The sequence below is a fragment of the Citrobacter amalonaticus genome (genome assembly GCF_001559075.2).
In the GTDB taxonomy this organism is placed as follows: domain Bacteria; phylum Pseudomonadota; class Gammaproteobacteria; order Enterobacterales; family Enterobacteriaceae; genus Citrobacter_A; species Citrobacter_A amalonaticus_F.
The window spans coordinates 4,657,972-4,886,563 of record NZ_CP014015.2 but is presented as its reverse complement, the minus strand read 5'-3'; the positions used below and the strand labels follow the sequence as shown (position 1 = coordinate 4,886,563).

Annotated in this window: 228 protein-coding genes, 4 tRNA genes and 4 pseudogenes (2 of these 236 running past the window's edge); 130 read left to right on the top strand and 106 right to left on the bottom strand. The window is 53.0% G+C overall.

Going from position 1 to position 228,592, the window contains the following annotated elements; genetic code table 11:
* Positions 1 to 591: the end of a cellulose biosynthesis regulator diguanylate cyclase DgcQ gene (gene dgcQ / locus AL479_RS23655; RefSeq protein WP_061077886.1), read on the top strand. Its footprint begins 1,104 nt before the window's first position; the window shows 591 of its 1,695 coding nt (coding positions 1,105–1,695); the start codon falls outside the window, past its left edge; its stop codon occupies positions 589 to 591.
* On the opposite strand, the gene AL479_RS23650 is transcribed toward dgcQ, so the two are convergent.
* Together AL479_RS23650 and yodD are read right to left on the bottom strand one after the other, a co-directional pair.
* Positions 588 to 1,403 (bottom strand): mannosyl-3-phosphoglycerate phosphatase-related protein, encoded by an 816-nt coding sequence (locus AL479_RS23650; protein ID WP_061077885.1) that lies wholly within the window; start codon positions 1,401 to 1,403, stop codon positions 588 to 590. The two genes, dgcQ and AL479_RS23650, sit on opposite strands and share 4 nt — an antisense overlap.
* 290 nt (positions 1,404 to 1,693) lie before the next feature.
* Entirely contained in the window at positions 1,694 to 1,921 is a 228-nt protein-coding gene (gene yodD / locus AL479_RS23645; RefSeq protein ID WP_042318260.1) for a YodD family peroxide/acid resistance protein, read from the bottom strand.
* 130 nt (positions 1,922 to 2,051) lie between these two features.
* Between yodD and dsrB the strand changes: the two genes are divergently transcribed.
* Complete coding sequence (dsrB, locus tag AL479_RS23975) at positions 2,052 to 2,240, top strand: protein DsrB (RefSeq protein WP_061077884.1); 189 nt, start codon at positions 2,052 to 2,054, stop codon at positions 2,238 to 2,240.
* A gap of 55 nt (positions 2,241 to 2,295) precedes the next feature.
* Here dsrB and rcsA read toward each other — a convergent pair whose 3' ends face one another.
* From rcsA to fliF, 14 genes are all read right to left on the bottom strand, one after another.
* Complete coding sequence (rcsA, locus tag AL479_RS23635) at positions 2,296 to 2,919, bottom strand: transcriptional regulator RcsA (RefSeq protein ID WP_046481259.1); 624 nt, start codon at positions 2,917 to 2,919, stop codon at positions 2,296 to 2,298.
* A gap of 280 nt (positions 2,920 to 3,199) precedes the next feature.
* Positions 3,200 to 3,994 (bottom strand): flagellar biosynthetic protein FliR, encoded by a 795-nt coding sequence (gene fliR, locus AL479_RS23630; protein ID WP_061077883.1) that lies wholly within the window; start codon positions 3,992 to 3,994, stop codon positions 3,200 to 3,202.
* Between the two features lie 8 nt (positions 3,995 to 4,002).
* Positions 4,003 to 4,272: a flagellar biosynthesis protein FliQ gene (gene fliQ / locus AL479_RS23625; protein WP_044257593.1), complete on the bottom strand. Its 270-nt coding sequence runs from the start codon at positions 4,270 to 4,272 to the stop codon at positions 4,003 to 4,005.
* Positions 4,273 to 4,281: 9 nt separating this feature from the next.
* The gene (gene fliP / locus AL479_RS23620) at positions 4,282 to 5,019 is read right to left on the bottom strand and encodes a flagellar type III secretion system pore protein FliP (RefSeq protein ID WP_043000284.1); all 738 of its coding nucleotides are present in this window, start codon (positions 5,017 to 5,019) and stop codon (positions 4,282 to 4,284) included.
* Positions 5,019 to 5,396 (bottom strand): flagellar biosynthetic protein FliO, encoded by a 378-nt coding sequence (gene fliO, locus AL479_RS23615; RefSeq protein ID WP_081093712.1) that lies wholly within the window; start codon positions 5,394 to 5,396, stop codon positions 5,019 to 5,021. The genes fliP and fliO overlap by 1 nt, the downstream gene beginning before the upstream one ends.
* A complete protein-coding gene (fliN, locus tag AL479_RS23610) occupies positions 5,396 to 5,809 on the bottom strand; it encodes a flagellar motor switch protein FliN (protein ID WP_042318274.1) in 414 nt (137 codons plus the stop codon). Before fliN ends, fliO begins: the two co-directional genes overlap by 1 nt.
* Entirely contained in the window at positions 5,806 to 6,810 is a 1,005-nt protein-coding gene (gene fliM, locus AL479_RS23605) for a flagellar motor switch protein FliM (RefSeq protein ID WP_042318275.1), read from the bottom strand. The genes fliN and fliM overlap by 4 nt, the downstream gene beginning before the upstream one ends.
* Before the next feature lie 4 nt (positions 6,811 to 6,814).
* Positions 6,815 to 7,279, bottom strand: coding sequence for a flagellar basal body-associated protein FliL (fliL, locus tag AL479_RS23600; protein WP_061077881.1), 465 nt, complete (start codon positions 7,277 to 7,279; stop codon positions 6,815 to 6,817).
* A gap of 104 nt (positions 7,280 to 7,383) precedes the next feature.
* The gene (gene fliK / locus AL479_RS23595) at positions 7,384 to 8,595 is read right to left on the bottom strand and encodes a flagellar hook length control protein FliK (protein WP_061077880.1); all 1,212 of its coding nucleotides are present in this window, start codon (positions 8,593 to 8,595) and stop codon (positions 7,384 to 7,386) included.
* A complete protein-coding gene (gene fliJ, locus AL479_RS23590; RefSeq protein ID WP_061078061.1) occupies positions 8,592 to 9,035 on the bottom strand; it encodes a flagellar export protein FliJ in 444 nt (147 codons plus the stop codon). Before fliJ ends, fliK begins: the two co-directional genes overlap by 4 nt.
* 21 nt (positions 9,036 to 9,056) lie before the next feature.
* A complete protein-coding gene (gene fliI / locus AL479_RS23585; protein ID WP_043000288.1) occupies positions 9,057 to 10,427 on the bottom strand; it encodes a flagellar protein export ATPase FliI in 1,371 nt (456 codons plus the stop codon).
* Positions 10,427 to 11,131 carry a flagellar assembly protein FliH gene (gene fliH, locus AL479_RS23580; RefSeq protein ID WP_061077879.1) on the bottom strand — a complete coding sequence of 235 codons (705 nt, stop codon included), beginning with the start codon at positions 11,129 to 11,131 and terminating at the stop codon, positions 10,427 to 10,429. The genes fliI and fliH overlap by 1 nt, the downstream gene beginning before the upstream one ends.
* Positions 11,124 to 12,122 (bottom strand): flagellar motor switch protein FliG, encoded by a 999-nt coding sequence (gene fliG, locus AL479_RS23575; RefSeq protein WP_042318283.1) that lies wholly within the window; start codon positions 12,120 to 12,122, stop codon positions 11,124 to 11,126. The genes fliH and fliG overlap by 8 nt, the downstream gene beginning before the upstream one ends.
* Complete coding sequence (fliF, locus tag AL479_RS23570) at positions 12,115 to 13,809, bottom strand: flagellar basal-body MS-ring/collar protein FliF (RefSeq protein WP_061077878.1); 1,695 nt, start codon at positions 13,807 to 13,809, stop codon at positions 12,115 to 12,117. Before fliF ends, fliG begins: the two co-directional genes overlap by 8 nt.
* A gap of 216 nt (positions 13,810 to 14,025) precedes the next feature.
* On the opposite strand from fliF, the gene fliE reads away from it, so the two are divergent.
* Positions 14,026 to 14,340 carry a flagellar hook-basal body complex protein FliE gene (gene fliE / locus AL479_RS23565; protein ID WP_043000291.1) on the top strand — a complete coding sequence of 105 codons (315 nt, stop codon included), beginning with the start codon at positions 14,026 to 14,028 and terminating at the stop codon, positions 14,338 to 14,340.
* Positions 14,341 to 14,431: 91 nt separating this feature from the next.
* Here the strand turns inward: fliE and yedF are convergent, their stop codons facing one another.
* Positions 14,432 to 14,665 carry a sulfurtransferase-like selenium metabolism protein YedF gene (gene yedF / locus AL479_RS23560; RefSeq protein WP_000790504.1) on the bottom strand — a complete coding sequence of 78 codons (234 nt, stop codon included), beginning with the start codon at positions 14,663 to 14,665 and terminating at the stop codon, positions 14,432 to 14,434.
* The gene (gene yedE / locus AL479_RS23555) at positions 14,662 to 15,867 is read right to left on the bottom strand and encodes a selenium metabolism membrane protein YedE/FdhT (protein ID WP_061077877.1); all 1,206 of its coding nucleotides are present in this window, start codon (positions 15,865 to 15,867) and stop codon (positions 14,662 to 14,664) included. Before yedE ends, yedF begins: the two co-directional genes overlap by 4 nt.
* Positions 15,868 to 16,052: 185 nt before the next feature.
* Between yedE and yedD the strand changes: the two genes are divergently transcribed.
* Complete coding sequence (gene yedD / locus AL479_RS23550; protein ID WP_043000294.1) at positions 16,053 to 16,466, top strand: lipoprotein YedD; 414 nt, start codon at positions 16,053 to 16,055, stop codon at positions 16,464 to 16,466.
* Positions 16,467 to 16,505: 39 nt separating this feature from the next.
* Here the strand turns inward: yedD and amyA are convergent, their stop codons facing one another.
* From amyA to fliD, 4 genes are all read right to left on the bottom strand, one after another.
* Positions 16,506 to 17,993 carry an alpha-amylase gene (gene amyA, locus AL479_RS23545; protein ID WP_061077876.1) on the bottom strand — a complete coding sequence of 496 codons (1,488 nt, stop codon included), beginning with the start codon at positions 17,991 to 17,993 and terminating at the stop codon, positions 16,506 to 16,508.
* 68 nt (positions 17,994 to 18,061) lie between these two features.
* Positions 18,062 to 18,430: a flagella biosynthesis regulatory protein FliT gene (fliT, locus tag AL479_RS23540; RefSeq protein WP_061077875.1), complete on the bottom strand. Its 369-nt coding sequence runs from the start codon at positions 18,428 to 18,430 to the stop codon at positions 18,062 to 18,064.
* Positions 18,430 to 18,837 (bottom strand): flagellar export chaperone FliS, encoded by a 408-nt coding sequence (gene fliS, locus AL479_RS23535; protein WP_046481243.1) that lies wholly within the window; start codon positions 18,835 to 18,837, stop codon positions 18,430 to 18,432. The genes fliT and fliS overlap by 1 nt, the downstream gene beginning before the upstream one ends.
* Before the next feature lie 10 nt (positions 18,838 to 18,847).
* Positions 18,848 to 20,266, bottom strand: a complete 1,419-nt coding sequence (gene fliD, locus AL479_RS23530) for a flagellar filament capping protein FliD (RefSeq protein ID WP_061077874.1) — start codon at positions 20,264 to 20,266, stop codon at positions 18,848 to 18,850.
* A gap of 309 nt (positions 20,267 to 20,575) precedes the next feature.
* Between fliD and AL479_RS23525 the strand changes: the two genes are divergently transcribed.
* The 8 genes from AL479_RS23525 to sdiA all read left to right on the top strand — a co-directional run bounded on the left by AL479_RS23525 (position 20,576) and on the right by sdiA (position 27,720).
* A complete protein-coding gene (locus tag AL479_RS23525) occupies positions 20,576 to 21,853 on the top strand; it encodes a FliC/FljB family flagellin (protein WP_061077873.1) in 1,278 nt (425 codons plus the stop codon).
* Between the two features lie 162 nt (positions 21,854 to 22,015).
* Positions 22,016 to 22,735, top strand: coding sequence for an RNA polymerase sigma factor FliA (gene fliA, locus AL479_RS23520; RefSeq protein ID WP_044257600.1), 720 nt, complete (start codon positions 22,016 to 22,018; stop codon positions 22,733 to 22,735).
* Positions 22,736 to 22,794: 59 nt separating this feature from the next.
* Entirely contained in the window at positions 22,795 to 23,346 is a 552-nt protein-coding gene (fliZ, locus tag AL479_RS23515; RefSeq protein WP_044257601.1) for a flagella biosynthesis regulatory protein FliZ, read from the top strand.
* A gap of 87 nt (positions 23,347 to 23,433) precedes the next feature.
* The gene (tcyJ, locus tag AL479_RS23510) at positions 23,434 to 24,234 is read left to right on the top strand and encodes a cystine ABC transporter substrate-binding protein (protein WP_061077872.1); all 801 of its coding nucleotides are present in this window, start codon (positions 23,434 to 23,436) and stop codon (positions 24,232 to 24,234) included.
* 108 nt (positions 24,235 to 24,342) lie between these two features.
* Positions 24,343 to 25,329, top strand: coding sequence for a D-cysteine desulfhydrase (gene dcyD / locus AL479_RS23505; RefSeq protein WP_061077871.1), 987 nt, complete (start codon positions 24,343 to 24,345; stop codon positions 25,327 to 25,329).
* 15 nt (positions 25,330 to 25,344) lie between these two features.
* A complete protein-coding gene (gene tcyL / locus AL479_RS23500) occupies positions 25,345 to 26,013 on the top strand; it encodes a cystine ABC transporter permease (RefSeq protein ID WP_042318310.1) in 669 nt (222 codons plus the stop codon).
* Positions 26,010 to 26,762 carry an L-cystine ABC transporter ATP-binding protein TcyN gene (gene tcyN / locus AL479_RS23495; protein WP_042318311.1) on the top strand — a complete coding sequence of 251 codons (753 nt, stop codon included), beginning with the start codon at positions 26,010 to 26,012 and terminating at the stop codon, positions 26,760 to 26,762. Before tcyL ends, tcyN begins: the two co-directional genes overlap by 4 nt.
* A gap of 235 nt (positions 26,763 to 26,997) precedes the next feature.
* A complete protein-coding gene (sdiA, locus tag AL479_RS23490; RefSeq protein ID WP_061077870.1) occupies positions 26,998 to 27,720 on the top strand; it encodes a transcriptional regulator SdiA in 723 nt (240 codons plus the stop codon).
* Positions 27,721 to 27,786: 66 nt separating this feature from the next.
* On the opposite strand, the gene AL479_RS23485 is transcribed toward sdiA, so the two are convergent.
* On the bottom strand, positions 27,787 to 28,011 hold the full coding sequence (locus tag AL479_RS23485; protein ID WP_042318315.1) for a DUF2594 family protein: 225 nt from the start codon (positions 28,009 to 28,011) through the stop codon (positions 27,787 to 27,789).
* Between the two features lie 19 nt (positions 28,012 to 28,030).
* Positions 28,031 to 28,078 (bottom strand): hypothetical protein, encoded by a 48-nt coding sequence (locus AL479_RS24285; protein WP_418656714.1) that lies wholly within the window; start codon positions 28,076 to 28,078, stop codon positions 28,031 to 28,033.
* Between the two features lie 393 nt (positions 28,079 to 28,471).
* On the opposite strand from AL479_RS24285, the gene uvrY reads away from it, so the two are divergent.
* From uvrY to AL479_RS23425, 11 genes are all read left to right on the top strand, one after another.
* Positions 28,472 to 29,128, top strand: coding sequence for a UvrY/SirA/GacA family response regulator transcription factor (gene uvrY, locus AL479_RS23475; RefSeq protein WP_043000305.1), 657 nt, complete (start codon positions 28,472 to 28,474; stop codon positions 29,126 to 29,128).
* The gene (uvrC, locus tag AL479_RS23470) at positions 29,125 to 30,957 is read left to right on the top strand and encodes an excinuclease ABC subunit UvrC (protein WP_061077869.1); all 1,833 of its coding nucleotides are present in this window, start codon (positions 29,125 to 29,127) and stop codon (positions 30,955 to 30,957) included. The genes uvrY and uvrC overlap by 4 nt, the downstream gene beginning before the upstream one ends.
* 56 nt (positions 30,958 to 31,013) lie before the next feature.
* Entirely contained in the window at positions 31,014 to 31,562 is a 549-nt protein-coding gene (gene pgsA / locus AL479_RS23465) for a CDP-diacylglycerol--glycerol-3-phosphate 3-phosphatidyltransferase (RefSeq protein ID WP_042318323.1), read from the top strand.
* Between the two features lie 150 nt (positions 31,563 to 31,712).
* Positions 31,713 to 31,788, top strand: a tRNA-Gly gene (locus tag AL479_RS23460).
* Positions 31,789 to 31,837: 49 nt separating this feature from the next.
* Positions 31,838 to 31,911: transfer RNA gene (locus AL479_RS23455), tRNA-Cys, on the top strand.
* 12 nt (positions 31,912 to 31,923) lie between these two features.
* A tRNA-Leu gene (locus AL479_RS23450) sits at positions 31,924 to 32,010 on the top strand.
* Between the two features lie 206 nt (positions 32,011 to 32,216).
* The gene (locus tag AL479_RS23445; protein WP_061077868.1) at positions 32,217 to 33,140 is read left to right on the top strand and encodes an alpha/beta hydrolase; all 924 of its coding nucleotides are present in this window, start codon (positions 32,217 to 32,219) and stop codon (positions 33,138 to 33,140) included.
* Between the two features lie 85 nt (positions 33,141 to 33,225).
* Positions 33,226 to 34,032, top strand: a complete 807-nt coding sequence (locus AL479_RS23440) for an AraC family transcriptional regulator (protein ID WP_061077867.1) — start codon at positions 33,226 to 33,228, stop codon at positions 34,030 to 34,032.
* 83 nt (positions 34,033 to 34,115) lie between these two features.
* On the top strand, positions 34,116 to 34,736 hold the full coding sequence (locus AL479_RS23435; RefSeq protein ID WP_061077866.1) for a LysE family translocator: 621 nt from the start codon (positions 34,116 to 34,118) through the stop codon (positions 34,734 to 34,736).
* A 68-nt stretch (positions 34,737 to 34,804) separates the two neighbouring features.
* Positions 34,805 to 35,104, top strand: a complete 300-nt coding sequence (locus AL479_RS23430; RefSeq protein ID WP_061077865.1) for a hypothetical protein — start codon at positions 34,805 to 34,807, stop codon at positions 35,102 to 35,104.
* Between the two features lie 111 nt (positions 35,105 to 35,215).
* Positions 35,216 to 35,881 (top strand): YecA family protein, encoded by a 666-nt coding sequence (locus AL479_RS23425; RefSeq protein ID WP_043000313.1) that lies wholly within the window; start codon positions 35,216 to 35,218, stop codon positions 35,879 to 35,881.
* Between the two features lie 28 nt (positions 35,882 to 35,909).
* Here AL479_RS23425 and tyrP read toward each other — a convergent pair whose 3' ends face one another.
* On the bottom strand, positions 35,910 to 37,061 hold the full coding sequence (tyrP, locus tag AL479_RS23420) for a tyrosine transporter TyrP (protein WP_233622948.1): 1,152 nt from the start codon (positions 37,059 to 37,061) through the stop codon (positions 35,910 to 35,912).
* A gap of 252 nt (positions 37,062 to 37,313) precedes the next feature.
* Here tyrP and AL479_RS23415 point away from each other — a divergent pair, with 252 nt between their 5' ends.
* Complete coding sequence (locus tag AL479_RS23415) at positions 37,314 to 37,553, top strand: YecH family metal-binding protein (protein WP_061077863.1); 240 nt, start codon at positions 37,314 to 37,316, stop codon at positions 37,551 to 37,553.
* A gap of 34 nt (positions 37,554 to 37,587) precedes the next feature.
* Here the strand turns inward: AL479_RS23415 and ftnA are convergent, their stop codons facing one another.
* Both ftnA and yecR read right to left on the bottom strand, forming a co-directional pair.
* A complete protein-coding gene (gene ftnA, locus AL479_RS23410) occupies positions 37,588 to 38,085 on the bottom strand; it encodes a non-heme ferritin (RefSeq protein WP_061077862.1) in 498 nt (165 codons plus the stop codon).
* 182 nt (positions 38,086 to 38,267) lie between these two features.
* Complete coding sequence (gene yecR / locus AL479_RS23405) at positions 38,268 to 38,603, bottom strand: YecR family lipoprotein (RefSeq protein ID WP_061077861.1); 336 nt, start codon at positions 38,601 to 38,603, stop codon at positions 38,268 to 38,270.
* Between the two features lie 259 nt (positions 38,604 to 38,862).
* On the opposite strand from yecR, the gene AL479_RS23400 reads away from it, so the two are divergent.
* Positions 38,863 to 39,501, top strand: coding sequence for an RpiB/LacA/LacB family sugar-phosphate isomerase (locus tag AL479_RS23400; protein ID WP_061077860.1), 639 nt, complete (start codon positions 38,863 to 38,865; stop codon positions 39,499 to 39,501).
* 47 nt (positions 39,502 to 39,548) lie between these two features.
* Here the strand turns inward: AL479_RS23400 and AL479_RS23395 are convergent, their stop codons facing one another.
* Positions 39,549 to 40,967 (bottom strand): MFS transporter, encoded by a 1,419-nt coding sequence (locus AL479_RS23395; protein WP_061077859.1) that lies wholly within the window; start codon positions 40,965 to 40,967, stop codon positions 39,549 to 39,551.
* Between the two features lie 213 nt (positions 40,968 to 41,180).
* On the opposite strand from AL479_RS23395, the gene azuC reads away from it, so the two are divergent.
* Together azuC and AL479_RS23385 are read left to right on the top strand one after the other, a co-directional pair.
* A complete protein-coding gene (gene azuC / locus AL479_RS23390; protein ID WP_014229869.1) occupies positions 41,181 to 41,264 on the top strand; it encodes a stress response protein AzuC in 84 nt (27 codons plus the stop codon).
* 122 nt (positions 41,265 to 41,386) lie between these two features.
* Complete coding sequence (locus tag AL479_RS23385; protein WP_061077858.1) at positions 41,387 to 41,638, top strand: DUF2766 family protein; 252 nt, start codon at positions 41,387 to 41,389, stop codon at positions 41,636 to 41,638.
* A gap of 130 nt (positions 41,639 to 41,768) precedes the next feature.
* Here the strand turns inward: AL479_RS23385 and AL479_RS23380 are convergent, their stop codons facing one another.
* Entirely contained in the window at positions 41,769 to 42,272 is a 504-nt protein-coding gene (locus AL479_RS23380) for a non-heme ferritin-like protein (RefSeq protein WP_061077857.1), read from the bottom strand.
* A 520-nt stretch (positions 42,273 to 42,792) separates the two neighbouring features.
* Here AL479_RS23380 and AL479_RS23375 point away from each other — a divergent pair.
* The 6 genes from AL479_RS23375 (at position 42,793) to otsA (ending at position 49,627) form a co-directional block, all read left to right on the top strand.
* Positions 42,793 to 43,350 carry a DJ-1/PfpI family protein gene (locus AL479_RS23375; RefSeq protein ID WP_061077856.1) on the top strand — a complete coding sequence of 186 codons (558 nt, stop codon included), beginning with the start codon at positions 42,793 to 42,795 and terminating at the stop codon, positions 43,348 to 43,350.
* A 318-nt stretch (positions 43,351 to 43,668) separates the two neighbouring features.
* Positions 43,669 to 44,658 carry an arabinose ABC transporter substrate-binding protein AraF gene (araF, locus tag AL479_RS23365; protein ID WP_061077855.1) on the top strand — a complete coding sequence of 330 codons (990 nt, stop codon included), beginning with the start codon at positions 43,669 to 43,671 and terminating at the stop codon, positions 44,656 to 44,658.
* A gap of 85 nt (positions 44,659 to 44,743) precedes the next feature.
* The gene (araG, locus tag AL479_RS23360) at positions 44,744 to 46,258 is read left to right on the top strand and encodes an arabinose ABC transporter ATP-binding protein AraG (RefSeq protein ID WP_061077854.1); all 1,515 of its coding nucleotides are present in this window, start codon (positions 44,744 to 44,746) and stop codon (positions 46,256 to 46,258) included.
* Between the two features lie 14 nt (positions 46,259 to 46,272).
* Positions 46,273 to 47,265, top strand: a complete 993-nt coding sequence (gene araH, locus AL479_RS23355; protein ID WP_061077853.1) for an arabinose ABC transporter permease AraH — start codon at positions 46,273 to 46,275, stop codon at positions 47,263 to 47,265.
* Positions 47,266 to 47,430: 165 nt separating this feature from the next.
* The gene (gene otsB / locus AL479_RS23350; RefSeq protein ID WP_061077852.1) at positions 47,431 to 48,231 is read left to right on the top strand and encodes a trehalose-phosphatase; all 801 of its coding nucleotides are present in this window, start codon (positions 47,431 to 47,433) and stop codon (positions 48,229 to 48,231) included.
* A complete protein-coding gene (gene otsA, locus AL479_RS23345) occupies positions 48,206 to 49,627 on the top strand; it encodes an alpha,alpha-trehalose-phosphate synthase (RefSeq protein ID WP_061077851.1) in 1,422 nt (473 codons plus the stop codon). The genes otsB and otsA overlap by 26 nt, the downstream gene beginning before the upstream one ends.
* A 16-nt stretch (positions 49,628 to 49,643) precedes the next feature.
* Here otsA and uspC read toward each other — a convergent pair whose 3' ends face one another.
* Complete coding sequence (gene uspC, locus AL479_RS23340; protein WP_061077850.1) at positions 49,644 to 50,072, bottom strand: universal stress protein UspC; 429 nt, start codon at positions 50,070 to 50,072, stop codon at positions 49,644 to 49,646.
* Positions 50,073 to 50,866: 794 nt separating this feature from the next.
* Between uspC and flhD the strand changes: the two genes are divergently transcribed.
* From flhD to cheW, 6 genes are all read left to right on the top strand, one after another.
* Positions 50,867 to 51,217 (top strand): flagellar transcriptional regulator FlhD, encoded by a 351-nt coding sequence (flhD, locus tag AL479_RS23335; RefSeq protein WP_043000328.1) that lies wholly within the window; start codon positions 50,867 to 50,869, stop codon positions 51,215 to 51,217.
* Between the two features lie 2 nt (positions 51,218 to 51,219).
* On the top strand, positions 51,220 to 51,798 hold the full coding sequence (gene flhC / locus AL479_RS23330) for a flagellar transcriptional regulator FlhC (RefSeq protein WP_061078060.1): 579 nt from the start codon (positions 51,220 to 51,222) through the stop codon (positions 51,796 to 51,798).
* Positions 51,799 to 51,923: 125 nt separating this feature from the next.
* Positions 51,924 to 52,817, top strand: a complete 894-nt coding sequence (gene motA, locus AL479_RS23325) for a flagellar motor stator protein MotA (RefSeq protein WP_061077849.1) — start codon at positions 51,924 to 51,926, stop codon at positions 52,815 to 52,817.
* Positions 52,814 to 53,743 carry a flagellar motor protein MotB gene (gene motB / locus AL479_RS23320; protein WP_061077848.1) on the top strand — a complete coding sequence of 310 codons (930 nt, stop codon included), beginning with the start codon at positions 52,814 to 52,816 and terminating at the stop codon, positions 53,741 to 53,743. The genes motA and motB overlap by 4 nt, the downstream gene beginning before the upstream one ends.
* 10 nt (positions 53,744 to 53,753) lie before the next feature.
* A complete protein-coding gene (cheA, locus tag AL479_RS23315) occupies positions 53,754 to 55,769 on the top strand; it encodes a chemotaxis protein CheA (protein WP_192575263.1) in 2,016 nt (671 codons plus the stop codon).
* Positions 55,770 to 55,790: 21 nt separating this feature from the next.
* Positions 55,791 to 56,294 carry a chemotaxis protein CheW gene (gene cheW, locus AL479_RS23310; RefSeq protein WP_061077846.1) on the top strand — a complete coding sequence of 168 codons (504 nt, stop codon included), beginning with the start codon at positions 55,791 to 55,793 and terminating at the stop codon, positions 56,292 to 56,294.
* Positions 56,295 to 56,420: 126 nt separating this feature from the next.
* Here cheW and AL479_RS23305 read toward each other — a convergent pair whose 3' ends face one another.
* Positions 56,421 to 57,689 (bottom strand): dicarboxylate/amino acid:cation symporter, encoded by a 1,269-nt coding sequence (locus AL479_RS23305; RefSeq protein ID WP_061077845.1) that lies wholly within the window; start codon positions 57,687 to 57,689, stop codon positions 56,421 to 56,423.
* A 423-nt stretch (positions 57,690 to 58,112) separates the two neighbouring features.
* Here AL479_RS23305 and AL479_RS23300 point away from each other — a divergent pair, with 423 nt between their 5' ends.
* From AL479_RS23300 to cheZ, 11 genes are all read left to right on the top strand, one after another.
* Entirely contained in the window at positions 58,113 to 58,682 is a 570-nt protein-coding gene (locus AL479_RS23300; RefSeq protein ID WP_061077844.1) for a spore coat U domain-containing protein, read from the top strand.
* Between the two features lie 75 nt (positions 58,683 to 58,757).
* Positions 58,758 to 59,237, top strand: coding sequence for a spore coat U domain-containing protein (locus AL479_RS23295; protein ID WP_225851919.1), 480 nt, complete (start codon positions 58,758 to 58,760; stop codon positions 59,235 to 59,237).
* Between the two features lie 16 nt (positions 59,238 to 59,253).
* Complete coding sequence (locus tag AL479_RS23290; RefSeq protein WP_061077842.1) at positions 59,254 to 60,009, top strand: molecular chaperone; 756 nt, start codon at positions 59,254 to 59,256, stop codon at positions 60,007 to 60,009.
* An 11-nt stretch (positions 60,010 to 60,020) separates the two neighbouring features.
* Positions 60,021 to 62,375, top strand: a complete 2,355-nt coding sequence (locus AL479_RS23285) for a fimbria/pilus outer membrane usher protein (protein ID WP_225851867.1) — start codon at positions 60,021 to 60,023, stop codon at positions 62,373 to 62,375.
* Positions 62,372 to 63,334 (top strand): spore coat U domain-containing protein, encoded by a 963-nt coding sequence (locus tag AL479_RS23280; protein WP_192575244.1) that lies wholly within the window; start codon positions 62,372 to 62,374, stop codon positions 63,332 to 63,334. The genes AL479_RS23285 and AL479_RS23280 overlap by 4 nt, the downstream gene beginning before the upstream one ends.
* Positions 63,335 to 63,415: 81 nt before the next feature.
* Positions 63,416 to 65,077, top strand: coding sequence for a methyl-accepting chemotaxis protein II (gene tar, locus AL479_RS23275; protein ID WP_061077840.1), 1,662 nt, complete (start codon positions 63,416 to 63,418; stop codon positions 65,075 to 65,077).
* A gap of 44 nt (positions 65,078 to 65,121) precedes the next feature.
* Complete coding sequence (gene tap / locus AL479_RS23270) at positions 65,122 to 66,723, top strand: methyl-accepting chemotaxis protein IV (RefSeq protein ID WP_061077839.1); 1,602 nt, start codon at positions 65,122 to 65,124, stop codon at positions 66,721 to 66,723.
* Positions 66,724 to 66,742: 19 nt separating this feature from the next.
* On the top strand, positions 66,743 to 67,609 hold the full coding sequence (cheR, locus tag AL479_RS23265; protein ID WP_061077838.1) for a protein-glutamate O-methyltransferase CheR: 867 nt from the start codon (positions 66,743 to 66,745) through the stop codon (positions 67,607 to 67,609).
* Positions 67,606 to 68,655 carry a protein-glutamate methylesterase/protein-glutamine glutaminase gene (locus tag AL479_RS23260; protein WP_061077837.1) on the top strand — a complete coding sequence of 350 codons (1,050 nt, stop codon included), beginning with the start codon at positions 67,606 to 67,608 and terminating at the stop codon, positions 68,653 to 68,655. Before cheR ends, AL479_RS23260 begins: the two co-directional genes overlap by 4 nt.
* Before the next feature lie 17 nt (positions 68,656 to 68,672).
* Positions 68,673 to 69,062 carry a chemotaxis response regulator CheY gene (cheY, locus tag AL479_RS23255; protein WP_042318379.1) on the top strand — a complete coding sequence of 130 codons (390 nt, stop codon included), beginning with the start codon at positions 68,673 to 68,675 and terminating at the stop codon, positions 69,060 to 69,062.
* Between the two features lie 10 nt (positions 69,063 to 69,072).
* Positions 69,073 to 69,717, top strand: a complete 645-nt coding sequence (gene cheZ / locus AL479_RS23250; protein ID WP_061077836.1) for a protein phosphatase CheZ — start codon at positions 69,073 to 69,075, stop codon at positions 69,715 to 69,717.
* Between the two features lie 45 nt (positions 69,718 to 69,762).
* Here cheZ and AL479_RS23245 read toward each other — a convergent pair whose 3' ends face one another.
* From AL479_RS23245 to AL479_RS23230, 4 genes are all read right to left on the bottom strand, one after another.
* Positions 69,763 to 70,899 carry a fimbrial protein gene (locus tag AL479_RS23245; RefSeq protein ID WP_061077835.1) on the bottom strand — a complete coding sequence of 379 codons (1,137 nt, stop codon included), beginning with the start codon at positions 70,897 to 70,899 and terminating at the stop codon, positions 69,763 to 69,765.
* Positions 70,896 to 73,433, bottom strand: a complete 2,538-nt coding sequence (locus tag AL479_RS23240) for a fimbria/pilus outer membrane usher protein (protein ID WP_061077834.1) — start codon at positions 73,431 to 73,433, stop codon at positions 70,896 to 70,898. Before AL479_RS23240 ends, AL479_RS23245 begins: the two co-directional genes overlap by 4 nt.
* A 15-nt stretch (positions 73,434 to 73,448) precedes the next feature.
* Positions 73,449 to 74,141: a molecular chaperone gene (locus tag AL479_RS23235; RefSeq protein WP_061077833.1), complete on the bottom strand. Its 693-nt coding sequence runs from the start codon at positions 74,139 to 74,141 to the stop codon at positions 73,449 to 73,451.
* 96 nt (positions 74,142 to 74,237) lie between these two features.
* A complete protein-coding gene (locus AL479_RS23230; RefSeq protein WP_071887691.1) occupies positions 74,238 to 74,816 on the bottom strand; it encodes a fimbrial protein in 579 nt (192 codons plus the stop codon).
* A gap of 492 nt (positions 74,817 to 75,308) precedes the next feature.
* On the opposite strand from AL479_RS23230, the gene flhB reads away from it, so the two are divergent.
* From flhB to AL479_RS23205, 5 genes are all read left to right on the top strand, one after another.
* Positions 75,309 to 76,463, top strand: coding sequence for a flagellar biosynthesis protein FlhB (flhB, locus tag AL479_RS23225; RefSeq protein WP_061078058.1), 1,155 nt, complete (start codon positions 75,309 to 75,311; stop codon positions 76,461 to 76,463).
* The gene (gene flhA / locus AL479_RS23220) at positions 76,456 to 78,534 is read left to right on the top strand and encodes a flagellar biosynthesis protein FlhA (protein WP_061077831.1); all 2,079 of its coding nucleotides are present in this window, start codon (positions 76,456 to 76,458) and stop codon (positions 78,532 to 78,534) included. The genes flhB and flhA overlap by 8 nt, the downstream gene beginning before the upstream one ends.
* Positions 78,534 to 78,926 (top strand): flagellar protein FlhE, encoded by a 393-nt coding sequence (gene flhE, locus AL479_RS23215; protein ID WP_061077830.1) that lies wholly within the window; start codon positions 78,534 to 78,536, stop codon positions 78,924 to 78,926. The genes flhA and flhE overlap by 1 nt, the downstream gene beginning before the upstream one ends.
* Before the next feature lie 262 nt (positions 78,927 to 79,188).
* The gene (locus AL479_RS23210) at positions 79,189 to 80,772 is read left to right on the top strand and encodes an MFS transporter (protein ID WP_061077829.1); all 1,584 of its coding nucleotides are present in this window, start codon (positions 79,189 to 79,191) and stop codon (positions 80,770 to 80,772) included.
* Positions 80,773 to 80,776: 4 nt separating this feature from the next.
* Complete coding sequence (locus AL479_RS23205) at positions 80,777 to 81,916, top strand: glycoside hydrolase family 88/105 protein (protein WP_061077828.1); 1,140 nt, start codon at positions 80,777 to 80,779, stop codon at positions 81,914 to 81,916.
* A gap of 55 nt (positions 81,917 to 81,971) precedes the next feature.
* Here the strand turns inward: AL479_RS23205 and argS are convergent, their stop codons facing one another.
* On the bottom strand, positions 81,972 to 83,705 hold the full coding sequence (gene argS, locus AL479_RS23200; RefSeq protein WP_061077827.1) for an arginine--tRNA ligase: 1,734 nt from the start codon (positions 83,703 to 83,705) through the stop codon (positions 81,972 to 81,974).
* A gap of 238 nt (positions 83,706 to 83,943) precedes the next feature.
* Here argS and AL479_RS23195 point away from each other — a divergent pair, with 238 nt between their 5' ends.
* Together AL479_RS23195 and cutC are read left to right on the top strand one after the other, a co-directional pair.
* Complete coding sequence (locus AL479_RS23195) at positions 83,944 to 84,513, top strand: VOC family protein (protein WP_061077826.1); 570 nt, start codon at positions 83,944 to 83,946, stop codon at positions 84,511 to 84,513.
* Positions 84,514 to 84,515: 2 nt separating this feature from the next.
* Positions 84,516 to 85,262, top strand: coding sequence for a copper homeostasis protein CutC (gene cutC, locus AL479_RS23190; RefSeq protein ID WP_061077825.1), 747 nt, complete (start codon positions 84,516 to 84,518; stop codon positions 85,260 to 85,262).
* A gap of 184 nt (positions 85,263 to 85,446) precedes the next feature.
* Here cutC and cmoB read toward each other — a convergent pair whose 3' ends face one another.
* From cmoB to AL479_RS23165, 5 genes are read right to left on the bottom strand one after another with little or no spacing between them, the layout of a single operon-like run.
* Positions 85,447 to 86,415, bottom strand: a complete 969-nt coding sequence (cmoB, locus tag AL479_RS23185) for a tRNA 5-methoxyuridine(34)/uridine 5-oxyacetic acid(34) synthase CmoB (protein ID WP_061077824.1) — start codon at positions 86,413 to 86,415, stop codon at positions 85,447 to 85,449.
* Positions 86,412 to 87,155 carry a carboxy-S-adenosyl-L-methionine synthase CmoA gene (gene cmoA / locus AL479_RS23180; RefSeq protein ID WP_043000353.1) on the bottom strand — a complete coding sequence of 248 codons (744 nt, stop codon included), beginning with the start codon at positions 87,153 to 87,155 and terminating at the stop codon, positions 86,412 to 86,414. The genes cmoB and cmoA overlap by 4 nt, the downstream gene beginning before the upstream one ends.
* A 40-nt stretch (positions 87,156 to 87,195) precedes the next feature.
* Positions 87,196 to 87,591, bottom strand: a complete 396-nt coding sequence (locus tag AL479_RS23175) for an MAPEG family protein (RefSeq protein WP_046481185.1) — start codon at positions 87,589 to 87,591, stop codon at positions 87,196 to 87,198.
* A gap of 51 nt (positions 87,592 to 87,642) precedes the next feature.
* The gene (locus AL479_RS23170; protein WP_061077823.1) at positions 87,643 to 88,461 is read right to left on the bottom strand and encodes a DUF72 domain-containing protein; all 819 of its coding nucleotides are present in this window, start codon (positions 88,459 to 88,461) and stop codon (positions 87,643 to 87,645) included.
* Positions 88,458 to 89,024 carry a hydrolase gene (locus AL479_RS23165; protein WP_061077822.1) on the bottom strand — a complete coding sequence of 189 codons (567 nt, stop codon included), beginning with the start codon at positions 89,022 to 89,024 and terminating at the stop codon, positions 88,458 to 88,460. Before AL479_RS23165 ends, AL479_RS23170 begins: the two co-directional genes overlap by 4 nt.
* A gap of 410 nt (positions 89,025 to 89,434) precedes the next feature.
* On the opposite strand from AL479_RS23165, the gene aspS reads away from it, so the two are divergent.
* From aspS to ruvB, 6 genes are all read left to right on the top strand, one after another.
* Positions 89,435 to 91,207 carry an aspartate--tRNA ligase gene (aspS, locus tag AL479_RS23160; protein WP_061077821.1) on the top strand — a complete coding sequence of 591 codons (1,773 nt, stop codon included), beginning with the start codon at positions 89,435 to 89,437 and terminating at the stop codon, positions 91,205 to 91,207.
* Positions 91,208 to 91,324: 117 nt separating this feature from the next.
* The gene (gene nudB, locus AL479_RS23155; protein ID WP_061078057.1) at positions 91,325 to 91,777 is read left to right on the top strand and encodes a dihydroneopterin triphosphate diphosphatase; all 453 of its coding nucleotides are present in this window, start codon (positions 91,325 to 91,327) and stop codon (positions 91,775 to 91,777) included.
* Positions 91,778 to 91,805: 28 nt separating this feature from the next.
* Positions 91,806 to 92,549 (top strand): YebC/PmpR family DNA-binding transcriptional regulator, encoded by a 744-nt coding sequence (locus tag AL479_RS23150; RefSeq protein WP_061077820.1) that lies wholly within the window; start codon positions 91,806 to 91,808, stop codon positions 92,547 to 92,549.
* Positions 92,550 to 92,583: 34 nt separating this feature from the next.
* Positions 92,584 to 93,105, top strand: a complete 522-nt coding sequence (gene ruvC / locus AL479_RS23145; protein WP_000022509.1) for a crossover junction endodeoxyribonuclease RuvC — start codon at positions 92,584 to 92,586, stop codon at positions 93,103 to 93,105.
* 77 nt (positions 93,106 to 93,182) lie between these two features.
* Complete coding sequence (gene ruvA, locus AL479_RS23140) at positions 93,183 to 93,794, top strand: Holliday junction branch migration protein RuvA (protein ID WP_043000358.1); 612 nt, start codon at positions 93,183 to 93,185, stop codon at positions 93,792 to 93,794.
* 8 nt (positions 93,795 to 93,802) lie between these two features.
* Positions 93,803 to 94,813 (top strand): Holliday junction branch migration DNA helicase RuvB, encoded by a 1,011-nt coding sequence (gene ruvB / locus AL479_RS23135; RefSeq protein ID WP_061077819.1) that lies wholly within the window; start codon positions 93,803 to 93,805, stop codon positions 94,811 to 94,813.
* 72 nt (positions 94,814 to 94,885) lie between these two features.
* Here ruvB and znuB read toward each other — a convergent pair whose 3' ends face one another.
* Both znuB and znuC read right to left on the bottom strand, forming a co-directional pair.
* Positions 94,886 to 95,671, bottom strand: coding sequence for a zinc ABC transporter permease subunit ZnuB (znuB, locus tag AL479_RS23130; protein WP_061077818.1), 786 nt, complete (start codon positions 95,669 to 95,671; stop codon positions 94,886 to 94,888).
* Complete coding sequence (znuC, locus tag AL479_RS23125; protein WP_044257630.1) at positions 95,668 to 96,423, bottom strand: zinc ABC transporter ATP-binding protein ZnuC; 756 nt, start codon at positions 96,421 to 96,423, stop codon at positions 95,668 to 95,670. Before znuC ends, znuB begins: the two co-directional genes overlap by 4 nt.
* A gap of 78 nt (positions 96,424 to 96,501) precedes the next feature.
* Here znuC and znuA point away from each other — a divergent pair, with 78 nt between their 5' ends.
* The 3 genes from znuA to lpxM all read left to right on the top strand — a co-directional run bounded on the left by znuA (position 96,502) and on the right by lpxM (position 99,878).
* Complete coding sequence (gene znuA / locus AL479_RS23120) at positions 96,502 to 97,446, top strand: zinc ABC transporter substrate-binding protein ZnuA (RefSeq protein ID WP_061077817.1); 945 nt, start codon at positions 96,502 to 96,504, stop codon at positions 97,444 to 97,446.
* Between the two features lie 15 nt (positions 97,447 to 97,461).
* Positions 97,462 to 98,784, top strand: coding sequence for a murein DD-endopeptidase MepM (gene mepM / locus AL479_RS23115; protein WP_061077816.1), 1,323 nt, complete (start codon positions 97,462 to 97,464; stop codon positions 98,782 to 98,784).
* Positions 98,785 to 98,906: 122 nt separating this feature from the next.
* The gene (lpxM, locus tag AL479_RS23110) at positions 98,907 to 99,878 is read left to right on the top strand and encodes a lauroyl-Kdo(2)-lipid IV(A) myristoyltransferase (protein WP_061077815.1); all 972 of its coding nucleotides are present in this window, start codon (positions 98,907 to 98,909) and stop codon (positions 99,876 to 99,878) included.
* A 44-nt stretch (positions 99,879 to 99,922) separates the two neighbouring features.
* Here lpxM and pyk read toward each other — a convergent pair whose 3' ends face one another.
* Positions 99,923 to 101,365, bottom strand: coding sequence for a pyruvate kinase (pyk, locus tag AL479_RS23105; protein ID WP_043000365.1), 1,443 nt, complete (start codon positions 101,363 to 101,365; stop codon positions 99,923 to 99,925).
* Positions 101,366 to 101,613: 248 nt separating this feature from the next.
* On the bottom strand, positions 101,614 to 102,483 hold the full coding sequence (locus tag AL479_RS23100; RefSeq protein ID WP_061077814.1) for a MurR/RpiR family transcriptional regulator: 870 nt from the start codon (positions 102,481 to 102,483) through the stop codon (positions 101,614 to 101,616).
* Between the two features lie 330 nt (positions 102,484 to 102,813).
* On the opposite strand from AL479_RS23100, the gene zwf reads away from it, so the two are divergent.
* The 3 genes from zwf (at position 102,814) to kdgA (ending at position 107,012) form a co-directional block, all read left to right on the top strand.
* The gene (gene zwf / locus AL479_RS23095) at positions 102,814 to 104,289 is read left to right on the top strand and encodes a glucose-6-phosphate dehydrogenase (RefSeq protein WP_061077813.1); all 1,476 of its coding nucleotides are present in this window, start codon (positions 102,814 to 102,816) and stop codon (positions 104,287 to 104,289) included.
* 234 nt (positions 104,290 to 104,523) lie between these two features.
* Complete coding sequence (gene edd, locus AL479_RS23090; protein WP_061077812.1) at positions 104,524 to 106,335, top strand: phosphogluconate dehydratase; 1,812 nt, start codon at positions 104,524 to 104,526, stop codon at positions 106,333 to 106,335.
* A gap of 35 nt (positions 106,336 to 106,370) precedes the next feature.
* Positions 106,371 to 107,012, top strand: a complete 642-nt coding sequence (gene kdgA, locus AL479_RS23085; protein ID WP_042318438.1) for a bifunctional 4-hydroxy-2-oxoglutarate aldolase/2-dehydro-3-deoxy-phosphogluconate aldolase — start codon at positions 106,371 to 106,373, stop codon at positions 107,010 to 107,012.
* 104 nt (positions 107,013 to 107,116) lie between these two features.
* On the opposite strand, the gene purT is transcribed toward kdgA, so the two are convergent.
* Positions 107,117 to 108,295 carry a formate-dependent phosphoribosylglycinamide formyltransferase gene (gene purT, locus AL479_RS23080; protein WP_061077811.1) on the bottom strand — a complete coding sequence of 393 codons (1,179 nt, stop codon included), beginning with the start codon at positions 108,293 to 108,295 and terminating at the stop codon, positions 107,117 to 107,119.
* A gap of 131 nt (positions 108,296 to 108,426) precedes the next feature.
* Between purT and yebG the strand changes: the two genes are divergently transcribed.
* The 4 genes from yebG to ptrB all read left to right on the top strand — a co-directional run bounded on the left by yebG (position 108,427) and on the right by ptrB (position 112,061).
* Positions 108,427 to 108,717 carry a DNA damage-inducible protein YebG gene (gene yebG, locus AL479_RS23075; RefSeq protein WP_061077810.1) on the top strand — a complete coding sequence of 97 codons (291 nt, stop codon included), beginning with the start codon at positions 108,427 to 108,429 and terminating at the stop codon, positions 108,715 to 108,717.
* Between the two features lie 73 nt (positions 108,718 to 108,790).
* Positions 108,791 to 109,144 carry a protein YebF gene (gene yebF, locus AL479_RS23070; RefSeq protein WP_061077809.1) on the top strand — a complete coding sequence of 118 codons (354 nt, stop codon included), beginning with the start codon at positions 108,791 to 108,793 and terminating at the stop codon, positions 109,142 to 109,144.
* A 94-nt stretch (positions 109,145 to 109,238) separates the two neighbouring features.
* Positions 109,239 to 109,898, top strand: coding sequence for a tellurite resistance TerB family protein (locus AL479_RS23065; protein ID WP_061077808.1), 660 nt, complete (start codon positions 109,239 to 109,241; stop codon positions 109,896 to 109,898).
* Between the two features lie 87 nt (positions 109,899 to 109,985).
* Positions 109,986 to 112,061 carry an oligopeptidase B gene (gene ptrB / locus AL479_RS23060; protein ID WP_061077807.1) on the top strand — a complete coding sequence of 692 codons (2,076 nt, stop codon included), beginning with the start codon at positions 109,986 to 109,988 and terminating at the stop codon, positions 112,059 to 112,061.
* Here the strand turns inward: ptrB and exoX are convergent.
* The 3 genes from exoX to AL479_RS23045 all read right to left on the bottom strand — a co-directional run bounded on the left by exoX (position 112,043) and on the right by AL479_RS23045 (position 113,724).
* Positions 112,043 to 112,705, bottom strand: coding sequence for an exodeoxyribonuclease X (gene exoX, locus AL479_RS23055; protein WP_043000375.1), 663 nt, complete (start codon positions 112,703 to 112,705; stop codon positions 112,043 to 112,045). The two genes, ptrB and exoX, sit on opposite strands and share 19 nt — an antisense overlap.
* Positions 112,706 to 112,728: 23 nt before the next feature.
* Positions 112,729 to 113,385, bottom strand: coding sequence for a carbon-nitrogen hydrolase family protein (locus AL479_RS23050; protein WP_061077806.1), 657 nt, complete (start codon positions 113,383 to 113,385; stop codon positions 112,729 to 112,731).
* 108 nt (positions 113,386 to 113,493) lie between these two features.
* Positions 113,494 to 113,724: a DNA polymerase III subunit theta gene (locus AL479_RS23045; RefSeq protein ID WP_042318454.1), complete on the bottom strand. Its 231-nt coding sequence runs from the start codon at positions 113,722 to 113,724 to the stop codon at positions 113,494 to 113,496.
* Between the two features lie 137 nt (positions 113,725 to 113,861).
* Here AL479_RS23045 and yobA point away from each other — a divergent pair, with 137 nt between their 5' ends.
* From yobA to pphA, 4 genes are all read left to right on the top strand, one after another.
* On the top strand, positions 113,862 to 114,236 hold the full coding sequence (gene yobA, locus AL479_RS23040) for a CopC domain-containing protein YobA (RefSeq protein ID WP_061077805.1): 375 nt from the start codon (positions 113,862 to 113,864) through the stop codon (positions 114,234 to 114,236).
* Between the two features lie 2 nt (positions 114,237 to 114,238).
* The gene (gene copD / locus AL479_RS23035; protein WP_061077804.1) at positions 114,239 to 115,111 is read left to right on the top strand and encodes a copper homeostasis membrane protein CopD; all 873 of its coding nucleotides are present in this window, start codon (positions 114,239 to 114,241) and stop codon (positions 115,109 to 115,111) included.
* A gap of 16 nt (positions 115,112 to 115,127) precedes the next feature.
* Positions 115,128 to 115,466: a YebY family protein gene (locus tag AL479_RS23030; RefSeq protein ID WP_061077803.1), complete on the top strand. Its 339-nt coding sequence runs from the start codon at positions 115,128 to 115,130 to the stop codon at positions 115,464 to 115,466.
* A gap of 408 nt (positions 115,467 to 115,874) precedes the next feature.
* On the top strand, positions 115,875 to 116,537 hold the full coding sequence (pphA, locus tag AL479_RS23025) for a protein-serine/threonine phosphatase (RefSeq protein WP_061077802.1): 663 nt from the start codon (positions 115,875 to 115,877) through the stop codon (positions 116,535 to 116,537).
* On the opposite strand, the gene AL479_RS23020 is transcribed toward pphA, so the two are convergent.
* The 5 genes from AL479_RS23020 to yebS form a co-directional block, all read right to left on the bottom strand.
* A complete protein-coding gene (locus tag AL479_RS23020; protein ID WP_061077801.1) occupies positions 116,538 to 116,729 on the bottom strand; it encodes a YebW family protein in 192 nt (63 codons plus the stop codon).
* A gap of 101 nt (positions 116,730 to 116,830) precedes the next feature.
* Entirely contained in the window at positions 116,831 to 117,067 is a 237-nt protein-coding gene (locus tag AL479_RS23015; protein WP_167382411.1) for a YebV family protein, read from the bottom strand.
* Positions 117,068 to 117,181: 114 nt separating this feature from the next.
* Positions 117,182 to 118,621 carry a 16S rRNA (cytosine(1407)-C(5))-methyltransferase RsmF gene (gene rsmF, locus AL479_RS23010; protein ID WP_061077800.1) on the bottom strand — a complete coding sequence of 480 codons (1,440 nt, stop codon included), beginning with the start codon at positions 118,619 to 118,621 and terminating at the stop codon, positions 117,182 to 117,184.
* A 77-nt stretch (positions 118,622 to 118,698) separates the two neighbouring features.
* On the bottom strand, positions 118,699 to 121,332 hold the full coding sequence (locus AL479_RS23005) for a PqiB family protein (protein WP_061077799.1): 2,634 nt from the start codon (positions 121,330 to 121,332) through the stop codon (positions 118,699 to 118,701).
* Positions 121,301 to 122,584, bottom strand: coding sequence for a membrane integrity lipid transport subunit YebS (gene yebS, locus AL479_RS23000; protein WP_061077798.1), 1,284 nt, complete (start codon positions 122,582 to 122,584; stop codon positions 121,301 to 121,303). The genes AL479_RS23005 and yebS overlap by 32 nt, the downstream gene beginning before the upstream one ends.
* Positions 122,585 to 122,714: 130 nt before the next feature.
* Between yebS and AL479_RS22995 the strand changes: the two genes are divergently transcribed.
* From AL479_RS22995 to htpX, 4 genes are all read left to right on the top strand, one after another.
* A complete protein-coding gene (locus AL479_RS22995; protein ID WP_061077797.1) occupies positions 122,715 to 123,212 on the top strand; it encodes a GAF domain-containing protein in 498 nt (165 codons plus the stop codon).
* Positions 123,213 to 123,309: 97 nt separating this feature from the next.
* Positions 123,310 to 123,996: an RNA chaperone ProQ gene (proQ, locus tag AL479_RS22990; RefSeq protein ID WP_043000397.1), complete on the top strand. Its 687-nt coding sequence runs from the start codon at positions 123,310 to 123,312 to the stop codon at positions 123,994 to 123,996.
* A gap of 19 nt (positions 123,997 to 124,015) precedes the next feature.
* Entirely contained in the window at positions 124,016 to 126,064 is a 2,049-nt protein-coding gene (prc, locus tag AL479_RS22985) for a carboxy terminal-processing peptidase (RefSeq protein ID WP_061077796.1), read from the top strand.
* A 193-nt stretch (positions 126,065 to 126,257) separates the two neighbouring features.
* A complete protein-coding gene (gene htpX, locus AL479_RS22980) occupies positions 126,258 to 127,139 on the top strand; it encodes a protease HtpX (RefSeq protein WP_042318474.1) in 882 nt (293 codons plus the stop codon).
* A 44-nt stretch (positions 127,140 to 127,183) separates the two neighbouring features.
* Here the strand turns inward: htpX and AL479_RS22975 are convergent, their stop codons facing one another.
* On the bottom strand, positions 127,184 to 128,557 hold the full coding sequence (locus tag AL479_RS22975) for an MFS transporter (protein WP_061077795.1): 1,374 nt from the start codon (positions 128,555 to 128,557) through the stop codon (positions 127,184 to 127,186).
* Positions 128,558 to 128,733: 176 nt separating this feature from the next.
* On the opposite strand from AL479_RS22975, the gene kdgR reads away from it, so the two are divergent.
* A complete protein-coding gene (gene kdgR, locus AL479_RS22970) occupies positions 128,734 to 129,525 on the top strand; it encodes a DNA-binding transcriptional regulator KdgR (RefSeq protein WP_061077794.1) in 792 nt (263 codons plus the stop codon).
* Between the two features lie 110 nt (positions 129,526 to 129,635).
* On the opposite strand, the gene AL479_RS22965 is transcribed toward kdgR, so the two are convergent.
* Positions 129,636 to 129,875 (bottom strand): YobH family protein, encoded by a 240-nt coding sequence (locus tag AL479_RS22965; RefSeq protein ID WP_043001907.1) that lies wholly within the window; start codon positions 129,873 to 129,875, stop codon positions 129,636 to 129,638.
* Between the two features lie 160 nt (positions 129,876 to 130,035).
* On the opposite strand from AL479_RS22965, the gene mgrB reads away from it, so the two are divergent.
* From mgrB to rlmA, 6 genes are all read left to right on the top strand, one after another.
* The gene (gene mgrB, locus AL479_RS22960; protein ID WP_042318479.1) at positions 130,036 to 130,179 is read left to right on the top strand and encodes a PhoP/PhoQ regulator MgrB; all 144 of its coding nucleotides are present in this window, start codon (positions 130,036 to 130,038) and stop codon (positions 130,177 to 130,179) included.
* 74 nt (positions 130,180 to 130,253) lie between these two features.
* Positions 130,254 to 130,541, top strand: a complete 288-nt coding sequence (locus AL479_RS22955; protein ID WP_061077793.1) for a YebO family protein — start codon at positions 130,254 to 130,256, stop codon at positions 130,539 to 130,541.
* 656 nt (positions 130,542 to 131,197) lie between these two features.
* Complete coding sequence (locus AL479_RS22950; protein ID WP_043000402.1) at positions 131,198 to 131,341, top strand: DUF2627 domain-containing protein; 144 nt, start codon at positions 131,198 to 131,200, stop codon at positions 131,339 to 131,341.
* 12 nt (positions 131,342 to 131,353) lie between these two features.
* Positions 131,354 to 131,563, top strand: a complete 210-nt coding sequence (gene cspE / locus AL479_RS22945; protein ID WP_001062678.1) for a transcription antiterminator/RNA stability regulator CspE — start codon at positions 131,354 to 131,356, stop codon at positions 131,561 to 131,563.
* 220 nt (positions 131,564 to 131,783) lie between these two features.
* Positions 131,784 to 133,529: a peptidoglycan glycosyltransferase FtsI gene (gene ftsI, locus AL479_RS22940; protein ID WP_061078056.1), complete on the top strand. Its 1,746-nt coding sequence runs from the start codon at positions 131,784 to 131,786 to the stop codon at positions 133,527 to 133,529.
* A 63-nt stretch (positions 133,530 to 133,592) separates the two neighbouring features.
* Positions 133,593 to 134,402 carry a 23S rRNA (guanine(745)-N(1))-methyltransferase gene (gene rlmA, locus AL479_RS22935; protein WP_061077792.1) on the top strand — a complete coding sequence of 270 codons (810 nt, stop codon included), beginning with the start codon at positions 133,593 to 133,595 and terminating at the stop codon, positions 134,400 to 134,402.
* On the opposite strand, the gene mntP is transcribed toward rlmA, so the two are convergent.
* The 5 genes from mntP to manX all read right to left on the bottom strand — a co-directional run bounded on the left by mntP (position 134,399) and on the right by manX (position 138,757).
* Positions 134,399 to 134,965: a manganese efflux pump MntP gene (gene mntP, locus AL479_RS22930; RefSeq protein ID WP_061077791.1), complete on the bottom strand. Its 567-nt coding sequence runs from the start codon at positions 134,963 to 134,965 to the stop codon at positions 134,399 to 134,401. The two genes, rlmA and mntP, sit on opposite strands and share 4 nt — an antisense overlap.
* Positions 134,966 to 135,382: 417 nt before the next feature.
* Positions 135,383 to 135,841, bottom strand: coding sequence for a DUF986 family protein (locus AL479_RS22920; RefSeq protein ID WP_061077790.1), 459 nt, complete (start codon positions 135,839 to 135,841; stop codon positions 135,383 to 135,385).
* Between the two features lie 224 nt (positions 135,842 to 136,065).
* Positions 136,066 to 136,917, bottom strand: a complete 852-nt coding sequence (locus AL479_RS22915; protein WP_042318485.1) for a PTS mannose transporter subunit IID — start codon at positions 136,915 to 136,917, stop codon at positions 136,066 to 136,068.
* Between the two features lie 12 nt (positions 136,918 to 136,929).
* A complete protein-coding gene (locus AL479_RS22910) occupies positions 136,930 to 137,730 on the bottom strand; it encodes a PTS mannose/fructose/sorbose transporter subunit IIC (RefSeq protein WP_042318487.1) in 801 nt (266 codons plus the stop codon).
* 58 nt (positions 137,731 to 137,788) lie between these two features.
* Positions 137,789 to 138,757 (bottom strand): PTS mannose transporter subunit IIAB, encoded by a 969-nt coding sequence (manX, locus tag AL479_RS22905; RefSeq protein WP_061077789.1) that lies wholly within the window; start codon positions 138,755 to 138,757, stop codon positions 137,789 to 137,791.
* Between the two features lie 149 nt (positions 138,758 to 138,906).
* Here manX and AL479_RS24280 point away from each other — a divergent pair, with 149 nt between their 5' ends.
* Positions 138,907 to 139,212 (top strand): protein YoaL, encoded by a 306-nt coding sequence (locus AL479_RS24280; RefSeq protein WP_407191721.1) that lies wholly within the window; start codon positions 138,907 to 138,909, stop codon positions 139,210 to 139,212.
* Positions 139,200 to 140,759 carry a CNNM family cation transport protein YoaE gene (gene yoaE, locus AL479_RS22895; RefSeq protein WP_061077787.1) on the top strand — a complete coding sequence of 520 codons (1,560 nt, stop codon included), beginning with the start codon at positions 139,200 to 139,202 and terminating at the stop codon, positions 140,757 to 140,759. The genes AL479_RS24280 and yoaE overlap by 13 nt, the downstream gene beginning before the upstream one ends.
* 6 nt (positions 140,760 to 140,765) lie before the next feature.
* Here the strand turns inward: yoaE and AL479_RS22890 are convergent, their stop codons facing one another.
* The 4 genes from AL479_RS22890 to pabB all read right to left on the bottom strand — a co-directional run bounded on the left by AL479_RS22890 (position 140,766) and on the right by pabB (position 146,009).
* On the bottom strand, positions 140,766 to 142,364 hold the full coding sequence (locus AL479_RS22890; RefSeq protein ID WP_061077786.1) for an EAL domain-containing protein: 1,599 nt from the start codon (positions 142,362 to 142,364) through the stop codon (positions 140,766 to 140,768).
* A 151-nt stretch (positions 142,365 to 142,515) separates the two neighbouring features.
* Complete coding sequence (sdaA, locus tag AL479_RS22885; protein ID WP_061077785.1) at positions 142,516 to 143,880, bottom strand: L-serine ammonia-lyase; 1,365 nt, start codon at positions 143,878 to 143,880, stop codon at positions 142,516 to 142,518.
* Between the two features lie 185 nt (positions 143,881 to 144,065).
* Positions 144,066 to 144,644, bottom strand: coding sequence for a CoA pyrophosphatase (locus tag AL479_RS22880; protein ID WP_061077784.1), 579 nt, complete (start codon positions 144,642 to 144,644; stop codon positions 144,066 to 144,068).
* A 3-nt stretch (positions 144,645 to 144,647) separates the two neighbouring features.
* The gene (pabB, locus tag AL479_RS22875) at positions 144,648 to 146,009 is read right to left on the bottom strand and encodes an aminodeoxychorismate synthase component 1 (protein WP_061077783.1); all 1,362 of its coding nucleotides are present in this window, start codon (positions 146,007 to 146,009) and stop codon (positions 144,648 to 144,650) included.
* Between the two features lie 73 nt (positions 146,010 to 146,082).
* On the opposite strand from pabB, the gene AL479_RS22870 reads away from it, so the two are divergent.
* Positions 146,083 to 146,262, top strand: a complete 180-nt coding sequence (locus AL479_RS22870; protein WP_061077782.1) for a YoaH family protein — start codon at positions 146,083 to 146,085, stop codon at positions 146,260 to 146,262.
* 6 nt (positions 146,263 to 146,268) lie between these two features.
* Here AL479_RS22870 and AL479_RS22865 read toward each other — a convergent pair whose 3' ends face one another.
* Positions 146,269 to 146,613, bottom strand: a complete 345-nt coding sequence (locus AL479_RS22865; protein ID WP_043000414.1) for a RidA family protein — start codon at positions 146,611 to 146,613, stop codon at positions 146,269 to 146,271.
* A gap of 129 nt (positions 146,614 to 146,742) precedes the next feature.
* Here AL479_RS22865 and AL479_RS22860 point away from each other — a divergent pair, with 129 nt between their 5' ends.
* From AL479_RS22860 to rnd, 5 genes are all read left to right on the top strand, one after another.
* Positions 146,743 to 148,653 carry an ATP-dependent DNA helicase gene (locus tag AL479_RS22860; RefSeq protein ID WP_061077781.1) on the top strand — a complete coding sequence of 637 codons (1,911 nt, stop codon included), beginning with the start codon at positions 146,743 to 146,745 and terminating at the stop codon, positions 148,651 to 148,653.
* Between the two features lie 57 nt (positions 148,654 to 148,710).
* The gene (gene tsaB / locus AL479_RS22855; RefSeq protein ID WP_061077780.1) at positions 148,711 to 149,406 is read left to right on the top strand and encodes a tRNA (adenosine(37)-N6)-threonylcarbamoyltransferase complex dimerization subunit type 1 TsaB; all 696 of its coding nucleotides are present in this window, start codon (positions 148,711 to 148,713) and stop codon (positions 149,404 to 149,406) included.
* A gap of 59 nt (positions 149,407 to 149,465) precedes the next feature.
* On the top strand, positions 149,466 to 150,047 hold the full coding sequence (locus AL479_RS22850; RefSeq protein WP_061077779.1) for a Slp family lipoprotein: 582 nt from the start codon (positions 149,466 to 149,468) through the stop codon (positions 150,045 to 150,047).
* A gap of 204 nt (positions 150,048 to 150,251) precedes the next feature.
* Positions 150,252 to 151,937, top strand: coding sequence for a long-chain-fatty-acid--CoA ligase FadD (gene fadD, locus AL479_RS22845; RefSeq protein WP_061078055.1), 1,686 nt, complete (start codon positions 150,252 to 150,254; stop codon positions 151,935 to 151,937).
* 232 nt (positions 151,938 to 152,169) lie between these two features.
* On the top strand, positions 152,170 to 153,297 hold the full coding sequence (gene rnd, locus AL479_RS22840) for a ribonuclease D (protein WP_081093705.1): 1,128 nt from the start codon (positions 152,170 to 152,172) through the stop codon (positions 153,295 to 153,297).
* A 44-nt stretch (positions 153,298 to 153,341) separates the two neighbouring features.
* On the opposite strand, the gene AL479_RS22835 is transcribed toward rnd, so the two are convergent.
* A complete protein-coding gene (locus AL479_RS22835; protein ID WP_061077777.1) occupies positions 153,342 to 154,427 on the bottom strand; it encodes a tartrate dehydrogenase in 1,086 nt (361 codons plus the stop codon).
* Between the two features lie 103 nt (positions 154,428 to 154,530).
* On the opposite strand from AL479_RS22835, the gene AL479_RS22830 reads away from it, so the two are divergent.
* The 7 genes from AL479_RS22830 (at position 154,531) to AL479_RS22800 (ending at position 161,335) form a co-directional block, all read left to right on the top strand.
* Entirely contained in the window at positions 154,531 to 155,448 is a 918-nt protein-coding gene (locus tag AL479_RS22830) for a LysR family transcriptional regulator (protein WP_061077776.1), read from the top strand.
* A gap of 96 nt (positions 155,449 to 155,544) precedes the next feature.
* Positions 155,545 to 156,183, top strand: a complete 639-nt coding sequence (leuE, locus tag AL479_RS22825; protein ID WP_061077775.1) for a leucine efflux protein LeuE — start codon at positions 155,545 to 155,547, stop codon at positions 156,181 to 156,183.
* 129 nt (positions 156,184 to 156,312) lie between these two features.
* On the top strand, positions 156,313 to 158,289 hold the full coding sequence (locus AL479_RS22820) for an acyltransferase family protein (RefSeq protein ID WP_061077774.1): 1,977 nt from the start codon (positions 156,313 to 156,315) through the stop codon (positions 158,287 to 158,289).
* Between the two features lie 167 nt (positions 158,290 to 158,456).
* Positions 158,457 to 158,819, top strand: coding sequence for a DUF1971 domain-containing protein YeaR (yeaR, locus tag AL479_RS22815; protein WP_043000424.1), 363 nt, complete (start codon positions 158,457 to 158,459; stop codon positions 158,817 to 158,819).
* 2 nt (positions 158,820 to 158,821) lie between these two features.
* Positions 158,822 to 159,004 carry a DUF1869 domain-containing protein gene (locus tag AL479_RS22810; protein ID WP_012132688.1) on the top strand — a complete coding sequence of 61 codons (183 nt, stop codon included), beginning with the start codon at positions 158,822 to 158,824 and terminating at the stop codon, positions 159,002 to 159,004.
* Between the two features lie 253 nt (positions 159,005 to 159,257).
* A complete protein-coding gene (locus tag AL479_RS22805; protein WP_061077773.1) occupies positions 159,258 to 159,677 on the top strand; it encodes a translesion error-prone DNA polymerase V autoproteolytic subunit in 420 nt (139 codons plus the stop codon).
* A gap of 392 nt (positions 159,678 to 160,069) precedes the next feature.
* Positions 160,070 to 161,335 carry a Y-family DNA polymerase gene (locus AL479_RS22800; protein WP_061077772.1) on the top strand — a complete coding sequence of 422 codons (1,266 nt, stop codon included), beginning with the start codon at positions 160,070 to 160,072 and terminating at the stop codon, positions 161,333 to 161,335.
* Positions 161,336 to 161,399: 64 nt separating this feature from the next.
* Here the strand turns inward: AL479_RS22800 and AL479_RS22795 are convergent, their stop codons facing one another.
* Positions 161,400 to 162,236, bottom strand: coding sequence for an MBL fold metallo-hydrolase (locus tag AL479_RS22795; protein ID WP_061077771.1), 837 nt, complete (start codon positions 162,234 to 162,236; stop codon positions 161,400 to 161,402).
* A 228-nt stretch (positions 162,237 to 162,464) separates the two neighbouring features.
* Here AL479_RS22795 and AL479_RS22790 point away from each other — a divergent pair, with 228 nt between their 5' ends.
* From AL479_RS22790 to AL479_RS22775, 4 genes are all read left to right on the top strand, one after another.
* The gene (locus AL479_RS22790; protein ID WP_061077770.1) at positions 162,465 to 162,854 is read left to right on the top strand and encodes a RidA family protein; all 390 of its coding nucleotides are present in this window, start codon (positions 162,465 to 162,467) and stop codon (positions 162,852 to 162,854) included.
* A 32-nt stretch (positions 162,855 to 162,886) separates the two neighbouring features.
* Positions 162,887 to 163,867, top strand: a complete 981-nt coding sequence (locus AL479_RS22785; RefSeq protein ID WP_061077769.1) for a threo-3-hydroxy-L-aspartate ammonia-lyase — start codon at positions 162,887 to 162,889, stop codon at positions 163,865 to 163,867.
* A 52-nt stretch (positions 163,868 to 163,919) separates the two neighbouring features.
* Positions 163,920 to 164,549, top strand: coding sequence for a helix-turn-helix transcriptional regulator (locus tag AL479_RS22780; protein WP_061077768.1), 630 nt, complete (start codon positions 163,920 to 163,922; stop codon positions 164,547 to 164,549).
* Positions 164,550 to 164,724: 175 nt separating this feature from the next.
* A tRNA-OTHER gene (locus AL479_RS22775) sits at positions 164,725 to 164,799 on the top strand.
* A gap of 59 nt (positions 164,800 to 164,858) precedes the next feature.
* Here the strand turns inward: AL479_RS22775 and cdiA are convergent.
* A complete protein-coding gene (gene cdiA / locus AL479_RS22770; RefSeq protein ID WP_061077767.1) occupies positions 164,859 to 165,743 on the bottom strand; it encodes a CdiA family class A beta-lactamase in 885 nt (294 codons plus the stop codon).
* Between the two features lie 192 nt (positions 165,744 to 165,935).
* Between cdiA and sedR the strand changes: the two genes are divergently transcribed.
* On the top strand, positions 165,936 to 166,796 hold the full coding sequence (sedR, locus tag AL479_RS22765; RefSeq protein WP_061077766.1) for a beta-lactamase transcriptional regulator SedR: 861 nt from the start codon (positions 165,936 to 165,938) through the stop codon (positions 166,794 to 166,796).
* Between the two features lie 29 nt (positions 166,797 to 166,825).
* Here sedR and uspF read toward each other — a convergent pair whose 3' ends face one another.
* Entirely contained in the window at positions 166,826 to 167,254 is a 429-nt protein-coding gene (uspF, locus tag AL479_RS22760) for a universal stress protein UspF (RefSeq protein ID WP_061077765.1), read from the bottom strand.
* Between the two features lie 204 nt (positions 167,255 to 167,458).
* Here uspF and zinT point away from each other — a divergent pair, with 204 nt between their 5' ends.
* On the top strand, positions 167,459 to 168,070 hold the full coding sequence (zinT, locus tag AL479_RS22755) for a metal-binding protein ZinT (protein WP_236847474.1): 612 nt from the start codon (positions 167,459 to 167,461) through the stop codon (positions 168,068 to 168,070).
* Between the two features lie 86 nt (positions 168,071 to 168,156).
* Complete coding sequence (locus AL479_RS22750; protein WP_061077763.1) at positions 168,157 to 168,957, top strand: aminoglycoside adenylyltransferase family protein; 801 nt, start codon at positions 168,157 to 168,159, stop codon at positions 168,955 to 168,957.
* Between the two features lie 103 nt (positions 168,958 to 169,060).
* On the opposite strand, the gene minE is transcribed toward AL479_RS22750, so the two are convergent.
* Genes minE through minC form a run of 3 tightly spaced genes read right to left on the bottom strand, consistent with a single transcriptional unit; the run spans position 169,061 to position 170,874 of the window.
* Positions 169,061 to 169,327 carry a cell division topological specificity factor MinE gene (minE, locus tag AL479_RS22745; protein ID WP_043000436.1) on the bottom strand — a complete coding sequence of 89 codons (267 nt, stop codon included), beginning with the start codon at positions 169,325 to 169,327 and terminating at the stop codon, positions 169,061 to 169,063.
* A 3-nt stretch (positions 169,328 to 169,330) separates the two neighbouring features.
* Positions 169,331 to 170,143 carry a septum site-determining protein MinD gene (minD, locus tag AL479_RS22740; protein ID WP_043000437.1) on the bottom strand — a complete coding sequence of 271 codons (813 nt, stop codon included), beginning with the start codon at positions 170,141 to 170,143 and terminating at the stop codon, positions 169,331 to 169,333.
* A gap of 23 nt (positions 170,144 to 170,166) precedes the next feature.
* A complete protein-coding gene (gene minC / locus AL479_RS22735) occupies positions 170,167 to 170,874 on the bottom strand; it encodes a septum site-determining protein MinC (protein ID WP_061077762.1) in 708 nt (235 codons plus the stop codon).
* A 126-nt stretch (positions 170,875 to 171,000) separates the two neighbouring features.
* On the opposite strand from minC, the gene AL479_RS22730 reads away from it, so the two are divergent.
* The 3 genes from AL479_RS22730 to AL479_RS22720 all read left to right on the top strand — a co-directional run bounded on the left by AL479_RS22730 (position 171,001) and on the right by AL479_RS22720 (position 172,561).
* On the top strand, positions 171,001 to 171,294 hold the full coding sequence (locus AL479_RS22730) for a YcgL domain-containing protein (protein ID WP_043000439.1): 294 nt from the start codon (positions 171,001 to 171,003) through the stop codon (positions 171,292 to 171,294).
* 68 nt (positions 171,295 to 171,362) lie between these two features.
* Positions 171,363 to 172,022 carry a fumarylacetoacetate hydrolase family protein gene (locus tag AL479_RS22725; RefSeq protein WP_105291802.1) on the top strand — a complete coding sequence of 220 codons (660 nt, stop codon included), beginning with the start codon at positions 171,363 to 171,365 and terminating at the stop codon, positions 172,020 to 172,022.
* Positions 172,023 to 172,114: 92 nt separating this feature from the next.
* Positions 172,115 to 172,561, top strand: a complete 447-nt coding sequence (locus AL479_RS22720; protein WP_042318693.1) for a YcgN family cysteine cluster protein — start codon at positions 172,115 to 172,117, stop codon at positions 172,559 to 172,561.
* A 23-nt stretch (positions 172,562 to 172,584) separates the two neighbouring features.
* Here AL479_RS22720 and AL479_RS22715 read toward each other — a convergent pair whose 3' ends face one another.
* From AL479_RS22715 to nhaB, 3 genes are all read right to left on the bottom strand, one after another.
* Positions 172,585 to 172,926: a DUF1971 domain-containing protein gene (locus tag AL479_RS22715; protein ID WP_061077761.1), complete on the bottom strand. Its 342-nt coding sequence runs from the start codon at positions 172,924 to 172,926 to the stop codon at positions 172,585 to 172,587.
* 111 nt (positions 172,927 to 173,037) lie between these two features.
* Complete coding sequence (gene dsbB, locus AL479_RS22710) at positions 173,038 to 173,568, bottom strand: disulfide bond formation protein DsbB (RefSeq protein ID WP_061077760.1); 531 nt, start codon at positions 173,566 to 173,568, stop codon at positions 173,038 to 173,040.
* A gap of 141 nt (positions 173,569 to 173,709) precedes the next feature.
* Positions 173,710 to 175,254 carry a Na(+)/H(+) antiporter NhaB gene (nhaB, locus tag AL479_RS22705; protein ID WP_061077759.1) on the bottom strand — a complete coding sequence of 515 codons (1,545 nt, stop codon included), beginning with the start codon at positions 175,252 to 175,254 and terminating at the stop codon, positions 173,710 to 173,712.
* A 222-nt stretch (positions 175,255 to 175,476) separates the two neighbouring features.
* Between nhaB and fadR the strand changes: the two genes are divergently transcribed.
* Complete coding sequence (gene fadR, locus AL479_RS22700; RefSeq protein ID WP_061077758.1) at positions 175,477 to 176,196, top strand: fatty acid metabolism transcriptional regulator FadR; 720 nt, start codon at positions 175,477 to 175,479, stop codon at positions 176,194 to 176,196.
* A gap of 34 nt (positions 176,197 to 176,230) precedes the next feature.
* On the opposite strand, the gene AL479_RS22695 is transcribed toward fadR, so the two are convergent.
* Complete coding sequence (locus AL479_RS22695) at positions 176,231 to 177,763, bottom strand: SpoVR family protein (RefSeq protein WP_061077757.1); 1,533 nt, start codon at positions 177,761 to 177,763, stop codon at positions 176,231 to 176,233.
* Between the two features lie 328 nt (positions 177,764 to 178,091).
* Between AL479_RS22695 and AL479_RS22690 the strand changes: the two genes are divergently transcribed.
* The 3 genes and pseudogenes from AL479_RS22690 to AL479_RS24275 all read left to right on the top strand — a co-directional run.
* Positions 178,092 to 179,390: a D-amino acid dehydrogenase gene (locus AL479_RS22690; protein WP_044257663.1), complete on the top strand. Its 1,299-nt coding sequence runs from the start codon at positions 178,092 to 178,094 to the stop codon at positions 179,388 to 179,390.
* 12 nt (positions 179,391 to 179,402) lie between these two features.
* Positions 179,403 to 180,473, top strand: a complete 1,071-nt coding sequence (dadX, locus tag AL479_RS22685) for a catabolic alanine racemase DadX (RefSeq protein WP_061077756.1) — start codon at positions 179,403 to 179,405, stop codon at positions 180,471 to 180,473.
* 111 nt (positions 180,474 to 180,584) lie between these two features.
* A pseudogene (locus tag AL479_RS24275) lies at positions 180,585 to 180,644 on the top strand (hypothetical protein); the annotation flags it as partial.
* Here the strand turns inward: AL479_RS24275 and AL479_RS22680 are convergent.
* Both AL479_RS22680 and ldcA read right to left on the bottom strand, forming a co-directional pair.
* Positions 180,645 to 182,279 (bottom strand): annotated as a pseudogene (locus AL479_RS22680) (potassium/proton antiporter); the annotation flags it as partial.
* A 130-nt stretch (positions 182,280 to 182,409) separates the two neighbouring features.
* Complete coding sequence (ldcA, locus tag AL479_RS22675; protein WP_061077754.1) at positions 182,410 to 183,324, bottom strand: muramoyltetrapeptide carboxypeptidase; 915 nt, start codon at positions 183,322 to 183,324, stop codon at positions 182,410 to 182,412.
* Positions 183,325 to 183,462: 138 nt separating this feature from the next.
* Here ldcA and emtA point away from each other — a divergent pair, with 138 nt between their 5' ends.
* Complete coding sequence (gene emtA / locus AL479_RS22670) at positions 183,463 to 184,074, top strand: membrane-bound lytic murein transglycosylase EmtA (protein WP_061077753.1); 612 nt, start codon at positions 183,463 to 183,465, stop codon at positions 184,072 to 184,074.
* Here emtA and ycgR read toward each other — a convergent pair whose 3' ends face one another.
* Positions 184,075 to 184,809, bottom strand: a complete 735-nt coding sequence (ycgR, locus tag AL479_RS22665) for a flagellar brake protein YcgR (protein WP_061077752.1) — start codon at positions 184,807 to 184,809, stop codon at positions 184,075 to 184,077.
* A 202-nt stretch (positions 184,810 to 185,011) separates the two neighbouring features.
* On the opposite strand from ycgR, the gene AL479_RS22660 reads away from it, so the two are divergent.
* Entirely contained in the window at positions 185,012 to 185,266 is a 255-nt protein-coding gene (locus tag AL479_RS22660) for a GlsB/YeaQ/YmgE family stress response membrane protein (protein WP_061077751.1), read from the top strand.
* A 119-nt stretch (positions 185,267 to 185,385) separates the two neighbouring features.
* Positions 185,386 to 187,496: pseudogene (locus AL479_RS22655) on the top strand (TonB-dependent siderophore receptor).
* Between the two features lie 53 nt (positions 187,497 to 187,549).
* Here the strand turns inward: AL479_RS22655 and AL479_RS22650 are convergent.
* The 4 genes from AL479_RS22650 to dhaK form a co-directional block, all read right to left on the bottom strand.
* Entirely contained in the window at positions 187,550 to 189,256 is a 1,707-nt protein-coding gene (locus tag AL479_RS22650) for an alpha,alpha-trehalase (protein ID WP_061077750.1), read from the bottom strand.
* Between the two features lie 102 nt (positions 189,257 to 189,358).
* Positions 189,359 to 190,792, bottom strand: coding sequence for a dihydroxyacetone kinase phosphoryl donor subunit DhaM (gene dhaM / locus AL479_RS22645; RefSeq protein ID WP_061077749.1), 1,434 nt, complete (start codon positions 190,790 to 190,792; stop codon positions 189,359 to 189,361).
* A 10-nt stretch (positions 190,793 to 190,802) separates the two neighbouring features.
* The gene (dhaL, locus tag AL479_RS22640; RefSeq protein WP_061077748.1) at positions 190,803 to 191,435 is read right to left on the bottom strand and encodes a dihydroxyacetone kinase subunit DhaL; all 633 of its coding nucleotides are present in this window, start codon (positions 191,433 to 191,435) and stop codon (positions 190,803 to 190,805) included.
* A gap of 10 nt (positions 191,436 to 191,445) precedes the next feature.
* Complete coding sequence (dhaK, locus tag AL479_RS22635) at positions 191,446 to 192,516, bottom strand: dihydroxyacetone kinase subunit DhaK (RefSeq protein WP_061077747.1); 1,071 nt, start codon at positions 192,514 to 192,516, stop codon at positions 191,446 to 191,448.
* A 240-nt stretch (positions 192,517 to 192,756) separates the two neighbouring features.
* On the opposite strand from dhaK, the gene dhaR reads away from it, so the two are divergent.
* Complete coding sequence (gene dhaR / locus AL479_RS22630) at positions 192,757 to 194,661, top strand: dihydroxyacetone kinase operon transcriptional regulator DhaR (protein WP_105291822.1); 1,905 nt, start codon at positions 192,757 to 192,759, stop codon at positions 194,659 to 194,661.
* Positions 194,662 to 194,710: 49 nt separating this feature from the next.
* Here the strand turns inward: dhaR and AL479_RS22625 are convergent, their stop codons facing one another.
* Positions 194,711 to 196,180 carry a hypothetical protein gene (locus AL479_RS22625; protein ID WP_061077746.1) on the bottom strand — a complete coding sequence of 490 codons (1,470 nt, stop codon included), beginning with the start codon at positions 196,178 to 196,180 and terminating at the stop codon, positions 194,711 to 194,713.
* A gap of 210 nt (positions 196,181 to 196,390) precedes the next feature.
* Between AL479_RS22625 and AL479_RS22620 the strand changes: the two genes are divergently transcribed.
* Positions 196,391 to 196,615 (top strand): hypothetical protein, encoded by a 225-nt coding sequence (locus AL479_RS22620; protein ID WP_061077745.1) that lies wholly within the window; start codon positions 196,391 to 196,393, stop codon positions 196,613 to 196,615.
* A gap of 267 nt (positions 196,616 to 196,882) precedes the next feature.
* On the opposite strand, the gene AL479_RS22615 is transcribed toward AL479_RS22620, so the two are convergent.
* From AL479_RS22615 to AL479_RS22585, 6 genes and pseudogenes are all read right to left on the bottom strand, one after another.
* Positions 196,883 to 197,599, bottom strand: a complete 717-nt coding sequence (locus AL479_RS22615; protein WP_061077744.1) for a YebC/PmpR family DNA-binding transcriptional regulator — start codon at positions 197,597 to 197,599, stop codon at positions 196,883 to 196,885.
* A 476-nt stretch (positions 197,600 to 198,075) separates the two neighbouring features.
* Positions 198,076 to 198,537 (bottom strand): annotated as a pseudogene (locus tag AL479_RS22610) (GNAT family N-acetyltransferase); the annotation flags it as partial.
* A 128-nt stretch (positions 198,538 to 198,665) separates the two neighbouring features.
* Complete coding sequence (locus AL479_RS22605; protein WP_061077742.1) at positions 198,666 to 199,202, bottom strand: GNAT family N-acetyltransferase; 537 nt, start codon at positions 199,200 to 199,202, stop codon at positions 198,666 to 198,668.
* 75 nt (positions 199,203 to 199,277) lie between these two features.
* On the bottom strand, positions 199,278 to 202,394 hold the full coding sequence (gene kexD / locus AL479_RS22600; RefSeq protein ID WP_061077741.1) for a multidrug efflux RND transporter permease subunit KexD: 3,117 nt from the start codon (positions 202,392 to 202,394) through the stop codon (positions 199,278 to 199,280).
* A gap of 37 nt (positions 202,395 to 202,431) precedes the next feature.
* Entirely contained in the window at positions 202,432 to 203,343 is a 912-nt protein-coding gene (locus AL479_RS22595; RefSeq protein WP_061077740.1) for an ABC transporter six-transmembrane domain-containing protein, read from the bottom strand.
* 202 nt (positions 203,344 to 203,545) lie between these two features.
* Positions 203,546 to 203,935: a transporter gene (locus AL479_RS22585; RefSeq protein WP_071887686.1), complete on the bottom strand. Its 390-nt coding sequence runs from the start codon at positions 203,933 to 203,935 to the stop codon at positions 203,546 to 203,548.
* Between the two features lie 258 nt (positions 203,936 to 204,193).
* On the opposite strand from AL479_RS22585, the gene AL479_RS22580 reads away from it, so the two are divergent.
* Together AL479_RS22580 and AL479_RS22575 are read left to right on the top strand one after the other, a co-directional pair.
* A complete protein-coding gene (locus AL479_RS22580) occupies positions 204,194 to 204,895 on the top strand; it encodes a response regulator (protein ID WP_032611657.1) in 702 nt (233 codons plus the stop codon).
* Entirely contained in the window at positions 204,892 to 205,965 is a 1,074-nt protein-coding gene (locus tag AL479_RS22575; protein WP_061077739.1) for an ATP-binding protein, read from the top strand. The genes AL479_RS22580 and AL479_RS22575 overlap by 4 nt, the downstream gene beginning before the upstream one ends.
* Here AL479_RS22575 and AL479_RS22570 read toward each other — a convergent pair.
* The 6 genes from AL479_RS22570 to AL479_RS23915 form a co-directional block, all read right to left on the bottom strand.
* Complete coding sequence (locus tag AL479_RS22570) at positions 205,950 to 206,885, bottom strand: ATP-grasp fold amidoligase family protein (RefSeq protein WP_061077738.1); 936 nt, start codon at positions 206,883 to 206,885, stop codon at positions 205,950 to 205,952. The two genes, AL479_RS22575 and AL479_RS22570, sit on opposite strands and share 16 nt — an antisense overlap.
* 244 nt (positions 206,886 to 207,129) lie before the next feature.
* Positions 207,130 to 207,750, bottom strand: coding sequence for a histidine phosphatase family protein (locus tag AL479_RS22565; protein WP_071887721.1), 621 nt, complete (start codon positions 207,748 to 207,750; stop codon positions 207,130 to 207,132).
* A 213-nt stretch (positions 207,751 to 207,963) separates the two neighbouring features.
* Entirely contained in the window at positions 207,964 to 208,566 is a 603-nt protein-coding gene (locus AL479_RS22560; protein WP_061077736.1) for a site-specific integrase, read from the bottom strand.
* A gap of 90 nt (positions 208,567 to 208,656) precedes the next feature.
* Positions 208,657 to 209,811 (bottom strand): UvrD-helicase domain-containing protein, encoded by a 1,155-nt coding sequence (locus tag AL479_RS22555; protein WP_061077735.1) that lies wholly within the window; start codon positions 209,809 to 209,811, stop codon positions 208,657 to 208,659.
* A complete protein-coding gene (locus AL479_RS22550; RefSeq protein ID WP_061077734.1) occupies positions 209,804 to 211,462 on the bottom strand; it encodes an ATP-dependent nuclease in 1,659 nt (552 codons plus the stop codon). Before AL479_RS22550 ends, AL479_RS22555 begins: the two co-directional genes overlap by 8 nt.
* A gap of 253 nt (positions 211,463 to 211,715) precedes the next feature.
* On the bottom strand, positions 211,716 to 212,171 hold the full coding sequence (locus AL479_RS23915; protein WP_146109686.1) for a hypothetical protein: 456 nt from the start codon (positions 212,169 to 212,171) through the stop codon (positions 211,716 to 211,718).
* A 301-nt stretch (positions 212,172 to 212,472) separates the two neighbouring features.
* On the opposite strand from AL479_RS23915, the gene AL479_RS22545 reads away from it, so the two are divergent.
* Positions 212,473 to 212,883 (top strand): ASCH domain-containing protein, encoded by a 411-nt coding sequence (locus AL479_RS22545; protein WP_061077733.1) that lies wholly within the window; start codon positions 212,473 to 212,475, stop codon positions 212,881 to 212,883.
* Positions 212,884 to 213,307: 424 nt separating this feature from the next.
* Here the strand turns inward: AL479_RS22545 and AL479_RS22540 are convergent, their stop codons facing one another.
* The 4 genes from AL479_RS22540 to ycgZ form a co-directional block, all read right to left on the bottom strand.
* Positions 213,308 to 213,871, bottom strand: a complete 564-nt coding sequence (locus tag AL479_RS22540; RefSeq protein ID WP_061077732.1) for a LuxR C-terminal-related transcriptional regulator — start codon at positions 213,869 to 213,871, stop codon at positions 213,308 to 213,310.
* 110 nt (positions 213,872 to 213,981) lie between these two features.
* Entirely contained in the window at positions 213,982 to 214,248 is a 267-nt protein-coding gene (locus AL479_RS22535) for a biofilm development regulator YmgB/AriR family protein (protein ID WP_061078054.1), read from the bottom strand.
* A 41-nt stretch (positions 214,249 to 214,289) separates the two neighbouring features.
* Positions 214,290 to 214,595 (bottom strand): hypothetical protein, encoded by a 306-nt coding sequence (locus tag AL479_RS22530; protein WP_061077731.1) that lies wholly within the window; start codon positions 214,593 to 214,595, stop codon positions 214,290 to 214,292.
* Between the two features lie 71 nt (positions 214,596 to 214,666).
* Positions 214,667 to 214,906 (bottom strand): regulatory protein YcgZ, encoded by a 240-nt coding sequence (gene ycgZ / locus AL479_RS22525; RefSeq protein WP_061077730.1) that lies wholly within the window; start codon positions 214,904 to 214,906, stop codon positions 214,667 to 214,669.
* Positions 214,907 to 215,230: 324 nt separating this feature from the next.
* On the opposite strand from ycgZ, the gene AL479_RS22520 reads away from it, so the two are divergent.
* A complete protein-coding gene (locus tag AL479_RS22520; protein ID WP_061077729.1) occupies positions 215,231 to 216,451 on the top strand; it encodes a diguanylate phosphodiesterase in 1,221 nt (406 codons plus the stop codon).
* A 222-nt stretch (positions 216,452 to 216,673) separates the two neighbouring features.
* The gene (locus AL479_RS22515) at positions 216,674 to 217,405 is read left to right on the top strand and encodes a MerR family transcriptional regulator (RefSeq protein WP_061077728.1); all 732 of its coding nucleotides are present in this window, start codon (positions 216,674 to 216,676) and stop codon (positions 217,403 to 217,405) included.
* 369 nt (positions 217,406 to 217,774) lie between these two features.
* Here AL479_RS22515 and gap read toward each other — a convergent pair whose 3' ends face one another.
* From gap to AL479_RS22500, 3 genes are all read right to left on the bottom strand, one after another.
* The gene (gene gap, locus AL479_RS22510; protein ID WP_061077727.1) at positions 217,775 to 218,785 is read right to left on the bottom strand and encodes a type I glyceraldehyde-3-phosphate dehydrogenase; all 1,011 of its coding nucleotides are present in this window, start codon (positions 218,783 to 218,785) and stop codon (positions 217,775 to 217,777) included.
* A gap of 78 nt (positions 218,786 to 218,863) precedes the next feature.
* Complete coding sequence (locus AL479_RS22505; RefSeq protein WP_061078053.1) at positions 218,864 to 219,844, bottom strand: GlxA family transcriptional regulator; 981 nt, start codon at positions 219,842 to 219,844, stop codon at positions 218,864 to 218,866.
* Between the two features lie 206 nt (positions 219,845 to 220,050).
* The gene (locus tag AL479_RS22500; RefSeq protein ID WP_061077726.1) at positions 220,051 to 220,404 is read right to left on the bottom strand and encodes a helix-turn-helix domain-containing protein; all 354 of its coding nucleotides are present in this window, start codon (positions 220,402 to 220,404) and stop codon (positions 220,051 to 220,053) included.
* A 336-nt stretch (positions 220,405 to 220,740) separates the two neighbouring features.
* Between AL479_RS22500 and AL479_RS22495 the strand changes: the two genes are divergently transcribed.
* The gene (locus AL479_RS22495; protein ID WP_061077725.1) at positions 220,741 to 221,916 is read left to right on the top strand and encodes an efflux RND transporter periplasmic adaptor subunit; all 1,176 of its coding nucleotides are present in this window, start codon (positions 220,741 to 220,743) and stop codon (positions 221,914 to 221,916) included.
* Positions 221,917 to 221,940: 24 nt separating this feature from the next.
* Complete coding sequence (oqxB, locus tag AL479_RS22490) at positions 221,941 to 225,096, top strand: multidrug efflux RND transporter permease subunit OqxB (protein ID WP_061077724.1); 3,156 nt, start codon at positions 221,941 to 221,943, stop codon at positions 225,094 to 225,096.
* 65 nt (positions 225,097 to 225,161) lie between these two features.
* Here oqxB and AL479_RS22485 read toward each other — a convergent pair whose 3' ends face one another.
* Positions 225,162 to 225,641 (bottom strand): RrF2 family transcriptional regulator, encoded by a 480-nt coding sequence (locus AL479_RS22485; protein WP_061077723.1) that lies wholly within the window; start codon positions 225,639 to 225,641, stop codon positions 225,162 to 225,164.
* Between the two features lie 882 nt (positions 225,642 to 226,523).
* Between AL479_RS22485 and AL479_RS22480 the strand changes: the two genes are divergently transcribed.
* A complete protein-coding gene (locus AL479_RS22480) occupies positions 226,524 to 228,209 on the top strand; it encodes a methyl-accepting chemotaxis protein (RefSeq protein WP_061077722.1) in 1,686 nt (561 codons plus the stop codon).
* A 98-nt stretch (positions 228,210 to 228,307) separates the two neighbouring features.
* On the opposite strand, the gene ychF is transcribed toward AL479_RS22480, so the two are convergent.
* A protein-coding gene (gene ychF / locus AL479_RS22475) for a redox-regulated ATPase YchF (protein WP_042318577.1) crosses the window boundary here: on the bottom strand, positions 228,308 to 228,592 show its 3' portion. 807 nt of this gene lie beyond the right edge of the window; only the last 285 of its 1,092 coding nucleotides appear in the window; its start codon lies beyond the right edge, outside the window; it ends in the stop codon at positions 228,308 to 228,310.

The following is a 228,592-nucleotide window of genomic DNA, read 5'->3' as shown; positions in this document are numbered from 1 at the left end:
TTCACCGCGATGCTGATCATCTCCTGGGTGGTAATCCGCCATATGGTCAGCAATATGTTTGTGCTGCAAAGTTCACTCCAGTGGCAGGCCTGGCACGATACGCTGACCCGCTTATATAACCGCGGCGCGCTGTTTGAAAAAGCCAGGCACCTGACTCAGCGTTGCCGAACGCAAAAACAACCGCTGTCGGTTATTCAGATCGATCTGGACCACTTCAAAAGTATCAATGATCGCTTTGGTCACCAGGCCGGGGATCGGGTGTTAACACATGCCGCAGGCTTAATCAGCGGGACATTGCGTACTTATGATGTGGCGGGTCGAGTCGGCGGGGAGGAGTTCTGTGTGGTCCTGCCGGAAACTTCTCTGGCGCAGGCGGAGCAGATAGCTGAGCGCATCCGCCAGCGGCTGAATGAGAAAGAGATTCTGGTGGCGAAAAGCGCCACATTGCGGATTAGCGCCTCACTCGGGGTGAGCAGCACCCAGGAGACCGGGGACTACGATTTTGAGCAGCTCCAGTCACTCGCAGACCGCAGACTTTACCTGGCAAAACAGGCGGGACGTAACCGGGTTTGTGTCACGGATAAAGGCTAAGGTGTGGCGAAAAAGTGGGTCATGCCTTCGTCCCAGCCTTCCGGCCCCTCACGCTGTGTGCGGTAAACCTGCACGGTGCTGTCGGGGCGTAAAACCACCCCTTCACGACTCAGTCCTTTGACGATCACCGCATAATCCATCGCCTCAAGCAGCGGGGCGTCGTTTGGGCCATCGCCCAGTCCGATGGTGACTGGACGTCGTTTCCACTGTCGCTGATAGAGATCAATCAGCCCGTTTGCCGCATGGTCTTTTCCTGAGGCGGCATCCAGGACATGCCAGAAGCGAGCGCCGTGGACAAACTGTAATCCCAGGTCGTTTAGCTGTCGGGCGAAGTCGGCCATACGCTCGTCGCTGTCGCGCCAGATCAGCGTGACTGAGGCTTCATGCAGGCGCGTTAAGCTGGCCTGAGCATGCGTCAGGCCAGTCCACTCGGCGATGGTGGACTCATCGACATCATCAAACGTCGTGAATTTAAACGAGGAGCGGGTACGAAGTTTGTTAATTACGGCGCTAATTTCAGCCTGCGAGGCGCCGGCTATCTGACGCGGGAAGTCAGGGTGCGTCTGCCAACGGCTGTCCAGTTCAACCACGGCGCCATTCTCAGCGATCAGCGGCAGTCCCTGTAAGCCGAGCAACTTCTGGATATGCAGCATTTCCGCTGCCGTTTTGCTGCTGCACAGGATCAGCGGAATATTTTTCTCCCGCAGTCGGGCGAGCCAGGCGGCAGCGGGTTGCCAGTCATAGGTGTGACTGTCCAGCAAAGTGCCATCCAGATCGGTAAAAATCAGCAGTGGAGCGTCGAGTGAAAGCATTTTTATTCCTGTCACGTGAGTCGCCGTATTCTGGATAAATCCTAAAAACAGGTTTTTTAGCCTGAAAGGAGAATGGGATCGATCCCGTCATCATGAGCGCTGTCACCCGGTCCGCCCTAACCATTAGAAGGATTAATCATTTGTCTGAAAAATATTTGCTTGTCATGCAAAAAAATTGCAGATAAGGTTTAGCGTACATCAGATTTCCTGGTGTAACGAATTTTCAAGTGCTTCTTGCATAAGCAAGTTTCATCCCGACCCGTCAGGGTCGGGATTTTTTTCGCTGCAGCTCAGCGATTAATTTCCGTCACGCTAAAGTCATGGATGTCGAGCTCAAACGCCTCGGCCAATTCATGCCATGTATGATACTCACGGCCATCCACACTGACTCTGTCCGGGTCGTTTCCGCTGCGATGGATCTCGCTCTCGCTGATTTCATTAATCGCCGCCAGCAACGCGTCAACATCGACGCTGACTTCACGTTTTGCGGTATCGCTGTACTCTTTCGCGGTCTTCATTTCAACCTCGTCATTAACCGTGCCACAGACTAAGTATAGACCGTTGAGAAAACCCGCAATCAAACCGCTCAGACGCTGTCAGGCGGCGGTTTTTGTTCTACACTGGCACCAAAGCCACAGGAGGATAATGATGAAGGTGAATGATCGGGTCACAGTCAAAACGGACGGCGGTTCTCGTCGCCCTGGCGTGGTACTGGCAGTGGAAGAGTTTAGTGAAGGCACAATGTACCTGGTTTCGCTGGAAGACTACCCGCTCGGCATCTGGTTCTTTAATGAGTCAGGGCATCAGGATGGTATCTTTGTGGAGAGGGCAGAGTAGGATTGCGACGACCGATTTAAACCCGGCTGGTGGGACATCCACCAGTCGGGACGTCTCATCGCATGTTAACAAAGATACCGTTGGTCACGTTATCGGTCAGTCTGACGACATGATAGATAACCTGTTTGTTATGCGTCTTTATCTTTCGTTTTATATTCCCCTTATGGGATGACACCGTTTTCGCCTTGATATTCATTTGATCCGAAATTTGAATTGTTCCCTGGCCTTCCATCCACATGCGCAGCATGCTGGACTCCGTACGACTTAATGATAACGTCGGTAAATTTATTACCCCGGCGGAATCTGTCTCTTTTTTCAGAATATCGCCAAGGAGATCGTCCAGTGATTCTGGCTTTATTGATTTTGAACTGATCAATAAGTTTTTTCTGACTAACAGATATTCATCAAAATGCACATTGGCAATTGCCATAAAAACAATAAATAGCGTATTGGGATGCTGATTAATGATTTGCTTTATATGCTGACTGTTGGCTGGATCATGGATAAAACAGTCTTCATTAATAAACACCACAGAAGGTTGGTGTGTATCACAAGCGATGTCGAGTTCGTCAACGGTTTCGATGTCGTTGATTTCCCTTTTTTTCACCCCTCTGCTTACCAGATACCCGGTCAAACCTAGCCGGGTGTAACTGCATAGATCCATAATAATCGTTGACATGGCTTACCCTCACTCAATGCGTAACGATAATTCCCCTTACCTGAATATCTCATCACAACTTAACGGAATCGAATGCTTCACCTAATGAGACGCGTTTGCGGTTTTCAGGCGGACTTACTATCCCGTAAAGTTACGTATAATTTGCCTGGAATTGTCTTAAAGTAAAGTAAATGTTGCGTTATGTGAGTGAGATAAAAACAAATAAAGCGCGTGAGAGTTATCCTGGTAGATGTTTTTACTGAATGACTTTAGGATAATCCTTAGAAAAACAAGATAAACATTATGGACTATTATTAACGGGCAATTCACTAACAATATCAGCTAATAAATTGAAAATTTCGCTAAATAGGTGTTCACAAAATGGTGCAATCAATGGCATTAATGCGGCGATTAACGCGATGCCCACGGTCAGGGTAAGCGGAAAACCAATCACAAATACGGATAGTTGCGGTGCCATACGATTTAGTAATCCCAGCGCCAGGTTCAGCGTTAGCAGCATGGTGATGACCGGCAGCGCCAGCATCATCCCGTTGAGGAAGATCAGGCTGCCCGCTCTGGCCAGCGCCAGAAACGCGTTGCTGTTCACCGGATTACCGCCAATGGGCAGGGTGTGGAACGTGTCGACCAGTAGCGAAATCAGCCACAGGTGACCGTCAAAGGTCAGGAACAACAGCATCGCCAGCATATCAATGATTCTGGCAAGCACCGGCATATTCAGGTGACTGGCCGGATCAACAAAGGTGGCAAAGGAAAGCCCCATCTGCAGACCGATAATCTCACCCGCCGTACGCACCGCCGCAAAGGCAAACTGCATGGTAAAGCCGAGCGCGATGCCGATCAGAATTTGCTGCATCGCCAGCCATAACGCGTTAAACGAAAAAATCGGCACATCGTTTGGCGGCAAAGAGGGGGCAATAACGACGGTGATGATGATCCCCAGACCCAGTTTCACCCGTTTGGGAACCGCGCGTTCACTGAGGATCGGGGCGGTGGTAATCAGCGCCAGCACGCGCAGCAGCGGCCAGAAATAGAGGCTCAGCCACTGCAGCCATTGATCGCTGGTTACCTGCAACATCCGTCGTCTTACCCGATGATGTAGGGCAGATTGGTGAACAGCGTGCGCACGTAATCCAGCAGCAAATTCAGCATCCACGGCCCGGCCACGATAATCGCCGTAAATACCGCCACGATTTTCGGGATAAACGACAGCGTCATTTCGTTAATCTGCGTGGCGGCCTGCAAAATACTGATGATAAGCCCCGTCACCAGTGCGACCAGCAGCAGGGGGGCGGCAAGCGCGAGGGCAACTTTCATGGCCTCGGTGCCAATCATCATGACCGATTCGGGTGTCATCTTTCGCCTCTAACTGTAGAAACTTTGTGCAAGCGAACCCACCAACAGCTGCCAGCCATCAACCAGCACGAACAGCATCAGTTTGAACGGTAGAGCAATGGTTGCCGGGGGAACCATCATCATCCCCAGCGCCATCAGCACGCTGGCGATCACCAGGTCGATAATCAGGAAAGGGATGAAAATCGTAAAGCCAATCTGGAACGCGGTTTTCAGCTCGCTGGTCACATAGGCGGGTAGCAAAATGCGCATCGGCACGGCTTCTGGCCCCTGAAGCGGACCGCTGTTTGCCAGACGGGCGAACAGCGCCAGATCGGCTTCGCGGGTCTGGCGCAGCATAAATTCACGTAGCGGCTGTGCGCCTTTGTCCAGCGCTTCCTGCATCGAGATTTTCTCTTCGCTGAACGGTTGGTAGGCCTCAACATAAATCTTGTCGATGACCGGCGACATGATGAAAAAGGTCAGGAACAGCGCCAGTCCCAGCAGCACCTGGTTTGGCGGCGCGGACGGCGTACCGAGCGCATTACGCAGCAGGCCGAAGACGATGATGATGCGGGTGAAGCTGGTCATCATCAGCAAAATAGCCGGAATAAAGGTCAGCGAAGTAATGAAGACCAGCGTTTGTACGGGAAGCGACCAGCTTTGTCCGCCGCCGGGCAGCGGTTGGCTCACCAGACCGGGAAGTTGCGCCAGTGCGGCAGGGCTGATAAGCCATAGACCGGTCAGCGTAAGGGATAACAAACGGCGCATCAGGATCTCCCGGAACGCTTAAGCAAACTCTTCATCATGGCCTGAAAATCGGCAGGAGCAGACGGCGTCTCTTCTGGCACTACAGGGGCTGGGGGGAGGGTATGCAGCACATTGATGTTTGACGCCGTGACGCCAAGCACCAGCCGTGCATCCTCAACATCAACAATCACCACCCGCTCGCGCGGACCCAATGAGGTACTGGCAGAGACTTTCAGGCCGCGCGTACTGCCGCCTTTCGGCGCAAAACCCAGGCGCTTGATTATCCAGGCGGCCGCCAGGATCAACAGGATGATCCCCAACAGCGCGCCGCTTACCTGCATCAAAGGCGAGCCCGGTACGGCAGAAGGCTGTTGAACAGTGGCCTGGGTTTTCATGATTAACGACTCAGACGACGCATACGCTCAGACGGGGTGATGATGTCGGTAATGCGTACACCGTATTTATCGGCCACGACCACCACTTCACCCTGGGCGATCAGATAGCCGTTGATCAGGATATCCAGCGGTTCACCCGCCAGACCGTCCAGCGCTACCACGGAACCCTGCGTCAGACGCAGCAGCTCTTTAATGGTCATGCGCGTGCGGCCCAATTCGACGGTCAGTTTGACCGGAATATCCATGATCAGGTCGATATCCTGCAGCGTGCCGCTGACATCGCCACCGCCAAGCTGCTGGAAAACGGCGTCGGCAGCACTTTTGCTGGTAGTCGTTTTTTGCTCGTTCAACGCGTCAGCCCACAGATCGTCCAATGCGCCAGTGTTCTCATCAGACGGATTATTCATGTCACTCATTTGGGCTGTTCCTCATTCAGCGAATTCAAAATCGGGTTAATCAAATGTTCCACGCGTAACGCATACTGGCCGTTAACCGTGCCGTATTGGCTGGTCAGTACAGGCACACCGTCCACATGAGCAATAATGCGGTCTGGTTTTTCTATCGGCAGCACATCGCCGGGTTGCAGTTTTAATATTTGAGAAAGGCGCAGCGGAATATCGGCAAAGTTCGCTACCAGCTCCAGCTCGGAGTGTTGAACCTGACGCACCAGATTATCGCGCCAGTTCTGATCTTCATTCCGCGAGTTTTCCAGCGGCGGGTTCACCAGCAGTTCGCGCAGTGGTTCAATCATGCTGAACGGCAGACAGATGTTGAACTCACCGGTCAGGTTACCAATCTCGACGTGGAAAGGGGTGTTGACCACGATATCGTTCGGTGACGTGGTGATGTTGGTAAACTTAACCTGCATCTCCGAACGCACGTACTCCACTTCCAGCGGATTGATCGCCTTCCACGCGTCGCTATAGCCTTCCAGCGCCAGTTTCAGCATGCGGTTGATGACGCGCTGTTCGGTGTGGGTAAACTCGCGGCCTTCCACTTTCGTCGGGAAGCGACCATCACCGCCAAACAGGTTGTCGACGGCGATAAACACCAGGCTCGGCGAGAACACCACCAGCCCCGTACCGCGCAGCGGCTTCAGGTGGATCAGGTTCAGGTTGGTCGGCACCGGCAGGTTACGGGCAAACTCGTGATATGGCTGAATGCGGATCGCGCCCACGGTGATATCCGGGCTACGACGCAACAGGTTAAACAACCCCATCCGGAACTGACGGGCAAAACGTTCGTTGATGATCTCCAGCGCCTGCAGGCGCTCGCGCACTACGCGACGCTGGGTATTGGGATCGTACGGGCGAATTTCGCTTTCGCCTGCGATACCCGGAGTCGGCTCGTCTTTCGTGTCGCTGTCGCCATTCAACAGCGCATCGATTTCGGCCTGAGAGAGAATACTGTCGCCCATGTCTTTACCGCAGAATGAAAGCTGTATACAGCACGTCGGTGACGTCCTGTTTGGGTTGTCCGGCAACGAGCGGAGGGGAAAGCGTCTCTTTAATCGCCGCGATCAATTTTTGCTTACCTTCTTCGGTAGACAGTACATTGGCGTCCTGACGAGAGAACAGCAGCAGCAGACGGCTACGGACTTCTGGCAAATATTCGTTCAGGCGCGTGCGCGTGGCTTCATCCTTCAGACGCAGCGTCACGCCGACATACAGTACGCGATCCGCATCGCCCAGATTGACGGTAAACGTATCCAGGGCGAAGAACACCGGCGCAGGCGGCGGCGGTGGCTCATTGGCCGCCGGAGTGGGATGCTGCTGCATACGCCAGTAGCTATAGCCTGCGGTTGCGCAGGCGGCAAGGGTAATGATTACCAGCAGCGGGATCCAAATTGAGCGTTTGCTCTTTTTGCTAATCGCGGAATCAGTCATCTGATACGGGCTTCCTGTTTCGGTACAGCTTATCGGCTGATTATCCCGTGTCCTGACCACGGCAAAGCGTGGAAAAGACGCGGATAATCGTGCTACCTCTGGCGTTAGGCGAAGATATCGACGGCGCCGTTACCGCGTGCGGCGGACTGGAGCGACGCGGGAACCGCCAGCTCACTCTCGTCATCGACCATGAGCCGATCCTGTCCCTGCGTGCGAGCCGTCTGCTGCTGTTGGGCTGAGGAGTGCTGCTGGCCGGCGAAACTCTCACTGCTAATGCTGCTTTGTCCCAGTTGAATACCGCTTTCCGCCAGTTGCGTGCGCAGTGTCGGCAGAGCGGCTTCCAGCGCCGCGCGAACATGGCTATGCGCTGAGACCATCTGCAGTTGCGCCTGGTTATCATCAAGCTTAAGCGAGATTTGTACCTGACCCAGATCTTCCGGATGCAGACGCAGCTCCGCGCTCTGCTGACCCTGACGGGTAAACAGCGTGATGTGCTGACTCAGGGATTGCTGCCACTCATGGCTACCCAACGGTGCGCTCAGAACCGGTGCGGCGCTGGTAGGCAGCGGCTGTGAGGCGGAATGCGTGGTTGTGGTCATCGCGATGCCTGGCGTCACGGGTGAAGGCGTACTGTCGATCTCCGCGTTGGCGGCAGCGGCTGCCACCACAGGCGTAGTGACCGCCTGACCTTTAGCGCTTTCCGCCGCGATCACCGGTGTCGCATTGTCCGTTTTGCTCTTTTTCGCATCGTCACGGATCAACGGACTGGTCGCGCCCTGCGCGAGCGAACGAGGATCGGTGCTCAACGCGGTGCTCAGCGCACTCACTTTTTCACCGGTGGTCACCGGTGGTGTCGTCATTCCTGGTTGACCCGGCAGCATGGCGAAAAGGGCGCTAAGGTTGGCGAGATCGTCATCGCTGAGGGCCGCAGTGCCTTCATCTTTCTGCGCAGACTGGCGCAGGGCCGCGAGCGCACTGTTCTTTTGTGTGGGCGTCAGGGCGGACAGCAGGGCCTGCGCATCGCTCAGACCTTTTTGCAACGCGTCCGACTGTCCTTCTTTGGCCGCTAGCAGGTCGGCCAGTTTCACAGTCTGCGAAGCGTCACCGTCCTGTGCCAGCAGGCCTTTTTGCAGCTTGCCGCTGGCGGCCTGTAAATCAGCTAACGTCAGCGGCGCGTCTTTACCCTGAGCATCGCCTGCGCCTAACGCGCCTGCCAGCAGGGCCAGAAAATCCTGGGCAGAATCCGCCGTCTTCCCGGACGACAAGCCAGTGATAAGGTCTGTGTCAGTGGTGACCCGTTGGGGTAAAGTGATCATTCTGGTTTCCTCATTGCTGCACGCTGCGCAAATTCATCCATTTTTTTCTGATCCAGGCGGTTTTCAGCCAGTAAGGCCGCCGCGTTCTGTCTGTCTTGTAAGGTTTGCCAGGCCTGAAGCCGTTGTTTTTTCTCACGCCAGCTGTTCAGCGCCACATCCACTTTTTGCGTCCACTGCGTTAACTGCTGGCGGTGCTGTTCCACCGCTTTTTCCAGGGTCTGAATAAACTGCTGGTAGTTAATCCAGCGATTACTCGCAATCCCCTGGCTCATATCGCTGTTGAGGTTGCTGCGGTATTCATTCTGGTAGTCAAGCAGCATCGTGAGCTGTTCTTCCGCCTGCTGAAAACCGCGGCGCATTTCACCTAACAGCAATGCAGCGTCATCCACCTCTTTTTCGGCGAGATCTTTGAGTGTTGCCAGTGCACCATGTTCAGCCATGACCATTACCCTCCTGCTTTATCACACCGTCGGGAAAATCAGATCGAGCGCCGACAGAGAATCCTCCCAGTCAGCGCGTTCGAAAATACCTTGCTGCAAAAACGCCTCCAGTTGTGGCCACAGCGCGATGGCTTTATCGAGCATCGGATCGCTGCCTTTGGCATAGGCGCCGACGCTGACGAGATCGCGGTTGCGCTGGAAGCTCGACAGCAACTGCTTGAAGTGACGCACTTTGGCGTAGTGTTGTTCCGTTATCAGCGCCGTCATCGCACGGCTGATCGACGCTTCAATGTCGATAGCGGGGTAGTGTCCGGCCTCCGCCAGACGGCGCGACAGCACAATGTGACCATCAAGAATGGCTCGCGCCGAGTCGGCAATCGGGTCCTGCTGATCGTCGCCTTCGGTCAATACCGTATAAAAGGCGGTGATGGAGCCGCCGCCGTGGATCCCGTTCCCTGCGCGTTCAACCAGCGCCGGAAGCTTGGCGAAGACCGACGGTGGATAGCCTTTGGTGGCCGGTGGTTCACCGATCGCCAGCGCGATTTCACGCTGGGCCATGGCATAACGGGTCAGGGAATCCATGATCAGCAACACGTGCTGACCGCGATCGCGGAAATCTTCGGCGATGCGGGTGGCATAAGCGGCGCCCTGCATGCGCAGTAAGGGTGACACGTCCGCCGGCGCGGCGATCACGACCGAACGCGCGCGTCCGTCGGCACCGAGAATGTTCTCGATGAAATCTTTCACTTCGCGGCCACGTTCGCCAATCAGTCCCACGACGATGACGTCGGCGCGGGTATAGCGCGCCATCATGCCAAGCAGCACGCTTTTCCCGACGCCGGAACCGGCGAACAGTCCCATACGCTGGCCGCGACCGACGGTTAACAGGGCGTTGATCGGGCGTACGCCGGTATCCAGCACATGCTCAATCGGCGTACGTTGCAACGGGTTAAACGGCTGGGTAATCAGCGCGCCGGTTTCCGTGGTGTCGGGGGAGGGCAGACCGTCAAGCGGTTTGCCACTGCCGTCGAGTACGCGACCTAACAGCGCCGGACCCAGCGGCAGCTGTTTACCGCTTTGCAACCCTTCACCGGCGATATTTTTGGCGTAGACACGCGCGCCGGGCAGAATGCCTTCGACCTCTTCGAGCGGCATCAGAAACAGACGCTGACCGTTAAAGCCCACCACTTCACTTTCCACTTCGCGGGTTTCCGTTCCGTCCTGGCGTTCAATCACACAGGTCGCGCCGAGCGGCAACTGCAACCCGGTGGCCTCCAGAACCAGGCCGGTGGCGCGGGTCAGTCGTCCGTAACGACGAACGGCCGGAAGCTGCGCCATTTTGGCTTCGAAATTATCCAGCGTCGTCAACCAGCGAGTCAGGCGTGAGGTCATCAGATCACTCCCGGCGCGGCCAGACGACACAGTTCTTGCCAGCGGGTCGCCACGCTGGCGTCGAGATCGCCTTCATCCGCAGAGACTTTGCAGCCGCCGTGGTGCAGGGTCGGATCGCCACGCAAACGCCAGCCGTGCAGGCTGAGGGTGGCGCCGAGCATCTCTTCGACGCGCTGTAAATCATCCGGATGGACGCGCAACTGCGGTTTGCCGCTGAACAGGGGCTCCTGCTGTAAGAGCTGTTGGATCTGCTTGATTAGGGCGGAATTATCCACCGCGGGCGTCTGACCAATGACCTGACGCGCGGCTTCCAGCGCCATCTGCATCAGACGCGAAGCGATCACGCTGTCCAGCGCGTCCAGCGTGTGCTGGAATTCGCTGACCAGTTGTTGCATCCGCGCATGAAGCGGGGCCTGCTGGGAGCGCGCCTGCACCTGGCCCTGTTCCAGCCCTTGCGCCAGCCCTTCCTGATAACCTTGTTCATGACCGGACTTTCGACCTTCCGCCAGTCCCGCGTTGTAACCTTGCTCGTGGGCCTGAATTTTCAGCTGGGCTAACTGCTGCTCGAGCTGCTGTTCCGCACTGATCTCGGGTTCGTCCTCTTCAGACACGGGGTCATCGTTGTGCTCCATGGGCACAAATTCAGCCAGCGGCGGCGCGAGATCGTCCGGGGTCCAGATTTTCCACGGCAGCTCGTTAGACATAGGTATCCTCGCCGCTGCCAATCATCATCTCGCCGGTCTCGGCCAGACGACGCACAATCAACAGAATGGCCTTTTGCTCGTTTTCCACCTGCGACAAACGCACCGGGCCACGGTTGGCAAGGTCGTCGCGCAGAATGTCTGCCGCACGTTGCGACATGTTGCGCAGGAACTTCTCGCGCAGCGGCTGTTCCGCGCCTTTCAGGGCGATCAGCAGCGACTCGGAATCCACTTCCTGCAGCAAACGCTGGATACTGCGGTCGTCCACATCCACCAGGTTTTCGAACAGAAACATCTCGTCGATGATTTTTTGCGCCAGTTCGCCATCGAATTCGCGCACGGCGGTAATAACCGCTTCTTCTTGCTGCGTTTTCATCAGATTGATAATTTCTGCCGCCGTTCTCACGCCGCCCATTTTGCTGCGTTTGAGGTTCTGACCGTCGAGCAGACCGTTGAGCACTTCGGTCAGTTCCGCCAGCGCGGCAGGCTGTACGCCGCCGAAAGTGGCGATACGCAGCATGACATCGTGACGCAGACGTTCGTCGAACAGCGCCAGAATATCCGCCGCCTGACCGCGTTTGAGGTGCACGAGGATAGTGGCGATAATCTGCGGGTGTTCGTCGCGGATAAGGTCGGCGGCGCTTTGCGGCTCCATAAAGTTGAGCGTTTCAATGCCGCTGGCGGTATCGCGGGTTTCAAGAATATCTTCCAGCAGGCTGGAGGCCCGCTCTTCGCCCAGCGCTTTCACCAGCACCGAACGCAGATATTCGTTGGCGTTGATGTTCAGGGCGGCAAACTGCTCGGCTTCCTGCTCAAACTCCGCCAGTACGTCGGTCAACTGTTTGTTGGAGATCTGGCGGACGTTCGCCATTGCCGCGCTCAGGGTCTGCACTTCGCGCTGGGAGAGGTGTTTGAACACCTCCGCCGCGCGATCTTCGCCAATGGTCATCAGCAGGATGACGCTTTTATCGGTACCGGAAAGAGCATTACTCATGATCGTTATTCATCCACTGGCGAATGACCAGCGCCACGACGCGCGGATCGTTATCTGACATTTCGCGAATGCGCTGGCTCATCACTTCTGCGCCCAGACGCTGATTCGCCCGACGCTGCTGAGTCTGCTCATCTTTACTGAGGCGAACCTCAACGGCTTCTTCGGTTTCCTGACGGATTTGTTCACGTTCCTGCTGGGCTTTCGCCTCTTCAGCGCGACGGGTCAACTGTGGACGAATCGCTTTGCGCCACAGGATCCACGCCACCAACAGCACCAGCAACCAGCGACCAGCAGCGATCAACTGTTCGATAAACAGCTGCTGTTTCCAGAACGGCAGTTCGCCCGCGTTGTCGTCCGTGGCGCTGAACGGCGAGTTGACTACGTTCAGGGTATCGCCGCGCTTGTCCGAGAAGCCCATTGCCTCGCGGGTCAGATCTTCAATCTGCTTCATTTGATCGGCAGTGAGAGGCAGCGGCTTGCCATCCGGCAAGGTTTTGTAGTTGACCACGACAGCCACGGACAGACGCTGTACGTCGCCGACGTTCATTTTTGTATGGCGAATAGTCCGGTCAACTTCATAGTTACTGGTTTCGTTGCGCTGGGTATTGCGTGGACCGGCACTGGCGCTGGTGGCCGTCTGCTGCTGCGCGTTCTGTCCGTTTTGGGCATTCTGCGCATTTTGCTGATTCGCCGGTGGCGTGCTGATCGGCGCCGTATTGGCTGGCGCAGGCTGGTTGGACAGCGCACCAGGTACGCCACCCGGCAGACCGGAGCCAATTTGCTCGCTTTCATTCAGTTGACGCGAACGCAGCACGGCCTGAGAGGCATCGCCATTTGGCCGATACTGTTCTTCTGTCTGTTCTTTATTGGCGAAATCCAGCTGCGCGGTGACCTGCGCATGGACATTCCCGTTACCGACAATCGGTGACAGGATCGATTCGATACGGCGCTGGACACGACCTTCCACGTCGCTGGCGTATTTCAACTGCGCGTCGTTCAGATCGCGGCTGCTGGTGTTTGACTGGGTGAGCAGATGACCGGCCTGATCGACCAGCGTCACGTTACCCGGCGGCAGACCGGCTACCGCGCTGGAAACCAGATGCACGACCGCAGTGATTTGACCTTCATCCAGCGCGCGCCCCGGTTCCAGATTGACGGTCACCGAGGCAGAAGGGGATTTCTGTTCACGCACGAACAGAGACGGCTTGGGCATTGCCAGATGCACGCGTGCGCGCTTAACCGGACCAAGGGTTTCGATGGTGCGTGCCAGTTCGCCTTCCAGCGCGCGCTGGTAGTTCACCTGCTCGCTAAACTGGCTGATGCCGAACTTTTCCTGATCCAACAGTTCAAAGCCCACCGCACCGCCTTTCGGCAGCCCTTGCTGGGCCAGGCGCAGGCGCAGTTCATGGACTTTGTCGGCTGGAACTTCAATCGCGCCGCTGCCTTCCGAGAAGCGGTACGGGATGTTCATCTGGGTCAACTGGGTGACGATCGCGCCGCCATCCTGATCGGATAAATTGCTGAATAACGTACGATAATCAGGCGCTTTGGCCCACAGCACCATCGCCACAATAATGGCGACGGCCGCAGAGCCCGCAACAATCAGAGGAATTTTGGGATTCGCACGCAGGCGATTAAGCCACTCGAGAGGTTTAGATTGGGTTGCAGCCGATGCAGTCGCGTTCATCTCGCACCTCGTGACTGTTCGTGGACGGCTTTATTTGCAAAGTGGAACAAGACTCACTCCCGGGTCAGCAAAATCGAAAAATTGACGGTCTCATTATTTGCGGTTTCGTTTTTTTCTATGCGGTAAAAACCGGGGTTTTTTATCGTTATTTAGCGCCTTTATCTTATTGACAAACTGGTAATCTCTGCTGCGTAGAAAACCATCCAGAGGATTATCATGTCAGCGATACAGGGGATTGAAGGGGTTATCAGCCAGCTTCAGGCGACGGCGATGAGCGCCAGGGCGCAGGAGACACTGCCGCAACCGACCGTGAGTTTTGCCGGTCAATTGCACGCGGCGCTGGACCGCATCAGCGATACGCAAACCGCCGCCCGCGTACAGGCGGAAAAATTCACTCTGGGTGAACCGGGGATTGCGCTCAACGATGTGATGACCGATATGCAAAAAGCCTCAGTTTCCATGCAGATGGGAATTCAGGTGCGCAACAAACTGGTGTCGGCCTATCAGGAAGTGATGTCGATGCAGGTGTAGGTTTGAGTGCCGGATGGCGCTGGCGCTTATCCGGCCTACAATTCACACATCCTGTAGACCGGATTAGGGGGCATTGCCACCCGGCAAACCGTTACTTCTGAATCAAATAACGGATCGTCGGCCCGTCCTGTTGAATATCCAGTACGGTGTAGCCGTGGTTGCGCGCATCCAGCGGAATGTTATTGATGGACTGCGGGCAGTCGCTGACCACTTCCAGAATTTCCCCTTTCTTCAACTGCGGCATCGCTTCCAGCGTCGCCACGGCAGGGTAAGGGCAGGGCTCGCCGACCATATCAAGGCGATAATCGGGAACGATATTTTTCATGCGGATTCCTTAGCAGGGGTCAGCCCGGCACGACGGAAGAAACGTTTTTCCCAGCCGATGATGAACATCAAGGCGGCAAACAGCAGCAGATAGGTTACCAGCAGGCCGCCGAGCGGACCGAAGGTGTTGAGCAGGTTAATTTTATCCCAGCTGGTGGCCAGCGCAGGGGCGAAGTCATCCCAGTAGTAGGCCAGAATCGTTGAGCCGATGACGTTACCGAGACCCACCCACCAGTAGTGTACCTGGCCTTCCACCGCGCGGTACATCCAGCCGGTTTCACACCCGCCTGCCAGCACGATACCAAAACCAAACAACAGCCCGCCGATGACCGCATTCGGGCCCGCCCACATGATTTTGGCTTCCACGCCCAGTTGTACGTAGCTGAAAATACCGATTGCGCTGACGCCCATCCCGAAGATGATCGCCTTTGCCATATGGGTGCGCCCGGTGATCCACAGATCGCGGAAGGCGGAGGTGAAGCAGATTTGCGCGCGCTCGATCAGCAGACCAAAACCAACGCCGAACAGCATCGCCAGGCCCAGCTTCGGCTGGTTCATGGCGGTCAGCAGCGCCCAGCCGATCATGCCGATAAACACCAGCATGCCGAGGCGGAAACGACGGCGCGCCTGATCCGGTTTCTGCGTCAACGGTGACGCAGCGGAGACTTTCTGCATGTTGACCGGGATGCGGAATATCGGCAGTAGGGTGAATCGCGCGCCGAACCAGGAGCCGATGGCGGTTGCCAGGGCAAAGAACCAGGCGTGCAGAGAGAACTGAGGAATACCGGTAAAGAATGCCGCCAGGTTACAGCCCATCGCCATACGCGCGCCGAACCCGGCGATGATCCCGCCCAGCACCGCCTGCATGATGCGGATGCGACTGCGCGGCATACGTAGTTTGACGTTGTTGGCCCACAACGCTGCCGCGAAGCAGCCGCCGAACATCCCGAGGATCATCATCCCGTCGATGCGAGTGAGCGGGGTGCCCTCCAGGTGGATCAGCTTGTAGTAGCCCCATTCTTCCGCATGGACGCCAAACAGTTGCAGGATTTGTCCGCCCCAGCGGGTAAATTCACCCGTGACGGCCCAGAAGGTGCCGGTGATGCCAAAATAGTAAGTAGAGAGAATACCCGCTGCGATGACCGCAGGGACAGGTGCCCAGAATTTAACTAACCAGGCTTGTTTGAATTGTTGCCATGACATGTGTTTTGCCTCTGAACTCAGAAGGTGTGAAACAAGAAAGCGGATAGTACACCACTGCGGTAATTTTGCCTGGTACTATTAAGCGGTAATCCCAAATGGATCAAAGTTCTGCTGGTACCGTGAAAGGCTGGCGACCGCGGGCCTTTAATGCCACAATCCTCTTTTCTTCGCATGCAGGATGAATGATGAAAAAATGTGCAATCGTTGGGGCATTGCTGATGTTAGCGGGATGCGCCGAGGTGGAAAACTACAATGATGTGGTCAAAACGCCTGCGCCCGCCGGGCTGGAAGGGTACTGGCAGACTAACGGGCCGCAGCGCAAACTGGTGAGCCCGGAAGCCATTGCCAGTCTGGTGGTGACCAAAGAGGGCGATACGCTCGATTGTCGCCAGTGGCAAAGGGTTATTGCGCTGCCGGGCAAGCTAACGATGTTGTCCGGTGACTTAACCAACGTGACGGTCAAACGTGAACTTTATGAGATCGAGCGGGAAGGGAACACCCTGGAATATGACGGGATGACCCTGCAACGCGTGGATCGCCCAACGGTGGAATGTGCCGCCGCGCTCGAGAAGTCACCGCTGCCAACGCCGCTACCGTAATGTCTTGTCCCCGACAGTTTTCTCTGTCGGGGCGCTTGATTAGATCACCTCTTCAATCACCCACACGCTGACGCTGCCGGCGTTGCAGTAAAACGTGGCGTCGCCGTTTTCATCGGTGACCACGCTTTCGCTCCGGTTGCCGAGAAAATCTCGCCAGGTTTTATTGCCGTAGTTTGCCCCCAGCGCGAGAGTCTTCTCGCCATCATCACCATTGGATAGCACCACCACGCAGCCGGGATCGTCGTCCGTCCCGCTACGGCTGAACGCGATGCAGTTGGGGTGATCAAACCAGAGCGTCTGAATGCCGTGGGCGAAACGCTGGCGGGCAAGAATAAGTTCGGCGAGTTGCTCAATGATCGGCATGTCGATGGTATAGGTTTCCCCGTCGCCTCCGGTATCTTCATAGTGCGCGCCATAGAGATCGGGATAGAAAACCGACGGTACGCCATTTTCCCGCAGCAGGATGAGCGCATAGGCCAGTGGTTTAAACCACGCTTCAACCGGCGCCTCCAGCGCCTGCAACGGCTGGGTGTCATGGTTGGCGACCAGCGTCACGGCGTGAAACGGATCGGCTTCAACCAGCGTGCCGCTGAAGATCTGGCTCATGTCGTAATCACGTCCCTGACGCGACGCTTCATGAAAATTGAGCTGTAACGGGGCGTCGAACAGCATCGTTTTGCCTTCTACCTGGTCGATATAGGTTTGCAGCTTATCCACTTCGTGCGACCAGTATTCGGCGACGATAAACAGCGGCTTTGGCGCCACCTCCTGAACATGTTCAATCCACTCTTTATAAAACCAGGCCGGAATGTGTTTTACCGCATCGAGACGAAAACCTTCACACTGGGTTTGTTCCATCACCCAGCGCGCCCAGTATTTTATCTCCTCGGTGACGGCGTGATTACGAAAGTCGATGTTTTCGCCCATCAGGTAATCGAAATTGCCCAGCTCGCCATCAACCTGGTCGTTCCAGCCCTCGCCGGTATAGTCATTGACGATCTTAAAGATGCCGTCCTCGTGCGGATTTTCGATGTGGTCGATGCCGCTGAAACATTTGAAATCCCAGATAAACTGAGAGTACTGACCGCCACGCGCCGGGAAGGTGTAACGGGTCCAGCCTTCACAGTCGATGATCTCATCCGCAATCTGCGTGCGATCCTCTTCGTTGACTCGCTGTACGCGGATGCTCTCTTTCTCGTCCGCCCCCATTTTGTGATTCACCACCACGTCGAGCAGCACCGCGATGTCATTTTTCTTCAGCGCGTTGATAGCCGCCAGTAGCTGCGTCTTATCACCATATTTGGTGGCAAGGGTGCCTTTTTGGTCAAACTCGCCGAGATCAAACAGATCGTAAGAGTCATAGCCGACGGAATAGCCGCCTGATGCGCCTTTATAGGCGGGCGGCAACCAGACCATGTTGATACCGATATCATTGAGGCTGTCTGCGCGCTCTGTCACCTCTTGCCAGAGTTTGCCGCCTTCGGGGTAATACCAGTGGAAGAACTGCAGTAACGTGGGGTTTTTCATCTTCCGTGCTCCAGAAGTCTTGTAGACGACCTCTGGAGTATGGAAGATTTTTGCTAACGTAGCGGAAATTATTGTGGGGCAGTGGGGGCGTCGGGTACCAGCAGCATGCCAGAAAGATTGCTGTAGGTAGAGGTCAACGTTTTTTGCTGGTTTCCGTTTTGGATAAGTACTTTTAACTCATCCATCCGAATGCTCAGCAACCGCTTAACTTCGTTCTCGTTATCGATGATTGTGTGGAGCAACTCTCTGATCTGGCTTTGCGTAGAGGGATCGCCTGGCGGGTTTGGGTCTTGAGCCAGAGACTCCACCAGGCGAATATACTCCATCTCTCCTTCGACCAATTCATCCCATTTGTTTTCACTCGCCAGCCTGAGCATTTGCTGGCTCACAGAACGAAGTAGTAGCCACTGCTGCAAGGATGAAAAGGAAGCGCTCATTATTTTATATCCTGTGCTTTTGAAGACGGATCAATTTCTTTCCATGCTTCTGAAATATTGCTCAGTAGGGCATGAACTTCGAGGATGGCTGACGCGTCATTGTGCAAGTTTGCCTGTAATAAACGGCGAGTCATATAGTCATACAGGTTATCGAGGTTGTCGCATAATTCCTGATTGACACTGCGATCAAGTCCGGACTGTAAACCATTCGAAATAATATTAATGGCTTTGGTCAGTGCTTTTCCCTTACCGGGAATATCGCCCTGTTCGAGCAAGATCAGCGCTTTTTTTAAGGCGCTGAGCGCGCCATCAAAAAGCATGTTTACCAGTTGATAAGGGGAGGCGCTCATTACAGCGCTCTCCACTTCGATTTGCGCATAGGCGCTAATACCTGCACGGCTATACATGCAAAAATCCTTACGACGATGAAGACATAGCGGTAAATTGTTGGCTCAAATAACTACCGGTATTGTTCAGCTTATTTACCAGCGTATCGAGTTGCGTAAACTGCTTTTTATAACGCTCGATGGTGTTATTGATGCTGAGCGTGGTGTCATCAATGCGCGTTTTTAATTTTTTCAGCGAATTGTTGATACCGTCCGTTGCGCTCTGAACCGCGCCGTCATCGGCCAAAAATTGCTTCAGCAGGGCGCTGGTTTGTACGCCGAATCCGGTTTTTTCACCGTCACCGACAAAGAATTCAGTCACGCTACCCGGTTTATCATTCAGCGCTTTATCCAGTTTGGTGCTGTCAACGGTCAGTTTACCGTTGACATCCTGGGTGATCCCCATGGATGACAGCGTGGCATAGTCAGAAGGCTGTGCGCTAATCACCATGGAACGCAGGCGCGTCTGAATGTTGCGCAGCGTGCCGTCTCCCATCAGATCGCCATTGCTTGAATCCTGGCTGTCACTGCCCTGATCGACGGCGGTGTATTTCGTTTGTGACGAAATGGTCGTCTGCAATGAGTTATAGGCATCGACAAAAGACTGAATCGCCGTTTTCATCGCCGTGTTATCACGGGTAATTGTGAGCTGTTCTGGCTTATCGGCTTCTGTTTCTTTCAGCAGCGTCAGCGTCAGGCCTTCCGGCGCATCTTTGATGGTATTGCTGCTGCGCGTGATGGTGATATCGTTAATTTTAACTTCGGCATCGGATGCCTGAACCGTCTGCTTTAACCCATTACCAGACGTTGCGCTCGGATCATAAGCCAGTTTCTGCTTCAGAGTATCGTCACCCGTCACTGTCACCGTCATGGCGTTACTCACGCCCGTCTCTTTGGATGTCAGTGACAAATAATAAGAGTCGTCATCTGCTTTAATAATCGTGGCGGTGACGCTGCCATTTTGCTTATTAATTGCGTCGCGAATCCCGGTCAGCGAGGTTTGATCGTCAGTTAACGTGACGGTCATCGGTTCTTTCTGACCCGGTTGGCTAATGGTAATGGTGCGAGAGTCCGATCCCGTTGTGCCGCCAATTTTATCTTTATTGCTGGAGAATTCCTGGGATGTCAGCGTCTGTGACTGCGCCATCTTGAGGACTTCAACCGTGTAATTCCCAGCAGGCACGCCACCATCCACAGTGGCGCTAAAGGCGGTGTTTTTACTGGTTACCGCACTGGTTGCGATCTTATCCGCTTTGACTAATGCATCAGATGCCGTCTGCACTTTTTGCAGTGCGCTTTTTACCACGCCCCAGGCCGTCAGCTGTGCTTTATAAGACGTCTGTTGAGTGGTTAACGGTGTGAGTCTTTGCTGTTCTGCGGCATTTAATTTATCCAGCAGAGCACTCAGATCCAGATTCGAACCGACGCCAAGAGAACTAACACTCGCCATTACATTTTCCTTTTGAATAAGAACCAATGGAGAGGGTATCGGCACTTAACGCGAGAAGTTTAGCGAAAAGATAGCGATGGCAATTGCACAATAAAGAGGCTTTTTAGGAAGGTATTCTGCTTCTCGGTAAAATAAGCCAGAGACAGGGATGAAGACTTATTTGAAATTGTTCAGGGGATAAAAAAGCGGAAAAAAAAGAGTGATAAAAATTGCTAAAGGTTCGTTTGAGGCTGTCGATAATCTGGATAACGGCGCAGGAGCCGTGGGCCAGAGGCCTGAAACTAAACACTTTATGAAGGAAACTCAATTATGGCAGTAATCAATACTAACAGCCTGTCGCTGATGACGCAGAACAACCTGAACAAATCTCAGTCTGCTCTGGGTACCGCTATTGAGCGTTTGTCTTCTGGTCTGCGTATCAACAGCGCTAAAGACGACGCCGCTGGCCAGGCAATCGCCAACCGTTTCACCTCTAACATCAACGGTCTGACCGTTGCTGCACGTAACGCCAACGACGGTATCTCTCTGTCTCAGACCGCTGAAGGCGCGCTGAGCGAAATCAACAACAACCTGCAGCGTGTTCGTGACCTGACCGTTCAGGCGCAGAACAGCTCTAACTCCGCATCCGATATCGACTCCATCCAGTCTGAAGTTAACCAGCGTATGGAAGAGATCAACCGCGTCACCAAACAAACCGACTTTAACGGTATCAAAGTTCTGGATAACCGTACTGGTGCCGCGCAGAGCTACGACTTCCAGGTTGGCTCTAAAGATAACGAGCAGATTAGCATTGAAATTGGTTCAAGTTCTGGCTGGAACCTGGCGACCGCGGGTACTGATAATACCTCCTCAACAACTTTAAACAAAGATACAGGTATCGCTAAGGCTAAAGCTGATTATTTGGTTGCTGTTGGGGTAGAAAACGCTGCAGGTGATCAGATTTCAGATGCCGTAACTGCATTTGCAACAGCAGCAGATGCTGCAACTGATGCGGCTGGCATGCAAACGGCCCTCGAAACTATGCTTACTGCAGTTGGCTTAAAAGATACTACAAGTTTGGGTTCTGCATTTAGCTCACTGAAAGCTGGTGATACAGTGACTGCTGCGCAACAAACTGCACTGACAGATGCGATCAAATCTGCTGCAGAAAAGAGTGATAACTTAGCAGCTACCGCTACTGTGATTGATACTGCTAAAGCTGCAGCGAAAGATGCTGGAGCCATGGTTAACGGTAATTTCCGTAGTGTAAATGCGACTGGCTTTGATGTTCTGAAAGGTAAAGTGACTGGCGGTGATACTGGCACAGCGACCGGTACTACTCCGCTGGAAGATATTGATGCTGCTCTGAAAGCGGTTGATACTCAGCGCAGCATCCTGGGTGCTTCCCAGAACCGTTTTGAATCTACCGTGACTAACCTGAACAACACCGTTAACAACCTGACCGATGCCCGTAGCCGTATTCAGGATTCTGACTACGCGACCGAAGTGTCCAACATGTCTCGCGCACAGATCCTGCAGCAGGCTGGCTCTTCCGTACTGGCTCAGGCCAACCAGGTTCCGCAGACCATGCTGTCCCTGCTGCGTTAATTTACGCTTCCTGCACAAACCCCGCTCCGGCGGGGTTTTTTCGTTCTGGCTTTACCGGTAACCCCTAAATAACCCCTCATTTCACCCACTATTCACCCGATTAAAACCCCTGCAGAAACGGATAATCATGCCGATAACTCATTTAACGCAGGGCTGTTTATCGTGAATTCACTGTATACCGCTGAAGGTGTAATGGATAAACACTCGCTGTGGCAGCGTTATGTACCGCTGGTGCGTCACGAAGCGTTGCGCCTGCAGGTGCGTTTGCCCGCGAGCGTAGAACTGGACGATCTGCTACAGGCGGGCGGTATCGGGTTATTGAATGCAGTTGACCGATATGACGCTCTGCAAGGAACGGCATTTACCACTTACGCAGTGCAGCGTATTCGTGGGGCGATGCTGGATGAACTACGCAGCCGTGACTGGGTGCCGCGTAGTGTCCGGCGTAATGCCCGCGAAGTGGCACAGGCGATGGGGCAACTGGAACAGGAATTAGGGCGCAACGCGACGGAAACGGAGGTGGCGGAGCGGCTGGCGATTCCTGTCGAAGAATATCGTCAGATGTTGCTTGATACCAACAACAGCCAACTCTTCTCCTATGACGAGTGGCGGGAAGAGCATGGCGATAGTATCGAGCTGGTGACAGAAGAACACCAGCAGGAAAACCCGTTACAACAGCTCCTTGAGAGCAATTTGCGCCAGCGCGTGATGGATGCCATTGAAGCACTTCCGGAACGCGAACAACTGGTGCTCACGCTCTATTACCAGGAAGAACTCAATCTCAAAGAGATTGGCGCGGTTCTGGAAGTCGGGGAGTCACGGGTCAGCCAGTTGCACAGTCAGGCCATAAAACGGTTACGCACGAAGCTGGGTAAGTTATAGCGAACGACGTTGTCGGCGCTGAAAAATGCCGCACAACGTATTGACTACCAGGAGTTCTCATGACGGTGCAGCAATCAAAAAGACGGCCTCTAAGCCGCTACCTCAAAGACTTTAAACACAGCCAGACGCATTGCGCTCATTGCCACAAGCTACTGGATCGCATCACGCTGGTGCGCAAAGGGCAGATCGTCAATAAAATCGCCATTTCCCGCCTCGATACGCTCATGGATGAAGCCGCCTGGCAGCAGGAGCAGAAAGAGTGGGTGGCGCTATGCCGTTTCTGCGGTGATTTACACTGCAAAACGCAGAGCGATTTCTTCGACATCATTGGTTTTAAACAATTCCTGTTTGAACAGACCGAAATGAGCCACGGAACCGTACGCGAGTATGTTGTCCGTCTGCGCCGTCTTGGTAATCATCTCAGCGAGCAGAAAATTTCTCACGATCTGCTCCAGGACGGTTATCTTGATGAAAACCTGGCGCCGTGGCTGCCGGAGACCAGCACCAACAACTATCGCATCGCACTGCGTAAGTACGCGCAATATAAAGCGCATGCTCGCCCCGAACCGCAACAGAATTCCTCCCTCCGGATGACTTCTGATATATATTAAAAATGAATAAGATGTAGCAGAGTGATTTATGTCGTTACCCATAAACGCTCTACACTACGGGCATTCATAACAACATTCGGGGTAAATATGAAATTAGCACTTCTGGGACGCCAGGCGTTGATGGGCGTGATGGCTGTGGCTCTTGTCGCGGGAATGAGCGCAAAAACGTTTGCAGATGAAGGTCTGCTGAAGAAGGTTAAAGATCGTGGCACGCTGCTGGTGGGGCTGGAAGGCACTTATCCGCCGTTCAGTTTCCAGGGTGATGACGGTAAATTGACCGGCTTTGAAGTGGAGTTCGCCGAAGAGCTGGCGAAGCATCTGGGCGTGAAAGCCACGCTGAAACCGACCAAATGGGACGGGATGCTGGCCTCTCTGGACTCTAAACGCATCGATGTGGTGATCAATCAGGTCACCATCTCCGACGAGCGGAAAAAGAAATATGATTTCTCTACCCCTTATACCGTTTCCGGTATCCAGGCGCTGGTGAAAAAAGGCAATGAAGGCGCGATTAAAACCGCAGCCGATCTGAAAGATAAGAAAGTGGGCGTGGGTCTGGGTACCAACTATGAAGAGTGGTTACGTCAGAACGTCCAGGGCGTTGACATCCGGACTTATGATGATGACCCGACGAAATATCAGGATCTGCGCGTAGGCCGTATCGACGCCATTCTGGTGGATCGTCTGGCGGCGCTGGATCTGGTTAAAAAGACCAAAGACACGCTGGCGGTCACCGGTGAAGCTTTCTCCTGCCAGGAGTCTGGCGTTGCGCTGCGTAAAGGCAACGAAGACCTGCTGAAGGCGGTAGACGCCGCGATTGCCGAAATGCAGAAAGACGGCTCGCTGAAGGCGCTTTCTGAGAAGTGGTTTGGCGCGGATGTAACGAAATAGTCCGAACAGTAAGAAAAAAAAGGCGCTTTAATCAGCGCCTTTTTTATTTCATGCGTTTGAACGTGCATAATAAAAAGAACATCACAACAACGAATAATCGGAGGCTTTATGCCACTGCACAACCTGACACGCTTTCCGCGCCTGGAATTTATCGGCGCGCCGACGCCGCTGGAATACCTGCCGCGCTTTTCTGACTACCTGGGACGGGATATTTTCATCAAGCGCGATGACGTAACGCCGATGGCGATGGGGGGTAATAAGCTGCGCAAGCTCGAGTTCCTGGCCGCAGATGCGCTGCGTGAAGGCGCGGATACGCTGATCACGGCAGGCGCGATTCAGTCTAACCACGTGCGTCAGACGGCGGCGGTAGCCGCGAAGCTGGGACTGCACTGCGTGGCGCTGCTGGAAAACCCCATTGGCACCACGGCAGAAAACTATCTCACCAACGGCAACCGCCTGCTGCTGGATCTGTTCAACGTCCAGGTCGAAATGTGCGATGCGCTAAACCAGCCTGATGCGCAGTTGCAGGAACTGGCCACCCGCGTCGAAGCGCAGGGCTTTCGTCCCTACATCATACCGGTTGGCGGTTCAAACGCGCTGGGGGCATTAGGCTATGTTGAAAGCGCGCTGGAAATCGCGCAACAGTGTGAAGGCGCGGTGCAGCTCTCTTCAGTGGTGGTGGCTTCTGGTAGCGCGGGAACGCACGCCGGGCTGGCGATTGGTCTGGAGCAACTGATGCCGGATGTGGATCTGATTGGCGTAACCGTTTCGCGCAGCGTAGCCGATCAAAAGCCGAAAGTGGCGGCGCTGCAGCAGGCTATTGCCAGTGAACTCGAACTGACAGCGGCGGCGGAGATTTTGTTGTGGGATGACTATTATGCCCCGGGCTACGGCACGCCAAACGAAGAGGGGATGGAAGCCGTGAAGTTGTTGGCGCGTCTGGAAGGGATCCTTCTCGACCCGGTCTATACCGGAAAAGCGATGGCCGGACTGATTGACGGCATCAGCCAGAAACGCTTTAAAGACGAAGGCCCGATCCTCTTTATCCATACTGGTGGGGCGCCCGCGCTGTTTGCCTACCATCCACACGTGTAATTTTCGGATAAGCTCATGCAAGAAAGTATCCAACTGGTTATTGATTCCCTGCCGTATCTGCTCAAAGGGGCGGTGTTTACGCTGCAACTCAGTATTGGCGGGATGTTCTTCGGCCTGCTGCTGGGATTTATCCTCGCGCTGATGCGCCTGTCGCCGCTGCTGCCTCTGCGCTGGCTGGCGCGCTTCTATATCTCTATTTTTCGCGGTACGCCGCTTATCGCGCAACTGTTTATGATCTATTACGGTCTGCCGCAGTTTGGTATTGAGCTGGATCCGGTGCCGTCCGCAATGATTGGCCTGTCGCTCAATACGGCAGCTTATGCCGCGGAGACGCTGCGTGCGGCGATTTCATCGATTGACAAAGGACAGTGGGAAGCGGCAGCTAGTATCGGGATGACGCCGTGGCAGACGATGCGTCGCGCCATTTTACCGCAGGCTGCCAGAGTAGCGCTGCCGCCGCTGAGCAACAGTTTTATCAGTCTGGTGAAAGACACGTCGCTGGCGGCCACCATTCAGGTGCCAGAACTGTTCCGTCAGGCACAGCTGATTACGTCGCGCACGCTGGAGGTATTCACCATGTATCTGGCGGCATCGCTGATCTACTGGATCATGGCAACCGTGCTGTCTTCATTGCAGAACTACTTTGAAAATCAACTGAACCGCCAGGAGAGAGAGCCGAAATGAGTGCGATCGACGTAAAAAACCTGGTCAAGAAATTCCATGGACAGACGGTGCTGCACGGCATCGATCTGCAAGTGCAGGCGGGGGAGGTGGTCGCGATCATCGGTCCCAGCGGGTCGGGGAAAACGACACTGCTGCGCAGTATTAATCTGCTGGAACAGCCGGAAGCGGGCACGATCACCGTGGGTGACATCACCATTGATACGGCGCGTTCGCTAAGTCAGCAACGAACGCTTATTCGCCAGTTGCGTCAGCATGTCGGCTTCGTGTTCCAGAGCTTCAATCTCTTCCCTCATCGCACGGTACTGGAGAACATCATTGAAGGTCCGGTTATCGTGAAGGGCGAAGGCAAAGAAGAGGCGATGGCGCGGGCGCGGGAACTGCTGGCGAAAGTGGGGCTGGCCGGGAAAGAGACCAGCTATCCGCGGCGCTTGTCCGGCGGGCAGCAACAGCGTGTGGCGATCGCCCGTGCGCTGGCGATGCGTCCGGAAGTGATTTTGTTTGATGAACCGACCTCTGCGCTCGATCCTGAGCTGGTGGGCGAGGTGTTGAGCACTATCCGTCAACTGGCGCAGGAAAAACGCACCATGGTGATTGTAACCCATGAAATGAGCTTCGCCCGCGATGTCGCGGACCGGGCGATATTTATGGATCAGGGGCGTATTGTGGAACAGGGGCCGGCCAAAGCGCTATTTGCCAATCCACAACAACCGAGAACCCGTCAGTTTCTTGAGAAGTTTCTGCTGCAATGATTGGTTTTTCTCCACTCGTCCGGGATTATCCCATTTCGGCCGGGTGGAGATGCATAAATAGTAATATCAGTCGCATGACTATGAACGTATTTCTCTGAGTGAAACAGGCGTATTGAAACAACGCTCAAGTAATCGGTTCCCTGACCGATATTTTATACATCTACCGTATGTTTATGTGATAGGTTATTTCTCACATTTAAAATGATTATCACTCTCAAGGGCGCGAATACTGAGTATGCAGGATTTAGATTTCTTTACCTGGCGACGGACGATGCTGTTACGTTTTCACGAAATGACAAGCGCAGAAGACGTCTACAGCGAATTACAGCAGCAGACACAATTGCTGGAATTTGATTATTACGCGCTGTGTGTCAGGCATCCGGTTCCGTTCACGCGTCCTAAAATTTCCCTTCATACCACTTATCCCGATGCGTGGGTTTCGCAATATCAGGCGGAAAACTATTTCGCGATTGATCCCGTGCTGAAGCCGGAAAACTTCATTCAGGGACATCTGCCCTGGAACGACGCATTATTCAGTGACGCACAGACGATGTGGGATGCCGCCCGTTCGCACGGATTACGCAAAGGGGTCACGCAGTGTCTCATGCTGCCAAATCGCGCGCTGGGTTTTCTCTCGGTCTCACGGTCGAGCCTGCGTAATACGCCGTTTGCGGGCGATGAAGTCGAATTGAAACTGCAGTTGCTGGTACGCGAAAGCTTAACGGTACTCTCCCGGCTCGAAGATGAGATGGTGATGGCGCCGGAAATGCGCTTTAGCAAACGAGAAAAAGAGATTCTGAAATGGACGGCGGAAGGAAAGACCTCGGCTGAAATTGCGATGATTCTGTCGATATCAGAAAACACCGTTAACTTTCACCAGAAGAATATGCAGAAGAAGTTCAACGCGCCGAATAAGACGCAGATTGCGTGCTATGCCGCGGCGACCGGGCTTATCTGAAACAATAAACGTTCTGCGTGGCAGACAATAAACCGGCTGAAAGCGCTGCTCTCAGCCGGTTTTTCTTTACTGACGGTAAGCTTGTTTAATTTGCTTAACAGTGCTGGAAAATACTGCAGCCTGCGCGTCGTCTTCGACCAGCGCGATCTGTTTTTCCATTTTAAGAATCACGCGGCCTGCATCGGCCTGGCCCATTGCTTGCAGCATCAGCGTTAACAGCGCCTTCAGGCAGGTGACTTCATTAGCCAGTTCTTGATTATTCTCGGCAGTGGAAAAATCAGGCGTACTCATTTATTTTCCTCGTAATGTTTCAGTAAAAATGTGCGATGGTAAATGTTAAGGCCGCGGAGTATACCATAAGCTGAGGGAAAAATAGCAGTGGTTGTTTTTTGATCGGAAATCACACCAGCGGAGTTAAATTAAACAACAACATAAGAAGTCTATATTTTCCTCATTTATTGTTTATTCCGAGTATTTTACTCGTTAATTATTGTTACAAACTTAGCTGTCTATTTAGCATTTAGGCGAGAGAAAGCGAGTTTTTGTCACTATTATGAAACCTCGTTCCCGAAATAGTGCGTGTAACTGGCTGTTCTTAGCCTAAGTTTCCACAAAGCGTACAGACTAATTTCCGAAAACGAGAGCAAAATCGGTAACCGGACGTTTTTTACGTTTTAAAGTTGAGATAAAACCCGCTAATATAGTGGCGATCCACTATCAGTAGCGTTATCCCTATTCTGGAGATATTCCTTTGATCAACGTTCTTCTTGTTGATGACCACGAACTGGTGCGCGCAGGGATACGACGCATTCTTGAAGATATAAAGGGTATAAAAGTTGTCGGTGAAGCAGGTTGCGGTGAGGATGCCGTAAAATGGTGTCGCGCCAACACCGTCGACGTCGTGTTGATGGACATGAACATGCCCGGTATTGGTGGCCTTGAAGCCACGCGCAAAATTGCGCGTTCAACTGCCGATATTAAAGTGATTATGTTGACCGTTCACACGGAAAACCCGTTGCCAGCAAAAGTGATGCAGGCCGGAGCCGCAGGTTACCTGAGTAAGGGCGCCGCGCCTCAGGAAGTGGTAAGTGCCATCCGTTCGGTTTATTCCGGGCAGCGATACATTGCTTCTGACATCGCCCAGCAAATGGCATTAAGCCAGATTGAACCCGAAAAAACGGAAACCCCGTTTGCCAGTTTGTCTGAGCGCGAATTGCAGATTATGCTGATGATCACCAAAGGTCAGAAGGTTAATGAGATTTCGGAGCAGTTGAATCTCAGCCCTAAAACGGTGAACAGCTATCGCTATCGTATGTTCAGTAAACTAAACATTCATGGTGATGTAGAGCTGACTCACCTGGCAATTCGCCATGGCCTGTGTAATGCGGAGACGTTAACAAGCCAGTGAGCGATCAGTTTGACGCGAAAGCGTTCCTAAAAACCGTAACCAGTCAACCCGGCGTTTATCGTATGTATGATGCCGGTGGTACGGTTATCTATGTGGGTAAAGCGAAAGACCTGAAAAAACGGCTTTCCAGCTATTTCCGCAGCAACCTGGCTTCGCGTAAGACCGAAGCGCTGGTTGCACTCATCCAGCAAATCGATGTGACGGTGACGCACACCGAAACGGAAGCGTTGCTGCTCGAGCACAACTACATCAAGCTGTATCAGCCGCGTTATAACGTGCTGCTGCGTGATGACAAATCCTACCCCTTTATTTTTCTCAGCGCGGATACGCATCCCCGGCTGGCGATGCACCGTGGGGCGAAACATACCCGGGGCGAATACTTCGGCCCGTTTCCCAACGGCTATGCCGTCCGTGAAACGCTGGCGCTGTTACAGAAAATTTTCCCGATCCGTCAGTGTGAAAACAGCGTTTATCGCAATCGCTCGCGACCGTGTCTGCAATACCAGATTGGCCGTTGCCTGGGCCCCTGCGTCGAAGGTCTGGTGAGTGAAGAAGAGTATGCGCAGCAGGTTGACTACGTCCGGTTGTTTTTATCCGGCAAGGATGATCAGGTCTTAACCCAGCTGATCGCGCGGATGGAGAAAGCCAGTCAAAATCTGGCGTTCGAAGAGGCCGCGCGTATACGCGATCAGATCCAGGCCGTGCGTCGGGTGACGGAGAAACAGTTCGTTTCCAACGCGGGTGACGATCTGGATGTGATCGGCGTTGCGTTTGATGCCGGGATGGCCTGTGTACACGTACTCTTTATCCGTCAGGGGAAAGTGCTGGGCAGCCGCAGCTATTTCCCGAAAGTGCCGGGAGGGACTGAACTGGGCGAAGTGGTGGAAACTTTCGTCGGGCAATTCTACCTCCAGGGCAGCCAGATGCGCACATTGCCTGGCGAGATCCTGCTGGATTTCAATCTGGACGACAAAACGCTGCTGGCAGATTCGCTTTCTGAACTGGCAGGGCGTCGTATCAATGTGCAGACCAAACCCCGCGGCGATCGCGCGCGTTATCTGAAACTGGCGCGGACCAATGCCGCCACGGCGCTGACCACGAAACTTTCTCAGCAGTCGACCATTACCCAACGGTTGACGGCGCTGGCGACCGTACTGAAGCTACCAGCGGTAAAACGGATGGAATGTTTCGACATCAGCCACACGATGGGCGAACAGACGGTGGCATCCTGCGTGGTCTTTGATGCGAACGGGCCGCTGCGTGCGGAATACCGTCGCTACAATATCACCGGCATCACGCCGGGCGATGACTATGCGGCAATGAATCAGGTATTGCGTCGCCGTTATGGTAAAGCCATCGAAGAAAGTAAGATTCCGGATGTGATCCTGATTGACGGCGGAAAAGGGCAACTGGGGCAGGCGAAGGCCGTTTTCGCTGAGCTGGATGTGCCCTGGGATAAAAATCACCCTTTGCTGTTAGGGGTTGCAAAAGGCGCTGACCGTAAAGCCGGTCTGGAAACGCTGTTCTTTGAACCGGAAGGTGAGGGATTTAGCCTGCCGCCGGATTCGCCGGCCCTGCATGTGATCCAGCATATTCGCGATGAGTCACACGATCATGCCATTGGCGGCCACCGTAAAAAACGGGCGAAAGTGAAAAACACCAGTACGCTGGAGACCATCGAAGGCGTTGGACCTAAGCGTCGCCAAATGTTGTTGAAATATATGGGCGGTTTGCAAGGATTACGTAACGCCAGCGTTGAAGAAATTGCAAAAGTGCCGGGTATTTCGCAAGGACTGGCAGAAAAGATCTTCTGGTCGTTGAAACATTGAGTCCGCTGTAGCAACATAGGGGTAAATTCTCTGACAACAGATAGTTACCCGTCACTATGCAATTTAATATTCCAACGTTGCTTACGCTGTTTCGCGTCATACTTATCCCATTCTTTGTCGTGGTGTTTTATCTGCCATTCACCTGGGCGCCGTTCGTCGCTGCGCTGATCTTCTGTATCGCTGCGGTGACCGACTGGTTTGACGGTTTTCTGGCGCGTCGCTGGAACCAGAGTACGCGTTTTGGCGCGTTTCTCGACCCGGTTGCGGATAAAGTGCTGGTGGCCATTGCGATGGTATTGGTGACCGAGCACTATCACAGCTGGTGGGTGACGCTGCCGGCTGCCACGATGATTGCACGTGAAATTATCATCTCTGCGCTGCGTGAATGGATGGCGGAACTGGGTAAGCGCAGCAGCGTGGCGGTCTCTTGGATCGGCAAAGTCAAAACCACTTCGCAAATGGCGGCGCTGGCCTGGCTGCTGTGGCGTCCGAATATCTGGGTGGAGTACGCGGGTATTGCGCTGTTCTTCGTTGCTGCGGTGCTGACACTGTGGTCAATGTTCCAGTATCTGAACGCCGCGCGCGGGGATTTGCTTGATCAGTGATCGTTTCGCCGTAAATTTCAGCAAACGATCCTACGTGGCGAAAAATATCGTTGACTCATTGCGTCAGGTAAGTAGAATGCAACGCATCGAACGGCAGCACAGATTGCCAGACGATAGTAAAATCAAGTGATTAACGATTTACTTGATGATGCGGGAATAGCTCAGTTGGTAGAGCACGACCTTGCCAAGGTCGGGGTCGCGAGTTCGAGTCTCGTTTCCCGCTCCAGATTAAGACATCGGCAGTTGCGGGTGTCAGTCGAAAGACAAAGATTTAAGGCGCGTTAGCAAAGCGGTTATGTAGCGGATTGCAAATCCGTCTAGTCCGGTTCGACTCCGGAACGCGCCTCCACTTTCTTCCCGAGCCCGGATGGTGGAATCGGTAGACACAAGGGATTTAAAATCCCTCGGCGTTCGCGCTGTGCGGGTTCAAGTCCCGCTCCGGGTACCATGGGAAAAAGCAGAATAATCAAAGCAATAAGCAGTGTCGTGAAACCACCTACGGGTGGTTTTTTTGTGTCTGAAATTCAGTTTCCTAACATAAAACGCTATTTTTGACCGCCAACACATTTCATGGACGAGAGTGCGTTGTTCTAAAACCGAACGCGTTTTCTGTATACTGATCTCCAGTCTGCCGATTCGCAGTGAGGCGAAATAATGTTAAGCATTGAAGCTAAGCGCAAAAAAGAAGCACTTTTCAGGAATTACGCGAGTAATGTAGATTTTGTGCTTAACACGCCTCTTCATGAGCAAAGAAGAATATGGGAAGAAGGGGCAATAAATGTTCCGTTACCCGAAAATATCAGTACAGAAATAGTCGATGAAGAGGGTATTTCAGCAGAGTGGGTGCGACATTCGCAGGCCGAAAAGCGGAAAGTCATTCTGTATCTTCATGGCGGAGGTAACAGTCAGGGATCAAGTATCACACACCGGAAACTGGTTGGACATATTGTCCATTGTGCAAAAGTGAATGCCCTCACGCTCAATTATTCATTAGCGCCTGAAAATCCCTTTCCCGCTGGTTTGATGGATGCCAGATATGCCTGGCAGTGGCTATTAGCGCAGGGGTATCGGCCTGATGAGATCATTCTTGGCGGTGACTCAAGCGGCGGCGGATTGGTTTTATCTCTGCTTCTGCTACTGAAAAAAGAAAATTCTCCGTTGCCGCATTCCGGCTTTTTGTTATCTCCTATGCTTGATTACACCTTATCGGGTGACAGCATTTCTTCTTGTGCAAAGAAGGACCCGATGATCTGTATTGAGGATTTGCGGCAAACCGTTGCATACTACTGTTCTCACGCTGAAACATCGAATCCGCTGGTTTCTCCCCTTTTTGGCGATCTGACAGGGCTCCCCCCTCTCCTGATACAGACGGGAAGCGATGAATTACTTCTCGATGACTCGATCCGCCTGGCAAAACAGGCGACAGAGGTGGGCGTCAACGTTCAAATTGAAGTCTGGAATGGTTTGTGGCACGTATTCCAGTCATCCGCCGGAAAAATACCAGAAGCACGCCGGGCGATAAGCAGAATCGCATCCTTTTTATTTAGGCCTGACCAGCTCCGTTCCGATAAACAGTAAAAGATCGGTCGTCTGTCTCCGTTTCAAAGGGTATCTTTAGAGTGAACCTGGAATTCACTGCATCCGTTGTCACGAGAGAACGACCATGAAAAAAGACGTTCATCAGGTAAAACAGCACCGTTGTGTGATCCCTGATGTTGAAATACTGTCGTTATATTCAGAGCGCGCTTTCCCGCGTCACTCCCATGATCAATTCGGCATCGGGGTTTTCATCCAGGGAAGCCATCGTTCATGGAGTAATATCGGCAATGTCAATGCGGTAACAGGGGATATCATCATGGTCAATCCCGGCGAAATTCACGACGGGATCCCCGCTACGGGTCCGCGGGGTTGGCACATGCTGTATATCAATCCTGACGTCTTTATAAAAGAATGGAATACCAACTTATCGACAGGTGATCTGACTCTGAAACCGGTGGCTCACGATCCCGCACTCGGTTTGATGATTCAGCAGTTTTTTAGCCAGTCGGCTGCTGGTGAGCCGGACACCATGGCGATTGAAGAGATGCTCATGCGTTGTCTGATGCTGGCCGGGCAACACCATACGCTTTCTGCCGTGCAGCGTATCCCGTATTCTCCGACGGTTCAGCGGGTAAAAGAGTTCATCGATGATGCCCCGGAAGAAAATATTACCCTCGCGGGGCTCGCCAACCTGTGCGATATCACCCGCTTCCAGCTCATTCGCTATTTTTCCCGGGAAGTGGGGATTACACCACATGCTTATCTTCTGCAGTCCCGGGTCCGGCTGGCAAAAAAACTCTTGTCGCAGGGCAAGAGGACGGTTGATGTTGCGGTGATGGCCGGTTTCTCCGATCAAAGCCATCTCACTCATGCATTTCAGAAGCAGACGGGCATAACACCGGGGCAATACCGCTCCGCCATGATTGATTAACCGTCTGCAATTTTCTACAAGATCTGCAGGGTTATCCTGATAAACACTGACTCTCTTATTATGTGTTCACCCGGGATAACGTTATGCAGATCAGTATCGAGTTCTTATTAACCTCATTTATTGTGATTATTTCGCCGGGAACCGGTGCGATCTATACCATTGCGATGGGGTTATCGCGAGGTGTCGCAATGAGTTTGCTGGCTGCCGTAGGGTGTACATTGGGGATTGTTCCGCATATGTTGGCCGCCATCACGGGATTAGCCGCTATTTTCTACTCCAGTGAAGTGGCGTTCACTGTCATCAAATATGCCGGGGTCGTGTGGCTGTTGTATATGGCGTGGAATATTATAAAAGAGAAATCAACGTTACAGCCTGATGACTGCGAAGTTTCTCAGTCAGGCGCGAAGGTCATCCTGCATGCGATATTTATCAATCTGTTAAATCCCAAATTATCACTGTTCTTTTTGGCCTTCTTACCGCAGTTTATTCAAACCACGTCCTCCGCACCGGCAACCAACATGTTGATATTGAGCCTGATCTTCATGTTAATGACGCTGTTTGTATTCATGCTGTATGGTATTTTTTCATCCTTCATGCGCAGGAAGGTATTAAATCATCCCACGATTTTGTCGGGATTACGAATCTTGTTTTCATGTGGTTTCGTGAGTCTGGCGGTGAATTTATTGTTAACCCCGCGTGGGTAGTGCGAGCCATGTCAATGGCATGCTATTTCTGTGGATAGGTTATTTGTCGGAACGGTTCCTGCAGCGTGATGAGAGATCATACTACAGGAATAGCCATTATTACGGGTAAAGTCGATGGCGAGACAAAGATTAATGTCAATCGGCTGGTCTATTTTAACTATACCCAGCAGTTCAGAACGCGGATCCTACATACAGCGCGCATTGTCAAAACCTTTTCCGATACCGTGACCGATGAGAAATTCGAAAAGATATTATCTCAATTCTTTCTGAAGAAAGGGGGAGAATTGACCCTGACCGTGGATGAGTATCAATCCGCGTATGTCTTTTCAAACGCCAATGTGCCGTATCTATTTTGCAGGAAGAAATGATGGGTAGAATTACTGCCACATGTGAGGTGTCCCACGCGGCAATCAGTATCCGTTTCCTCGTTCGCCATGTAAGATAGCCGCTGGCGAGAGTGTTTACCGAGGACAAGTATGATGAAAACGGGACCGTTGAACGAAAGTGAACTGGAGTGGCTGGATGATGTGCTGACCAAGTACAACACCGAACATGCCATTCTGGACGTGGCAGAACTGGATGGACTGCTGACGGCTGTACTCAGTTCACCCCGTGAAATTGAGCCAGAGCAGTGGCTGGTTGCCGTATGGGGTGGGGCGCAATATGTGCCGCGCTGGTCCTCTGAAAAAGAGATGACGCGTTTTATGAATCTCGCATTCCAGCATATGGCGGACACCGCTGACCGGTTGAATGATTTCCCGGAACAGTTTGAACCGCTGTTTGGTCTGCGCGAAATTGAAGGGCGTGAGATTACCATTGTGGAAGAGTGGTGCTTCGGCTACATGCGCGGCGTTGCGCTTTCCGACTGGTCTGCGCTACCGGATACACTGAAGCCAGCTCTTGACGCCATTGCGCTGCACGGTACAGAAGAGAATTTCGAGGTGGTTGAGAAACTGACCCCGGAAGCGTTTGAAGAAAGCGTTGAGGCGATCCGCCTGGCGGCGTTGGATCTGCACGCATACTGGATGGCGCATCCGCAGGAAACGCCAGTGCAGGTGCCGGTGAAAGCGGAAGTGAAAGTTGGCCGCAACGATCCGTGTCCGTGTGGAAGCGGTAAAAAATACAAGCAGTGCTGTCTGCACTGATCAAAAAGGGGCTGACGCCCCTTTTTCTTTATCCCACTTCGGGCAGCAGCCCGGCGGCAATCAGAAATTGTACGCCAATCACCACAATGCCACATGTAAACACCAGCGCTAATGCGGGGCGTCCGCCCAGTACGCGATAGCCCGCCTGCGGATTCTGTTTGCGACTCTGCCATGCCAGCAGTGAAGGGATGATCAGCGCCAGCACAGCCAGCGCGACACCGGCATAGCCCAGCGCCATCACAAAACCCCGTGGATAGAAGAGGGCGAAGGCCAGCGGCGGCAGAAAGGTAATCGCGCCGGTTTGCATCCGTCCAGCGGCTGTATTACGGCGTTGAAACAGATCGGCCAGATAATCGAACAGCCCCAGTGCGACGCCGAGGAAAGAGGTCGCCAGCGCTAAGTCAGCAAAAAGATGCACCGCCAGCTCAACGTGCGGCGAGGCGACGACTTCCCGTAGCGCCTGCAACAAACCATTCAACCCGGCATGATTTGCCAGCAGTCCCATAAACGTTGTGGAGTTGATGCTGCCGAGCGTCGCCAGTTGCCAGAAAATGTAGGCCACTAGCGGAATCGCGCTACCGGTAATAAACACCCACCGCAGTTTGCGGATGTTGCCGTCCATATAGCTCACGATGCTGGGAACGCTGCCGTGAAAGCCGAAAGAGGTGAAAATGACCGGGATAGCCGAAAGCGCCAACCCCTGCTCAAGCGGCAGGGTCAGAAGATTAACTTTATGAATGTGCGGCATCAGCAGCGCCAGCATCACCACCAGGAAAATTATCTTGGCGCTGAACAGAAAGCGGTTAAACAGATCGACCAACGAGGTGCCCACACAAACGACGCCGCCGGCAACAAAGGTGAATAGCAGGACGCCCGCGGTAGGCGACATCTCTGCGCCGGTCCAGTCGCTGATACTGGAGGCGAGCAATTCGCCCGCGCCGCTGATATAGGCTGCGGTCAGCGCGTACATCAGAAACATCATACTGAATCCGGTTATCCACTGACCGTAGCGTCCCAGGTAGCGTTTTGCCAGCGTGCCCAGTCCGGTGTCTGCCGGGACGTGCTGATACACTTCAAGCAGCAACAGCGCGGTGTAACACATCAATGCCCACAACCCAATCAATAACGCAAAAGTGACGCCAAAACCGACCCCGGCAGCCGCCAAAGGCATCGCCAGCATCCCTGCGCCAATCGTGGTGCCCGCCACGATGAAAACACTTCCCAGAGTTCTATTCTTCACGCTTTACACTGTCCCAGAGATAAACAACGGTTAGATCTGCGGCGCAGGGTAAGGCAAAACGTTATTTTCGTCAAATGACCGTTACATCGATTGTATAGTAATGTTTACGCTCTTAAATGAGCGCAACCTGCGTTAGCGCAAAGCAGCGGATGGCGTATCGCCGTAGGCTACGCACTTTATTGAGGAGGAATGATGGATTCTGTTCACGGTCACGAAGTGTTGAATATGATGATTGAGTCAGGCGAGAACTATTCTACGGCTAGCCTCGAAGCCGCGATTAAGGCGCGGTTTGGCGAAGCGGCGCGTTTTCATACCTGTTCAGCATCGGACATGACGGCGGGAGAGCTGGTGGCGTTTCTGGCGGCGAAAGGGAAATTTATCGCTCAGGATGACGGTTTCTCTACGCACGAAAGCAAGATCTGCCGTCATTAAGAAAAACGGTGAGGAATGTCCTCACCGTTGATGATTAATTTGCGGTATCGAGCGTAGACAGTTCTTTGTCGATAAAATACAAACCTTCGCCGCTTTTTCCTGCCAGCGTTAATTTATCAATCACCGATTTAAACAATTTCTCTTCTTCATGCTGTTCGGCAACATACCATTGCAAGAAATTAAAGGTCGGATAATCCTGACTGGTCATCGCGGCATGCGCCAGTTCGTTAATTTTTTGGGTGATCAGCTGTTCGTGTTCGTAAGTCACACGGAATAACTCATCCAGCGATGCATATTCAGCAAAAGGCGATGAGACGGGATTAATGCGCGGCAGGCTGCCGGTATCGGTCAGGTAGTCAAACAGACGCTGCATGTGCGTCATCTCTTCCTGTGCGTGGCGACGCAGGAACGCGGCGGCCCCTTCAAAACTGTGGTAGCTACACCAGGCACTCATCTGCTGATAGAGCAGGGAGGAATATAATTCCAGGTTCATTTGCTCATTCAGTTTGTCGATCATTTCTGTTTTCAGCATGACTTCGCTCCACAAAATTCATAAATATGTTGATGTGGCGTCACTATAATTTGTTATTTAAATATTTGCAAAAGGTAAAATAATAAATTTAATTATTAAAAATACGAATGGGAATAAAACGCATTTGCGCTATAAAATAATTAACGCGAGATAAATCAGGCCAGCCAATACTGGCCCGTAATTTAATAATAATGAGGTGCTGCTTGCGAAATGGCGATGCCCTGACATTGCCAGGAGAGTGTGATTTTTGTGTTCATACACAGGGAGCCAGCATAAACGCTACAGGTGCTGACGGGTTGACCGAATGGCTGGGCGCTGGCATAGCCTAGTTGCTGACACGCGCGTGTGGCGGTGCCCTGGGCGGTATAGTCGTCGGTATAGGCATTTTGCAGCATCGCCTGATCGTAACTCAATCGCACAACGCCGGTTGTTGCGCTGGCATCACTCACCTGTGCCTGTCTGTTGATCGCGCATCCTGTCAGGAGTATCAGTGAGAGGGCAATAAAAAGAGTCTTCATGGTATCGCTCTGAATGTTCGGTGATTCGCTATCCTAATTCACACATCGGCGTTTCAATGGCCTGAATAACTTATAGATCAGCAACGACTAATTCACACGACGACGGGCGCTTTGCGGTCAACAGAGGAAAATGTGAAACCGCTCCTCATTTTTAAAACCATCTTTCATTAAATTTGAAAGTAGGTTTGCTAAGTAGTACTGTGCGGTATCGTGATGACTCAAGGCGGGACTTCCCGCATCGCATTCAGGAGAAGACAGAATGAAAATTGCACTGATGATGGAAAACAGCCAGGCGGGTAAAAACGCCATCATTCACCGCGAGCTCAAAGCGGTTGCGGATGAAAAGGGTTTTCCGGTATTCAACGTCGGGATGAGCGACGAGAATGACCACCACCTGACCTACATCCACCTTGGCATCATGGCGAGCATTCTGCTGAATTCAAAAGCGGTTGATTTTGTGGTGACCGGCTGCGGTACAGGCCAGGGCGCGCTGATGTCGCTGAATATTCATCCGGGCGTGGTGTGCGGCTACTGCATCGATCCGGCGGATGCCTTCCTGTTCGCGCAGATTAACAACGGTAATGCGCTGTCTCTGCCGTTTGCGAAAGGATTTGGCTGGGGAGCGGAACTGAACGTGCGCTTTATCTTCGAGAAAGCCTTCACGGGGCGCAATGGAGAAGGGTATCCGCCAGAGCGTAAAGAACCGCAGGTGCGTAACGCCGGGATCCTTAACCAGGTCAAAGCGGCAGTCGTTAAAGACAACTATCTTGATACGCTGCGTGCGATCGATCCGCAACTGGTGAAGACAGCGGTTTCTGGTCAGCGTTTCCAGCAATGCTTCTTTGAAAATGGCCAGAGCAAAGAGATTGAAGCGTTCGTTCGCGAAATCCTCGGCTAATTTTTGCTGATAAGCCGGAGGGCGTAATGCGCATCCGGCTTTCCACCTCACTTCCTTGCAGACACCGCGCTGCCCGCATCTTTCACCAGTCGAAACGTATCCACCATGCCAAACAGGCAGATAAGCGCGATGGCCACAAACGCCAGCCGAAAACTGATGCCAGGAATTGCGCTCATTCCCAACCATTCACTCACATTCGCACCAATACGAATACCGATTGCTCCCAGTGAAATCCCCAGTCCAACGGCGAGCTGTGTCGCGGTACTGAATAAGGTATTGGCATAGCTCATCTGGGCAGAAGGAACGTCGGCGAAAGCCAGCGTGCTGATGCCGGTAAACTGAATCGAACGGAACACACCGCCGAGGTACAGCACCAGCAAAATAAGCCAGACAGGCGTGCTGGGGGTGATCAGCGCGCAGGCGAGCAGCGCCAGCACATTGAGCGCCCCGTTAATCAGCAGCAGCTTTTTAAAGCCGAGCCAGCGGATGAGCGGCGTGGTCGCGGGCTTAATGGTCAGATTGCCGACAAATACCGCCAGCACCAGCGAACCGGCCTGAAAGGCATTCATGCCAAATCCGACCTGAAACATGAGCGGCAGGAGAAAAGGCACGGCGCTGATTGAGGCGCGGAACAGCGATCCTCCGTACATTGTGACGCGAAACGTCGGCACCTGCATGGCGTCGAGGCGTATCATCGGCCAGGCGGCTCGCCGGAAGTGGCGCAAAGAAAAGGCAAATGTCCCCACGCCAAGCGCCAGCAGGGCTATCGTCAATCCGCTTTCGGGATGCTGTGAACCCAGCAGCTCCATCGCATAGACCAGACTGACCATCGCAATAGCAGTGGCGAGGAAACCGGGAAGATCAAAAGGACGCCGATCGTCATCGCGAATATTGGGAATAAATCGCAGCGCCAGTGCTATCGCCAACAGACCCAGCGGGACATTAATAAAGAAGATCCAGCGCCAGTTAGCGTAGCTGGTAATAAAACCGCCGAGCGGTGGGCCAATAATGGGGGCGACCAGGGCGGGCCAGGTTAAGGTGGCGATCGCCGTAATCAACTGATGCTTTGGCGTGATGCGTAAGACCGCTAAGCGCCCCACCGGAACCATTAACGCGCCCCCCACGCCCTGCAGGATACGCATTGCCAGAAAACTCTCCAGCGTTGTGGAAAGACCGCACAGCACGGAGGCGAGGGTGAAAATGGCGAGGGCAAGCGTAAAGATTTTGCGCGCGCCAAAGCGGTCAGCTATCCAGCCGCTGGCCGGGATGAGTACCGCCAGGGTAATCAGGTAGGCGCTGATCCCGATATTTAGATCAACCGCCTGAACACCGAAACTTTTGGCCATATCGGGCAGGGCGGTTGCGATTACCGTGCCGTCAATAAACTCCATGAAAAACGCCCCGGCGACAAGCAGGGCGGCAGGAGAGATACCCCGTTTGCTTTCTGTGATTCGATCTTCTTGCATGTTGAACTTGCCATTCAAAAAAAACTATAAAAATTTACCGGAACTGATAACTCTGTAGATGATTGATTTACCAGTTAAACAGGCATGAATGCAAAGGATATGTTAAATATTAATCGTGACACATATCACAAAATAGTTGATTTTTGTGACGGTAGTCATATTATGTGCACATAGACGATAACACCTGCATAACAACATAGTTGGAGTCATGCCATGAAACTGCGCAAAATCCTGAAAAGCATGTTTGAAAATTATTGCAAAACTTTCAAAGACGTACCGCCTGGCGCTATGTTCTGATTAAAAAAACCTGCTTCGGCAGGTTTTTTTATGCCTGTCATTTGCGGTTGCAGGTCTGGCTATCGTTTCGGCCTCTGAATCGGTACTATGACGGCCTTTCAACACTATCAGGAACGCCTACTATGTCCCAAACGCTGAATGCCGATCAGGAACTGGTCTCTGACGTTGTCGCCTGCCAGCTCGTCATCAAACAAATTCTCGATGTCCTCGACGTGATTGCTCCCGTTGAAGTTCGCGAAAAAATGACCAGCCAGCTGAAAAACATTGATTTTTCAACGCATCCCGCTGCGGCCGATCCCGTCACGCGGCGCGCTATCCAGAAAGCGATCGCACTGATTGAACTGAAATTCACGCCGCAGGGCGAAGCTCACTAAAATAAACCGTTGTTTTATATTTTAGAAATACTTTTTGCAATGCCTCCCCAAAGTGGGGGGGGCATCAGGCTGAAAGGGCTTTGCGAATTGGCCTGCCGGGGAGTGAAATGCAGGCCAATAATGTGGTCAATTAATGCTGTTGGTAATTGACGACGTTGAGCACGTGCTGATCGGTCTGCGCCGGGCACAGTCCCGCGCGTTTGGCGCTACGTACTTCTTCAAGAATCGTTTGTAACAACAGCCCATCTTGCTGTTGTTCTTTTTCCAGCGTGTGGAGAAAATCCAGGGTAGGCGCATCGTTCATGGCTTCCGCTTCGTCGGTGAGCTGCGAAAGCGTACTGGCGCGCTGTTCATAATCATCCATCGTTTTCTGAAACAGTTCTTCCAGCGAATGTAAATCTTCGCCCGGTACATCAATGGCCTTAACGACCGGATTCGCCCCGGCATTTTTCATGAAGTTAAACATGCGCATCATTTGGGTGACGTTACTCTGGGCCTGAGTACGTAAGAAAGTCGCAGTACCCATCAGACGGTGTTCAGAACACCACTCACTCAGATGGAGATAGAGATTGGAAGCATAAAACTCAAGATTCATTTGATTATTGAGTTTGTGTACCATTCCAACTGCAGCCATATCAATATCCTTATTTCCTGATAGAAGGGATGTGCAGCGCTAATCTGCACAACTTACTGTTAGCAGAATAAGTCCATTCTGCCAGTCCATTATGTGATCGAAGAGTCAATTCCATCGCGAATCGAAAATAAGCATACCTGCATTAATGAAATAAGAAAATCCTTAAATGGCAATGTTTATGATTTTTTACATATTACTGAAGGTAATACATCAAGCTGTATTTAGTAAACATAATGTGAAATTATATATCTGATTGATTTTGTTATGGTGTGAATGATTTATATGGTTTTGAAATGGTGTTTCAAGTCACAAAAGTGAATGATTTAGCATGGTAATATCAGAATATTGATAATCTCTGCCGTCCCTGCCGCGATAATAATCCTGTGAAACCGTTCTGGCAGAAATAATGCCGGTCTTTCTCTTGCTGAAAATCAGGGCAGCGACATCTTGTTCAATTATAACCGAATGATTAATTCGTCATTTTCGGTGTTATCAGCCTGTAATAAATGAGGAAAGGTGAATGAAAAGAGTGGCCGTCTTGCTGGCATCGGGTTTCGAGGAAGCGGAAGCGATCGTTACCATTGATATCTTGCGTCGTCTGAATATTGACGTAGATACCCTGGCCTGCGCGGAGTCTCGCGCCGTAGTGAGCTACCACGATCTCCCGATGGTGGCCGATGACACCCTGGCGGGGCAACGAGAACGCCTGTATGACGCAGTAGTGCTGCCGGGAGGGCCGCAGGGAAGCATGAACCTGGCGGCGAATCCACAGGTTATCGAGTTTATCTCGCGCCATGATGCCGCCGGAAAATTAATTTGTCCCATTTGCTCAGCGGCTGCACGTGTATTAGGCGGCAACGGCTTACTGAAGGGGCGTCGTTATGTCTGCTCAGGCGACCTCTATGACGCGGTGACCGATGGCGTTTATGTTGATGCGCCGGTTGTGGAGGATGGTAATCTCCTGAGTGGAAAAGGATTAGGCCATATTTTTGATTTTGCCCTGACGCTGTCAGCCCGTTTATTAGGCAATGACCAACCCGTTCGTGAACATGCTGAGCATATTTATTATCCGTGGTAATCCGTTGGTTCCCGGATACTGGCGTATTCGGGAACAAGGATTTGCGAGCTGACCTTATGGATTAATGTGCTACGCCACTTTTTATTTGTCTGACAATTCCCCCGTTTCTTATGTCATTTTCCGCTGAATTTATGTACGCAATTACTGTAATTCTGCGGTGTGATGCCGCTCTCCTATGGAGAATCAATTTCCCGCTACAACTATTCCAGCACTGGCATTTATCTTGAGTTCTTTTGGTAATGCCTTGTTTTTCGTCTGAATTACATAAAGTCGTTAAATATTACCCTACATAAAATGACGCTAAAGCTGGAGTTAACCATGCACAAATTCACTAAAGCGCTGGCAGCCATCGGTCTGGCTGCCGTTATGTCACAATCCGCTATGGCAGAATCGATGAAGCTGGGTTTTCTGGTGAAACAACCGGAAGAACCCTGGTTCCAGACGGAGTGGAAATTTGCCGATAAAGCCGGGAAAGATTTGGGCTTTGAAGTGATTAAAATTGCGGTGCCGGACGGCGAGAAGACGCTGAATGCGATCGACAGCCTGGCGGCAAGCGGGGCGAAGGGGTTTGTTATTTGTACCCCGGATCCAAAACTGGGGTCCGCTATCGTCGCGAAGGCGCGCGGCTACGACATGAAAGTGATCGCCGTGGACGATCAGTTCGTCAATGCCAAAGGCAAACCGATGGATACCGTCCCACTGGTCATGATGGCGGCAACCAAAATCGGCGAGCGTCAGGGCCAGGAACTGTATAAAGAGATGCAGAAACGGGGCTGGGACGTCAAAGAGAGCGCGGTGATGGCGATTACCGCTAACGAACTGGACACCGCGCGTCGTCGTACTTCCGGCTCGATGGAAGCGCTGAAAGCCGCAGGCTTCCCGGAAAAACAGATCTACCAGGTTCCTACCAAATCTAACGATATCCCCGGCGCATTTGATGCCGCCAACTCCATGCTGGTTCAGCACCCTGAAGTCAAACACTGGCTGATTGTCGGCATGAACGATAACACCGTACTCGGTGGCGTGCGCGCCACCGAAGGCCAGGGCTTTAAGGCGGCGGACGTGATCGGCATTGGTATCAATGGCGTTGACGCAGTGAGCGAACTGTCGAAAGCGCAGGCGACCGGTTTCTTCGGTTCACTGCTGCCCAGCCCGGACGTTCACGGTTATAAATCCAGCGAAATGCTCTACAACTGGGTGACGAAAGGCGCAGAACCACCGGCATTCACCGAAGTGACTGACGTGGTGCTGATCACCCGTGACAACTTCAAAGAAGAGCTGGCGAAAAAAGGGTTAGGCGGTAAGTAAGACGACAGCAAGTGAAAGGCCGGATGGCGTCGCTCATGCTGTCATCCGGCAACCGGTTAGAACGATACTGACTCACGGAGACGTTATGCAACAGTCTACCCCGTATCTCTCATTTCGCGGCATTGGTAAAACCTTCCCCGGCGTTAAAGCGCTTACGGATATCAGTTTTGACTGTTACGCCGGTCAGGTGCATGCGCTGATGGGTGAAAATGGCGCCGGGAAATCAACACTCTTAAAAATTCTCAGCGGTAACTATGCGCCAACCACGGGATCTTTGGCGATTCGCGAGCAGGAAATGAGCTTCGCAGATACCACCGCCGCGCTGAATGCCGGCGTTGCCATTATTTACCAGGAACTGCATCTCGTGCCGGAGATGACCGTTGCTGAGAATATCTATCTCGGTCAGCTTCCGCACAAAGGCGGCATTGTGAATCGCACCCTGCTCAATTATGAAGCGGGCCTGCAACTCAAACATCTGGGGATGGATATCGACCCCGCGACGCCCCTGAAGTATCTCTCCATCGGCCAATGGCAGATGGTGGAAATCGCCAAAGCGCTGGCGCGCAACGCCAAGATTATTGCCTTTGACGAACCGACCAGCTCGCTCTCTGCAAGGGAGATCGAAAACCTGTTTCGGGTGATCCGCGAATTGCGTAAAGAAGGGCGCGTCATTCTGTATGTCTCGCACCGTATGGAAGAGATCTTCGCGCTCAGCGATGCGATCACTGTGTTTAAAGATGGCCGCTACGTGAAAACCTTTACCGACATGCAGCAGGTCAACCACGATGCGCTGGTGCAGGCGATGGTGGGGCGCGATCTGGGTGACATCTACGGCTGGCAGTCTCGCCCCTATGGCGCAGAGCGCCTGCGCCTGCATGAAGTCAAAGCGCAGGGCGTACGCATGCCTGTCAGCCTGACGGTTCGCAGCGGGGAAATTGTCGGACTGTTTGGCCTGGTAGGCGCGGGCCGTAGTGAGTTGATGAAAGGCTTATTTGGCGGCACCCGTATCAGCGAAGGGCAGGTGTATATCGATGAACAACCGATCGACATTCGCAAGCCGGCGAATGCTATCGCGGCAGGAATGATGTTGTGCCCGGAAGACCGGAAAGCGGAGGGGATCATCCCGGTGCATTCGGTACGCGACAACATCAACATCAGCGCCCGGCGTAAGCATGTGCTGGGGGGATGTGTGATCAACAACGGATGGGAGGAGACTAATGCCGACCATCATATTCGCTCGCTGAACATCAAAACCCCTGGTGCCGAACAGCTGATCATGAACCTTTCCGGTGGTAACCAGCAAAAGGCGATTCTTGGTCGCTGGCTATCGGAAGAGATGAAAGTGATTTTGCTCGACGAACCGACGCGTGGGATTGACGTTGGCGCGAAGCACGAAATTTATAACGTTATTTATGCCCTGGCCGCGCGCGGCGTTGCCGTGCTGTTCGCCTCCAGTGACCTGCCGGAAGTCCTCGGCGTGGCAGACCGTATTGTGGTGATGCGGGAAGGTGAGATCGCCGGGGAATTACTTCATGAACAGGCGGATGAGCGCCAGGCGCTGAGCCTCGCGATGCCTAAAGTCAGCCAGGCTGTCGCCTGAGAAAGGAGAGAACGATGTCTTCCGTAACAACTTCCGGATCGGGCGCGCCAAAGTCGCCGTCGCCTTTTAGCCTGGGACGTATCTGGGATCAGTATGGCATGCTGGTGGTATTCGCTGTCCTGTTCCTCGCCTGCGCCATTTTTGTGCCGAATTTCGCGACATTCATCAATATGAAAGGGCTGGGGCTGGCGATCTCCATGTCGGGCATGGTGGCCTGCGGCATGTTGTTCTGCCTGGCGTCAGGGGATTTCGACCTGTCCGTGGCGTCAGTGATTGCCTGCGCCGGGGTGACCACCGCAGTGGTCATCAATCTGACCGAAAGCCTGTGGATTGGCGTGGGGGCAGGCCTGTTGCTGGGCGTGCTGTGCGGGCTGGTTAACGGCTTCGTGATTGCACAACTCAAGATCAACGCCCTGATCACCACGCTGGCAACGATGCAAATCGTTCGTGGCCTGGCGTATATCATTTCCGACGGCAAAGCGGTGGGGATTGAAGACGAGCGTTTCTTCACCCTTGGCTACGCCAACTGGTTCGGTTTACCGGCGCCAATCTGGTTGACGGTGGGCTGCCTGATTATCTTTGGCTTGCTGTTAAACAAAACGACCTTCGGGCGTAATACGCTGGCAATTGGGGGCAACGAAGAGGCGGCGCGTCTGGCCGGGGTGCCGGTGGTGCGGACCAAAATCATTATTTTCGTGCTCTCTGGTCTGGTCTCTGCGGCAGCCGGGATTATTCTCGCCTCGCGTATGACGAGTGGACAGCCGATGACCTCCATTGGCTATGAACTGATCGTCATCTCCGCCTGCGTGTTAGGCGGCGTTTCCCTGAAGGGCGGCATCGGAAAAATCTCATATGTGGTGGCGGGTGTCCTGATCCTGGGGACCGTGGAGAATGCGATGAACCTGCTGAATATTTCACCCTTCGCCCAGTACGTTGTACGCGGCTTGATCCTGCTGGCAGCGGTGATCTTCGACCGTTACAAACAAAAAGCGAAGCGTACGGTCTGATAAAAAAAGTCCAACTTTTTAGTCTAGTTCCTCTCCTTTGCCAGCCGCTACCCCGGCTGGCAATTGTCTTTCCAAATGGCGAGCATCGTCACACTGTCTATACTTACGGTTGCTTATGAGGCGCGATCCGCGCGGCTCAAAGAGAACAATAAGGAGGAGTACCGGGTGGCAGAACCGTTAACCGTAACCCCTGAACAGTCCGTGCACTATGCTTATTTTTTTGATCTCGATGGAACCCTTGCGGAGTTAAAGCCGCATCCAGACCAGGTGGTGATTCCTCCCACGATCCTTCAGATGCTCCACCAACTTGCAGAATGCAACGCAGGGGCTCTGGCATTGATTTCAGGGCGCTCAATGGTTGAACTTGACGCGTTGGCTAACCCCTGGCGCTTTCCGCTGGCAGGCGTACATGGGGCTGAACGCCGTGACATCAATGGGAAAATGCATATCGTGCATCTCCCTTCGGCAATAGAACGCGATATCAGCGTGCAGTTACATACGGCGCTGATGAATCTGCCGGGGACGGAAGTGGAGACCAAAGGCATGGCGTTTGCGCTGCACTATCGACAGGCGCCAGAACATGAAGCTGCGCTGCAGGCGTTGGCGCTACGCATTACGCAAACCTGGCCGCAGCTAGCGCTCCAGCAAGGGAAGTGCGTTGTCGAAATTAAGCCGAAAGGCACTAACAAAGGTGAAGCGATAGCCGCGTTTATGCGTGAAGCGCCGTTTGCCGGGCGGGTCCCTGTTTTTCTGGGTGACGATCTGACCGATGAGGCCGGGTTTCGCGTGGTGAACGAGGCGGGGGGCATTTCAGTGAAGGTAGGAGAGGGGGAGACGCAGGCGCAATGGCGATTAGCCGGAGTGCCAGACGTCTGGCGCTGGCTGGAGTCTGTTTACACTGCACAACAAGAAAAAAACATGAATGACAGGAGAGATGGCAATGAGTCGTTTAGTCGTAGTATCTAATCGAATAGCGCCTCCGGATAACAAAACCAGTGCGGGCGGCCTGGCCGTTGGGATACTGGGTGCGCTGAAAGCGGCAGGAGGACTGTGGTTCGGTTGGAGTGGCGAACTGGGTAACGAGGATCAGCCATTAAAAAAGGTCACCCGGGGCAACATCACCTGGGCGTCGTTTAACCTGAGCGAAAAAGATCACGAAGAGTATTACAACCAGTTTTCTAACGCGGTGTTATGGCCGGCTTTTCATTATCGGCTGGATCTGGTGAACTTCCAGCGCACCGCCTGGGAAGGCTATCAGCGTGTGAATGCGCACCTGGCAGACAAACTCCTGCCGCTCTTAAAAGAGGATGACATCCTCTGGATCCATGATTATCACCTGCTGCCGTTTGCCAGCGAACTGCGTAAGCGCGGGGTGAACAACCGGATCGGATTTTTCCTGCATATTCCCTTTCCCACGCCGGAGATTTTTAACGCGCTGCCGTCATCAGATATTCTCCTTGAGCAGATGTGCGATTTTGATCTGCTGGGATTTCAAACTGAAAACGATCGCCAGGCTTTCCTCGACAGCCTTTCCAGCCTGACGAGAGTCAGTTCCCGCGATCCGAAGAACCACACCGCGTGGGGGAAACATTTTCACACCGCGGTCTATCCTATCGGTATTGAACCGGAGGAGATTACCCGACAGGCGTCGGGGCCGTTACCGCCGAAGCTGGCTCAGCTAAAGGCAGAGTTAAAAAACCTCAAGAATATCTTTTCCGTTGAGCGACTGGATTACTCAAAAGGGCTTCCGGAGCGTTTTCAGGCTTATGAGGCGTTGCTGGAGAAATTCCCCCAACATCACGGAAAAATTCGTTACACGCAGATTGCGCCCACTTCCCGTGGCGATGTGCAGGCGTATCAGGATATCCGTCATCAACTTGAGACGGAAGCCGGGCGCATTAACGGTAAGTATGGTCAGTTGGGCTGGACGCCGCTGTTTTATCTCAATCAGCATTTTGAACGCAAACTGTTGATGAAAGTATTCCGTGCGTCGGATGTGGGGCTGGTCACGCCGCTGCGCGATGGTATGAATCTGGTGGCGAAAGAATTCGTTGCCGCCCAGGATCCCGCCAATCCAGGCGTCCTGGTGCTGTCTCAGTTCGCCGGTGCGGCAAATGAACTGACCTCAGCGCTGATCGTCAATCCTTACGATCGTGATGAAGTTGCGGCAGCGCTGAATCGCGCACTCACGATGCCGCTGGCCGAACGTATTTCGCGTCATGCTGAGATGCTGGAGGTGATTGTCAAAAACGACATCAATCACTGGCAGGAGCAGTTTATCTGCGATCTAAAGACGATCACCCCGCGCAGCGCTGAAACTCTTCAGCAGCGCAAAGTCGCGACGTTTCCCAAGCTTGCCTGAGCGACGATTTCGGGGATCAATTACCTTCAAGCGGGACCAGCAGAACGTCCACCAGGCTTGAACTCACCACACTTTTCGCCGAGCAGGAGGCTCGCGAAAAGAAGCTATGGTTATGGTTGCCACAGATGACCAGATCCACGTCGTGTTTGCGGCACACGTCCAGAATATGCTCGCTTAACTCGCCGTAGGTAATGAATGTCTGCGCGATCGGATAGCCCGCGTCTTTCCCCAGTTTTTCAAGGAAATCCGTTGTCTCCTCATGCATTACCGCGCGTAAATCTTCCAGCATGGGGGCGGCAAATTGGTTGTATAACTCTGGGTCGGAGGCGAGGGTGATAAGACTGATTCGTGCGTTGACGGGACGAGCAATGGAGACGGCTTTTGCCAGTAGTTGTTGGCTTTCCGGGGTTATCGCCACGGCGACAAGAATGTGGGTGTAGCTCATAACTCGCTCCTTATTGCAAGAATATGAGGTGGTTCTTCAGCATTACTCCGATTCGCTGATAACTGCAATGCTTCTATATGACAATAGTGTGAAGGCTATCATAATTATTCATTAATATTCCTTATAAGTGGATCTAAGGAATAACCAAAAGTGTTAACCAAAACGATTGACTTAAATTAAATCAGTGAGTCAATCAAAATTTGGTTTAACAAATTCATGTTCGTGATTAATTGCAATCTAATCATAAATGCCGCGTATTAATAAAAAATGGGTAACAATTAACATATTGTTTCGCAAGGACAAAAACTAATTTGCTTGTGTGATGATATAAATCCATTTCAATTATTTTCATTGCGTGATTTTAACGAGTGTTGCGTAAAATCTTTCGCCGCCCCCGACGCTTGATTTAATACCCGTGAGAATAAAATGGCGTTTTGCTGGTTAATTTCCCCGCAAAATAAAAGCTCAACTGATGGATTTATGTTAACGATTAAGTTAATTTATGTGATGCGCATCACATATTTTCCAAATTCGCAGCGTGGCTTTGTTGTATGTCTCGGGTGTGACGAGTACAGTTGCGTCGAATTAGGAAAAATCTTAGGCATTTGTAAGAATTCATGTACTCGCGTTACAACCAGGCAAGGTGCCAGCGTGACGCGCGTATTGATGCTTAAGCGCCTGAGTCGAAGGTATGTGTTTGACCTATTTGCTTTTTTTACCGGGAATTCCCGGCGACATCACGGGGTGCGGTTTTTCCGCATAAAAATAAAAGTTGGTTATTCTGGATGGGAATAATGCATACATCCGAGTTGCTGAAACACATTTATGACATCAATTTGTCATATTTACTTCTTGCACAGCGTCTAATCGTTCAGGACAAAGCGTCCGCCATGTTTCGTCTCGGGATCAATGAGGAAATGGCGACCTCTCTGGGGGCGCTGACCCTTCCGCAAATGGTAAAACTGGCAGAAACGAATCAGCTTGTGTGTCATTTCCGTTTCGACAGTCATCAAACCATTACTCGTCTGACTCAGGATTCCAGAGTAGACGATCTCCAGCAAATTCACACCGGTATCATGCTGTCCACGCGTCTGTTAAGTGATGTTAATCAGGCTGATGAAACCGCGCGTAAGAAAAGGGCCTGATGATGAGTGAAAAAAGCATTGTTCAGGAAGCTCGTGATATCCAGTTAGCGATGGAATTGATCACACTGGGTGCCCGTTTGCAAATGCTGGAAAGCGAAACGCAGTTAAGTCGCGGTCGCCTCATCAAGCTGTACAAAGAACTCCGCGGCAGTCCCCCGCCGAAAGGCATGCTGCCGTTTTCCACTGACTGGTTTATGACCTGGGAGCAAAATATCCATGCTTCCATGTTCTGTAATGCCTGGCAGTTCTTACTTAAAACGGGCCTGTGTAGTGGTGTTGATGCCGTCATTAAGGCGTATCGACTGTACCTCGAACAGTGTCCGCAGGGTGAAGAGGGGCCGCTGTTGGCGTTGACTCGCGCGTGGACGCTGGTGCGTTTTGTCGAAAGCGGCTTGCTTCAGTTATCAAGCTGTAACTGCTGTGGCGGTAATTTCATTACCCACGCTCACCAACCTGCGGGCAGTTTTGCCTGTAGTTTATGCCAGCCGCCTTCCCGAGCGGTAAAAAGACGTAAACTTTCCCAGGATGCTGCCGATATTATTCCACAACTGCTGGATGAACAGATCGAACAGGCTGTTTAACCGATACGGTGTGGACGAAACACTCCAGCAGCGGTAAGTCATTACCGCTGCTTTTTTTTGCCTCGCCAACGCGTTAACGCCCCGACTGCGCATCCTGTCATAGTCAACAGCAGAAGGATGATGTCGTGCTTATCTTATTAGGTTACCTGGTGGTTATTGGTACAGTTTTCGGCGGTTACATGATGACTGGTGGAAACCTGGGGGCACTCTATCAACCGGCTGAATTTGTCATCATCGGTGGCGCGGGAATAGGGGCATTTATCGTGGGTAACAACGGTAAAGCCATCAAGGGGACGCTGAAAGCGCTGCCGTTACTGTTCCGTCGTTCGAAATACACCAAAGCGATGTATATGGATCTGCTGGCACTGCTCTATCGCCTGATGGCAAAGTCGCGCCAGCAGGGGATGTTCTCGCTTGAGCGCGACATTGAGAACCCGAAAGAGAGCGAAATTTTTGCCAGCTACCCCCGTATTCTGGCCGACTCAGTGATGCTGGAGTTCATCGTTGATTACCTGCGCCTGATCATCAGCGGCAACATGAATACCTTCGAGATCGAAGCGCTGATGGACGAAGAGATTGAAACGCACGAAAGTGAATCGGAAGTCCCGGCCAACAGCCTGGCGCTGATGGGGGATTCGCTGCCGGCGTTTGGTATCGTTGCGGCGGTGATGGGGGTCGTACACGCCCTCGCGTCAGCGGATCGACCGGCTGCAGAACTGGGTTCACTGATTGCCCATGCGATGGTCGGTACGTTCCTCGGCATTCTACTGGCCTACGGTTTTATTTCACCGCTTGCCAGCGTGCTGCGTCAGAAGAGCGCGGAAACCAGCAAAATGATGCAGTGTGTGAAAATCACGTTGCTGTCGAATCTGAACGGTTACGCCCCGCCGATCGCCGTCGAATTTGGGCGTAAAACGCTGTATTCCAGCGAGCGCCCGTCATTCCTTGAACTGGAAGAACATGTTCGCGCAGTGAAAAATCCGAACCAACAGCAGCAGACGACGACTGAGGGCGCATGAAGAATCGGTCTCATCCTATCGTCGTTGTTAAACGGCGCAAACATAAGGGGCATGGCGGCGGCGCACATGGGTCGTGGAAGATTGCTTACGCTGACTTTATGACCGCCATGATGGCCTTTTTTCTGGTGATGTGGCTCATTTCCATCTCCAGCCCTAAAGAACTGATTCAGATTGCCGAATACTTCCGTACGCCGCTGGCAACGGCGGTGACGGGAGGGAATCGAATTTCCAATAGCCAGAGTGCGATTCCCGGCGGCGGCGATGACTTTACCCAGCAACAGGGCGAAGTGAATAAGCAGCCGAACCTCGATGAACTGAAAAAGCGCATGGAACAAAATCGCCTGAGCAAACTGCGCGGCGACCTCGATCAGCTCATCGAATCGGATCCCAAACTGCGGGCGCTGCGTCCGCATCTGAAGATTGACCTGGTGCAGGAAGGGCTGCGTATTCAGATTATCGACAGCCAGAATCGCCCGATGTTTAAAACCGGTAGCGCCGAGGTTGAGCCGTATATGCGTGACATCCTGCGGGCGATCGCGCCGGTGCTGAACGGTATTCCAAACCGTATCAGCCTGTCCGGGCATACGGATGATTTCCCTTATGCAAACGGTGAAAAGGGCTATAGCAACTGGGAGCTTTCTGCCGAACGCGCCAACGCATCGCGGCGTGAACTGGTACAGGGCGGTCTGGATGACGGAAAAGTATTACGGGTGGTGGGCATGGCCGCCACAATGCGTATGAGCGATCGCGGTCCGGATGACGCCATCAACCGCCGAATCAGTCTGTTGGTACTGAACAAACAGACCGAACAGGCCATTTTGCATGAAAACGCTGAAAGCCAGAACGAGCCGGTAAGTGTATTACAACAGCCTGAGGCCAGTCCGCAGGTAAGCGTTCCCACATCGCCACCAGCCAATCCGAGGTGATAGCGTGAGCATGGATATAAGCGATTTTTATCAGACTTTTTTTGATGAAGCTGACGAGTTGTTGGCTGACATGGAGCAACATCTGCTCGATCTGGTGCCCGAAGCGCCGGATGCCGAGCAACTGAATGCCATATTTCGTGCCGCGCACTCCATCAAAGGGGGCGCCGGCACGTTCGGCTTTACCGTTTTGCAGGAAACCACTCATCTGATGGAGAACCTGCTGGATGATGCGCGTCGCGGTGAGATGCAGCTCAATACCGCCATTATCAACCTGTTTTTGGAAACGAAAGATATTATGCAGGAACAGCTCGATGCCTATAAAAGTTCGCAGGAGCCGGATGCCGCCAGCTTCGAATACATCTGCACGGCATTACGCCAGTTAGCGCTGGAGGCAAAAGGCGAAACCGCGCCAGCGGTGGTGGCGAATGCCCGACTGAGCGTGGTCGACAACACGGCACCTGACGACGTGGTCGTGGCAGAAGCAGCGAAGTTGCGCATTGTTCTCTCGCGCCTGAAGGCCAGTGAAGTGGCCCTGCTGGAAGAAGAGCTGGGCAATCTGTCCACCCTGTCTGATGTCGTCAAGGGCGAAGACAGCCTGGCGGCAACGCTTGATGGCGACATTGCAGAGGATGACGTCATTGCCGTGCTGTGCTTTGTGATTGAAGCCGATCAGATTGCTTTTGAGAAAGTGGTAGCAGCGACGGCACCTGCGGTCCAGCCGGAAGTGGCTGAAGTGGTTGCTGTCGAACAGCCTGTCGCCGCAGTCCCTGCGGTGAAAGCGGTTGCCACAGAAGCGCAAACCGGACGCGTAGAGCGGGAAAAACCGGCGCGCGCCAGTGAATCCACCAGCATTCGTGTGGCGGTGGAGAAGGTCGATCAGCTGATCAACCTGGTCGGTGAGCTGGTGATTACCCAGTCAATGCTTGCACAGCGTTCGAACGAACTCGACCCGGTGAATCATGGCGATCTCATCACCAGCATGGGTCAGTTACAACGTAACGCCCGCGATCTGCAGGAATCGGTGATGTCGATTCGTATGATGCCAATGGAATACGTGTTTAGTCGCTTCCCGCGTCTGGTGCGCGACCTGGCGGGTAAGCTTGGCAAACAGGTTGAACTGACGCTGGTCGGCAGCTCAACGGAACTCGACAAGAGCCTGATTGAACGCATCATCGACCCGCTGACGCACCTGGTGCGTAACAGCCTCGACCACGGTATTGAACTGCCGGAAAAACGCATGGAATCCGGTAAGAATGTGGTGGGCAATCTGATTTTGTCGGCGGAGCATCAGGGCGGCAACATCTGCATCGAAGTGACCGATGACGGGGCCGGGCTGAACCGTGAGCGCATTCTGGCGAAGGCGATCTCCCAAGGGATGGCGGTTCATGAAAACATGACCGATGACGAAGTGGGGATGCTGATTTTTGCCCCTGGCTTCTCAACGGCCGAGCAGGTGACTGACGTTTCCGGACGCGGCGTGGGCATGGACGTGGTGAAACGGAATATCCAGGAGATGGGTGGCCACGTTGAAATCCAGTCGAAGCAAGGGACTGGCACCACCATCCGTATTTTGCTGCCGCTGACGCTGGCGATCCTCGACGGCATGTCCGTGCGCGTCGCCGACGAAGTCTTTATTCTGCCGCTGAATGCGGTGATGGAATCCCTGCAGCCACGTGACGACGATCTGCATCCGCTGGCCGGTGGCGAGCGCGTGCTGGAAGTACGCGGCGAATATCTGCCGCTGGTTGAGTTGTGGAAAGTCTTTGAAGTGGAAGGGGCGAAAACCGAAGCCACCCAGGGCATCGTGGTGATCCTGCAAAGCGGCGGTCGCCGTTACGCGCTGCTGGTCGATCAGCTGATCGGTCAGCACCAGGTGGTGGTTAAAAACCTGGAGAGCAATTATCGCAAAGTGCCGGGCATTTCAGCCGCCACGATTCTGGGCGATGGCAGCGTCGCGCTGATTGTGGATGTCTCCGCCCTGCAGGGTTTAAATCGCGAACAACGTATGGCGATCACCGCCGCCTGATTGAGTAAGAAAGGGTAAAATATGACCGGTATGACTAATGTAAGCAAACTGGCCGGCGAGCCGTCAGGTCAGGAATTCCTGGTGTTTACGCTGGGAGATGAAGAGTACGGTATCGACATCCTGAAAGTGCAGGAGATCCGTGGTTACGATCAGGTCACGCGCATTGCCAACACGCCTGCCTTCATTAAAGGGGTGACCAACCTGCGCGGCGTGATTGTGCCGATTGTCGATCTGCGCGTGAAGTTCTGCCAGGGCGATGTTGAGTACAACGATAACACCGTGGTGATTGTGCTGAATCTGGGACAGCGCGTGGTGGGGATCGTTGTGGATGGCGTGTCTGATGTGCTGTCGCTGACCGCAGAGCAAATCCGTCCGGCCCCGGAATTTGCCGTGACGCTGTCGACGGAATACCTGACCGGACTCGGCGCGCTGGGCGACCGGATGCTGATCCTGGTGAACATTGAGAAACTGCTGAACAGTGACGAAATGGCGCTGTTAGATATGGCCGCCTCTCACGTCGCCTGATCGTATTGCTGGATGTGGTTACCGTGCTTTAATGCCGGATGACGCTGTGCTTATCCGGCCTACGGCTGAAGGTGGTTGTAGGCCGGATAAGGTGTTTACACCGCCATCCGGCAATCACCGGAACCGTTATGCTTCAACCTGTTGTGACACCGCCTCCTCATCACTCTCTTCCAGCAAACCTTCGTTTTGCGCCAGCATCGCCGTCGCAATACCGTTACCTAACACGTTAATGGCGGAACGGCCCATGTCGAGAAAATGGTCGATGCCCATCAGTAGCAAAATGCCGGCGACCGGAATGTTAAAGCTCGGAATCGTTGCCGCTAGCACCACTAATGCGGAACGCGGAACGCCGGCAATGCCTTTTGACGCCAGCATCAGCGTGAGCATCAGGACGCTAATCTCAGCAAACGACAGGTGAATGTTGTAGGCCTGCGCGATAAACATTGACGCAAAAGAGCAGTAAACCATTGAACCGACCAGATTGAACGAGTAACCAATGGGCAGCACGAAGGAGACGATGTTGCGCGAGCAGCCAAATTTTGTCAGTTGCTCCAGCGTTTTCGGATAGGCCGCTTCAGAACTGCTGGTAGTAAAGGCTACCAGTACCGGATCCTTGAGCATTCCGAGCAGGCGAAACACCTCTTTTTTCAGTACCAGATATCCCACTGCCAGTAACACCAGACAGGTCATCAGAATAGCCACGTAATAGCCGCCAATGAACGAGGCATAGTTGAGCAAAATGCCCAATCCTTCGGTGGCGATCACCGAGGAGATGGCGGCAAAAATGGCCAGCGGGGCGACGTACATCACGTAGCCGGTTACTTTCAACATAATGTGAGAAACCACGTCCAGCGCCGCTACCAGCGGGGCATTGAATTTTTCGCCCAATGACGCGCCGCCGATCCCGAAGAACATCGAGAACACCACAATCTGCAAAATTTCGTTATTGGCCATCGCACCGGCAATGCTGGTTGGAATGGTATGCGACAGGAAACCTTTCAGGCTCATCCCGCCGACGGCGAGACCGGTATCCACGGCTTCTTTCGGGATAGCCAGATTAAGTCCGCTGCCGGGTTGTTCCAGGGTGACAATAAACAGGCCCACCAGAATGGAGAGGATGGAAGAGCTGATGAACCAGATCATCGCTTTGCCGCCCACACGCCCGATGGTGGACGTCTCGCCAAGACGCATAATGCCTACGGTCAGGGTGCTGAACACCAGAGGGGCGATAACCATCTTAATCAGACGTAAGAAGATGTCGGTAAGAAGGGTGATGTTATCCGACCAGGCGGCAATGACGCTTTCGGAGGTATAAGAGTGAATAACCGCACCTGACACAATACCTGCCAGCATGAAAATCACGATAAATATCGTGAGTTTATTTGCATTTGCCACTAAAAATCCCTCGGGCTGAATTTAACAATTTTTTATCAGCGATACATGTGTTTTATGTATTTAACGACACTGAATCATTTCCTACCTAACCTGGAGTAATCCGCCGGGGGTTACAACTATTTTTTATTATTTACTTATTTTGTTGTGTTCTGACCAACGCGATTTTGTGAACTGGATCGCATAAGAATGAATATATCCTCTCAGATTGCGAGGAAAACAGAATGCTAATAATGTTAATAAATTGATATATAAGCGTTTTACACGTCAATCACCCGTTCGTATGGCGAAGCCAGACGGCAGTGGTTGTTTTCTCATCCGTAAACTAAATTTCTGATTATCAGTTCGTTTTACCGATCTGCGTGACCTTTCTCGCCATGCGTGTTGTGACTTTCGTTAAACGTGGCGATTTTTCGGAGGTGTTTGATGAACAGATTATCCCGGTTCCTGGGTATGGCTGGCATTTTCCTTCTGCCACTGCCTTCAGCAATGGCGGTGACCAGCAGTGGGACCGTCGGGGCGACATTAACCCTGACTAACGGCTGCCTGATCAATGGCTCACCGAGTCAGAACGGCATTAACTTTGGTACGCTGGATTTCGGTACCCATCCAGCTACGTTCTCGGAATTAACCACTCAGCTGACGGGAGCCGCGGGCGGGAACAGTTTTGGCATTCAGTGCACCACCACGGATTACACCGTGCAAATCACCGGTAATACCAACTCGTCAGCACCCGGTACGGTCATCGGCACGCCGGGCACGCCGGCCCGTTACCTCGTCAATGCGGCGAATACCACTCAGGGTGTGGCTTACAGCCTCTACAGCGACAGCGGTTTTAACAACGTAGTCAGTAATAACACCCCCATTCCGAAAGCCTCAACGACGGCCGGCGTTGACAACTACACGTTGTATGGCCGGATCCAGGGCGGCGGAAACAGCGTCACCGTGGTACCGGGGACTTATACCGATACGATTAACGTCAGCGTCATCTACTGATTCGTCCATGAAATGAGGATCCTTAGCGTGGGCTTCCCGCGTGGAGGCAGGGGACGGCTACGCCTTTTTCTGGCGATGGTCGGTCTGGCCGCGGTGCCGGTGATGGCCGTCACCACCCAGTCCTTTCAGTTGAACGCCACCATCACGCCGGGCTGCTCGGTGACCACCGGCAGCGGCGCGGCGCTGGGAACCCTGAACTTCGGCACGTATAGCGGTGTAGAAAACCGGCAGGTGAGCGCGCAGTTTGTCCCCAACGCCGCGCTGGCGCTGGCCTGCACGCCGGGCGTGGCGCTGAGCATGACGATTGACAGCGGCCGCAACTATACCTCGGTGCGTAATATGCAACGCGCAGGGGGAACGGAGCGGGTGGCTTATCGTCTCTACAGTGCGTCATCACTGGCGGCGAACAGCGAAATTGGCGTGAATCAGCCGGTCTCTGTCGTTTATACCGACAGCAATAATATCGCGTTACCGCTGTTTGGCGCGGCAACGCTGACGGGGTTTAGCCCCGCTGGCAACTATTCAGATCAGCTTACGGTGACCCTGTCATGGTAGCGAAGGGAGAAGTGATATGCAGATGCGAGCGTCTTTGGGATTGCTGTTTGGCTTCACGGCAGCGCTGGTTTCAGCCGGGGCGAACAGTGCCGCAACCATCCTGCTGTGGCCGATCGATCCCTGGCTGGCGGCAGAGAGCAACGCCACTGAGTTGTGGATCCAGAATCAGGGAAATACCCCAACGACGATGCAGGTGCGAATTGTTCGCTGGCGGCAGGATGAGGGTTTCGAACGCTATCAGTCGCAGCAGGATGTGGTCGCCAGTCCGCCGATTGTCCGGATCGAAAAGGGCAGCAAACAGCTGATTCGTCTGATTAAACAGTCCACAGTTCCCGCCGGGGTTGAGCAGGCCTACCGTATTATCGTCGATGAGATCCCACAGCCCGACGGCGGCGATAAACCGCAAATGGGGTTGAAGGTGCAAATGCGCTATTCATTGCCGCTGTTTGTCTACGGTCAGGGGATTCAGACCTGGGCGCAGGGAGAACATCATGCGCGGGTGGATCCTGCGAAACTGCGCTGGCGGGTGGTACGCGCCGACGGGCAGTCACAGCTGGAAGTGCGTAATGACAATGTCGTGCATCTCCGGTTAAGCAAAGTCATGCTGCGTCAGAGCGGGGCGCAGCACACGATGGCGCAAGGCTTGCTGGGCTACGTTCTGCCTGGCAGCACGCGTCGCTGGCCACTCCCCGCAGGCGCCACCCATCCGGACAACATGAGCGCGGCAATCAACGCACAGGGTGGCAAATGGTTGTCTGGTCCCGCCCACTAAGCGGCTTACTGATGACGACCTTTCTTATCACCAGCGGGATCTGTCGTGCAGAGTCAGGTGATGATGCGCTCCCGCCGCCACCCGATGCCCGTGCTATCGATCAGCAAGCGGTTTTTCATCTGGCGCTGATTGTGAACCATTACGATACGCAGCGGGTGGTGCCAGTGATACAGCGGGCAGGGGAGTTCTACGTCAGCCGGGACGATCTGCAGCAGGCCGGACTTCCCGCCGAACACCTTCCGCAGGGCGAGGTGAATGTTTCGCGCTTACCGCAAGTTAACGCGCAATACGACAGCAGTGGACAGCGTCTGCTACTGAGCGTACCGCAGGACTGGCTACCCGAGCGCGCAACGCCATTTGGCGGTGAGGCCACGGCAAACGACGCGCGCAATGGCAGCGGCGCGCTGCTCAATTACGATTTCTACAGCAGCCACACGCAAAACGGCGACAGCCAGGCTTCCATCTGGCACGAGTTGCGCTTCTTTAACGATGCTGGTTCGCTCTCGTCAACGGGCTACGTGCGACAAAATCTGGCCGGGAACGACGATCAGCAGGACGGATACGTGCGCTACGACACCGTGTTCACCGCGACCCATGAGACCGATGCGACGCAATGGCGGGTGGGTGATGTGATAAGCGATGCCCTGAGCTGGAGTAACAGCGTGCGGGTGGGCGGCGTGTCGTGGGGGCGCGACTTCTCGTTGCGTCCGGATCTGGTGACCTGGCCCTTGCCGGAATTCTCCGGTGAAGCCGCGGTGCCCACCGCGGTGGATCTGTTTATCAACGGCTACCGGGCCGGTTCAACGGAGCTTCAGCCGGGGCCGTTTACGCTCACCAACCTGCCCTACATTAATGGCGCCGGCGATGCGGTGCTGGTCACTCGCGACGCGCTGGGCCGCCAGGTGAGCACGACTTTACCGTTTTATGTCGCCAGTAATCTGCTCAAAACAGGCGTCAGCGACGGCGCGATCACCCTGGGCAGCCTGCGCCGCAATTACGGCATCGACAATTTTGACTACGGTCCGGCGGTCGGCAGCGCGAGCTACCGCTACGGGGTGAACGATTATCTGACGCTTGAAGGGCACGTTGAGGGCGCGGAAGCACTGGCGCTGGGTGGCGTGGGGTCGCTGGTCAAACTGGGGCGACTGGGTGTGGTGAATGGCGCATGGACGGAAAGCCGAATGCGCGGCAACAGCGGTAATCAGATTAACTGGGGCTATCAGTACAGTACCGCTGAATTCAGCGTGGCCACCCAGCACTCGCGGCGTGAGCGCGGATTTGGCAACCTGGCGCTGTACGATCAGACTCCGCTGGTGGATAACGACAACCAGCCGCTGGCCTCGTTGAGCCAGCGCAGCGACCAGTATTCGCTGACGTTCAACATGGGCGAATTTGGCAATGTCGGTGCGGCCTGGATTGGGATCCGCAGTTTTGACTCGCAGAAAACAGAACTGCTGAATCTCTCCTGGAGCCGGAATCTGTGGGGAAGCAGCAGTCTTTATCTGTCGGCAAGTCGCGACAATCAACAAGGGGACTGGACGCTGGCGATGTCGGTGCAAATCCCGCTCGGCGAACGGGACAGCGCGGCGGTGTCGATGGAAAAAACGCCCGATGCCGGTCAGACCCAGCGCATTAATTACAATCATTCGATGCCAACCGACGGTGGGTTTAGCTGGAACCTGGCCTGGGCGCGACAGTCTCAGGCGCGGGATTACCAGCAGGCGACGCTGGGCTGGCGTAACCGGAATATCGAATTACAAGGGGGAACTTACGGCGAAGGCAATGCCATGACCTGGTGGGGCGAGGCGATGGGATCGCTGGTCCTTATGGAAAACCAGCTGTTTGCCGCTAATAAAATCAACGATGCTTTTGTGCTGGTCAGTACCGACGGGCATCCTGATGTTCCGGTCAATTACGAAAACCAGCCGGTCGGTCACACTAACGATCAGGGCTATTTGCTGATCAGCGGCGTCTCCGCCTACTACCCGGCGAGTTACAGCATTAACACGCTCAATCTGCCTGCCGATACCCGCCTGAAAGAGACCGAACGTAAAGTGGCGCTGCGTCGCCAGAGCGGATATCTGGTTGATTTCCCGATGGAGCAGGAGCGGGTGGCAAGCGTTATTTTGCATGACGAAAACGGGCATGCGCTGCCGGTGGCAAGCCAGGTCATGCGGGATAATAAATCGCCCGCCGTGGTCGGCTACGACGGGATCGTCTGGCTGGAGAATCTCGATGGCGTGAATCCGCTGCGGGTCGTCACGCCCGACGGAAAGCGTTGCGAAACCGCCTTCTCGCTGACCGCCAATCCCGAACATAAACTCCAGACCTACGGGCCGTTGATCTGTCGTCAGGGGGTCGGATGATCGGACGTGTGCTGTTGTTGCTATTACTGACGGCTGCGCCGGGGGCCTGGGCTGCCTGCAGCGTAAGCACCACGGCGGGGGCCTTCGGCAGCGTCTCCTCGTTTACCGTCAACAGCACGGAACAGGCGACCAGCGCCAATCTGCTGGTGCAATGCGACGTGGTGTTGGGGTTACTGAATAACGATACGGTGACGCTGACTTATACCGGGGCGACGGTGTCTACAGGCACCCGCGCCAACCTCAAGCGCACGGACAATACCACCGTGACGGATGTGGTGCCGGTGCGCCTGTGCGGTCAGTCCGGCTGCGCCAGCAACAGCGAGATTGCCATCGGCGGCAGCTATACCTGGAGTGGCAGTACGCTGCTGGCGCTGTTAGGTTCCACGCGCTTTACGTTACCGCTTTTCTTTCGTACCAGTACCGGGCAGAACGTCAGTGCCGGGCCGTATCAGGTGACGCTCAATTTCAACGTTTATTACAACATCTGTCAGGTGGGAGCGCTGGGGCTGTGCGTCACTACGCAAACCAATACGGTCGCCACCACAATGCAGCTTAACCTGACGGTGACCAATGACTGCATCACCATTAACGCGCCGAACGTCAATTTCGGCAGTGCGCCGCTGGTCAAAAATTTTCCCGCCATTTCGCAGGCGGTTTCTATTACCTGTACCAAGGGCAGTACCTACACGGTAGGCATTAATAACGGCAGTTATGCCAACGGTAATGTGCGCAATATGGCGAGCGGCAACAACCGCCTGAGCTACGAAATTTACAAAGCGAGCACCACCAACCGCTGGGGGAGCGTCGGTACGGAACGTTGGGCCAGCAGCGCCTCATCCTCTACCAGCAGCGACGGTCTGCTGCGAACCTACAACTACACCGCCAGAGTGTTACCCACCCAATCCACGCCTCCCGCCGGGACTTACACCGACACGGTGGTGGTGGATATCGCCTTCTGACCTGGATTTCCCTTTCGCAAACGTAAAGTTCTTATCAAGGGTGCCGATAACGTTGTTAACTCGTTTTCAGGAAGGTGCCTTATGTTTAACCGTATCCGCGTTGTCACAATGCTGATGATGGTGCTGGGGGTTTTCGCACTGCTACAGCTTGTCTCTGGTGGTTTGCTGTTTTCGTCTTTACAGCAGAATCAAAAAAGTTTTGTTATTTCCAACGATCTACGCCAACAGCAGAGTGAACTGACCTCGACATGGGATCTGATGCTGCAAACACGTATCAACCTCAGTCGTTCCTCTGCACGCATGATGATGGACGCCAACAATCAGCAGAGTAGCGCAAAAAACGATCTGCTGAAGAGCGCGAAAAATTCTCTCGCTCAGGCGGCGGAGCACTACGCCAGGTTTAAATCTATCGATCCGCTGCCAGAGATGGCGGAGGTCAGCAGCAATGTGGACGAAAAATACCAGAAATATTTTGCCGGATTAACCGAACTGGTGCAGTTCCTGGAAAGCGGCAACATGGATGCGTTTTTCGCGCAACCCACGCAGGGAATGCAAAACGGACTCGGCGACGCGAAGAGCAAATACGCCAGCGTCAGCGAAAAACTCTATCGCCAGGCATTTGATGAAAGCGCGCGCGACTACCAGTTTGCGCAGTGGCAACTCGCCATCCTGGCGGTGGTGCTGGTGCTGATCCTGGTGGTGGTGTGGTACGGCATTCGTCACACCCTGCTCAACCCGCTATCCCGAGTCATCGCCCATATTCGCGAAATCGCCGGCGGCAATCTGACCAACACCCTGACCGTCGCCGGACGTAATGAGATTGGCGAACTGGCAAGCAGCGTTGATCACATGCAGCGCTCGCTGGTGGAAACCGTCACCCAGGTGCGCGAAGGCTCCGATGCCATCTACTCCGGTACCACGGAAATCGCCACCGGTAACACCGATCTTTCATCACGGACCGAACAACAGGCGTCGGCGCTGGAAGAGACGGCGGCCAGCATGGAAGAGTTGACCGCGACGGTGAAACAGAACGCCGACAATGCCCGACAGGCGTCGCAACTGGCGCAGAGCGCGTCGGAAACCGCGCAGCACGGTGGCAAAGTGGTGGATAACGTCGTCAAAACGATGCATGAAATTGCCGGTAGCTCGAAGAAAATTGCCGACATTATCAGCGTGATCGACGGTATTGCCTTCCAGACCAACATCCTGGCGCTGAACGCCGCGGTGGAAGCCGCGCGAGCAGGCGAACAGGGGCGTGGCTTTGCGGTGGTCGCTGGTGAAGTACGTAACCTGGCCAGTCGCAGTGCGCAGGCGGCAAAAGAGATCAAAGCGCTGATTGAAGATTCTGTTTCGCGCGTGGATACCGGCTCCGTGCTGGTCGAAAGCGCGGGCGAGACCATGAACGATATCGTCAATGCGGTGACCCGCGTGACCGACATTATGGGCGAAATTGCCTCGGCTTCTGATGAACAAAGCCGCGGTATCGATCAGGTGGCGCTGGCGGTTTCTGAAATGGACCGCGTGACGCAGCAAAACGCCTCGCTGGTCCAGGAATCCGCCGCCGCTGCGGCCGCTCTCGAAGAACAGGCCAGCCGTCTGACGATGGCGGTATCCGCATTTCGCCTTGCCGCGCGTCCTTATGCGGTAAAAACCAAAGAAGAACGGACTTCTGCTGACGCGCCTCGCAGCGCGCAGAAGCCCTCGTTAAGCATGGAGCACGATACTAACTGGGAAACATTTTGACCGAAATTTAACACTGCGGCCGTTGCCGCCTGATGGGAGCGTTGATGTTTAATCGTATTCGAATCTCGACCACGCTGTTTTTGATTTTGATCCTCTGCGGTGTATTGCAGATTGGCAGTAATGGCTTGTCTTTCTGGGCATTTCGGGACGGTTTTCAGAGCCTGAATCAGGTCGAGCAGAGTAATCAGCAACGCGCGGCGCTGGCACAAACGCGCGCCGTTTTATTACAGGCGAGTACCGCCCTCAACAAGGCCGGGACATTAACGGCGCTGAGCTATCCGCCCGATGACATCAAAAGCCTGATGGTCATCGCGCGTGAAAGCCTGGCGCAGTCCGGCTCGCTGTTTAACAGCTTCAGGGCGATAGAGGCGAATACCCAGGAGGGGAAAGCCTTGCAGGACGCAACGGAGAAAAGCTTCACCCAGTGGCACAGCGATCTGGAGCATCAGGCCACCTGGCTTGAGAATAACCAGCTGTCAGACTTTCTGACCGCGCCGGTGCAGGCTTCGCAGGATGCCTTTGATGTGAACTTCAACGCCTGGCAGCAGAACATTAACCATGTGCTGGTGGTGGCAGGGCAACAGAGTAAAAACAATTACCACATGTCGGCGGCGATTTTTATCAGCATGGTGATTATTGCCGCGCTGTTAACTACCGGAGCACTGTACTGGTCGCGCAAAATGATCGTCCAGCCGCTGGCGATTGTCGGCAGCCATTTTGACAGCATTGCCGAGGGTAACCTGGCGCGGCCAATTGCGGTTTACGGACGTAATGAGATTTCGGCGATCTTTGCCAGCCTGAAGGCAATGCAACAGGCGCTGCGGGAAACCGTCAGCGACGTGCGTCAGGGCAGTCTGGCGATGCATACCGGGATTTCTGAAATCGCGATGGGCAATAACGATCTCTCCTCACGCACCGAGCAGCAGGCGGCATCATTGGCGCAGACGGCGGCCAGCATGGAGCAGTTAACGGCTACCGTTGGTCAGAACGCCGATAATGCGCGTCAGGCTTCCGGGCTGGCAAAAAGCGCCGCCGATACGGCGAAAACCGGCGGCGAGCAGACCAGCAAAGTCGCCAGTACGATGCAGGCGATTGCCGCCAGTTCGCAAAAGATTGGCGACATCATTGGCGTGATCGATGGCATTGCCTTCCAGACCAACATTCTGGCGCTCAACGCGGCGGTTGAAGCAGCGCGAGCTGGCGAACAGGGGCGTGGATTTGCCGTGGTAGCCGGAGAAGTGCGTAACCTCGCGAGTCGCAGCGCCCAGGCGGCGAAAGAGATTAAAGGGTTGATTGAAGAGTCGGTGAACCGTGTCCACCAGGGATCGCAACTCGTCGATACGGCTGCCCACACCATGACGGAAATCGTGAGTTCGGTCACCCGGGTCAACGACATCATGGGCGAGATTGCCTCGGCGTCAGACGAACAGCGCAGAGGGATCGAGCAGGTGGCGCAGGCGGTCACCCAGATGGATCAGGTGACGCAACAGAACGCCGCACTGGTGGAAGAAGCAGCCGCCGCGACCGATCAACTCGCGCATCAGGCCGACACGCTGTCCGCCCGCGTGGCAGTATTCAAACTTGAAGAACAGGTTGTAACACACCAAGAATCGGCACCGCCACAGGCTGTGCCCGTTGTATCCTGAATGTGATTGAGAAGGCGCTATGACATCATCTCTGCCCAACGGGCAAACGTCATTATTGTTACAGATGACCCAGCGCCTTGCGCTGTCCGACGCGCACTTTCGTCGGATATGTCAATTAATCTACCAGCGCGCGGGGATCGTGCTGGCGGACCACAAGCGGGATATGGTTTACAACCGCCTGGTCCGTCGTCTGCGTACGCTGGGGCTGGATGATTTTGGTCACTATCTCAGCGTGCTGGAAGCGAATCAAAGCAGCGCAGAGTGGCAGGCTTTTATCAATTCGTTAACCACTAACCTGACCGCCTTCTTCCGCGAAGGGCACCATTTTCCGGTACTGGCGGAAAGCGCCCGTCGTCACAGCGGCGAATACCGGGTCTGGAGCGCGGCGGCATCGACCGGTGAAGAACCGTACAGTATCGCCATTACGCTGGCCGATACGCTGGGGACGGCACCGGGGCGCTGGAAGGTGTTTGCCAGCGATATCGACACCGAAGTACTGGAAAAGGCCCGCAGCGGGATTTATCGGCTGGACGAACTGAAGACCCTGTCGCCGCAGCAGCTCCAGCGCTATTTCATGCGCGGAACCGGTCCTCATGATGGGCTGGTGCGTGTGCGTCAGGAACTGGCAAGCCACGTCGAGTTTTCCGTGATTAACCTGCTCGATAAGCAGTACAACGTGCCGGGACCATTCGACGCCATTTTCTGCCGCAATGTGATGATCTATTTCGATAAAACGACGCAGCAGGACATTCTGCGTCGTTTTGTCCCTCTTCTTAAGCCTGATGGTCTGCTGTTTGCCGGGCATTCAGAGAACTTTAGTAACCTCGTGCGCGACTTTAGCCTGCGCGGGCAAACGGTTTATGCGCTAAGTAAGGGTAAAGCATGAGTAAAATCAGGGTGTTGTCGGTCGATGATTCTGCATTGATGCGCCAAATCATGACCGAAATTATTAACAGCTATAGCGACATGGAGATGGTGGCAACCGCACCCGATCCGCTCGTCGCCCGGGATTTGATCAAGAAATACAACCCTGACGTGCTGACGCTGGACGTCGAAATGCCGCGGATGGACGGCCTCGATTTTCTTGAAAAGCTGATGCGGCTGCGTCCGATGCCGGTGGTGATGGTGTCGTCGCTGACGGGGAAAGGGTCGGAAGTGACGCTGCGGGCGCTGGAACTGGGGGCGATCGATTTTGTCACTAAGCCGCAGTTGGGGATCCGCGAAGGGATGCTGGCCTACAGCGAGATGATTGCGGAGAAAGTGCGCACGGCGTCACGCGCACGTCTGACCGCCCATAAACCGCTTGCGGCGCCGGTCACCTTAAAGGCGGGGCCGCTGCTCAGTTCGGAAAAGCTGATTGCGATTGGCGCCTCGACGGGCGGCACTGAGGCGATTCGCCATGTGCTGCAGCCGCTGCCGCTCTCCAGTCCGGCGGTCATTATTACGCAGCATATGCCGCCCGGTTTTACCCGCTCGTTTGCCGAGCGTCTGAACAAGCTGTGTCAGATAGCCGTGAAAGAGGCGGAGGACGGCGAACGTGTTCTGCCAGGCCATGCCTACATTGCGCCGGGCGATAAACACATGGAACTGGCGCGCAGCGGGGCAAACTATCAAATCAAAATTCATGACGGTCCGCCGGTTAACCGGCACCGGCCGTCTGTGGATGTGCTGTTTCATTCGGTAGCGATTCATGCTGGGCGCAACGCCGTCGGGGTGATCCTGACGGGAATGGGCAACGACGGCGCCGCCGGAATGTTAGCGATGCACCAGGCAGGCGCCTGGACGATTGCGCAAAATGAAGCAAGTTGTGTGGTGTTCGGCATGCCGCGCGAAGCCATCAATATGGGTGGCGTCAGCGAAGTGGTCGATCTTAGTCAGGTTAGCCAGCAGATGCTGGCGAAAATCAGTGCCGGACAGGCAATACGTATTTGAATCAGGAGTAATTTTTTATGGCGGATAAAGAGCTTAAGTTTTTGGTTGTGGATGACTTTTCCACCATGCGTCGCATCGTGCGTAACCTGCTTAAGGAATTGGGATTTAACAACGTGGAAGAGGCCGAAGATGGCGCGGATGCGTTGAATAAACTGCAGGCAGGTGGGTTTGGCTTTGTCATTTCCGACTGGAACATGCCGAACATCGACGGTCTCGAGTTGCTGAAAACCATTCGCGCGGACGGCGGGATGTCCTCACTGCCGGTGCTAATGGTGACCGCAGAAGCGAAGAAAGAGAACATCATCGCCGCAGCGCAGGCCGGTGCCAGCGGCTACGTGGTGAAACCGTTCACTGCGGCGACGCTGGAAGAAAAACTCAATAAAATCTTTGAGAAACTGGGCATGTAAGGGGCTGACCATGATGCAACCATCGATTAAACCCGTAGATGAGCATTCTGCCGGGGATATCATTGCCCGCATTGGTAGCCTGACCCGCATGCTGCGTGACAGCCTGCGCGAACTGGGACTGGACCAGGCCATCGCCGAAGCGGCAGAAGCCATTCCCGATGCCCGTGACCGTCTGGACTATGTGGTACAGATGACCGCGCAGGCGGCTGAGCGCGCCCTGAACAGCGTTGAAGCTTCTCAGCCGCATCAGGACGAAATGGAGAAAGGGGCGAAGGCGCTGAGCAAGCGTTGGGATGAGTGGTTTGAAAACCCGATTGAACTCTCTGACGCCCGCGAGCTGGTGACGGACACCCGAAAATACCTCGGCGATGTGCCCGGGCATACCAGTTTTACCAACGCGCAGTTGCTCGACATCATGATGGCGCAGGACTTCCAGGATCTGACCGGTCAGGTGATCAAGCGCATGATGGATGTGATTCAGGAGATCGAACGTCAGCTACTGATGGTACTGCTGGAAAACATCCCGGAGCAGGGTTCCCGACCTAAACGCGAAAGCGACAGCCTGCTCAATGGCCCGCAGGTTGATACCAGTAAAGCCGGTGTGGTGGCAAGCCAGGACCAGGTGGACGATTTGCTGGATAGCCTGGGGTTCTGATATGACAATGGCCCGCTTGCGGGCCATTTTGCTTAACAAGCCAGACTACTTGATGTCCATTTTTACCGTCACATTGCCTTCAAAATTACCACCGGCAGGGATATTATCCGTGGTCGCCACTGGAGCTGCCTGCATTTTTATCGAACCATTTCCCTGCGAGTCCAGCGTTACAGGAAACTCAGCGCTACCATCCAGACGAATACTGTTGCTGTTACTGTCGTACATCCGCACCCCGATGTCATCACGATCGACCATTTTGGCGATAAGACCGCTTTCTCCATCGCTGACGCCCTGGTCGGCTGACAATGAGAGTTTGATCTTATCCGAGTTACTCACCGCTGCGCTATCACAGTGGAAGGTAATGTCGACATTTTTAAGCGCATAGCCCTGTGGTGGAATCCCCTGGTGAACGAAGTTTGTGCTAATCACATTACCCAGTGCGATATCAATAGTGCTTCCCGCGTTGATGGTACAGCCTAACGGGGCACTTAAGGTGCCGGAAAGTAAGATATTCGACACGGGTTGCGAAAGGCTGGCCGAGCAACCGCCTCCGGAATAGATACAGACTGCAGTCTGTATCACCACCGTTTCGGGTATCGTTTCCACGCCCAGGATCGGCGATTTGATGTAAAACCTTGCCGACATCATGCTCCATAAAAACTGTCGCTGCGGCGTTCCCGGAACGGGTTGAGTTCCCGGCCTGCAAACCGAGCTTTCTGATTCTATGGACGTATTTGGTTCTGCTTTTGCTATCGGTGACGATGATGGATATGTGTTAATGGGGATATAGATGGCAGTCGCATTCTCGGTATCGGTATAGGCATCAACGTCAATATCCAGTTTATCGGTCAGATAGCCGTATCCTGTGGTTGAACCACTGCGTAGCGGCGTTGTGACGTAAACAATATCCGAGATGACCGAATTGCCTGTGAGCGCCGCCGTGCAATCACATTGCGCTGTTAATGGGGCGCCACTTCCGAGCACAGAGTTGAGCATGGCGATAGACTTACCCTGCTGATTCTCCGTTGAGCTCAGCTCGTCGCTTCCGTTGACGTAGTAATTTTCCGGCGCCTGAAAACAATTTTTGAGCACGATATTCGTTGCATGGCAGGAAATGTTCGTAGCAAAAAGGGCCGTTAACACGACCCTGAGCATTAACAGGACATAGCGTCTATAAATCATGTACCGCTCCCTGGCTGGCACAGGGCGTTTAAGATCTTAATTTTCCCTGGACTGGCGTTCTGTGTTGGTGAAAGAAACTGAATGTGGGCAACACAACGTTGCTGTGAGGACGTTCCCCACTGAATGTTCACCTGGGCGTTATCTGCGACGCCGGACAGGTAAAGCAGGCCCCGATCGTCAACGATTCCACTGCTTTGTTTATCGGTAGACATTGCCATTGCGCCAAAGGGGACGGGATGGCCATCGGGTAGCGTTAGCGTCAACAGTACGCGATAGCCGGTATGCGCCGCGAAGTGCGCCTCCACGGCAGCATTGCGTGAAGGGACGACTGTCACCGCGGTATCGCTGCTGTCGACGTCATCCGGCAATGAGGTAGTGTTCAGGCCGATTCTGTTTTCCTGATAGGCCGCAAGTGAAGGAATAATGGCGTTTCCCCACCAGTCGGTACGAATGCCGTATTGATTCTGGAATTTGATCCCGGAAGCGCCATCGGCATTGACGATGGCGAACTGATTACCGAGCGGTTGGGAGAGCGTCACGCCATGCGGATGGGCAACTACAGCACCGCTTGCGCCATAGCTTAACTGCCGACTCCCGCCTGATGCGCTGTAATATCCTGCGTTTAGCGTACTGAAAGGTGAACGCCAGTTGGTGGAAAAGTTGCTGCTGTCGGCAGGCGAGCGATTGCTGCGGCTTTGTTGAATGTTGTAGCTCAGGCTGCGATCGTCCAACAACGTGCCATTTAACCCAACGTTCTGCGTTGTTGCGCCGTCTTTATTGTTGCTGATGTCATAGCTAACCCAGCTATCCGCTAACCAATTGCTCAATGGAATGCTGATCCCTGCGGAAACGACTCTGTCACTGTTACCGCCCTGTGAGTCATTCCAGCTCAGATTCATATGATAGCTAAAGTAGCGGAACTGATAGCTGGCACCCGCGTTGATATTCTGCTCTTTCTTGTTGGTTCCCCAGTAATCCTGCTGATAACCGCTGACGTAAAATGTACCGCCGGCTACAGGCTGGTTGATACTGAGCTGTAGCCGATTTCGCTTGTTGTAATCATCACTCCAGTTATCCTGATCGTCATGATTATCGAGATGATTTGCATCTGCAAACGAGTAATACCCGCTGCTGGAGTAACGATAGCTGGCAAGGGTAAAGTAGGTCTGCGTCGCTTCGATATTCGAGGTGTACAGCAATCGCCAGGATTGCCCCTGATGATCCTCTCCGTCCTCCGGAGACGTTTTTGCCACGGTAACGTCGGCAGAAAGACTCCCGAACTGCCCCAGATTGACTCCGGCACCAGCCACCGCTGCCGTGTAATTTGGGGCAAAAGTGGTACCGCCATAGACGGTCACTGTGTTGTTGACACCATAAATTGCAGAGCCCTGGGCGAACGCCGGTTCGCTATCACCGCTGCTGTTGTCAGCCCGATAGCGTCCGGCGGTGGCTTCGAATCGGAGATGTGATGGTCGCTGCATCAGAGCGACGCTTGAGCAAGGCTGGGTGAACTGATGTTCGGTACCGTCAGCTTCTTTGATCGTGACCTCCATATCACCGCTGCTGGAGGTGGCATACAGGTCACTGATTTCAAATGCACCGGGCGGGACGTTGGACTGATAAATGATGTAGCCATTTTGCCTGATGGTGACGACGGCATTGGACATCGCTGTGCCGCGAACGACCGGTGCAAACCCGCGTTCGCTGGTGGGTAGCATATCCTCATCGGAGGCCAGGTTGATGCCGCTGTACTGGAGGCTGTCAAAGACTTCACCTTTGGTGCTACTTTGCCCGCCTGTCAGTTGAGCTTTCAGGATGCGAACATCATGCTGTACCCAACTGGCGATGTTTTGCCAGGTGTTATCGCGACTCGTATGATTCCACGTGGAGTAATTGCGTACCCGCCAACCGCCAAGATTAGCGCCGCTGCGGAGATTCATATACTGGCTATTGTCGGCATTATTCGATCCCGAATTTTCATGACCACTGAATGTGTAATCGCTGAAAACGACGGGAATACCGTTATCCCATCGGGATTGATCAACAAAGCCAGCGCTGTGCTGTTCAAGGGATTTTTGCGGCAGGCTCAGATCGAGCGTCTGGGTGGAAAAATTAAACACCGAACTTGCCGCCGGAATATACCAGCCGAGAGGATGTGGGAGTGGGGCATCCGGCGGCAGTTTCAGCAGTTCCGGGTAGTCATCCACTTTTATTCCCCATTTGCGCAGTATGGCCGGGGATAGCTGGGCTTCAAGTGCGCCATCCGCGCCATTGATGTAGTTCAGTTCACGTTGTTCCAGCCGCTGGTTATTCAGCCTGACATACGTAGGATATCGGCCGGGAAGCTGCGCTTTAGGATTTGAGAAAATCGACAGATCGGAGATGGTCGATGTGACATCACTGTCCACCGCAGTAGGTGAAAAGTAAAAATCTCTGGCATATAGCAAATCGGAGGCTATTAACAGCACTCCACCCAGGCAGGGAAGCCAGGCGGGCGCTTTTAATGATACAGCCAGCCACCGTTGATTAATCATCTGTATTCGCTACTCCTACTTAAGCGAAAATGAGAATTTTTCGCTGGCATTGCCGTAATCGCTGATGCAGCGCCAGGTGACGGTTTGGCTTGCGGTATTGGCGGGAAGGCGGAGCGCAACAGTACTGGCTGGAGAGACGGTGTCGGCCCCCGGAATGGCGGTATTTGCCATAAATAAAGAATCGAACACGATGTAGTAGTTTGAATTGTTGTTAACGCGTAACGTTTTCCCGTCACGAGTGAAGGTTAGATTACGGCAGGCTTCAGTGGGTGTACCCTTCAATCCTTGCGGGCGGAAAAATAATTTCAATCGGGTTTTGTAAATCAGGCGCAACATGTTTGAATCTTTATTCGCCTTATCGCTGGCCGGAATGGTCCTTACGTTGATATAGAACAGCGATTCTCTGTTTTCTGGTAGCGGAACGCCGGACCAGATAATACGGAGGCTTTGTTCTTTTTGCGGGTCGAGACGAAACAGTGGTGGGGTAATAATAAAAGGCCCACGCGTCTTTCCGTCACCGGTATCAACCCAGGATTGAACCAACCAGGGGGTGTCTGCGCCTTTATTTATGATGGGTAATGCTTCCTCCTTATCATTCGCATTATAAATAACACGAGTTCTTCCTATTTGAACTCCGCCCGCATGAGCAGCGCTGATACCGCCAGAAAATACGAAAACGACAATGAGAAGCTGTAATAATTTGCGCATATAGTGTCCTGATAAAACAAATCATGATCTGTGGCGGGACAGATCATGATCCCTGATTTGAAACCATGGTTATCCAATTAGAAACAGTATTTCCAATTATCGATAAAGAAGATTTACCACCATATCTGCATCGGCAGGGCCAGCAGTTACCGGGATGGCGTAAGCAACGTAGCAGGCAAAAAAGTCCTGTGATATTTGTGTATCAGCGGCAGGTGGCAAATCAATATAAATCTGCTCATCCGTGCCATCGAGCTTGAGCTTACTGGTTGAGGATTCCAGGCCGAGGTTAATGGCAATCCCGATGTTGGTGGCCGCAGTATCACCTGCATCCTCGGTTGTTATTTTACTGACCTGTAACAGTTCTGGATGACTCGTAACGGTTGGGCCGGTAAAGGTCATTTGAACTCTGCCCAGGGAGGATGTTGGCGTTGGACAGTTATTTAAAGTAATTGTGAATGATGTGCCGGTGGCCTCCGCTCCGACAACAGGAAAGTCAGTGGTCGGGAAGGAACCTAATGTGACCGTTTGTTCGCCGCCATTATCAAACTCACAGCTAGGCACAATCACGCTGCCGGTGAAGTGGATGGTCGCCGAGGGTATCGTGTCTTCCGCGTATACGGTTGTTACTGAAAGTGCTAATATCAAACTTGAAAGTAACGTTATTTTTCTGGTCATGAGTACGTCGTCCTTAGTTGCATAATGCCAGTGCGGATTTATATTAGCTTCATTGTCCTTAGAACAAGGGGGGCTAATACGCGAATAATATAGTTATTAAAATAAAGTGTGAAATCATTTAAATATAATGCTGATTGATTTTAATTGTCCAATAATTACCGCTATCAATGTAATTGATGCGGGAGATGGGTTTTGTTGTGATATCTTTTTGTGTTATTTAATTATGCGTTATCTGGTGCCACATTTTATGTGGCTATTTGTTCTTTTTATCATCATTTTTTGGTGAAATACGTTAATTCCTTTTTTTTGTCAGACTCTGCGGCTGAAAGTAAAGAAAATAAAGGTCCAAAAATAAGCTTTGATGAATTCTGTTACAGGGCAGCGTCTAAGGTGAAGCCAGCAAAAAGAGGGTGTTCCCCCCTCTGTTCACCGCATTGCTTCGCGCCTGGAAAGGCAAAATGAGCCTATCGTAAATCATCACAGATGCAGGCCGTGGCGGACGAAAGCGAGAGCGACGACAAAACAGAAGCCCCCACACCCTACCGACTTGAAAAAGCGCGGGAAGAGGGGCAGATCCCCCGTTCCAGAGAACTGACGTCACTGCTAATTTTGCTGGTGGGCGTCTGCATTATCTGGATTGGCGGCGAGTCGCTGGCCAGACGGTTATCGGGCATGCTGTCGGCAGGACTGCGTTTTGACCATAGCATGGTCAATGATCCCAACCTGATTCTCGGGCAAATCATTCTGCTGATTAAAGAAGCGATGATCGCGCTGCTGCCACTGATCACCGGCGTCGTCGTGGTGGCGCTGATCTCGCCGGTTCTGCTAGGCGGTCTGGTCTTCAGCGGTAAATCGCTACAACCCAAATTTTCCAAGCTCAATCCGCTGCCTGGCATCAAACGCATGTTTTCCGCGCAGACCGGCGCGGAATTGTTGAAAGCCATCCTGAAATCCACGCTGGTGGGTAGCGTGACGGCGATGTATCTGTGGCATAACTGGCCGGAGATGATGCGTCTGATGGCGGAGTCTCCGCGCACGGCGATGGGCAATGCGCTGGATCTCGTTGGGCTGTGTGCGCTGCTGGTGGTGCTGGGAGTGATCCCGATGGTCGGATTTGACGTGATTTTCCAGATCATGAGCCATCTGAAAAAATTGCGCATGTCACGCCAGGATATCCGTGACGAATTTAAACAGAACGAAGGCGACCCTCATGTGAAGGGGCGTATCCGGCAGATGCAGCGCCAGGCGGCGAGTCGACGCATGATGAGTGATGTCCCCAATGCCGATGTCATCGTCACCAACCCGACTCACTATTCGGTGGCGCTGCAATACGACGAGAACAAGATGAGCGCGCCGAAAGTGGTAGCGAAAGGGGCCGGACTCGTGGCCCTGCGCATTCGTGAGATCGGCGCCGAGAACAAAATTCCCACGCTCGAAGCGCCGCCGCTGGCGCGTGCGCTTTATCGCCATGCTGAGATTGGTCAGCAGATCCCCGGACAACTGTACGCCGCCGTCGCGGAAGTGCTGGCCTGGGTGTGGCAGCTTAAACGCTGGCGACTCGCCGGTGGGGAACGTCCACCACAACCTGCAAATCTTCCAGTGCCTGAAGCCCTGGATTTTATGAACGAGAAGACTACCGATGGCTAATCTGGTTGCGATGCTGCGCCTGCCCAACAACATGAAATCCACGCAGTGGCAGATCCTTGCCGGGCCAATCCTCATCCTGTTAATCCTGTCGATGATGGTCCTGCCGTTGCCGGCGTTCATCCTCGACCTGTTGTTTACCTTTAATATCGCGCTGTCGATTATGGTACTGCTGGTGGCGATGTTCACCCAGCGCACGCTGGAGTTTGCCGCGTTTCCGACCATTCTGCTGTTCACCACGCTGTTGCGTCTGGCGCTGAACGTGGCTTCCACTCGTATCATTCTGATGGAAGGGCACACCGGCGCGGCGGCGGCGGGGAAGGTTGTTGAAGCGTTTGGCCACTTCCTGGTTGGCGGTAACTTTGCTATCGGTATCGTGGTGTTCGTTATTCTCGTCATCATCAACTTTATGGTCATCACTAAAGGTGCCGGGCGTATCGCTGAAGTGGGCGCGCGCTTCGTCCTCGACGGGATGCCGGGTAAGCAGATGGCGATTGATGCTGACCTTAATGCCGGGCTTATCGGTGAAGATGAGGCGAAAAAGCGTCGTTCTGAAGTGACTCAGGAAGCCGACTTCTACGGCTCGATGGACGGTGCGAGTAAGTTCGTTCGTGGCGACGCCATCGCCGGTATTCTGATTATGGTGATTAACGTCGTGGGCGGTCTGCTGGTGGGCGTGCTGCAACACGGGATGACCATGGGGCACGCAGCGGAAAGCTATACCCTGTTGACCATCGGTGATGGTCTGGTGGCACAGATCCCGGCGCTGGTGATTTCAACTGCGGCGGGTGTGATCGTTACCCGAGTCAGTACCGATCAGGATGTCGGCGAGCAGATGGTCGGGCAGTTGTTCAGCAACCCCAGCGTGATGTTGCTCAGCGCCGCCGTGCTGGGGCTGCTGGGCCTGGTGCCGGGCATGCCAAACCTCGTCTTCCTGATGTTTACCGCTGCGCTGCTGGGACTGGCCTGGTGGATCCGGGGACGTGAACAGAAGGCGCCTGTCGAGCCACAACCGACTAAAGTTCCGGAAAACAACTCGGTGGTGGAAGCCACCTGGAACGATGTGCAACTGGAAGACTCTCTCGGCATGGAAGTGGGCTATCGTCTGATCCCGATGGTCGATTTTCAGCAGGACGGCGAACTGCTGGGCCGTATCCGCAGTATCCGTAAAAAGTTCGCCCAGGACATGGGCTTTCTGCCGCCGGTGGTGCACATCCGCGACAATATGGATCTGCAACCCGCGCATTACCGCATCCTGATGAAAGGGGTGGAGATTGGCAGCGGCGACGCCTATCCGGGGCGTTGGCTGGCGATCAACCCTGGCACGGCGGCGGGCACATTACCGGGCGAGCAGACGGTTGACCCGGCATTTGGTCTGGACGCGATCTGGATTGAAAGTGCCTTAAAAGAGCAGGCGCAGATTCAGGGCTTTACCGTGGTGGAGGCCAGTACCGTGGTTGCCACCCATCTGAACCACCTGATTGGTCAGTATGCGGCGGAGCTGTTCGGTCGCCAGGAGGCGCAGCAACTGCTGGATCGCGTATCGCAGGAGATGCCGAAGCTGACCGAAGATTTAGTGCCGGGCGTGGTGACCCTGACCACGCTGCATAAAGTGTTGCAGAACCTGCTGGATGAAAAAGTGCCAATTCGCGATATGCGCACCATTCTGGAAACGCTGGCGGAACATGCGCCGTTGCAGAGCGATCCGCATGAGCTCACGGCGGTGGTCCGCGTGGCGCTGGGGCGCGCTATCACCCAGCAGTGGTTCCCGGGTAATCATGAAGTCAGCGTGATTGGCCTCGACACCGCGCTCGAACGTCTGCTGCTGCAGGCACTCCAGGGCGGAGGTGGACTGGAGCCGGGACTTGCCGATCGGCTGCTGGCGCAAACTCAGGAGGCGCTGTCCCGCCAGGAGATGCTGGGTGCGCCGCCGGTGCTGCTGGTTAACCATGCGTTGCGGCCATTGCTGTCGCGCTTCCTGCGCCGCAGCCTGCCGCAACTGGTGGTGCTGTCGAATATGGAACTGTCCGATAACCGTAACATCCGCATGACGGCAACCATTGGAGGTAAATAATGCGCAAACTGCTTTGGCTGTTACTCTTCCCGCTGGCGGTACAGGCTGCCGGGGAAGGGGCGTGGCAGGCCAGTAGTATCGGCATAACCCTGAATCATCGCGGTGTGTCGGCCTCGTCGTCACCGCTTTCATCCAGCCAGCCCGTCTCTGGCCTGATGACGCTGGTCGCCTGGCGATATGAGTTGAATGGCCCGACGCCTGCCGGTTTACGCGTGCGCTTATGCTCACAATCCCGCTGTGTAGAGATAGAAGGGCAGAGCGGCACCACGCAGGCATTTAACAACGTGCCCGCCGTTGAACCGCTGCGCTTCATCTGGGAAGTCCCCGGCGGCGGTCGTTTAATTCCTGCATTAAAAGTTCAGAGCAATCAGGTGATTGTGAACTATCGTTAACGGTTATTCTCCTCATCAGGCAGCACGGCAAACTGCTGCCTGACTCGCATTTTTGACCTTGCCTTTTGATTGAAAAGAAACGCTGTTTTATAAATCGGTGACACGTGTTGCCGGTCTCTTTGCGTTTTTGCCATTTCACTCCCGCAGGTGGCAAAAACGAAAAGGTATCCCACTTTGTAAGCTTTTACTGTAGCCGTGTAAGTACTCCTTTGGCGCAGCCAACCGGCCGGGAGTCCCCCAACCATTTGCAGGGTTAACGGCAATGAAAACACGTAAAATTGGATTGGTGAATTATTTCGCCTATGGCTCAGGCGATTTTCTGGGTGCAGGCACCACGGCGCTTACGGCGGCCTGGCTGCTCTATTTCTATACGACTTTCTGCGGGCTTTCTCCTATCGAAGCGACCTTCATCTTTGCGGCTGCAAGGGTGCTTGATGCTGTCGTCAGTCCGCTGATGGGCTTTTTGACCGATAACTTCGGTTCCACTTGGCTCGGTAAGCGCTTCGGTCGGCGTAAGTTCTTTATCTTGCTGGGGATCCCATGCGTATTCAGCTACTCATTGATGTGGGTAGGGGATATGGGTTTCTGGTATTACCTGCTGACCTATCTGCTGTTTGATATCGTCTATACCATGATTCTGGTGCCTTACGAGACGCTGGTGCCGGAGATGACCGATGATTTCAAACAGAAAACCAAGTTTTCCGGCGCGCGTATCGGTATGGCGCAAATGTCCGCCATTCTGGCCTCTTTCCTGCCCGGCATTTTGTTGACCGCCTTCGGCAAACACAACCCGATCTCGTTTTTTTATGCCAGCCTGGTGTTTTCGGTGCTGTGCGCGCTGATGCTGACCTTTGTCTGGTTCTTTACCTGGGAACGCCCGCGTGAAGAGTGGACGGAAGCGGCGCTGCGTGCGGAAGAAGAGAAAAAGAGCCTGACGTTCAGTCAGAGCATGAACCGCCTGTTCGTCGAGTTGAGTTCCACACTACGGATTAAGATTTTCCGTCAACATCTGGGGATGTATCTCGGCGGTTACATCGCGCAGGACGTGTTCAACGCCGTCTTCACCTACTATGTGGTGTTTGTCCTGATGCAGGAAGCGTCAATGGCGTCGAATTTGCTCGGTACGATGGCGATTTTCCAGTTCATTGCGGTTATCGCCATGATCCCGCTGTGCATCCGTTTTGGGCCCGCGCCGTCCTATCGGATGGTCGTGGTGTTGTTCGGTCTGAGCTCGCTCTCTTACGCGGTGCTTTACTACGCCGGATTGAGCGACGTTTACTCTCTGTTGCTGCTGGTTTCTGCGGTGGCGGGGCTGGGTCGCGGCGGTATCAACTACGTTCCGTGGAACACCTACACCTACATTGCGGATGTGGATGAAGTCATCACCGGTCAGCGCCGCGAAGGGATCTTCGCCGGGATCATGACCCTGACGCGTAAAGCGTCACAGGCAGGGGCGGTGATGCTGGTTGGGATTGTCATGCAAATGTCGGGCTTTGTTTCAGGGCAGAGCACGCAGCCCGAAGCGGTCAGCCATACCATTCTGTTGATTCTCAGCTGCGGTACGCTGCTGGTGCTGGCCTGCGGTTTCCTGGTCTCCCTTCGCTTCAAACTGAATTTGCAGACCCACAGCACGCTGCGTGAAGAGACGGTGAAAATGCGCGAATCCGGTCGCGCAATGCCGGAAAGTATTACCCCGCAGGCACGCGCCACCGTCGAGATGCTTGCCGGACTGCCGTATGAATCACTTTGGGGTAACAACAACATTGGTTACCTGAATCGTAATAAACCTGCGGCTCCTTCGCTGAAGCAGGCTGCAATATTGAATTCGACTTACCACAGAGGGTAAAGATATGAAGGTTTGGCCTGTCAAACATAGCTCGTTACTGCGTCAGCCGGAACGGTTTATCTCACGGGAAGCGCTGAAAGCGTTAATTCAGACGGTGACAACCAATCTGGTGAACATCAAGGACGAGACGGGTCAATTTCTGCTGCGCCTGGACGACGGACGTGTGATAGACACCAAAGGCTGGGCAGGGTGGGAATGGACGCATGGCGTCGGGCTGTACGGGATGTATCAGTACTACCTGCAGACCGGCGACGAAACGATGCGCGACATCATCGACAACTGGTTTGCTGACCGGTTTGCCGAAGGGACCACCACCAAAAACGTCAACACGATGGCACCGTTCCTGACTTTGGCGTATCGCTACGAGGAGACGCGTAATCCCGCTTATCTGCCGTGGCTTGACGCGTGGGCGGAATGGGCGATGTATGAGATGCCGCGCACCGATCATGGCGGTATGCAGCACATCACGCTAGCGGAAGAGAACCATCAGCAGATGTGGGATGACACCCTGATGATGACGGTACTGCCGCTGGCGAAAATCGGTAAGTTGCTTAAGCGCCCTGAATATGTGGAAGAGGCGACCTATCAGTTTTTGCTGCACGTACAGAATCTGATGGATCGGGAGACCGGCCTGTGGTTCCACGGCTGGAATTACGATGGGCATCATAACTTTGCCAACGCCCGCTGGGCACGCGGCAATAGCTGGCTGACCATTGTGATCCCGGACTTCCTCGAACTGGTGGATTTGCCGGAAAACAACGCCGTGCGCCGCTACCTGGTGCAGGTACTGAATGCGCAGATTGCTGCGCTGGCGAACTGCCAGGATGAGAGCGGACTGTGGCACACGCTGCTTGACGATCCGCACTCCTACCTGGAAGCCTCCGCCACCGCAGGGTTCGCCTACGGAATTTTAAAAGCGGTACGCAAGCGTTATGTCAGTGCGGAATATGCCGACGTGGCGGAAAAAGCGATTCGTGGCATTGTGCGGAACATTTCACCGCAAGGGGAATTGCTGCAAACTTCTTTCGGTACGGGAATGGGCCACGATCTCGACTTCTATCGGGCGATTCCGCTGACTTCCATGCCCTACGGCCAGGCGATGGCGATGCTGTGTCTGACGGAGTATTTGCGCAAGTATTTTTGATTGCCAGATAAACAAAACCCGGCTTTCGCCGGGTTTTTTCATCGCTAAGCGCGTATTACATCCGTTCTACGGTTTCGATTCCCAGGGTATCCAGACCGAGTTTCAACGTTTTCGCCGTCAGTAGCGCCAGTTTCAGGCGGCTGTTACGGACGTCTTCGTTTTCTGCGCTCAGGATTGGGCAGTGTTCGTAGAAGCCTGAGAACAGACCGGCGACGTCATACAGGTAGGCACACATTACGTGCGGCGTTCCTTCACGCGCGACAACGGTCAGCGTCTCTTCGAACTGCAGCAGACGGGCAGCCAGTTGCGCTTCGCGATCTTCGCTGAGCTGTACCTTCGCGTTCGCCAGATCATTTTCATCCAGACCGGACTTACGGAATACCGACAGCACACGGGTGTAGGCGTACTGCATGTAAGGCGCGGTATTGCCTTCGAAGGCCAGCATGTTGTCCCAGTCGAAGATGTAGTCGGTGGTGCGGTTCTTGGACAAATCGGCGTATTTCACCGCGCCAATCCCGACGGCATTGGCCAGTTTTTCCAGTTCGTCCGCCGGCATATCCGGGTTCTTCTCACTCACCAGACGACGGGCGCGTTCCAGCGCTTCGTCCAGCAGGTCAGCCAGTTTCACCGTACCGCCTGCGCGAGTTTTGAACGGCTTACCGTCTTTGCCCAGCATCATGCCGAACATGTGGTGTTCCAGCGGCACGGAGTCCGGCACGTAACCGGCTTTACGCACGATGGTCCACGCCTGCATCAGGTGCTGGTGCTGACGGGAGTCGATGTAATAGAGCACGCGATCGGCATGCAGCGTCTCATAACGGTACTTGGCGCAGGCAATATCGGTGGTGGTGTACAGATAACCGCCATCTTTCTTCTGAATGATGACCCCCATCGGTTCGCCTTCCTTGTTTTTATACTCATCAAGGAATACGACGGTGGCGCCTTCGCTTTCGACGGCCAGACCTTTGGCTTTCAGATCGGCCACGATCCCAGGCAGCATCGGGTTGTACAGGCTTTCGCCCATCACATCATCGCGGGTCAGGGTTACATTCAGACGGTCATAGGTGATTTGGTTCTGGGACATGGTGATGTCGACCAGTTTGCGCCACATTTGCAGGAAGTATTCGTCACCACCCTGCAGTTTTACCACATAGCTACGTGCGCGTTCGGCGAAGGCTTCATCTTCGTCGTAATGTTTTTTGGCTTCACGATAGAAACCTTCGAGGTCCGCCAGCGCCATTTCACCGGCGTTTTCCTGCTGCTGTTTTTCCAGATACGCGATCAGCATGCCGAACTGGGTGCCCCAGTCGCCGACGTGGTTGGCGCGAATAACGTGGTGGCCGAGGAACTCAAGGGTACGCACGGCGGCATCACCGATAATGGTGGAGCGCAGGTGGCCGACGTGCATCTCTTTCGCCACGTTTGGCGCGGAGTAATCGATAACCACCGTCTGCTTCGCCGGTTTTGCCACGCCGAGACGATCGGAGGTCAGCGCCTGTTCCACGTGTTCCGCCAGGAATGCCGGGTCGAGGAAAATATTGATAAAGCCAGGGCCCGCGATTTCAACTTTGCTGGCGATACCGTTCAGATCCAGATGAGTCAGCACCTGCTCAGCCAGTTGTCGTGGAGCCATACCCAGTTTTTTAGCAACTGCCATCATGCCATTGGCCTGATAGTCGCCGAACTGTACTTTTGCTGACTGACGAACCTGCGGTTCGCAATCTGCAGGCGCACCTGCAGCAATCATGGCCTGACTGACTTTTTCTGAGAGAAGAGCCTGAATATTCACCGGAATACCTTACGTTGATGAAGCGGGTTGATGTTGACCGCACCAGTTTAAGAATTAAGGGCGGGAGTATACTGCAAATGCCCCCCTGCGTCAGCACCGCGCAGCCGCAAGCGCGTACAGAAAATAAGCGTTAAAGGAGTGCATAAGCATGCATACCGCAAATCCTGCAATCTACGGTTGGTTGCGAGAGGTCAACGGAGTAAATTAGCGGCTTTGAACACCGATAAGAGCTCTTATTATGGCGAACTGGCAGACCATTGACGAACTGCATGATATTTCCGCAGATTTACCGCGATTCACTCAGGCGTTCACAGAACTTTCCACTCGCCTCGGTCTGGATGTTGCACCGCTTGAAGCCGATCACATTTCTTTGCGCTGTCATCAGAACGCGACTGCCGAACGCTGGCGTCGCGGATTTGAACAATGTAGTGAGCTGCTGTCGGAAAATACCATCAACGGCAGACCGATTTGTCTGTTCAAACTGCATGAGCCGGTGTGCGTCTCGCACTGGTGCTTTAGCATAGTGGAACTGCCGTGGCCCGGGGAAAAGCGGTATCCTCATGAAGGGTGGGAACACATTGAGATTGTCCTGCCGGGCTCTCCTGAAACCCTGAATGCCCGCGCGCTGGCGTTGCTTTCGGATGATGGACTGAGCCAGCCGGGCATTTTTGTGAAAACCAGTTCCCCGAAAGGGGAACACGAACGTCTGCCGAACCCGACGCTGGCGGTCACTGACGGGAAGGTCACCGTCAAATTCCACCCGTGGTCGATTGAGGCGATCGTCGCCAGCGAACAGCAACAGGAGTGAATATGACATTGCTGGAAATCTGTTGTTACAGCATGGAGTGCGCGCTTACGGCGCAGCAAAACGGCGCGGACCGCATTGAACTGTGCGCCGCGCCAAAAGAAGGAGGCTTAACGCCATCACTGGGCGTACTGCGCTCGGTTCGTCAGGCGGTGACGATTCCGGTACATCCGATCATCCGGCCGCGCGGTGGCGATTTTTGTTACACCGACGGTGAGTTCGCGGCGATGCTCGACGATGTACGGACCGTGCGTGAACTGGGTTTTCCCGGACTGGTGACAGGCATTCTTGATCCTGACGGTCATGTCGACATGCCACGCATGCGGCAGATTATGGACGCGGCGGGTCCACTGGCTGTGACCTTTCATCGCGCGTTCGATATGTGCGCTAATCCGTTAAATGCGCTAAATAATCTTGCGGAACTGGGTGTCGCCAGAGTGCTGACGTCGGGGCAAAAATCCGACGCAGTGCAAGGTTTAGCAAATATTATTGAACTTATTACTCACCCCGGTGCTCCAATCATTATGGCCGGAGCGGGGGTTCGCGCAGAAAATCTGTCGCGTTTCCTGGATGCCGGGGTACGGGAAGTACACAGCTCTGCCGGAACCTTGCTGGTTTCACCCATGCGTTATCGCAATCAGGGTCTGTCGATGTCGACAGATAAGCAAGCGGATGAATATTCCCGCTATGCGGTAGACGGCAAGTCGGTTGCTGAAATGAAAGGAATCATTGTTCGCCATCAGGCCAAATGATTTTTACCGTTGCATCATGTCGCCCAATATGATGCTTGCTCGTACCAGGCCCCTGCCCATTCAACAGGGGCCTTTTTTTACGCTAAATTTAGCTGATGAATGACATTGTAGGCCGGGCAAGCGAAGCGCCCCCGGCAAAATACCGGATGCGACTAATGCCTTATCCGGCCTACAACCCCCAACATCACGGTTTACGCGCAATTAATACGGCACGCAAGGGGGCAGGGTAGCCTTCGACGGTTTTGCTGTGATCGTTCGGGTCGAGGAAATCGGCCAGCGACTCGGTGACCATCCACTCGGTACGACGTTGCTCTTCCGTTGATGTCACACAGACGTCTGCGATACGAACATCAACGAAGCCGCACTTCTCCAGCCAGTTTTTCAGCGCCAGCGCGGAAGGAATAAAATAGACGTTACGCATCTGTGCGTAGCGATCGCCCGGCACCAGCACGGTGTTTTCGTCGCCTTCCACTACCAGCGTTTCGAGCACCAGTTCGCCGTCTTTCACCAGTTGATCTTTCAACTGCCAGAGATGCTCCAGCGGGGAGCGGCGATGGTAAAGCACGCCCATCGAAAAGACGGTATCAAACGCATTCAGCGCCGGAAGTTGTTCTATGCCCAGCGGCAGCAAATGTGCACGCTGATCGTTACCCAACAGCTTACGCACTGCTTCAAACTGGCACAGGAACAACTGCGTCGGGTCAATGCCGACGGCCAGATGCGCACCCGCGCCAATCATGCGCCACATGTGGTAGCCGCTGCCGCAGCCGACATCCAGAATCGTGCGACCGGTCAGATCCGACAGATGTGGCAGCACGCGATCCCATTTCCAGTCGGAGCGCCATTCGGTATCAATGTTCACGCCATACAGCGAGTACGGCCCTTTACGCCATGGCATCAGATTTCGCATCAGGGTATCGATACGTTTGATCTGCCCCGGGCTCAGCGGCACTTCACTTTCCGCCGTCACGCTGTGCAATAAATCCAGACGGTACGGCGTCAGTTCCGGCAGAAATTCCACCGCGTTTGCCCACTGCTTAAACAGACCATGCTGATCGCGCTGCCAGGCGGCAATCTGCGCGGGCAGCGTTTCCAGCCAGTGGGCAAGATGATTTTTGGCAATCAGCTGATAGAAGTTACCAAAGTCGATCATGCGCTCGCCTCAGCTTTCAACGCCACCAGAGAGCCAAAGTTAAAGCACTGGAACCACAGTTCGCTATGTTCAAAACCGGCCTGACGCAGACGCGCTTTATGGGTTTCGACTGAATCGGTCAGCATCACGTTTTCCAGCATGCTGCGCTTCTGGCTGATTTCCAGTTCGCTGTAGCCGTTGGCTCGCTTGAAGTCGTGGTGCATGTTGAACAGCAGTTCGCCCACTTTCGCATCTTCGAAGCTGAATTTTTCCGACAGCACCAGCGCACCGCCCGGATTCAGCCCCTGATAAATCTTATCCAACAACGCCTGGCGCTCCGGCGGCTCAAGGAATTGCAGGGTAAAATTCAGTACCACCATTGAGGCGTTCTCGATGGTGATGGCGCGGATGTCGCCTTCCACAACCTCAACTGGCGTTGGCGCCTTGTAAGCATCGATATGACGGCGGCAGCGTTCGATCATCGCCGGGGAGTTATCAACGGCGATAATTTTGCAGTTTTCATGATGAATATTGCGACGCACCGAGAGCGTCGCCGCACCCAACGAACAACCCAGGTCGTAGACCTGCGTATCCGGCTGCACAAAGCGCTCGGCAAGCATGCCAATCATCGAAATGATATTGGAATAGCCGGGAACAGAACGCTGGATCATATCCGGGAAGACTTCGGCTACCCGTTCATCGAAGGTCCAGTCGCCCAGGCTGGCGATAGGCGCAGAAAAAAGCGTGTCGCGGTGAGACATAACGTAAAAATCCGGGAAAAATAAAGTGGCGTATTGTGCGCTAATGCAGGGAGAAAACCAACTCCCACGGCATATACCAAAGGTTCGCCAGCACCATCAGCAACAATGCACACCAGGTGGCGCTCATGCCGGAGCGACGCCAGCGGAACAGACGATGATGGAAACCGTAATAATGCATCAGCCGACCCACGAGCAGAATAATGCCGCAAATATGCACCATCCAGGTTTCGGCGCCGTTCATTTCCATAAACAACAGCAGCACTAACGCGACGGGAACATATTCCACCGCATTCCCATGAATGCGGATGGCGGTCTGGAGTTCACTGAAGCCGCCGTCGCCATAGGCAACGCGGTATTGCATCCGCAGGCGGACAACGTCAAAAGAAAACTTCATCAACAACAACGCACCCAAAACGGCATACAGCGCGCTTACCATACAAACTCCCTTTAAAATGGCTGATGGCACTGTCTATGATAGGTGGCAATTTCAGAAAAGAGAAGATTGCTGTGGAATGGACGGAGCAGTTCCGATCTCCGGTAAGACGTCGCGCAAGTCCTGCCACAGGGTATCGACCAGTTCCGGAGCCTGTGCGATATCCGGGGTGTGCAAAAAGAGATACGGCGTGGTGGTCTGCTCCCAGAGCGGTAATTTTTTTAGCCAGGCGGCAAAGAATTCCCGGTTTTGTCGCATATTATCGCTGCCGATAAAGCGCACCAGCGGATGGTTCGCGGTGACTACCGCATGAACCGGCAGTTTCGGTTTCTTGCGCTGGGCGTCGCGGATGGCTTCATTATGCGCATGGGCTGCGTGTACCGGGCGGCTGTCGAGGATAACCCGATTCACCCCGCGCTGATGCAATCCGCTATTGAGCTGCTGTTCAGCGTCACCTTTAGCGAAAAACTCAGGGTGGCGGACTTCGACGCCGTAGGTAAACGTCTGTGGTAAGGCATCAAGAAAATGCCAGAGAGCAGGGAGATCGCGTGGGCCAAAGGTGGCGGGCAATTGCAGCCAGTACTGGCCGATGCGACTTTCCAGCGGCGACATCCGGGTCAGGAATTCATGGAGCAGATCATCGCAATTGCGCAGGGCTGCCTGATGGGAAATGGTCGCCGGAAATTTAAAACAGAAACGAAACGCATCCGTCGTTTGTGTGTACCAGCGCGCCACAATCTCCGCTTTTGGCAACGCGTACAGCGTGGTGTTGCCTTCCACACAGTTAAAGTGGCGGGCATACTCTTCAAGACCGGTGATGCCAAGACGCACCCACTTCGGGTGCGACCATTGCGGCAGACCTATGTAGATCATAAGGCGTTGACGATCTCTTCTGTGCTGCGCACACGTGCAATACGAGGGAAGATGTGCGTCAGGCTGTTCTGATGCTGGTCGGCGCTGGCGGCGCTACAGGCGTCTTCGGCAATCACCAGGCTAAACCCCAGTTCCCAGGCGTTACGTGCGGTGGACTCGACGCCGATGTTGGTCGAAATCCCGCACAGCACGATGGTATCGATACCGCGACGGCGCAACTGAAGCTCGAGATCCGTGCCATAGAATGCGCCCCACTGGCGTTTGGTGACTTCCAGATCGCTGTCGGCTTTACCCAGCGCTTGCGGATATGACCACCAGTTTTCCGGCAGCGCTTTGGCCGGCGCCTGGGCGTCAACGGGTTGTTTGAGCGCTTCGGCGTAATCATCAGACCAGCCCACGCGGACCATCACCACCGGGGAGCCGTTAGCACGAAACGTCTGTGCCAGCCGGGCGGCGCGCGCCACCACGTCATTGGCCGAATGAGGGCCGCCGGCGAAGGGCAGGATCCCTTCCTGCAGGTCAATAATAACCAGGGCTGTCGTTTTAGCGTTCAGTTGTAACATGATAACTCCCGTCAAAAATCAAAATTCCGTTACACCTTAATCGCGATTGGGTGTGTAAGGAGCGACAATTTTTGTTATTTTTTGTGAGAATACGCAATGCCCGTCCAGGAAACAGGCGTACAGTCAGTACCGGACGTAGCGTCTCTCCCAGTAAGCGTAATTGTTGCCGCCAGTTTGCCCGCGGACAGCGTGGAACAACCGCAGCGTACAAGAGTACGTGAGGATTGTGAGCACTGCCCAGGGGCAAAATGGCAAAAAAGATAGCCTACTGGGATAGGCTCTTATCGTGCGGTCGAATTTCCAGTATAATAGCCGCCTTTTTCATTCAGTTGTGACATACAGTTAAAGCTGCGACATCGTGGCCTGCGAGGCAGGCGACAATCCGCCTGCGGCTAATTAAGGGATATCTCATGCGTACAGAATATTGCGGACAGCTCCGTTTGTCCCACGTGGGGCAGCAGGTGACTCTGTGTGGTTGGGTCAACCGTCGTCGTGATCTTGGTAGTCTGATCTTCATCGACATGCGCGATCGCGAAGGTATCGTGCAGGTGTTTTTCGATCCGGATCGTGCGGACGCGTTAAAGCTGGCCTCTGAACTGCGTAATGAGTTCTGCATCCAGGTAACGGGCACCGTGCGTGCGCGTGACGAGAAAAACGTCAACGGTGAAATGGCAACTGGCGAAATTGAAGTGCTGGCCTCTTCGCTGACGATCATCAACCGTGCAGAATCACTGCCGCTTGACTCTAACCACGTGAACACCGAAGAAGCGCGTCTGAAGTACCGCTATCTGGATCTGCGTCGCCCGGAAATGGCTCAGCGCTTGAAAACCCGCGCGAAGATCACAAGCCTGGTACGTCGCTTTATGGACGATCATGGTTTCCTTGATATCGAAACCCCGATGCTGACCAAAGCCACGCCGGAAGGTGCGCGTGACTATCTGGTTCCTTCGCGTGTACACAAAGGCAAATTTTACGCGCTGCCGCAGTCACCGCAGCTGTTCAAGCAGCTACTGATGATGTCCGGTTTTGACCGTTACTACCAGATCGTCAAATGCTTCCGCGACGAAGACCTGCGTGCTGACCGTCAGCCAGAATTCACCCAGATCGATGTGGAAACCTCCTTCATGACCGCCGAACAGGTGCGTGAGGTGATGGAAGCGCTGGTGCGTAGCCTGTGGAATGATGTGAAAGGCATGGAACTAGGTGATTTCCCGGTCATGACCTTTGCCGAAGCCGAACGTCGTTACGGTTCTGACAAGCCGGATCTGCGTAACCCGATGGAACTGGTGGACGTTGCCGACCTGCTGAAGGCCGTTGAGTTTGCCGTGTTCTCTGGCCCGGCGAACGATCCGAAAGGTCGCATTGCTGCACTGCGCGTACCGGGCGGTGCGAGCTTAAGCCGTAAGCAGATCGACGACTACGGTAACTTTATTAAGATCTACGGCGCGAAAGGTCTGGCTTATATCAAAGTCACCGAACGGGCGAAAGGTCTGGAAGGCATCAACAGCCCAGTGGCGAAATTCCTCAACGCGGAAATCGTGGAAGCGATCCTTGAGCGCACAGGCGCGCAAGACGGCGATATGATTTTCTTCGGCGCGGACAACAAGAAAGTGGTTGCCGACGCGCTGGGCGCGCTGCGTCTGAAACTGGGTAAAGACCTGGGGCTGACTGACGAAACGAAATGGGCGCCGCTGTGGGTCATCGACTTCCCGATGTTTGAAGATGACGGCGAAGGTGGCCTGACCGCGATGCATCACCCGTTCACCTCACCGAAAGACATGACGGCTGCAGAACTGAAAGCGGCACCGGAAGACGCGGTGGCGAATGCCTACGACATGGTTATCAACGGCTACGAAGTCGGTGGTGGTTCTGTGCGTATTCACAGCGGCGAAATGCAGCAGACCGTGTTTGGCATTCTGGGCATCAATGAACAGGAACAGCGTGAGAAGTTTGGCTTCCTGCTCGACGCGCTGAAATACGGTACGCCGCCGCACGCGGGCCTGGCATTTGGTCTTGACCGTTTGACCATGCTGCTGACCGGCACCGACAATATTCGTGACGTTATCGCCTTCCCGAAAACCACCGCAGCGGCGTGTCTGATGACCGAAGCGCCGAGCGTCGCTAATCCAGCAGCGTTGGCTGAACTGGGTATCGACGTGGTGAAAAAGGAAGAGAAAAACTGATATGGCTTATATACACGAAATCATTTGCGCTACATCGCGGCGGCAACTGAGTGAATTCCCATGAGCATAGATAACTATGTGAATGGGATGAGCGAAGGCAGCCAACAAAGAGATAGCGTGAAGGATAAAGTGTATAAGCGTCCCGTTTCTGTCTTAGTTGTCATTTATGCCCAGGACACGAAACGGGTGCTGATGTTACAGCGACGCGACGATCCTGAATTCTGGCAGTCGGTTACCGGCAGTGTGGAAGAGGGGGAGACCGCGTCGCAGGCCGCCATGCGCGAAGTAAAGGAAGAGGTCGCCATTGACGTTGCAGCTGAGCAACTGACCTTAATTGACTGTCAGCGCACGGTGGAGTTTGAGATTTTTTCTCATTTACGTCATCGCTATGCACCGGGTGTGCTGCGCAATACAGAATCCTGGTTCTGCCTTGCGCTGCCGCAAGAACGTCAGATCGTTTTTAGTGAACATCTGGCCTACCAGTGGCTTGATGCGCCAGCTGCGGCGGCGCTCACCAAGTCATGGAGCAACCGGCAGGCGATTGAAGAATTTGTGATTAACATCGCCTGAGAGGGCGTGCTTTTTTGAGGAAATATTTATGGCAGGTCATAGTAAATGGGCCAACACCAGACACCGTAAAGCGGCGCAGGATGCGAAGCGCGGCAAAATCTTCACCAAGATTATTCGTGAGCTGGTGACCGCGGCCAAACTGGGCGGCGGCGATCCGGATGCGAACCCGCGTCTGCGTGCGGCTGTCGATAAAGCGCTGGCTAACAACATGACCCGTGACACGCTGAACCGTGCAATCGCCCGCGGCGTGGGCGGTGATGATGATGCGAACATGGAAACCATCATCTATGAAGGTTACGGTCCTGGCGGCACTGCGGTGATGATTGAATGTCTGTCTGACAACCGTAACCGCACCGTTGCCGAAGTGCGTCACGCCTTCAGCAAGACCGGGGGTAACCTGGGCACGGATGGTTCTGTTTCCTACCTGTTCAGCAAAAAAGGCGTCATCTCTTTCGAAAAAGGGGATGAAGACGTGATCATGGAAGCGGCGCTGGAAGCGGGCGCGGAAGATGTTGTGACCTTCGATGATGGCGCGATTGACGTCTACACGGCATGGGAAGAGATGGGCAAAGTGCGTGATGCACTGGAAGCCGCCGGTCTGAAAGCCGACAGTTCTGAAGTCTCTATGATCCCGTCGACCAAAGCGGAGATGGATGCGGAAACCGCACCAAAACTGATGCGTCTGATCGACATGCTGGAAGACTGTGACGACGTGCAGGAAGTTTATCACAACGGTGAAATCTCTGATGAGGTTGCCGCTACATTAGAATGATGTGGCTTAATCCCGTTACAACCGGAGGCGCGTGATGTCCATCATTCTCGGTATTGATCCGGGCTCCCGCATTACCGGTTACGGCGTGATACGTCAGGTCGGCAGACAACTGACGTATCTCGGCAGCGGCTGCATTCGTACCAAAGTCGACGATCTTCCGTCGCGCCTTAAGCTGATTTATGCCGGCGTGACGGAAATCATCACCCAGTTTCAGCCCGACTACTTTGCCATCGAGCAGGTGTTTATGGCGAAGAACGCCGATTCTGCGCTCAAACTGGGGCAGGCGCGCGGGGTGGCGATTGTGGCGGCAGTCAACCAGGAACTGCCAGTATTTGAGTACGCGGCACGTCAGGTCAAGCAGACGGTGGTTGGCATTGGTAGCGCAGAGAAAAGTCAGGTGCAGCACATGGTGCGAACCTTGCTGAAACTGCCAGCGAATCCGCAGGCGGATGCGGCAGATGCGCTGGCCATCGCCATTACACACTGCCACGTCAGTCAGAATGCGATGCAAATGAGCGAATCGCGCCTCAATCTTGCCCGAGGTCGCTTGCGATAATGACAAATGAGGCTGGATATCTATCCAGCCTTTTTTTATGATACGGCTTTACTTTCGGCCCAACGCAGGAGCGTAACGTGATAGGCAGACTCAGAGGCATCATTCTGGAAAAACAACCCCCGCTGGTGTTACTCGAAGTGGGCGGCGTCGGCTATGAAGTGCATATGCCAATGACCTGTTTTTATGAGCTCCCGGAATCCGGAAAAGAAGCCGTTGTCTTTACCCACTTCGTGGTTCGCGAAGACGCACAACTGCTGTACGGCTTTAACAATAAGCAAGAGCGCACGTTGTTTAAAGAACTGATCAAAACCAACGGCGTCGGCCCTAAACTGGCGCTGGCGATCCTGTCCGGGATGTCCGCGCAGCAGTTCGTCAACGCTGTCGAACGCGAAGAACTGGGCGCGCTGGTCAAGCTGCCGGGGATCGGCAAAAAAACGGCCGAACGACTGATTGTCGAAATGAAGGACCGTTTCAAAGGCCTGCATGGCGATCTCTTTACGCCAGCCGCCGATCTGGTACTGACCTCGCCAGCGAGCCCGGCGACGGACGATGCCGAACAGGAAGCGGTTGCGGCGCTGGTGGCGCTGGGCTATAAACCACAGGAAGCCAGCCGCATGGTGAGCAAAATCGCTCGCCCGGATGCCAGCAGTGAAACACTGATCCGCGAAGCCCTGCGCGCCGCGTTATGAGGTAAAGGATGATAGAAGCAGATCGCCTGATTTCGGCAGGTGCCACTCTCACAGAAGAGGTCGCCGATCGCGCTATTCGCCCGAAATTACTCGAAGAGTATATCGGTCAACCGCAGGTGCGCTCGCAGATGGAGATTTTCATCCAGGCGGCAAAACTGCGGGGTGATGCGCTCGACCACCTGCTGATTTTTGGTCCTCCCGGACTGGGGAAAACCACGCTTGCCAACATTGTCGCCAATGAAATGGGCGTCAATCTGCGCACCACCTCCGGCCCGGTGCTGGAAAAAGCGGGCGATCTGGCCGCGATGCTGACCAACCTTGAGCCGCACGACGTACTGTTTATCGATGAGATCCATCGACTGTCGCCGGTGGTGGAAGAGGTGCTCTATCCGGCGATGGAAGATTATCAGCTGGATATTATGATCGGCGAAGGACCGGCGGCGCGCTCGATTAAAATCGATCTGCCGCCGTTTACCCTGATTGGCGCAACGACCCGCGCGGGTTCACTGACCTCTCCATTGCGCGATCGCTTTGGCATTGTGCAGCGTCTGGAGTTTTATCAGGTGCCGGATCTCCAGCATATCGTAGGGCGCAGCGCGCGCTTTATGGGGCTGGAGATGAGCGACGAAGGGGCGCTGGAAGTCGCGCGTCGCGCACGGGGGACGCCGCGTATCGCCAACCGTCTGCTCAGACGCGTGCGGGATTTTGCAGAAGTGAAGCATGATGGCACCATTTCCGCCGAGATTGCCGCACAGGCGCTGGATATGCTGAACGTTGATGCTGAAGGGTTTGATTACATGGATCGCAAGCTGCTGCTGGCGGTAATCGACAAATTCTTTGGCGGGCCGGTCGGGCTGGATAACCTGGCGGCAGCCATCGGTGAAGAGCGTGAAACCATTGAAGATGTGCTGGAGCCGTATCTGATTCAGCAAGGCTTTTTGCAGCGCACGCCGCGCGGAAGAATGGCGACAGTGCGCGCCTGGAACCACTTTGGCATTACGCCGCCGGAAATGCCTTGATGTCTGAGGGCGCTGCGCTTATCACGCCTACTCGATGTTGTAGGCACGGTAAGCTCAGCGCCACCGGGAAAATCAGGCCGCTGTTTTCTTCGACATGCTCAGAATAAACAGCAGCGCGGCGCACAGCACCACTGAGGGACCCGCAGGGGTATCGTAGAAGGCCGAGAAGGTCAGCCCGCCTGTAACCGCTATCATGCCAATCCCTACCGCAACGCCAGCCATCTGTTCCGGCGTGCGAGCAAAGCGACGCGCCGTCGCCGCCGGGATAATCAGCAACGAGGTTATGATCAGCGCCCCGACGAACTTCATCGCCACACCAATGGTTAAGGCAGTGACCAGCATCAACAGCAGCTTCACGCGCTGCAGTTTCACCCCGTCAACAAACGCCAGATCGGGGCTGATGGTCATCGACAGCAGGTTACGCCATTGCCAGAAGAGGATCGCCAGTACGATCACCACGCCAATGGCGATAGAGATCAAATCGTCCGGCGTAACCGCCAGCAGATCGCCAAACAGGTAGGCCATCAGATCCACGCGAATATTCGACATCAGGCTGACCACGACCAGGCCCAGGGACAGCGCGCTGTGCGCCATAATGCCAAGCAGCGTATCGATGGCAAGGTGAGGGCGCTTCTCCAGCCAGACCAGGCCTGCCGCCAGCATCAGCGTCACAGCAATGACCGCATAGAAAGGGTTCACATCCAACAACAGGCCAAAGGCGACGCCGAGCAGCGACGCATGCGCCAGCGTATCACCAAAATAGGACATCCGACGCCAGACGACGAATGAACCCAATGGACCCGCCGCGCAGGCCAGCATGATCCCGGCTAACCAGCCAGGCAGTAATAATTCAATCATGATTGACCATTTCCCCGGCGCAGCACAATACGACCCTGCAGGTCGTGGCGATGATTATGATGATGACGGTAAATTCCCAGTTGCTCCGCGCCGCGAGGGCCGAACATCGAGATAAATTCCGGGTGCATGGAAACGATTTCAGGCGTACCTGAACAGCAAATGTGATGATTCAGACACAACACTTCGTCAGTTTTTGCCATCACCAGATGCAGATCGTGGGACACCATCAGCACGGCGCAGTCCAGCTCACGACGTAACTGATCGATAAGGTCGTACAGCGCGACCTGGCCGTTGACATCTACGCCCTGAGTGGGTTCGTCAAGCACCAGAAGCTGCGGCTGATTGAGAAGCGCGCGCGCTAACAGGACGCGCTGCGTCTCGCCACCGGAGAGCTTTTGCATCGGCGCATCAATCAGATGCCCGGCCTGCACGCGTTTCAGGGCTGGCAGGATGTCATCTTTCTTTGTGCCGGGGCGCAGGCGTAAGAAACGACTGACGGTAAGCGGCAGAGTGGTATCGAGATACAATTTCTGCGGAACGTAGCCAATTCGCAGCTTACCGTTACGCGTGATCACGCCTTCATCCGGTGCGACCAGTCCGAGAACGACGCGAACCAGCGTTGACTTCCCGGCGCCATTTGGGCCGAGCAGCGTTAAAATTTTTCCGGGTCTCAGTTCAAGCGAAACGTCAGAAAGGACGCGGCGCTGGCCGAAGGAGACCGAGACATTTTCCAGTGAAACCAAAGTCGTCATGTCAATTTTAGTCTTGCAGAAGTTATAGAATGTTATAATATCACATTTCTCACATTCATTACGATGATTGGTCGCATTATGTTACATAAAAATACGCTTCTTTTCGCTGCATTATCCGCCGCTCTTTGGGGCAGTGCAACACAGGCGGCAAATGCCGCCGTTGTCGCTTCTCTCAAGCCATTAGGGTTCATTGCTTCTGCCATCGCTGATGGCGTCACGCAGACACAAGTCTTACTTCCGGATGGAGCATCCGAGCATGATTATTCACTACGTCCATCTGACGTAAAACGCTTACAGGGCGCGGACTTAGTTGTCTGGATTGGGCCTGAGATGGAAGCGTTCATGGAAAAGTCCGTCAGCAACATTCCCGCCGCTAAACAGGTAACGATTGCGCAGCTCAAAGACGTGAAACCGTTGCTCATGAAAGGGGCTGACGATGATGATGATGAGCACGACCACGATCATGATCACGGCGAAAAAGGTGACGCACATCACCATCATGGTGATTACAACATGCATCTTTGGCTCTCCCCAGAGATAGCGCGGGCCTCAGCGGTTGCAATCCATGAAAAATTAGTGGAACTTATGCCGCAAAGTCGAGCCAAACTTGACGCCAACCTGAAGGATTTTGAGGCACAATTAGCCGCAACCGATAAGCAGGTCGGTAACGAGCTCGCACCGCTCAAGGGCAAAGGGTATTTCGTTTTTCATGACGCCTACGGCTATTACGAAAAACACTACGGACTCACTCCATTGGGTCACTTCACCGTCAACCCTGAGATACAACCTGGTGCGCAGCGTTTACATGAAATAAGAACACAGTTGGTTGAGCAAAAAGCAACCTGCGTTTTTGCTGAGCCACAGTTCAGGCCAGCGGTCGTTGAAGCCGTTGCGAGAGGGACATCCGTTCGAATGGGAACGTTGGATCCCCTCGGGACAAACATCAAACTGGGTAAAACGAGCTATTCAGCGTTCTTGAACCAACTAGCGAACCAGTATGCGAGCTGCCTGAAAGGAGATTAATGAGGAAGTGAATACGTGCAACAGATAGCCCGCTCTGTCGCCCTGGCATTTAATAATCTGCCCAGACCCCATCGCGTTATGCTGGGGTCGCTTACTGTTCTGACACTGGCCGTCGCTGTCTGGCGGCCTTACGTTTATCACCCGGAATCTACCCCCATTGTTAAAACGATCGAACTGGAGAAGAGCGAAATTCGTTCACTGCTCCCGGAGGCCAGCGAGCCTATCGATCAGGCGGCACAGGAAGATGAAGCCATTCCTCAGGATGAGCTGGACGACAAAACCTCAGGAGAAGCGGGCGTCCATGAATATGTCGTTTCGACGGGCGATACCCTCAGCAGCATTCTGAATCAGTACGGCATTGATATGGGGGATATCACTCAGCTTGCTGCGTCCGATAAAGAGCTGCGTAATCTGAAGATTGGTCAACAGCTCTCCTGGACGCTGACCGCGGACGGCGATTTACAGCGTCTGACGTGGGAAATGTCGCGTCGCGAAACCCGTACCTATGATCGTACTGCGGCGAATGGCTTTAAGATGAGCGCCGAAACGCAGCAGGGCGACTGGGTAAACAGCCTGATGAAAGGCACCGTTGGCAACAGCTTCGTCGCCAGTGCGAAAACTGCCGGGCTGACCAGCGCGGAAATTAGCGCGGTGATCAAAGCGATGCAGTGGCAGATGGACTTCCGCAAACTGAAAAAAGGCGATGAGTTCTCTGTGCTGATGTCTCGTGAAATGCTGGACGGCAAGCGTGAGCAGAGCCAGTTGTTGGGCGTGCGTTTGCGTTCAGAAGGTAAAGATTATTACGCTATCCGTGCCGAAGACGGTAAGTTCTACGACCGCAACGGTACCGGGCTGGCGAAAGGCTTCCTGCGTTTCCCGACGGCAAAACAGTTCCGCATTTCGTCTAACTTCAACCCGCGTCGAACTAACCCGGTTACCGGGCGAGTCGCACCGCACAGAGGTGTGGACTTCGCGATGCCGCAGGGGACGCCGGTGCTGTCCGTGGGTGACGGTGAAGTCGTCGTGGCGAAGCGCAGTGGAGCGGCTGGCTATTATGTGGCGGTGCGTCACGGTCGTACCTATACCACGCGCTATATGCACTTGCGTAAGCTGCTGGTTAAACCAGGACAAAAGGTTAAACGTGGCGATCGTATCGCACTCTCCGGTAACACAGGACGTTCTACCGGCCCGCATCTGCACTATGAAGTCTGGATCAACCAGCAGGCGGTTAACCCGCTGACGGCGAAACTGCCGCGTACCGAAGGTCTGACCGGTAAAGATCGTACCGATTACCTGGCGCAGGTCAAAGAGGTTCTGCCGCAGCTACGCTTCGACTAATCATTCATGACCTCAAAGCCGGTACGCAGCGCGTGTGCCGGCTTTTTTATTTTGTGCGCGGCAGGGTGCGCCGCTACACTATCATCAGATTTACTTTTCGCGTCATCAGGCACTGGATAAGCATGGAAACAAAAAAAAATAATAGTGAGTACATCCCTGAGTTTGAGAAATCCTTTCGCCATCCGCGCTACTGGGGCGCATGGCTGGGCGTCGCGGCGATGGCGGGTATCGCCTTAACGCCTGCGTCCTTTCGCGACCCGCTGCTGGCGAAAGTGGGCCGTTTTGCCGGACGTCTGGGCAAAAGCTCGCGTCGTCGGGCGCTGATTAACCTGTCATTGTGCTTTCCGGAACGTAGCGAAGCTGAGCGCGAAGCTATTGTCGATGAGATGTTTTCAACCGCGCCACAGGCCATGGTGATGATGGCGGAACTGGCGATTCGCGGTCCGGAGAAAATTCAGTCGCGCGTTGACTGGGAAGGGCTTGAGATCATCGAGGAGATGCGCCGTAACAATGAAAAGGTGATCTTCCTGGTGCCGCATGGCTGGGGCGTGGATATTCCGGCGATGCTAATGGCGTCTCAGGGCCAGAAGATGGCGGCGATGTTCCATAATCAGGGAAACCCGGTGTTTGATTACGTCTGGAACACGGTTCGTCGCCGCTTTGGCGGTCGCCTGCATGCGCGTAATGACGGCATCAAGCCGTTCATTCAGTCTGTTCGTCAGGGCTACTGGGGATATTATCTGCCCGATCAGGATCATGGCCCTGAACACAGTGAATTTGTCGATTTCTTTGCCACCTATAAAGCGACGCTGCCAGCCATTGGACGACTGATGAAAGTGTGTCGGGCGCGCGTCATCCCGCTGTTCCCGGTCTATAACGGCGATACCCACCGACTGACGATTCAGGTGCGCCCGCCAATGGACGATCTACTGACCGCAGATGACAACACCATCGCCCGTCGAATGAACGAAGAGGTGGAAATTTTTGTTGGTCCGCATCCCGAGCAATATACCTGGATTCTGAAATTGCTGAAGACCCGCAAACCGGGCGAGATCCAGCCATATAAGCGCAAAGATCTCTACCCCCTCAAATAAAAAAAGGCCTCTCACATGAGAGGCCTTTTTATACCAGCAGTCGATTACTCGACGGTCAGAATACGCGTGGTATTGGTTGAGCCAATGGTGCTCATCACGTCGCCCTGCGTCACGATCACCAGATCGCCGGACACCAGGTAGCCTTTATCACGCAGCAGATTCACCGCTTCGCTTGCTGCGACAACGCCTTCTGCCGCGCTGTCGAAATGTACCGGCGTGACGCCGCGGTACAGCGACGTCAGGTTCAGCGTACGCTCATGTCGGGACATGGCGAAAATCGGCAGCCCGGAGCTGATGCGCGAGGTCATCAGCGCGGTACGACCGGATTCCGTCATGGTAATGATCGCGGTCACCCCTTTCAGGTGGTTTGCCGCGTACATGGCGGACATCGCAATCGCTTCTTCAACATTGTCGAACTGTACGTCCAGACGGTGTTTAGAGACATTGATGCTGGGGATTTTTTCTGCACCCAGGCAGACGCGCGCCATCGCCGCGACGGTTTCCGCCGGGTACTGGCCTGCCGCCGTTTCGGCTGACAGCATGACCGCATCGGTACCATCCAGCACGGCGTTCGCGACGTCCATCACTTCCGCACGGGTTGGCATTGGGTTGGTGATCATCGACTCCATCATCTGGGTCGCGGTAATCACCGCGCGGTTCAACTTACGTGCGCGACGAATCAACGTCTTCTGGATGCCGACCAGTTCCGGATCGCCAATCTCAACGCCGAGGTCGCCACGAGCGACCATCACCACGTCAGAGGCCAGAATGATGTCATCCATCGCATTCTGATCGCAAACCGCTTCGGCACGTTCGACTTTGGCCACAATCTTGGCATCACAGCCCGCATCACGCGCCAGGCGACGAGCGTAGTTCAGGTCTTCGCCGCAACGCGGGAAGGAGACAGCCAGGTAATCAACGCCAATCTGAGCGGCGGTCACGATATCGGCTTTGTCTTTTTCGGTCAGGGCTTCAGCGGAGAGACCGCCACCCAGTTTGTTGATGCCTTTGTTGTTGGAGAGCGGGCCGCCCACGGTCACTTCCGTGAACACTTTCATGCCCTGAACTTCCAGCACTTTTAACTGCACGCGACCATCGTCGAGCAGCAAAATGTCGCCAGGTACCACGTCTGCCGGCAGACCTTTGTAGTCAATGCCGACTTTTTCTTTGTCGCCTTCACCTTTACCCAAGTTGGCATCCAGAAGAAATTTGTCACCGATGTTGAGGAATACTTTGCCTTCTTTAAAGGTCGAGACGCGAATTTTTGGCCCCTGGAGGTCACCCAGAATGCCTACGTGGCGTCCCAATCTGGCAGCGATCTCACGAACTTTATCCGCGCGCATTTTATGATCTTCTGGCGAACCGTGAGAGAAATTCATCCGCACGACGTTAGCACCAGCGGCGATAATCTTCTCAAGATTGTTATCGCGGTCGGTAGCCGGGCCTAATGTCGTAACGATTTTGGTTCTGCGAAGCCTTCTGGACATGTAATACTCCGTTGACTGAAACAACTAGGTGTTGCGTGAAAATTGATCCGGCAGTTCTGAAAAAACTTACACCCGTCATACTTCAGGTTGCCTGTGTGTTGGCTTCCTTGCTCACCCCAGCCACTTACTTCAGTAAGCTCCGGAGGATTCGCTGCGTTGCCGCCTTTGTGCAACTCGAATTACTTAGGGTCTACATAGCATAGCGAACAAAACCGGATGACGAATTTAAGTCGTACTTATTATTGCTATTAGCGGTCATTACTCTTGATGAGCAGTTCTTTATCAAAACGCGATTCCTTGAGCGCTTCTTTGACACGCTTCAAGTTATCTCTGAATTTTGCCCCACGGCGCAAAGTAAATCCCGTAGCCAGCACATCTATCACGGTCAACTGCGCAAGTCGAGAGACCATGGGCATATAAATGTCAGTATCTTCCGGCACATCGAGCGTAATTGCCAGCGTGGCTTCACGCGCCAGCGGCGTATCGGCGGAGGTTAATGCGATCACCATGGCATCGTTTTCACGCGCAAGCTGCGCCAGTTCGACCAGACTCTTGGTGCGACCAGTATGCGAAATCAGCACGACCACGTCATCGTCACTACAATTCATACAGCTCATCCGTTGCAAAACGACGTCGTCGGAGTAGACAACCGGAACGTTGAAACGGAAAAACTTGTTCATGGCGTCATGGGCGACGGCGGCGGACGACCCCAGACCAAAGAAAGCAATTTTCTTGGCCTGCGTCAGGAGATCCACCGCGCGGTTGATCGCCGATTTGTCCAGCGACTGGCGAACGTGGTCAAGACTGGCCATCGCTGATTCGAAAATCTTGCCCGTATAGGACTCGACACTGTCATCTTCATCCACATTACGATTAACATAAGGGGTACCATTTGCCAGACTTTGTGCCAGATGCAGTTTAAAATCAGGGAAGCCCCGGGTTTCCATGCTGCGACAAAAACGGTTCACCGTCGGTTCACTGACGTTGGCTTCCTGCGCAAGCGTGGCAATGCTGCAATGGATGGTCCGCTCGGGTGAGGCGAGGATGACATCGGCGACTTTGCGTTCAGATTTGCTCAAATGTTCCAGTTGAGACTGGATCTTTTCCAGCATATTCATGATGTAGACTCAAGGAAATAACGATTTCAGTGATACCAGAAATCGAGAGGCAATTTTGGTAGATAGTACCCCTGCAAATCAGAGAAGGGGGCAAAATGGTCAGAAGAGTTGTTGTTTTTTTTCATAACATGATCAACATCGTGTTTTGACTCAACGTTATGCGTCGCAAACCGACGACGATTTTGACCATTTTGCGCCGTTAAGCGCCAACCGCACGGGGGGTTAAGCGTTTACGGTTTCCGGAATCACGTAAAAGCAGTACAGTGCACTGTAATAAAATTACAAGTAAAGCCTGGCAAAGTACCAGGATAGCTAACTAAGGAGAATGACATGGCGGTAACGCAAACAGCCCAGGCATGTGACCTGGTCATTTTCGGCGCGAAAGGCGACCTTGCGCGTCGTAAATTGCTGCCTTCCCTGTATCAACTTGAAAAAGCCGGTCAGCTCAACCCGGATACCCGCATTATTGGGGTAGGCCGTGCCGACTGGGATAAAGATGCCTATACGATGGTGGTGCGCGAAGCGCTCGAAACCTTCATGAAAGAGAAGATTGATGAAGGATTGTGGGACACCCTGAGCGCTCGCCTGGATTTCTGCAATCTGGATGTGAACGACACCGCGGCATTTACCCGTCTGGGGAAGATGCTCGATCAGAAAAACCGCACCACGATCAACTACTTCGCTATGCCGCCAAGCACGTTTGGCGCAATCTGTAAGGGACTGGGCGAAGCGAAACTGAATGCCAAACCGGCGCGCGTGGTGATGGAAAAACCGCTGGGTACTTCACTGGCGACATCCCGCGAGATCAACGATCAGGTTGGCGAGTATTTTGAAGAGTGCCAGGTTTACCGTATCGACCACTATCTGGGGAAAGAGACCGTTCTGAACCTGCTGGCGCTGCGTTTTGCCAACTCCCTGTTTGTGAATAACTGGGATAATCGCACGATCGATCATGTGGAAATCACCGTGGCAGAAGAGGTGGGCATTGAAGGGCGTTGGGGTTATTTCGACCAGGCCGGTCAGATGCGCGACATGATCCAGAACCACCTGCTGCAAATTCTGTGCATGATTGCGATGTCGCCGCCGTCGGATCTGACCGCTGACGCCATCCGTGACGAAAAAGTGAAGGTGCTGAAGTCGCTGCGCCGTATCGATCGCTCAAATGTGCGTGAAAAAACCGTTCGCGGTCAGTACACCACCGGCTTCGCTCAGGGCAAAAAAGTCCCGGGCTATCTGGAAGAAGAGGGCGCGAACAAGAGCAGTAACACCGAAACGTTTGTGGCGATCCGCGTGGACATCGATAACTGGCGCTGGGCAGGCGTGCCGTTCTACCTGCGCACCGGTAAGCGTCTGCCGACGAAATGCTCTGAGGTTGTGGTTTACTTCAAAACGCCTGAACTGAACCTGTTTAAAGAGTCCTGGCAGGATCTGCCGCAGAACAAGCTGACCATTCGTCTGCAGCCGGATGAAGGCGTGGATATTCAGGTCCTGAACAAAGTTCCGGGTCTTGACCACAAGCATAACCTGCAAATCACCAAGCTGGATCTGAGCTACTCCGAGACCTTCAATCAAACGCATCTGGCGGATGCTTACGAGCGTCTGCTGCTGGAAACCATGCGCGGTATTCAGGCGCTGTTTGTGCGTCGTGATGAGGTTGAAGAGGCGTGGAAGTGGGTCGACTCCATTACCGAAGCGTGGGCGATGGACAATGATGCGCCGAAACCGTATCAGGCCGGGACCTGGGGACCGGTGGCCTCTGTGGCGATGATCACCCGTGACGGTCGTTCCTGGAACGAATTCGAGTAAAAAAGCGTCTAACTCTTCCGTGTTATTTTACCGGTAACATGATCTAACACAGATTGTTGAGCAATTTTTGCACTTTTAAGCCTCGTGTGGATTCACCCGCGAGGCTTTTTTTATTACACTGCCTGAAACGATTTTGCCCCTGAGCTCCGGTGAACAAGCGTTTCCTGTGTTTTTAACCATAGTAAATGAACTTGCCAAACCTGTAGCTCTGACAGATAAATTTCAGGAGCCTCTATGAATCCAAAATTGTTACGCGTAACACAGCGTATTGTTGAACGTTCCCGTGAGACCCGTTCTGCCTACCTCGCTCGTATAGAACAGGCTAAATCCTCGACCGTTCACCGCTCACAACTGGCATGCGGGAATCTGGCGCACGGATTCGCGGCCTGCCAGCCAGACGATAAAGCCTCTCTGAAAAGCATGTTGCGTAACAATATCGCGATCATCACCTCCTACAACGACATGCTCTCCGCCCATCAACCCTACGAACATTACCCGGATATCATTCGCAAAGCGCTGCATCAAGCCAATGCGGTCGGGCAGGTTGCGGGCGGCGTTCCGGCAATGTGCGACGGCGTGACGCAGGGGCAGGACGGTATGGAGCTTTCGCTGCTGAGTCGCGAAGTGATTGCGATGTCCGCTGCGGTAGGACTCTCTCACAACATGTTCGACGGCGCGCTGTTCCTCGGCGTCTGTGACAAAATCGTCCCGGGCCTGGCGATGGCGGCGTTGTCATTCGGTCATCTGCCTTCCATCTTCGTGCCGTCAGGTCCAATGGCGAGCGGCCTGGCGAACAAAGAGAAAGTCCGCATTCGTCAGCTCTATGCCGAAGGTAAAGTTGATCGCATGGCGCTGCTGGAATCTGAAGCCGCCTCCTATCATGCGCCGGGCACCTGTACGTTCTACGGTACCGCGAACACCAACCAGATGGTGGTGGAGTTCATGGGGATGCAACTGCCGGGATCTTCGTTTGTTCACCCGGATGCTCCGCTGCGTGAAGCGCTGACGGCGGCAGCGGCACGCCAGGTGACGCGCCTGACCGGTAACGGCAACGAATGGATGCCGATCGGCAAAATGATTGATGAGAAAGTGGTGGTGAACGGGATTGTCGCGCTGTTGGCGACCGGCGGTTCAACGAACCACACCATGCACCTGGTGGCGATGGCCCGCGCTGCGGGTATCCAGATTAACTGGGATGACTTTTCTGATCTCTCCGACATCGTGCCGCTGATGGCGCGTCTCTATCCTAACGGCCCGGCGGATATTAACCACTTCCAGGCCGCAGGCGGCGTCCCGGTCCTGATGCGCGAACTGCTGAATGCGGGTCTGCTGCATGAAGACGTCAACACCGTGGCCGGTTTCGGCCTGAAGCGCTACACCCTGGAGCCGTGGCTGAACAATGGTGAACTCGACTGGCGTGAAGGCGCGGTCAAATCGCTGGACAGCAATGTGATTGCCTCCTTTAACCAGCCGTTCTCTCACCATGGCGGCACTAAGGTGCTGAGTGGTAACCTCGGTCGCGCGGTCATGAAAACGTCCGCCGTACCGGTCGAGAACCAGGTGATTGAAGCGCCGGCCGTTGTTTTTGAAAGTCAGCATGATGTCCTGCCGGCCTTTGAAGCAGGTCTGCTTGACCGCGACTGCGTGGTGGTTGTGCGTCATCAGGGACCAAAAGCGAACGGAATGCCAGAATTACATAAACTCATGCCGCCACTTGGTGTATTATTGGACCGTCGTTTCAAAATTGCGTTGGTTACGGATGGTCGACTTTCCGGTGCGTCCGGTAAAGTGCCTTCAGCCATCCATGTAACCCCGGAGGCCTATGATGGCGGACTGCTGGCAAAAGTACGCGATGGCGACATTATTCGGGTGAACGGACAGACAGGTGAATTGACGCTGCTGGTGGATGAGGCGGAGCTTGCCGCTCGCCAGCCGCATATCCCGGATCTGAGCGCATCGCGCATCGGTACGGGGCGTGAAATGTTCAGCGCGCTGCGTGAACAGTTGTCCGGCGCAGAACAGGGCGCAACCTGTATTCATTTTTAAGGCATATTTTGTAATCAGGCGAGAGAAAAACTCAGATGAAAAACTGGAAAACAAGTGCAGAAGCAATCCTGACCACCGGCCCGGTTGTCCCGGTGATCGTAGTGAATAAACTGGAACACGCTGTGCCGATGGCAAAAGCGCTGGTTGCGGGTGGGGTGCGCGTACTGGAAGTGACGTTACGTACCGCCTGCGCGATGGATGCTATCCGTGCTATCGCCAAAGAGGTTCCGGAAGCCATCGTGGGTGCGGGTACGGTGCTGAATCCGCAGCAGCTGGCAGAGGTCACTGCTGCCGGTGCGCAGTTCGCTATCAGCCCGGGGCTGACTGAGCCACTGCTGAAAGCGGCAACCGAAGGCACGATCCCGCTGATCCCGGGCATCAGTACCGTTTCTGAACTGATGCTGGGTATGGACTACGGTCTGAAAGAGTTCAAATTCTTCCCGGCGGAAGCGAATGGCGGCACCAAAGCGCTGCAGGCCATTGCCGGTCCGTTCTCTCAGGTGCGTTTCTGCCCGACTGGCGGCATCTCTCCGGCTAACTATCGCGATTACCTGGCACTGAAAAGCGTGCTGTGCATCGGCGGTTCCTGGCTGGTGCCGAATGACGCGCTGGAAGCCGGTGATTACGATCGCATCACCAAACTGGCGCGCGAAGCGGTTGAAGGCGCGAAGCAGTAAGCTACCAATGTGTAAACCGTAGGCCCGATAAGACGCCTTAGCGTCGCCATCGGGCTTTGCCGGATAGCGGCATGACCGCCTTATTCGGCCTACGGCTGCTGTTGTTACCCTGTCACTTTCACCTGCGCGGCGGCGTTTTTCGCGCGTTCAATAGCGTCATCAATGTTGTCAGCCGTTGCCAGCGCCACGCCCAGACGACGCGTCCCATCGATTTCCGGCTTACCGAAGAAACGGACCTGCAAACCGGCGCCGACGGCAGCCTGAACATTGCCAAACGTCACGTCCTGACTGGTCAGTTGCGGTAAAATCACGGCAGAGGCTGCCGGACCATACTGACGAATAGCGCCCACGGGCAGTCCGAGAAAAGCGCGTACGTGCAGGGCAAACTCCGACAAGTCCTGAGAGATCAACGTCACCATGCCGGTATCGTGCGGGCGAGGGGAGACCTCGCTGAAGATGACCTCATCCCCGCAGACAAACAGCTCTACGCCAAACAGACCGTGACCACCCAGGGCTAGCACCACTTTACGGGCAATGTCCTGAGCGCGTTCCAGCGCCAGCGCGCTCATCTGCTGCGGCTGCCAGGATTCACGATAGTCGCCATCTTCCTGGCGATGACCCACCGGAGCACAGAAATGGACGCCATCGACGGCGCTGACGGTGAGCAGGGTGATTTCAAAATCAAACTTCACAACCCCTTCGACGATGACCCGACCGGCACCTGCGCGACCGCCCTGTTGGGCATAGTCCCAGGCTTGCGCCAGCTGCGTTTCGGAACGAATAAAACTCTGCCCTTTGCCGGAAGAACTCATCACCGGTTTGACAATGCAGGGATAACCAATTTCAGCCACGGCGTCGCGGAAGGTGGCTTCACTGTCGGCAAAACGGAAGGTTGAGGTGGGCAGTGCCAGTTCTTCTGCCGCCAGACGGCGAATACCTTCACGGTTCATCGTGAGTTTTGTCGCGCGTGCGCAGGGCACGACGTTCAGTCCTTCTTGTTCCAGCGTCACCAGCATATCTGTGGCAATGGCTTCAATCTCCGGCACGATATAGTGCGGTTTCTCCAGCTCCACTACGCGGCGAAGCGCGTCGCTATCCAGCATATTAATGACGTGCGAACGATGCGCGACATGCATGGCCGGTGCGTCGGCATAGCGGTCCACCGCGATCACTTCCACGCCGAGACGCTGGCACTCGATGGCCACTTCTTTACCCAGTTCACCAGAACCCAATAACATCACCCGAGTTGCTGCCGGACGCAGCGCTGTGCCTAATACCGTCATGAATATATCCCCCAACAAATTTGGCCGCAGTATATACGAAAACGTTTGCGTCTGTCTTTATTGCCAGGTTGATTTCAGCGGTAAAATAGAATATACTGTACATAAATACAGTAATATTGAGAGGCTGCAATATGGCGGTTGAAGTTAAATACGTAGTCATTCGGGAAGGTGAGGAAAAAATGTCATTTACCAGCAAAAAGGAAGCCGATGCGTATGACAAAATGCTGGATACGGCGGATCTGCTCGACACCTGGCTTGAACAGTCCCCGCTGGCGCTGGAAGACGAACAGCGTGAAGCGCTGTCGCTGTGGCTGGCCGAACAAAAAGAGGTGCTGAGCACCATCCTCAAAACCGGCAAGTTGCCTTCTCCGCAGGTGGTTGAGAATGACGCCTCTGCCGGGGACGATACGCAGGCGGCCTGAATCTGACTTGCGCTCCTGACGTTTTGTACCATGCTTTTTCCTGAATCAATGTGCTACCAGGTAAAGGAAAAGTATGAAAAGAAAAGGTGCGTTAATCAGCCTGCTGTTGTTAAGCGCCAGTCTGTCGGTGTCGGCGGCAGAGACTGACAGCAAAACCGTCAAATTCCCCCATTGCGATGGTCTCGATGCGACAGGTATTGCCGCAAGTGTGAAACGTGATTATCAGCAAAATCGCGTGGTGCGCTGGGCAGACGATCAAAAACGGGTAGGGCAAGCTGACCCGGTTGCCTGGGTCAATCCGAAAGAGATTACCGGGCAGGACGGGAAATGGACGGTGCCGCTGACCGTGCGCGGGAAAAGCGCGGATATTCATTATCAGGTGAAGGTCGACTGTAAGGCCGGCACGGCGGAATATCGTTCGCAATAGCGCGAACATTTGCGCATCTTTAGCGCCGGCAGACATTTCCTGACATCCCCTCGGGTACGCTTTGAAAATTCATTGTCAGTACTTGAGGGATAAAATGGCTAACTGGCTTAATCAATTACACTCTCTTCTCGGGCAAAACGGATCGTCCTCCTCTTCTTCAGGTGAACAGGGATTAAGTAAGCTGCTGGTACCCGGCGCGCTGGGTGGTCTGGCTGGGTTACTGGTCGCCAGCAAATCCTCCCGCAAACTGCTCAGCAAATACGGCACCAGCGCACTGTTGGTCGGCGGCGGCGCGGTGGCAGGAAGCGTGCTGTGGAACAAGTACAAGGATAAGGTTCGCGCGGCGCATCAGGATGAACCGCAATTTGGCGCGCAAAGCACGCCGCTGGATGTGCGCACCGAACGGCTGATCCTGGCGCTGGTCTTCGCCGCGAAAAGTGACGGCCATATCGATGCCAAAGAACGGGCGGCAATCGAACAGCAGCTGCGTGAAGCAGGTGTTGAAGCGCAAGGGCGTGCGCTCATCGAGCAGGCGATTGAACAACCGCTGGATCCGCAGCGCCTGGCGCAGGGGATCCGCAATGAAGAAGAGGCGCTGGAGATCTATTTTCTCAGCTGTGCGGCCATTGATATCGACCACTTTATGGAGCGCAGTTACCTGAACGCACTGGGTGATGCGCTGAAGATCCCGCAGGATGTTCGTGATGGCATCGAGCAGGATCTGCAACAGCAAAAACAGGCGCTACCCGACTAACAAACGACCTCCGGCGGCATGTTTCGCTTGCATCATTCGTCAGTTTTGCCACCCTTAGAGGGTGTATAAAGACGAAAGAACAACGACATGCTGCCGAAAGCCAATCGCATTCCTCACGCCATGACTCTCCATGGCGACACTCGCATTGATAATTACTACTGGCTGCGGGACGACAGCCGTTCGCAACCGGATGTGCTGGCGTACCTGAAACAGGAAAACCAGTACGGACATCAGGTGATGTCCACGCAACAGGCATTGCAGGAACGCGTGCTGAAAGAAATTATCGATCGTATTCCTCCCCGCGATACCTCTGCGCCCTGGGTGAAGAACGGGTATCGCTATCGCCATCTCTATGAACCCGGATGTGAGTACGCCATTTATCAACGTCAGTCCGCGCTGAGTGAGGAATGGGATGACTGGGAAACGCTGCTTGATGGCAACAAACGGGCGGCACACAGCGAGTTCTACACTCTGGGAGGGCTGGCGATAACGCCGGATAACACCATTATGGCGCTGGCGGAAGATTATCTTTCGCGCCGCCAGTACGGGATCCGTTTTCGCAATCTGGAAAACGGCAACTGGTATCCGGAGATGCTGGATAACGTGGATCCTGAGTTTGTCTGGGCGAATGACTCGCTGACCTTCTACTATGTGCGTAAACATGCGACGACGCTGCTGCCCTGGCAGGTCTGGCGGCACACTGTCGGCACCCCGTCGACACAGGACGAACTGATTTACGAAGAAAAAGACGACACCTTCTACGTCAGCCTGCACAAAACGACGTCGCAACATTACATCGTCATTCATCTGGCAAGCGCGACAACCAGCGAGGTTTTACTGCTGGATGCTGAACTGGCGGATGCTGAACCGTTCATCTTCCTGCCGCGCCGCAAGGACCACGAATACAGCCTCGATCACTATCAACATAAGTTTTATCTGCGTTCGAACCGCGAGGGTAAAAATTTTGGTCTTTATCGCACCCGTGTGCGCGATGAGAAACAGTGGGAAACGCTGATCCCGGCCCGTGAAGCGATCATGCTGGAAGGGTTTACTCTTTTTACCGACTGGCTGGTGGTGGAAGAACGCCAGCGTGGCTTGACCAGTCTGCGGCAGATCAATCGTAAAACTCGCGAGGTGGTGGGGATCGCCTTCGACGATCCGGCTTATGTCACCTGGCTTGCTTATAACCCGGAACCGGAAACCTCGCGCCTGCGCTATGGCTACTCCTCGATGACCACACCGGACACGCTGTTTGAACTGGACATGAACACCGGTGAACGACGGGTCATTAAACAGACAGAGGTGCCGGGATTTGACGCCGCCAACTATCGCAGTGAACACCTGTGGATCACCGCGCGTGATGGCGTCGAGGTACCGGTCTCGCTGGTTTATCATCAGAAACATTTTCGCAAAGGGCAAAATCCGCTACTGGTTTACGGCTACGGCTCCTACGGCGCCAGTATGGATGCCGATTTCAGCAGCAGTCGTTTAAGCCTGCTGGATCGTGGATTCGTCTATGCCATCGTCCACGTGCGAGGCGGAGGCGAACTGGGGCAGCAGTGGTATGAAGACGGTAAGTTCCTCAAAAAGCGCAATACCTTCAACGATTATCTCGATGCCTGCGACGCGCTGATTGCCCAGGGCTACGGCTCGCCCTCACTCTGCTATGGCATGGGGGGTAGCGCGGGAGGAATGCTGATGGGCGTGGCGATCAACGAGCGTCCCGAACGTTTTCATGGCGTGGTTGCCCAGGTGCCGTTTGTGGATGTGGTGACGACGATGCTGGATGAGTCGATACCCCTGACGACCGGCGAGTTTGAGGAGTGGGGGAATCCGAAAGATCCGCAGTATTACGCCTACATGAAAAGCTACAGTCCGTACGATAACGTCAGGGCGCAGGCATACCCACATCTGTTGGTCACCACCGGACTGCATGATTCGCAGGTCCAGTACTGGGAACCGGCAAAATGGGTGGCGAAACTGCGTGAGCTGAAAACGGATGACCATCTGCTGTTACTGTGTACTGATATGGATTCCGGGCACGGCGGTAAATCAGGCCGTTATAAATCCTGGGAAGGTGTGGCGTTGGAATTTGCTTTCCTGATTGCTCTGGCGCAAGGAACATTGCCCGGTAATGGCGCGATTCAGGCGTTATCCAGATAGTGTTTGAGGGTTAAACGCAGCTCCGGGCTCATGCTGTCGAGGTTGTTAAACAACCAGCGCAGATAGCCCGGGTCGCGCTCCGCGACATCCGAAACGGCTTTGCCGCGATACTTGCCAAAGGTGAAGGTGGTCAGTAACCCCGGCCGCCCGGTGATGTCGACCATCTGCTCTGCCGTCCAGCCGGAAGTATTCATAATATCGATGAGCAGCGCAGCGGTGATATAGCAGTCATAGAGTGCGCGGTGGTGATGCAGACCCGCAGGCGTTTGCACGTTCAGCTTACGTGACTTATAGAGCGCCATATTGCTGTACTTAATCCCCGGCCAGAGGCGGCGGGAAAGTTTCATGGTGCAAATCCACTCGCCTGGCATGTCTGGCAGCACGCGACGGTCAAAGCTGGCGTTGTGCGCCACATACCATTCGCTGCCGTAATAGTGGGGGATGACCTCTTCAATCCACGGCTTATCCGCCACCATCGCTTCGGTAATACGATGAATGGCCATGGCCTGCGGCGAGATCGGCCGGTCAGGGCGCACCAGGTGGCTCATAGGATTCACGATTTTACCGTCAACCACGTCAACAGAGGCGATCTCTACAATCCCGCCCTGCAGGCCACAGGTCTCAGTATCGATGATGCGCAGCATGTAAAACTCCTGACCGAAAACGATTAGCGTAATGGAATGATATCACCTTGCCAACCCTGCGCTGTGCGCTGCCCCGTTAATAACAGCGAACCGCGGTCGGCGCGGACAATTAATTGCCCGTTTTCATCCCATAATGCGCTACTTCCTCGTGCATTGGCCATCAGTACGGCAATCGAGAATTGATGCGAGAAATGTTGTAACTGCGACGTGGAGGTCAGTAATTCCGGCTCACTGACGCTTTGACTGGTGGTAAACAGAGAAAACGCCGGATCCATATCGACACCTTCCGGTTGCTCATCGACCACGCTGATGGTTTTCAGGCCCTTACCAAGGCATGCGCCGTGGCTTTGATGAAACAGGCGCAGTGAGGTTATCCACGGTGCGAAGACGGCAATCCCTTTGACAAAACGGTTGTTATGCTCGACCGGAAGACCGGCAATGATCGTCATGCGGTGCGCGTGGGCGGCCTGAGAGAGCGGTTGTAGCAGACTGATATCCGGCGGCGCAGGCAGGCAATGTGATTCATCCATGCAACCGAGTAAGGAGAGGGCGGGAAACACCAACAGCTCGCACTGTTGTCGGGCTGCTGCGTCGATGAAATTCAGATGATGAGCGATATGTTCGCGAACCGATGTTTTTAGCGGTTCATACTGTGCAGCAGCGATTTTCCAGCGTGACATAATGACTTCCTTTTCATAGTGTCTACAATCATCCTTAAATCATAGAATAAGAATGCGCTTATACTGTAGCAGGCAATATGTAAGGATATGTAACTTCGTGCCGAAAAATTATTTGGGTTTAGGCTCATACGGCAAACGGGACAACGACACGGACGCCAGACGGTGGGCAATCAGACGCTCGCGAAACCAGTCGCGCAGATGTGCAGGCTGCTCACGTTCTACCACTTCGGCGACAACGGGCATATTGTAGCGCTCTTTAAACGCGACGCCGGCAGCGGCCAGATCAACGTTTACTTTGTCCATTTCAGCCTGTTCAAGCTGAGCCAGATTTTTGTGCATGGGCTTCTCCTTCGGTCTTGCGCGCAAAAGTTACTAAGAGTCGACCATAATGGCAAGCCACAATTGAAGATTGTCGACGCGAACATTATAGAAGGTTATCCTCTCAGGATAAGGCATTACAAAAGGGAATAGTTGATATGGTCTCTCCTGCACGTACTTTCCGCTATACGCTCCTTTTTCTGGCAGCCGTTCTGGCAACCCCGACCGTGTGGGCGCATGCGCATCTGACACACCAGTATCCGGCGGCGGATGCCGAGGTGACCGCCGCGCCGCAGGCGCTGACGCTCAGTTTTTCTGAAGGTATCGAACCCGGATTCAGCGGGGCGACGATTACCGGCCCAAAACAAGAGGGAATCAGAACCCGTCCGGCAAAGCGTAACGAACAGGATAAAAAACAGCTGATCGTCCCGCTTGATGAAACGCTGAAGCCGGGTCAGTACACGGTGAACTGGCACGTGGTGTCTGTCGATGGACACAAAACCAAAGGGCAGTACACCTTTAGCGTGAAATAAACATGCTGACGCTGACGTGGGTTGTTCTCCGCTTCATCCATTTTACCGCTCTGATGCTGGTGTTTGGCTCTGCGCTTTACGGCGCATGGCTCGCACCGGCATCGATCCGCCGTCTGATGAGTCGCCGCTTCTTACGCCTGCAACAACAGGCTGCATTGTGGAGCTTTTTAAGTGCGTTACTGATGCTGGCGGTCCAGGGCGGGCTTATGGGCTCTGGCTGGCAGGATGTTATCTCTGTGCCTGTCTGGGGCGCGGTATTGCAAACTCAGTTTGGCGGTGTGTGGCTCTGGCAGATCGTTCTGGCGCTGGTTACGCTGGTTGCCGCGCTGATTGTGCCGCGTGATTTAGCGCGACTCTTACTGCTCTTAACTCTCGCGCAGTTTGCCCTGTTGACGGGGGTTGGGCATGCCACACTGCACTCGGGGATTATTGGTGCGCTCCAGCAGACAAACCATGCGGTGCATCTGATTTGTGCCGCAACCTGGTTTGGAGGACTGCTACCGGTGATTTATTGCATGCAGATGGCGAAAGGACGCTGGCAGCAGCAGGCGGTTTATACCATGATGCGTTTTTCCCGCTATGGACATCTTGCCGTGGCGGGGGTATTACTCACCGGTATCGCCAATGTGCTGTTTATCCAGGGCTTTTCACTGCCGTGGCAGACCGCATGGGGGCAACTGCTTTTGCTAAAATGTGCACTCGTCCTGCTAATGGTGGCAATCGCACTGGCGAATCGGTATCTTCTCGTACCACGAATGCGGCAGGATAGTCGACGCATCAACCGGTATTTTATTTGGATGACGAAGATCGAATGGGGAATTGGCGCCGTCGTGCTGGCAATCGTCAGTGTGTTTGCGACGCTGGAACCGTTCTGAAGGACAGGCAAAATTCATGAAAAAAGTGATTCTCTCTTTGCTGCTTCTGACCAGTTCAGGGGTTGCGCTGGCGGCACCGCAGGTCATCACCGTGAGCCGTTTTGAAATCGGTAAAGATAAATGGGCGTTCAATCGTGAAGAGGTGATGCTGACCTGTCGGCCTGGACACGCGCTGTATGTGATTAACCCCAGCACGCTTGTACAGTATCCGTTGAACGATGTTGCACAAGAGCAGGTGGCAAGCGGCAAAACGAATGCGCAGCCCCTGTCGGTGATTCAGATTGACGATCCGGCAAAACCGGGTGAAAAAATGAGCCTGGCACCGTTTATCGAACGAGCGGAAAAACTCTGTTAGTTACCAAAAGTATCTTTCTGATTTCCAATAAAAAACCGCAAGCCTTCTGTAAAGTGTCTTGCGGTTTTTATATTTCAGCCAGTGATCATCGCCGTTTTTTTCCAGCCGCGTAAGCCGTGGACTGGAAAACCTGGCGTCGTCATCTATTCTTAAAAGGCAAGGCGACTTAGCCTGCATTAATGCCAACTTTTAGCGCACGGCTCTCTCCCAAGAGCCATTTCCCTGGACCGAATACAGGAATCGTATTCGGTCTCTTTTTATCTGTAGAACGGGTGCTTTTCCTGAGCCTAATGGCGTTTCGCACTGACCATTCTGAGTAAACCATACCCACACCCGGGCATAAACGTCCAGCGTTTTTTGCTGCTATTGTTAAATTTGTGTTAGGGCGTGACTGAGGACAAAACGCTCATGAAACAGCCTGAAAAAAGCTACCAAATGATCGAGGGGGCGCAGTGGCGGCACATCTGGGTGGTCGGGGATATCCACGGCTGTTTTGCGCTGCTGATGGCAAAGTTGCGGGCCTGTCGCTTTGATCCCTGGCAGGATTTACTGGTCTCTGTGGGCGATCTCATCGATCGCGGCCCTGACAGTTTGCGCTGCCTGCAGTTGCTGCATAAGCGCTGGATGGTGGCAGTCAGAGGGAACCATGAGCAGATGGCGATAGATGCTTTGCGCACGTCACAGTGGTCGTTGTGGACGATGAATGGCGGTGGCTGGTTTACGGCGTTGCCTGAGCAGAAACGGCATCAGGCAACGCTTGCACTGGAATATTGCCAGCATCTGCCGTGGATCCTGGAGCTGCATTGCCACGAGGTGACCCATGTGGTCGCCCACGCCGATTACCCGGAAGACGTTTATCAGTGGCAAAAGCCAGTTAACCTTACGGAGGTGTTGTGGCGACGCGCGCGACTGAGTGCGCATCTTGCGGGAGAAGGGAGCGCTATCAACGGCGCTGACCATTTCTGGTTTGGTCATACACCGCTGCGTCAACGCGTTGACAGCGACAATCTGCACTACATCGACACGGGAGCGGTATTCGGCGGCGAGTTAACGCTGGTACAACTACAGTGATTAAAAGTCGCTGTATTGCCGGGCGGGCGCCCAGAATCCATCGATAAAATCCTCAACCGGAAAACAGCCGCCCTGACGAATCCGTTGATCGTCCATATAATACAGGCACTGCCGCTCTGTATCGTAAACATCCACTACGATATCTTCGCAACCGCCATCCAGATAACAGACAAACAGAACCAGTGCGAACATCCTTTCCTCATTTTGTACAACCGTAACAAAAGTGTAGGAGGAATTAACGCAAGCGGGAAGGGGGAAATAAATAACCCGCCGGCAGACGGGTTCTTTTTGAATCAGGCAAGACGCATGATCCAGGCATCAGACTTACGATCGTAATGGTTGCGGAAGAGGACCGAATGTTCTCCGTTGAGAAGGGCTGGAATGCTGGTCTCATCGTCCCAGGCATCCAGTTGCATGCATAAATCCGGATCAGATTTACACGGAATGGTTAATGTTCGGTCTCCCGGCGACTCGCCGTGCAACTCGGCATCGTCAATTTCAAAGGCGCCAATGCGCACACTGGTTTTCATCATCGTGCTCTCCGTTGATTCGCTGATTGTGGTACGACCAGTTAGGTCGTCCATTTTTCAGCGTAGTCAACGCAGGCAAAAGCGCCAGTCAAAAAATGCGCAAATTTTCTGATTTCAGACGTTACCGGTAAACAGTTTGCCATCACGGACCAGTTCACGCGGGTAACTGTTTTTCAGTCGTGAGCCGATCCGTTTGGCAAGGCCAATCGGCTGATGCTGGAAGGTTACCAGCACATCGTCAGTGGCGGGGGCGGTCTGTGGGTAAACATCGCGACCGCGATACCACTCTTCAGCTTGCTGGTGAGACAGTTCAAACGCACAGCGATGATTGACATCAGCCAGCGCGATGACCGCTTCGTGCTGCCAGCGATAACCTTTGTTATGCGTTTCTGCCAGCTTAATGCCGAGGCGGGAGAAACGGACTTTGCCGATCAACGGTTCAATCTCCGTCGGGAAAAGCCAGACCTCTTTATCACGCTGCCAGAGGTGCAGGTTTTCACCCCAGTGCAGACCGAGGGCATTAGCTGCCTGGGTCAGATTCGCGGCTTCGCGACCTTTGACGGGGGTAAAGGGGAAATTGCCCACTTTGTACTTCGGTGTCGGCAGTGCGGGAATGGATGCCGTTTTACGCAGGCGGGCGACGAAGAATCCTTCGCAGTCATAAATCTGCGGGAACACATGCAGGAAACCTTCTGCCGTCAGCGCCTGATTCGCCTCAGGAAAAAGATCGCCCAACGGTAAAAATTCTACCGCCTCGGGCCAGGCCTCCTTCAGCCAGGCCAGCACCGATTCGTTTTCTTCACGATTCAACGTACAGGTTGAATAGACCAGCGTACCGCCAGGGCGCAGGGCGTGAAACGCACTTTCGATCAGTTCGCGCTGGGTTGCGGCAATCTCAAGATTGCTCTCAACGGACCAGTTTTTTAACGCATCCGGATCCTTACGCACCACACCTTCACCCGAGCAGGGAGCATCAAGCAAAATCGCGTCGAACATTTCCGGCAGCGCCGCACCGAATACGCGGCCGTCAAAATGGGTCAGCGCCACGTTATTGATCCCACAGCGACTGATATTGGCATGCAGCACTTTCACCCGACTGGCAGAGTATTCGTTCGCGAGGATCGCGCCCTGATTACCCATGCGCGCAGCGATTTGCGTGGTTTTTGAGCCCGGCGCGGCGGCAACGTCCATCACGCGGCTCGGTGAATTATCGTCGGCAAACAGGGCGGCAACCGGCAGCATGGAACTGGCTTCCTGAATATAAAACAGGCCGCTCAGATGCTCGGCGGTACTGCCGAGCGGCAGCGTATCTTCATCATCGCGCTCAATCCAGAAACCTTCTTCGCACCAGGGAACGGGCGTCAACGACCAACCATACGGGGCGGTTAAGGTGAGAAAATCGGCCACCGAAATCTTAAGCGTATTAACGCGGATGCTGCGGCGTAACGGGCGCTGGCAGGCGGCGAGAAAATCGTCAAAAGAGAGGTGCGCAGGCATCGCATCGCGCATTTGCGTCAAAAAGGCGTCAGGAAAATAAACAGCGTGTTGAGTCACGGGGGAGTACCACCGGCAGAAAAACAAGCGCGCAGTGTAGCATAAAGGCTCCGGCGCGAGCACGCCGGAGCCTGATATTAACGTGGCAGCGCGGTGCCCCATTCACGCCACTCTTTCGGTTCACTTTCCAGCAGCAGGAAGTGTTTGCCCGCCTGCGCTTTCGGCGCCAGCGGAGTGCCAGGCGGCGTGGCGAAGGCAATGCCGCCGCGAATGAACTGATTAAAGGTACCGGTCTTCACCACGCCGCCAGTCAGGCCGAAGTCCAGACTGTATCCGGACGCCAGCCAGAAGACGGAGTTGTTGCGGACCAGGTGCTGGTAGCGTTGACTGATGCGCAAGGCGATCATCACGCGGTCAGACAGTGTGCCGAGCGTCATGCCGGTGACGGTACCCACTTCAATCCCGCGGAACAGGACCGGCGTACCGATCGCCAGTGAACCCGCTTCGGGGACTTCGAGCACAATACTCAGCCCGTCAAGGTAGCGTGAGTCGGTAATGGTCGCTTCCTGCAGTTCAAAGTCACGGCGCGGATTACCCCGACCCGGCTCGACGTTGATGTAGGGTTGCAGGATCGTGTCGAGATGTTCCACGCCAGCGGCCGAGATTTGCGGCGTAATCACGGAGAAGCGCGTCCCGCCACGGGCGAAGGTCTGCACATACTCCGGATACAATACCGCCTTTGCCTGTACCTCGTTGCGAGAGGTGAGCAGTTCAAGCGTCTGGATCTGTCCGATATCAATGCCGAGGTAGCGAATGGGCATCCCGGCCGCCAGTTTTCCGGCATCAAAGGCGTGCAGGGTAATCTGCCCGCCAACCGCACGTGCGGCGGTTTCGGAGGCATACAAAATGCGCTTATCGCCTTTGCGCTGACTGGCGCTGGCGCCGCTGAGGTTATCAAAGCTGATCGCCCCCTTCAGCGCACGCGACAGGGGAGAGGCCTGCACGGTCAGCCCACTGCCGTTGAGCTGGACCTTAGCCCCGCCTTCGGCCCAGAAGACGCTGTTGCTGGTCAGCAGGTTGCGGTACTCCGGTTTGATGTGCAGATCGATATCAAAGGCGTCGGCGCGCGGGCGCACGGTGATCACTTCGCCCACTTCAAATTTACGATACAGCACCACGGAACCGGCCTGCACGTCCGGCAATGTTTCCGCACGCAGGCTTAGGGTGGTGGTCGGCAGATCGCTCAGACTATTCTCTACCGCTTTTTCCAGGTTGGCATACAGCGGATAGCTGGACTTCATTTCCCCTTTGCTGCCTGGCAATATGCGAATACCGCCGCTGATCCATTCGCTGGCGCTGGCGCCGAGGAACTCAACGCCATCCAGACCCACTTTGACATCCACACGACTGTTGACCACGAATTTGCTGTCACCCTGGACCAGGTCACGATGTTGCGGATCGACCGCCACGGTAAACTCGACCCCTTTGCTGGTCAGCTTACGTTCGATTACCTGGCCCACCTGGACGCCGTGGAGGATCAGCGGTTGCCCCGCATCGATACCGTAGCTTTCGGGCGCGGTCAGGGTAAAGGTCAGGACGTCCGGTTCGTGGAGCAGCGCTTTTTCACCGGGGACAACCACAAACTCGCTGCGCGGTTCACCGGCGCCGGGCACCAGTTCAAAGGTTTTGCCCGTCAGCAACGAACTGATGTTAGCGTCACTTAGCGAGAGTTTGGGACTGCGCAGTTCAATGCGCGTGCCGTCGCGTAACAGCGTCACGACGCTAGGGTCAACGGTCATTTCGCCGGTGACTTTACCGCCAGGCTGTAAATTCAGTCTGGTGAGTTCACCCACTTCCAGCCCCTGATACATCAGCGGTGTGGCGTTCGCTTTCAGCCCTTCGCCGCTGGGCAGTTCGAGCTTGACAATGACGCCGCGCTGGCTGTGCGCCAGGTCGGCGTACAGGCCAAAGGTATCATCCTGATCCGCGACCTTTGAATCGTCCGGGGAATCAAAGGCGATGGCTCCGTTTACCAGGGCTGCCAGACTTTCCAGTTTGACCTTCGCACCGCTCAGGCTGATATCGGCGTTGACCCCTGACACATTCCAGAAGCGACTGCCTTTCTTCACCAGGTTGGTAAAGCGGCGTTCAACCAGCACGTCGATGGTGACGCCCTGTTTGTTCGGGTTAATGCTGTAATCATAAACTCTGCCGACCGGGATCTTACGGAAATAAACCAGCGAACCGCTGTTCAGCGATCCCAGATCGGGTGCATTGAGATGAATCATCAGATCGCCGTTATCCAGCCGATATTTCGGCTGGGTGTCGAGGGCGACGAAATGATCTTGCTCTTTACCTTTACCGGGCATCATGCCGATATAGTTGCCGCCAACCAGCGCATCGAGGCCAGAGACGCCCGCAAGCGACGCTTTAGGCGTCACCAGCCAGAACTGCGTGTCTTCGCGCAGGGCATCTTTCATGTCGGATTTAATGCTGACCCGCACCTCAATTTTGCGCAAATCCTTGCTCAGGCTGATGTCCTGAACCGTACCCACCTCAACACCCTGATAGCGAACAGGCGTGCGGCCCGGGACAATACCATCCGCAGACATGAAGTCGATGGTCACGGTATTACCGCGATCTTCATAGCTGTTCCATATCAGCCATCCCGCAATCATTAATGCAATCAGCGGGAGTAGCCAGAACGGTGAGATACGGCGTTTTGTTTTAATCTGCGCTTCAGTCTGCGAAGCGGGCGTTTCCTGACTCATGTGCATCCCAAAGTAAGCGGCTGTCCAGCCATTCCACTGCAAGAATAGTCAAAATGACCGCTGAGCCGAAATAAAACGCAGCCGGTCCCATAGTAAAAGCAAGAATCTGGTCGCGGTTAATCAGCGACATGGTTAACGCGATAACAAAAAGATCCAGCATCGACCAGCGACCGATCCACGTGACCAGACGCAAGAGTTGCATTCGCGTGCGTAAACCCTGTTCGCATTTGAACTGAATACTGAGCAGCAGGGTAAACATGACGATCACTTTAGTGAATGGCACCAGAATACTGGCGATAAAGACCACGGCGGCCACGGCGACATTGCTGTTCGCCAGCGACAGGATACCGGACATGATCGTATCTTCCTGTCGTCCGCCGTTCACGTAGATAACCGAGATAGGCATCAGGTTAGCAGGCAGCAGCAAAACAATCGATGCCAACAACGCCGCCCAGCATTTTTGGATGCTCTGGTTTCGGCGCTCGCGTAAGGGAATATGGCAGCGCGGGCAGCGACCACGCGGGTCCGGATAGCCGGTAAAATGGCAGCCGAGACAAACACGCAACTGCTCATCCGGACGCTTTGCCGGTCGCTGCGGATAAAAACGTTCCCACAGCTGTTCAATGTTCAGGTGCGACAGCGTCAGGATGCTCAGGACCACCAGTGCAATAAACGCGTAAAGCCCCACGCCAGGCTGCAAAAAGGCGTAATCCTGAACTTTGATCGACGCCACACCGATACCCACCAGATAGATGTCCAGCATCACCCACTCTTTAAGCCTTTCCAGCATCAGCAGCACCGGGCGTAAATTCATGCCGAGAATATTGCCGAACCACAGGTACGCAATCGAGGTGACGAGGATCAGCGGCGCGCCCGCGACGCAAAACAGCACCATCGCCGCGGTAATGGGATCGCCTTGCTTTGTCATCTGCCAGATCCCCTGCATCACGTTGGCATCAATGCGGATGCCCAGCAGATAGATGTGCAGCAGCGGCTCGCCCCAGGCGAAGGGCATCAGCAACAGCATGGTGACCGCCATCGCCCCCAGCCGCGTCAGCGACCAGTCGCGGCCATCACGAATTTTCGCCTGGCAGCGGGGACAGTATGCGCTCTGGTGAGAACGCATCTTCGGCAGACTAAACAGCAAATCGCACTGAGGGCAACGCTGATAGTGCGCACGAGGCAGTGCTTCGCTGATGGATCGGATCGCTATTTTTTTCGTCGGCGTGATCTGGGGTGTCTTGAGAGCCATGTATCGCGAATCAAAGTGTTAGATTTATGTAATCTTAACTCATGACGGGAATGATCTTGAGCATTAACGCATTTAATGCTTATTTTAATAGGCTGGCAGTATCAGAGTAAGACAACTAAGTGATTATATAATGAACAAGACAGAGCTATACGCGGATCTGAACCGCGATTTTCAGGCATTAATGGCAGGAGAGACCAGTTTTCTGGCCACGCTGGCGAACACCAGCGCACTGTTGTACGAACGTCTTTCGCAAGTGAACTGGGCGGGGTTTTACCTGCTTGAGGGCGATATGCTGGTATTAGGTCCGTTTCAGGGCAAAATTGCCTGCGTACGGATCCCGGTGGGTCGCGGCGTGTGCGGCGCAGCCGTTGCCCACAACCAGGTGCAGCGGATTGACGACGTTCACGCCTTTGATGGCCACATCGCCTGCGATGCGGCCAGTAATGCGGAAATTGTCCTGCCATTAACCGTCAATGGTCATATTATTGGCGTGCTGGACATCGACAGTACGGCGTTTGGGCGCTTCACCGCTGAGGATGAAGAGGGGCTTCGCCGGCTCGTTGCGCAGCTTGAAACCGTGCTTGCAATGACGGATTACAAAAAATTCTTTGCGAGCGTCGCAGGATAATCAACGGATAACGTAGCAATTACTGATGGCGTCATTATAATGACGCCTGTTCATGCCTGCTGCTTGTTGGCTACGTCCGTTGTAATCAGGAAATTTCATGGAAAATCAACCTAAGTTGAATAGCAGTAAAGAAGTCATCGCGTTTTTGGCCGAGCGTTTTCCGCAGTGTTTTAGTGCGGAAGGCGAAGCGCGCCCACTGAAAATTGGCATATTTCAGGATCTGGTAGAGCGTATTGAGGGCGAAATGAACCTCAGCAAAACGCAACTTCGTTCCGCTTTACGTCTTTATACTTCAAGCTGGCGTTACCTGTACGGCGTTAAGCCGGGCGCAACGCGTGTCGATCTCGACGGCAACCCGTGCGGTGAGCTGGATGAGCAGCACGTTGAACATGCGCGTAAGCAGCTTGAAGAAGCGAAAGCTCGCGTTCAGGCGCAGCGTGCAGAACAGCAAGCGAAAAAACGCGAAGCTGCCGCCGCCGCGGGAGAAACCGAAGACGCGCCGCGTCGTGAACGTAAGCCGCGTCCCGCACCACGCCGCAAAGAAGCGACGGAGCGTAAACCGCGTGCTGAAAAACCAGCCGCGAAAGCGCCGCGCGCACCTCGTGAAGAGAAATTGACTCCGGTTTCGGATATTTCAGCGCTGAGCGTTGGACAGTCTCTGAAGGTGAAAGCGGGCAATGATGCGATGGATGCCACCGTATTAGAAATCACCAAAGATGGCGTCCGTGTACAGCTGAATTCGGGTATGTCTTTGATTGTACGCGCAGAACACCTGGTGTTCTGAAACGGAGGCCAGGCCTGGCATGAACACATTTTTTAGGCTTACCGCGTTAGCTGGCCTGCTTGCAATAGCAGGCCAGACCTTCGCAGTGGACGACATTACGCGTGCCGATCAGATTCCTGTTCTTAAGGAAGAGACACAGCACGCGACGGTGAGTGAACGCGTCACGTCGCGTTTTACGCGTTCTCACTACCGTCAGTTCGATCTCGATTCGGCCTTTTCCGCCAAAATTTTCGACCGCTATCTGAATTTACTCGACTACAGCCACAATGTGCTGTTGGCAGGGGATGTCGAACAGTTTGCGAAGAAGAAAGGGCAACTGGGTGACGAATTGCGTTCGGGTAAGCTCGACGTTTTTTACGATCTCTATAATCTGGCGCAAAAACGCCGCTTCGAGCGTTTTCAGTACGCACTGAAAGTGCTGGAACGTCCGATGGACTTCACCGGAACTGACACCTTCAATCTCGATCGCAGCAAAGCGCCCTGGCCAAAAGATGAGGCTGAGCTGAATGCGCTGTGGGACGGCAAGGTGAAGTTCGATGAGTTAAGTCTGAAACTGACCGGCAAGAACGATAAAGAAATTCGCGAGACGCTGACGCGTCGCTATAAATCCGCGATCCGTCGTCTGACGCAAACCAACAGTGAAGACGTCTTCTCACTGGCGATGACCGCGTTTGCGCGCGAAATTGATCCGCATACCAACTATCTCTCGCCACGCAATACCGAGCAGTTTAATACCGAGATGAGCCTGTCCCTTGAAGGGATTGGCGCCGTGCTGCAAATGGACGATGACTATACGGTCATTAATTCCATGGTGGCTGGCGGTCCGGCGGCGAAGAGCAAGGCGATTAGCGTCGGCGATCGCATTGTCGGCGTGGGTCAGACCGGTAAGAGCATGGTCGATGTGATCGGCTGGCGTCTGGATGACGTTGTGGCACTTATCAAAGGGCCAAAAGGCAGCAAGGTTCGTCTTGAAGTTCTGCCGGCCGGCAAAGGCACAAAAACCCGTATTGTCACATTGACGCGTGAACGTATCCGTCTGGAAGACCGCGCCGTTAAAATGTCTGTGAAGACGGTAGGTAAAGAGAAAGTCGGCGTACTGGATATTCCGGGCTTCTACGTTGGCCTGACTGACGATGTCAAAGTTCAGCTGCAGAAACTGGAAAAACAGAACGTCAGCAGCATCGTCATCGATCTGAGAACTAACGGCGGCGGGGCGCTGACGGAGGCAGTTTCGCTGTCCGGTCTGTTTATTCCTTCCGGTCCGGTGGTTCAGGTTCGTGACAACAACGGTAAAGTCCGTGAGGACAGCGATACCGATGGCGTTGTTTATTACAAAGGCCCGCTGGTGGTACTGGTCGATCGCTTCAGCGCGTCGGCATCGGAAATTTTCGCCGCGGCCATGCAGGATTACGGTCGTGCGCTGATCGTCGGTGAGCCGACCTTCGGTAAAGGTACCGTGCAGCAGTATCGTTCGCTGAACCGTATTTACGATCAGATGCTGCGTCCAGAATGGCCCGCACTGGGTTCCGTTCAGTACACGATCCAGAAGTTCTATCGTGTGAATGGCGGCAGTACTCAGCGTAAAGGCGTCACGCCGGATATCATCATGCCGACGGGGAATGAAGAGACCGAAACCGGTGAGAAGTTTGAAGATAATGCGTTACCGTGGGATAGCATTGATGCCGCAACGTATGTGAAATCAGACGATCTGACGCCGTTCGGCCCTGAATTACTCAAAGATCACAATGCGCGTATCGCGCAGGATCCTGAGTTCCAGTACATCATGAAGGATATCGCCCGTTTCAATGCGATGAAGGACAAACGCAACATCGCGTCTCTGAATTACGCACAGCGTGAAAAAGAGAATAATGAAGATGATGCGCTGCGTCTGGCGCGAATCAATGACCGGTTTAAACGTGAAGGTAAACCGGTTCTGAAGAAACTGGACGACCTGCCAAAAGATTACCAGGAACCGGATCCGTATCTTGATGAAACGGTGAAGATTGCGCTGGATCTGGCGACGCTCGAGAAAGCGAAGCCCGCGGAACAACCTACCGCGACGAAGTAACCTCAGACAGGCACAAGAAATTGTGCCTGTTTTTTTTAACAAGCGCATGAAGTCGTCAGCCTGATACAGAAAAATGTAAAGTTGTGTCTTTCTGGTGACTTACCGGGCATTGATGCTTGAAAATAGCGGTACGACCCATACGATGTGGGTAATCGCATAGTGCGTTTTGTTAAGTTGAGGTTAAAAGAAGATTATGATGCGAATCGCGCTTTTCCTGTTGACGAACCTGGCCGTCATGGTCGTTTTCGGGCTGGTGCTGAGCCTGACAGGGATTCAGTCGAGCAGCGTTCAGGGCCTGATGATTATGGCGCTGCTGTTCGGTTTTGGTGGTTCCTTCGTTTCACTGCTGATGTCCAAATGGATGGCGTTACGCTCCGTCGGTGGGGAAGTGATCGAGCAACCACGTAACGAAAGAGAGCGCTGGTTGATGAATACGGTCGCCACGCAGGCGCGTCAGGCCGGTATCGCCATGCCGCAGGTCGCTATCTACCATGCGCCGGACATTAACGCGTTTGCCACCGGGGCGCGCCGTGATGCCTCCCTGGTTGCGGTCAGTACCGGTCTGCTGCAAAACATGAGCCCGGATGAAGCTGAAGCCGTTATTGCTCACGAAATTAGCCATATCGCGAACGGTGACATGGTTACCATGACGCTGATTCAGGGGGTTGTGAACACCTTTGTTATCTTCATCTCGCGTATTCTGGCGCAGATCGCCGCCGGTTTTCTCGGTGGTAACCGTGATGAAGGCGAAGGCAGCAATGGCAACCCAATGATCTACTTTGCGGTCGCAATGGTACTGGAACTGGTCTTCGGTATTCTGGCGAGCATCATTACCATGTGGTTCTCTCGTCACCGTGAATTCCACGCCGATGCGGGGTCCGCTAAACTGGTCGGTCGTGAAAAGATGATTGCCGCGCTGCAGCGTCTGAAAACCAGCTACGAACCGCAAGAAGCATCCAGCATGATGGCCTTCTGCATCAATGGTAAAGGTAAATCGCTGAGCGAACTGTTTATGACTCACCCGCCGCTGGATAAACGTATCGAAGCGCTGCGCAGTGGGGAATACCTGAAGTAAGCCTGTCGGAAAGAAGAGAAAGCGCGTCCATGGACGCGCTTTTTTTACGCCTGCGCCCGGGGCTGTGTGATGCGCAGACCGCTCACCACCGCTGCAATGGTCGCCAGAATCCCTGCCATCAGCAGAGAAACATGCGTGCCGTTATCCCCGAACTGGTTCAACAGCAGCGCGACCAGCGCCGCGCCTGAACTTTGTCCCAACAGACGGGCGGTTCCCAGCATGCCGCTGGCGCCGCCGCTGCGTTCACGAGGCGCTGAGGTGATGATCGTGTGGTTATTGGGCGACTGAAATAAACCAAACCCGGCGCCGCAGAGAATCATCGGCCAGATGATATTCAGATCGGACGGCACGGCAGGAAGTAACACCAGGGCAAACAGGCCACTTGCCATCACCAGCAGGCCCAGTGCGCCCAGCAAACCGGCATGGACGCGTTCAATCAGATACCCGGCCAGCGGCGCCATGACCATTGTTGCCAGCGGCCAGGGGGTAAGCAGCAAACCGGTTTCCACTTCACTGCGTCCCAGTACCGTTTGCAGATAGAAGGGCAGAGAGACCATCGCCAGCATCTGCGCGCAAAAAGAGCAGATTGAGGTACCTATCGACAGTGAAAAAAGAGGAATACGCAGCAGGTCGACCGGCAATAACGGCACCGGTAATGAAAGCTGACGGCGGATAAAGAAATAGCCAACCACCATCATCGCCGCCACTTCGGCACCGATCAGCGTCAGAGGCTGCCCCTGTGCAAAACCACTCAGTGCGGTGATCAACAGACCAAACGTCAGCGCATTCATCACGGCGCTGGGGATGTCAAAACGCGCTTTATTGCTGCGTGAGCCATTAGGCGGCAGAAAGCGCATTGCCAGAATCAATGCAATAATCCCTAACGGCACATTGATCAGAAACAGCCATTTCCAGGAGGCAATTGAGAGGATGGCGGCCGCGATGGTTGGACCTGCGGCCGCGGAGACGGCGACGATAAAGGAGTTAATGCCCATCCCGCGACCCAGATGGCGCTGAGGATAAATCAGACGAATCAACGCCGTGTTGACGCTCATTAGCGCCGCGCCGCCGAACCCCTGAACGACACGCGCCATCGTCAACATTTGTAGCGAGTCCGCGAGTGCGCAAAACAATGAGGCCAGCAGAAAAAACACCAGTCCGCATTTATAGATGCGTCGATAGCCAAACATATCGCCCAGAAATGACAGCGACAGTAACGAGACGACAATGGCGATCTGATAGGCGTTGACGACCCATATTGAGCTGGCGGCGGAGGCGTGTAAGTCAGTGGCTATGGTGGGGAGCGCCACATTGGCAATGGCGCCGTCCAGCACGGCCATCGAAATACCAATAACGATGGTTAAAATAGCACCATATCGCTGCGGAAGCGGCAGGCCGTCGGCCTGGGATTTATTCATGTGATTGATAGTTTCTGCGAAGAATATGATCAGGGTAGTGATTTTAGCATTGATATTCCGGCTTTATATCGCAGATTTGTAACGAAGTAAGCAAAGATGGATTGCGGGCGCCTGGCCATGAAATTATAATAAAAAATCGTTCTGATTTTTATAAAACACTCGTAATGAGGTGATAAATGGCTAACGCAGATCTGGATAAACAGCCTGATTCTGTATCTTCCGTGCTGAAAGTCTTTGGCATTCTGCAGGCGCTGGGTGAAGAGCGCGAAATAGGGATTACCGAGTTATCACAACGCGTCATGATGTCAAAAAGCACCGTTTATCGCTTTTTACAGACCATGAAAACACTGGGATATGTGTCACAGGAAGGTGAATCCGAGAAGTATTCTCTGACGCTGAAGCTGTTTGAACTTGGCGCTCGCGCGCTACAGAATGTTGACCTTATCCGCAGTGCGGACATCCAGATGCGCGAACTCTCTCGCCTGACGAAAGAGACGGTGCACCTTGGCGCGCTGGACGAAGACAGCATCGTCTACATTCATAAGATTGATTCGATGTACAACCTGCGCATGTATTCGCGTGTGGGTCGCCGCAATCCGCTTTACAGCACCGCGATTGGTAAAGTGCTGCTGGCCTGGCGCGATCGTGACGAAGTGAAGCAGATTCTGGACGGCATTGAGTATAAACGTAGTACCGGGCGCACTATCACCACCACGGAAGCATTGCTGCCGGTGCTGGATAAAGTCCGCGAACAGGGTTATGGCGAAGATAACGAAGAACAAGAAGAAGGTTTACGCTGCATTGGCGTACCGGTATTCGATCGTTTCGGTGTGGTGATTGCGGGTCTGAGTATCTCCTTCCCAACGCTGCGTTTTTCCGAAGAAAACCTGCACGACTACGTTTCGATGCTGCATACCGCGGCGCGTAAAATCTCTGAACAGATGGGCTACAACGATTATCCGTTCTGATGATGTCATGCAGTCGATATAAAGAAACGGCCGGCTTTTTCGCCGGCCGCTTTAATCCTGTGACATTCTGCTTCAGCAATACGCAAGGCACGGATCATGACGACGGGATATTAACCGTTATCGACGACCACGGTACTCTTACGCAATATCGGACAATCCGTTAATCCGATGATACCGCTATCGGTATGAACATATTGCGCGGTGGCGGTTCCTCGCGCGGTAAGATACTTGCATTGCAACCCCAGCCCGGCGGCATTCTCCTGGCTGCCTATCAGCACACCATACCCACTGAGTAATAATCCAATCCATACAAGCGCAAACAACACGATAGCGCGAATAATCAAACGCATTATGACCTCTTTTCTTCTATAAGTTAGACTGAGCTTAGCGCTTACGCTCATTGATACAAGTAAATGATTCTTAAAAAATCGCTAATGTCTTCTGTAGTTAGTCCTGGTTTAAGATACGCATGATAATTTGGTGGCATAAGATGTTGATGCGGAGAGTGGAGTGAAAAAGTTTCGATGGATAATTCTGGTGGTGGTAGTGCTTGTGTGCCTGCTGCTATGGGCCCAGGTGTTCAACATCATGTGTGACCAGGATGTACAATTTTTCAGCGGAATTTGCGCCATCAATAAATTTATCCCCTGGTGAGATCATTTTTTCATCCGTTGATTTCCTTCCTGTGGCGCGGTGGTAAAATGGCGCGTCTACATTGAGGTGGTGAAATGAACGAAGTAGTGAATTCCGGCGTGCTTAATTTTGCGTCGTTGATTGTATCGGTGGGGGTTCTGGTTGTTGGGCTGGTGCTGTGGTTCTTTATCAACCGTGCGAGCTCGCGAACCAATGAGCAGATTGAGCTGCTTGAAGCGTTGTTAGACCAGCAGAAGCGACAAAATGCATTATTGCGTCGTCTCTGTGAAGCGAACGAGCCGGAAAAAGTGGCAGAGGCATCGCCTAAGGCCAATGATCCGCAAGAGGATGAGGACATCATCCGTCTGGTCGCAGAACGTTAATCCTCGTGTAACAGGAAGCGAATGGGCTGGCGTCTCGCCAGTCTTTCCTTCCTGGTTTGTTATCCTGCACGCTATTAGTGCAGTCGCATGCCGCTTCGCTATATCCGTTCCTTCTTGTGCCAGTGCGCCGGTTATTGCCTGCACACACTTAATTATATTTTTCCATACGTTAATAATGTGATCTTCCCCGTTTTGTGAGAATGATCGGTTTTATAATAAGCGAAACGTTTCTTTCCCTATTTTTGTGCATTGTCATCATTCTTTCATTAAATGAGTGCATAAGAACAGTAGATATCAAGATGGAGCGAAATGAGGCGTTATTATGATACCGGGTCATTTTGCGTTGAAACAAATTATGCATAACAAAGCAGAATTTGTGATAACCGCGGGTCGCCACGTTTCGACATCGCAATGATCTGGAAGTCGCGAACTTATTGAGCTATGGTTGAAAAGTCCCCGCTGCGCGGAGGGTCTGACAAGGGCTCAGCGAGCGCGTGGGAATATATCGGCTTGAGGATTGACGCATAACTGTGCAGTTACTCTGTGTCGACTGGCGAGATTTGTGCGACCGATCGAGACACGTTTAAAAATGGCTTGCCATAATTAACGTTGTATGTGATAACACGTTTTGGGTTAAACGAGGTACAGTTCTGTTTATGTGTGGCATTTTCAGTAAAGAAGTCCTGAGTAAACACGTTGTCGTTGAATACCGCTTCTCTGCCGAACCTTATATTAGTGCCTCAAGCAGTAATGTCTCAGTTTTATCTATGTTATGCCTGCGGGCGAAGAAAACACTCTAAGGAATTTTGCAAATGGCAAAGATTAAAGGTCAAGTTAAGTGGTTCAACGAGTCTAAAGGTTTTGGCTTTATTACTCCGGCTGATGGCAGCAAAGACGTGTTCGTACACTTCTCCGCTATCCAGGGTAATGGCTTCAAAACTCTGGCTGAAGGCCAGAACGTTGAGTTCGAAATTCAGGACGGCCAGAAAGGTCCGGCTGCTGTTAACGTAACAGCTATCTGATCGACACCACTGATTTGAAGCGCATCTGCGCATCAACCTCAGATTTAAAGCCTCGCTGATGCGGGGCTTTTTCATGCATCTTCCTTCAAAGTATGTCTGAATGCTTTCTCCGTTAGCGCTTTGTTGCAAAGCCGTGATGTTATTAGCATAGTTTTCACCGCTTTCCCGCCGTTATTCCCGTTAAATCAGTCACCTGAATATCATGTTTGCCGGAGAACAGGTGAAAAAGAAAAGTGAGGGTACGGCGCGAAGTTTCACACCGCTACGTTTTGCGCTGCTTTGTATCGCCATATTGCTGAGCCTGGGACTGCTGCTGGGGCGCGTTGCCTGGTTGCAGATTGTCGAACCCGACCGTCTGGTCAGGCAAGAAGACATGCGCTCATTGCGCGAAGTCACCACGGCATCGCCGCGTGGAATGATCACCGATCGGCAAGGGCGGCCGCTGGCGGTCAGCGTACCGGTGAATGCGGTCTGGGCTGACCCTCAAACGCTATTGAGCAAAGGCGGCGTTGGCGACAACGAACGCTGGCAGGCGCTGGCCAACACGCTGCATCTTTCACTCACGAACCTGGCGGCGCGCGTTAACCACGATCCGTCAGCACGGTTTATCTATCTTGCGCGTCAGGTCTCTCCTCAACAGGCGAAGTGGATCGATAAGCTGAACCTGCCCGGGATTAATTTGCGCGAAGAGTCCCGGCGCTTTTACCCGGCAGGACATGTCGCGGCGAATCTGATTGGTTTCACCAATATTGACGGGCAGGGCATTGAAGGGGTTGAGAAAAGCTTTAACGCACAGTTAATGGGGAAGCCGGGTTCCCGCCTGGTCCGCAAAGATAAATTCGGTCACGTGATTGAAAACATCACGGAAGTTAATTCTGTGCCGGCGCATGAACTACAACTCAGCATTGATGAGCGACTGCAGACAGTCACCGAGGATGCACTGGACAATGCGGTTAGCTGGAACAAAGCGGAATCAGGCGCTGCCGTGCTGGTGAACATTGCCACCGGTGAGATCCTGGCGATGGCCAGTTTCCCCGATTTTAACCCGAACAACCGTGATGGGGCGGTGCTTGATGATTTTCGTAATCGTGCGATTAGCGATACCTTCGAGCCGGGCTCGACGGTGAAACCGCTGGTCATTATGACGGCGCTTGAGCAGGGGATTGTCCAGCCTGACAGCGTGATCGACACTCATCCGTTTTATCTTGACGGGCATCGGATCCGCGATGTGGGCTTTTATCCGGAACTGACGCTGACCGGTATTTTGCAAAAATCGAGTGACACCGGGGTTTCGCATCTCTCGTTAGCGATGCCGATCCAGCGAGTCGTCGATACCTACCGCCGCTTTGGTTTTGGCCAACCCACGGGGCTGGGACTCACCGGTGAGAGTCAGGGGCTGATGCCGCAACGCCGTTACTGGAGCGATCTGGATCGCGCGACCTTTGCCTTTGGCTACGGCCTGATGGTGACGCCGCTGCAACTGGCGCACGTCTATGCCACGATTGGCAGTTTTGGCCTGTACCGACCGCTCTCTATTACGCGTATCGATCCGCCTGTCATCGGCAAGCGCGTAATGTCGGAAGCGCTGGTCAGGCAAGTGGAGCATATGATGGAAAGTGTCGCCCTGCCGGGGGGCGGCGGGACGAAGGCGGCGGTCCGGGATTATCGCGTGGCGGTTAAAACCGGGACGGCGAAGAAGATCGGTGATGACGGTAAATACGTTGATAAATATGTGGCTTACACCGCAGGAGTGGCGCCGGCAAGCAACCCGAAGTTTGCGCTGGTAGTGGTGATCAACGATCCGCAGAATGGGGCCTATTACGGTGGCGCGGTGTCGGCACCGGTTTTCAGCCAGATTATGGGCGATGTGCTGCGACTGGAAAACGTCAAACCGGATGGGATGCCTGCCGACTCCAGTCATCTGTTGGTGATGCAGAGCAATGCGCAGACACTCCCCACGCGCTAAGTGATTCTCCCGGGGCGTAAATCGCGTTACACTTGCGCCCTGAATTTACCTGCCGGAGTTGTTATGTCGTTTTCCTGCCCACTTTGTCACCAGCCCCTTGCGCACGTTAATAACAGTTTTATCTGTCCGCAGCGGCATCAGTTTGATGTGGCAAAAGAGGGGTACGTTAACCTGTTGCCGGTACAGCATAAGCGTTCACGCGATCCGGGCGACAGCGCGGAGATGATGCAGGCACGGCGTGCATTTCTTGATGCCGGACATTATCAACCCCTGCGTGGCGCCATTGTTGAGCAGCTTTCCGCGCGCCTCGACGCGTCGGCGACCTCGATTCTTGATATCGGCTGTGGGGAAGGGTATTACACTCATGCCTTTGCTGATGCGTTGCCGACGGCGACCACCTATGGACTGGACGTGGCAAAAGTGGCCATTAAAGCGGCGGCCAGACGCTATCCGCAGGTGACATTCTGCGTCGCCTCGAGTCATCGGTTGCCGTTTGCTGATGCAAGCCAGGACGCCATTGTGCGGATTTACGCGCCGTGTAAAGCGCAAGAGCTGGCGCGCGTGGTCAAGTCGCAGGGTTGGGTGATCACGGCAACGCCGGGACCGCGCCATTTAATGGAGTTGAAAGGGCTGATTTACGATGAGGTTCGGCTCCATGCGCCGCATACTGAGCAACTGGAAGGGTTCACCCTGCTGGAGGATATTACGCTGGCGTATCCGATGCGCCTGAGCGGAAAGGAAGCGGTGGCGCTATTGCAGATGACGCCTTTTGCCTGGCGGGCCAAACCGGAGGTCTGGGAACGCCTGGCGAGTACAGAAGTGTTTGACTGCCAGACGGATTTTCGTCTTCACCTCTGGCAGCGTGCGGATTAACCGTGAAAGTGCGTCCAGAGGATCTGGACGCCGATACCGATCAGTACCACCCCACCCAGAATTTCAGCCCGTTTGCCAAGCAGCGGGCCAATGAAGCGACCGACCATCATTCCCAGTGTGGACATGATCAGCGTGGCGCAGCCGATAGCCAGGGCGGTAGCGATAATGTTGACCTGCAGGAACGCCAGCCCCACGCCGACAGCCATGGCGTCGAGGCTGGTGGCGATAGCGGTGGTGACCAGTAACCAGAAACCGTGACGACGCAGCGGTTCATCATCTTCATCATCCGCGCCGCGAAATCCCTCAATAATCATCCGTCCGCCCAGAAAGACCAACAGGATGAAAGCAATCCAGTGATTCCACTCCAGCACGAATTTGCTGGCTAACATACCGAGCGCCCAGCCGATCAGCGGCGTCAATGTTTCCACTGCGCCGAAAATTAAACCGGTACGCAGGGCTTCAGAAAATTTGGGTTTATGCAGGGTCGCGCCTTTGCCAATTGATGCGGCAAAAGCATCCATCGACATGCCAAAAGCGAGAATAATAGTGGCGGTGATATTCATGACAGCGTCCTGACCGGGGTTTCCATAAAACACACCACTGCCCCCAGTAAACATGCACACCTGAACTCGGGGTTCATACAGTATGCATAGCAGTTGATGTGCCTATGGTCTCGCCTGACTGAAAGAGATTTCAGTCCGTACGTGCCACGTTTTGCAACGAGTATGTTGACACGTACATTTCCGGAGTCTGGAAATCGGCTACTCCCCAAATGACGGCGCAACCTTATCATATTTTGAGAATATAAAACAACAACGGAGAAATATTATTTGACTTCTAATTGAAAACGATTTTCATTTAGATTTATTGGTAGATGGAACGTTAAAATAAATAACATTTACGCTGTCAGATTATAGCCTTAGCTATGTTTTTAACTGCAATTAAATTGCGAAAAACAAAGCCCAGGCTATATCTCTAACTTACTGAGAAGAAACGAGAAGTTTATATATCTTTTCCAGATCGTCGATATTCCGTACACGAATAAGCAGACGCCGTTGTTCTAATTGCATCACCAGAACACCATCTTCCGATAAATTCATCTCTTTAATGCGGTTATATTCTATCCATACGTTGGCGAAGAAAAAGCCACCCTGTTTGAAGAGGATTTTCGGGACCCGGATCCAGAAAATATAAAACCCCATTAACGCCAGAGCGCATAATAACCAGGTGGTCATGACAGCCCCATGGCTGGTGACATTGTTGTAGATAAGAATCGCGATGAGGCCAATGAAGATGACGCTGTCCACGCGGCTTCGGCGCAGCAGGGGAATGGCAAGCAGAGTCGGGCCATTGCGGCGTGGCATGATGAACTGATCGTAAATGGCGTAAGCCAGTAACGCGGCAATAAAGAAAACCAGCACCAGGTCCGTGATAGTCATTGATCCTTGTTCCTCCAGATAAAAAAACGGGGCCTTATAGGCCCCGGGAGAGTGATGACAAACTTCATCCCGATACCGGGCAAGCAGAGATCACCTAATTAAAAACCAGGAAAATCAATTTATTGATTTTCGGCTGATAACCACAATGAAGGAAAAACCACGTTTTTTCCTTCATTGTCAGCAGTATGACGGGGCCTTATAGGCCCCGGTAGTGTACTACAGTCTTACAGGCCCAACAGGCCGACCGCATAACCCGCGATACCGATGACAAAGAAGCCAACGATAATCCACAGCGGGTTCACTTTCTTACGCAACAGCCACATACAGGCGAAGGTCAGCAGCAGCGGAACCAGACCCGGCATTAACTGGTCGAGAATGGTCTGTACGGTGGTAACACGGGTCTGCCCATCCTGTCCGGTGATGGTTGAGACCACTAGCGGGATGTTCACGTGCGTCCACTTGTTAACCAATGCCCCCATAACAAACAGGCCGAGGATTGACGCCCCCTCAGTCAGTTTCTGCAGGAAGCCGCCGCCCATATCCTTAACGATATCGACACCTTTGCGGTAACCGTAAGCGACGCCATAGTAACGGGTCAGCAGACGGACTGCGTTGAACAGAATGAAGAACAGCAATGGGCCGAGCAGGCTACCGCTCATCGCGATACCCGCACCTAACGCGGCGAATACCGGACGCACCGTACCCCAGAAAATCGGGTCGCCCACGCCTGCCAGCGGACCCATCAGGCCGACTTTGATACCGTTGATGGCACCATCGTCAATCTCTGCGCCGTTAGCACGCTGTTCTTCCATCGCCAGCGTTACGCCGAGAACCGGTGCCGCAACGTATGGATGGGTGTTAAAGAATTCCAGGTGACGCTTGATGGCTTGCTTCCGCGCATCGTTGTTCTCTGGATACAGGCGACGAATAGCCGGTACCATGGAGAAGCAGAAACCCAGCGCCTGCATACGTTCGAAGTTCCATGAACCCTGAAACAGGTTAGAACGAATGAACACGCCACGAATGTCACTCTGTGTGAGTTTTTTCTCAGTGGTAGTTTTAGTCATATCAACCATTTCGCTCACCTGCTAGTCCAGTTCGTTATCGAGGGAGTTGTCACCAGCAGCCTGCGCTGGTGCACCTGCCACGCGGTTATATTTCGGGCTCAGTTGGATGTAGAGGATGGCCATTACCGCACCAATCACACCCAGAGCAACCAGGTTGAAGTTAGTAAATGCCGCAGTCACGAAGCCGAGGTAGAAGAACGGCATCAGATAGCCTGCACGCATCATGTTGATAACCATCGCGTAACCGACCACAACGATCATGCCGCCGGCGATGTTCAGACCGCCAGTCACCACTTCCGGAATCGCATTCAGCATGCCCTGAACTTCGCTGGTGCCTACGGAAATCGCAACGATAACCGCCGGGATAGCGATACGCATCGCCTGCAGGAACAGGGAAGAGACATGCAGCCAGGAGAGCGCCGTCAGGTTACCGTTTTCCGCCGCTTTATCCGCCGCGTGCTGGAATGCCACGGTGATAGTACGAACGATGATAGTCAGAACCTGGCCTGCTGCAGCGAGCGGAATCGCCAGCGCGATACCAGCACCGATGCTTTGGTGACCGGCAATAACCAGAACGGTAGAAATAATGGACGCCAGTGCGGCATCAGGTGCAACGGCAGCACCGATGTTCATCCAGCCCAGGGCGATCATTTCCAGGGTACCACCGATGATAATACCGGTTTTCATATCCCCGAGAACGGCGCCAATCAGCGTACAGGCCACCAGTGGGCGGTGGAACTGAAATTCATCGAGTACCGACTCCATACCCGCGATACATGCGACGATGAACACCAGCACAATCTGAAGAGTGGTAATCTCCATTGTACTTCTCCTATTGCTATAACAGCCTTAAGTGTGAAAGCTCATTCAATGCCAGGGGTTACTTGCCCACTTTGGCAATCAAATCCATCATTTTCAGTTTCTGATCGGTTGACACTTTACGCGCCTCAAGCTCAATACCGCGGGCATTAAGTTTGTTAAAGGCTTCGATGTCTTTCTCATCGACAGAGATGGCGTTGTTGACCTGCGTTTTACCCTGACGGAAAGCCATACCGCCAATGTTCACGGAGGTGATTTTTACGCCGCCTTCGACAATGCGTTCAACATCGGTCGGATTGGTGAACAGCAGCATCACACGTTCGCCAGCGTATTTCGGGTTGTTGTAAACGCGAATCATCTTGGCAACATCCACCACGTGAGCGGTCACGCCAGGAGGCGCCACCTGCGTCAACAGCGTTTTACGCACGGTGTCTGCAGCCACTTCATCGCTGACCACGATAATGCGGGTCACGTTGGTTTCTTTGGTCCAGCGGGTAGCCACCTGACCGTGGATTAAACGGTCATCAATACGGGCAAGACCGATTTGCATATAATCGTTCGGTCCCATCGGTTTTGCCGGAGCCGCGGCTTTGGGGGCCGCTGCGACGGGGGCAGGGGCGGCTTTTTCCACCGGTTTCGCTTTCAGCGCTTTCACGCCTTCGCGACCGGTTTCAACCGCCAGCGCGACCAGTTCGTCGAAACTTGGGTTGTCGTCACGCGCCATCAGCGTTTCGACCAGCATAGGGATGTTCACCCCGGCGATCACTTCATACTGTTCTTTGTCGACGACAATGCGGCTGGCAGCGTTGAACGGACTGCCTCCCCATGTATCGACGAGAAACAGCACGCCGTTACGGGTATCGAGTTTTGCCAACTGAGCGTTGTACTTTTCAATCAGCGTTTCGGCATTCTCGCCGGGCACGAAATCGATCCAGCCGACGTTTTCCTGCTCGCCTAACAGCATTTCTGCTGTCTTGAGTAACTGCTCTGCAGCCCAACCATGTGTGCCTATAACAATAGCAATGGTCACTTGCTACCTCCTTTATTATCGTTAACACATCAACGTGAGAGATGTATTTGAATCGCCGTCCGCAACAGAATCGATTCAGATAAGGGTTACAATGAAAAACATATGATGTCCGCGAATTATTTTAGATACCGAAAAAAATATTTTATGTGATGAAGATCCGTAATTTAGTTTTCGCCAATGAGAAATTTCGTAGAGTAAAATATCTCTGTTACAACTCTTTGCAAAGGAAGGTAAATCTTTGCCAAAAACACGTTGCCTCTGTTATGTTTACGTTCTGTTTAACTAACCAGGAGTATAGGGCACTAGCCCGCTGTATGGATCGTCACCGACGTCATTTCACCTTCAGGCCGCATCGCGCCTGCCAGTCTGGCATGTCTTGCCACACGTTTTGTCTGCACTGTGTTTTATCGCCTGTTAACCATTCCTTAAGCAGGAGCTTGTCATGGAATTCTTAATGGACCCCTCGATTTGGGCGGGTTTGCTCACGCTTGTCGTCCTGGAAATTGTCCTGGGCATCGATAACCTGGTTTTTATTGCGATTCTTGCGGATAAGCTGCCGCCGAAGCAGCGTGACAAAGCACGTCTGATTGGTTTATCCCTGGCGCTCGTGATGCGTCTGGCCTTGCTGTCTATTATTTCGTGGATGGTCACCCTGACCCAACCGCTGTTCACCGTCATGGATTTCACCTTCTCCGGTCGTGATCTGATCATGCTGCTCGGGGGTATCTTCCTGTTGTTTAAAGCCACGACGGAACTTCATGAACGGCTGGAAAACCGTGAACACGACTCCGGGCATGGTAAAGGGTATGCCAGCTTCTGGGTGGTCGTGACGCAGATCGTTATCCTGGATGCGGTATTCTCGCTGGATGCGGTGATTACGGCTGTCGGTATGGTGAACCATCTGCCTGTAATGATGGCGGCGGTCGTGATCGCGATGGCGGTGATGCTGCTGGCGTCCAAGCCGCTGACGCGTTTCGTCAACCAACATCCGACGGTGGTGGTGCTCTGTCTGAGCTTCCTGCTGATGATTGGTCTGAGTCTGGTCGCCGAAGGTTTTGGTTTCCATATTCCGAAAGGCTACCTGTACGCCGCGATTGGCTTCTCGATCATTATCGAAGTGTTTAACCAGATTGCGCGTCGCAACTTTATTCGCCATCAGTCAACGCTGCCGCTGCGTGCGCGTACGGCTGACGCGATCCTGCGTCTGATGGGCGGAAAACGTCAGGCGGCGGTGGCGCATGAATCCGACAGCCAGGCTGCCGTTCCGATCCCGGAAGGGGCATTTGCGGAAGAAGAACGCTATATGATTAACGGCGTGCTGACGCTGGCACAGCGCTCGCTGCGCGGGATCATGACTCCGCGTGGTGAAATCAGTTGGGTGGACGCCAATCTGAGCGTTGATGAGATCCGCGAGCAGTTGCTCTCCTCGCCGCACAGCCTGTTCCCGGTGTGTCGTGGCGAACTGGATGAGATCATCGGTATCGTACGGGCGAAAGAGCTGCTGGTGGCGCTGGAAGAGGGCGTCGACGTCGCGGCTATCGCGTCAGCTTCACCGGCCATTGTGGTACCGGAAACGCTGGATCCTATCAACCTGTTGGGTGTCCTGCGTCGTGCACGCGGTAGTTTTGTTATCGTCACCAACGAGTTTGGCGTGGTGCAGGGGCTGGTTACGCCGCTGGATGTCCTTGAAGCCATTGCCGGTGAGTTCCCGGATGCTGATGAAACGCCGGAAATTACCGTTGACGGCGAAGGCTGGTTAGTCAAAGGCGGCACCGATCTGCATGCCCTGCAACAGGCGCTGGCGGTGGATAACCTGGTTGATGAAGACGAAGACATCGCCACGGTCGCGGGACTGGTGATTGCGGCTAATGGTCACATTCCCCGTATGGGCGATGTGATCGAGGTTCCTCCGCTGAGCATTACCATTGTCGACGCTAATGACTACCGCGTGGATCTGGTGCGAATTGTTAAAGAACAACCTGCGCAAGAAGAAGAGGAGTAATCTTCTCTAACGCAGGGGTATCACGGGCGCGATGCGTCCGTTATGCCTGGGTGGCGGCGGGTGACTGCCCGCCAGCCACTGCGGAAAATCGCGCAGCGGCATCGGCTTTGCAAATAAAAATCCCTGCAGTAAATCCACACCGTGGCGGCGCAGATGCTGCGCCTGCTCCTGCGTTTCAACCCCTTCCGCGACCAGTTCGATATGCAGACGCTGCCCAAGGGCGATGATGATGTCGGTCACCGTTGAATTGACCGCATCAGTACCAATCGCATTGGTAAAGGACTTATCAATTTTCAGAATGTCAGGGCGCAACTTTTCCAGCCATGACAGCGAACTGTTGCCGGTTCCAAAATCATCGATCGCCAGCTTGATGTTTTGCCGTTGCAACTCGTGAACGATTCGATAATCAACATCCTGCAGCGCATCCCGCTCGGTAAGTTCAATCACCAGTTGTTGAATGGGCTGCTGACTGAACCAGTACTGATCGAGATCTTTCAGCAATTCACCCTGCTGAAAATGGCTGGCGGCGACATTAATGCCAATATGAAACTGGCTGCTCATGGGGAAAAAATGACGTTGCCGAATGGTTTCTGCTAACACATAACGCGTCAGCGGCGCGATCTGGTGATGCTCTTCAGCAATCGGGATAAATACGTCCGGTGAAATCCACCCCTGGCGAGGATTATTCCAGCGCAGCAGGATCTCCACCCCCATGCACTGTCCGGTCCGCGCGTTCAGCAGCGGCTGGCAAAAAAGCTCAAATTCGCGCTGTGCCAGTGCGAGGTTAATCTCCCAGGAAAAACTCATTCGGTTGGCGGTGGCCAGCCACGCCAGGTAGCCCACCAGCAGACTGAGCAGCAATGCCAGCGGCAGCTGCGCGGGCAGGGCTTTGAGCGCCAGCGCCTCTGCCGCAGGCCCGGTCACGCTAATGGTAAAAGGATAATGCTGTGAGGCGAGTTGATAGCGTTGCTCATCGTTGAGCGCGGGCAGGTTCTGCACCACGCCGTTCCCGTAAATCAAATGTCGGTTGCCAACAGTCAGACTGGCTCCGGTTATTAGCGGCTTACGCGGCTCCAGGAGCAGCGTGGCAAGCAGGTCGATGTTAACGATTTCCATCACGCCGTCCTGGCCGTCAGGCGAGGACGGGTACCACTGGATGAGAATCGGGCTGCCTTTAATGAGCAGCGGATCGGTGGACAACAGCAGTTGCGCATGTGCGGTGGGGAGGTCGGGTTGAAGCTGATGAATCGGGATATTGCGATAGCCAAAGACGCTGGAACAGTAGAGTACGCCGCGCTGGACCAGAGCAATTGCGCGTACCGTTTGCAGTCTGGCAGCCTGTTTGCGCAGCGGGAGATGCGTAACAGAGCAGGGAAGGCCAATCAGTGGTAACAGGATATCGCGGCCATTCTGTAACGGACGCAGCACTTCATCGAGCGTGGCGACCGCCCTGGAGGCAAAGGTAACGGTGTGGTGGTGATTTAAATTCCGCTGTGAAATAAATCGGACGCTCAGGGTCAGGATGAGCGTAATGAGCGCACAAAGTACGCACAGGATAAAACGTTTGCGACGATATTTTTTTATGATCCGTTGTGCTGTCTGCATGCGGGCCGCCTGATAACCGTCAGCCACAAAAGCCAACCGTAACAGAGCAAGTGTAGTGGGGAAACGGCGAGCAGACGAGAAAGGGGGCAAAATTTCGCCCATCCGTTGCAGATGGGCGAGGAAAAAGTATTAGTGTTGCTTGTTGAGGTGTTTAGTCACACTGAACTTTGATCGCCAGTCCGCCGCGTGAGGTTTCGCGGTATTTGGCGTTCATATCCTTACCGGTTTCGTACATCGTTTCGATGACTTTATCCAGTGAGACGCGCGGCGCGCTGGTACGACGCATCGCCATCCGTGCGGCGTTGATCGCTTTCACAGAGGCAATCGCATTACGTTCAATGCATGGTACCTGCACCTGACCAGCAACCGGGTCGCAGGTCAGTCCCAGGTTATGCTCCATGCCAATTTCAGCGGCGACGCACACCTGTTCTGGGCTCGCGCCCAGCAGTTCCGCAAGACCGGCCGCCGCCATTGAACAGGCCACACCCACTTCGCCCTGACAGCCGACTTCCGCTCCCGAAATCGAGGCATTCATCTTATACAACGCGCCGATGGCACCTGCCGCCAGGAAGTAGCGGGTATAAATATCCGGGCTGACGGACTCAATAAAGTGATCGTAGTAGGCCAGAACGGCTGGCACGATACCGCACGCGCCGTTGGTTGGCGCGGTGACCACCCGACCGCCTGCCGCGTTCTCTTCGTTGACCGCGAGGGCGAACATGTTCACCCAGTCGATCACATTCATCGGGTCGTTAGAGAGCTTATCGCTGGAAACCAGCATCCGACGCAGCGCAGAGGCGCGACGCGGAACGCGCAGTGGGCCCGGCAACACGCCTTCGGTATTCATACCGCGATCGATGCAGGCCTGCATGGTCTGCCAGACGTGACCGAAGTACTCTTCAATCTCTTTTTTGTCGTGCAAGGCCAGTTCGTTCTGCATCGCCAGTCCGGAAAGGGACAGGCCGGTGCTGTTGCAGTATTCCAGCAGCTCGGTTGCGGATTTGAACGGATAAGGAACGCTCACCTCATTTGCCGCATCCTGACCGAAGTGCTCTTCATCGACGATAAAACCGCCGCCGATGGAGTAGTAGGTTTTGCTGTAAACGACGGCATCGCCGTTATACGCATGGATCTGCATGCCGTTTTCGTGCAGCGGCAGGTTGCCGTTATGAAAACGCATGCCGTCGTTTTGGGGGAAATCCACTTCGTGCTGACCGTGTGCCAGCAGCAGGCGACCGCGCGTCTCTACGTCGCGGATGAAGCCTGGGATACTATCAATATCCACGGTGGCTGGCTCATTGCCTGCCAGACCCATAATAATGGCGATATCGGTGTGGTGACCTTTACCCGTGAGCGACAGTGAACCATACACGTCGACGGCAACACGCGTAACGCTATCCAGTAATCCTTTTTCGACCAGGTCATCGACGAACTGTTTACCCGCCTTCATAGGCCCTACAGTATGGGAAGATGAGGGACCAATCCCCACCTTAAACATGTCGAATAGACTAATCACGATAATACTCCTGACAGGGTGACTGGAAACTTCCAGAAACGATGTAATAACTGCGCATAGTGTAAGAGGGAACGCGGGGATCGGCTTAACTATTCACATGAATTAAACTAATGAGTAACCGCGTTTTTACTAATGTTGTGACGGGAGTTTCAGGTTGTGTGTTCTGCGCGTAAAGATAAGTATAGTCAGGGCTTCACTCCAATTTGTAGCGCCAGTTCACGAATAATTCCGGCGGTCATGCCCCAGACGAAATAATGCTCATACCAGGAAAGCCATACGCGATGCGAATCACCGCGACGCCAGACATCCAGCGGGTGATAACGGCCTAACTGCAATGCCTGCGCCAGCGGCATTTCAAAGACAGCGTAAACCTCGTCTTCGCTGGCGCGGTAAGGCAGATTGGGTGGAATAATGCCAACCACCGGCGTGACCTGGAAGCCGGTCACGCTGTCAACCGGCGGCAGAACGCCGATCACGTCAACGGCTTCTGGCGGGATCGCCACTTCTTCTTCGGCTTCACGCAGCGCGGCGGCGATCAGCGAGGCGTCGGTGCTGTCAACCGCGCCGCCGGGGAAGGCCACCTGCCCGGCGTGTTTGCGTAAATGCACTGAACGCTGGGTCAACAGTAGCCCTGGCTGGGGGCGGCGAACCACGGGAATGAGCACGGCGGCCTGGCGCAGGTTCAGGGACTCGCGATTAATCTGCGGGCGCAAAAGTTGGAAGCGCGATAAAAAATCATCCAGCGTCAGGCTCTTGTTCTCCACGTCTCAGTTCTCCAGTTGTTGCAGGATACGATTCACTTTATCAAAGGTTTCCTGATATTCCGCCAGTTCCTCGCTATCGGCGACAATACCGCCGCCAGCGGAACAGTACAGTTGACCGTCCACGGCGGTCAGGGTGCGGATAGTAATGCTGGTATCCATATTGCCGCAGACGCTCAGGTAACCGATGCTGCCGCACCAGGCGTTACGGCGATGAGGCTCCAGTTCATCAATAATTTCCATCGCGCGCACTTTCGGTGCCCCGGTAATTGAGCCGCCAGGAAACGCGGCGCGGAGCAGGTCGCTGGCATGCCGTGTGGGAGGTAACCGCGCGGTCACGGTGCTGACCAGATGATGCACCGCCGGGAAGGGCTCGACCACGAACAGTTCCGGCACTTTCACCGAGCCCGGTACCGCCACGCGACCAATGTCGTTGCGCATCAGATCGACAATCATTAAATTTTCCGCCCGATCCTTCGCAGAGTTCGCCAGTTTCTGCGCCTGCTCCCGGTCTGCCTCTTCTTGCGGCAATCGCGGCAAGGTGCCTTTAATGGGACGGGTCTGAATGTCGCCGTCAGCCAGAAGAATAAACCGTTCTGGCGACAGGCTCAGAATGACACCGTCATCCAGGTGTAAAAACGCGCTGAACGGGGCGCGGTTCGCCTGATTGAGCCGCTCGAAGGCCAGCCACTCATCGCCCTGATAAGACGCCTGAAAACGCTGGGCCAGATTGACCTGATAGCAGTCGCCGCTGTGCAGATACGCCTGCACCTGACGGAATTTCTCGCCATATTGCTCACGCGTCATATTCGAGCGCCAGCCAGCGGTTAACCTGAACGGCACACGCGCAGGGGGCTGCTGGCTTTCCAGCCAGGCGAGCCTGGCCCTTGCATCCGTGTGGCTGAGCAGGCTTACGGTCTGGCGCTGGTGGTCGACAATCAGCGCCCAGTCGTAGAGGCCTATCGCCATGTCCGCCAGCGCGATATCCTGCCGGGCATGGCTGGGCAAGGATTCGAAGCGGCGTCCCAGATCGTAGCCAAATAACCCCAATGCGCCACCCTGAAACGGTAAATCGGCGTTCACAGGCGGCTGGAGATTCAGCGCGGTCAGCGCGCTTTGTAGCACGGCCAGCGGATCGTCATGCGTAAGACGACAGCCCTGCGCATCGCAAATCTGCGTGGTTTCGCCGTGCGTTTTCACGGTGCAAAGCGGATCGGCGACCACGATGTCAAAGCGGCTATGCGGGTGATCCGCGTGACCGGAATGCAGCAGCATTGCCCACGGCAGATGGCTTATTGGCGCGAAATACTGTTCGGCGGCGTCCTGACGCCAGGGGAGCGTGATAATAGCGGGAGATAACGTCTTCATTGATCCTGACTGTACTGGCTATGTTCCAGGTTGCATGAAATAATTAGCGCAGACAATTTAGCAGGAGTTAACGATGTTTGCAGGTTTACCTTCACTCAGTCACGAGCAGCAACAAAAAGCGGTTGAGCGTATTCAGGAACTGATGTCGCAGGGAATGAGCAGCGGTCAGGCGATTACGCTGGTAGCTGAAGAGCTGCGCGCCACCCATACCGGCGAGCGGATTGTGGCGCGTTTTGAAGACGAAGACGAGTAGCCCGGCTTACACCGCGGCGACGATTTTAATCTCAACTTTGTATTTCGGGTTCATTAACCCAGCCTGAACCGTGCAGCGTACCGGCGCGTGACCGGCCACAACCCAGGCGTCCCAGGCTTTGTTCATCGCCGCGAAATCATGCTTATCGGCAAGGAAAATGGTGGCATCAAGAATGCGTGACTTGTTGCTGCCTTGCTGTTCCAGCGCGGCGTCAATCTGTGCCAGTGTGTTGGCGGTCTGCTCGAAGGCATCGGCATCAAGGTTTGCCGGTACGCCAGTGTAGTAGAGCGTATTGTTGTGGATCACCACGTCAGACCAACGATCTTCGGCATCGATACGGATGATAGTCATAAAGCCTTCCTCTTTTACGTTCTGCATAAAATGGCAAGACTGCCATATTGTCAGGGCGGCGTCACCTCTTCAACTGGCGTAAGCCGCTGCGGCCTGACATAATCCCTGTTCAAATCAACAGGGGGTAGTGTGACGGACGATTTTGCACCAGAAGGTCAACTGGCTAAAGCGATACCGGGTTTCAAACCGCGAGAGCCACAGCGGCAGATGGCGATGGCCGTTGCTCAGTCCATCCAAAAATCACAGCCTCTGGTGGTAGAAGCCGGAACGGGGACGGGGAAAACCTACGCCTATCTGGCACCGGCGCTGCGCGCAAAAAAGAAAGTGATTATCTCGACCGGTTCGAAGGCATTGCAGGATCAGCTCTACAGCCGCGATCTCCCGACGGTCGCCAACGCGCTGAAGTACACCGGAAGGCTGGCCCTGTTGAAAGGACGTTCAAACTATTTATGCCTGGAGCGCCTCGAACAACAGGCGCTGGCGGGCGGCGATCTGCCCGTTCAGACCTTAAGCGATGTGATCCTGCTGCGCTCGTGGTCGAATCAGACCGAAGATGGCGACATCAGTACCTGTGTCAGCGTAGCCGAGGATTCTCAGGCCTGGCCGCTGGTCACCAGCACCAACGACAACTGCCTTGGCAGCGACTGCCCGCTGTATAAAGACTGCTTTGTGGTGAAAGCGCGTAAAAAGGCGATGGACGCGGACGTGGTGGTGGTGAACCATCACCTGTTTCTGGCCGATATGGTGGTCAAAGAGAGTGGTTTCGGTGAGTTGATTCCGGAGGCGGAGGTGATGATTTTCGATGAAGCCCATCAGCTACCGGACATCGCCAGCCAGTATTTTGGTCAGTCGCTCTCTAGTCGTCAGTTGATGGATCTGGCGAAGGACATCACCATTGCCTATCGTACCGAGCTGAAAGACACCCAGCAGTTACAGAAATGCGCCGACCGTCTGGCGCAAAGCGCGCAGGATTTCCGCTTGCAACTGGGTGAGCCGGGATATCGCGGCAACCTGCGTGAACTGCTGGCCGACCAGCGGGTGCAGCGCGCGTTTTTACTGCTCGATGATACGCTGGAGTTGTGTTACGACGTGGCGAAATTGTCCCTCGGACGTTCGGCGTTGCTTGATGCCGCGTTTGAGCGCGCTACGCTGTATCGCGCACGTCTCAAACGGTTGAAAGAGATCAACCAGCCCGGTTATAGCTACTGGTACGAATGTACCTCGCGCAATTTCACCCTCGCGCTGACCCCGTTGACGGTGGCGGATAAGTTCAAAGAGGTGATGGCGCAGAAGCCAGGAAGCTGGATTTTCACCTCTGCAACGCTGTCGGTAAACGACGACCTGCATCACTTTACGGCGCGTCTGGGGATTGAAGAGGCGGAATCAATGCTGTTGCCGAGTCCGTTTGATTACACTCGCCAGGCCCTGCTCTGCGTGCCGCGCAATCTGCCACAAACCAATCAGCCGGGCGCGGCGCGACAGCTGGCGGCAATGTTAAGACCGATCATCGAAGCGAACAACGGGCGCTGCTTTATGCTCTGTACCTCGCATGCGATGATGCGCGATCTGGCGGAGCAGTTCCGCGCTACCATGACGCTTCCGGTGCTGTTGCAGGGGGAAACCAGCAAAGGCCAACTGCTGCAACAGTTCGTCAGCGCGGGCAACGCCTTGCTGGTGGCGACCAGCAGTTTCTGGGAAGGGGTGGACGTGCGCGGCGATACGCTGTCGTTGGTGATCATCGACAAACTGCCGTTTACGTCGCCGGACGATCCGTTGCTGAAGGCGCGAATGGAAGACTGCCGTTTACGTGGCGGCGATCCGTTTGATGAGGTGCAACTGCCCGACGCGGTGATTACGCTGAAACAGGGCGTCGGCCGTTTGATCCGTGATGCCGATGACCGTGGCGTGTTGGTGATTTGTGACAACCGACTGGTGATGCGACCTTACGGCGCGACGTTTCTTGCCAGCCTGCCGCCGGCGCCGCGCACCCGGGATATCGCCCGTGCCGTGCGATTCCTCGCAATACCATCCTCCGAGTAATTTGTTACGGAGTATGGTAAGATGCGGGCCATTTTATTGATCTAAGCACGAAGACTCATGCGAATTCTGGCTATCGATACCGCCACAGAAGCCTGTTCTGTGGCGCTGTGGAACGACGGTACTCACTCTGCTCATTTTGAGCTTTGCCCACGAGAACATACTCAACGCATCCTGCCGATGGTGCAGGATATCCTTGCCGCTAACGGCACCTCTCTGACTGAACTCAATGCGCTGGCCTACGGGCGTGGGCCGGGCAGTTTCACCGGCGTGCGCATCGGGATTGGCATTGCCCAGGGGCTGGCGTTAGGTGCCGGCCTGCCGATGATCGGCGTCTCCACGCTGGCGACGATGGCACAGGGCGCATGGCGTAAAACCGGCGCGACTCGTGTCCTGGCGGCCATTGATGCGCGAATGGGCGAGGTTTACTGGGCCGAGTATCAGCGTGATGAAAAGGGCGTCTGGCACGGTGAAGAAACCGAGGCCGTGTTGAAACCTGAGCAGGTAACCGAGCGCTTACAACAGCTTTCCGGCGAATGGGTGACCGTCGGGACGGGCTGGCCTGCCTGGCCTGAACTTGGCAAAGAGAGCGGACTGGCGCTGCGCGACGGTGACGTCCTGCTGCCCGCGGCGGAAGATATGCTGCCGATCGCCTGCCAGATGTTGGCTGACGGCAAAACCGTGGCGGTCGAGCACGCTGAACCGGTTTATTTACGTAACAACGTGGCCTGGAAGAAACTTCCCGGAAAAGAATGAATCTCAGTAGTATGACCAGTAAAACGCCGGGTCAGTGCGCTGAGAAAAGGAGTCGCAGTATGGCGGTTCAAAAACAAGTTGTAAAAGGCCTGCTCGCGGGGGCCATCGCGCTCATGCTGAGCGGGTGCGTTACGGTTCCGGATGCGATCAAGGGCTCCAGTCCCACGCCGCAGGACGATCTCGTGCGGGTGATGAATGCCCCGCAGTTGTACGTGGGTCAGGAAGCGCGCTTTGGCGGCAAAGTGGTGGATATTCAAAACCAGCAGGGGAAAACGCGTCTGGAAATTGCGACCGTTTCGCTCGATAGCGGGGCGCGCCCCATTCTGGGCGAACCATCCCGCGGGCGGATTTACGCCAATGTGAATGGTTTCCTCGATCCGGTTGATTTCCGGGGGCAACTGGTGACCGTCGTTGGGCCGATTACGGGTACTGTCGAAGGCAAAGTGGGTAGCACGCCGTACAAATTCATGACCATGGACGTGACGGGCTACAAACGCTGGCGGCTTGCCCAGCAGGTGGTGATGCCACCACAACCGATCGACCCGTGGTTCTACGGCGGGAGAGGCTGGCCATATGGCTATGGCGGTTGGGGATGGTATAACCCAGGTCCTGCACAGGTTCAAACGATTGTCACAGAGTAACGCGTTGTATTATCAGTAAAAGAAACAGCGGCTGGTCCGCTGTTTCTGTTTTATTAACGTCATAACAAAAATAAATAGTGACGCGCTTCGCAACCTTTCAGTTGAGTAATTAATAAACTGGTACGCTGAGTTAATATTATGTTAACGACTTGTTTATTATCTGGGGTTGAGATGACGACGAACGCTCATTTTAGAGGTGATGCAGTGAAGAAGGTTTGGTTAAACCGTTATCCCGCAGATGTGCCTGCGGAGATCAATCCTGACCGTTATCAATCCCTGGTGGAACTGTTTGAACATGCTGTCGCGCGTTATGCCGATCAGCCCGCGTTTATGAACATGGGGGAGGTGATGACCTTCCGCAAGCTGGAGGAGCGCAGCCGCGCCTTCTCAGCTTACCTGCAACAGGGACTGGGGCTGCAAAAGGGCGACCGCGTCGCGCTGATGATGCCGAATCTGCTGCAATATCCGGTGGCGCTGTTTGGCATTTTGCGTGCCGGGATGATCGTGGTGAACGTCAACCCGCTTTATACCCCGCGTGAACTGGAGCATCAGTTAAACGACAGCGGGGCGGCGGCGATTGTGATTGTCTCCAACTTCGCCCATACCCTGGAAAAAGTGGTTGATAAAACCAGCGTTAAGCACGTTATTCTGACCCGTATGGGCGACCAGCTCTCCACGGCCAAAGGTACGCTGGTGAACTTCGTGGTGAAGTACATCAAACGACTGGTGCCGAAATATCATCTGCCGGATGCGATCTCTTTTCGCAGCGCGCTGCATGCTGGTTACCGTATGCAGTATGTTAAACCGGAAGTGGTTTCTGCGGATCTGGCGTTTTTACAGTACACCGGCGGAACGACCGGGGTGGCGAAAGGGGCGATGCTGACGCACCGCAATATGCTGGCCAACCTGGAGCAGGTGAAGGCCACTTATGGGCCGCTTTTGCATCCGGGTAAAGAACTGGTGGTGACTGCGCTGCCGCTGTACCACATTTTTGCCCTGACCATGAACTGCCTGCTGTTTATCGAGCTGGGCGGGCAGAACCTGCTGATCACCAACCCGCGCGACATTCCGGGGCTGGTAAAAGAGCTGGCGAAGTATCCGTTTACCGCCATGACCGGCGTGAACACCTTGTTTAACGCCTTGCTGAACAATAAAGAGTTCCAGCAGCTGGATTTCTCTTCGTTGCATCTTTCTGCGGGCGGCGGCATGCCAGTACAACAGGCGGTGGCTGAACGATGGGTGAAGCTGACCGGACAGTATCTGCTCGAAGGGTATGGCCTGACCGAATGCGCGCCGCTGGTCAGCGTTAACCCACACGATATTGATTACCACAGCGGTAGCATCGGCCTGCCGGTGCCATCAACCGAAGCCAAACTGGTGGACGATGACGACAACGAAGTGTCGCCGGATCAGCCGGGTGAACTGTGCGTGAAAGGGCCGCAGGTAATGCTGGGCTACTGGCAGCGTCCTGATGCGACGGATGAGATCATCAAAGACGGCTGGCTGCACACGGGCGACATCGCGGTCATGGACGATAAAGGCTTCCTGCGCATTGTCGATCGCAAGAAAGATATGATTCTGGTCTCCGGCTTTAACGTTTATCCGAATGAGATCGAAGATGTGGTGATGCAGCATCCGGGCGTGCTGGAAGTGGCTGCCGTCGGCGTTCCGTCCGGCAGCAGCGGCGAAGCGGTGAAGATTTTTGTGGTGAAAAAAGAGGCTTCGCTCACCGAGGAGGCGCTGGTCACTTTCTGCCGCCGTCAGCTCACGGGCTATAAAGTCCCGAAACTGGTTGAATTCCGCGATGAACTGCCGAAATCAAACGTCGGCAAAATTTTACGTCGAGAATTACGTGACGAAGCCCGTGCCAAAGTGGACAATAAGGGCTGAGCGTTAAGTAACACGTCAAACGCCGGGTGAATCCGGCGTGAGAGTGATCGCAAACCTTATGCCGATACCGGACAAGCAGAGATCACTTTATTAAAAACCAGGAAAATCAATTTATTGATTTTCGGCTGATAACCACAAAGAAGGAAAAAACCACGTTTTTTCCTTCTTTGTCAGCAATCTGACGCCGGGTGAATCCGGCGTTTTTTTTGGCGTAAACCGAAGAGAATGCAATTTGAATTACCAAATGATCACCACTGACGACGCGCTGGCGACCCTGTGCGAAGCGGTCCGTGCGTTTCCTGCGATTGCCCTGGATACCGAATTTGTTCGTACCCGTACCTATTATCCGCAACTGGGCCTGATCCAGCTGTTTGACGGCGAACATGTCGCACTGATCGATCCGCATGGCATTAGCGACTGGTCGCCGCTGAAAGCGATTCTGCGCGATACCGCCATCACCAAGTTTTTGCACGCGGGTAGTGAAGATCTGGAAGTCTTTCTGAATGCGTTTGGCGAACTGCCGCAGCCGCTGATTGACACACAAATCCTGGCGGCATTTTGCGGCCGTCCACTGTCGTGGGGTTTTGCATCGATGGTGGAAGAGTACACCGGCGTGGCGCTGGATAAGAGCGAGTCGCGTACCGACTGGCTGGCGCGCCCGCTGACTGAGCGCCAGTGCGAATACGCGGCAGCAGACGTCTGGTATCTGTTACCGATTGCCGGGAAGCTGATGGCGGAAACCGAGGCGGCGGGCTGGTTGCCTGCCGCGCTGGATGAGTGTCGTCTGATGCAAACCCGTCGTCAGGAGATCCTGGCGCCCGAAGACGCCTGGCGTGACATCACCAACGCCTGGCAGCTACGGACGCGTCAACTGGCCTGTCTGCAACTGCTTGCCGACTGGCGTCTGCGTAAAGCGCGTGAGCGCGATCTGGCCGTTAACTTCGTGGTTCGCGAAGAGCACCTGTGGTCCGTGGCGCGCTATATGCCCGGCAGCATGGGCGAACTCGACAGCCTGGGGCTTTCTGGCAGTGAAATTCGCTTCCACGGCAAGACGCTACTCTCGCTGGTTGCCAAAGCGCAGGCGTTGCCGGAAGAGGCGCTGCCGGAACCGCTGCTGAATCTGATGGATATGCCGGGCTATCGCAAAGCGTTTAAGGCGATTAAGGCGCTGGTGACGGAAGTGAGTACGGAACATCACGTCAGCGCAGAGCTGCTGGCGTCACGTCGTCAGATTAACCAGTTGCTCAACTGGCACTGGAAGTTAAAGCCGCAGAGCACGGAGCCCGAATTGATTTCCGGCTGGCGAGCGGCGTTGATGGCGACGAAGCTCAACGCGTTACTGCAGGAATACCCGCAATAAGCGGTGGTTGCCGGATGTCATCAGCGGCATCCGGCACGACCGTCTTACGAATCTAACGCGTCACAAATGGCCTCACCGACCTGCTGGGTCGATGCGCTGCCTTTCAGATCCGGCGTTTTAGGGCCAGTGGCAATCACCTGCTCAATCGCGGCCAGAATCCCGTCATGCGCGGCGGTGTACTTCGCCTCTCCTGCACCGAGGAAATCGAGCATCATTGCCCCTGCCCAGATGGTCGCAATCGGATTGGCGATATTCTTGCCATAAATATCCGGTGCGGAACCATGTACCGGTTCGAACAACGACGGGAAGGTTCGCTCAGGGTTCAGGTTAGCCGAGGGGGCAATGCCGATGGTACCGGTACATGCCGGACCGAGATCGGAAAGAATATCGCCAAACAGATTCGAGGCGACCACCACATCGAAGCGCTCCGGCTGCATCACAAAACGGGCACAAAGAATATCAATGTGCTGCTTGTCCCAGTGGATATCGGGATAGTGCTGCGCCATGGCCTCTACGCGTGTATCCCAGAATGGCATACTGATTGCCAGACCATTGGATTTGGTCGCCGACGTCAGCGTCTTACGCGGACGGCTTTGGGCTAATTCAAACGCATAGCGCAGAATACGATCCACGCCCCGACGGGTGAAAACGGACTCCTGGATGACCACCTCATGCTCAGTGCCCGGGTTAATATGCCCGCCCAGCGAGGAGTATTCCCCTTCGGTGTTTTCACGCACGACGTAGAAATCAATGTCGCCCGGCTTCTTACCGGCCAGCGGGCAGGGCACGCCGGGGAAGAGACGGACCGGGCGCAGATTCACATACTGATCGAATTCCCGACGAAATTTCAGCAGCGACCCCCACAGGGAAATATGGTCCGGAACCGTCTCCGGCCAGCCGACGGCGCCAAAGTAAATGGCGTCAAAGGAGGATAACTGTTCGCGCCAGTCATCCGGCATCATTTTCCCGTGTTCAAGGTAATAATCGCAGCTGGCCCATTCGAACGTCTCAACGCTGAGCGACAGATCCCAACGTCTGGCGGCAGCCTGTAAAACGCGAATGCCTTCTGGCAGCACTTCCTTACCGATGCCATCACCGGGAATGGCGGCAATACGACAGGTTTTTTTCATACCGGTTCTCACTTGTAGGGTAGCAAAATTGACTTCCTCCTTATCCTATAATTGACTGATCCACAGTTAATCTCTCCAACTGGTGAAACATAAAACACAGATCATGAATAATCCTCCTCTGCTGACTGATTTACGCGTCTTTATTCTGGTCGCCCGTCGGGCGGGATTCGCTGCCGTCGCCCAGGAGCTGGGCGTTTCACCGGCGTATGTCAGTAAACGCATTGCGCTGCTTGAGCAGAACCTGAATGTGGTTTTGCTGCACCGCACCACACGCCGGGTCACCATTACGGAAGAGGGAGAGCGCATCTATGAGTGGGCACAGCGTATTCTGCATGATGTCGATCAGATGATGGATGAACTCTCTGATGTCCGACAGGTTCCGCAAGGGATGCTGCGAATCATCAGTAGCTTTGGTTTTGGTCGACAGGTGGTGGCTCCTGCGCTGTCCGCCCTGGCAAGACAATATCCGCAACTGGAGTTGCGCTTTGATGTGGAAGACCGGCTGGTGGATTTGGCCAATGAAGGTGTCGATCTCGATATCCGTATTGGCGATGACATTGCGCCAAATGTGATCGCCCGCAAGCTGGGTACGAACTACCGAATCCTTTGTGCATCGCCGTCGTTCCTGGCACAGCACGGTACGCCAAAACAGCTTGCCGATCTCGCTACCTGTTCTTGCCTGGTGATCAAAGAGCGCGATCATCCCTTCGGGATCTGGCAATTGCAGAATAAAGAGGGGGAGCACGCCATTAAGGTGACCGGGCCGCTGTCATCGAATCATGGTGAGATTGTGCATCAATGGTGCCTGGACGGACAGGGGATTGCGCTGCGCTCCTGGTGGGATGTTTGCGATAACATCGCCAGCGGTCATCTGGTGCATGTCCTGCCGGAGTATTACCAACCGGCCAATATCTGGGCGGTGTATGTTTCACGGCTGGCGACGTCGGCCAAAGTGCGTATTACGGTGGAATTCTTACGCCACTATTTTGCCGAGCGCTATCCGACGTTCTCACTAAAATAATGAGGCGGGTATAAGCGCTTCCCTTGGACTGGTGCATCCGTTAGCATATTGTTTCGCAGTTAAGCGAAAAAGTGGTTTCAGGAAGAAGAGGTTAACGTGTTTGCTGAGTATGGCGTACTGAATTATTGGACTTATCTGGTCGGGGCTATTTTTATTGTTCTGGTTCCGGGACCGAACACGATATTTGTGCTGAAAAACAGCGTCGGACGTGGAATGAAGGGCGGTTACCTTGCGGCAAGCGGCGTATTTATTGGTGACGCGGTGCTCATGTTTCTGGCGTATGCCGGGGTGGCGACGCTGATTAAAACGACGCCAGTGCTGTTTAATATCGTCCGCTATCTCGGTGCCTTTTACCTGCTGTATCTGGGCGCCAAAATCCTCTATGCCACGCTTAAAGCAAAAAGCGGTGAGATGGCTGAAGACGCGGTCCCCTTTGGCGCCATTTTTAAACGTGCGCTGGTATTGAGCCTGACGAACCCAAAAGCCATTCTGTTTTATGTCTCCTTCTTTGTGCAGTTTATTGATGTGAATGCGCCGCACGCGGGACTGTCATTCTTCATTTTAGCGATCACGCTTGAAGTGGTGAGCTTCTGCTACCTGAGCTTCCTGATTATCTCGGGCGCCTTTGTCACGCAGTATATTCGTACTAAACAGAAACTGGCGAAGGTCGGAAATTCGCTGATCGGCCTGATTTTTGTCGGTTTCGCTGCACGACTGGCGACCCTACAGTCGTAAGCCAGGAGGCCCGCCTGGCGGCGGGCTTTTTATGGGGAAAACCACCATAAAACAGCGTGTCATTGGCGGTTCACTTTTCAATAATCTCATGTAAAATCCGCACTTTATATTTTGTTCGCAGGATAATCGATGAAGTATCGTTCTGATATTGACGGCATAAGGGCGATTGCCGTATTGCTGGTGGTGTTATTTCACGCCGGATTTTCGCTATTTGCATCCGGTTTCATCGGGGTCGATATTTTCTTCGTTATTTCAGGCTTTCTCATCGCATCGATAATTAAAGATCGAATGGATGCGGGTCATTTCAGTTTTAGCGATTTTTATTTGCGCAGAATATGGCGATTGCAGCCAGCAATGCTGACGATGATGCTGCTGTGCGTTGTCATTGCGTCGGTATTCTGGTTGCCTGAAGATTATGCCTCTTTCCTCAAAAGCATAAAGCAGACGCTGCTGATTGTCTCCAACCGTTACTTTGGCGATGAAACCACCGCCTATGCTGCGCCTGATTCAAACGCCATGCTGTTGCTTCACACCTGGTCTTTATCCATCGAGTGGCAATGGTATGTCTTTTTCCCGGTCATCTATTACGTCATCCGTAAAAAAACGCACGAACGGGTGCTTAACTATCTGGCGCCATTGCTGACGATTGTAGGCATTTATATCGCCTGGCACTACTCAGGTGCGCATCCGACGAAAACGTATTATTTTTTCGCCTCCCGACTCTTTGAGTTCATGCTCGGTGTCTGTGCCTGTATTTATCTCCCGATGGCGCAGAAACTAAACAAGGTTGTGCTTAACAGCCTTTCACTGGTTGCGGTGGTGGCAATACTTTTTGTTAGCGTCAGAAGTGATGTCATTCTGGGTTATCCTAATGCTTACACTCTGATCGTTTGCGTCAGTACCGCGGTGTTAATTTTCACCGGTAGCCAGCAAAATATTCTGACCAATAAACTGTTGTCATTCCCGCCGCTGGTCTGGCTTGGCACGATCTCCTATTCGCTTTATCTCTTTCATTGGCCGATTTTCGCGACACTGCACTACATCGGCATTACCAGTGTCTATGCCCGAATGGCTGGTCTGGGTCTGGCTGTACTGCTGGCGATGGGGTCATATTATTTCATTGAGAAACCCTACCGGAAGCCCCGTCAGTCGTTGAAAAAAACGCTGATTCTGCTGGTGGTTATCCCAGTGATTGCCATTATTACCCTGATGTCGGTCAGTAAGCGTTTTGACGGATTTAGCTATCTACGATTCGGCGAGTCGTTAAGTCATATCAACAATGTGCTCAAAGAGACGAAGATAAAGCAGCGTCAGGATTGTATGAATGAAAACGTCACAGGAACCGATATGGCCTGTGTGGTGGGGGATAAAACCGCTTCTGAGAAAGCACTTCTGATGGGCGATTCGCACTCTAATCAGTACTGGAATTTCTTCGACATCATGGGGAAAAATGCGCATGTTGCTGTTGATATGAAAGCGACTTCACTGTGCCTGGCAATTCCCCGTGTGTATCACGACGATCTCTATACTTATAAAGGCGACTATTACCGGGCTTGTCATGAGAACGTCAAAAAATACTATGAGGCGATCCGAAACCATAAGTATAAATATGTGATCATTTCTCAGGTCTGGGAAAACTATGCGGCATTCAGGGTCAGATCGCAGATTGGGGATTCCCCATCGCCCGCGGAATCTATCAATATTCTCACCCGGGCTACTGAACAGGCAATACAGGATATTCTTGATGCCGGGGCGCAGCCGGTACTGGTGAAAACGATGTTCCCGATGCCAAAGCATTTCCTGACCTGTTTTTATGAACATTTTAAAACGCGGGGAGAGTATGAGCATCAGACATGCAACCCGAATCCGCAGATTAATAACAGTGTCTGGACGGAACCGTTTTTTGCCACGTTACAGGCCCGCTTCCCATCGTTGATTATTGTCGATCCCAAAAGCGTGCAATGCCCTGATGGCATGTGCAGGACGGAAATTGAGGGCATACCGCTGTATCGTGACGTCGGTCATTTAAATGACTACGCCACGAAAACGTTGGGGGAGGCGTATCTGCAGCAATTTGGTAATCCGCTCAAAACGCCAGGCCGATAAAATAACAGGAGGAAAGTCTGGGGACAGGCTTTCCTCTGTCAGAAAAAATCAGTGATGAATGTCACTTGCCCCTTTTGGTGTATTTAAAATGCCGGTTATGAGGCGTAACCTTTCTGGAACAGCGGTTTACTTACAATCGCATCCTACCGACTGGAAGAGGGAAGGACATGCTTCAGATTCCACAAAATCATATCCACACACGTGCCACGCCGTTCTGGAACAAAGAAACTGCACCTGCCGGAATTTTCGAACGCCACCTTGATAAAGGAACCCGACCGGGGGTTTATCCCCGTCTGTCGGTGATGCAGGGGGCGGTCAAATATCTCGGATATGCGGATGAACACAGTCCAGAAGCCGAAACAGTGATGATCATCGAAGCGGGTCAGTTTGGTGTGTTTCCACCGGAAAAGTGGCACAACATCGAAGTGATGAGCGATGACACTTATTTCAATATCGACTTTTTCGTCGCGCCAGAGGTACTGATGGAAAGCGCGAATCAACGAAAAGTCATTCATACCGGGAAGAAATAATCATGGGCAAAGCAACCTATACCGTCACCGTGACGAATAACAGCAATGGCGTCTCTGTCGATTACGAAACCGAAGCGCCAATGACCTTACTGGTGCCTGACGTCGCCGCCGAAGTGGTGAAAGATCTCGTCAATACCGTGCGTTCCTACGATACGGAAAATGAGCACGACGTCTGCGGCTGGTAAGTCACGCGATGCAGAGAGGAAACCGGCTGTCAGCGCCGGTTTTTTTTCGCTTTCCGGAAATGCTCCCCTATACCTGCTCTAAAACGGCGGACGTCGTCCTCCAGCGCAAAAATTTACAAACCGTATATTTGCAGGATCAATAAAGGCTTACGCGCAATATGGCGACGCTTTGCGCAGCGGCGTTTTGCCAATGACTTGATCCCTGCCTGAGTTGAAATTACTGTATATAAAAACAGTATTCAAGGTGTGCATTATGACGTTGTACAGACCTGCGGAATGGCATGACGTCATTGCCATTCCACTTTTCAGCGATCGGGTTCCGTGCGGATTCCCCAGTCCGGCGGCCGATTACGTTGAGCAGAGTATCGATCTCAACAAGTTACTTGTTCAGCATCCCAGTTCGACTTATTTCGTCAGGGCTGCTGGCGACTCGATGATCGATGCGGGGATCGGCGACGGCGATCTGCTGGTGGTGGACAGTTCACGCACTGCCAGCCACGGAGATATCGTGATTGCGGCAGTGGAGAGGGAGTTCACGGTGAAGCGGTTACAGTTGCGGCCCACCGTTCAGCTTAACCCCATGAACAGCGCCTATTCGCCCATCGTCATCGGCAGTGAGGACACCCTGGCGATTTTTGGCGTCGTGACATTTATTGTGAAGGCGGTGAGCTGACGATTGCTGCGTATTGTTCGTCCCCCCTGACGTTGCAAACAATACACGCCGGGTTTCCTTGTGATTCCCCGGTGGTCTTAAGGGGTATACCAATGACAGGCAGGTTAATTGCTCATTAACCTGCCTGTTTTGTGAGCAGACATGCAAATTTCGGTTTGCGCCGTTAAGGAAAGGAACGGAGATGTCCGGCTGACGTAGGGATACGGCATGTGAACAAACCTGATTAACAACGTCATGTCACTCACCCACAGGGTTATGCACCGTTTCTGTGGATAACCGACGACGTTTTCAGGCAGAACAATCCACTAAGAAAAAGCGCCAGGATTTTGCTTGCAAGTTTAAAAATATCTTAAATAATGCTGTATATAGATACAGTATTTATGAGGTGCGCCATGTTTGCGCTATGCGATGTGAATTCATTTTATGCGTCCTGTGAGACGGTGTTTCGGCCCGATCTGAAAGGCAAACCGGTTGTTGTGCTGTCGAATAACGATGGCTGTGTGATTTCCCGCAGTCCCGAAGCGAAACCGTGGGTGGTCATGGGGGCGCCCTATTTCAAGCAAAAAGAGGCGTTCCGGCGTCATGGGGTGGCGTGTTTCAGTTCGAATTATGAACTCTACGGCGACATGAGCCATCGGGTCATGTCGACGCTCGAAGCGCTATCACCACGCGTTGAAATTTACAGTATCGACGAGGCCTTTTGCGATCTGACGGGAGTCAGAAACTGTCGGGATCTCACGGATTTTGGCAAAGAGATCCGCGACACGGTCTTAAAGCGGACACATCTGACGCTCGGCGTGGGGATTGCACAGACAAAAACGCTGGCCAAACTGGCTAACCACGCGGCGAAGAAGTGGCCGCAGCAGACGGGTGGCGTCGTGGATCTGTCGAATCTCGAACGGCAGCGAAAACTGATGGCGGCCCTGCCGGTTGATGAGGTGTGGGGCGTTGGTCGTCGTATCAGTAAAAAGCTGACCGCGATGGGCATAGAAACGGTACTCGATCTGGCGGATACGCACATCGCGGTGATACGTAAGCACTTCAATGTCGTACTGGAAAGAACCGTGCGGGAGTTGCGCGGTGAACCTTGCCTGGCGCTTGAGGAGTTTGCGCCCGCGAAGCAGGAGATCGTTTTCAGTCGCTCATTTGGCGAACGCATTACGGAATACGAACAGATGCGCCAGGCGATTTGTGCTTACGCGACCCGCGCGGCGGAGAAACTCCGGAGTGAGCACCAGTATTGCCGGTTCATTTCGACATTTGTGAAAACGTCGCCGTTTGTGCCGAATGAAACCTGGTACGGCAATAGCGCGTCGGTGAAACTGCTGACACCGACACAGGACAGCCGGGATATCATTAGCGCCGCCACGCGATGCCTGGACGCTATCTGGAAAGAGGGACATCGTTATCAGAAGGCCGGGGTCATGCTCGGTGATTTTTTCAGTCAGGGCGTGGCGCAACTCAATCTGTTCGATGATAACTCACCGCGCCCCGGCAGCGAGAAGTTGATGGAAGTTCTGGATACGCTCAATGCCAGACAGGGCAGAGGAACGCTGTACTTTGTCGGGCAGGGTATTCAGCCACCATGGCAGTTGAGACGGCAGATGCTTTCTCCACGCTACACCACGCGTTTTTCCGATCTGCTGGTGGTCAGGTGATCGTCGCAACAGGTATGAATAACCGGGAGGCAGAAAACACGGCCTCCCTTCACACAATCTGATGCTACATGGGGAAAGTCAACGTGAGTCCCACGCCCGTTTCTTTGAGATCCACATAACGAGACAGATGGATTTTTGCGGTAAGATCGGTGCAATGGCTCGGATAAAGCGTAGTAGCCGACACTGCGCTGAGATATTTCCCGGTTTCCGAAAGTAATGATTCATCGGCATTAAGGAGATGAAAACCGCCTATAACGGAAGCGATTTTCGACTCTCCCGTGACTGATTTTGCGTGCTCGATAATATTACAAATCCCGGCATGGGAGCACCCGGTGACAATCACCAGTCCATCCTTTGTCTTAATTACCATTGCACTATCGTCCATCACGTAATCAGCCGTTAACTCACCATCATGATTATGTGTATGGCCTACCGGATTTTGCGCTTCAAAATGGTTAAGGCGGGGGATTTGTCCTAAAAAAGTGATGTCTTCGGATAATTTCAGGGGTTGCGTGGAACTGACGATATTAAAGAAGTAATCGAAACAAAGGGCATTATGGTTCATCCCAATGGGTTTTGACGCATAAAATTTAGGCGTAAAGGCGGCGGGGTGGGCAATGATATCGACCTTCTTTGCCGGAGGTGATGGAAGTCTGTCGTAATGCTGGAATAAATGGTTTAACCCCCAGGTGTGATCGTTATGTCCATGTGATAATACAATTTTATCAATGTGCGTAAGATCGATACCCAGGATCTGTGCATTTTTTAAAAAAATATCAGAATAGCCAACATCAAAAAGAAGTTTTAAGCCTGAGCATTCAATGAAATAGCAAACGCCAGGTTCTCCGGTCAAATACCTGTCAATGTAAGTATTGTTATCTACCAGTATGGTTAATTTCATCACTCCGCATCCCATTCAGATTCAATATGTCGATTGACGCCATTATCGAACCTTTTGATTTTCTGAAGCAAATCATAACCGCGATCTCTGTCACATAAGCGAGGAGCGGAAACCGCAGACGTCAAAACAAGGGGTAGTCGCACAGTGCAATGTGGTGTATAAACGAATCATACAAAAAGTATGAATTAATACATAGTGTATTAAATGTGGAACACAGGAGAGTCGCACATGCACCCGGATATCACACTGAACGCAACGTCCCATGGGCTTCCTCCCGCCGGGCACTATTCGGCGAGCGTGACAGCAGGGGGATTTGTTTTTATCTCAGGGCAACTGCCAATCACCCGGAACGGTGAGAAAAAGGCGGGGGCGTCTTTTGAGGAACAGACCCGACACGTTCTGGAAAATGTCGATGCCTGTCTGAAAGGGGCCGGTGTATCCCGTCAGCATCTGGTTTCCGTACGTGTCTATGTGACAGATATCAACCAATGGCCGACGTTTAATGAAATTTACGCCGAATGGATTGGCGATTTCCGCCCATCTCGTGTCGTTGCTGGGGTGGCAGAACTGCATTATGGTTCTGCCTTAGAAGTAGAAGCTATCGCGCTGGCGCAATAAGCCCGACGCTTAACGCTATACAGGTGAAAAAAATGACTGAGACTACACGTCCGGAATATGCTGATGTTGCCGCCGCCGCCGAGCGTATTGAAGGATACGCAAACAAAACGCCGGTGATGACCTCCCGGACTGTCAATGCGGAATTTGGCGCTGACGTTTTCTTTAAATGTGAAAACCTCCAGCGTATGGGGGCCTTTAAGTTTCGTGGGGCGATGAATGCGTTACGCCAGTTTACGCCGGAACAACGAGCGGCTGGCGTGGTGACATTTTCTTCCGGAAACCATGCCCAGGCGATAGCGTTGTCAGCAAAATTGCTGGGTATTCCGGCGACAATCATCATGCCTCATGATGCGCCAGCCGCAAAAGTGGCGGCGACCAAAGGGTATGGTGGCAATGTCGTCATGTACGATCGCTATACGGAAGATCGTGAACAGATTGGCCGTGAACTGGCTGAGAAACACGGATTGACGCTCATTCCTCCGTACGATCATCCCCATGTTATTGCCGGTCAGGGCACCGCAACCAAAGAGTTGATTGAGGAGGTCGGCCCACTGGATGTGCTTTTTGTCTGTCTGGGAGGTGGTGGTTTGCTTTCAGGTTCAGCACTGGCAGCCCGGCAACTCTCCCCGGATTGCATTATTTATGGTGTAGAGCCTGAAGCCGGTAACGACGGACAGCAGTCTTTTCGAAGCGGTAAAATCGTTCACATCGATACGCCAAAAACGATTGCTGATGGTGCACAGACGCAACATCTGGGGCACTATACGTTCCCTCTGATTCAAAAATACGTTAATGATATTCTGACCGTTTCAGACGATGAACTCATTGCCTCGATGAGGTTTATGGCTGAGCGCATGAAAATCGTCGCAGAACCCACTGGCTGTCTTGGCTTTGCGGCGGCAAGGGCGAGAAAAGCAGAACTCTGCGGGAAAAAAGTCGGCATTATCATCAGCGGCGGCAATGTGGATATCGCGCGTTACGGTGAGTTTCTGGCCGGGAAATCCGTCTCGTGAGGCTGTAAACAAATAGCAATAATGACAACGGGCATCACTGTGGGAGACCGGCATGCCAAAAAACGACGAGAATTCGCTTCTCAGCCAACTTGACACTATCGCGAAGGGATTAAGCGAAACGTTTTCTCCTTTTTGCGAAGTGGTTGTTCATGACCTCAAGGATCCTGAGCATGCAATTATGTCGATACATAATAATTTATCCGGGCGTGAGGCGGGACAACCGGCTACAGAACTCGGGCTGGCAAGGATTGCGTCTCCGGATTTTCCTGAAATTATTGCGAACTACGGCAATCAGTTTGCTGATGGCCGTCCGGTAAAAAGTACGTCTATTGGCATTAAGGATGAAGAGGGCAACTACGTCGCCGCATTATGCCTTAATGTCGATATGACGCTTTTTCGGGGGATGCAGAGCGCGCTGGCGCGTTTTACCGAAACAGAGAGTTCACCGGTGCGCGAACATCTTGACCCCGGGAGTACTGAAGTCATTCGCCAGCGAATCGATGATTTCGCCGCGAAACGCGCCACCACGGCACGCGCGCTTAAAACGGAAGACAGAAAGGTTCTGATCCAACAGTTACGAAAAGAGGGATTGCTGAATGTGCGTAAATCCATGGATACGGTGGCGCAGCATTTAGGGGTATCACGGGCGACAGCCTACCTCTATGCGCGTCAGTCCGGGTGAATCCGCCGGTGTATATATCATCTCTTATATATTGCCCTGCCTGAATAATGAGCAAACGAACGGTAATAATAACAGAAAGTCATCCACACCTATTGCAGGGGTAATTTGAGTTATGTATTATGCCGCCCGGTTCTGGTAATGAGTAGATTCTCAATCAGAAATAAAGACCGGCAGACCGCCATTAGCTCATCTGGAAGAGCGAACGACTTTTGTTGTAGGGAACGGGGTTCGAGGCCTCGATGGCGGCCCAAATTTGAAGGCCCAGACGTTTGTCTGGGCCTTTTTGCTTTCTTCGCTTACCCGCCGGGCTCAAAGTCCTTCCGTCACAATTTTTGCTGCGGCGGCCAGAATATCTTTACGCCCTTTGGCATCCTGCTGTGGCTGTGTAAAGTAGGTGACGAGGATCAGCGGCGCACGATCTTCGGGCCAGATCACCGCGATATCATTGGTTGTGCCATAATCACCGCCTCCAGTTTTATCGCCAACCACCCAGCTTTCCGGGAGTCCGGCACGAATGCTCTGGCCGCCGGTCGTATTGCCTTTCAACCATTCGACAAGCTGTGCACGCTGTGCGCCAGCCAGCGCATCGCCCAGCGTCAGTTTGTGCAGGCTTTTCGCCATCGCCAGCGGCGACGTGGTGTCGCGCTCATCGCCAGGGATGGCAGTGTTCAGTTCGGGTTCTTTCCGGTCCAGACGAAACGTGGTGTCGCCAATTGAGCGGGCAAAGGCCGTGACGCTACGGGTACCGCCCAGATGCTCAAGTAATTTATTCATTGCCGTATTATCGCTGTATTGCAGAGCGGCAGCGCTTAGCTCCGCTAATGTCATCTCTTTATCGACATATTTTTCCGTTACCGGATTCCAGTTCGTCAGATCGGCTTTTTTGATGACCATTTTCTGCTGCAAAATATCGTGCTGAGTTTCACTCTGTTTTAATACCGCGGCAGCGACCATCGTCTTACTGGTGCTGCACATCGCAAAGCGCTCATCACCGCGATAAAGGATTTGCGAACGATCGGCGGTATTAATCAGCGCAACGCCCAGTCGGCCACCTGATTGTTTTTCTAATGCTGCCAGCTTTTGTTGGACCTGTGCGGGATCTCCGAGCGTGCGAGCCAAAAGCGGTGAACTGGCAGTAAAGAAAGCGAGCGCGGCGGCAATAAGTACCGTCTGATGACCTCGTTTTTTAAACATAAATAACATCCTTGATAATCAGTAAATTGATCAATGCACGCGCTTTATTTTTTCCGTTCAAACAGACAAAAGAAGAAAGAGAATTAAAGGCGCATGATGTGTCTGCGATGCCAGAACTATCCGCTCTCCGCGCTTGCTTAACAAGCGAGAAGAATTTACCCTGGGATAAAGAAAATCTTATGAGTCTTTATTATGCGCTCTAATCTTCCGCTTAATGCACTACGGGCCTTTGAGGCTTCGGCTCGCCATTTGAGTTTTACTCGTGCGGCACTGGAACTTTGTGTCACGCAGGCCGCCGTCAGTCAGCAGGTACGTATCCTGGAAGATCGCCTGAACAGGGTGCTATTTAAACGTCTGCCCAGAGGTCTGGAGATGACGGATGAGGCACAGGCACTGTTTGCCGTCCTGACCGACGCCTTTGGCCAAATCGACACCATTTTTCGTCAGTTTGAGGGCGGGGAGTATCGTGAAGTGCTCACGGTCGCGGCGGTCGGCACCTTTGCCGTTGGCTGGTTACTGCCGCGCATTGAACAATTCCGACAGGCGCATCCGTTCGTTGAGTTACGTCTGCGCACAAATAACAACGTCGTGAATCTGGCGGCTGAGGGGCTGGATTTTGCCATCCGCTTTGGCAATGGCCTGTGGCCCGCCACCCATAACGACATGCTGTGCGAGGCTCCGCTGACTGTCCTGTGCACGCCAGAAACTGCCCAACGGCTCAGGCGGCCAGCCGATCTCTTGCAAGAGAATCTTCTGCGTTCATATCGGGTAGATGAGTGGGATAACTGGTTTGCTGCGGCAGGCGTGACGGCAGAGCGGATCAATGGTGCCGTTTTTGACTCCTCACGTCTGATGGTTGAAACGGTTATCCATACCGGCGGTGCGGCACTGGTTCCGGCAATGATGTTTGCCAGAGAACTGGCGGCCGGACAACTCGTTCGCCCCTTTGATATTGAGATCCGAATGGGCGGGTACTGGCTCACCCATCTGAAGTCGAAACCGATGACGCCCGCGATGGAAATCTTCCGCGACTGGATCGTGAAAATGGCATAAACGGGAGCCTGCTGGCTCCCGTTTGCGGCTCAGCGAACCACCAGCACCGGACAGTGCGCGTGACGTACAACGGCGGCGGCGGTAGAACCTAACAGATACGTTGAAATACCGGGCTGGTGTGACGCGATGATCACCAGGTCAGCACTGACGGTATCCGCCAGCTTCAGGATCTGATCCTTCGGGGGGCCGTATACCACATGCGTCTGTACCCGTCCTTCAGGGATATCGAATTGCTTCACAATCTCGTCGAGTTTTTGTAATGCCTTCGTCTGCAGTCCATTTTTATCCGGGAGTTCGCCAGAGTAGGCGAGCCCCAGGGATGCATAAAAGGGGACTGAGGGAATGACTGACAGAAAATGGACTTTTGCCGTTTTGGCGTGGATTTTGACCTGAGGAATAAGTTGCCGGGTGAGATCGGCTTCTGAGATATCAATGGGCACCAGAACAGAACGATACATAGTCATTACCTCCTGTTTTTTGTCTCCGGTTTTAGTATATCGAATCTGGTTTTTGCATAAAAAGTGACCAGATCAAGTTTCCTTCATTTACGCGCAACGGTGTTGAATAAATTGTATTGTTATAATATAACATTGCATCTTATTCATCTGATTGAGGGTACGACGTTGGCGATTCATTGGAAAAAATTATCTGTCTCTCTGGGAATGTTATGGTTTAGCAGTTATGCCTTTGCCCACGGCGATCACGCGCATGGTGTGCCGTTGACGGAGATGGAACAGAAAGCGGCGGAAGGCGAATTTGCGGATAGTAATGTTAAGGACAGGGCGCTTACCGACTGGGATGGCATGTGGCAATCCGTTTATCCTTATCTGGTCAGCGGTGAGCTGGATCCGGTTTTTAAACAGAAAGCGGCGAAGGGTAAGGGGAAAACGGCGGAAGAGGTGAAAGCCTATTACCGGAAAGGCTATGCGACGGAAGTCGATACCATTGGTATCGAGAATGGCGTGATGGAGTTTCATATCGGCAAGCAGGTGGCCTCCTGTCAGTATGACTATGCCGGGTACAAGATCCTGACCTACACCTCGGGTAAAAAAGGGGTGCGTTATCTGTTTGAATGCAAAGACGCAAACAGTAAAGCGCCGAAGTTTGTGCAGTTCAGCGATCATATTATTGCACCGCGGGCGTCGAGCCACTTCCATATTTTTATGGGTAATACCTCACAGCAGGCGCTACTGGAAGAGATGGATAACTGGCCAACCTACTATCCTTATCAACTCAAGGCGCAGGCCGTAGTGGATGAAATGCTGCACCACTAAATTCAGGCTTAGCCCGCTGCTTGTCGGCGGGCTTCCTGTCGCGCTAAGGTGACACCAGGCAGAAATGACATGATGACGGTGAGGCGATGACATTGAGGATTCCGGATACCCTTCGGGAACAACTGGAAAAGGCGAAAGCCATCATTGAACGGATCCTTGGAGAGGATCTGTTGGCTATTCACCTGTACGGATCTGCCGTTGAGGGTGGGTTAAAACCTCACAGCGATATTGATTTGCTGGTCACCATGCGTGTACCGCTGACGACGGCACAGCGAGAGGCGCTGATGCAGGAACTCCTGTCGGTGTCAGCCTGGCCTGGCACGTCGACGCTCTGGCGGGCGCTGGAGGTGACGGTTGTGGTGCAGACCGATGTGGTGCCATGGCGTTTTCCTCCCCGACGGGAAATGCAGTTTGGCGAGTGGTTGCGCGAGGATATTCAGGCGGGGAAATATGAACCCGCACAGCAGGATAGCGATCTGGCGATTTTATTGACGCAGGCGCGTAGTGCCAGCATTGCCTTAACTGGCGAGCGTGCGGATTTGCTTTTTGAGCCAGTGCCGGAAAACGACATTCGGGAGACGTTCCGTCAGACGTTGACGCTCTGGCAGGACAATAGTGATTTGCAAGGCGACGAGCGCAATATCGTGCTGACCCTGGCGCGCATCTGGTACAGCGTGGCGACAGGCGGTTTTACCGCGAAAGACAGCGCGGCAGACTGGTTAATGCCTTATCTCCCGGACGAACACGCTTCTCTACTTGCGACCGCGCGGCTCGACTATCTGGGACAGGAAAGCGTTGACTGGGCAGAGGTTATGCCCGCCGTCTCCCGCTTTGTCTGCTATGCAAAAGCGAAAATAGCCGGGCAGTTATCGCTCGTTGATAAGTGATGCCATATTTCAGACATCGTGATTGCCGCCACAGAAGAATGGCAAATAATAAAAAAGGCAGATCGCTCTGCCTTTTTTACCAGGAATTATCTGAGTAGAGCGTTTATTTCAACTCTTCAGCTTCCGGCAATGTAACGTTAAGTTCGAGAATGGAAATATCGCCGTCCTTTTGTTCAAGCTGAACGGTGACCATTTCCGGATCAATTTGTACATACTTACAAATGACCTCAAGAATATCTTTACGCAACTGCGGTAAATAATGCGGCTCGGCGTCACTACGACGACGCTCGGCAACGATAATCTGCAATCGCTCTTTCGCGATGTTCGCTGTACTCTTTTTCCGCGAGAGAAAAAAATCCAGTAATGCCATAACTTATCCTCCGAACAGGCGTTTGAGGAAACCTTTCTTCTCTTCGTCAATGAAGCGGAAAGGACGTTCTTCTCCCAACAGACGGTCTACCGTATCGGCATACGCTTTACCTGCGTCTGCATTGATGTCCAGAATGACCGGTTCGCCCTGGTTAGAGGCGCGCAGAACAGACTGATCTTCCGGGATAACTCCGACGAGTTTAATGCGCAGGATCTCCAGCACATCTTCCATACTGAGCATGTCGCCACGGTTAACACGACCCGGGTTGTAGCGCGTCAACAGCAGATGTTCTTTAATCGGATCTTCACCGTTTTCGGCGCGGCGAGATTTAGACGCCAGAATGCCCAAGATACGGTCAGAGTCGCGTACCGAGGAGACTTCCGGGTTGGTGGTGATAATCGCTTCGTCAGCGAAATAGAGCGCCATCAGCGCGCCGGTTTCAATCCCCGCCGGGGAGTCGCAAACGATAAACTCGAAATCCATCGCTTTCAGATCGTCGAGAACTTTTGCAACGCCTTCACGCGTTAATGCGTCTTTATCGCGCGTCTGAGAGGCCGGAAGAATAAAGAGATTCTCAGTGCGCTTGTCCTTGATGAGCGCCTGATTGAGCGAAGCATCGCCCTGAATGACGTTGACGAAATCATAAACAACCCGACGCTCACACCCCATGATCAGATCGAGGTTACGCAGGCCGATATCAAAATCAATAACGACAGTTTTCTTTCCCTTCTGGGCCAAACCAGTAGCGATGGCCGCGCTGGAGGTGGTTTTGCCAACGCCCCCTTTACCCGAAGTAACTACAATAATGCGTGCCATAGAAATTCCTTGTTAAAAAGGGATCAATTCAACGGTTGAACTGTCAAAGCGTTATCTGCCAACTGCAGACGTGCCGCTTTGCCATAAAATTCTGCTGGGATTTTATCACTCAGCCAGTAAACACCTGCGATAGACACCAGTTCTGCCGTCAGATGGGTACAGAAAATTTGCGCATCCCGGTCGCCACTTGCCCCTGCCAGCGCGCGACCTCTCATCATGCCATAGACATGAATATTGCCATCGGCGATCAGCTCAGCGCCAGCACTGACGTGACTTGTAACAATCAGATCACATTGTGGTGCATAAATGCGTTGACCGGAACGAACGGGTATATCAATAAATCGCGTTTTTGTGACGGGAGTAGCGTTTTGCACTACAGCGGCGGGAGTAACGGGTTCTGCCGGGGCGGAACGCGCCACTTTCTCTTTACCTTCAGTGAGTAAAGGAAGGCCCATTTGGTCGATTTCGGCTTTGAGCCGGGCATCTTTACAACCGCTGACGCCAACAATACGCAATCCCGTCGACGCCACAACCTTCTGCAACTGCGGCCAGTTTATCGGCGCGTCAAGGCTACTGACATTCACTACCACAGGAGCATGTTTTAAAAAAGCCGGAGCCTGAGCGATTTTGTCTTCTAACGCCTGACGAATAACCTCGGGTTCTGCTTCATGTAAATGAACCACTGATAAGGTGAAGCTACTGCCTTTAAGTTCGATGGGCGTGTTTGACATCCTGGCCTTACTCAATTTGCTATTTATCATCCCCGATGTGGAGTGATATTCCGAAGTCCAGAAGGCATGTTATAGTCACTATTATATTGAGGCAAGTCGCCATCCGTTTAATTCAGAGTAAAATGTATGTTTTGTGTGATCTACAGAAGTGCTAAGCGTGACCAGACCTATTTGTATGTCGAAAAAAAAGACGATTTCTCACGTGTGCCTGAAGAACTGATGAAAGGATTTGGTCAACCACAGCTGGCAATGATATTGCCGTTAGACGGTAGCAAAAAGTTAGTCAATGCCTCGCTGGATAAAGTAAAACAAGCCTTAACGGAGCAGGGATATTATTTACAGCTGCCTCCGCCGCCCGAAGATTTATTGAAGCAACATCGTTTCAACGCCTCACAAAACAATCCAGAAACCGATAAATAAACGGTACCCGGCGTCATGCCTGTCGGTGCCATTCCTGAAGTCAACGATGACAAATTAGGGGAAAATGAATGTATCAACATCATAACTGGCAGGGTGCGCTGCTTGACTACCCGGTAAGCAAAGTGGTGTGCGTCGGGAGCAACTACGCGAATCACATCAAGGAAATGGGCAGCGTCACGCCGGATGAGCCGGTGCTGTTTATCAAGCCGGAAACCGCCCTGTGCGATTTGCGCCAGCCGTTGGTCATTCCAACGGATATGGGCTCGGTGCACCATGAAGTCGAACTGGCGGTATTAATCGGCGCAACGCTGCGTCAGGCGACCGAAGAGCATGTGCGTAAGGCGATTGCCGGATATGGCGTAGCGCTCGATCTGACGTTACGTGATATTCAGGGCAAAATGAAGAAGGCCGGGCAGCCCTGGGAGAAGGCAAAAGGGTTCGATAATTCATGCCCGCTGTCCGGGTTCATTCCGGTTGCGGAATTTAATGGCGATCCGCAGGCGACGCCGCTGGGTCTGACGGTCAATGGCGAGGTTCGCCAGCAGGGGTCGACGGCGGATATGATCCACAAAATCGTCCCCTTAATCGCCTATATGAGCAAATTCTTTACTCTCAAAGCGGGTGACGTCGTGCTGACCGGCACCCCGGAAGGCGTCGGGCCGCTCGCCAGCGGCGACGAGCTGGTGGTCAATTTTAACGGTCACTCCCTGACGACCCGCGTCCTGTAACGCCTGCTTGCCGCCTTTTTAGGCGGCAAAACTTGCATCAACGTGCCAGACTGGTTATAAGGTGCAGCTTTATAGCAATGGCGGATACCCTGATGAGCGATTTACCTTTCTGGCAACGTAAAACCCTGGATGAAATGACCGATGCCGAATGGGAATCGTTATGTGACGGCTGCGGTCAGTGCTGCCTGCATAAGCTGATGGATGAGGATACCGACGAGATCTATTTCACCAACGTCGCCTGCCGCCAGCTCAACATCAAAACCTGCCAGTGTCGCAATTACGAACGTCGGTTCGAGTACGAGCCTGACTGTATCAAGCTAACGCGTGATAATCTGCCCACCTTTGAATGGTTGCCAATGACCTGTGCCTATCGTCTGCTGGCGGAAGGGAAAGGATTGCCGGAATGGCACCCGCTGCTGACGGGGTCGAAAGCGGCAATGCACGGCGAGCGAATTTCGGTACGTCACATTGCGGTAAGAGAGTCAGAAGTGCATGACTGGCAGGACCATATCTTAAACAAACCGTCATGGGCGGACTAAGCCGCCCGGTCTGATTTCAGGCGTTACGCTTTTTTCGCCTGATACATTTCATCGCCCTGATGTTCGTCAGCAACCCAAAAGTTGATGTTGAACTGGGCGTCATCGCTGAGTTCCACACGATGCCAGTACTGCGGCGGGCTGGTGGCGAACTGACCGGCGTTAATCACGACTTTGACTTCAGGCTCTTTGGCCTCTTCGTTAGCGAATCCGTAATAGGTTACCGTACCTTCCATCACACAAAGCTGACCGAAAACGCCTGCGGCGGTGTTGTGGTGGGAAAGCAGTGCTGCGGGAACATTATCTTTGGTGAAGAACGGGGTGGAGCGTTTGATTTTCCAGTTTGCCGGGATACGTAGGTGGGACATAGGACATCTCCTTGCCTGGCTCTATAAGATGTATTAAATATACACCTTATAGAGCTGCGTCAGCAATAACGTTAAGGCAAAAAAAACGCTCCCGGCTGGGAGCGTCTGAGATTAACGACCGAACAGATCGCGTCTTTTCGGTTTAAGCGGCTGGACAAGCAGGACCACAACCGCGATGACCAGATAGGCCGCAAAAATGCCCAGTAACCATTGCGGCATTTCCAGCGATAAAAATTCCCATTGGCGCTCAGCGCAATCCCCGGAGGCGACAAACACCTGTGGTAACCATTTACCCAGCGGCAACCAGTCGGGAAAGCGAGCCACGAAGTCACAGGTCATGAACGGAGAAGGGTGCAACTGGATCATGGTGTGTTCCCAGGCCAACTGCACACCGCGCCAGGCACTGTAGATCCAGATAATCAGCGCCACATAGCGCAACGGTGTTTTAGGCGCAATCGCGCCGACCAGTCCTGCACCCATGATGCCAAACAGTGCGCAGCGCTCATAGATGCACAGCACACACGGCTTAAGCAGCATAACATGCTGAAACCACAGCGCGACCAGTTCAAGCGCCAGGGCAGTAAAAGCCATCAATAACCAGGCGCCCCGACCCCGTGAGCACTGGTTTAAATATCGCAACATAATAATTTCCCTGCAACATGCGTAGACACGGCAGTGTAAACCAATTCGATTACCGCGCCACCAGGAGAAACTTAAATATTGTGTAATCGGATAAATATCATGCAAAAAGGCAAACCGGGCAGTGAAATGCCCGGTAAGTTGTTATGAAAGTGTAGCTAACCAGCCGGTTTGCGTCATCCACTCGGTCATTGGGGTCAGGGTAAACTCGACGCACAGCAGACCGACCAGCGTCAGCACGAGGGTATACGGCAGCGCCATCCAGACCATCCGACCATAAGAGAGGCGAATCAGCGGCGCCAGCGCAGAGGTGAGCAGGAACAGGAATGCCGCCTGACCGTTTGGCGTTGCCACGGACGGCAGGTTCGTCCCGGTGTTGATCGCCACCGCGAGCAGTTCGTACTGTTGCAGAGAGATAGCGCCGCTTTCCATGGCCGCTTTGGCTTCGTTAATGTAGATCGTACCAACGAAGACATTATCGGAGATCGACGAGAGCAGGCCGTTGAAGAGATAGAACAGCGTCAGTTGCGCGTGCTCAGAGGCCTGCAACACATACTGGATAATCGGCGAGAAGAGGTGCTGGTCGATGATCACCGCCACAATCGAGAAAAAGACCGTCAGCAGCGCGGTGAAAGGCAGGGACTCGGTGAACGCCTTGCCAATGGCATGCTCATCGGTCACGCCGGTCAGCGAGGTGGCGAAGATAATGACGGACAGGCCGATCAGTCCCACTTCCGCGAGATGCAGCGCCAGGGCGATAACCAGCCAGACGCCGATAATGGCCTGAACGATCAGCTTTAATCGGTCCTGACGATTACGCTGCTGGCGGCTTTGATCGTCAAACTGTTGTAATACGTCACGTACTTTTTCCGGCAGCGTTTCGCCATAGCCAAACCAGCGCAGTTTCTCAACCAATACGCAGGTGAGCAGGCCGCAAATCAGTACCGGAACGGTAACTGGCGACATTCGCAGGAAGAAGTCGCCAAAATGCCAGCCAGCGGCTTTGGCGATAATCAGGTTCTGCGGTTCGCCCACCATCGTCATCACGCCGCCCAACGCGGTTCCCACCCCGGCATGCATCATCAGGCTGCGCAGGAAGCCACGGAACTGTTCGAGTACCGCTTTGTAGTGCTGATCGATATGGCTGTCATCAAGAATGTCATGATCATCACTACGGGAAGAGGCCACGCGGTGATAGATACCATAGAACCCGACGGCGACGCTGATCACGACCGCGACTACGGTCAGTGCGTCAAGGAAGGCGGAAAGGAAGGCCGCCGCGATACAAAATGCGAGTGACAGCAGCGTTTTGGAGCGAATGCTCAGCAGCAGGCGGGTAAAAATAAACAGCAGCAGGTGCTTCATAAAATAGATGCCCGCGACCATGAACATCAGCAGCAGTAAAACTTCCAGATTGTTTGCCACTTCTTCGCGAACATGCGCGGCGCTGGTCATCCCAATCATAACCGCTTCAATGGCCAACAAACCGCCCGGCAGCAGTGGATAACACTTCAGCGCCATCGCCAGCGTGAAGATGAATTCCGCCACCAGCAACCAGCCCGCAACAAACGGGTTGATGATGAAAATCAGTGGATTAACTATCAGGAAGGTCAGTAGTGCAAGCTTGTACCAGTCTGGCGACTGGCCTAAAAAGTTGCGCCAGAGCGCGCGGCCCCATGAGAGTTCCATTATGGTTTCCCTTACCTTATTTATTGAAATGATGTTTTTATGGTTAGCGACAAAGAGTAACGGTCAGTCTGAATGCAGGCAAGCCTTTAACCCCTGACAGCCAGCGTTATCAAGAAAATGAAGCCTTGATCCACTTTTTCTTCGTTGTGTCTGCTATCGGGCATGTAACCCGTCTGGTATGATGAGTGTAACTATGTTTTGCTGTGTAATGGAAATCTCACTATGGTCATTAAGGCGCAGAGCCCGGCGGGTTTCGCGGAAGAGTACATCATTGAAAGTATCTGGAATAACCGCTTCCCTCCTGGCACTATCTTGCCTGCAGAACGAGAACTCTCCGAACTGATCGGGGTGACACGTACCACTTTACGTGAAGTGCTGCAGCGTCTGGCGCGAGACGGTTGGTTGACCATTCAGCATGGCAAACCGACGAAGGTGAATAATTTCTGGGAAACCTCCGGACTGAATATTCTTGAAACGCTGGCGCGTCTCGATCACGAAAGCGTCCCGCAGTTGATCGACAATCTGCTGTCGGTCCGGACCAACATCTCCACCATTTTCATTCGCACCGCGTTTCGTCAGCACCCTGACAAAGCGCAGGCAGTGCTGGCGACCGCACAGGAAGTGGCCGATCACGCCGATGCGTTTGCCGATCTCGATTACAACATTTTCCGCGGTCTGGCATTTGCCTCCGGCAACCCGATTTATGGCCTGATCCTGAACGGCATGAAAGGGTTGTATACCCGCATTGGTCGTCACTATTTTGCCAATCCGGAAGCGCGCAGCCTGGCGCTGGGTTTCTACCATAAGCTGTCGCAGCTGTGCCTGCAGGGCGCGCACGATCAGGTGTACGAAACGGTGCGTCGTTACGGTCATGACAGCGGCGAGATCTGGCACCGGATGCAGAAAAACCTGCCTGGCGATTTAGCCATTCAGGGCCGCTAAAAACGAACCCCCTCGCGATGAGGGGGTTTTTGTTTTACAGGCTGTTCATTCTGGGGGGACAGCGCTCCAGCAGCTCCACACTTCCGTCCTCGTTTTGCTGTTCCAGCATCACATCAAATCCCCACAGCCGATGCACATGCTTAAGCACCTCTTTGCGGCCTTTATCCAGCGGCGCGCGATTATGCGGAATATAGCGCAGGGTAAGGGAGCGATCGCCCCGCAGATCCACGTTCCAGACCTGAATATTCGGCTCTACGTTGCTCAGATTATATTGCGACGAGAGGCGGTTGCGGATTTCGCGGTAGCCCTCTTCGTTATGAATGGCAGAGATCTCCAGATAGTTATGCCGGTCGTCATCCAGCACCGTAAAGAGGCGAAAATCGCGCATCACTTTCGGTGACAGGAACTGGCTGATGAAGCTCTCATCTTTGAAATCGCGCATGGCAAAATGCAGCGTTTCCAGCCAGTCGGAACCGGCGATATCCGGGAACCAGTACTTATCTTCTTCCGTCGGCGACTGGCAGATGCGTTTGATGTCCTGGAACATGGCGAAACCCAGCGCGTAAGGGTTTATGCCACTGTACCACGGGCTGTTATAAGGCGGCTGGAACACCACATTGGTATGGCTGTGTAAAAACTCCAGCATAAAACGTTCGGTGACTTTCCCTTCGTCATACAGGTGGTTCAGAATCGTGTAATGCCAGAACGTGGCCCAGCCCTCGTTCATCACCTGGGTCTGCTTTTGCGGATAAAAATACTGACTGACTTTGCGCACGATGCGCAGGATCTCGCGCTGCCATGACTCCAGCAGCGGGGCATTTTTTTCCATAAAGTAGAGCAGATTCTCCTGCGGCTCTGAGGGATAGCGCCGCGCTTCGGCAATCGTCTTCTCTTCTTCTTTCTTCGGCAGGGTACGCCACAGCATGTTCACCTGGCTTTGCAGATACTCTTCACGACTTTGCTGGCGGGCCTTCTCCTCCTGGAGGGAGATTTTCTGCGGGCGTTTATAGCGATCAACGCCGTAGTTCATCAGCGCGTGGCAGGAGTCGAGCAATCGCTCAACCTCGTCCACGCCGTATCGCTCTTCGCACTGGGTGATGTAATTACGCGCGAAGATCAGGTAATCGACAATGGAACTGGCATCGGTCCAGCTGCGGAACAGATAGTTATTTTTAAAGAAGGAGTTATGTCCGTAACAGGCGTGAGCCATCACCAGCGCCTGCATGGTGATGGTGTTCTCCTCCATCAGGTATGCGATACACGGGTTGGAGTTGATCACAATCTCATAGGCCAGCCCTTGCTGACCGTGCTTATACAGTCGTTCGGTCTCGATGAATTTTTTGCCAAACGACCAGTGAGGATAATTAATCGGCATCCCGACGCTGGAGTAAGCATCCATCATCTGCTCGGAGGTGATGACTTCAATCTGGTGCGGGTAGGTGTCCAATCTGTAGAGTTTCGCCACCCGGTCTATCTCTGCCAGATAGACATCCAGCAGATCAAACGTCCAGTCGGGTCCATCGCTCAAGCGTGTGGTGTCCTTGTTCATGGAATCAATCGTAGCCATTCGCGCACCCTCATTGTTGGCGGCACTCTCTGTGTGGAGCACCTCATTTCAAGCATAGAACACCCGGTTAAAAACCGTGTCAGTGAAGAAATATTTTCTTTGCGATTTCCGCTGGTCGACTCGCCAGATTACGGGGTGGCCGCAATATTTTATGCTGGATAAAAATAACCCACAGCAGGAGATACCAAAGCAGAGAGTTCACTGTTCTGCCTGCTATATGTGAGATGTGTCACCATAAAAAAGCCATATGTTGAATAATATTTTCATCTGGGTTATCAAGATGTAATTAGATGATTGTTCTTTTACTGTTACTGTTAACGGAGTGGCTATGCGAGTTGTCATACTGGGAAGTGGCGTCGTTGGCGTGACCAGCGCCTGGTATCTGAGTCAGGCTGGACATGATGTCACCGTCATCGATCGTGAACCGGGCCCGGCGCTGGAAACCAGCGCGGCGAACGCGGGGCAGATCTCTCCGGGCTATGCCGCGCCCTGGGCTGCGCCGGGTGTACCGCTGAAGGCAATCAAGTGGATGTTCCAGCGCCATGCGCCGCTGGCCGTTCGTCTGGACGGCACACAGTTCCAGTTGAAGTGGATGTGGCAGATGCTGCGCAACTGCGACACCAGCCACTACATGGAAAACAAAGGGCGGATGGTGCGTCTGGCGGAATACAGCCGTGACTGCCTGAAAGCGCTACGTGCGTCGACCGGCATCCAGTATGAAGGGCGGCAGGGCGGGACGCTGCAACTGTTCCGTACCGCGCAGCAGTATGAGAACGCAACGCGCGACATCGCCGTGCTGGAAGATGCCGGTGTACCGTATCAGTTGCTGGAAGCCAGCCGACTGGCGGAAGTCGAGCCGGCGCTGGCTGAAGTGGCGCACAAACTGACCGGAGGCTTGCGTCTGCCGAATGACGAAACCGGCGACTGCCAGCTCTTTACCCAGCGTCTGGCGCAGATGGCCGAACAGGCGGGCGTCAAATTCCGCTTCAACACGCCGGTGGATAAACTGCTTTGTGAAGGCGAGCAGATTTACGGCGTGAAATGTGGTGATGAGATCGTTAAAGCCGATGCGTACGTCATGGCGATGGGGTCCTACTCCACGGCGATGCTGAAAGGGATTGTCGATATTCCGGTCTATCCGCTGAAAGGCTATTCGCTGACGATTCCGGTGGCGGAAGAGGACGGCGCGCCGGTTTCGACTATTCTTGATGAAACCTACAAAATCGCCATTACCCGTTTTGACCAGCGCATCCGCGTGGGTGGCATGGCGGAAATTGTCGGTTTCAATACCGAACTACTCCAGCCGCGTCGGGAAACGCTTGAGATGGTGGTGCGCGATCTCTACCCGCGCGGTGGGCATGTTGAACAGGCGACATTCTGGACCGGTCTGCGGCCGATGACGCCGGACGGTACGCCAGTCGTGGGACGTACCCGCTTCAAAAATCTGTTATTAAATACCGGACACGGTACGCTGGGATGGACGATGGCCTGTGGTTCAGGGCAGTTACTGAGCGATATTCTGTCAGGTCGCACGCCTGCCATTCCGTATGACGATTTGAGCGTGGCGCGCTACCACGCAGGCTTTACGCCTTCACGTCCCCAACATCTGCACGGCGCACATAACTAAGAAGGACGCGAGATGACCCGCCCTATACTGGCCAGCCTTGACCTGCAGGCGATGAAACAAAACCTGAGCATTGTGCGTCAGGCCGCACCGGACGCTCGCGTCTGGTCAGTGGTGAAAGCCAATGCTTATGGACACGGCATAGAACGTATCTGGAGTGCGCTGGGCAACACCGACGGTTTTGCCCTTTTGAATCTGGAAGAAGCGGTCACCTTGCGTGAGCGCGGCTGGAAAGGGCCGATCCTGATGCTGGAAGGTTTTTTCCACGCCGACGATTTGGAACGGTACGATACCTGGCGTCTGACCACCTGCGTTCACAGCAACTGGCAACTGAAAGCGATCCAGAATGCGAAGCTGAAAGCGCCGCTGGATGTTTATGTAAAGGTTAACAGCGGCATGAACCGTCTGGGATTTCAGCCGGAACGGCTGCAAACCGTCTGGCAGCAGCTGCGGGCGATGCCGAACGTCAGTGAAATGACGCTGATGTCGCACTTTGCCGACGCTGAGCACCCTGACGGGATCCACAATGCAATGGCGCGCATTGAGCAGGCAGCGGAAGGGCTGGATTGCCGCCGTTCGCTGTCAAACTCCGCGGCCACGCTGTGGCATCCCGATGCACATTTTGACTGGGTACGCCCGGGCATTATTCTCTATGGTGCTTCGCCGTCAGGTCAGTGGCGCGATATCGCCAATACCGGACTGAAGCCGGTGATGACGCTGAACAGTGAAATCATTGGCGTGCAGACGCTGAAAGCCGGGGATCGTGTCGGTTATGGCGGACGGTATACTGCCAGAGGCGAACAGCGCATTGGCATTGTGGCGGCGGGGTACGCGGATGGCTATCCGCGCCATGCGCCGAGCGGAACGCCGGTGCTGGTGGACGGTGTCCGGACCACGACGGTGGGAACGGTGTCAATGGATATGCTGGCGGTGGATTTGACGCCATGCCCACAGGCGGGCATTGGAACACCGGTGGAGCTGTGGGGTAAGGAGATCAAAATTGACGACGTGGCGAAATCAGCGGGAACGGTGGGCTATGAGCTAATGTGTTCGCTGGCGCTGCGCGTTCCTGTTGTGACGGTGTAACTTCTATCGAGTTGCCTGATGGCGCTGTGCTTATCAGGCCTGGTGAGTCAGTGTATTTTGTAGGCCGGGTAAGGCGCAGCCGTCACCCGGCAAAAAACATCGACGTTACTCATCCTCATCTTCAGCCACGCGAACACCAACCTTCAGCACCGCATTATCTTCCTTCTCGGCCACGGTCCAGATCATGCCAGCAAATTCAACCTGGTCTCCGACAACCGGAGCGGCCCCCAACAGTTGCTGAACAATTTCGCCCAGCGTTTGCTGCTTATCGCGGTACTCCGTTCCGTCATCCAGACCATAAATCAGCGCCACGTCGGCATACTTGGCGCTGGCTTCCAGAATAAAGTCGCCGAAGAAGCGTTGATCCAGCGCCACCGGCGGTGACTGACTGAACAGTTTACCCAGCGCCGGGAGATCGCGTTCACGCCCGATGACGCACAGCACATCGCCTTCACGCAGACGGGTGCTGCCGGTGGGATGAAACAGCACATTGTCACGAAACAGTGCCGCTATGCGCGTTTCCTGAGGCATATGCAGATCGCGCAGCGCCGCGCCGACACACCATTTATCGGCGCTGAGCTGATAGACAAACTGCTCCCACGGATTGTCCGGATGAATATCCAGACCGACGCGTGAGACTGGCCAACCGACCGGTGGAACCACCACCCTGGCCTTTTTCGCCGCCCAGGAGAGCGAGGTACCCTGGAAGACCAGTGATACCAGCACCACGAAGAAGGCGACGTTAAAGAACAGACGGGCATTTTCCAGACCCGCCATCATCGGAAAGACGGCAAGAATGATCGGTACCGCGCCGCGCAGTCCCACCCAGCTAATAAACACGCGTTCACGCAGATTAAAACCGCGGAACGGCAGCAGTCCGACAAAGACGGAGAGCGGTCGGGCGATGAAAATCATCCCGGCGGAAAGGATCAGCGCTGGAACAGCAATCGGCAACAGGTCAGAAGGATTCACCAGCAGCCCGAGCACCAGGAACATGCCGATCTGCGCCAGCCAGGCCAGACCATCGAAGTTTTGCAGAATGCCAAAACGGTTACGAATCGGGCGATTACCCAGCAAGAAGCCGCACAGATAGACCGCCAGGATCCCGCTGCCTTCCAGCGCCGTGGTCAGGGCAAACACCAGAATCCCGCCGCTCAGGGCTAATAGCGGGTAGAGTCCGGCGGGCAGGGAGATACGATTAATCATCTGCTGTAGCAGATAGCCGCCGCCCAGCCCAAGCAGGATGCCCAGACCAAACTGCTGAATAATGTGGACCGCGAACATCCAGCTCAAGCCGGTTTCGTGCTGCTGAATCATCTCGATCAGCGTAATGGTCAGAAATACCGCCATCGGGTCATTACTGCCGGATTCAATTTCCAGCGTCGCGCCGACACGCTCATTCAGCCCTTTGCCGCCAAGCAGGGAAAAAACCGCCGCCGCATCCGTTGAACCGACAATGGCGCCAATCAACAGCCCCTGAATCAGATCGAGATTAAACAGCCAGGCGGCGATCATACCGGTTAACCCGGAGGTGATCAGGACGCCAACGGTCGCCAGAGAAAGGGCCGGGCCCAGCGCGACGCGAAACGAACTGGCCTGCGTTCGCATCCCGCCATCAAGCAGAATAATCGCCAACGCAAGGTTACTGACCATATAGGCAAAGGGATAATTATCGAACGGGATACCGCCGACGCCATCGACGCCCGCCAGCATGCCAATTGCCAGGAAGATAACCAGAATCGGAATGCCAAGGCGTGATGAAAATGAACTGAGTAAGATACTGCTGGTAACGAGGACGGACCCCAAAATGAAAAGACTGATTATTGCCGCGGCGTCCAACGTTCGGTTACTCCTCAATTAGCCATTTTTTTCAGCATTGACATTACCATATTAACGGCTGCAACCGGGCGTTACTTAGCCCTGCAACCGTTTTTTTTTATGATTTCAGAAAGGGATGACCCGAGATCGTCAGTTGCGTGCCGTTTTGACTGTTTTGCAACACGGCACGCGCGCCTAACGCCAGCGTAACGGTTCGCGGCTCATGACCAAAATCGAGCCCGGTGATCAGGGGAACAGAGAGGCGTTCACGTAAAAACGCATACACTGTGCTGAGATCGTAACCGGCATCGTAATCATTCGGGGCGCTGCCGCTAAAACTGCCCAGCACAATAGCGCTCTGGCGATTTAAAATACCGGCGTTAAGCATTTGCAACAGCATGCGCTCAACGCGAAAAGGGTGCTCATTAATGTCTTCCAGCACCAGAATGCCGCTTTCAATTTTGGGCATCCATGGGGTGCCGATGAGCGAAATCAGCATCGCCAGATTACCGCCCCACAGCGTTCCTTCCGTGTGACAGGCCGGACCATCGCCTTGCCATTCCACTGTGTACTGCGCCTGACGTAATGCCTGCCAGAAATGGGTCTGCGTGAAAGCGTTCAGCTCCGGCGCGCCAACGTTCGCCGCCAGCATCGGGCCACTGAAAGTGATGACATTGCCCAGCGCCAGCAGACCGCACTGGATCGCCGTAAAATCACTGTGTCCGCAAATGAGCAGCGGATCCCGCTGTTGCCGGGCCGCAAGGGCCTGCCAGTCGATGTGCTCCAGTAGACGGCTCGCCCCATAGCCGCCGCGCACCGGCATGACGATGGTGTCCGGCGCGGTGAGATGCGCAAGGCCGTTCACGTCCGCCAGACGCTCCGAATCCGTACCCGCAAAGCGTTGATGGCGACGACTGACCACCGCCGTATTATCGACCTGATGCCCGGCCTCCTTAAGGCGCTGGATACCAAGCAAAGCCGCGTGCTGATTGATGCAATAGCCCGAGGGGGCAATTAAGTGAAACCGGGACATGGCAATTCCTTGCTACAACAGAAACCAAATGTATATCATGCCGCCTATAGTAGAACGTTTTGCCGGAGGGTGCTTTGCTAATCCGGTTTATAACGGTGGTTTTAGTAACGAAGCGTTCCGGCGATAAGGACAGGAGACGTGAAATTGAGATGGTTTGCTTTTTTTATTGTGTTGCTTGCAGGCTGTAGTTCAAAACAAGATTATAAAAATCCTCCGTGGAACGCGGAAGTGCCGGTGAAACGTGCCATGCAATGGATGCCGATCAGCGAAAAAGCCGGTGCGGCGTGGGGCGTTAGCCCACAATTGATTACGGCGATTATCGCCATTGAGTCAGGCGGGAATCCCAATGCGGTCAGTAAATCGAATGCGATAGGGCTGATGCAGCTGAAAGCGTCAACCTCCGGGCGTGATGTTTATCGCCGGATGGGCTGGAGTGGCGAGCCTTCGACCAGTGAACTGAAAAACCCGGAACGGAATATCTCAATGGGCGCTGCCTACCTGAGTATTCTGGAGACCGGCCCGCTCGCCGGCATTGAGGATCCGCAGGTGATGCAGTACGCGCTGGTGGTCTCCTATGCCAACGGCGCAGGCGCGCTGCTACGCACGTTCTCCTCCGACCGGAAAAAGGCAATTAACAAAATCAACGATCTCAGCGCCGATGAGTTCGTTGAACACGTTGCGGATAACCATCCTGCGCCCCAGGCGCCGCGCTACATCTATAAATTGCAGCGCGCGCTGGATGCGATGTAATTAGTCGCGCACTTTATTTGATTTCTCGCGCGCCTCACGCTCAAGGGAAAAGATAATCCGCTGAAGTTCCCGCTCCACCGCCGGGCCGACGTTGAGAAAACGAAAGCTCAGGCGGGGAGTGGAAATGGTCTCGTTTTTCCCGTCAATCACTTTGCGTTCGGTTACAGAGATGAGTTGCGCGTCAAAGTGAAACATCCCCCATTCCCCCATATCCAATGCAATCTGCGAAAAACGCATCCCTTCGGCGAGACCTGACGGTTTCGGGCCTTCCAGCAGCGCGCCCATTCCGCCGAGGGAAAGATCGTACAGACGAAAACGTAGGGTGCTGTTATCCGGCATCTGCGCCGTACAACCGTAGGGAGGATGGAGCGGCGCGCAGATGCGGAAGTATTCCCGTCGTTGCACAAACCACAGCGCTGGAGGGAGCGGGGTGATAAAGGCCGGAAGCTGCTGATACTCACCGCTCTGCAACTGCTCAAGGGTAAACTCGACCTTTGCGCCCTGGGTTTCGGCGGTAAAGGTAATATTGCGCGCTTTTTGCACGGCGAGGTTTTCTTTATGCTGACTGCCAAAGTCCATCACCAGTCTTTCGGCCGAGACGTCAAGGATCTTGCTGATAAATTGTCCGCCGGACCAGGAGACGCGCAACGGCACCTGGTTGCTGTTTAAGTCGCGAAGAACCCCCAACACCGCCAACGGATTTTGCTTCAGGAACTGCTCATTGTAATGACTCACGCGGAATGACTCCTGGATGCCTGACAGTCTATCGAACGGTTATCGGCAAGACGCAGGGGAACTTAATACAAACGCGTGATTTTTTTACCAAAGACAAATAATTCAGTCTCGCGGAAACAACGAGGATCAAGGGGTTGCCTATACTTAACGGACAAGCGCAAGAATCTGTTGCGTGTGGTTTCCCTGAAAAGAGGGTCTGAACATGGGAATTATTGCCTGGATTGTATTTGGTTTGATTGCCGGTGTTATCGCCAAATTGATCATGCCGGGACGTGACGGCGGCGGATTCATCCTGACCTGTATTCTCGGTATCGTTGGTGCCGTAGTGGGCGGATGGCTGGCGACCATGTTTGGTATTGGCGGCACGATCAGTGGCTTTAACCTCCACAGTTTCCTGGTCGCTGTGGTGGGTGCCATTGTGGTGCTGGTGGTATTCCGGCTTGTACGCCGCGATTAACAATACGGCTCCTGCGGGAGCCGTGTTTTTATCGACATTCCCCTTCAATTCCTCTCTTGATTTACCCATTGAAATGAGAATAATTAGCATTCCAATTTAAGCTGATAATTATTCTCACTATGACAACTTCTTGCTTTCGACTTTGCGCGCTTTCTGGCTGTATTTCACTGGCTCTGACCACATTGTCCTATGCGGCGGACACCAACGAATCGACCATTGTCGTTTCAGCGACAGGTCAGGAGAGCCTGCTGCCTGCCTGGACTAACAGTGCCACCAAATCTGCTGTCCCGGAAAGTAAAACGCCACAGGTGATTAATACCATCGATAATCACGAGATCACGTTGCGGCATGCGAATTCCGTCAACGAGATCCTGCGCTATGCGCCTGGGGTATCGACAGAAGTGCGCGGCAATACCTCCTATATGAGCGAGTACAAGATTCGCGGTTTCTCTGTCGATCAGGAGTACTACAACGGCTTGCAGTTGCCGTACAACGTCACTGGTAATACCAAAGCACGTATCGACCCGCTGCTGGTGGAAAGCGTCGATATTCTGAAAGGGCCCGCCTCTGTGCTGTATGGCAACGGTTCGCCGGGGGGGATGGTGAATATACAGGGCAAAAAACCGCAGGCTGAGCAAAAAACGGAGATAGGCTTTAATACCGGTACGCGAAATCTGAAAGAAGGCTATCTGGATTCCACCGGCAAAATCAGCGACAGCGACTGGAATTACCGTCTGCTGGGCAAGGCGACAGAGGGCGACGATCAACCGCACACCACCCGTTATGAAGACTATCTTTTGGCGCCTTCCGTCACCTGGCAACCAGACAGCAAAACGCGCCTGACGCTGGATGCGCTGGTGCAAAATACACCGTCGTTGTCGCCATCGAACCCGTTACCGATTGCCTATTTGCGCTCGGGTTATGCCGATCGTCGTGATTACGCCGGTGATGAGTGGAGTGGCTTTAAGCAGCGTCAGTGGATGGTGGGTTATCATTTCGAACATGAATTTGACAGCGGTTGGGGATTCAGTCAGCAGGCGCGCTATTTTGATGTCGATACGCACCAGCGCAGCGTCTATTCAACCGGTAATGGCACAAACCCGGTCTGGATGCTGGACCGCTTTGCCTATACCACCGATGAAGATCTGAAGAGTTTCAACATTGACAACCAGGTGACGAAAACGGTCACGCTGGGCGACTGGCAGCACCATCTGCTGGCCGGTTTTGATTATCAGAAACTCGACAGCCATTACTTCTACCGTTACGCCAGCGCCACGCCGGGAATCGACATGCGCGACCCGGATTTCCATCAGGTGCATACCGCCGATCTGGGGTTATACACCGCACAGAAAAATCGCCTTTCTTATCAGCAAAATGGCTACTACCTTCAGGATCAGGTGGCGTTTGGCGGCTTAAATCTGTTGGCCAGCCTGCGTTATGACGATTACCGGTCAACGACGACCGATGCGCTGCAAAATGATGAGAAAACCTGGATCTCACAGGACCGGGTGACCAAACGTTTTGGCGCGCTTTATGCCTTTGAAAACGGTATTTCACCGTTTATCAGTTATTCCGAAGGTTTCAAACCGATTTCACCACAGGGCACGCTGACGTCGAAAGAGGTGAAGCCGACAACCAGCAAACAGCTGGAAGGCGGGGTGAAATACCTGCTGGCCGATTACGCGACCACGCTGACGGCATCGGTGTTTAACATCCGTCAGAAGAATGTTCTTTCCGCCACGCCAACCTGGGATTATCGGCAGACCGGGGAGATCGAATCAAAAGGCGCGGAACTGTCGGTGATTAGCCGACCAGGTGACAACGTCACCTTGATTGCCAACTACGCCTACACCCATGCGATCAATACTGAGGACGAAACCTGGGAAGGCAAACGCCCGACACAAGTGCCGGAGAATGCGTTTAATCTGTGGGGCGATTACACCTTCGATGCCACCGTACTGCGCGGGCTAACAATGGGCGCTGGGGCGCGCTATACCGGACCGATGGAAATCGCGCCGGATAACAAGAGTGGTAAGCTGGGAGGAACAGCGCAGTACGATCTCGCCGTGTCATATCAGTTAGGCGAGGTGCTGCCTTCATTGCGCGGCGTGACGTTAAAAGCCAGCGCGCAGAATATCACCAATAAAGAACCTTCAGTTGCTACGACAGCACCAACTGCTGGATTGGTCGTGACCGCACGGTTCAGGTCGGGGCAAGCTACCGTTTCTGATCGCGTGAAGCGAAAACCGGCCTGGTATTTCCAGGCCGGTCAGGCGTCGGCTATTACGGCGTTGCCTGTTTTTGTGTCGGTTCGGTGGAGGTCTGGCTAGTTACAGGGCGTTTTTCCGGCACGCTGTCGCACGGATTTTCCTTCGGACAGATCAGGTCGAGCATTTTCAGCGTGACGCCGTTGCTCCAGCCAAAACCATCCTGTAACGGATACTCACCGCCGCCACCGCCGGTGCCGGTGCTGCTGACGTCATATTTTTCCACCAGCTTTTGCTCGCGATCGTATGTGTGCTGCACGTTGGTCAGAAATCGCCAGCTTACCTCCATTGCCACGTCATTCTGCCCATAGTTCTGTAAGCCCTCGGTGGCGACCCATTGCAGCGGCGCCCAGCCGTTTGGCGCATCCCATTGCTGTCCGCTTTTCACCGAGGTGGTGGCAAGACCGCCCGGCTGCAAAAGATGCGCGCGGGTAGCGGCGGCCATTTTACTGGCGCGATCTTTCGAGGCCGCGTTGACATACAGCGGGAACAGGGCGGCAGCGGTCAGCTGATTACGCACCTGCTTGCTCTTCAGATCGTAATCCGCATACCAGCCTTCTTTGTCATTCCACAGGTAGTGTTCAATCGCTTTTTGTCGGGCGTTTGCCAGCGTGTCGTACTGGTTGGCTTTTGCTTCATCCCCCGCGGCTTTGCTGGCGCGCGCGAGGATTTTTTCCATCTTGTACAGCAGCGCGTTAAGATCGACCGGAACGATGCTGGTGGTCCGTAGCGTGCCGAGCTGTTGTGGGTTATCCATCCAGCGCGAACTGAAATCCCAGCCGGATGCCGCCGCAGCGCGCAGATCGCGATAAATGTCGGTGGCCGGACGGTTTGGATTGCTTTTTGCCGTGGCGATATCCTCAACCCACGATTCCGGTCGCGGCGTATCCCGCTCATCCCAGTAGCGGTTTAAAATGGTGCCGTCATCCAGTTTCACCACCCGTTTATTCTGTTGACCTGCCTGCAGCGTTTCGACGCCTTCCATCCAGTAGGTGTACTCTTTTTGCAGTTGTGGCAGGTACTTTTTCAGCGCATCGTCGCCGTCATGCTGTGCCAGCAGTCCCACCATCAGGGAGAAGAAGGGCGGCTGGGAGCGGCTCAGATAGTAGGTGCGGTTGCCGTTGGGGATATGACCGAAGGCATCAATCTCCCAGGCAAAGTTCGCCACCATATCGGCAATTTTGTCCCAGTGATCGCTTTCGGCAAGTCCCAGCATGGTGAAGTAGCTGTCCCAGTAATAGACTTCCCGGAAGCGCCCGCCGGGCACCACGTAAGGTTCAGGCAACGGCAGCAACGAATCCCATTTTCCCGCGCTTTCGGTAGAGCGGGTCAATACTGGCCACAGTCCGTCGATATGTTCACGCAGCGATTGTCCTTCCGGCGGAACATATTTTTCTCCCTCTTTTGGCAACGTGAAGTTGACGCTCACAAAGTGACGTAAATCGAAACTGGACTGATTTTTTTGCATCCGGTAATCCGCGAGGATCATCAGCGGATCGCTGTTAGGCACGGCATCGGCAAAGGTCTTTTGGTCGGGGAACAGTCTGGCATTCTGCACATCGTTAAACAGCGGGCCGAGCAAAATATCCGGCGGTTGCGGCGGGGTAACCGGCATCTCTTCTGCGTGCACTGACAGTGAAGAGAAGGACAGAAGGGTGCCGGAAACCGCTAATTTTATGACCCATGACAGCGAACCAGACGTGCAAAAAGCAGGGGTATGCATTGATTCATCTCCTTAGTGCGTACCGAACAACGGTATCTACCATGAGAAAATCGTAGTCCAGGATCGCCCCCGGCGCGTTGTTACCCCTCCTTTTTTGCGACGTTACAGGGTTTTCCTTTCCCTGACGACGCGATTTTCCGCCACATTAACGGACAGCCGCTCGCCCGTCTGCACATCGTCAAGCGCGTCGCCCTGCTGGCATATCCAGGCGATGCCCATCTCGCGGGCGATCAAGGCGCCATGCGCGAGAGGACTGCCTTCCCGCAGGCAAATGCCTTTCACCACGTTCGGGTCGAGTTCCGGCACCGTTGAAGGAAACAGATTGTCGGCGACCAGGATGGCTGGCGCGGTGAAATCAGGTAACGTCAGCGGGCTTTGCAGCAAATGACGTAGCGTGCGATGCAGGAGATCGTCGATATCGATGTAGCGCGCCTGCAGATAGGCATCATCCAGTTGCCGATATTGCATGCTGAGGCTGCTCAGCACCTGCTGCCAGGCATATTCCGCGGTACAGTGTTCGCTACGCAGGATCCCGCAGGCGGTATCAAACAGCTCCGGATCGTCCAGCAACATATGGTGACCGGAGAAAATGGCCGCCAGATCACCAGGCCAGTTTTCTTCCATGCGGGTGAGCAGCGTCATCAGATCGAGCAGCGTGAGATCCAGCGCGTTACGCAGTCGTGCCTGTTCTGCAACGGGGCTGAGATCGGACGCTTGTCGAACCGGCGGCAGCGTTGGCGTATAACAGAACGCGCTGCCCGTGATCGCCTCCGTCGATGATGCGGTAATCGCCGCATCGTCCAGCGATTCACCGAAGTTCTCCGCAGCCAGTTGGCTAAACGCGGCCAGCGCGTCATCCGCCTGCGCTCCGCTTGCCAGCAGACGGACCGTGTCATTACAGCGAACCTGCAACAGCGATATCTGATTAAGGCTATCCGGCGTGACGCACTTGCCGTTTTTTTCCAGTAGCAGATCCGCGTCAAAGGCCGACAGCGTTGCCACAAGCCGGGACGCCGGACGAATGTGCAAACCGTTGGGGTTTTTGATCACCACGGACACCGATTTTGCCGCCGCGTCCGGTGCGCTAAAGACCGGAGTCATGCGGGGCTCAGAAGCCGAAGAGGGTAAACCCAGTTGTTCGCGCTTGGCCTCAAGGGCGTTTGTCGCATCGGCGATGACCTTTTCGATATCCGCGCCCGCGGCGGCGCTCACCGTTGCCGCCAGCGTCCCTTCAACCAGCGGTGCGGCGCACAACCGCACTTTACCGGCAATGGTCGGGTCGAGAAGATCCAGCGCCGTTTCTGCACTGAGCAGGGCGCTGCCGATGTCCATCATCACCAGCACGTGGTCGGTATCAGCAACAGACTCGATCGCCTCCATCACCTTGATGGGGTCGGTCCCGATGGGGTTTTGCGGATCGTCGATACCGGCGGCAATGGCTATTTTACAGTCGCCGCCCATTAACATCTGTTGCGCCAGTTCGCCCACCCCCTCACCGAGGCGGGCGCTATGAGAGACTATCACCAGGTTTACCATCTTACTGTCCTTACTCTTTTGCTGCGGCTGCCAGCATCTGGATCATAAACATCACCGAGGTTGCGCCCGGATCCTGATGCCCGATGCTGCGCTCGCCCAGATAGCTGGCGCGACCTTTGCGGGCCTGCATCGTAATTGTGCTTTGTGCGGCGGCTTCAGCCTGAGCGGCAGCGGCGTCGAGCGCGGCAATAACGGAGAGGTTCTGCTCGCTTGACTGGCGCAATGACTCCGCCACCGGCACCCAGACATCGCACATCGTTTTATCACCCGGCTCGGCTTTACCCCGGCTAATCACGCCATCAGCGCCTTCACGCATCATTTGATAAAGTTCATTAAGCGACAAACTCTGATGCGCCTGAGTGACCTGCGCGGCGCGGATAAAAAAGGTGCCGAACAGCGGGCCGCTGGCTCCCCCGACGTTTGACAGCAGCGTCATCCCGGTATTTTTTAAAATAAACCCGATATCTTTATCCGCAATGGCCGGTAATTTTTCGACCACTTTGCTAAAGCCGCGATGCATATTCAAACCGTGGTCGGCATCGCCAATCTCGCGATCCAGCCCGGTGAGATAATCACTCTCTTTGCTGAAAATCTCTCCGCAGCGATAAAGCCAACTCACAATTTGCGCTCTGTTCAGTGACATGACTCTCTCCTTAGTTGCCCCAGTTCAGGCCTGGGGTATGAACCGGTGCGTCCCAGAGTGCCAGCGTCTCGTCATCCACTTTTAACAGGGTGATGGAAAAGCCGGTCATATCCAGTGACGTACAGTACGAACCAATCAAATTACGTTCGATGACGATACCCGCCTGCTGGCAGCGTTCGTCGAGACGGTTATAGACGCCATACAGTTCAGAAAGCGGCGTGGCGCCGAGGTTATTGACCAGCGCGATGACGCGATCGCCACGCTGCAAAGGCTGTTTGCCTTGCTTATCGTCCTGCCAGACGCCCTGAGCGGGATCCCAATGGCGCAGCGTGCGGTTATAGGTGCCGTTTTCCAGCAGGGTATCGAACATTTCGTCAACGGTCTGATCGAGGGAGACGAAAGCGCGACGGTCGATGCCGGGCTCGCCGTGGATCCCTACGCCGAACTCCATTTCATTGTCGGCAAGGGTGAAAGAGGGCTGACCGGCGGCCGGAACCGTACAGGCAGCGAGGGCGATACCGATCGAATGGCCGTGATTATTGAGTTTCCGGCCAAGTTCCGCACAGGCTTCCAGGGAATCGCCGCGTTCTGCCGCCGCCCCGACCAGTTTTTCAATCAGTACGGTGTTGGCGACGCCGCGTCGTCCGGCGGTATAGAGGCTATCTTTGACGGCCACGTCATCATCCACCACCACGGTAGTGACTTTCACGCCACTTTCGTGCAGCAGTTCAGTGGCGGTTTCGAAGTTAAGAATATCGCCGGTGTAGTTTTTCACGATCAGCAGCACGCCTTCACCGCCGTCAATCTGCATGGCGCATTCAAACATTTTGTCGGGAGTTGGAGAGGTAAAAATTTCGCCGGGGCAGGCGCCAGACAGCATGCCCTGACCAATATAGCCGCAGTGCATCGGTTCATGTCCGCTGCCGCCGCCGGATAGTAGCGCGACTTTGCCCTGAACGGGGGCATCTGCACGGGTCACATATACCGGATCCTGATGCAGGGTCAGCGACGGGTGCGCTTTTGCGAGGCCAGCCAGTTGTTCACTCAGTACGTCTTCCACACGGTTAATCAGCTTTTTCATTTTCTTGCTCCGGGTCTTAGGCTCCAGGGGATCGATGGTGTTCAACGCCACGGCGACCGCTCGCTGCCGATACCGTAATTGTGCCCCAGCGCGCGAAAAAGAAAATTCATCAATGTTATGTTCCAAAAGAGAACATTTATTTTGATGAATGTTCCATAACGGAACGCAAAAGCGCGAAATACAGCAGAATTGCGAGCGACCGCACCCTGAAATGAGGGAAAACAGACAGTGAACAACAGTGTGAACATCAGCGATGAATCGAATACCCCTGAATTTATTCGCGACTCGTGGCTACGCTGCGGCAAAATGATGCAGCGTGATTTCTGGGCGCAGCCGCACCGGGCACAGGGACTGACGTTTGACTCGATTTGTCGGCGTAAGACGGCGATGCTCACGCTTGGACAGGCGGCGCTGGAGGACGCATGGGAATACATGGCGCCACGAAAGTGTGCGCTGTTTATTCTGGATGAGAGTGCGTGTGTACTGAGCCGCTGTGGCGATCCAAAGACGCTCCGACAACTGGCGGAGCTCGGTTTTGTCGACGGCACCTATTGTGCCGAAAGCATCATTGGCAGTTGCGCGTTGTCGCTGGCCTCTGTGTTAGGGCAACCGGTGAAAACGCAGCCCGATCACCATTTTAAACAGGCGCTCGACGCGTGGAGTTTTTGCTCAACGCCTGTTTTCGACAACCATGGCCGTCTCTTAGGATCCATTGCGCTGGGCTGTCCGGCAAATCACGCCTCGCCCGCCGATCTGCCATTAACCCTGGCGATTGCGCGTGAGGTGGGAAACTCGCTGCTCACCGACAGCCTGCTTGCCGAATCGAACCGTCATCTCAATCAGCTGTACGGTTTGCTGGAGAGCATGGATGACGGCGTGATGACCTGGAACGCGCAGGGAAGTCTGCAATTCATCAATGCTCAGGCGGCACGGTTACTGCATCTTGATGTGACGGCAGCCCATGGCAAAAACCTCAGTGAACTCCTGACGCTGCCCAGCGTGCTGGTGCGCGCGATCCGCCATCAGCGCCCGCTGCATCATGTTGAGGCAACATTTGAAAGCCAGCATCAGTTCGTTGATACCGTGATTACCCTCAAACCGATTGTCGAAGCGCAGGGCACCAGTTTTATTCTGCTGCTGCATCCGGTGGAGAAGATGCGTCAGTTGATGACCAGTCAATTGGGTAAAGTGAGCCATACCTTTGCGCAGATGGCGCAGGACGATCCGCAGACCCAGCGTATCGTTCATTTTGGTCGTCAGGCGGCGCGGGGCAGCTTCCCGGTGTTGTTATGCGGCGAAGAGGGCGTGGGTAAAGAGTTGCTGAGTCAGGCGATTCATAATGCCAGCGAACGGGCAGAAGGCCCGTATATTGCGGTGAACTGTCAGTTGTACGCCGATCAGGTACGGGATTTTATCGCCAGTACGGCGGATGACGACAGCGAAGGGCGGTTGAGCCGCCTGGAACTGGCGCACGGCGGTACGCTGTATCTGGAAAAAATTGAGTATCTGGCGCCAGAACTGCAATCGGCGCTATTACAGGTGATCAAACAAGGGGTGATCACTCGCCTGGACGCGCGGCGGGTGGTGCCTGTTGATGTGAAAGTGATTGCCGCTACAACGGTGGATCTGGCGCGACTGGTGGAACAAAACCGTTTTAGCCGTCAGCTCTATTACGCGTTGCACGCCTTTGAAATAATGATTCCACCGCTGCGACAGCGGCGTAACAGCATTCCATCGCTGGTGAATCACCGCCTGCGTCGGCTGGAAAAACGCTTTTCGACCCGGCTGTTTATGGATGACGATGTGTTGACTCCGCTGATTGCCTGCGACTGGCCGGGTAATGACTTCGAGCTCAACAGTGTCATTGAGAATACGGCGCTGAGAAGTGAGAACGGGCGTATTCACCTGAACCATCTGCCGGAATATCTCTTTAACGAGCACCGGACCTCAGAACCCGCGACCGATCGTTTCTCTGCCAGCGTCGCTTTCAGCGATATTGAGAAAGACGCCATTATTCACGCGGCAAGGGTGACCGGCGGGCGGATTCAGGAGATGGCCAGCCTGCTGAAAATTGGCCGTACCACCTTGTGGCGAAAAATGAAGCAATACAATATTAACGCCGCGCATTTTAAGTTGAGCCCCTGATAAGCCGGATTGTTGCAAAGAATTTTAAGTGATTCCCGTCAGGCGTCGGTTAAAACCAGACAATAACAAAACTGCCATTTTCCCGGCGTCGAATCGAGGCCGTTTTGCCTTTACGAGTCAGTTCAGCGATACGCTGTCTGGCTACGTCACTATCCTCTTCATGCAGTTGGCTGAGCAGAATTTCAGGCGTATCCATGAGCTTTCTCATTTGCACAGGATTCAAGCGTTTCTGCATCTGAAGACGCCCGAGCTGAAATTGGTCAATGTGCTTTTGTATTTCCAGACTGACTTCATCGTAGCTGTTTTTAATCATGGAGGCGGTCGGCAGCCTGATGTCGTGTCGGTGTTTTTTATCACGGTTCTTGCGTAAAACGGCGGTTTCTATTTTTTCGGCGACTTTCTCCGCCAGGATCTCCAGTCTCTGGCCAGAGCGCTTTTTCCAGCTGCACCAGGAGAGTTTGCACGATTTTTCCTGGTGCCATTCAAGATAAGCTTCTTGTAGAAGCGCCAGCCCATAAACATATTTAATTCCCTGAGCCAGGTTATCAATTTTTATCAGGCGCGCACTCTGGAGCAGTCGAAGATCCGCAAAGTCGGGTTCGTTAAGTTTTGATGCCGATGAGGCCCGCGTAAATGCGTTCTGGTCACAGGCTAACTGCTTTTCCGCCTCAAGATTCGCGTTATGTCCCCGGCTTAACTGATAGCGGACATGTTCCACGATTTCATCGATATGCGCTTGTGTCATGTCCGGATAAAGAAGTACGGAAAAATTAAGTTCGGTTTTGATTTCAACATCACTTTGAGGTGAGAAATCGTCCTGGATTTTCAGTGTGATGATGTCATCCATTATTTCCTTGGGGACATCAGGAGAAAAGGGGGCGACATGACGGTACCAGGCATTTTCAGGTATCGCAACGTGCTCCGTAGCGTAATGAAAAGACATGGGCAAATAGCTGTCATAAGACCGGATATGGTCGGTAACGGATACGGGGGATGTAATTTGAGTAATGTACCCGCCGTCAAAAAAATCGTCCCACACTCTGTCAAAACCACTCTTTTCCTCCCATCGTAGTAGCTCACGATAGAGGGAAATATAGTCATACCAGTGAATTAACAACGCGGGGGGATAGCGATAGGGAATTCTGGACTGAAAGGTTTTACGGCTATTAAAGATGCCGTTAACCCCTTTCTTTAGCTGAGCACTCAATTTATCGTCTGGCTCGTCTATTGACCGCTTAAGGTAGTCTACGCCGTTTTGCAGCCGGGTTTTGAGTTCAGCCATCGGTGGGCGGATGATCACACAGTCAAAAATTTCTTCTTTGAACCGATTGAGGGTTTCGCTATCCGTGTAGTCACCTAGAAAGTGGAATGTCCGCGAGATATCCGCGTAAATCTCGATGATACGGGTGAACTCCTCCGGGTACTGTTTAATCACCGCCAGCTTATAGACCTCTTTTGCCAGAAGATCCCGGATGGCAGTGAGCGCATTCTTTCTGTTGTCTTCCAGTATTTTTCCCATTTGATACTCACCCTGTTCTCGCAGCCCTAAACCGCAAAATATAGCGTAAGTGATTATGCAATAACAGGAGCCGCATTGCCGATCAAATGAGGATTTATTGCAAGAAATGGGTGGGTATATTTGCCTCCGGAAAACGCAAAACACCCAGGCCTGAGGTCCGAAAGTGTCGCTGCGTTTTAAACGTGAACGAGTAAAAAGAGGTAATAATCAATGAGTAACAATACGAACATCCATGTCTTTACCGATGAGACGCTGGCCGATCATGACTTTGAAATTGCGGTAAAAGTGAATCAGGCAACCACAAAGCATGTGGCGAGACAAATGGTGCGGATGACCGCACCGCAGCAGATGCGTGTTCAGTCACATCGGGGCATCGAGGAGTTGATGTTTGATGAGCAAACGCTGGACGCAATTCTGGCGCATATTCCCCGCTGACTTGCGGAAAGCTCGGTTTGCGATGTACTGAAATTCTCCGTGGATCTATGTCGTCCTGACTAACGTTGGAAGTTGCTGCAAAGGGTACCCATGACGGGTGCCCTTTGCGCGATGTGCAGTCTGGTACAAGGGAGACGGGTCTGTTATGAACGGTGAGTTCAACGGGTCGATGGACACTATCCCTAAAACCTGGCTAAATATGCTTTTTTATAACAACGTTATAAGATTAAAAAATCTGCCATAATGACAGATTCCTTTCATTCTTAATTAGAGGTTTGCAACGTTGTGATATACTTTTTGAACATCATCGTCATCTTCAAGGGCATTAACAAGCCCTTCAAAGATTTCTAAATCTTCTGGTGAAAGTTCAACTTCTGATTGAGCAATCATTTCTAATTCTGTTGTTGAGAATTCAGTAATCCCTGCTGCTTTTAGCGCTGCAATTCCTTTGTGAAGGTCTGTAGGTTCAGTATAAATAACGATGTTTCCTTCTTCTTCGGTTACATCACGCACATCAACTTCAGCATCCAGCAAAATTTCAAAAATACGGTCAGGGTCTGTTCCTTTAAATACAATCACGCCAGTGTTGTCAAACATATAGCTGACAGAACCTGCCGCGCCGATATTGCCGCCTTTTTTATTGAAAATTGTGCGGACATTAGCAATCGTACGGTTAACATTCGAAGTCAACGTTTCAGCGATAACCATTGCACCATTGGGCCCAAAGCCTTCATAACGCCCTGGCACGAACGTTTCATCTCCGCCACCTTTGGCTTTATCAATGGCTTTATCAATAACGTGTTTTGGGACTTGTGCTTGTTTAGCACGTTCAATAACGAACTTTAAAGATGAGTTTGATTCTGGATCTGGTTCACCTTGTTTAGCAGCAGCATAGATTTCTACACCGAATTTTGCATATACGTTAGATGTTGCACCGTCTTTAGCCGTTTTTTTAGCAACAATATTGGCCCATTTACGTCCCACTGGAATGGTCTCCTCGAAAATTTATTTACATTACTGGCAGGTTAATAACCTGCATATTTTTACTGCCATATTATATCATGACATGTAAATCCTCGTCTATGAGAAATAAAAATATCCCATTTTAGGGAGTGTTACTTTAATATTATCAATTGTTAATATTATGGGTAAGCTATATCCGAAATATCTTCTGGTTCTTTTTTATTCTTAATAGTTGAACCTCAGCAATAATAGATAAGCCAAGAAAAAAAAGTGCTGTTCCAGGAATAATACCTTTTTAAAGGCTTTCGATACCGTATTAACTAAATAGCTATCAAAAATGCTGGATCTGGCATAGCGTAGGCCGCAGGCGAGATCGGATTCTGGAGGTTGTCATTTCACAGGATATTCATGTTATACGCCTGCTTCCGACATGAAGCGTGCCGGAGGCAGCGCCGCGAGGTCTGCTTTGAGCGAAGAGCGGACGTTCCCGAACTTTATCAGCCACGAGCATTCCATTCGTCACGAGTGATTTCCCAGAGTTCGGAATCCAACAGACCGCTGACATATTCTTTCTTTTCAGTCCTGATAAGCCGCATGCCACTGCTGTCTGAAATACGTTTTGAACGGTTATTGAGTGCCGCTTTAGGTGCTCGCAACACTTCCTTATTTAACGAATTAAACCAGTAATCCGTAGCTGCATTACTGGCCTCACGCATAAAGCCCTGTCCCTGAAATTCCGGAGCTAACCAAAATCCACGGTTATTATCTTCAATGTCATACAGGCAGATTAAACCCATAAGATTGTCCGGAACCTCACGCTGTCTGATAGTCCAGAACCAGGCAATCCCTTTTTCCATATCAGGCAGGGCAACGTTATTGACATAATTATCAGCTCCATTATCAGGATAGGGCCATGGTACTGAGGAGACCATATAGCGAACTATTTCCCAACGTGGATAAAGCAGGGGTCAGTTTGGATATCGAAAATTATTGTATGTTAAGGTCGTTTTTTGTACATCAGATCTATGATATGTAAACTAGGTTGACAGGAAGTGTTGAGCGAAGAACTGACATTTTTCTTCGTCCTCTACTTTGTCCATTCTTTATGCAATAGCGCATAGATGTTTGTATCGTCATACCTTGCTTTACCATCCTCGTTTTCAAAGGCGACAAACTCTTTAAAACAACCTTCATGCCGCATATGCAAACGTTCACAGAGTCTTTGAGAGGCCAGATTGTAAACTTCTACCCAGGCATACAAACGCCTGGCATCTTTTACTTTAAATAAATAATCAAACAGTGCAGTAACTGACTCGCTCGCATATCCCTGACGTTCATAACGTTGATTAAAATGCCAGCCCACTGACCAGGTATTGCTGTCTGGCTCGTTGCTATTGTCCGCATAAAGATGTCCGATTAACGTATCGGTTTCTTTTAGACAAACGGCAAACTGTGCTGGGTCCGTGGCTCGTTTAGCCACATCGATCTCCGCCTCGGCTAGTGAATGTAACTTTTCATCCTTAAAGCAAGGAGCACGTGGTGAAGAGAGGTAATCGAAAAGTGCTGCCGCATCCTCTGCCTTAAAAGGGCGAATGATTAACCGTTGAGTGACAATGATGTTCATAATGACCTTGATAATGTAATGCCAGCCAGTTCAGCAAGAAACCTGCTTTGAACTGGCCGGGACACAGGGCAGAGATTAGCCGTTCCGACTATTCTCCGGTCTATCTTTACGCATGCCAGTAAATTGTGTGATCGTCACGAAAAATACCGGAACAAAGAAAATGGCCAGTAGCGTTCCGCTAATCATCCCGCCGAATACACCGGTACCAATCGCATGCTGCGTGCTGTCGCTGGCTCCACTGGCGAGCATCAGAGGAACAACACCTAATGTGAAAGCCAAAGAAGTCATGAGTATTGGCCGTAAGCGTTGCTTTGCAGCCGTCAATGTCGCATCGATAAGGCTCTTTCCTTCTTTCATCAATTGTCTCGCGAACTCGATAATCAGAATCGCATTCTTGGCGGAAAGTCCAATCAGGGTTATCAGGCCCACTTTGAAAAAGACGTCATTCGTCATATTCGTAACGGATACGGCCAGCACAGCGCCGAGCAGCCCCAGAGGAACAACGAGCATGACCGCGAAGGGAACGGACCAGCTTTCGTAAAGCGCAGCCAGCACCATGAATACCACCAGTACCGAGAGCACAATAAGACCCGGAAGCTGTGACGCGGACTCTTTTTCCTGTAACGAACTTCCCGCCCACTCACCTGCGAACCCCGTTGGTAAGTGCTCAGCCAGCTTGTCCATTGCCGCCATTGCGGTACCCGACGATTTTCCCTGTGCTGCACTCCCGGTAATGCGTATGGCAGGATATCCCTGATAGCGTATCAGTTGCTGCGGTGCAACATTCCATGAAAGCGTCACAAAAGTGGATAACGGAAGCATCTGCCCCAGACGGTTTTTGACAGACAAAGTCAACAGTTGTTCTGGTTGCATCCGGTACGGCGCATCCGCCTGGACGATAACCTGCTGAACCCGGCCATTATTGGTATAGTCATTAACATAATTGGAACCTGTTGCAACGGAAATGGTTTGATTTATCTCATCAAACGACACACCCATGGCCTCCGCTTTTTCCCTGTCGATATGCAGGTCAAGGCTTGTTCCCTCACCAAGCCCATCAATATAGACATCGGCAAGTTGAGAATTATTATTTGCCTGCACAATAAGCTCATCGGCCGCCTTCTTGAGTACCTGATATCCTTTCCCGCCTCTGTCCTGTAAATAGTAAGTGAACCCGGATGAGGTTCCCATATCAGAAATTGCCGGAGGCAGCAGACTCATCGTCACCGCGTCCGGCACGTTTGCCATGCGTGACTGAATAGCGTCGGCTTCCTCCTGTGCCGTGGTTCCTTTGCGTTGCTTCCAGTCCTTGAGGGTGGTAAATGCCATGGCCGAGTTTTGACCTGATCCTGAGAAACCAAATCCCAGGATCATAATGTTACTTTCTACCGCCTGCCGGTGGGCGATCTCCTCCTCAAATGTATCGACAACCTTAAGTGTCCGCTGCATCGTGGCATCTGAAGGGAGCTGGATTGAGGACATAAAATAGCCCTGATCTTCATCGGGTAAAAATGATGATGGTAAGGAAGACAGACCGGCAAACAATGCCAAACATAATGCAGCGTAGATCATCATCATACGGCCGGTACGCTTCAGAACAAATCCCAGACCAGTGGCGTAAAACGTCGTCAGGCGATGAAAGTGAGCGTTAAACCACGCTGAAAATACGCTGCTTTTACCCTGATGAATACCATGTGGTTTGAGCAAGGTTGCACAAAGCGCAGGGGTTAACGTCAGCGCCAGGAATGCCGACAGTAAAATGGATATCGCCATCGAAATGCTGAACTGTCGATAAATAATACCCACGGATCCGCTGGCAAAGGCCATAGGGATAAATACCGCAGTAAGCACCAGCGTAATGCCAATGATTGCTGGCGTAATTTCACGCATCGCTTCTCGCGTTGCATCCCGTGGAGACATTTTTTTGTCTTCCATCAGTCGTTCGACGTTCTCTACTACCACAATCGCGTCGTCAACAATAATCCCGATAGCCAGCACCATTCCAAACATGGTTAAAATATTGATGGAATAACCGCTTAATAGCATTACGGTAAAAGTGCCGAGCAGCGCCACGGGGGCCACAATCGCAGGAATAAGGGTGCAGCGTATCTTGTGAAGGAAAAGCAGCATCACGAAAAAGACCAGGACCATGGCTTCAATAAATGTCTCAACTACCTTCAATATCGACAGTTTTACAAACGGAGCCGTATCGAAAGGCACGGTGAACGTCATTCCCTCGGGAAGTATACCGGACAGTTCTGTTAACCGTGCGCGGATACCCGACGCAGTACTAATCGCATTTGCGCCAGGAGACAATTGAATGGCGGCTGCCGTAGCTGGCACGCCATTTTCACGGATCCCAAATGCGTAACTTTGTAACCCAGATTCCACGCGGGCAACGTCTGCCAGTGTCACCCTGGCGGCGGAGACCTGTGATTTAATCGTGATATTACGAAATTCTTCAACCGAAGAGAGTTGCCCTTTTACTGTTATTGGATAGGTCACGCCTTGCCCGCTAGCCGCAGGTTCATCTCCGGTTCTGCCCGGTGAAACAATCACGTTTTGTTGACTGATGGCGCTTAATACATCCGTAACTGAGAGCCCATAGCTGTGTAATTTCATCGGGTCCAGCCATATGCGGAGCGCCTTTTCCCCGCCAAAAAGCTGGACTTTACCTACACCGGGTACGCGCCGGAGTTCATCAGTAACATTCCTGGCAAAATAATCGCTTAAGTCAGCTTCCTGATAGTCTCCGTTTTGGGATTTTAATCCCACCATCATTAAAAAACCGGAATTAGCTGCCTCAACACTTATCCCATTCTGTCTTACCGACTGCGGCAGGCGAGATTCCACAATTTTAATTTGGTTTTGCAGATCCATCTGAGCGAGTTTGATGTCGGTTCCGGGTTTGAAGGTTACAGTAATTGACGCCATCCCCGTCGTGTCACTGGAAGATTCAAAATAGAGTAAATTGTCAACACTCGCAATTTCACGCTCGATCAGAGACACGACGGACGTGTTCATCACCTCCGGGTTGGCACCAGGGTAACTCACTGAAATGATAATACCGGGTGGCGCAACGGCAGGGTATTGCGCCACCGGTAAACGAGGAATAGACAATATTCCAGTCAGAACAATAAACAGGGCGATAACCCATGCGAAGATGGGGCGCTCAATGAAAAAGTGCGGCATCAGGTATACTTCCAGTCAACATACAAAGGGTAAAAATTCAGCATGGTTTTCCTGATAAAGAGGTCTCATCGTCTGTCGAAACTCGTTTACCGATATCCCTGAGCTGGGAAAATTTCTCAAGAAGTTGTGGTGCGTCATCCAGGCTTGTTGCAAACATCCACATATAGGTCATGACGGAATAAATATGTCCTGCATTAATTCCGGACTCCATGCTCATCCTGATAATGGTCATGGAAAAGAGAGCAGAAACCAGAAGGCCTATGCATAAATATCCCCATGCCTCTCTGTCGGATAACACCACGCGCAGGCGGGCAAGTGTGTCATAATGTCGCTTAAGAGCACCAAAAGACGCCTTGTTAACATAATCGACCTCTTTCTCAAGGCGATTATTGAGCCGTCTGTAGAATGTCTCATTTTTGAAAGTATAACTTGAGACAAAACACATCAGTATGGCTACGATTATCAAACAGGTTATTCCTGTCCAGAATTCAATCCATAACAGCATTATTGCTGCGCCGAAAAGGGAAATGATCGAGGTAATCAATACAGGCAGGTGCAACTCGAAGAAATCCACAAATTCACGGGACAGAGTGACTCTCGCAGCAATAGTCGAGTGATTAAGTGAATATTTTCGCTGGGCTAAAACTACTGTCACAGCAAGACTTGCGTAGATACGTGCAAATGTTCGCGTATCTACACTACGTCTGGTGGCTCCCATGCACCACATGAACAGAACCATCAGGCCATAAAGGGCCGCACGCGACGTCTGTCCGCCCAGGATGGCATTGATCGCCATGCCCGCCAAAATGGGGTAGAGCAGGAATGCAACGTTTTCAGCAATAACCAGCATGAAAGTAATGCATAATTTCTTCCTGTGCCGCCAGGCAAGTCTCTTCAGTGAGATAGCAACCCCGGGAGCCGTTGGTTTGTTGTTGCCTTTATAAATCATGATAAATGTGTATTAAGCATCTGGGTGTAAAAGCATTCTGCCGTTGGTTTATATTTGAGCTAAGTAAATGAGGCCGCATAATAGAGCTGTCATAAAGACATGCGCTAAGTGTAACGTGATGATGTCAATCGTGAATGGATGTTTTATGGAGGATATGTGTACTCACCCCTTAATTTGAGTATCATTCTGACAATGCATAATATCAAACCATTCTTAAACATAAAAACAAAGGTACTCCGCACAAGAAAACCAATAAAAAACATTCATAATAAAAAACAAAATCATTAATATCTGGAGAACTATTCAGAAACAGATGTAGTACAGTAATGGCTTGTAGAAACAGTAAGATAAGACCGAACGTTATTGCAATGAAACCTTTTAAAACTCCAGGCTTTTTCTGAAGAAGAAATGATAATGCAGCAATGATTATCAAAACACGAATCAGTAAAGATGAAGGTAAAGTGGATTCTACTTTTTCATTAATTGCATGCACAAGGTGAAGCCAGGTGGATAATAACCCATATGTAACGATACAAAATAAAAGTGAGGCCATCAAATTCTCACGTCGGAATAAAAATTTAGTCAGCATCATAACTCTCTTTAGACAACAGTACATATTGCATGTAACCCTCAACATGGTTGTAGATTATTGCCTGGCGATGTTGATTAATTATTTATAAAATGTGTAGTGAATATGGAGAGCGTGGCTGGTTAAGTTTGCAATAACTTTTTAATGAACTTTTTAAAATAATATCTGTCTATTAAAGTTAAGTTGAAAAATCATTAAGCATGACGATAAAAGGTATTTCTGGGTAAAATGCATGTTGTCATCAGCACTGTGGAAGAAAATATGAACAACAATCTGATTATCGTCGCAGAAGACGATGATGACATCGCCGCCATACTGACGGGCTATTTAAATAAGGCTGGCATGAAAACCTTAAGAGCCGAAGATGGCGAGCAGGCGATCAACCTTACTCGTCAACACAAACCCGACCTTCTGCTGCTGGACATTCACCTGCCCGTATATGATGGCTGGAATGTTCTTACAACGTTAAGAAAGGAAACTAATGTCCCCGTCATCATGGTTACAGCACTTGATCAAGACGTTGATAAACTGATGGGTCTACGGCTAGGGGCTGACGACTATGTGATAAAACCCTTTAATCCATCAGAGGTTATTGCCAGGGTTGAAGCTGTACTTCGCAGAACCAGACCGGTTGCAGAGTCTACACATTCACGGCCTTTAAGAACGCCTTTTATAACGATCTATCCTGATGAATTTTACGTTGAAATCACTGCTCAAGGTGAGGTTTCCACGCCAGTATTAACCACCACAGAGTTTAAGCTTCTGACCTATCTGGCAAGAAACCCGAGAAAAGTCTGTTCTCGTGAAGAGTTACTTGATGCGTGTTTGCCTGAGGGAGACTCGCTGGATCGCACTGTAGACAGCCATATGAGTAAACTTCGGAAAAAGCTTGAACATGCCGGATTGAAGGGCATTCCGGAAAGCATCCGAGGATTAGGGTACCGGTTGGGTGACAAAAAATGAACAAAGAAACGATCCTGAGCCGTCAGATTTTGACATATATGCTGTCTTTAACATTCGTTATTATTGCAATTGCCGTACTGGGTTCCTATTTGTTTTACAGTTTCTTGATTTACTATCTTCCGGGAGGGGGAAACGTTGAAAATGAAGACGCTATGACCTTTCTTGATTGGATGTGGATCTTAATCGCTTCATTAACCAGTCTGGTCGTTTCGCTCTTTTTTACTGTAAAATTATCCGCAAGAATATTAAAACCCTTGAATGATGTAGCGTACAGCCTTAAACAAATCTCTCAGGGGAACCTTAGCGCAAGAGCGATTAACTGTGGTTCTCAGTTGGGGGAAATGAATAAACTCGTCGATGATTTTAATGAGATGGCGGAGAAGTTACAGACGCTGGATGCACAGCGAAATTTATGGAATGCTGCAATCGCTCATGAACTCCGAACACCTGTGACTATTTTGCGGGGCAGGCTTCAGGGACTGGTTGACGGTGTATTCGAACCAGAACCACCGCTCTTCAGAAACCTCCTTAAACAAACTGAAGGCCTGACTAACTTAATCGAGGATCTTCGAGTCGTGAGCTCCTCTGGAAGAGCAGGATATTCCTTGATGCTCAGTGAAGTCGATCTTGCGACACTAATCACCAGTGCGCTTGATAACTTTTTGCCCGACTTTGAAACAAAACGCTTTAACATAGTGACCGAGCTTAGCTGTCAGCGTTGCATCTGCGATCCTTTACGTATTATTCAGTGTCTGACCGTTCTTTTTGATAATTCCTTAAAATATTCCACATCACAAACTCTTTTAGTAAAGAATGGTATTGTGGGAAACGATAATTTTATTATCGTTCAGGATAAAGGACCTGGAATTCCTGAAGAACTCCAGAAGTCCTTATTCCAGCCTTTTCAGCGAGGAGAATACGCTAAAAATATTAATCCAGAGGGCTGTGGTTTAGGGTTGTCGGTAGTTAAAGCCATTATGCGTGCCCACGGCGGAGACGTTAGCTATGGTATAACGCAAGAAAATGGCTCACTTTTCAAACTCTCATGGCCTGTTCAAGGGCATGAATAAACAGGCTCGATTGGGTCTGTTTTAGCAAGAGACAGATCCCACATACTGCCGAGTTTTGCGTCCCAGATTGCAGGGATGATTTTAAGCTTGCCTCTTTTGGGACTTAATGTTATTTCGCTGAAATAGATATCTTCTCCTTTTAGCATAAGATCGACGCGGCAGTAGTCTATCTCTTTTGCTAACTCCTGGGCAGCAATAACAGATTGATGAAAAGATTCGGGTTCATCAACCGGGGATGGCGTATTTGGGTACTCCATCTGAAAGGGTTGTAAATTCCACGATCTGTCATAAACGTTAATGAATCCGTTTCCATCACTGTCAGTAAAATCGGCCTCGATAAAACATGCTACACCGTGGAAACAATGAACTCTTAGCATTTCTGGTGTTACCCTCTTGTTTTTATTGAAAAATATATCCAGATACATTTCGCAGAGAATCACCGGTGGTATATTTTTATACTGCCATTCTCGGGTCGTATAATACATATTCTTTTTAAGCGATAGTTTTAATTTGTTTTTAGCCATAATGGGATCAAAATCAGTTTTGTCCGTGCATATGATCGTGCTACCACTATCATGATTGCATTTTAAAACGAATTTAGTGGGTAGTTTGTCGAAATCAATATCATCAACTCTGTTATAAATACCTACTAAAGGATTAAGCTTGATTAAATTAGTCCGTTTCTCAACATACTCTCTGACCAGAAGCTTATCAGCAAGCATTGTATAAAATGGATCGTGTCTAAATAAAATGCGATGGCAAATTTTTTCATTAAGCGTTACTGGGTTACGCAAGTCCGGATATGTTCCAGATATCTTGCTTAGCCTGTCTGCATGAAATGAAATATCATTGGTTAAAATTGTCCTGCTTTTCCTCAACAAATACTCGATATATTTGACGTGATGGTTTATTTTGTTCATAACACCTCCTGTTCAGAATGAAAATTCTGACAGAAGATTATTGATTTATTTTTTGCAAATTATGGAGAGTATATGGACCGACATGCTTCTTTATTAACAGAAATTAATCCGTACCATTTTCCGCTCCTTGCACAAAGCGGACAAGCTAACTGAGCCAAAGGTCCGCCATGAGCGAGGAGCTGACATTGTACTTAAATAATGATGGCTCTGGCAGGATGGGTGTTCAATGATTGCAAGGTGACCACTAATTCAGGTGACGTAAATGTGTAGCAATCCCCCACTTTAGGCCGATACATTTTCCATTAATCAGGTCGATAACAGAATAACTTGCATTGGGGTGAGCATAGCGAGGGAAACTATTGACAGTCCCTTCTTTGAGAATTGCCAGAGTGCCCTGGCTGACATGCCCGTGAGACACAATACATATTGTTTGTTGATGTGATGAAGTTTCTTCCAGGTTTTGTAAAAAACGCATAACTCGCTGAGAAGCATGCGCCAGTGACTCCCCCCCAGGTGGACAATACTCTGCATCAAGTCTGAATAACGCATTTGCATCGTTCGGGTGTTTTTGTCTGAGTAGTTCTAACGGCATACCTTCAAACTGACCAAAGGCCTGCTCTTTAAGGGCCGGTTCAGCCGTCAGTGAACAGCGAAAGTGTTCAGCCAGGCTTTGCCCCATTTGCCAGGCACGTCCAAGCGGAGAAGCGTAAACACACTCTATTTGATACTCACTTGCACTAAACGCTGCTAGTAGGACGGATGTTTCACGCAAACCCCGACAGGTCAAGGAGCTATCGCTGTGCCCCTGAATAATTCCTTCCAAATTCCACTCTGTTTCTGCGTGTCGAACAAGTATCAATTTCATCGTTAGCGGGCCATGCTCGTTGTTGATCAAAATACCCCAACAGTGCGATGCAAACACACACCGTTGAAGCGGCGGAAGACTTTCCTGTTTTGGAAATAATGAACAAGTGTAGCTTATTGCCGTTATGCAGCGGCTCTGGGTGTGAGGCTCTGAATTTTATCCGTAGTTAACTTCCGCTTCTGGCACAGGGCTGCTGTTGCAGCCCTGACAACCTTAGACCTCAATCGATTCAGAAATCTCTAACGCATCATCGACTTCAATGCCCAGATAACGGACTGTGCTTTCCAGTTTCTTATGACCCAACAGAAGTTGAATCACCCGAAGATTCTTGGTTTTCTTGTAGATCAGGTAAGGTTTTGTTCTTCTCATGGAATGTGTGCTGTAAAGCGAATCTTCGAGACCAAGCTTTTCTACCCACCCATGAAAGATTCGGTTGTATTGCCGGGTTGAAATGTGCTGGTTAGTTCCGACCCGAGACCGAAACAAGAAGTCTTTACTGTGCAAATTGCCAAGCTTTATCAATGCAGCAACAGCTTCTCTTGTCCCTTTGGTTATCTCAAATTGCACAGGGCTACCGGTTTTCTGTTGCAATACAGTTACTCTGCTTGAAACAGAGCTACCATATGCAACATCAGATACTTTGAGTTTGACCAGATCACAGCCTCGAAGCTTACTGTCCAGGGCCATATTGAACAGAGCTAAATCGCGCGTTTTACCTTCCAGTTCAAGTCGGATTCGGATCCCCCAGATATGAGATATCTGAAGTGGTCTTTTTTGGCCGATGATACGGTCTTTGTTCCACGGTGATGTGTTCATACTCAAATCTCCTGCAATGTGGGAGATTTGAGTATGGTTGTCCCTTATGAGCGAAAAGCGGAAGTTAAATGGTTAGACGTGAGCATCGACTTACAGAGGTCTAGCCCAATGCGGCAGCTTTATATTTGTAAGATGCTCTTCCTCAACGACAAACGCCAGGCTGTAACGAGCTCGGGTAATGGCCACGTACAGCTTGTTTCTAGATTCCTCCGTTTTATCTTTATCGAACACGCCAAGATCGCCACCCAGATACTTGAGATGTTTCTCCGGTGGAATAATTAGTACGCGGTCAAAACCGAGACCTTTACATGAGCCGAAGGTGTGACAGGTGAGACCTGGTGGCAAATAGCCTTTTCCCATGGGCGATGACCATCGCAATACTTGAGGTTTGAATATATCGAGATAATCGTCCACCTCAGATGGTTTTATGAGAAAACAGCCGCAGTGATGGGCCATCTCAGCAGGAACTTCTCCCACCTCTGATTGCGTTTGTTCATAAATACCGGGATGAATGGTATCCGCGAGATCGCAGATTTCCTGGATACATCTGCGATTCTTCGCCAGCGAGAACGGACTAAAATTGAGGTCTTTGAAGTATTGAATCTTTTGCTCAGGTGTTTCCGGTGCCTTGTGGCCGAACGTGGTCGTGTAAATAGTTTGACGAAAATCGCCTACACAGCAAATAGAGTTATGCATTGCCTTACTGAGTGCTTTGATAACGTCAAAATCCCATCCAACCAAATCCTGAACCTCATCAAAAAAGATCCTCTGATAAATCTCTTTCAATCTGTTAGCGGGGGCATTCTTTGTTGAAGCGGAGATTCTTGTTGCCAGCTTCGCCAGCAGTCCAGTGTAAGCTTTGGTTTTGCACGGCGTCAGATAATGAAGAGGATTCAACGCCCCATTAATTTTTTCCCCTCTTTTGGGATGCCATTTCCTCGTACCAGGTATCAGGTGAGGGTTATGCTCGGTGAACATTGTAGAAGTGATTCGATCTGGAAATATGGCCGTTTGATAAGGTCTCACTAAGTCTTCTAGGTAAAATGAAAACAGGCCTTTCACAACAAAATCATCGCTGTGTTTGCCGTACAATTCCACAAAGCGAGAACGGAGCTCTGCCTGGTTGTTCATGGTGTAGGTGACGACCAACACGCGTCCGCCCGCCTTTATGACTTCAATGGCATCCTCAATGACTTTTTGGGTTTTTCCTGATCCTGCACCGGCAATCCAGAATTCATTAGGCAAAGTCGAACACCTCATCGAGGAAAGGTGGATACCTGAAATTCAGAGTGCCATCGAACAGCTTGATAGCTGAATCGACCTTGCGAGCGCCCTTACCGTTTCCCTGGACGCTTCGAAACCAGTCGATCAGAAAGTCGCGTCTCTTATCTAAGTCGACTACTTTATCGTAGAGGTTAAACGTCTGTGTCGATAACACCACTTTGGCGAAAGCGTCCAGCGTAACCAAGTCGGTTCCATTGGCATATATCATCGCGGGTTCAAGCGAAAACTCCTCATTTTTGGCAGAGGAGATAAGTTTGATATTGGGATAGGCCGCATAATCGGCACGCACTTTCACGACGTTTTCATCATAGTCGCCATCGTTATCTCTGAGGACGTTTATCCGGGTACCAATTTCCATACCAACGGAGATGAACGTATCAAACCCGACTCCGCGCACGACGATGATATCAATACCATCCTGCTCGGGCAGGCGGTTGTGCTTGCGGAGGTAAATCTTCTTGAGTACTAACTCGTCTGACGGTCCCTCGACAAGTATGACTTTGTGCGACAGTGCCACGCGCAATGTGTCATAGCCCGGTAAGCGCTTTAAGGTTTTGACCACTGCAGGGGCAAGCTTATGAAGACGCTTGTATCCCGACTGAACCAGGCAGATTTTATCAATGCTCAGCTTGTTGAGCACATACGAGCTGTGAGTGGTAAGGAAGAGTTGTTTGTCGCCCCGCTGATTTTCAATGTAGTGAACCAGCTTATTGAGGTTAGTGTGAGAAAGGTGATTTTCGGGCTCCTCCATCATCACCAAATCGATATCCTTCGACTTGTTCTGAATCGCGAGCTTGATCTGCACATTACTCTGCTCACCCTTGCCAATGAACTGGAAAGGGACATCATCTACTTCAAGTTGAAGGCTGGTCTGAATAGATCCCGCTGGTAAAGTGCTTGCGGCAATGGACAGCTTTTTTTCTGTGATCAAGTGCTCCGTATCCAGACCGGTGTTGACTGTCCTGACCTCACCTGAGTTGTTAAAAACCTGCTGATTCTCACGATAATTGAGGGTCAGCTTAACCAGTTCCTCTTTCTTTAAAGCGGTATTAAGTATGGTAGAGATGTACTGATTCTTACCCAGAGTGGGGTGGATACGAGTTGGGTCGATGTATAACGCCCTGAATTTCTTCGCTACGGCTTTAACGGGATTCCATCCGAAATCCAGCCATTCCAGCTTGTAGAATTCTATCGGGATACTCGTAATGTGTGGGTTTGTCAGTAAGTGGTCGGCGTAAACGTCCTTGAGCGTGTCATCAAAGCGCACCAGCACCGTGATCCCTTGAGCATCGGCTTTAAGGAAATTATTTGTACCCCGGTATTCAGGCACCCCCTCAATGAATGCCTCTATTGCCAAGACAGGCAAGTGCGTGGCCGATTTATCTGAAGCCAAAAAAAGCTGCACTGCATCCTTATTAAAAATGTCTGGCGTAAACTCGCTGTTGAAGGGGCGGCCCCGATAGCTGTAATTAAGTACGATTTCCAGGGCTTCCAGAATAGTACTTTTACCGGCGTTGTTATCACCTACAAAGATATTTACGTCATCGTTGAATTCAAAATGCTCATCTTTGAATTTCTTGAAATTGGTAAGCTTAATCGATTTAACCCGCACTCTAAGTCCCTCAAGATACTGTCAAATGATACCCCTTAAAGACATTAACTCACCGATATACCTGCGTCCATATGCAGGCTCGTTGTCCCCTTAAATCCTGCAGGCACTGAAGTGGTGGTCGACATAAATAGGCCAAGATATGAGAGCTGTTCTTGGACAACTTAAAGTCTGCTCTTGGCACGAAGCGGACAATCTAACCGGGCTAAAAGTCCTCTGTGAGCGAGAAGCGGAAGTTCAGAAGATTTTTATGTAGTTAGTATTCGAGTCGTTTTAGTTCTTTCACGGATGAGTGAACTTGGCTCCGGCCATAAACAACGGAAGAGTAACCACGACCAATGTCATCAATTATCTGACAACAGCACTGAAAAGGTTCACCTGAGGTTGAGCATTTATTCAACTGCTCGTTTTTAGCATTAACATTGAAATCGAGTGTAATACTAGCTTCACTTACCCAAGTATCAGGAATTTGTTGCTTTCTTAACAAGCGTTCAAGCATGACTGCATAGTGGAGTTCAACATAATGTATCAGATTAAAGTTCGGAGCGCTTTTAGGGGAAGTAAGTAAAAAATCCATCGTAATCAGGTTGTTATTGATAGCTAATAACCTTAACTGACCAATAGTCCAGTATCCTTTAAAATCGTTGTTACGGCTCACAAAGCTCTCATTAAGAGCATTAGCTATGCCCCGCAATTCAATTCGGCGTGCCATTTTTTCCCCAATTGCTTGGTAAAAACTATGACAGCAACTGTAAGCTCTACTGATACCCCGTGCCAATCTTTAATGTGCTTTTCGTGATTCTGTACCACTACTAAGTAATCAATATGCTTGGTTTTTTTACGATTTCAGCTCTTGGCTCAAAGCGGAACGAGCTGAAGAAAAGATCCCCAGTCCTCTATGAGCGATAAGCGGACCACATTATCTGAAGAAATGCATCACTGATAATGTCGGGACAGCTCATACTAAAAAATGTATAACTTTTCTTTTCATCGACGATTCAGAAGGGATTTTAATGGTTTCGGTTGAGGAAATAAAAATGAAGTATTCAGGCGCAGATGCCTTGCAAATGGGTGACAGCCAGGAACTGGCTAGCGAACTTGCGGACTTGATCAAAAAAGGGATCAAAACGGCCTCTTGCGGATCTTTTGCCTCTTACCAGCAGGAGGAATCTGCCCCGAGGATTGGGAGTTATAACATTATCCTTGATGGCCAGAATGTTCCGGTCTGCGTGATCAGACTGGTTTCAATGCGACTGGTGCGTTTTTGTGATGTGACTGAGGCGTTCGCCCGCAAAGAAGGTGAAGGCGATTTAAGCCTTGAATACTGGCAGAAAGAGCATCAGCGGTTTTTCACCCGCGAAGGTCATTTTTCTGAAGATATGGAGTTGATCGCAGAAGAGTTTGAAGTGGTTGAGATGCTGTAAGACGAGATAAACGGCTGACGTTTTATCAATTGCCATTTATAACAATGTCCGCTCCTGGCACGGCGCGGACGTGTTAACGAAGTTGAATGTCCGCTTTGAACGAACAGCGGACATTGACTTATCTGGACTCCAGGGGATTCAACTGTAGCCGATGCAGCTTTCTGGGATAATTACACATTATCGACTGAATCGCCTCGAGTTTTAATCTTCGCACCACCTGGACATACTGCAGTTTTTTTTCAAACGTCACATTAATGATATAAAAGATAGCATCAGAGAAGGAAATTATAATGACGCGCAGTCTTTTATATATGTTATACGTAACTTACGACTTTTATTCATACAAATAAGTCAGCCCAGCCAGGGTAACGAATATCGCCTCAGGAATATCTGAATATTAGTCGCAGTGCGTTTCAACGTGATATCAATGATACTGATGACTTTCTGCCAGCCAGTTTTTGAACACGTCGCTGTGTAAGGTACGCAGTAAGTCAACAGCACCACTGCATCCCATTTTTTTTATCAGCGACTGCCGTGCCTGGTAGACCGTTTTTATATGCAGATTGAGATGCTCTCCCATTTCCGCTATGCGCTTTCCGTCTTTGATCAAATTAATTAACACTCTCTCACGACGGGTCAACACTACAGGTATTTTACGTTGTAGCTGCTCTTCGTTAGCGTGGCTAATTGAAATGATAAATTTCTGCAACTCTTCAATACTCGAATTCATGGGAAACTGATAAAACGCGATGCCATCAAGAAAATGGAAAAACGAACCATCAGTCAGAAGAATAATTTTGCTGCTACCTCGATCGTAGTTATGCTTCAGGACGTCAAGGTATTGGTTCTCGGATAAAAACACGTACCGTATTGCAGTATTCCCAAAGGCGATGTGTTCTAAAATGCTTTCCACTCCCCATCTGAAATAATTATCTGACAACCAGAGATCGGCATGCTCTGACTGTACATAGTCTTCGCTACGCATCATTTATTTTCCAGTCCAGGAAAACCAGGAAGATAAGGTCGGCAATAATCGACTGACCCACCGTTTAGCATTTAACTATAGCTGTTAACTGATTTATTTACCCGTTAAATGGCTCAAATATCGTCCATAGTATGTCCAACAACAATTTCCAATGTTTTTCTGATCACATCGGAATGTACGACGTCATCCGTAACTTCCAGCGTTTGTACCAAAGATAAAATGATATTTTTATTATTAATATGCTCACCCTTTATAAGAATATCGCGTATCGCCGCGCCCAAAACCATGGCTTCTTCAGCAAGAGCGTCGCCGGCATGACGAAAATAATCTGACAGGACGTGATCAGGTAAAGCACTATAAATATCAGGTTGTTGAGTGATTGCTGTGTTCATCATTTTCACCATCATTAAAAGTTAAGCATCTAGTGAATTTTTCCTTTTCCCGGCTTCAGGGTTGTCCCTGAAAGTGAGCGGACGGTGTCCATTTGACCGCTATGTCTGGATGTCGATGTTGACGTTGCTTTATCAGCCATCGCCGCTTCGATGTACGCAATGATTAGCGGAAAAACTTCTCGACGACGGGCATCCATTTCAGTTTCCTGCATAACGCGGAGTTGAGTGACCAAAGCCATTGAATTCACCGCCGCTTTACGTTTCAGCAGCGTCAACACTGCCTGGCCGATAAGTTCGTCTGTGAGTTGTTCAATGTCACTTCTGTTCATCATCATTCTCTCTTCTGCCGTTTTGCCCAGAACCTGGAAGACGGCATCATGTTGGTTCACGACTTTAATGCGAGGGTTCAGCGCTCAAAAAGCAAACCAATCAGCGCGTTATAATGAAGCTCCTCTTCTACACAGGTCGCTTTTTCCAGACGACCAAGTAGTTTTGTACACAGGGATTTGCGATTCAGATTGCGCCCGTCCGTTAGAATTTCCACCACAATCTGCCCCAATGTTTCCTGCTGAGTCGGCAAATTGGCCTTACTGAAATACTGTGCAATGGCGTTAGCGGTATCTGAAATGTAACCATTTTGCTGCATGGGACTCTCCTGTTCGAATCAGTAAAAGGTTAATGCTGCGTTATTCAACGTTAGAAAAATTGTACACAAAACCTGTACAAATGCATGATTACATTTTTACCAAAAAGTGCTAATTATTTATTTTCAATAAGTTACAAATTATACATAGGTATTGTTCTGATAGTTATCTGTACACCGATTTGAGGCATCATTTTTGGTGATGTCATCGCTATCCTCTGTTTCCGACGACACTTGCCACTTTTAAGTAAAACTTTTGTTAATTTAGTGTGTTATATCGCCTCCGATCTGTTAGGGTTAAACATCATTCCTCAATGCCGGAAAATCATGCTCACTACCATTATCTACCGCAGTCATCTCTGTGATGACGTCCCGGTGAAGGCGCTCGAAAGTATGGTCGCCGCCGCTAACCTTACAAATGGGCATGCTGATGTGACAGGCATTTTGCTGTTTAACGGCACACATTTTTTTCAGTTGCTTGAAGGCCCTAATGAAAACGTAAAGGCTATTTATCAGGCAATTTGTGAAGACAAGCGCCACTATAATGTGGTCGAACTGCTGTGCGATCACGGCCCCTCCCGCCGCTTTGGGAAAGTGGGAATGGAGCTTTTTGATTTACGGGAACATGATCGGGGGGAGGTGTTACAGACCATTCTCGATAAGGGTACATCCCGATACCAACTTACCTACAACGACCGTGCGCTGCAGTTCTTCCGCACCTTCGTGGAAGCCACTGAAAAAGAGAACTATTTTGAGATCCCTCCCGCTGACACGTGGGATTTTATCGCGACCGATACCGCTCGCACGATTCCCCTGACATCAGTCAGCGAGAAGGCCAATTGCAGCTTTGCTTTTCAGCCCATCATCGATCCTCTTGCTCAGGAAATTGTCTCTCTGGAAGCGCTGCTGCGTACCCGTTCGGGTGATTCGCCACAGCACTATTTTGACAATATTAAGGGCGACGATATTTATCTGGCCGACCTGGAAAGTAAGAAAGTCGCTTTTACACTGGCAGCCTCACTGGGTCTGCGCGATCAGGTTTTGTCCGTGAATCTGTTGCCCATGACGTTGGTGAAGGTGCCGGATGCAGCCCGCTATTTGCTCAATGCCATTGCTGACAGTGGTCTTGTTCCGGAACAGATCATCGTTGAGTTCACTGAACGTGAGGCTATCTTAGAGTTTGACGCTTTTACGGAGACGGTGAGAACCCTGAAATCCTCGGGGATCAGCATCGCCCTCGATCACTTCGGTGCCGGTTTTGGCGGTCTGCGACTGCTGGCGCAGTTCCAACCCGACCGCATCAAAATCAATCGCGACCTCATTTGCGATGTGCATAAAAGCGGCCCGCGACAGGCCATTATCCAGGCCATGATCAAGTGCTGTGCGTCTCTGGAGATTGCGATATCAGCCGTCGGCGTTGAAAAGCCCGAAGAGTGGATGTGGCTGGAATCGGCGGGTATTTCTCAGTTCCAGGGACATCTTTTTGCAGCGCCTTGCTTCTGTGGAATTCCACCGGTTGCATGGCCGGAGAAAAAAACACCGCTGTAATCCTCTTATTTCACCTGCTGTATTCATGGCGGCAGGTGAACCTCGCTACACCATTAGGGCAATTCTGTACAAGTTTCCTTCCCCACCAGTCTTGTTTACCTGACGTTCATCATTTTTATCTATGCTTAATACGAGGCTGTTGTACAATAAATAATAAATTGTACAAACACGACTGATTCGTTAGTTTGTAAGGAACGTTTCGGTTCACGTATGAGGGACACTATGGGATTTTACAGCATAGGCGATGTCGCTGAACGATGCGGTATCAACCCCGTTACCCTGCGCGCCTGGCAACGGCGCTACGGATTGTTAAAGCCCCAGCGCAGCGAAGGCGGCCATCGTCAGTTTGATGAAGAAGATATCCAGCGCATTGAAGAGATCAAGCGATGGATTAAAAGCGGAGTGTCAGTAAGCAAGGTCAAAGTGTTGCTGGAACAAGGCACTGTGGCAACCGATGATGACTGGACCACTCTGCAGGAAGAAATGATGGGCGTGCTGCGTTTTGCCCATCCGGCTAAGCTGCGGGCCAAAATCGGTGCTCTCGCCCGTGAACATACTTCAGGCGATCTTATCGATCACATTTTCGTTCCCGTACGCCAACGCCTCAGCCTCGACCATAATACGGCCCGCATCATGTGCAGCCTGCTTGATGGCGTACTGATTGAATTTGTGACCGCCTGTTTGTCCGAAGCCCGCAAAAAAGCCGGCAAAGATGCGTTGCTGATTGGTTGGGATACCGAAGACCGCACACGTCTATGGCTGGAAGCCTGGCGTTTGTCTCAGCAAGGCTGGCACATCGCCGTACTGGCAGAGCCGCTGGATTCTCCACGTCCGGAGCTCTTTCCTGGACAACAGCTGTTTGTCTGGACCGGCATCGAACCGACCCGCCGCCAACAGGAATTGCTTCAGCATTGGCACGAGCAGGGTTATTCGCTGGTCTTTCACCATCCCTGATTCCATCACCGCTCGTCCACGCCCTCGCTCTGAGTGGCGGCGTGATGTCGAGGTTTTGTCACCTTTGATGCCTCGCGAACAGAAATCGCCCGTCACCAGAGTGCTAAATGACGTTTAGCATCAGGCGATTCCTGCTAACGCGTTTTTGCATTTTTCGCGGGGATACGCTTAGCGTGGACATTCAGAATATAACTGCTCACTTCAGCCAGGCTGTGCGTTGGGTTACGAGTCTGACACTGCGTTTGGTAAAGCCTTGAACGTGTGATGGGATGATCACCCGGGCAGCATCGCCAGGTGACGGCTGGCAAACGGCAGAGATTAAAAATCCACGCCAGGCGTGGATTTTAGAGGAAGTATGAGGACAGGGGGTTAGCGTTCACGCCTTGCCATCAACAGCGCCAGGTCGACGAGGCGGTTGGAGAATCCCCATTCATTGTCATACCACGCCAGAATTTTGACCATATTTCCGCCAATCACCAGCGTCGACAGACCGTCAATAATGGAAGAACGCGGGTCACCCTGGTAGTCGCTTGAGACAAGCGGTTCATCGCTATAGCCGAGGATCCCTTTCAGCGGTCCCGTCGCGGCGGCTTCACGAAACGCATTATTGACCTCTTCAGTCGTCACATCCCGCTCAAGCGTTACGGTGAGATCGACAATGGAGACCACCGGAACCGGTACGCGCAGCGAGTAGCCGGTCAAACGGCCCTCCAGCTCAGGAATGACTTTGCCAAGCGCCTTCGCGGCACCGCTGGAGTAAGGCACAATCGACAGTGCGGCGGCACGGGCGCCACGAAGATCTTTTTCCGGCTGGTCATGCAGCGCCTGGCTGTTGGTATAGGCGTGGGTAGTGTTCATCAGACCATGCTTAATACCGAAATGCTGGTGCAAAACCTGCGCGGCAGGTGCCAGACCGTTGGTGGTGCAGCTACCATTGCTGACCACGACGTGTTTATCCGGGGAGTAGAGGCCATCGTTAACGCCCATCACGATGGTTAAATCTTCGTTTTTACCGGGGGCGGAGATAATCACGCGTTTGGCGCCACCGCTGTGGACATGCACCGCTGCTTTATCACGGTCAGTGAAGAAGCCGGTTGCTTCAATAACAATATCAACTTCGCTTTGACGCCATGGGATGTTGGCGGGGTCGCGTTCGCTGAACACAGTAATGGGTTTACCGTCAACGACAAGCTGTCCTTCACCGGCGGTGACGTCGGCATCGAGTTTACCGAGCAGCGAATCGTATTTCAGCAGATGCGCCAGTGTCTTACTGTCTGTCAGATCGTTAATTGCCACAATCTGAATATCCGGGTTACCCAGCGCAGCACGCAGTACGTTGCGTCCGATACGACCAAAACCGTTAATACCGACCTTTACCATGATCAACTCCTTATCTGTTGTCTCTGAAGGTAATGTAGGTCGGTCACCATTTGGCGTAAATGACAAAAAAGGATCACTTTACGCCATTTTGCGACAGTGAAAGCGCTGACGGTATTCTCCTGGCGTGAGCTGAAGCTGTTTTTCAAACAGTCGCCGCAGGTTAATGCTGTTGCCAAATCCCGTTTGTTCAGCGATACGATCCAGCGTCTCGTTGGTCTGCTCCAGACGCTGTCGGGCAGCGGCCAGACGGGCTTCGGCGACGTAGCGCGCCGGTGAAGCGCCGGTTTCCCGGGTAAAGACACGGGTGAAATTACGCGGGCTCATGGCGACTTTTTCCGCCAGTCTATCCACACTGAGGTCGGCGGTGAGGTTGTCGAGCAACCAGGCCTGTAGATCGCTAATGGGGCCCTGGGTGCTGCTCTGCTGAAGGTTGTAGCGGCTAAACTGCAACTGGCCTCCGGGGCGGCGCAGGTACATGACGAAGTCCTGAGCGATGTCGCGTGCCAGGCTGAAGCCGTAGTCCTCTTCAACCAGCGCAAGCGTCAGGTCAAAGCCGGAACTAACCCCGCCAGAAGTCCAGATGTGTTCGTCCTGAATGTAGAGCGGACCGCCTTCGACGCGCACCTGAGGAAATTCTGCCTGCATGGTTTCCAGTAGCTTCCAGTGGGTGGTGGCTCGTCTGCCGTCCAGCAGTCCGGTTTGCGCCAGCAGCATTGCACCGCCGCAAATGGATGCAATACGGCGGGCGTGGGGAGCGGCAAGGCGCAGCCAGTCAACGACCGCAATCCCTTCCTGCGGGTTTTGACCTCTGCCGGTGATAATGATGGTATCGAGAGGCTCACGAGGGTCAATTTCATGCAGGCGATGATCTGCCAGTAAGTTTAGACCGGACTGACCATGGATCACCTGATGCGGTTGAGTTGTCGCTAACTGCACCTGGTAACAGATGTCCGTAGCGCCTTCCGGATGCAGGCGATTGGCCTGCATCAGAATGTCGGCAATACCAGCGGATTCGAACAGCATCCCGCCATCGGGGACAATGATGAGTATCTTCTTCATGTCCTGAAAAGTAATCTTTTTACAGAATAAGTCAACAACACAGACGCTGACAAACAAAAGTCTTATTCCTGCCGCAGTGACTGTCCCGCCTCTGACCGCCAGTAAACGGGCCGTGAATCGTGACAATAAGCGGCGAAGAGAGGGTCAATCAATTCATCAGACTGGCGCAGAGGTATTCGCAGTGGTCCTGACCCCCGATAGAGGCATTACTGACATTGGCGTTTAATCAACGGGTGGCCGGCATTGCGCCGCCATGCGCCGGGGGCCTGACCATACTGACGCTTGAAGCTGCGGTTGAATGACTGCTGGGAGTCAAAGCCCAGCGCAATCGCTACGTTCAAAATCGGTTCATCGCTGTGGCTTAAGCGCTCAACCGATTTTTGCAGCTTTTGTGCACGAATGTACCCAGCAAGGGGATAGCCAGTATGTTCCTTAAACAGACGCTGGAGGTGCCATTTCGAGTAGCCGGAACGTCTGGATACGGTTTCAATATCCAGACGGCTATCCAGGTTGTTGTCGATCCAGTCGAGTAAATCATGCATAAATGCGCCAGTGTTCATCTGGTTACTCCCACGCTGCCTGTTTAAAAGTATCTTTGTCTGTTACATTAAAAGGTGGCGTGTTTTTGTATTAATTGCAAGTATTATTGTTGCATTTAAAGCCTTGCCTGAAACAGGTCTTTTCACATCTGCTCAAATAGCACATAAAGTGCAACAATTATTCTTGCACTTAATTAAGCGCCTTCCTACAATCGCCGCGATAGTGTATTTGCAACTGTTACAGTTTTGTGGCGATGAACGACACAAATGGCCTTAAGCCAGCTACCGGACAAAGGAAGTGGCGCGGCGTCTCCCGCAGCGTCTTGCCCGGCGGCTACCAATAGCGGAATAAAAATAATGAGCCTGCAAAAAACCTGGGGTAACGTTTATCCGAGCGCGCTGGGGGCGATGTTGCTCACCATGCTGCTTGTTGGATGTGATAACAGCGTCGCGCAAAACGCCGCGCCGCCTGCGCCCGCCGTCAGTGCTGCTGACGTGGTGGTGAAATCCATTAGCCAGTGGGATAGCTTTAACGGCCGGATTGAAGCGGTGGAGAGCGTTCAGCTTCGTCCGCGCGTTTCCGGCTACATTGATAAAGTGAATTACACCGACGGTCAGGAAGTGAAAAAGGGCGAGGTGCTGTTCACGATTGATGACCGAACCTATCGCGCGGCGCTGGAACAGGCGCAGGCGAACCTGGCGAGAGCCAAAACGCAGGCAAGCCTGACGCGAAGTGAGGCGAACCGCACCGATAAACTGGTCAACACGAATGTGGTATCCCGCGAAGAGTGGGAGCAGCGCCGTTCGGCTGCCACCCAGGCGCAAGCTGACATCCGCGCCGCGCAGGCGGCGGTTGACGCCGCACAGCTGAATCTGGATTTCACCAAAGTCACCGCGCCTATTGACGGTCGCGCCAGCCGCGCGTTAATCACCAGCGGTAATCTGGTGACTGCGGGCGACAGCGCCAGCGTCCTCACCACGCTGGTCTCGCAGAAAACGGTTTACGTCTACTTTGACGTGGACGAGTCAACCTACCTTCACTACCAAAATCTGGCTCGCAGCGGGCAGGGGGCGTCCAGCCATCACACGGCGCTACCGGTTGAGATTGGCCTGACCGGTGAGGAAGGTTACCCCCATCAGGGCAAAGTGGATTTTCTGGATAATCAGCTCACGCCGAGTACCGGCACCATCCGCATGCGCGCGCTGCTGGATAACGCGCAGCGTCAGTTCACACCGGGACTCTTTGCTCGCGTGCGCCTGCCGGGCAGCGCGGAGTTCAACGCCATGCTTATCGACGACAAAGCGGTGCTGACCGATCAGGATCGTAAATACGTTTATATCGTGGATAAAGAGGGTAAAGCACAGCGTCGTGATATTACGCCGGGGCGTCTCGCCGCCGGATTACGCATCGTGCAGCAGGGACTGAACCCTGGCGACAGAGTCATCGTCGAGGGTTTACAAAAAGTGTTTATGCCGGGTATGCCGGTTAATGCCAAAACCGTTGCTATGACCGCCAGCGCCGCCCTCAACTGATCCCTTGACCTGAGAATCCAACCCATGGACTTTTCCCGCTTTTTTATCGACAGGCCGATTTTTGCCGCCGTCCTGTCGATTCTGATTTTTATCACAGGAGTCATCGCCATCCCGCTGTTGCCGGTGAGCGAATATCCTGACGTCGTGCCGCCAAGCGTGCAGGTGCGCGCGGAGTACCCTGGCGCCAACCCGAAAGTGATTGCCGAGACCGTGGCGACGCCGCTGGAAGAAGCGATCAACGGCGTTGAGAACATGATGTACATGAAGTCCGTCGCGGGTTCTGACGGCGTGCTGGTCACCACCGTTACCTTCCGTCCAGGTACCGACCCGGATCAGGCGCAGGTTCAAGTGCAAAACCGCGTCGCGCAGGCCGAAGCGCGTCTGCCGGAAGACGTGCGGCGTCTGGGCATCACTACCCAGAAGCAGTCGCCAACGCTGACGCTTGTGGTGCATCTGTTTTCGCCCAACGGTAAGTACGACTCCCTGTATATGCGCAACTACGCCACGTTGAAGGTGAAGGACGAGCTGGCACGCCTGCCCGGCGTCGGTCAGATCCAGATTTTCGGCTCGGGTGAATACGCGATGCGCGTCTGGCTGGATCCCAACAAGGTGGCGGCTCGCGGATTAACCGCTTCGGACGTAGTGACGGCGATGCAGGAGCAGAACGTGCAGGTTTCCGCCGGGCAGCTTGGTGCCGAGCCACTGCCGAAAGAGAGCGATTTTCTGATCTCTATTAACGCCCAGGGTCGTCTGCATACTGAAGAAGAGTTCGGCAATATTGTCCTGAAAACAACGCAGGACGGTACGGTCGTCCGCCTGCGCGACGTGGCGCGTATCGAAATGGGGTCCGGTAGCTATGCGCTGCGTTCCCAACTGAACAATAAAGACGCGGTCGGGATTGGTATCTTCCAGTCGCCGGGGGCGAATGCCATTGATTTGTCTAACGCGGTGCGCGCCAAAATGGACGAACTGTCCACGCGATTCCCGGCAGATATGAAGTGGGCGGCACCTTACGATCCGACCGTTTTCGTGCGAGACTCCATCCGTGCAGTCGTGCAAACGCTACTGGAAGCGGTGGTGCTGGTGGTGCTGGTGGTGATCCTGTTCCTGCAAACCTGGCGCGCGTCGATTATTCCGCTGATTGCGGTGCCTGTTTCGGTGGTGGGTACCTTCAGCATTCTCTACCTGCTGGGCTTCTCGCTAAATACCCTGAGTTTGTTCGGGCTGGTACTGGCCATCGGTATCGTGGTGGACGACGCCATCGTGGTGGTGGAGAACGTCGAGCGAAACATTGAAGAGGGGCTTGCTCCGCTTGCGGCGGCGCATCAGGCGATGCGAGAAGTGTCCGGGCCAATTATCGCTATTGCACTGGTGCTGTGCGCGGTGTTTGTGCCGATGGCGTTTCTCTCGGGCGTTACCGGACAGTTCTACAAGCAGTTTGCGGTGACGATCGCGATTTCCACGGTCATCTCTGCCATTAACTCGCTGACGCTCTCTCCGGCGCTGGCGGCACTGCTGTTAAAACCGCACGGCGCGCCGAAAGATTTCCCGACCCGGCTTATCGATCGTCTGTTCGGCTGGATTTTCCGTCCGTTTAACCGCTTTTTCCACCGCAGCTCAAACGGCTATCAGGGGCTGGTGGGTAAAACGCTGGGACGGCGCGGCGCGGTATTTATGGTTTATCTGCTGCTGCTCTGTGCCGCAGGCGTTATGTTTAAAGCTGTGCCCGGCGGGTTTATTCCGACGCAGGATAAGCTGTACCTGATCGGCGGCGTGAAAATGCCGGAAGGCTCCTCGCTGGCCCGCACCGACGCGGTGATCCGCAAAATGAGCGAAATCGGGATGAATACCGAAGGTGTGGACTATGCGGTTGCGTTCCCGGGGTTGAACGCGCTGCAGTTCACCAACACGCCGAATACCGGGACCGTCTTCTTTGGCCTGAAACCATTCGATCAGCGAAAACACTCCGCGGCGGAAATAAACGCGGAGATCAACGCGAAAATTGCGCAAATTCAGGAAGGTTTTGGCTTCTCCATTCTGCCGCCGCCGATCTTAGGGTTGGGGCAGGGCTCCGGGTATTCGCTGTATATCCAGGATCGCGCAGGTCTTGGTTATGGCGCGCTGCAAAACGCGGTGAACACCATGTCCGGTGCGATTATGCAGACGCCGGGAATGCACTTCCCGATCTCAACCTACCAGGCTAACGTTCCGCAACTGGATGTACAGGTCGATCGTGATAAGGCGAAAGCGCAGGGCGTGTTGCTGACCGACCTTTTTGGCACGCTGCAAACCTATCTGGGCTCGTCGTACGTGAATGACTTCAACCAGTTCGGGCGAACCTGGCGCGTGATGGCGCAGGCCGACGGGCAGTTTCGCGACAGCGTGGAAGATATTGCGAATTTACGCACCCGTAATAATCAGGGCGAAATGGTGCCGATCGGCAGTATGGTGAAAATCACGACCACCTACGGGCCGGATCCGGTGATTCGTTACAATGGTTATCCTGCGGCGGATCTCATTGGCGATGCCGATCCTCGCATACTCTCTTCCGCGCAGGCGATGACGCAACTGGGCGCAATGTCTAAGCAGATCCTGCCGAATGGGATGAATATTGAATGGACGGATCTGAGCTTTCAGCAGGCCACGCAGGGCAATACGGCGCTGATCGTCTTCCCGGTCGCGGTGCTGCTGGCATTCCTGGTGCTGGCGGCACTGTATGAAAGCTGGACGCTGCCGCTGGCGGTAATCCTTATCGTCCCGATGACCATGCTTTCCGCGCTGTTTGGCGTCTGGCTGACCGGGGGCGATAACAACGTGTTCGTTCAGGTTGGTCTGGTGGTACTGATGGGGCTGGCCTGTAAAAACGCGATTCTTATCGTGGAGTTCGCCCGCGAGCTGGAGATTCAGGGGAAAGGGATTATGGAAGCCGCGCTGGAAGCGTGCCGCCTGCGCTTACGCCCGATTGTGATGACGTCCATTGCCTTTATTGCCGGGACGATTCCACTGATCCTCGGTCACGGTGCGGGGGCAGAAGTGCGTGGCGTCACCGGTATCACGGTATTTTCCGGTATGTTGGGGGTGACGTTATTTGGTCTGTTCCTGACACCGGTGTTTTACGTTACGCTGCGTAAATTCGTTACGCGCGGTAAACCGGTAAGGGATGTTTTGCCGGTTTCTTAAGGAATTGCACATAACAAAAAACCGCCTTCAGCGTTAAGGCGGTTTTTTTTGCAGTCAGGAAATAACTAATGCGCTTTTTTAGACTGGGTATCAATCTCAGGGACCGGATCGCACCCGCTGGTATCGGCTTTTTTGACCTCTTCCAGCGCGCTTGCCACGGTATGGCGAGCTAATACCTCTAACGAAGCTTGCTCCGCTTCATCGGCGATAGATTTGAAGTACCAGCAAGCGTTGGCGCTGACCACGCAGCGAGCCGGTACGTCAGGACGCGAGGCCCACAGCTTTTTATCTTCAATGACAGAAAGGTAGATATCGCGCAGGGTGATCTCGTCCGCCGGGCGACCAAGATGAATAGAACCGTTGCGGCCAAGCGTTGAGACGATGATACCGTCACGCGTGAGCGGAACCATTAACTTGCGAATGAAGCTCGGATTTGCTTCCAGACCATAGGCCAGAATTGCACTTGTCGAACGTTCACCCGATTGCTCCGCCATCGCTACGCTGAGAACCATCTGCAAAGCTGTCGGGAAGCGGTAATCTAACATTTTATTGTCCTGGGTTGCGGTGAATCTTGTTCTTTTTGGCACCGCGGAGGTGGATAATCAGTAAGCATCAATATAACAAAAACGGTATTTTTTTTGAAGCAGTCAACGCTTGACCTGACATGCAAGGACGAACAGCCAGGGATCTCAGTCCAGAGAATCGGACACTGAAAGGATGCTATCGAACCAAAGGATTGAAACCCTGTTTTAACACATTGTTATAAACTCAGGTGATGTCAGATAATTCAGTCCTGAAAAGTGGTTTGTATTCGTTATAGTCGTACCAATATTTATGGATGAGTTTCTTTGCCTGAACAATATAACGGAAACAGTGTTCACTTATAACACCAAATGTACGCTATACGTAGGGGGGGGACAAATTATAGTCAATTCAGGTATGCGGAGTAAAAATATCAGTCTATCCTTTCTTAAACTTTCAATGGATTAAAGCCTGTCATTTAATAATGGTGGTGATATCTTTTTATCGGATCACATTAATATCAATGTTAATTATTTTTCATGCAGCTAATGGATGTTGGTTAAGGGGGGTATCTTTAGATTAATATGGAATCGGTTGTTCTTTTTTTATTCTTTTGTTTCCGGTATGAAATTATACGATAAAAATTGAGTTGTCTTTTTCAATTAAAAAACAACATGATACGGTTTGTTTTATACGCGATTTCCTGTCTTGTTTCAAAATGTCAATGTTCTTCTAAGAGAATGATCACGTTAAAGTCCTCTCCCTTTCTGCCGATAGATACGCTGGCACATGTTTAAAACATGATCAATTTCAATATGTTAGCTTGACTCCGCCCTTAAGTCGAATGCTCCCGGCATTGTTCTGGTTTTTTCAACGGGTGGCAGGGAAAAGGTGACTTTTTTTGTATGAGACAGCAGATGAAAATAAATAATTTTGGTGTTGGTACCCGAATGGGAGTTGGCTTCAGTATTGTTCTCACCCTTGTCGTCATTATGGCTGTTACGGGTATTGTTAAATTAAACGGCATATTGAAAGAGACCCATGCTATTACGGACAGGTTGCTGGTACTGGAGCGACTCACGGGGGCGTGGGGGGCGGCAATTGACTATAATGGCGCGATGGGGCTGTCTGTACTGACTTCCTCTGATGAGGGAATTAAAAAATTTGCCCAGTCAAAAATGAAGGTAATGTCAGAGCGCGTGAGTGCCATTCAGAAGGAACTGACAGAATTAATTGTCTCTGATACGGGCAAGTCACTCCTGACGACCGTGGGTGATAAAAGAAAACTGTATATCGATATCCGCAATGAGGCGATTCGCATCAGTGAACAAGGGAATGGTGATGCCACCAATGCATTTATTCGCCAGAAACTCATTCCCGCCATGGAGGTCTATTCCGGCAGCGTAAAAGCACTGGAAAACTACGATAAAGCGCAAATTGATGAAGCCGGTGGGTCCATTCAGGAGAATGGCTCGGCAGCAATTCAGGCTCTGATTGTTCTTGGCGTAATCGCTATTCTTGTCGGCAGTCTGTTAGCGTGGTTTATCACTCGCGGGATAACTCGCCCATTGTTGTCAGCCGTTAATGTGGCCCGGGAAGTGGCGTCCGGTAATCTGGGGATCGACGTTAAAGTGGAATCCCGAGACCAGCCTGGACAACTTATGCTCTCCCTGAGGGAAATGACGGAGAGTCTGCGTAATACGGTACGCAAGGTCCGTGAAGGGGCCGACAGCATAGCGTTAGCCGCGGCTGAAATTAGTAGTGGTAACACCGATCTGGCCTCTCGCACGGAAGAGCAGGCGGCAGGGGTAGAAGAGACAGCCTCGACGCTGGAAGAGCTGACGGCAACTATTAACAATACTGCAGCAAACACGGCGCAGGCGCATCGTTACGTGAGTGAGACAGCATCTGTCGTGAAACAGAATGGCGCCGTTATGAGTGAAGTGTCTTCCCGAATGCAGGAAATTTACGATTCCTCATCAAAAATGGCGGACATCATCCAGGTTATTGATGGTATAGCCTTCCAGACCAATATTCTGGCGCTGAATGCAGCAGTGGAAGCTGCGCGAGCAGGTGAATCCGGACGTGGTTTTGCTGTGGTGGCTGGAGAAGTCCGTACACTGGCACAACGCAGTGCGTCAGCTGCACGTGAAATTAAGGAATTGATCGATGACTCTGTCTCACGTATTGCCTCTGGCCGCAATCTGGTTGAAAAAGCAGATGCTGGCATGATGGGAATTGTTTCCAACGTCCAGAACATGACTCAACTGATTGAGGAAATCGCACAAGCGAGTCGGGAGCAGAGTGATGGGATTGCCCAAATCAACAGTGCGATGGGACAGATTGATACCACCACACAGCAAAATGCCGCGCTCGTTGAAGAGTCAGCTGCAGCTGCCTCTTCAATGCAGGAGCAGTCTCGTGTACTCCAGGATATGGTCAGCGTGTTCAGTCTGAATGAGGAAGGGATACAAGCCGCAAACATGACTTCAGAAAAACGTGTTAGTCACCAGAGGGAGAGGAATAATGGCGAAAAATATGTGGTGTCCAAAAAGATAACTTCAGAAACAGACAACTGGGAAACTTTTTGAGCACCCTAATACGAAAAATCCACGCAATTGCGTGGATTTTATAGTGTTCTTAGATCCTTATGAGATTTAATGAAACCTCATGAGGTAACAGAAACTAATTAGACGTTGAACAGGAAGTTCATCACGTCGCCATCTTTAACGATGTAATCTTTCCCTTCAGCACGCATTTTACCGGCTTCTTTCGCGCCTTGTTCACCTTTGTAGGTGATGAAGTCGTCAAACGCGATGGTCTGTGCGCGGATAAAGCCTTTCTCGAAATCGGTATGGATTTTACCTGCCGCCTGTGGCGCGGTGGCGCCGACAGGAATGGTCCATGCACGCACTTCCTTCACCCCGGCGGTGAAGTAGGTTTGCAGGTTCAGCAGCTTGTAGCCAGCACGGAT

Excerpts from the sequence above, each read along its gene's own strand:
- AL479_RS22965 (WP_043001907.1), bottom strand. The coding sequence starts at position 129,875 with ATGCGTTTGATTATTCGCGCTATCGTGTTGTTTGCGCTTGTATGGATT.
- minD (WP_043000437.1), bottom strand. The coding sequence starts at position 170,143 with ATGGCACGCATTATTGTAGTTACTTCGGGTAAAGGGGGCGTTGGCAAA.
- nhaB (WP_061077759.1), bottom strand. The coding sequence starts at position 175,254 with ATGGAACTCTCATGGGGCCGCGCGCTCTGGCGCAACTTTTTAGGCCAG.
- yodD (WP_042318260.1), bottom strand. The coding sequence starts at position 1,921 with ATGAAGACCGCGAAAGAGTACAGCGATACCGCAAAACGTGAAGTCAGC.
- cmoB (WP_061077824.1), bottom strand. The coding sequence starts at position 86,415 with ATGATCGACTTTGGTAACTTCTATCAGCTGATTGCCAAAAATCATCTT.
- AL479_RS23395 (WP_061077859.1), bottom strand. The coding sequence starts at position 40,967 with ATGCAAGAAGATCGAATCACAGAAAGCAAACGGGGTATCTCTCCTGCC.
- azuC (WP_014229869.1), top strand. The coding sequence starts at position 41,181 with ATGAAACTGCGCAAAATCCTGAAAAGCATGTTTGAAAATTATTGCAAA.
- rcsA (WP_046481259.1), bottom strand. The coding sequence starts at position 2,919 with ATGTCAACGATTATTATGGATCTATGCAGTTACACCCGGCTAGGTTTG.
- AL479_RS22605 (WP_061077742.1), bottom strand. The coding sequence starts at position 199,202 with ATGAACATCATTGTCACTCAACGGTTAATCATTCGCCCTTTTAAGGCA.
- oqxB (WP_061077724.1), top strand. The coding sequence starts at position 221,941 with ATGGACTTTTCCCGCTTTTTTATCGACAGGCCGATTTTTGCCGCCGTC.
- AL479_RS22650 (WP_061077750.1), bottom strand. The coding sequence starts at position 189,256 with ATGCATACCCCTGCTTTTTGCACGTCTGGTTCGCTGTCATGGGTCATA.
- AL479_RS22480 (WP_061077722.1), top strand. The coding sequence starts at position 226,524 with ATGAGACAGCAGATGAAAATAAATAATTTTGGTGTTGGTACCCGAATG.
- cheW (WP_061077846.1), top strand. The coding sequence starts at position 55,791 with ATGACCGGTATGACTAATGTAAGCAAACTGGCCGGCGAGCCGTCAGGT.
- tsaB (WP_061077780.1), top strand. The coding sequence starts at position 148,711 with ATGCGAATTCTGGCTATCGATACCGCCACAGAAGCCTGTTCTGTGGCG.
- tap (WP_061077839.1), top strand. The coding sequence starts at position 65,122 with ATGTTTAATCGTATTCGAATCTCGACCACGCTGTTTTTGATTTTGATC.
- AL479_RS23100 (WP_061077814.1), bottom strand. The coding sequence starts at position 102,483 with ATGAATATGCTGGAAAAGATCCAGTCTCAACTGGAACATTTGAGCAAA.
- ycgZ (WP_061077730.1), bottom strand. The coding sequence starts at position 214,906 with ATGCAGCAAAATGGTTACATTTCAGATACCGCTAACGCCATTGCACAG.
- tyrP (WP_233622948.1), bottom strand. The coding sequence starts at position 37,061 with ATGCTGGCGATGCCTTTGGCGGCTGCCGGGGTCGGTTTTGGCGTCACT.
- AL479_RS22695 (WP_061077757.1), bottom strand. The coding sequence starts at position 177,763 with ATGGCTACGATTGATTCCATGAACAAGGACACCACACGCTTGAGCGAT.
- sdiA (WP_061077870.1), top strand. The coding sequence starts at position 26,998 with ATGCAGGATTTAGATTTCTTTACCTGGCGACGGACGATGCTGTTACGT.
- AL479_RS23165 (WP_061077822.1), bottom strand. The coding sequence starts at position 89,024 with ATGTTACAACTGAACGCTAAAACGACAGCCCTGGTTATTATTGACCTG.
- prc (WP_061077796.1), top strand. The coding sequence starts at position 124,016 with ATGAACACATTTTTTAGGCTTACCGCGTTAGCTGGCCTGCTTGCAATA.
- AL479_RS22560 (WP_061077736.1), bottom strand. The coding sequence starts at position 208,566 with ATGAACACATCACCGTGGAACAAAGACCGTATCATCGGCCAAAAAAGA.
- AL479_RS22505 (WP_061078053.1), bottom strand. The coding sequence starts at position 219,844 with ATGAAGAAGATACTCATCATTGTCCCCGATGGCGGGATGCTGTTCGAA.
- AL479_RS22865 (WP_043000414.1), bottom strand. The coding sequence starts at position 146,613 with ATGACTATCATCCGTATCGATGCCGAAGATCGTTGGTCTGACGTGGTG.
- AL479_RS23915 (WP_146109686.1), bottom strand. The coding sequence starts at position 212,171 with ATGGCACGCCGAATTGAATTGCGGGGCATAGCTAATGCTCTTAATGAG.
- AL479_RS22950 (WP_043000402.1), top strand. The coding sequence starts at position 131,198 with ATGTGTGGCATTTTCAGTAAAGAAGTCCTGAGTAAACACGTTGTCGTT.
- dhaM (WP_061077749.1), bottom strand. The coding sequence starts at position 190,792 with ATGGTAAACCTGGTGATAGTCTCTCATAGCGCCCGCCTCGGTGAGGGG.
- AL479_RS22810 (WP_012132688.1), top strand. The coding sequence starts at position 158,822 with ATGGGCAAAGCAACCTATACCGTCACCGTGACGAATAACAGCAATGGC.
- AL479_RS22620 (WP_061077745.1), top strand. The coding sequence starts at position 196,391 with ATGAGTAACAATACGAACATCCATGTCTTTACCGATGAGACGCTGGCC.
- AL479_RS23065 (WP_061077808.1), top strand. The coding sequence starts at position 109,239 with ATGGCTAACTGGCTTAATCAATTACACTCTCTTCTCGGGCAAAACGGA.
- znuA (WP_061077817.1), top strand. The coding sequence starts at position 96,502 with ATGTTACATAAAAATACGCTTCTTTTCGCTGCATTATCCGCCGCTCTT.
- AL479_RS22955 (WP_061077793.1), top strand. The coding sequence starts at position 130,254 with ATGAACGAAGTAGTGAATTCCGGCGTGCTTAATTTTGCGTCGTTGATT.
- fliN (WP_042318274.1), bottom strand. The coding sequence starts at position 5,809 with ATGAGTGACATGAATAATCCGTCTGATGAGAACACTGGCGCATTGGAC.
- aspS (WP_061077821.1), top strand. The coding sequence starts at position 89,435 with ATGCGTACAGAATATTGCGGACAGCTCCGTTTGTCCCACGTGGGGCAG.
- flhD (WP_043000328.1), top strand. The coding sequence starts at position 50,867 with ATGCATACATCCGAGTTGCTGAAACACATTTATGACATCAATTTGTCA.
- AL479_RS23435 (WP_061077866.1), top strand. The coding sequence starts at position 34,116 with ATGCAGATCAGTATCGAGTTCTTATTAACCTCATTTATTGTGATTATT.
- AL479_RS23290 (WP_061077842.1), top strand. The coding sequence starts at position 59,254 with ATGCAGATGCGAGCGTCTTTGGGATTGCTGTTTGGCTTCACGGCAGCG.
- yobA (WP_061077805.1), top strand. The coding sequence starts at position 113,862 with ATGGTCTCTCCTGCACGTACTTTCCGCTATACGCTCCTTTTTCTGGCA.
- znuB (WP_061077818.1), bottom strand. The coding sequence starts at position 95,671 with ATGATTGAATTATTACTGCCTGGCTGGTTAGCCGGGATCATGCTGGCC.
- AL479_RS23385 (WP_061077858.1), top strand. The coding sequence starts at position 41,387 with ATGTCCCAAACGCTGAATGCCGATCAGGAACTGGTCTCTGACGTTGTC.
- AL479_RS23295 (WP_225851919.1), top strand. The coding sequence starts at position 58,758 with ATGGTCGGTCTGGCCGCGGTGCCGGTGATGGCCGTCACCACCCAGTCC.
- gap (WP_061077727.1), bottom strand. The coding sequence starts at position 218,785 with ATGGTAAAGGTCGGTATTAACGGTTTTGGTCGTATCGGACGCAACGTA.
- rlmA (WP_061077792.1), top strand. The coding sequence starts at position 133,593 with ATGTCGTTTTCCTGCCCACTTTGTCACCAGCCCCTTGCGCACGTTAAT.
- fliF (WP_061077878.1), bottom strand. The coding sequence starts at position 13,809 with ATGAACGCGACTGCATCGGCTGCAACCCAATCTAAACCTCTCGAGTGG.
- pgsA (WP_042318323.1), top strand. The coding sequence starts at position 31,014 with ATGCAATTTAATATTCCAACGTTGCTTACGCTGTTTCGCGTCATACTT.
- AL479_RS22920 (WP_061077790.1), bottom strand. The coding sequence starts at position 135,841 with ATGACTATCACGGACCTGGTGCTGGTTTTCTTTATTGCCGCGTTACTG.
- AL479_RS23375 (WP_061077856.1), top strand. The coding sequence starts at position 42,793 with ATGAAAAGAGTGGCCGTCTTGCTGGCATCGGGTTTCGAGGAAGCGGAA.
- AL479_RS22835 (WP_061077777.1), bottom strand. The coding sequence starts at position 154,427 with ATGAAAAAAACCTGTCGTATTGCCGCCATTCCCGGTGATGGCATCGGT.
- AL479_RS22585 (WP_071887686.1), bottom strand. The coding sequence starts at position 203,935 with ATGATGCTGACTAAATTTTTATTCCGACGTGAGAATTTGATGGCCTCA.
- pyk (WP_043000365.1), bottom strand. The coding sequence starts at position 101,365 with ATGTCCAGAAGGCTTCGCAGAACCAAAATCGTTACGACATTAGGCCCG.
- tcyN (WP_042318311.1), top strand. The coding sequence starts at position 26,010 with ATGAGTGCGATCGACGTAAAAAACCTGGTCAAGAAATTCCATGGACAG.
- fliH (WP_061077879.1), bottom strand. The coding sequence starts at position 11,131 with ATGTCTAACGAGCTGCCGTGGAAAATCTGGACCCCGGACGATCTCGCG.
- AL479_RS22500 (WP_061077726.1), bottom strand. The coding sequence starts at position 220,404 with ATGAACACTGGCGCATTTATGCATGATTTACTCGACTGGATCGACAAC.
- minE (WP_043000436.1), bottom strand. The coding sequence starts at position 169,327 with ATGGCATTACTGGATTTTTTTCTCTCGCGGAAAAAGAGTACAGCGAAC.
- cheR (WP_061077838.1), top strand. The coding sequence starts at position 66,743 with ATGACATCATCTCTGCCCAACGGGCAAACGTCATTATTGTTACAGATG.
- AL479_RS22790 (WP_061077770.1), top strand. The coding sequence starts at position 162,465 with ATGCACCCGGATATCACACTGAACGCAACGTCCCATGGGCTTCCTCCC.
- fliI (WP_043000288.1), bottom strand. The coding sequence starts at position 10,427 with ATGACCTCACGCCTGACTCGCTGGTTGACGACGCTGGATAATTTCGAA.
- AL479_RS22570 (WP_061077738.1), bottom strand. The coding sequence starts at position 206,885 with ATGAACAAAATAAACCATCACGTCAAATATATCGAGTATTTGTTGAGG.
- araG (WP_061077854.1), top strand. The coding sequence starts at position 44,744 with ATGCAACAGTCTACCCCGTATCTCTCATTTCGCGGCATTGGTAAAACC.
- AL479_RS23400 (WP_061077860.1), top strand. The coding sequence starts at position 38,863 with ATGAAAATTGCACTGATGATGGAAAACAGCCAGGCGGGTAAAAACGCC.
- yoaE (WP_061077787.1), top strand. The coding sequence starts at position 139,200 with ATGGAATTCTTAATGGACCCCTCGATTTGGGCGGGTTTGCTCACGCTT.
- AL479_RS23045 (WP_042318454.1), bottom strand. The coding sequence starts at position 113,724 with ATGCACAAAAATCTGGCTCAGCTTGAACAGGCTGAAATGGACAAAGTA.
- flhC (WP_061078060.1), top strand. The coding sequence starts at position 51,220 with ATGAGTGAAAAAAGCATTGTTCAGGAAGCTCGTGATATCCAGTTAGCG.
- yeaR (WP_043000424.1), top strand. The coding sequence starts at position 158,457 with ATGCTTCAGATTCCACAAAATCATATCCACACACGTGCCACGCCGTTC.
- AL479_RS22805 (WP_061077773.1), top strand. The coding sequence starts at position 159,258 with ATGACGTTGTACAGACCTGCGGAATGGCATGACGTCATTGCCATTCCA.
- yebF (WP_061077809.1), top strand. The coding sequence starts at position 108,791 with ATGAAAAGAAAAGGTGCGTTAATCAGCCTGCTGTTGTTAAGCGCCAGT.
- AL479_RS22870 (WP_061077782.1), top strand. The coding sequence starts at position 146,083 with ATGTTTGCAGGTTTACCTTCACTCAGTCACGAGCAGCAACAAAAAGCG.
- lpxM (WP_061077815.1), top strand. The coding sequence starts at position 98,907 with ATGGAAACAAAAAAAAATAATAGTGAGTACATCCCTGAGTTTGAGAAA.
- AL479_RS22515 (WP_061077728.1), top strand. The coding sequence starts at position 216,674 with ATGGGATTTTACAGCATAGGCGATGTCGCTGAACGATGCGGTATCAAC.
- fliK (WP_061077880.1), bottom strand. The coding sequence starts at position 8,595 with ATGATCACTTTACCCCAACGGGTCACCACTGACACAGACCTTATCACT.
- AL479_RS22890 (WP_061077786.1), bottom strand. The coding sequence starts at position 142,364 with ATGCAGACAGCACAACGGATCATAAAAAAATATCGTCGCAAACGTTTT.
- AL479_RS23245 (WP_061077835.1), bottom strand. The coding sequence starts at position 70,899 with ATGATTTATAGACGCTATGTCCTGTTAATGCTCAGGGTCGTGTTAACG.
- AL479_RS22725 (WP_105291802.1), top strand. The coding sequence starts at position 171,363 with ATGTATCAACATCATAACTGGCAGGGTGCGCTGCTTGACTACCCGGTA.
- AL479_RS22575 (WP_061077739.1), top strand. The coding sequence starts at position 204,892 with ATGAACAAAGAAACGATCCTGAGCCGTCAGATTTTGACATATATGCTG.
- AL479_RS23525 (WP_061077873.1), top strand. The coding sequence starts at position 20,576 with ATGGCAGTAATCAATACTAACAGCCTGTCGCTGATGACGCAGAACAAC.
- AL479_RS22715 (WP_061077761.1), bottom strand. The coding sequence starts at position 172,926 with ATGTCCCACCTACGTATCCCGGCAAACTGGAAAATCAAACGCTCCACC.
- AL479_RS22495 (WP_061077725.1), top strand. The coding sequence starts at position 220,741 with ATGAGCCTGCAAAAAACCTGGGGTAACGTTTATCCGAGCGCGCTGGGG.
- AL479_RS22915 (WP_042318485.1), bottom strand. The coding sequence starts at position 136,917 with ATGGTTGATATGACTAAAACTACCACTGAGAAAAAACTCACACAGAGT.
- zwf (WP_061077813.1), top strand. The coding sequence starts at position 102,814 with ATGGCGGTAACGCAAACAGCCCAGGCATGTGACCTGGTCATTTTCGGC.
- AL479_RS22660 (WP_061077751.1), top strand. The coding sequence starts at position 185,012 with ATGGGAATTATTGCCTGGATTGTATTTGGTTTGATTGCCGGTGTTATC.
- AL479_RS22730 (WP_043000439.1), top strand. The coding sequence starts at position 171,001 with ATGTTTTGTGTGATCTACAGAAGTGCTAAGCGTGACCAGACCTATTTG.
- AL479_RS23015 (WP_167382411.1), bottom strand. The coding sequence starts at position 117,067 with ATGAAAACCAGTGTGCGCATTGGCGCCTTTGAAATTGACGATGCCGAG.
- AL479_RS22720 (WP_042318693.1), top strand. The coding sequence starts at position 172,115 with ATGAGCGATTTACCTTTCTGGCAACGTAAAACCCTGGATGAAATGACC.
- yedD (WP_043000294.1), top strand. The coding sequence starts at position 16,053 with ATGAAAAAATGTGCAATCGTTGGGGCATTGCTGATGTTAGCGGGATGC.
- AL479_RS22975 (WP_061077795.1), bottom strand. The coding sequence starts at position 128,557 with ATGAATAAATCCCAGGCCGACGGCCTGCCGCTTCCGCAGCGATATGGT.
- AL479_RS23445 (WP_061077868.1), top strand. The coding sequence starts at position 32,217 with ATGTTAAGCATTGAAGCTAAGCGCAAAAAAGAAGCACTTTTCAGGAAT.
- AL479_RS23650 (WP_061077885.1), bottom strand. The coding sequence starts at position 1,403 with ATGCTTTCACTCGACGCTCCACTGCTGATTTTTACCGATCTGGATGGC.
- AL479_RS22540 (WP_061077732.1), bottom strand. The coding sequence starts at position 213,871 with ATGATGCGTAGCGAAGACTATGTACAGTCAGAGCATGCCGATCTCTGG.
- yebS (WP_061077798.1), bottom strand. The coding sequence starts at position 122,584 with ATGGCTCTCAAGACACCCCAGATCACGCCGACGAAAAAAATAGCGATC.
- amyA (WP_061077876.1), bottom strand. The coding sequence starts at position 17,993 with ATGAAAAACCCCACGTTACTGCAGTTCTTCCACTGGTATTACCCCGAA.
- zinT (WP_236847474.1), top strand. The coding sequence starts at position 167,459 with ATGTTATGGTTTAGCAGTTATGCCTTTGCCCACGGCGATCACGCGCAT.
- araH (WP_061077853.1), top strand. The coding sequence starts at position 46,273 with ATGTCTTCCGTAACAACTTCCGGATCGGGCGCGCCAAAGTCGCCGTCG.
- dhaK (WP_061077747.1), bottom strand. The coding sequence starts at position 192,516 with ATGAAAAAGCTGATTAACCGTGTGGAAGACGTACTGAGTGAACAACTG.
- cdiA (WP_061077767.1), bottom strand. The coding sequence starts at position 165,743 with ATGTTTAAAAAACGAGGTCATCAGACGGTACTTATTGCCGCCGCGCTC.
- tcyL (WP_042318310.1), top strand. The coding sequence starts at position 25,345 with ATGCAAGAAAGTATCCAACTGGTTATTGATTCCCTGCCGTATCTGCTC.
- cmoA (WP_043000353.1), bottom strand. The coding sequence starts at position 87,155 with ATGTCTCACCGCGACACGCTTTTTTCTGCGCCTATCGCCAGCCTGGGC.
- AL479_RS23440 (WP_061077867.1), top strand. The coding sequence starts at position 33,226 with ATGAAAAAAGACGTTCATCAGGTAAAACAGCACCGTTGTGTGATCCCT.
- AL479_RS23240 (WP_061077834.1), bottom strand. The coding sequence starts at position 73,433 with ATGATTAATCAACGGTGGCTGGCTGTATCATTAAAAGCGCCCGCCTGG.
- AL479_RS23285 (WP_225851867.1), top strand. The coding sequence starts at position 60,021 with ATGACGACCTTTCTTATCACCAGCGGGATCTGTCGTGCAGAGTCAGGT.
- AL479_RS22580 (WP_032611657.1), top strand. The coding sequence starts at position 204,194 with ATGAACAACAATCTGATTATCGTCGCAGAAGACGATGATGACATCGCC.
- AL479_RS23150 (WP_061077820.1), top strand. The coding sequence starts at position 91,806 with ATGGCAGGTCATAGTAAATGGGCCAACACCAGACACCGTAAAGCGGCG.
- AL479_RS22690 (WP_044257663.1), top strand. The coding sequence starts at position 178,092 with ATGCGAGTTGTCATACTGGGAAGTGGCGTCGTTGGCGTGACCAGCGCC.
- fliQ (WP_044257593.1), bottom strand. The coding sequence starts at position 4,272 with ATGACACCCGAATCGGTCATGATGATTGGCACCGAGGCCATGAAAGTT.
- AL479_RS22530 (WP_061077731.1), bottom strand. The coding sequence starts at position 214,595 with ATGATGATGAACAGAAGTGACATTGAACAACTCACAGACGAACTTATC.
- cutC (WP_061077825.1), top strand. The coding sequence starts at position 84,516 with ATGACATTGCTGGAAATCTGTTGTTACAGCATGGAGTGCGCGCTTACG.
- AL479_RS23210 (WP_061077829.1), top strand. The coding sequence starts at position 79,189 with ATGAAAACACGTAAAATTGGATTGGTGAATTATTTCGCCTATGGCTCA.
- yebG (WP_061077810.1), top strand. The coding sequence starts at position 108,427 with ATGGCGGTTGAAGTTAAATACGTAGTCATTCGGGAAGGTGAGGAAAAA.
- AL479_RS23195 (WP_061077826.1), top strand. The coding sequence starts at position 83,944 with ATGGCGAACTGGCAGACCATTGACGAACTGCATGATATTTCCGCAGAT.
- araF (WP_061077855.1), top strand. The coding sequence starts at position 43,669 with ATGCACAAATTCACTAAAGCGCTGGCAGCCATCGGTCTGGCTGCCGTT.
- flhE (WP_061077830.1), top strand. The coding sequence starts at position 78,534 with ATGCGCAAACTGCTTTGGCTGTTACTCTTCCCGCTGGCGGTACAGGCT.
- AL479_RS22820 (WP_061077774.1), top strand. The coding sequence starts at position 156,313 with ATGAAGTATCGTTCTGATATTGACGGCATAAGGGCGATTGCCGTATTG.
- kexD (WP_061077741.1), bottom strand. The coding sequence starts at position 202,394 with ATGCCGCACTTTTTCATTGAGCGCCCCATCTTCGCATGGGTTATCGCC.
- AL479_RS23260 (WP_061077837.1), top strand. The coding sequence starts at position 67,606 with ATGAGTAAAATCAGGGTGTTGTCGGTCGATGATTCTGCATTGATGCGC.
- cspE (WP_001062678.1), top strand. The coding sequence starts at position 131,354 with ATGGCAAAGATTAAAGGTCAAGTTAAGTGGTTCAACGAGTCTAAAGGT.
- dsrB (WP_061077884.1), top strand. The coding sequence starts at position 2,052 with ATGAAGGTGAATGATCGGGTCACAGTCAAAACGGACGGCGGTTCTCGT.
- AL479_RS24280 (WP_407191721.1), top strand. The coding sequence starts at position 138,907 with ATGAAGATCCGTAATTTAGTTTTCGCCAATGAGAAATTTCGTAGAGTA.
- AL479_RS22565 (WP_071887721.1), bottom strand. The coding sequence starts at position 207,750 with ATGAAATTGATACTTGTTCGACACGCAGAAACAGAGTGGAATTTGGAA.
- AL479_RS22780 (WP_061077768.1), top strand. The coding sequence starts at position 163,920 with ATGCCAAAAAACGACGAGAATTCGCTTCTCAGCCAACTTGACACTATC.
- ruvC (WP_000022509.1), top strand. The coding sequence starts at position 92,584 with ATGTCCATCATTCTCGGTATTGATCCGGGCTCCCGCATTACCGGTTAC.
- fliS (WP_046481243.1), bottom strand. The coding sequence starts at position 18,837 with ATGTATAGCCGTGCAGGTATTAGCGCCTATGCGCAAATCGAAGTGGAG.
- flhA (WP_061077831.1), top strand. The coding sequence starts at position 76,456 with ATGGCTAATCTGGTTGCGATGCTGCGCCTGCCCAACAACATGAAATCC.
- purT (WP_061077811.1), bottom strand. The coding sequence starts at position 108,295 with ATGACGGTATTAGGCACAGCGCTGCGTCCGGCAGCAACTCGGGTGATG.
- AL479_RS22485 (WP_061077723.1), bottom strand. The coding sequence starts at position 225,641 with ATGTTAGATTACCGCTTCCCGACAGCTTTGCAGATGGTTCTCAGCGTA.
- AL479_RS23380 (WP_061077857.1), bottom strand. The coding sequence starts at position 42,272 with ATGGCTGCAGTTGGAATGGTACACAAACTCAATAATCAAATGAATCTT.
- dcyD (WP_061077871.1), top strand. The coding sequence starts at position 24,343 with ATGCCACTGCACAACCTGACACGCTTTCCGCGCCTGGAATTTATCGGC.
- fliJ (WP_061078061.1), bottom strand. The coding sequence starts at position 9,035 with ATGGCTGAACATGGTGCACTGGCAACACTCAAAGATCTCGCCGAAAAA.
- copD (WP_061077804.1), top strand. The coding sequence starts at position 114,239 with ATGCTGACGCTGACGTGGGTTGTTCTCCGCTTCATCCATTTTACCGCT.
- AL479_RS23020 (WP_061077801.1), bottom strand. The coding sequence starts at position 116,729 with ATGTTCGCACTGGTTCTGTTTGTCTGTTATCTGGATGGCGGTTGCGAA.
- AL479_RS22910 (WP_042318487.1), bottom strand. The coding sequence starts at position 137,730 with ATGGAGATTACCACTCTTCAGATTGTGCTGGTGTTCATCGTCGCATGT.
- htpX (WP_042318474.1), top strand. The coding sequence starts at position 126,258 with ATGATGCGAATCGCGCTTTTCCTGTTGACGAACCTGGCCGTCATGGTC.
- ptrB (WP_061077807.1), top strand. The coding sequence starts at position 109,986 with ATGCTGCCGAAAGCCAATCGCATTCCTCACGCCATGACTCTCCATGGC.
- ldcA (WP_061077754.1), bottom strand. The coding sequence starts at position 183,324 with ATGTCCCGGTTTCACTTAATTGCCCCCTCGGGCTATTGCATCAATCAG.
- AL479_RS22625 (WP_061077746.1), bottom strand. The coding sequence starts at position 196,180 with ATGGGAAAAATACTGGAAGACAACAGAAAGAATGCGCTCACTGCCATC.
- fliZ (WP_044257601.1), top strand. The coding sequence starts at position 22,795 with ATGACGGTGCAGCAATCAAAAAGACGGCCTCTAAGCCGCTACCTCAAA.
- AL479_RS22545 (WP_061077733.1), top strand. The coding sequence starts at position 212,473 with ATGGTTTCGGTTGAGGAAATAAAAATGAAGTATTCAGGCGCAGATGCC.
- fliP (WP_043000284.1), bottom strand. The coding sequence starts at position 5,019 with ATGCGCCGTTTGTTATCCCTTACGCTGACCGGTCTATGGCTTATCAGC.
- cheA (WP_192575263.1), top strand. The coding sequence starts at position 53,754 with ATGGATATAAGCGATTTTTATCAGACTTTTTTTGATGAAGCTGACGAG.
- AL479_RS22750 (WP_061077763.1), top strand. The coding sequence starts at position 168,157 with ATGACATTGAGGATTCCGGATACCCTTCGGGAACAACTGGAAAAGGCG.
- proQ (WP_043000397.1), top strand. The coding sequence starts at position 123,310 with ATGGAAAATCAACCTAAGTTGAATAGCAGTAAAGAAGTCATCGCGTTT.
- AL479_RS22520 (WP_061077729.1), top strand. The coding sequence starts at position 215,231 with ATGCTCACTACCATTATCTACCGCAGTCATCTCTGTGATGACGTCCCG.
- motB (WP_061077848.1), top strand. The coding sequence starts at position 52,814 with ATGAAGAATCGGTCTCATCCTATCGTCGTTGTTAAACGGCGCAAACAT.
- AL479_RS23235 (WP_061077833.1), bottom strand. The coding sequence starts at position 74,141 with ATGCGCAAATTATTACAGCTTCTCATTGTCGTTTTCGTATTTTCTGGC.
- AL479_RS22830 (WP_061077776.1), top strand. The coding sequence starts at position 154,531 with ATGAATAATCCTCCTCTGCTGACTGATTTACGCGTCTTTATTCTGGTC.
- AL479_RS22800 (WP_061077772.1), top strand. The coding sequence starts at position 160,070 with ATGTTTGCGCTATGCGATGTGAATTCATTTTATGCGTCCTGTGAGACG.
- AL479_RS23050 (WP_061077806.1), bottom strand. The coding sequence starts at position 113,385 with ATGTCACGCTGGAAAATCGCTGCTGCACAGTATGAACCGCTAAAAACA.
- fliR (WP_061077883.1), bottom strand. The coding sequence starts at position 3,994 with ATGTTGCAGGTAACCAGCGATCAATGGCTGCAGTGGCTGAGCCTCTAT.
- AL479_RS23300 (WP_061077844.1), top strand. The coding sequence starts at position 58,113 with ATGAACAGATTATCCCGGTTCCTGGGTATGGCTGGCATTTTCCTTCTG.
- fliG (WP_042318283.1), bottom strand. The coding sequence starts at position 12,122 with ATGAGTAATGCTCTTTCCGGTACCGATAAAAGCGTCATCCTGCTGATG.
- pabB (WP_061077783.1), bottom strand. The coding sequence starts at position 146,009 with ATGAAGACGTTATCTCCCGCTATTATCACGCTCCCCTGGCGTCAGGAC.
- AL479_RS23170 (WP_061077823.1), bottom strand. The coding sequence starts at position 88,461 with ATGATCTACATAGGTCTGCCGCAATGGTCGCACCCGAAGTGGGTGCGT.
- AL479_RS22795 (WP_061077771.1), bottom strand. The coding sequence starts at position 162,236 with ATGAAATTAACCATACTGGTAGATAACAATACTTACATTGACAGGTAT.
- tar (WP_061077840.1), top strand. The coding sequence starts at position 63,416 with ATGTTTAACCGTATCCGCGTTGTCACAATGCTGATGATGGTGCTGGGG.
- AL479_RS23205 (WP_061077828.1), top strand. The coding sequence starts at position 80,777 with ATGAAGGTTTGGCCTGTCAAACATAGCTCGTTACTGCGTCAGCCGGAA.
- pphA (WP_061077802.1), top strand. The coding sequence starts at position 115,875 with ATGAAACAGCCTGAAAAAAGCTACCAAATGATCGAGGGGGCGCAGTGG.
- sedR (WP_061077766.1), top strand. The coding sequence starts at position 165,936 with ATGCGCTCTAATCTTCCGCTTAATGCACTACGGGCCTTTGAGGCTTCG.
- AL479_RS23030 (WP_061077803.1), top strand. The coding sequence starts at position 115,128 with ATGAAAAAAGTGATTCTCTCTTTGCTGCTTCTGACCAGTTCAGGGGTT.
- tcyJ (WP_061077872.1), top strand. The coding sequence starts at position 23,434 with ATGAAATTAGCACTTCTGGGACGCCAGGCGTTGATGGGCGTGATGGCT.
- AL479_RS23485 (WP_042318315.1), bottom strand. The coding sequence starts at position 28,011 with ATGAGTACGCCTGATTTTTCCACTGCCGAGAATAATCAAGAACTGGCT.
- AL479_RS23425 (WP_043000313.1), top strand. The coding sequence starts at position 35,216 with ATGAAAACGGGACCGTTGAACGAAAGTGAACTGGAGTGGCTGGATGAT.
- AL479_RS23415 (WP_061077863.1), top strand. The coding sequence starts at position 37,314 with ATGGATTCTGTTCACGGTCACGAAGTGTTGAATATGATGATTGAGTCA.
- dhaL (WP_061077748.1), bottom strand. The coding sequence starts at position 191,435 with ATGTCACTGAACAGAGCGCAAATTGTGAGTTGGCTTTATCGCTGCGGA.
- yecR (WP_061077861.1), bottom strand. The coding sequence starts at position 38,603 with ATGAAGACTCTTTTTATTGCCCTCTCACTGATACTCCTGACAGGATGC.
- kdgR (WP_061077794.1), top strand. The coding sequence starts at position 128,734 with ATGGCTAACGCAGATCTGGATAAACAGCCTGATTCTGTATCTTCCGTG.
- exoX (WP_043000375.1), bottom strand. The coding sequence starts at position 112,705 with ATGCTGCGCATCATCGATACTGAGACCTGTGGCCTGCAGGGCGGGATT.
- edd (WP_061077812.1), top strand. The coding sequence starts at position 104,524 with ATGAATCCAAAATTGTTACGCGTAACACAGCGTATTGTTGAACGTTCC.
- AL479_RS22785 (WP_061077769.1), top strand. The coding sequence starts at position 162,887 with ATGACTGAGACTACACGTCCGGAATATGCTGATGTTGCCGCCGCCGCC.
- otsA (WP_061077851.1), top strand. The coding sequence starts at position 48,206 with ATGAGTCGTTTAGTCGTAGTATCTAATCGAATAGCGCCTCCGGATAAC.
- fliE (WP_043000291.1), top strand. The coding sequence starts at position 14,026 with ATGTCAGCGATACAGGGGATTGAAGGGGTTATCAGCCAGCTTCAGGCG.
- AL479_RS23175 (WP_046481185.1), bottom strand. The coding sequence starts at position 87,591 with ATGGTAAGCGCGCTGTATGCCGTTTTGGGTGCGTTGTTGTTGATGAAG.
- fliT (WP_061077875.1), bottom strand. The coding sequence starts at position 18,430 with ATGAGCGCTTCCTTTTCATCCTTGCAGCAGTGGCTACTACTTCGTTCT.
- uspC (WP_061077850.1), bottom strand. The coding sequence starts at position 50,072 with ATGAGCTACACCCACATTCTTGTCGCCGTGGCGATAACCCCGGAAAGC.
- cheZ (WP_061077836.1), top strand. The coding sequence starts at position 69,073 with ATGATGCAACCATCGATTAAACCCGTAGATGAGCATTCTGCCGGGGAT.
- AL479_RS23280 (WP_192575244.1), top strand. The coding sequence starts at position 62,372 with ATGATCGGACGTGTGCTGTTGTTGCTATTACTGACGGCTGCGCCGGGG.
- dadX (WP_061077756.1), top strand. The coding sequence starts at position 179,403 with ATGACCCGCCCTATACTGGCCAGCCTTGACCTGCAGGCGATGAAACAA.
- yedF (WP_000790504.1), bottom strand. The coding sequence starts at position 14,665 with ATGAAAAATATCGTTCCCGATTATCGCCTTGATATGGTCGGCGAGCCC.
- mntP (WP_061077791.1), bottom strand. The coding sequence starts at position 134,965 with ATGAATATCACCGCCACTATTATTCTCGCTTTTGGCATGTCGATGGAT.
- fliL (WP_061077881.1), bottom strand. The coding sequence starts at position 7,279 with ATGACTGATTCCGCGATTAGCAAAAAGAGCAAACGCTCAATTTGGATC.
- fadR (WP_061077758.1), top strand. The coding sequence starts at position 175,477 with ATGGTCATTAAGGCGCAGAGCCCGGCGGGTTTCGCGGAAGAGTACATC.
- AL479_RS22595 (WP_061077740.1), bottom strand. The coding sequence starts at position 203,343 with ATGATTTATAAAGGCAACAACAAACCAACGGCTCCCGGGGTTGCTATC.
- ruvB (WP_061077819.1), top strand. The coding sequence starts at position 93,803 with ATGATAGAAGCAGATCGCCTGATTTCGGCAGGTGCCACTCTCACAGAA.
- znuC (WP_044257630.1), bottom strand. The coding sequence starts at position 96,423 with ATGACGACTTTGGTTTCACTGGAAAATGTCTCGGTCTCCTTCGGCCAG.
- AL479_RS22850 (WP_061077779.1), top strand. The coding sequence starts at position 149,466 with ATGGCGGTTCAAAAACAAGTTGTAAAAGGCCTGCTCGCGGGGGCCATC.
- minC (WP_061077762.1), bottom strand. The coding sequence starts at position 170,874 with ATGTCAAACACGCCCATCGAACTTAAAGGCAGTAGCTTCACCTTATCA.
- fliD (WP_061077874.1), bottom strand. The coding sequence starts at position 20,266 with ATGGCGAGTGTTAGTTCTCTTGGCGTCGGTTCGAATCTGGATCTGAGT.
- fliM (WP_042318275.1), bottom strand. The coding sequence starts at position 6,810 with ATGGGCGACAGTATTCTCTCTCAGGCCGAAATCGATGCGCTGTTGAAT.
- AL479_RS23230 (WP_071887691.1), bottom strand. The coding sequence starts at position 74,816 with ATGACCAGAAAAATAACGTTACTTTCAAGTTTGATATTAGCACTTTCA.
- ftnA (WP_061077862.1), bottom strand. The coding sequence starts at position 38,085 with ATGCTGAAAACAGAAATGATCGACAAACTGAATGAGCAAATGAACCTG.
- AL479_RS23430 (WP_061077865.1), top strand. The coding sequence starts at position 34,805 with ATGAGAGATCATACTACAGGAATAGCCATTATTACGGGTAAAGTCGAT.
- AL479_RS23005 (WP_061077799.1), bottom strand. The coding sequence starts at position 121,332 with ATGAGTCAGGAAACGCCCGCTTCGCAGACTGAAGCGCAGATTAAAACA.
- cheY (WP_042318379.1), top strand. The coding sequence starts at position 68,673 with ATGGCGGATAAAGAGCTTAAGTTTTTGGTTGTGGATGACTTTTCCACC.
- yedE (WP_061077877.1), bottom strand. The coding sequence starts at position 15,867 with ATGTCATGGCAACAATTCAAACAAGCCTGGTTAGTTAAATTCTGGGCA.
- AL479_RS22995 (WP_061077797.1), top strand. The coding sequence starts at position 122,715 with ATGAACAAGACAGAGCTATACGCGGATCTGAACCGCGATTTTCAGGCA.
- kdgA (WP_042318438.1), top strand. The coding sequence starts at position 106,371 with ATGAAAAACTGGAAAACAAGTGCAGAAGCAATCCTGACCACCGGCCCG.
- uspF (WP_061077765.1), bottom strand. The coding sequence starts at position 167,254 with ATGTATCGTTCTGTTCTGGTGCCCATTGATATCTCAGAAGCCGATCTC.
- dsbB (WP_061077760.1), bottom strand. The coding sequence starts at position 173,568 with ATGTTGCGATATTTAAACCAGTGCTCACGGGGTCGGGGCGCCTGGTTA.